At 66.6% G+C, this 221,459-nt stretch carries 215 protein-coding genes, 3 tRNA genes, 1 pseudogene and 2 riboswitches (2 of these 221 only partly in view); of the genes and pseudogenes, 113 read left to right on the plus strand and 106 right to left on the minus strand.

Features of this window, described 5'->3' with window-relative positions; all coding sequences use genetic code 11:
* Positions 1-186 carry the beginning of a hypothetical protein gene (locus EV665_RS08585; protein ID WP_133033792.1) on the minus strand. Its footprint begins 225 nt before the window's first position, so the window shows 186 of its 411 coding nt (coding positions 1-186); the start codon lies at positions 184-186; its stop codon lies off the left edge, out of view.
* Positions 187-313: 127 nt separating this feature from the next.
* On the opposite strand from EV665_RS08585, the gene EV665_RS08590 reads away from it, so the two are divergent.
* Positions 314-1,114 carry a helix-turn-helix domain-containing protein gene (locus EV665_RS08590; RefSeq protein ID WP_064332227.1) on the plus strand — a complete coding sequence of 267 codons (801 nt, stop codon included), beginning with the start codon at positions 314-316 and terminating at the stop codon, positions 1,112-1,114.
* Here EV665_RS08590 and EV665_RS08595 read toward each other — a convergent pair.
* Together EV665_RS08595 and EV665_RS08600 are read right to left on the minus strand one after the other, a co-directional pair.
* Positions 1,072-1,461 carry a GtrA family protein gene (locus EV665_RS08595; RefSeq protein ID WP_133033793.1) on the minus strand — a complete coding sequence of 130 codons (390 nt, stop codon included), beginning with the start codon at positions 1,459-1,461 and terminating at the stop codon, positions 1,072-1,074. The two genes, EV665_RS08590 and EV665_RS08595, sit on opposite strands and share 43 nt — an antisense overlap.
* Positions 1,458-2,456: a glycosyltransferase gene (locus EV665_RS08600; protein ID WP_133033794.1), complete on the minus strand. Its 999-nt coding sequence runs from the start codon at positions 2,454-2,456 to the stop codon at positions 1,458-1,460. Before EV665_RS08600 ends, EV665_RS08595 begins: the two co-directional genes overlap by 4 nt.
* A 114-nt stretch (positions 2,457-2,570) precedes the next feature.
* Between EV665_RS08600 and EV665_RS08605 the strand changes: the two genes are divergently transcribed.
* From EV665_RS08605 to EV665_RS08615, 3 genes are all read left to right on the plus strand, one after another.
* Positions 2,571-4,400, plus strand: coding sequence for a hypothetical protein (locus tag EV665_RS08605; RefSeq protein WP_133033795.1), 1,830 nt, complete (start codon positions 2,571-2,573; stop codon positions 4,398-4,400).
* A gap of 81 nt (positions 4,401-4,481) precedes the next feature.
* A complete protein-coding gene (gene xseA / locus EV665_RS08610) occupies positions 4,482-6,068 on the plus strand; it encodes an exodeoxyribonuclease VII large subunit (protein WP_133033796.1) in 1,587 nt (528 codons plus the stop codon).
* Between the two features lie 7 nt (positions 6,069-6,075).
* Positions 6,076-6,666 carry an NAD(P)H-dependent oxidoreductase gene (locus tag EV665_RS08615; protein WP_133033797.1) on the plus strand — a complete coding sequence of 197 codons (591 nt, stop codon included), beginning with the start codon at positions 6,076-6,078 and terminating at the stop codon, positions 6,664-6,666.
* Positions 6,667-6,725: 59 nt separating this feature from the next.
* On the opposite strand, the gene EV665_RS08620 is transcribed toward EV665_RS08615, so the two are convergent.
* On the minus strand, positions 6,726-7,208 hold the full coding sequence (locus tag EV665_RS08620) for a MarR family winged helix-turn-helix transcriptional regulator (RefSeq protein ID WP_133033798.1): 483 nt from the start codon (positions 7,206-7,208) through the stop codon (positions 6,726-6,728).
* An 83-nt stretch (positions 7,209-7,291) separates the two neighbouring features.
* On the opposite strand from EV665_RS08620, the gene EV665_RS08625 reads away from it, so the two are divergent.
* Positions 7,292-8,206: an EamA family transporter gene (locus tag EV665_RS08625; protein ID WP_133033799.1), complete on the plus strand. Its 915-nt coding sequence runs from the start codon at positions 7,292-7,294 to the stop codon at positions 8,204-8,206.
* On the opposite strand, the gene EV665_RS08630 is transcribed toward EV665_RS08625, so the two are convergent.
* The 6 genes from EV665_RS08630 to EV665_RS08655 form a co-directional block, all read right to left on the minus strand.
* Complete coding sequence (locus tag EV665_RS08630) at positions 8,157-8,945, minus strand: pyrroline-5-carboxylate reductase family protein (RefSeq protein WP_064332234.1); 789 nt, start codon at positions 8,943-8,945, stop codon at positions 8,157-8,159. The two genes, EV665_RS08625 and EV665_RS08630, sit on opposite strands and share 50 nt — an antisense overlap.
* A complete protein-coding gene (locus EV665_RS08635; protein ID WP_133033800.1) occupies positions 8,942-10,195 on the minus strand; it encodes an aminopeptidase in 1,254 nt (417 codons plus the stop codon). Before EV665_RS08635 ends, EV665_RS08630 begins: the two co-directional genes overlap by 4 nt.
* A 68-nt stretch (positions 10,196-10,263) precedes the next feature.
* Positions 10,264-10,737 (minus strand): Cys-tRNA(Pro) deacylase, encoded by a 474-nt coding sequence (ybaK, locus tag EV665_RS08640; RefSeq protein WP_133033801.1) that lies wholly within the window; start codon positions 10,735-10,737, stop codon positions 10,264-10,266.
* A gap of 278 nt (positions 10,738-11,015) precedes the next feature.
* Positions 11,016-12,221: a 3-oxoadipyl-CoA thiolase gene (gene pcaF / locus EV665_RS08645; protein ID WP_133033802.1), complete on the minus strand. Its 1,206-nt coding sequence runs from the start codon at positions 12,219-12,221 to the stop codon at positions 11,016-11,018.
* A 54-nt stretch (positions 12,222-12,275) separates the two neighbouring features.
* Positions 12,276-12,965: a CoA transferase subunit B gene (locus EV665_RS08650; RefSeq protein ID WP_133033803.1), complete on the minus strand. Its 690-nt coding sequence runs from the start codon at positions 12,963-12,965 to the stop codon at positions 12,276-12,278.
* On the minus strand, positions 12,962-13,669 hold the full coding sequence (locus EV665_RS08655; RefSeq protein ID WP_133033804.1) for a 3-oxoacid CoA-transferase subunit A: 708 nt from the start codon (positions 13,667-13,669) through the stop codon (positions 12,962-12,964). The genes EV665_RS08650 and EV665_RS08655 overlap by 4 nt, the downstream gene beginning before the upstream one ends.
* A 247-nt stretch (positions 13,670-13,916) precedes the next feature.
* On the opposite strand from EV665_RS08655, the gene EV665_RS08660 reads away from it, so the two are divergent.
* Both EV665_RS08660 and EV665_RS08665 read left to right on the plus strand, forming a co-directional pair.
* Positions 13,917-14,672 (plus strand): IclR family transcriptional regulator, encoded by a 756-nt coding sequence (locus EV665_RS08660; protein WP_133033805.1) that lies wholly within the window; start codon positions 13,917-13,919, stop codon positions 14,670-14,672.
* 195 nt (positions 14,673-14,867) lie between these two features.
* A complete protein-coding gene (locus tag EV665_RS08665; RefSeq protein ID WP_133033806.1) occupies positions 14,868-15,518 on the plus strand; it encodes a sulfite oxidase-like oxidoreductase in 651 nt (216 codons plus the stop codon).
* On the opposite strand, the gene EV665_RS08670 is transcribed toward EV665_RS08665, so the two are convergent.
* Positions 15,503-16,387, minus strand: coding sequence for a helix-turn-helix domain-containing protein (locus tag EV665_RS08670; RefSeq protein WP_133033807.1), 885 nt, complete (start codon positions 16,385-16,387; stop codon positions 15,503-15,505). The two genes, EV665_RS08665 and EV665_RS08670, sit on opposite strands and share 16 nt — an antisense overlap.
* 115 nt (positions 16,388-16,502) lie before the next feature.
* On the opposite strand from EV665_RS08670, the gene pobA reads away from it, so the two are divergent.
* Positions 16,503-17,675 (plus strand): 4-hydroxybenzoate 3-monooxygenase, encoded by a 1,173-nt coding sequence (pobA, locus tag EV665_RS08675; RefSeq protein ID WP_133033808.1) that lies wholly within the window; start codon positions 16,503-16,505, stop codon positions 17,673-17,675.
* Here pobA and EV665_RS08680 read toward each other — a convergent pair.
* Entirely contained in the window at positions 17,669-18,535 is an 867-nt protein-coding gene (locus EV665_RS08680; RefSeq protein WP_133033809.1) for an aminoglycoside phosphotransferase family protein, read from the minus strand. The two genes, pobA and EV665_RS08680, sit on opposite strands and share 7 nt — an antisense overlap.
* 88 nt (positions 18,536-18,623) lie before the next feature.
* A complete protein-coding gene (pcaQ, locus tag EV665_RS08685; protein WP_133033810.1) occupies positions 18,624-19,547 on the minus strand; it encodes a pca operon transcription factor PcaQ in 924 nt (307 codons plus the stop codon).
* 95 nt (positions 19,548-19,642) lie between these two features.
* On the opposite strand from pcaQ, the gene pcaD reads away from it, so the two are divergent.
* The 13 genes from pcaD to EV665_RS32280 all read left to right on the plus strand — a co-directional run bounded on the left by pcaD (position 19,643) and on the right by EV665_RS32280 (position 31,092).
* Positions 19,643-20,455, plus strand: coding sequence for a 3-oxoadipate enol-lactonase (gene pcaD, locus EV665_RS08690; RefSeq protein WP_133033811.1), 813 nt, complete (start codon positions 19,643-19,645; stop codon positions 20,453-20,455).
* Complete coding sequence (gene pcaC, locus EV665_RS08695) at positions 20,448-20,852, plus strand: 4-carboxymuconolactone decarboxylase (RefSeq protein ID WP_133033812.1); 405 nt, start codon at positions 20,448-20,450, stop codon at positions 20,850-20,852. The genes pcaD and pcaC overlap by 8 nt, the downstream gene beginning before the upstream one ends.
* Positions 20,853-20,859: 7 nt before the next feature.
* Positions 20,860-21,609, plus strand: a complete 750-nt coding sequence (gene pcaH / locus EV665_RS08700; RefSeq protein WP_133033813.1) for a protocatechuate 3,4-dioxygenase subunit beta — start codon at positions 20,860-20,862, stop codon at positions 21,607-21,609.
* Positions 21,609-22,223, plus strand: coding sequence for a protocatechuate 3,4-dioxygenase subunit alpha (gene pcaG, locus EV665_RS08705; protein WP_133033814.1), 615 nt, complete (start codon positions 21,609-21,611; stop codon positions 22,221-22,223). The genes pcaH and pcaG overlap by 1 nt, the downstream gene beginning before the upstream one ends.
* A gap of 194 nt (positions 22,224-22,417) precedes the next feature.
* Positions 22,418-23,473 carry a 3-carboxy-cis,cis-muconate cycloisomerase gene (locus EV665_RS08710; RefSeq protein ID WP_133033815.1) on the plus strand — a complete coding sequence of 352 codons (1,056 nt, stop codon included), beginning with the start codon at positions 22,418-22,420 and terminating at the stop codon, positions 23,471-23,473.
* Between the two features lie 139 nt (positions 23,474-23,612).
* Positions 23,613-24,785 (plus strand): ABC transporter substrate-binding protein, encoded by a 1,173-nt coding sequence (locus EV665_RS08715; RefSeq protein ID WP_064332249.1) that lies wholly within the window; start codon positions 23,613-23,615, stop codon positions 24,783-24,785.
* A 211-nt stretch (positions 24,786-24,996) separates the two neighbouring features.
* Complete coding sequence (locus EV665_RS08720; RefSeq protein ID WP_133033816.1) at positions 24,997-25,860, plus strand: branched-chain amino acid ABC transporter permease; 864 nt, start codon at positions 24,997-24,999, stop codon at positions 25,858-25,860.
* A gap of 11 nt (positions 25,861-25,871) precedes the next feature.
* A complete protein-coding gene (locus tag EV665_RS08725) occupies positions 25,872-26,867 on the plus strand; it encodes a branched-chain amino acid ABC transporter permease (protein WP_245507669.1) in 996 nt (331 codons plus the stop codon).
* Positions 26,864-27,628: an ABC transporter ATP-binding protein gene (locus EV665_RS08730; protein ID WP_133033818.1), complete on the plus strand. Its 765-nt coding sequence runs from the start codon at positions 26,864-26,866 to the stop codon at positions 27,626-27,628. Before EV665_RS08725 ends, EV665_RS08730 begins: the two co-directional genes overlap by 4 nt.
* Complete coding sequence (locus EV665_RS08735; RefSeq protein ID WP_133033819.1) at positions 27,609-28,325, plus strand: ABC transporter ATP-binding protein; 717 nt, start codon at positions 27,609-27,611, stop codon at positions 28,323-28,325. Before EV665_RS08730 ends, EV665_RS08735 begins: the two co-directional genes overlap by 20 nt.
* Before the next feature lie 206 nt (positions 28,326-28,531).
* Positions 28,532-30,253 carry a thiamine pyrophosphate-requiring protein gene (locus EV665_RS08740; protein ID WP_133033820.1) on the plus strand — a complete coding sequence of 574 codons (1,722 nt, stop codon included), beginning with the start codon at positions 28,532-28,534 and terminating at the stop codon, positions 30,251-30,253.
* A 24-nt stretch (positions 30,254-30,277) separates the two neighbouring features.
* Complete coding sequence (locus EV665_RS08745; protein WP_133033821.1) at positions 30,278-30,811, plus strand: 2,4'-dihydroxyacetophenone dioxygenase family protein; 534 nt, start codon at positions 30,278-30,280, stop codon at positions 30,809-30,811.
* 104 nt (positions 30,812-30,915) lie between these two features.
* On the plus strand, positions 30,916-31,092 hold the full coding sequence (locus tag EV665_RS32280; protein WP_162853017.1) for a hypothetical protein: 177 nt from the start codon (positions 30,916-30,918) through the stop codon (positions 31,090-31,092).
* Between the two features lie 69 nt (positions 31,093-31,161).
* Here EV665_RS32280 and EV665_RS08750 read toward each other — a convergent pair whose 3' ends face one another.
* From EV665_RS08750 to EV665_RS08780, 7 genes are all read right to left on the minus strand, one after another.
* A complete protein-coding gene (locus tag EV665_RS08750) occupies positions 31,162-31,920 on the minus strand; it encodes an SDR family NAD(P)-dependent oxidoreductase (RefSeq protein WP_133033822.1) in 759 nt (252 codons plus the stop codon).
* A gap of 3 nt (positions 31,921-31,923) precedes the next feature.
* The gene (locus EV665_RS08755; protein WP_133033823.1) at positions 31,924-33,375 is read right to left on the minus strand and encodes an aldehyde dehydrogenase; all 1,452 of its coding nucleotides are present in this window, start codon (positions 33,373-33,375) and stop codon (positions 31,924-31,926) included.
* Positions 33,376-33,396: 21 nt separating this feature from the next.
* Positions 33,397-34,110, minus strand: coding sequence for an ABC transporter ATP-binding protein (locus EV665_RS08760; protein ID WP_133033824.1), 714 nt, complete (start codon positions 34,108-34,110; stop codon positions 33,397-33,399).
* Positions 34,103-34,831: an ABC transporter ATP-binding protein gene (locus EV665_RS08765; protein ID WP_133033825.1), complete on the minus strand. Its 729-nt coding sequence runs from the start codon at positions 34,829-34,831 to the stop codon at positions 34,103-34,105. The genes EV665_RS08760 and EV665_RS08765 overlap by 8 nt, the downstream gene beginning before the upstream one ends.
* Positions 34,828-35,751, minus strand: coding sequence for a branched-chain amino acid ABC transporter permease (locus EV665_RS08770; protein WP_133033826.1), 924 nt, complete (start codon positions 35,749-35,751; stop codon positions 34,828-34,830). Before EV665_RS08770 ends, EV665_RS08765 begins: the two co-directional genes overlap by 4 nt.
* Positions 35,748-36,620, minus strand: a complete 873-nt coding sequence (locus EV665_RS08775; protein ID WP_133033827.1) for a branched-chain amino acid ABC transporter permease — start codon at positions 36,618-36,620, stop codon at positions 35,748-35,750. The genes EV665_RS08770 and EV665_RS08775 overlap by 4 nt, the downstream gene beginning before the upstream one ends.
* A gap of 248 nt (positions 36,621-36,868) precedes the next feature.
* Positions 36,869-38,095, minus strand: a complete 1,227-nt coding sequence (locus tag EV665_RS08780) for an amino acid ABC transporter substrate-binding protein (protein WP_133033828.1) — start codon at positions 38,093-38,095, stop codon at positions 36,869-36,871.
* 181 nt (positions 38,096-38,276) lie between these two features.
* Here EV665_RS08780 and EV665_RS08785 point away from each other — a divergent pair, with 181 nt between their 5' ends.
* A complete protein-coding gene (locus EV665_RS08785) occupies positions 38,277-39,176 on the plus strand; it encodes a helix-turn-helix domain-containing protein (RefSeq protein WP_133033829.1) in 900 nt (299 codons plus the stop codon).
* A gap of 104 nt (positions 39,177-39,280) precedes the next feature.
* On the opposite strand, the gene EV665_RS08790 is transcribed toward EV665_RS08785, so the two are convergent.
* The 3 genes from EV665_RS08790 to EV665_RS08800 are packed head-to-tail and all read right to left on the minus strand — an operon-like array spanning position 39,281 to position 41,474.
* Positions 39,281-39,625: an ArsC family reductase gene (locus tag EV665_RS08790; protein ID WP_064332739.1), complete on the minus strand. Its 345-nt coding sequence runs from the start codon at positions 39,623-39,625 to the stop codon at positions 39,281-39,283.
* 51 nt (positions 39,626-39,676) lie between these two features.
* Positions 39,677-40,297, minus strand: coding sequence for a YitT family protein (locus EV665_RS08795; protein WP_133033830.1), 621 nt, complete (start codon positions 40,295-40,297; stop codon positions 39,677-39,679).
* Positions 40,298-40,304: 7 nt separating this feature from the next.
* Entirely contained in the window at positions 40,305-41,474 is a 1,170-nt protein-coding gene (locus EV665_RS08800) for an amino acid aminotransferase (RefSeq protein ID WP_133033831.1), read from the minus strand.
* 149 nt (positions 41,475-41,623) lie between these two features.
* On the opposite strand from EV665_RS08800, the gene EV665_RS08805 reads away from it, so the two are divergent.
* Positions 41,624-42,103, plus strand: a complete 480-nt coding sequence (locus EV665_RS08805) for an Lrp/AsnC family transcriptional regulator (RefSeq protein ID WP_064332264.1) — start codon at positions 41,624-41,626, stop codon at positions 42,101-42,103.
* Between the two features lie 110 nt (positions 42,104-42,213).
* The gene (locus tag EV665_RS08810) at positions 42,214-43,038 is read left to right on the plus strand and encodes an endonuclease/exonuclease/phosphatase family protein (protein WP_064332740.1); all 825 of its coding nucleotides are present in this window, start codon (positions 42,214-42,216) and stop codon (positions 43,036-43,038) included.
* Here EV665_RS08810 and EV665_RS08815 read toward each other — a convergent pair.
* Complete coding sequence (locus EV665_RS08815; protein ID WP_133033832.1) at positions 43,010-44,470, minus strand: phospholipase D-like domain-containing protein; 1,461 nt, start codon at positions 44,468-44,470, stop codon at positions 43,010-43,012. The two genes, EV665_RS08810 and EV665_RS08815, sit on opposite strands and share 29 nt — an antisense overlap.
* A gap of 170 nt (positions 44,471-44,640) precedes the next feature.
* Positions 44,641-45,699, minus strand: coding sequence for a M14 family metallopeptidase (locus EV665_RS08820; RefSeq protein WP_133033833.1), 1,059 nt, complete (start codon positions 45,697-45,699; stop codon positions 44,641-44,643).
* Positions 45,700-45,837: 138 nt separating this feature from the next.
* On the opposite strand from EV665_RS08820, the gene EV665_RS08825 reads away from it, so the two are divergent.
* Positions 45,838-46,398 (plus strand): methylated-DNA--[protein]-cysteine S-methyltransferase, encoded by a 561-nt coding sequence (locus EV665_RS08825; protein WP_133033834.1) that lies wholly within the window; start codon positions 45,838-45,840, stop codon positions 46,396-46,398.
* A 4-nt stretch (positions 46,399-46,402) separates the two neighbouring features.
* Here the strand turns inward: EV665_RS08825 and EV665_RS08830 are convergent, their stop codons facing one another.
* The 15 genes from EV665_RS08830 to EV665_RS08900 form a co-directional block, all read right to left on the minus strand.
* Positions 46,403-47,263 carry a sigma-70 family RNA polymerase sigma factor gene (locus EV665_RS08830; RefSeq protein WP_133033835.1) on the minus strand — a complete coding sequence of 287 codons (861 nt, stop codon included), beginning with the start codon at positions 47,261-47,263 and terminating at the stop codon, positions 46,403-46,405.
* A complete protein-coding gene (locus EV665_RS08835) occupies positions 47,253-47,714 on the minus strand; it encodes a carboxymuconolactone decarboxylase family protein (RefSeq protein ID WP_133033836.1) in 462 nt (153 codons plus the stop codon). Before EV665_RS08835 ends, EV665_RS08830 begins: the two co-directional genes overlap by 11 nt.
* A gap of 213 nt (positions 47,715-47,927) precedes the next feature.
* Complete coding sequence (gene guaA, locus EV665_RS08840; protein ID WP_133033837.1) at positions 47,928-49,490, minus strand: glutamine-hydrolyzing GMP synthase; 1,563 nt, start codon at positions 49,488-49,490, stop codon at positions 47,928-47,930.
* 53 nt (positions 49,491-49,543) lie between these two features.
* Positions 49,544-50,188 carry a 5'-methylthioadenosine/S-adenosylhomocysteine nucleosidase gene (locus EV665_RS08845; RefSeq protein ID WP_133033838.1) on the minus strand — a complete coding sequence of 215 codons (645 nt, stop codon included), beginning with the start codon at positions 50,186-50,188 and terminating at the stop codon, positions 49,544-49,546.
* On the minus strand, positions 50,185-50,634 hold the full coding sequence (locus EV665_RS08850) for a PaaI family thioesterase (RefSeq protein ID WP_064332323.1): 450 nt from the start codon (positions 50,632-50,634) through the stop codon (positions 50,185-50,187). Before EV665_RS08850 ends, EV665_RS08845 begins: the two co-directional genes overlap by 4 nt.
* Positions 50,635-50,720: 86 nt before the next feature.
* Positions 50,721-51,176 carry a TspO/MBR family protein gene (locus EV665_RS08855; RefSeq protein ID WP_133033839.1) on the minus strand — a complete coding sequence of 152 codons (456 nt, stop codon included), beginning with the start codon at positions 51,174-51,176 and terminating at the stop codon, positions 50,721-50,723.
* A 44-nt stretch (positions 51,177-51,220) separates the two neighbouring features.
* Entirely contained in the window at positions 51,221-52,324 is a 1,104-nt protein-coding gene (locus EV665_RS08860; RefSeq protein ID WP_133033840.1) for a DUF1513 domain-containing protein, read from the minus strand.
* Positions 52,324-53,460 carry an imelysin family protein gene (locus EV665_RS08865; protein ID WP_133033841.1) on the minus strand — a complete coding sequence of 379 codons (1,137 nt, stop codon included), beginning with the start codon at positions 53,458-53,460 and terminating at the stop codon, positions 52,324-52,326. The genes EV665_RS08860 and EV665_RS08865 overlap by 1 nt, the downstream gene beginning before the upstream one ends.
* Before the next feature lie 206 nt (positions 53,461-53,666).
* The gene (locus EV665_RS08870) at positions 53,667-55,202 is read right to left on the minus strand and encodes a di-heme oxidoreductase family protein (protein WP_133033842.1); all 1,536 of its coding nucleotides are present in this window, start codon (positions 55,200-55,202) and stop codon (positions 53,667-53,669) included.
* A 43-nt stretch (positions 55,203-55,245) separates the two neighbouring features.
* Positions 55,246-56,523: an imelysin family protein gene (locus EV665_RS08875; RefSeq protein WP_133033843.1), complete on the minus strand. Its 1,278-nt coding sequence runs from the start codon at positions 56,521-56,523 to the stop codon at positions 55,246-55,248.
* A 211-nt stretch (positions 56,524-56,734) separates the two neighbouring features.
* Positions 56,735-58,024: an RsmB/NOP family class I SAM-dependent RNA methyltransferase gene (locus tag EV665_RS08880; protein ID WP_133033844.1), complete on the minus strand. Its 1,290-nt coding sequence runs from the start codon at positions 58,022-58,024 to the stop codon at positions 56,735-56,737.
* Between the two features lie 75 nt (positions 58,025-58,099).
* On the minus strand, positions 58,100-58,462 hold the full coding sequence (locus EV665_RS08885) for a septal ring lytic transglycosylase RlpA family protein (RefSeq protein ID WP_380684995.1): 363 nt from the start codon (positions 58,460-58,462) through the stop codon (positions 58,100-58,102).
* 361 nt (positions 58,463-58,823) lie between these two features.
* Positions 58,824-59,699, minus strand: a complete 876-nt coding sequence (locus EV665_RS08890; protein ID WP_133033845.1) for an SDR family NAD(P)-dependent oxidoreductase — start codon at positions 59,697-59,699, stop codon at positions 58,824-58,826.
* Entirely contained in the window at positions 59,696-60,841 is a 1,146-nt protein-coding gene (gene queG / locus EV665_RS08895) for a tRNA epoxyqueuosine(34) reductase QueG (RefSeq protein WP_133033846.1), read from the minus strand. Before queG ends, EV665_RS08890 begins: the two co-directional genes overlap by 4 nt.
* A 10-nt stretch (positions 60,842-60,851) precedes the next feature.
* Positions 60,852-61,544: a glutathione S-transferase family protein gene (locus EV665_RS08900; protein ID WP_064332332.1), complete on the minus strand. Its 693-nt coding sequence runs from the start codon at positions 61,542-61,544 to the stop codon at positions 60,852-60,854.
* A gap of 186 nt (positions 61,545-61,730) precedes the next feature.
* On the opposite strand from EV665_RS08900, the gene EV665_RS08905 reads away from it, so the two are divergent.
* The gene (locus EV665_RS08905) at positions 61,731-62,537 is read left to right on the plus strand and encodes an undecaprenyl-diphosphate phosphatase (protein WP_064332333.1); all 807 of its coding nucleotides are present in this window, start codon (positions 61,731-61,733) and stop codon (positions 62,535-62,537) included.
* A 136-nt stretch (positions 62,538-62,673) separates the two neighbouring features.
* Complete coding sequence (locus EV665_RS32285; RefSeq protein WP_162853012.1) at positions 62,674-62,847, plus strand: hypothetical protein; 174 nt, start codon at positions 62,674-62,676, stop codon at positions 62,845-62,847.
* 123 nt (positions 62,848-62,970) lie between these two features.
* On the opposite strand, the gene EV665_RS08910 is transcribed toward EV665_RS32285, so the two are convergent.
* From EV665_RS08910 to dnaN, 6 genes are all read right to left on the minus strand, one after another.
* The gene (locus EV665_RS08910; protein ID WP_133033847.1) at positions 62,971-63,951 is read right to left on the minus strand and encodes a complex I NDUFA9 subunit family protein; all 981 of its coding nucleotides are present in this window, start codon (positions 63,949-63,951) and stop codon (positions 62,971-62,973) included.
* A gap of 120 nt (positions 63,952-64,071) precedes the next feature.
* Positions 64,072-64,359: a DUF1330 domain-containing protein gene (locus tag EV665_RS08915; RefSeq protein ID WP_064332335.1), complete on the minus strand. Its 288-nt coding sequence runs from the start codon at positions 64,357-64,359 to the stop codon at positions 64,072-64,074.
* Between the two features lie 16 nt (positions 64,360-64,375).
* Entirely contained in the window at positions 64,376-65,074 is a 699-nt protein-coding gene (gene pyrF / locus EV665_RS08920) for an orotidine-5'-phosphate decarboxylase (protein WP_133033848.1), read from the minus strand.
* Between the two features lie 2 nt (positions 65,075-65,076).
* Positions 65,077-65,658, minus strand: coding sequence for a histidine phosphatase family protein (locus EV665_RS08925; protein ID WP_133033849.1), 582 nt, complete (start codon positions 65,656-65,658; stop codon positions 65,077-65,079).
* Positions 65,659-65,666: 8 nt separating this feature from the next.
* Complete coding sequence (pmtA, locus tag EV665_RS08930; protein WP_133033850.1) at positions 65,667-66,269, minus strand: phospholipid N-methyltransferase PmtA; 603 nt, start codon at positions 66,267-66,269, stop codon at positions 65,667-65,669.
* Between the two features lie 215 nt (positions 66,270-66,484).
* Positions 66,485-67,603, minus strand: a complete 1,119-nt coding sequence (dnaN, locus tag EV665_RS08935; protein ID WP_133033851.1) for a DNA polymerase III subunit beta — start codon at positions 67,601-67,603, stop codon at positions 66,485-66,487.
* Between the two features lie 234 nt (positions 67,604-67,837).
* Here dnaN and rsmI point away from each other — a divergent pair, with 234 nt between their 5' ends.
* From rsmI to EV665_RS08980, 9 genes are all read left to right on the plus strand, one after another.
* A complete protein-coding gene (gene rsmI / locus EV665_RS08940) occupies positions 67,838-68,764 on the plus strand; it encodes a 16S rRNA (cytidine(1402)-2'-O)-methyltransferase (protein WP_133033852.1) in 927 nt (308 codons plus the stop codon).
* Positions 68,754-69,122 (plus strand): YraN family protein, encoded by a 369-nt coding sequence (locus EV665_RS08945; RefSeq protein ID WP_133033853.1) that lies wholly within the window; start codon positions 68,754-68,756, stop codon positions 69,120-69,122. The genes rsmI and EV665_RS08945 overlap by 11 nt, the downstream gene beginning before the upstream one ends.
* Before the next feature lie 102 nt (positions 69,123-69,224).
* Positions 69,225-70,523 carry an extracellular solute-binding protein gene (locus EV665_RS08950; RefSeq protein WP_133033854.1) on the plus strand — a complete coding sequence of 433 codons (1,299 nt, stop codon included), beginning with the start codon at positions 69,225-69,227 and terminating at the stop codon, positions 70,521-70,523.
* Positions 70,524-70,693: 170 nt separating this feature from the next.
* Complete coding sequence (locus EV665_RS08955; protein WP_064332342.1) at positions 70,694-71,575, plus strand: ABC transporter permease subunit; 882 nt, start codon at positions 70,694-70,696, stop codon at positions 71,573-71,575.
* A 13-nt stretch (positions 71,576-71,588) separates the two neighbouring features.
* A complete protein-coding gene (gene ugpE / locus EV665_RS08960; protein WP_064332343.1) occupies positions 71,589-72,431 on the plus strand; it encodes a sn-glycerol-3-phosphate ABC transporter permease UgpE in 843 nt (280 codons plus the stop codon).
* Between the two features lie 13 nt (positions 72,432-72,444).
* On the plus strand, positions 72,445-73,563 hold the full coding sequence (locus EV665_RS08965; RefSeq protein ID WP_133033855.1) for a sn-glycerol-3-phosphate import ATP-binding protein UgpC: 1,119 nt from the start codon (positions 72,445-72,447) through the stop codon (positions 73,561-73,563).
* Entirely contained in the window at positions 73,560-74,552 is a 993-nt protein-coding gene (locus EV665_RS08970) for an endonuclease/exonuclease/phosphatase family protein (RefSeq protein WP_133033856.1), read from the plus strand. Before EV665_RS08965 ends, EV665_RS08970 begins: the two co-directional genes overlap by 4 nt.
* 72 nt (positions 74,553-74,624) lie before the next feature.
* Positions 74,625-75,569: a glutathione synthase gene (gshB, locus tag EV665_RS08975; RefSeq protein WP_064332346.1), complete on the plus strand. Its 945-nt coding sequence runs from the start codon at positions 74,625-74,627 to the stop codon at positions 75,567-75,569.
* Between the two features lie 265 nt (positions 75,570-75,834).
* Positions 75,835-77,367 carry a YifB family Mg chelatase-like AAA ATPase gene (locus EV665_RS08980; protein WP_133033857.1) on the plus strand — a complete coding sequence of 511 codons (1,533 nt, stop codon included), beginning with the start codon at positions 75,835-75,837 and terminating at the stop codon, positions 77,365-77,367.
* Between the two features lie 114 nt (positions 77,368-77,481).
* On the opposite strand, the gene EV665_RS08985 is transcribed toward EV665_RS08980, so the two are convergent.
* The 5 genes from EV665_RS08985 to dut form a co-directional block, all read right to left on the minus strand.
* Positions 77,482-77,898 carry a VOC family protein gene (locus tag EV665_RS08985; RefSeq protein WP_133033858.1) on the minus strand — a complete coding sequence of 139 codons (417 nt, stop codon included), beginning with the start codon at positions 77,896-77,898 and terminating at the stop codon, positions 77,482-77,484.
* 56 nt (positions 77,899-77,954) lie between these two features.
* Positions 77,955-78,923 carry a cysteine synthase A gene (cysK, locus tag EV665_RS08990; RefSeq protein ID WP_064332348.1) on the minus strand — a complete coding sequence of 323 codons (969 nt, stop codon included), beginning with the start codon at positions 78,921-78,923 and terminating at the stop codon, positions 77,955-77,957.
* A gap of 229 nt (positions 78,924-79,152) precedes the next feature.
* Positions 79,153-79,770 (minus strand): LysE family translocator, encoded by a 618-nt coding sequence (locus EV665_RS08995; RefSeq protein ID WP_133033859.1) that lies wholly within the window; start codon positions 79,768-79,770, stop codon positions 79,153-79,155.
* A gap of 348 nt (positions 79,771-80,118) precedes the next feature.
* A complete protein-coding gene (locus EV665_RS09000; RefSeq protein ID WP_133033860.1) occupies positions 80,119-81,006 on the minus strand; it encodes a GNAT family N-acetyltransferase in 888 nt (295 codons plus the stop codon).
* Between the two features lie 4 nt (positions 81,007-81,010).
* The gene (gene dut / locus EV665_RS09005) at positions 81,011-81,484 is read right to left on the minus strand and encodes a dUTP diphosphatase (RefSeq protein WP_133033861.1); all 474 of its coding nucleotides are present in this window, start codon (positions 81,482-81,484) and stop codon (positions 81,011-81,013) included.
* A gap of 93 nt (positions 81,485-81,577) precedes the next feature.
* On the opposite strand from dut, the gene EV665_RS09010 reads away from it, so the two are divergent.
* Both EV665_RS09010 and thiD read left to right on the plus strand, forming a co-directional pair.
* Positions 81,578-83,158, plus strand: coding sequence for a peptide chain release factor 3 (locus EV665_RS09010; RefSeq protein WP_064332350.1), 1,581 nt, complete (start codon positions 81,578-81,580; stop codon positions 83,156-83,158).
* 157 nt (positions 83,159-83,315) lie between these two features.
* Positions 83,316-83,412, plus strand: a riboswitch (TPP riboswitch).
* A gap of 42 nt (positions 83,413-83,454) precedes the next feature.
* On the plus strand, positions 83,455-84,264 hold the full coding sequence (gene thiD, locus EV665_RS09015) for a bifunctional hydroxymethylpyrimidine kinase/phosphomethylpyrimidine kinase (RefSeq protein WP_133033862.1): 810 nt from the start codon (positions 83,455-83,457) through the stop codon (positions 84,262-84,264).
* Positions 84,265-84,268: 4 nt separating this feature from the next.
* Here thiD and EV665_RS09020 read toward each other — a convergent pair whose 3' ends face one another.
* From EV665_RS09020 to EV665_RS09030, 3 genes are all read right to left on the minus strand, one after another.
* On the minus strand, positions 84,269-84,886 hold the full coding sequence (locus EV665_RS09020; protein ID WP_133033863.1) for a LysE family translocator: 618 nt from the start codon (positions 84,884-84,886) through the stop codon (positions 84,269-84,271).
* Between the two features lie 77 nt (positions 84,887-84,963).
* On the minus strand, positions 84,964-85,758 hold the full coding sequence (locus tag EV665_RS09025) for an AraC family transcriptional regulator (RefSeq protein ID WP_133033864.1): 795 nt from the start codon (positions 85,756-85,758) through the stop codon (positions 84,964-84,966).
* 3 nt (positions 85,759-85,761) lie between these two features.
* Positions 85,762-86,166, minus strand: coding sequence for a GFA family protein (locus EV665_RS09030; protein ID WP_133033865.1), 405 nt, complete (start codon positions 86,164-86,166; stop codon positions 85,762-85,764).
* Between the two features lie 336 nt (positions 86,167-86,502).
* Here EV665_RS09030 and EV665_RS09035 point away from each other — a divergent pair, with 336 nt between their 5' ends.
* Positions 86,503-87,324, plus strand: coding sequence for a class II glutamine amidotransferase (locus tag EV665_RS09035; protein ID WP_064332750.1), 822 nt, complete (start codon positions 86,503-86,505; stop codon positions 87,322-87,324).
* On the opposite strand, the gene coaBC is transcribed toward EV665_RS09035, so the two are convergent.
* From coaBC to ubiE, 6 genes are all read right to left on the minus strand, one after another.
* Positions 87,317-88,522 (minus strand): bifunctional phosphopantothenoylcysteine decarboxylase/phosphopantothenate--cysteine ligase CoaBC, encoded by a 1,206-nt coding sequence (gene coaBC / locus EV665_RS09040; RefSeq protein WP_133033866.1) that lies wholly within the window; start codon positions 88,520-88,522, stop codon positions 87,317-87,319. The genes EV665_RS09035 and coaBC overlap by 8 nt on opposite strands.
* A 300-nt stretch (positions 88,523-88,822) precedes the next feature.
* Positions 88,823-89,050, minus strand: a complete 228-nt coding sequence (locus EV665_RS09045) for a hypothetical protein (RefSeq protein WP_133033867.1) — start codon at positions 89,048-89,050, stop codon at positions 88,823-88,825.
* 135 nt (positions 89,051-89,185) lie between these two features.
* Positions 89,186-89,989 (minus strand): ion channel, encoded by an 804-nt coding sequence (locus EV665_RS09050; protein WP_133033868.1) that lies wholly within the window; start codon positions 89,987-89,989, stop codon positions 89,186-89,188.
* Between the two features lie 43 nt (positions 89,990-90,032).
* A complete protein-coding gene (locus tag EV665_RS09055; protein ID WP_133033869.1) occupies positions 90,033-93,659 on the minus strand; it encodes a FecR domain-containing protein in 3,627 nt (1,208 codons plus the stop codon).
* Between the two features lie 78 nt (positions 93,660-93,737).
* Positions 93,738-95,312 carry a 2-polyprenylphenol 6-hydroxylase gene (gene ubiB / locus EV665_RS09060; protein WP_133033870.1) on the minus strand — a complete coding sequence of 525 codons (1,575 nt, stop codon included), beginning with the start codon at positions 95,310-95,312 and terminating at the stop codon, positions 93,738-93,740.
* Positions 95,313-95,349: 37 nt separating this feature from the next.
* The gene (gene ubiE, locus EV665_RS09065; protein ID WP_064332751.1) at positions 95,350-96,126 is read right to left on the minus strand and encodes a bifunctional demethylmenaquinone methyltransferase/2-methoxy-6-polyprenyl-1,4-benzoquinol methylase UbiE; all 777 of its coding nucleotides are present in this window, start codon (positions 96,124-96,126) and stop codon (positions 95,350-95,352) included.
* 265 nt (positions 96,127-96,391) lie between these two features.
* On the opposite strand from ubiE, the gene mutM reads away from it, so the two are divergent.
* From mutM to dnaA, 4 genes are all read left to right on the plus strand, one after another.
* Positions 96,392-97,273: a bifunctional DNA-formamidopyrimidine glycosylase/DNA-(apurinic or apyrimidinic site) lyase gene (gene mutM / locus EV665_RS09070; protein ID WP_133033871.1), complete on the plus strand. Its 882-nt coding sequence runs from the start codon at positions 96,392-96,394 to the stop codon at positions 97,271-97,273.
* A 16-nt stretch (positions 97,274-97,289) separates the two neighbouring features.
* Positions 97,290-98,063 carry an enoyl-CoA hydratase gene (locus EV665_RS09075; protein ID WP_133033872.1) on the plus strand — a complete coding sequence of 258 codons (774 nt, stop codon included), beginning with the start codon at positions 97,290-97,292 and terminating at the stop codon, positions 98,061-98,063.
* 191 nt (positions 98,064-98,254) lie between these two features.
* The gene (rpsT, locus tag EV665_RS09080; protein ID WP_023514010.1) at positions 98,255-98,521 is read left to right on the plus strand and encodes a 30S ribosomal protein S20; all 267 of its coding nucleotides are present in this window, start codon (positions 98,255-98,257) and stop codon (positions 98,519-98,521) included.
* Positions 98,522-99,494: 973 nt separating this feature from the next.
* Positions 99,495-100,946, plus strand: coding sequence for a chromosomal replication initiator protein DnaA (gene dnaA, locus EV665_RS09085; protein WP_064328610.1), 1,452 nt, complete (start codon positions 99,495-99,497; stop codon positions 100,944-100,946).
* Between the two features lie 45 nt (positions 100,947-100,991).
* Here dnaA and gcvA read toward each other — a convergent pair whose 3' ends face one another.
* Positions 100,992-101,888, minus strand: coding sequence for a transcriptional regulator GcvA (gene gcvA, locus EV665_RS09090; protein WP_064328611.1), 897 nt, complete (start codon positions 101,886-101,888; stop codon positions 100,992-100,994).
* Positions 101,889-102,024: 136 nt separating this feature from the next.
* Here gcvA and EV665_RS09095 point away from each other — a divergent pair, with 136 nt between their 5' ends.
* A complete protein-coding gene (locus EV665_RS09095; RefSeq protein WP_133033873.1) occupies positions 102,025-102,966 on the plus strand; it encodes a DMT family transporter in 942 nt (313 codons plus the stop codon).
* Here the strand turns inward: EV665_RS09095 and hemW are convergent, their stop codons facing one another.
* From hemW to rph, 4 genes are read right to left on the minus strand one after another with little or no spacing between them, the layout of a single operon-like run.
* Complete coding sequence (gene hemW / locus EV665_RS09100) at positions 102,967-104,160, minus strand: radical SAM family heme chaperone HemW (RefSeq protein WP_245507670.1); 1,194 nt, start codon at positions 104,158-104,160, stop codon at positions 102,967-102,969.
* 6 nt (positions 104,161-104,166) lie between these two features.
* Positions 104,167-104,811 (minus strand): RdgB/HAM1 family non-canonical purine NTP pyrophosphatase, encoded by a 645-nt coding sequence (rdgB, locus tag EV665_RS09105; protein ID WP_133033874.1) that lies wholly within the window; start codon positions 104,809-104,811, stop codon positions 104,167-104,169.
* An 8-nt stretch (positions 104,812-104,819) separates the two neighbouring features.
* Entirely contained in the window at positions 104,820-105,236 is a 417-nt protein-coding gene (locus EV665_RS09110) for a VOC family protein (protein ID WP_064328615.1), read from the minus strand.
* A 13-nt stretch (positions 105,237-105,249) separates the two neighbouring features.
* A complete protein-coding gene (gene rph / locus EV665_RS09115) occupies positions 105,250-105,966 on the minus strand; it encodes a ribonuclease PH (RefSeq protein ID WP_064328616.1) in 717 nt (238 codons plus the stop codon).
* Positions 105,967-106,160: 194 nt separating this feature from the next.
* Here rph and hrcA point away from each other — a divergent pair, with 194 nt between their 5' ends.
* Both hrcA and grpE read left to right on the plus strand, forming a co-directional pair.
* Complete coding sequence (gene hrcA / locus EV665_RS09120) at positions 106,161-107,237, plus strand: heat-inducible transcriptional repressor HrcA (RefSeq protein ID WP_245507671.1); 1,077 nt, start codon at positions 106,161-106,163, stop codon at positions 107,235-107,237.
* A gap of 91 nt (positions 107,238-107,328) precedes the next feature.
* Positions 107,329-107,952, plus strand: coding sequence for a nucleotide exchange factor GrpE (grpE, locus tag EV665_RS09125; RefSeq protein ID WP_064328618.1), 624 nt, complete (start codon positions 107,329-107,331; stop codon positions 107,950-107,952).
* A gap of 72 nt (positions 107,953-108,024) precedes the next feature.
* Here the strand turns inward: grpE and ptsN are convergent, their stop codons facing one another.
* The 6 genes from ptsN to lptC form a co-directional block, all read right to left on the minus strand.
* Positions 108,025-108,489, minus strand: coding sequence for a PTS IIA-like nitrogen regulatory protein PtsN (gene ptsN / locus EV665_RS09130; RefSeq protein WP_064328619.1), 465 nt, complete (start codon positions 108,487-108,489; stop codon positions 108,025-108,027).
* A gap of 72 nt (positions 108,490-108,561) precedes the next feature.
* Positions 108,562-109,137, minus strand: coding sequence for a ribosome hibernation-promoting factor, HPF/YfiA family (gene hpf, locus EV665_RS09135; RefSeq protein ID WP_064328620.1), 576 nt, complete (start codon positions 109,135-109,137; stop codon positions 108,562-108,564).
* 250 nt (positions 109,138-109,387) lie between these two features.
* A complete protein-coding gene (rpoN, locus tag EV665_RS09140) occupies positions 109,388-110,953 on the minus strand; it encodes an RNA polymerase factor sigma-54 (RefSeq protein ID WP_133033876.1) in 1,566 nt (521 codons plus the stop codon).
* Positions 110,954-111,104: 151 nt separating this feature from the next.
* A complete protein-coding gene (gene lptB, locus EV665_RS09145) occupies positions 111,105-111,902 on the minus strand; it encodes an LPS export ABC transporter ATP-binding protein (RefSeq protein WP_371328612.1) in 798 nt (265 codons plus the stop codon).
* A gap of 27 nt (positions 111,903-111,929) precedes the next feature.
* Complete coding sequence (locus EV665_RS09150) at positions 111,930-112,493, minus strand: LptA/OstA family protein (protein ID WP_064328622.1); 564 nt, start codon at positions 112,491-112,493, stop codon at positions 111,930-111,932.
* A 7-nt stretch (positions 112,494-112,500) separates the two neighbouring features.
* The gene (gene lptC / locus EV665_RS09155; RefSeq protein ID WP_064328623.1) at positions 112,501-113,169 is read right to left on the minus strand and encodes an LPS export ABC transporter periplasmic protein LptC; all 669 of its coding nucleotides are present in this window, start codon (positions 113,167-113,169) and stop codon (positions 112,501-112,503) included.
* 212 nt (positions 113,170-113,381) lie between these two features.
* Between lptC and sppA the strand changes: the two genes are divergently transcribed.
* The 3 genes from sppA to EV665_RS09170 are packed head-to-tail and all read left to right on the plus strand — an operon-like array spanning position 113,382 to position 115,048.
* Positions 113,382-114,332: a signal peptide peptidase SppA gene (sppA, locus tag EV665_RS09160; RefSeq protein WP_133033877.1), complete on the plus strand. Its 951-nt coding sequence runs from the start codon at positions 113,382-113,384 to the stop codon at positions 114,330-114,332.
* Between the two features lie 9 nt (positions 114,333-114,341).
* Positions 114,342-114,659: an integration host factor subunit beta gene (locus tag EV665_RS09165; protein ID WP_160858077.1), complete on the plus strand. Its 318-nt coding sequence runs from the start codon at positions 114,342-114,344 to the stop codon at positions 114,657-114,659.
* Between the two features lie 44 nt (positions 114,660-114,703).
* The gene (locus EV665_RS09170) at positions 114,704-115,048 is read left to right on the plus strand and encodes a LapA family protein (RefSeq protein ID WP_133033878.1); all 345 of its coding nucleotides are present in this window, start codon (positions 114,704-114,706) and stop codon (positions 115,046-115,048) included.
* 12 nt (positions 115,049-115,060) lie between these two features.
* On the opposite strand, the gene EV665_RS09175 is transcribed toward EV665_RS09170, so the two are convergent.
* Entirely contained in the window at positions 115,061-115,510 is a 450-nt protein-coding gene (locus EV665_RS09175) for an SRPBCC family protein (RefSeq protein WP_133033879.1), read from the minus strand.
* A 132-nt stretch (positions 115,511-115,642) separates the two neighbouring features.
* Between EV665_RS09175 and EV665_RS09180 the strand changes: the two genes are divergently transcribed.
* The 5 genes from EV665_RS09180 (at position 115,643) to olsB (ending at position 121,382) form a co-directional block, all read left to right on the plus strand.
* A complete protein-coding gene (locus tag EV665_RS09180; protein ID WP_342636208.1) occupies positions 115,643-116,710 on the plus strand; it encodes a class I SAM-dependent methyltransferase in 1,068 nt (355 codons plus the stop codon).
* Entirely contained in the window at positions 116,707-117,561 is an 855-nt protein-coding gene (locus EV665_RS09185; RefSeq protein WP_133033880.1) for a TrmH family RNA methyltransferase, read from the plus strand. The genes EV665_RS09180 and EV665_RS09185 overlap by 4 nt, the downstream gene beginning before the upstream one ends.
* Complete coding sequence (lspA, locus tag EV665_RS09190) at positions 117,558-118,049, plus strand: signal peptidase II (protein WP_064328628.1); 492 nt, start codon at positions 117,558-117,560, stop codon at positions 118,047-118,049. The genes EV665_RS09185 and lspA overlap by 4 nt, the downstream gene beginning before the upstream one ends.
* Before the next feature lie 56 nt (positions 118,050-118,105).
* On the plus strand, positions 118,106-120,397 hold the full coding sequence (locus EV665_RS09195; RefSeq protein ID WP_133033881.1) for a hybrid sensor histidine kinase/response regulator: 2,292 nt from the start codon (positions 118,106-118,108) through the stop codon (positions 120,395-120,397).
* 145 nt (positions 120,398-120,542) lie between these two features.
* Entirely contained in the window at positions 120,543-121,382 is an 840-nt protein-coding gene (gene olsB / locus EV665_RS09200) for a l-ornithine N(alpha)-acyltransferase (RefSeq protein WP_245337426.1), read from the plus strand.
* A gap of 96 nt (positions 121,383-121,478) precedes the next feature.
* Here olsB and EV665_RS09205 read toward each other — a convergent pair whose 3' ends face one another.
* Entirely contained in the window at positions 121,479-123,764 is a 2,286-nt protein-coding gene (locus EV665_RS09205) for an NADP-dependent malic enzyme (protein WP_064328630.1), read from the minus strand.
* 114 nt (positions 123,765-123,878) lie between these two features.
* Between EV665_RS09205 and mutS the strand changes: the two genes are divergently transcribed.
* The 3 genes from mutS to murJ all read left to right on the plus strand — a co-directional run bounded on the left by mutS (position 123,879) and on the right by murJ (position 131,145).
* Positions 123,879-126,617, plus strand: coding sequence for a DNA mismatch repair protein MutS (gene mutS / locus EV665_RS09210; RefSeq protein WP_245507673.1), 2,739 nt, complete (start codon positions 123,879-123,881; stop codon positions 126,615-126,617).
* A gap of 95 nt (positions 126,618-126,712) precedes the next feature.
* Complete coding sequence (locus EV665_RS09215; RefSeq protein WP_245507676.1) at positions 126,713-129,556, plus strand: [protein-PII] uridylyltransferase; 2,844 nt, start codon at positions 126,713-126,715, stop codon at positions 129,554-129,556.
* Entirely contained in the window at positions 129,553-131,145 is a 1,593-nt protein-coding gene (murJ, locus tag EV665_RS09220; protein WP_133033883.1) for a murein biosynthesis integral membrane protein MurJ, read from the plus strand. Before EV665_RS09215 ends, murJ begins: the two co-directional genes overlap by 4 nt.
* A 6-nt stretch (positions 131,146-131,151) precedes the next feature.
* Here murJ and EV665_RS09225 read toward each other — a convergent pair whose 3' ends face one another.
* Positions 131,152-131,625: a YcbK family protein gene (locus EV665_RS09225; protein ID WP_133033884.1), complete on the minus strand. Its 474-nt coding sequence runs from the start codon at positions 131,623-131,625 to the stop codon at positions 131,152-131,154.
* A 282-nt stretch (positions 131,626-131,907) separates the two neighbouring features.
* Between EV665_RS09225 and trpS the strand changes: the two genes are divergently transcribed.
* From trpS to trmB, 15 genes are all read left to right on the plus strand, one after another.
* Positions 131,908-132,975 carry a tryptophan--tRNA ligase gene (gene trpS, locus EV665_RS09230; RefSeq protein WP_133033885.1) on the plus strand — a complete coding sequence of 356 codons (1,068 nt, stop codon included), beginning with the start codon at positions 131,908-131,910 and terminating at the stop codon, positions 132,973-132,975.
* Between the two features lie 52 nt (positions 132,976-133,027).
* Positions 133,028-133,519, plus strand: coding sequence for a universal stress protein (locus EV665_RS09235; protein ID WP_064328635.1), 492 nt, complete (start codon positions 133,028-133,030; stop codon positions 133,517-133,519).
* A 99-nt stretch (positions 133,520-133,618) separates the two neighbouring features.
* Positions 133,619-134,188 carry a NifU family protein gene (locus EV665_RS09240; RefSeq protein WP_064328636.1) on the plus strand — a complete coding sequence of 190 codons (570 nt, stop codon included), beginning with the start codon at positions 133,619-133,621 and terminating at the stop codon, positions 134,186-134,188.
* A 30-nt stretch (positions 134,189-134,218) separates the two neighbouring features.
* On the plus strand, positions 134,219-134,866 hold the full coding sequence (tsaB, locus tag EV665_RS09245) for a tRNA (adenosine(37)-N6)-threonylcarbamoyltransferase complex dimerization subunit type 1 TsaB (RefSeq protein ID WP_133033886.1): 648 nt from the start codon (positions 134,219-134,221) through the stop codon (positions 134,864-134,866).
* Positions 134,867-134,871: 5 nt separating this feature from the next.
* Positions 134,872-135,366: a GNAT family N-acetyltransferase gene (locus EV665_RS09250; protein ID WP_133033887.1), complete on the plus strand. Its 495-nt coding sequence runs from the start codon at positions 134,872-134,874 to the stop codon at positions 135,364-135,366.
* Positions 135,367-135,405: 39 nt separating this feature from the next.
* Entirely contained in the window at positions 135,406-135,831 is a 426-nt protein-coding gene (locus EV665_RS09255; RefSeq protein ID WP_064328638.1) for a Fur family transcriptional regulator, read from the plus strand.
* A gap of 39 nt (positions 135,832-135,870) precedes the next feature.
* Positions 135,871-136,659 (plus strand): lyso-ornithine lipid O-acyltransferase, encoded by a 789-nt coding sequence (gene olsA / locus EV665_RS09260; protein ID WP_133033888.1) that lies wholly within the window; start codon positions 135,871-135,873, stop codon positions 136,657-136,659.
* Between the two features lie 56 nt (positions 136,660-136,715).
* The gene (gene miaB, locus EV665_RS09265) at positions 136,716-138,104 is read left to right on the plus strand and encodes a tRNA (N6-isopentenyl adenosine(37)-C2)-methylthiotransferase MiaB (protein WP_133033889.1); all 1,389 of its coding nucleotides are present in this window, start codon (positions 136,716-136,718) and stop codon (positions 138,102-138,104) included.
* A gap of 27 nt (positions 138,105-138,131) precedes the next feature.
* Positions 138,132-139,184: a PhoH family protein gene (locus tag EV665_RS09270; RefSeq protein ID WP_064328641.1), complete on the plus strand. Its 1,053-nt coding sequence runs from the start codon at positions 138,132-138,134 to the stop codon at positions 139,182-139,184.
* A 17-nt stretch (positions 139,185-139,201) separates the two neighbouring features.
* The gene (gene ybeY / locus EV665_RS09275) at positions 139,202-139,711 is read left to right on the plus strand and encodes an rRNA maturation RNase YbeY (protein ID WP_133033890.1); all 510 of its coding nucleotides are present in this window, start codon (positions 139,202-139,204) and stop codon (positions 139,709-139,711) included.
* Positions 139,712-139,720: 9 nt separating this feature from the next.
* Positions 139,721-140,872, plus strand: coding sequence for a hemolysin family protein (locus EV665_RS09280; protein ID WP_064328643.1), 1,152 nt, complete (start codon positions 139,721-139,723; stop codon positions 140,870-140,872).
* A 114-nt stretch (positions 140,873-140,986) separates the two neighbouring features.
* On the plus strand, positions 140,987-142,570 hold the full coding sequence (gene lnt, locus EV665_RS09285; RefSeq protein ID WP_133033891.1) for an apolipoprotein N-acyltransferase: 1,584 nt from the start codon (positions 140,987-140,989) through the stop codon (positions 142,568-142,570).
* 148 nt (positions 142,571-142,718) lie between these two features.
* Complete coding sequence (locus EV665_RS09290; RefSeq protein ID WP_064328645.1) at positions 142,719-143,138, plus strand: helix-turn-helix domain-containing protein; 420 nt, start codon at positions 142,719-142,721, stop codon at positions 143,136-143,138.
* A gap of 204 nt (positions 143,139-143,342) precedes the next feature.
* Positions 143,343-144,581 (plus strand): methionine adenosyltransferase, encoded by a 1,239-nt coding sequence (gene metK / locus EV665_RS09295; protein WP_133033892.1) that lies wholly within the window; start codon positions 143,343-143,345, stop codon positions 144,579-144,581.
* A 7-nt stretch (positions 144,582-144,588) separates the two neighbouring features.
* Complete coding sequence (trmB, locus tag EV665_RS09300) at positions 144,589-145,290, plus strand: tRNA (guanosine(46)-N7)-methyltransferase TrmB (protein ID WP_133033893.1); 702 nt, start codon at positions 144,589-144,591, stop codon at positions 145,288-145,290.
* A gap of 18 nt (positions 145,291-145,308) precedes the next feature.
* Here the strand turns inward: trmB and EV665_RS09305 are convergent, their stop codons facing one another.
* Positions 145,309-145,566 carry a BQ00720 family protein gene (locus EV665_RS09305; RefSeq protein WP_064332367.1) on the minus strand — a complete coding sequence of 86 codons (258 nt, stop codon included), beginning with the start codon at positions 145,564-145,566 and terminating at the stop codon, positions 145,309-145,311.
* A 132-nt stretch (positions 145,567-145,698) separates the two neighbouring features.
* Positions 145,699-146,130: an Hsp20 family protein gene (locus EV665_RS09310; RefSeq protein WP_064328648.1), complete on the minus strand. Its 432-nt coding sequence runs from the start codon at positions 146,128-146,130 to the stop codon at positions 145,699-145,701.
* 184 nt (positions 146,131-146,314) lie between these two features.
* Between EV665_RS09310 and EV665_RS09315 the strand changes: the two genes are divergently transcribed.
* Positions 146,315-147,256 carry a nucleoside hydrolase gene (locus EV665_RS09315; protein WP_133033894.1) on the plus strand — a complete coding sequence of 314 codons (942 nt, stop codon included), beginning with the start codon at positions 146,315-146,317 and terminating at the stop codon, positions 147,254-147,256.
* Positions 147,256-147,615, plus strand: a complete 360-nt coding sequence (locus tag EV665_RS09320; protein ID WP_133033895.1) for a hypothetical protein — start codon at positions 147,256-147,258, stop codon at positions 147,613-147,615. The genes EV665_RS09315 and EV665_RS09320 overlap by 1 nt, the downstream gene beginning before the upstream one ends.
* 660 nt (positions 147,616-148,275) lie before the next feature.
* Here the strand turns inward: EV665_RS09320 and EV665_RS09325 are convergent.
* The 3 genes from EV665_RS09325 to EV665_RS09335 all read right to left on the minus strand — a co-directional run bounded on the left by EV665_RS09325 (position 148,276) and on the right by EV665_RS09335 (position 153,029).
* A complete protein-coding gene (locus EV665_RS09325) occupies positions 148,276-150,612 on the minus strand; it encodes a methyl-accepting chemotaxis protein (RefSeq protein ID WP_133033896.1) in 2,337 nt (778 codons plus the stop codon).
* 279 nt (positions 150,613-150,891) lie between these two features.
* The gene (locus tag EV665_RS09330) at positions 150,892-151,791 is read right to left on the minus strand and encodes a ribokinase (protein ID WP_133033897.1); all 900 of its coding nucleotides are present in this window, start codon (positions 151,789-151,791) and stop codon (positions 150,892-150,894) included.
* A 44-nt stretch (positions 151,792-151,835) separates the two neighbouring features.
* Positions 151,836-153,029, minus strand: a complete 1,194-nt coding sequence (locus EV665_RS09335; RefSeq protein ID WP_133033898.1) for a DNA recombination protein RmuC — start codon at positions 153,027-153,029, stop codon at positions 151,836-151,838.
* A 125-nt stretch (positions 153,030-153,154) separates the two neighbouring features.
* On the opposite strand from EV665_RS09335, the gene def reads away from it, so the two are divergent.
* From def to truA, 3 genes are all read left to right on the plus strand, one after another.
* Positions 153,155-153,679: a peptide deformylase gene (gene def / locus EV665_RS09340; protein ID WP_064328654.1), complete on the plus strand. Its 525-nt coding sequence runs from the start codon at positions 153,155-153,157 to the stop codon at positions 153,677-153,679.
* A 101-nt stretch (positions 153,680-153,780) separates the two neighbouring features.
* Positions 153,781-154,725 (plus strand): methionyl-tRNA formyltransferase, encoded by a 945-nt coding sequence (gene fmt, locus EV665_RS09345; protein WP_133033899.1) that lies wholly within the window; start codon positions 153,781-153,783, stop codon positions 154,723-154,725.
* On the plus strand, positions 154,725-155,468 hold the full coding sequence (truA, locus tag EV665_RS09350; protein ID WP_133033900.1) for a tRNA pseudouridine(38-40) synthase TruA: 744 nt from the start codon (positions 154,725-154,727) through the stop codon (positions 155,466-155,468). The genes fmt and truA overlap by 1 nt, the downstream gene beginning before the upstream one ends.
* A gap of 24 nt (positions 155,469-155,492) precedes the next feature.
* Here the strand turns inward: truA and EV665_RS09355 are convergent, their stop codons facing one another.
* The 4 genes from EV665_RS09355 to dapD all read right to left on the minus strand — a co-directional run bounded on the left by EV665_RS09355 (position 155,493) and on the right by dapD (position 158,607).
* Positions 155,493-156,089: a hypothetical protein gene (locus tag EV665_RS09355; RefSeq protein ID WP_133033901.1), complete on the minus strand. Its 597-nt coding sequence runs from the start codon at positions 156,087-156,089 to the stop codon at positions 155,493-155,495.
* Positions 156,076-157,269, minus strand: coding sequence for a succinyl-diaminopimelate desuccinylase (gene dapE, locus EV665_RS09360; protein ID WP_133033992.1), 1,194 nt, complete (start codon positions 157,267-157,269; stop codon positions 156,076-156,078). Before dapE ends, EV665_RS09355 begins: the two co-directional genes overlap by 14 nt.
* A gap of 90 nt (positions 157,270-157,359) precedes the next feature.
* Positions 157,360-157,746, minus strand: a complete 387-nt coding sequence (locus tag EV665_RS09365) for a DUF805 domain-containing protein (protein ID WP_133033902.1) — start codon at positions 157,744-157,746, stop codon at positions 157,360-157,362.
* Positions 157,747-157,749: 3 nt separating this feature from the next.
* Positions 157,750-158,607, minus strand: a complete 858-nt coding sequence (gene dapD / locus EV665_RS09370; protein ID WP_133033903.1) for a 2,3,4,5-tetrahydropyridine-2,6-dicarboxylate N-succinyltransferase — start codon at positions 158,605-158,607, stop codon at positions 157,750-157,752.
* A 187-nt stretch (positions 158,608-158,794) separates the two neighbouring features.
* Between dapD and EV665_RS09375 the strand changes: the two genes are divergently transcribed.
* Positions 158,795-159,688 (plus strand): LOG family protein, encoded by an 894-nt coding sequence (locus tag EV665_RS09375; RefSeq protein ID WP_064328661.1) that lies wholly within the window; start codon positions 158,795-158,797, stop codon positions 159,686-159,688.
* A gap of 228 nt (positions 159,689-159,916) precedes the next feature.
* On the opposite strand, the gene EV665_RS09380 is transcribed toward EV665_RS09375, so the two are convergent.
* Both EV665_RS09380 and EV665_RS09385 read right to left on the minus strand, forming a co-directional pair.
* Positions 159,917-160,870 carry an EF-hand domain-containing protein gene (locus EV665_RS09380; protein ID WP_162853018.1) on the minus strand — a complete coding sequence of 318 codons (954 nt, stop codon included), beginning with the start codon at positions 160,868-160,870 and terminating at the stop codon, positions 159,917-159,919.
* 137 nt (positions 160,871-161,007) lie between these two features.
* Positions 161,008-161,703 carry a pyrimidine 5'-nucleotidase gene (locus EV665_RS09385; protein WP_064328663.1) on the minus strand — a complete coding sequence of 232 codons (696 nt, stop codon included), beginning with the start codon at positions 161,701-161,703 and terminating at the stop codon, positions 161,008-161,010.
* 103 nt (positions 161,704-161,806) lie between these two features.
* Between EV665_RS09385 and EV665_RS09390 the strand changes: the two genes are divergently transcribed.
* Positions 161,807-162,709 carry a DMT family transporter gene (locus EV665_RS09390; protein ID WP_133033905.1) on the plus strand — a complete coding sequence of 301 codons (903 nt, stop codon included), beginning with the start codon at positions 161,807-161,809 and terminating at the stop codon, positions 162,707-162,709.
* A gap of 33 nt (positions 162,710-162,742) precedes the next feature.
* On the opposite strand, the gene argB is transcribed toward EV665_RS09390, so the two are convergent.
* Positions 162,743-163,630: an acetylglutamate kinase gene (argB, locus tag EV665_RS09395; RefSeq protein WP_064328665.1), complete on the minus strand. Its 888-nt coding sequence runs from the start codon at positions 163,628-163,630 to the stop codon at positions 162,743-162,745.
* A gap of 288 nt (positions 163,631-163,918) precedes the next feature.
* Between argB and EV665_RS09400 the strand changes: the two genes are divergently transcribed.
* The gene (locus EV665_RS09400; protein WP_245337343.1) at positions 163,919-164,632 is read left to right on the plus strand and encodes an anti-sigma factor; all 714 of its coding nucleotides are present in this window, start codon (positions 163,919-163,921) and stop codon (positions 164,630-164,632) included.
* Positions 164,633-164,635: 3 nt separating this feature from the next.
* On the opposite strand, the gene yihA is transcribed toward EV665_RS09400, so the two are convergent.
* The 5 genes from yihA to rpmH all read right to left on the minus strand — a co-directional run bounded on the left by yihA (position 164,636) and on the right by rpmH (position 168,831).
* Complete coding sequence (gene yihA / locus EV665_RS09405; protein WP_133033906.1) at positions 164,636-165,289, minus strand: ribosome biogenesis GTP-binding protein YihA/YsxC; 654 nt, start codon at positions 165,287-165,289, stop codon at positions 164,636-164,638.
* 52 nt (positions 165,290-165,341) lie between these two features.
* A complete protein-coding gene (locus tag EV665_RS09410; protein WP_133033907.1) occupies positions 165,342-166,253 on the minus strand; it encodes a DMT family transporter in 912 nt (303 codons plus the stop codon).
* Between the two features lie 218 nt (positions 166,254-166,471).
* Positions 166,472-168,268 (minus strand): membrane protein insertase YidC, encoded by a 1,797-nt coding sequence (yidC, locus tag EV665_RS09415; RefSeq protein ID WP_210234618.1) that lies wholly within the window; start codon positions 168,266-168,268, stop codon positions 166,472-166,474.
* Entirely contained in the window at positions 168,268-168,660 is a 393-nt protein-coding gene (rnpA, locus tag EV665_RS09420) for a ribonuclease P protein component (RefSeq protein WP_064328669.1), read from the minus strand. The genes yidC and rnpA overlap by 1 nt, the downstream gene beginning before the upstream one ends.
* 33 nt (positions 168,661-168,693) lie before the next feature.
* Positions 168,694-168,831 (minus strand): 50S ribosomal protein L34, encoded by a 138-nt coding sequence (rpmH, locus tag EV665_RS09425; RefSeq protein WP_037405882.1) that lies wholly within the window; start codon positions 168,829-168,831, stop codon positions 168,694-168,696.
* 418 nt (positions 168,832-169,249) lie between these two features.
* Here rpmH and EV665_RS09430 point away from each other — a divergent pair, with 418 nt between their 5' ends.
* The 4 genes from EV665_RS09430 (at position 169,250) to EV665_RS09445 (ending at position 174,632) form a co-directional block, all read left to right on the plus strand.
* Positions 169,250-171,256 (plus strand): methyl-accepting chemotaxis protein, encoded by a 2,007-nt coding sequence (locus EV665_RS09430; RefSeq protein WP_064328670.1) that lies wholly within the window; start codon positions 169,250-169,252, stop codon positions 171,254-171,256.
* Positions 171,257-171,497: 241 nt separating this feature from the next.
* The gene (locus EV665_RS09435; RefSeq protein ID WP_245337344.1) at positions 171,498-172,943 is read left to right on the plus strand and encodes a sensor histidine kinase; all 1,446 of its coding nucleotides are present in this window, start codon (positions 171,498-171,500) and stop codon (positions 172,941-172,943) included.
* 135 nt (positions 172,944-173,078) lie between these two features.
* Positions 173,079-173,155, plus strand: a tRNA-Arg gene (locus EV665_RS09440).
* 229 nt (positions 173,156-173,384) lie between these two features.
* Positions 173,385-174,632: an alpha/beta hydrolase gene (locus EV665_RS09445; protein ID WP_064328672.1), complete on the plus strand. Its 1,248-nt coding sequence runs from the start codon at positions 173,385-173,387 to the stop codon at positions 174,630-174,632.
* Positions 174,633-174,687: 55 nt separating this feature from the next.
* On the opposite strand, the gene EV665_RS09450 is transcribed toward EV665_RS09445, so the two are convergent.
* Positions 174,688-175,323, minus strand: a complete 636-nt coding sequence (locus tag EV665_RS09450) for a DUF1236 domain-containing protein (RefSeq protein WP_133033909.1) — start codon at positions 175,321-175,323, stop codon at positions 174,688-174,690.
* A gap of 120 nt (positions 175,324-175,443) precedes the next feature.
* The gene (gene spdA, locus EV665_RS09455) at positions 175,444-176,250 is read right to left on the minus strand and encodes a 2', 3'cyclic nucleotide phosphodiesterase SpdA (protein WP_133033910.1); all 807 of its coding nucleotides are present in this window, start codon (positions 176,248-176,250) and stop codon (positions 175,444-175,446) included.
* Positions 176,251-176,403: 153 nt separating this feature from the next.
* Between spdA and EV665_RS09460 the strand changes: the two genes are divergently transcribed.
* Positions 176,404-177,438 carry a proline racemase family protein gene (locus EV665_RS09460; protein ID WP_133033911.1) on the plus strand — a complete coding sequence of 345 codons (1,035 nt, stop codon included), beginning with the start codon at positions 176,404-176,406 and terminating at the stop codon, positions 177,436-177,438.
* Positions 177,439-177,447: 9 nt separating this feature from the next.
* On the opposite strand, the gene EV665_RS09465 is transcribed toward EV665_RS09460, so the two are convergent.
* On the minus strand, positions 177,448-178,476 hold the full coding sequence (locus tag EV665_RS09465; protein ID WP_133033912.1) for a tetratricopeptide repeat protein: 1,029 nt from the start codon (positions 178,474-178,476) through the stop codon (positions 177,448-177,450).
* A 261-nt stretch (positions 178,477-178,737) separates the two neighbouring features.
* Between EV665_RS09465 and EV665_RS09470 the strand changes: the two genes are divergently transcribed.
* Positions 178,738-179,376, plus strand: coding sequence for a FecR family protein (locus EV665_RS09470; RefSeq protein ID WP_064332370.1), 639 nt, complete (start codon positions 178,738-178,740; stop codon positions 179,374-179,376).
* A gap of 24 nt (positions 179,377-179,400) precedes the next feature.
* On the opposite strand, the gene EV665_RS09475 is transcribed toward EV665_RS09470, so the two are convergent.
* The 3 genes from EV665_RS09475 to EV665_RS09485 all read right to left on the minus strand — a co-directional run bounded on the left by EV665_RS09475 (position 179,401) and on the right by EV665_RS09485 (position 182,295).
* Positions 179,401-181,242 (minus strand): CHASE2 domain-containing protein, encoded by a 1,842-nt coding sequence (locus tag EV665_RS09475; RefSeq protein ID WP_380685050.1) that lies wholly within the window; start codon positions 181,240-181,242, stop codon positions 179,401-179,403.
* A 24-nt stretch (positions 181,243-181,266) separates the two neighbouring features.
* Positions 181,267-181,971, minus strand: a complete 705-nt coding sequence (locus EV665_RS09480; protein WP_064328676.1) for a Crp/Fnr family transcriptional regulator — start codon at positions 181,969-181,971, stop codon at positions 181,267-181,269.
* A gap of 135 nt (positions 181,972-182,106) precedes the next feature.
* Positions 182,107-182,295 (minus strand): hypothetical protein, encoded by a 189-nt coding sequence (locus tag EV665_RS09485; RefSeq protein WP_064328677.1) that lies wholly within the window; start codon positions 182,293-182,295, stop codon positions 182,107-182,109.
* Positions 182,296-182,489: 194 nt separating this feature from the next.
* On the opposite strand from EV665_RS09485, the gene EV665_RS09490 reads away from it, so the two are divergent.
* The 4 genes from EV665_RS09490 (at position 182,490) to EV665_RS09505 (ending at position 185,989) form a co-directional block, all read left to right on the plus strand.
* Positions 182,490-182,933, plus strand: coding sequence for a DoxX family protein (locus tag EV665_RS09490; RefSeq protein WP_133033914.1), 444 nt, complete (start codon positions 182,490-182,492; stop codon positions 182,931-182,933).
* 147 nt (positions 182,934-183,080) lie between these two features.
* Positions 183,081-183,779 carry an orotate phosphoribosyltransferase gene (locus EV665_RS09495; protein ID WP_133033915.1) on the plus strand — a complete coding sequence of 233 codons (699 nt, stop codon included), beginning with the start codon at positions 183,081-183,083 and terminating at the stop codon, positions 183,777-183,779.
* 63 nt (positions 183,780-183,842) lie between these two features.
* Entirely contained in the window at positions 183,843-184,772 is a 930-nt protein-coding gene (locus EV665_RS09500) for a carbohydrate kinase family protein (RefSeq protein WP_064328679.1), read from the plus strand.
* Between the two features lie 131 nt (positions 184,773-184,903).
* Positions 184,904-185,989, plus strand: coding sequence for a glycosyltransferase family 4 protein (locus EV665_RS09505; RefSeq protein ID WP_133033916.1), 1,086 nt, complete (start codon positions 184,904-184,906; stop codon positions 185,987-185,989).
* Positions 185,990-185,992: 3 nt separating this feature from the next.
* On the opposite strand, the gene pgi is transcribed toward EV665_RS09505, so the two are convergent.
* Positions 185,993-187,618 (minus strand): glucose-6-phosphate isomerase, encoded by a 1,626-nt coding sequence (gene pgi / locus EV665_RS09510; RefSeq protein WP_133033917.1) that lies wholly within the window; start codon positions 187,616-187,618, stop codon positions 185,993-185,995.
* A gap of 114 nt (positions 187,619-187,732) precedes the next feature.
* The gene (locus tag EV665_RS09515) at positions 187,733-189,433 is read right to left on the minus strand and encodes a long-chain-fatty-acid--CoA ligase (RefSeq protein ID WP_064328681.1); all 1,701 of its coding nucleotides are present in this window, start codon (positions 189,431-189,433) and stop codon (positions 187,733-187,735) included.
* Positions 189,434-189,734: 301 nt separating this feature from the next.
* On the opposite strand from EV665_RS09515, the gene EV665_RS09520 reads away from it, so the two are divergent.
* The 3 genes from EV665_RS09520 to EV665_RS09530 all read left to right on the plus strand — a co-directional run bounded on the left by EV665_RS09520 (position 189,735) and on the right by EV665_RS09530 (position 192,519).
* Positions 189,735-190,925, plus strand: a complete 1,191-nt coding sequence (locus tag EV665_RS09520; protein ID WP_133033918.1) for an AI-2E family transporter — start codon at positions 189,735-189,737, stop codon at positions 190,923-190,925.
* Between the two features lie 94 nt (positions 190,926-191,019).
* The gene (locus EV665_RS09525; protein WP_133033919.1) at positions 191,020-191,256 is read left to right on the plus strand and encodes a DUF4189 domain-containing protein; all 237 of its coding nucleotides are present in this window, start codon (positions 191,020-191,022) and stop codon (positions 191,254-191,256) included.
* A 93-nt stretch (positions 191,257-191,349) separates the two neighbouring features.
* Positions 191,350-192,519: a DUF3095 domain-containing protein gene (locus EV665_RS09530; RefSeq protein WP_133033920.1), complete on the plus strand. Its 1,170-nt coding sequence runs from the start codon at positions 191,350-191,352 to the stop codon at positions 192,517-192,519.
* Positions 192,520-192,547: 28 nt separating this feature from the next.
* On the opposite strand, the gene EV665_RS09535 is transcribed toward EV665_RS09530, so the two are convergent.
* Positions 192,548-192,623 (minus strand) — tRNA-Thr (locus EV665_RS09535).
* Between the two features lie 125 nt (positions 192,624-192,748).
* Entirely contained in the window at positions 192,749-193,711 is a 963-nt protein-coding gene (locus EV665_RS09540) for an NAD(P)H-dependent flavin oxidoreductase (protein ID WP_133033921.1), read from the minus strand.
* 715 nt (positions 193,712-194,426) lie between these two features.
* Between EV665_RS09540 and EV665_RS09545 the strand changes: the two genes are divergently transcribed.
* A complete protein-coding gene (locus EV665_RS09545; RefSeq protein WP_133033922.1) occupies positions 194,427-195,590 on the plus strand; it encodes a biotin transporter BioY in 1,164 nt (387 codons plus the stop codon).
* Positions 195,591-195,602: 12 nt separating this feature from the next.
* Here EV665_RS09545 and ppk2 read toward each other — a convergent pair whose 3' ends face one another.
* On the minus strand, positions 195,603-196,484 hold the full coding sequence (ppk2, locus tag EV665_RS09550; RefSeq protein WP_064328696.1) for a polyphosphate kinase 2: 882 nt from the start codon (positions 196,482-196,484) through the stop codon (positions 195,603-195,605).
* 146 nt (positions 196,485-196,630) lie between these two features.
* Here ppk2 and phoR point away from each other — a divergent pair, with 146 nt between their 5' ends.
* From phoR to phoB, 7 genes are all read left to right on the plus strand, one after another.
* The gene (gene phoR / locus EV665_RS09555; protein ID WP_084438239.1) at positions 196,631-197,926 is read left to right on the plus strand and encodes a phosphate regulon sensor histidine kinase PhoR; all 1,296 of its coding nucleotides are present in this window, start codon (positions 196,631-196,633) and stop codon (positions 197,924-197,926) included.
* A 189-nt stretch (positions 197,927-198,115) separates the two neighbouring features.
* Entirely contained in the window at positions 198,116-199,150 is a 1,035-nt protein-coding gene (locus EV665_RS09560; protein WP_064328697.1) for a substrate-binding domain-containing protein, read from the plus strand.
* A gap of 171 nt (positions 199,151-199,321) precedes the next feature.
* A complete protein-coding gene (pstC, locus tag EV665_RS09565) occupies positions 199,322-200,806 on the plus strand; it encodes a phosphate ABC transporter permease subunit PstC (RefSeq protein ID WP_133033923.1) in 1,485 nt (494 codons plus the stop codon).
* Complete coding sequence (pstA, locus tag EV665_RS09570; RefSeq protein WP_133033924.1) at positions 200,803-202,131, plus strand: phosphate ABC transporter permease PstA; 1,329 nt, start codon at positions 200,803-200,805, stop codon at positions 202,129-202,131. Before pstC ends, pstA begins: the two co-directional genes overlap by 4 nt.
* 13 nt (positions 202,132-202,144) lie before the next feature.
* Positions 202,145-202,960: a phosphate ABC transporter ATP-binding protein PstB gene (gene pstB / locus EV665_RS09575; RefSeq protein WP_064328700.1), complete on the plus strand. Its 816-nt coding sequence runs from the start codon at positions 202,145-202,147 to the stop codon at positions 202,958-202,960.
* Positions 202,961-203,008: 48 nt separating this feature from the next.
* A complete protein-coding gene (gene phoU / locus EV665_RS09580) occupies positions 203,009-203,737 on the plus strand; it encodes a phosphate signaling complex protein PhoU (RefSeq protein WP_064328701.1) in 729 nt (242 codons plus the stop codon).
* A 19-nt stretch (positions 203,738-203,756) separates the two neighbouring features.
* Positions 203,757-204,440, plus strand: coding sequence for a phosphate regulon transcriptional regulator PhoB (phoB, locus tag EV665_RS09585; protein WP_064328702.1), 684 nt, complete (start codon positions 203,757-203,759; stop codon positions 204,438-204,440).
* Positions 204,441-204,595: 155 nt separating this feature from the next.
* Here phoB and EV665_RS09590 read toward each other — a convergent pair whose 3' ends face one another.
* A complete protein-coding gene (locus EV665_RS09590; protein ID WP_064328703.1) occupies positions 204,596-205,132 on the minus strand; it encodes a GcrA family cell cycle regulator in 537 nt (178 codons plus the stop codon).
* A gap of 423 nt (positions 205,133-205,555) precedes the next feature.
* On the opposite strand from EV665_RS09590, the gene EV665_RS09595 reads away from it, so the two are divergent.
* The 3 genes from EV665_RS09595 to EV665_RS09605 all read left to right on the plus strand — a co-directional run bounded on the left by EV665_RS09595 (position 205,556) and on the right by EV665_RS09605 (position 208,879).
* Positions 205,556-206,746 carry an aspartate aminotransferase family protein gene (locus EV665_RS09595; RefSeq protein ID WP_064328704.1) on the plus strand — a complete coding sequence of 397 codons (1,191 nt, stop codon included), beginning with the start codon at positions 205,556-205,558 and terminating at the stop codon, positions 206,744-206,746.
* A gap of 27 nt (positions 206,747-206,773) precedes the next feature.
* Positions 206,774-207,685 carry an ornithine carbamoyltransferase gene (gene argF / locus EV665_RS09600; RefSeq protein ID WP_064328705.1) on the plus strand — a complete coding sequence of 304 codons (912 nt, stop codon included), beginning with the start codon at positions 206,774-206,776 and terminating at the stop codon, positions 207,683-207,685.
* Positions 207,686-207,886: 201 nt separating this feature from the next.
* On the plus strand, positions 207,887-208,879 hold the full coding sequence (locus tag EV665_RS09605) for an Hsp33 family molecular chaperone (protein ID WP_133033993.1): 993 nt from the start codon (positions 207,887-207,889) through the stop codon (positions 208,877-208,879).
* Positions 208,880-209,062: 183 nt separating this feature from the next.
* On the opposite strand, the gene apaG is transcribed toward EV665_RS09605, so the two are convergent.
* Together apaG and EV665_RS09615 are read right to left on the minus strand one after the other, a co-directional pair.
* Positions 209,063-209,455 carry a Co2+/Mg2+ efflux protein ApaG gene (gene apaG / locus EV665_RS09610; RefSeq protein ID WP_023516605.1) on the minus strand — a complete coding sequence of 131 codons (393 nt, stop codon included), beginning with the start codon at positions 209,453-209,455 and terminating at the stop codon, positions 209,063-209,065.
* Between the two features lie 125 nt (positions 209,456-209,580).
* Complete coding sequence (locus tag EV665_RS09615) at positions 209,581-210,765, minus strand: O-succinylhomoserine sulfhydrylase (RefSeq protein WP_133033925.1); 1,185 nt, start codon at positions 210,763-210,765, stop codon at positions 209,581-209,583.
* Positions 210,766-210,808: 43 nt separating this feature from the next.
* Positions 210,809-210,887: riboswitch (SAM riboswitch) on the minus strand.
* 160 nt (positions 210,888-211,047) lie between these two features.
* Here EV665_RS09615 and EV665_RS09620 point away from each other — a divergent pair.
* From EV665_RS09620 to EV665_RS09660, 9 genes and pseudogenes are all read left to right on the plus strand, one after another.
* Positions 211,048-212,157, plus strand: a complete 1,110-nt coding sequence (locus EV665_RS09620) for a 2'-deoxycytidine 5'-triphosphate deaminase (protein ID WP_133033926.1) — start codon at positions 211,048-211,050, stop codon at positions 212,155-212,157.
* Positions 212,158-212,342: 185 nt separating this feature from the next.
* Positions 212,343-212,549, plus strand: a pseudogene (locus tag EV665_RS09625) (ATP-binding cassette domain-containing protein); the annotation flags it as partial.
* A 2-nt stretch (positions 212,550-212,551) separates the two neighbouring features.
* Entirely contained in the window at positions 212,552-212,959 is a 408-nt protein-coding gene (locus tag EV665_RS09630; RefSeq protein WP_245507675.1) for an MGH1-like glycoside hydrolase domain-containing protein, read from the plus strand.
* Positions 212,960-212,973: 14 nt separating this feature from the next.
* Complete coding sequence (locus EV665_RS09635) at positions 212,974-214,005, plus strand: LacI family DNA-binding transcriptional regulator (protein ID WP_133033927.1); 1,032 nt, start codon at positions 212,974-212,976, stop codon at positions 214,003-214,005.
* Between the two features lie 244 nt (positions 214,006-214,249).
* Positions 214,250-214,323 (plus strand) — tRNA-Gly (locus EV665_RS09640).
* Between the two features lie 348 nt (positions 214,324-214,671).
* Positions 214,672-215,418, plus strand: coding sequence for a transporter substrate-binding domain-containing protein (locus EV665_RS09645; RefSeq protein WP_133033928.1), 747 nt, complete (start codon positions 214,672-214,674; stop codon positions 215,416-215,418).
* A gap of 60 nt (positions 215,419-215,478) precedes the next feature.
* A complete protein-coding gene (locus EV665_RS09650) occupies positions 215,479-217,134 on the plus strand; it encodes an amino acid ABC transporter permease (protein WP_133033929.1) in 1,656 nt (551 codons plus the stop codon).
* Positions 217,115-217,792, plus strand: coding sequence for an SDR family oxidoreductase (locus EV665_RS09655; RefSeq protein ID WP_133033930.1), 678 nt, complete (start codon positions 217,115-217,117; stop codon positions 217,790-217,792). Before EV665_RS09650 ends, EV665_RS09655 begins: the two co-directional genes overlap by 20 nt.
* 104 nt (positions 217,793-217,896) lie before the next feature.
* Complete coding sequence (locus tag EV665_RS09660; RefSeq protein WP_380684931.1) at positions 217,897-219,918, plus strand: beta-galactosidase; 2,022 nt, start codon at positions 217,897-217,899, stop codon at positions 219,916-219,918.
* A gap of 166 nt (positions 219,919-220,084) precedes the next feature.
* On the opposite strand, the gene EV665_RS09665 is transcribed toward EV665_RS09660, so the two are convergent.
* Positions 220,085-221,459, minus strand: the 3' portion of a protein-coding gene (locus tag EV665_RS09665; protein ID WP_133033931.1) for a glycosyltransferase family 2 protein. It continues 560 nt past the right edge of the window; only the last 1,375 of its 1,935 coding nucleotides appear in the window; the start codon falls outside the window, past its right edge; its stop codon occupies positions 220,085-220,087.

A 221,459-nucleotide genomic window follows, 5' to 3' on the forward strand; every position in this document is an offset into this window, starting at 1 on the left:
GTGGAAGACGCCCCAGACGACGAAGAAGGCGGCGAAGCCGTGGAGGACGACCGGCGTCGCATGCGGGCCCACGATGGCGCCGACCGGGCCCGGCAGGGTGAAGAGGACGGCGGCCACGGCGAGCGAGAAGACGCCGTCGAAGAGCATGATGGATTTCAGCAGGTTGCGGTTGATGGTAGCGAACATGGTGGGCTCCTTTCGTTTCGATGAGCCCATCCTGCCGAGGGCGGGGATGCAAACCAATTACCTTGGAGGTAATGGAAATCATGCCGCGCTTCCTGTTGAGTAGGCGGGTACTGAACGGGAGGCGACAATGGAATTCGGCGAACACCTGAAGGAATGGCGCAGCCACCGGCGCATGAGCCAGTTGGAGCTGGCAAGCGAGGCCGGCATTTCCGCCCGCCATCTCTCCTTCTTGGAGACCGGCCGTTCGCGGCCGTCGGAAGGCATGATCCTGCGGCTCTCGGCGGTGCTCGACATCCCCGCGCGCGATCAGGGCATGCTGTTTTCCGCCGCCGGCTTCCGCCCGCGCTTCGCGACGGCTCCGGCCGCCAGCCTTGCCGCCTTTCCGCCGGCCGTGGCGGAGGCGATCGGCCTCATCCTCGCCCGGCACGATCCCTATCCGGGCGTCGTCTTCGACCATGAATACAACGTGCTCACCGCCAACCAGGCCTTTCTCGGCCTTGCCGGCATGGCGGGCATCGCGGTTGCGCCGGGCGACAATTTCCTCGATGCCTATCTCGGCCCGACACCGCTGCGCTCGATCGTCGTCAACTGGGCGCAATCGGCGGCCGACCTCGTGCACCGCATCCGCGCCGAGGCCTGGCTGCAGGGCCCGCGCAGCCCGCTTTCGAAGCGTATCGAAAGGCTGGCCGCCGCCGCGGACATCCAGGCCGCTCTGGAGGCCTTTCCGGAGACGGATCGGCTGCCGATCCTGCCGATCGAGATGAAGATCGGGGCAAAGCGCTTCAACTGGATCACCACGCTCACCTCCTTCGGCTCGGCGCAGGACGCGCTGGTGCAGGGCGTGCTGATCGAGAGCTTCTTCCCGGCGGATGCCGGGACGCGCGCTCACTTCGAAGGCGAGGAGGGGCCGAAGACGAAGCGGGAATAACCGAGGAAGGACCAGAGCATCGCGATGGCCGAGGCGATGGCGAGCGCGAAGACCGGCCAGAGCGCCGGGAAGGCGAGGACGATCGCCGAATAGACCGCATAGTTGATGAGCGCGGCACCGATCCCGACGCCGCCATAGCGCGCGCCCTCCGCCGCAAGGCTGCGGTCGCTGCGGCCGAAGGTGAAGGTGCGATTCAGCCAGAAGGTGAAGAGCATGGCCGCCGCGATGGCGCCGATCCGCGCGATGAGCGGGCCGAGCGGGGTCATGTGAAGGAGAAGCGCGAGCACGCCGGCATCGACGAGGAAGCCGGCGCCGCCGGCGACCGCGAAGAGCAGCAGGCGCTTCATGCGGCGCGCGAGCGCACCGCCGCCTTGTCCGAGGCGCGCGTGCGGTGCCGGTAGCCGGTATGGCCGGCGGACTGGTTCATGTAGTGGATGCGCAGCTGCTCGGCTCTGGCGCGTGCCAGGGAATCGAGGATGAGGCCGGCGGAGAAGACGAGGAACGAGATCATCATCAGGGCGAGCGAGAAGACCCAGGTCGGCATGCGCTCGACGAGGCCGGTGTGGAAATAGGCCGCAAGGACCGGCGCCATGAAGGTGAGGCTCGCCGCCATGAAGAGGCTGCTGATCGTGCCGAAGAACACGAAGGGCCGTGTCTCCTTCATCAGCATGGCGAACATCCAGAGGATCTTCGCGCCGTCCCCGAAGGTCGAGAGCTTCGAATGCGAGCCCTCCGGCCGGCGGCCGTAGTCGAGCTCCAGTTCGGCGATCGGCATGCGCAGACGCGAGGCGTGCACCGACATTTCCGTCTCGATCTCGAAGCCGCCGGAAACGGCCGGGAAGCTCTTGGCGAACCGGCGCGAGAAGGCGCGGTAGCCGGAGAAGATGTCGGAGAAATCGTTGCCGAACAGCGAGCGGAAGAGGGTGTTGAAGACGCGGTTGCCGAAGGCGTGGCCCTGCCGGCCGGCATCGGCCCGCACGCCGCGGCGCGTGCCGACCACCATGTCGGCGCCCTCGGTGATCAGCGTGCGGATGAGCTCGGGCGCGTCGGAGGCGGCATAAGTGCCGTCGCCGTCGGCCATGATGTAGATGTCGGCCTCGATGTCGGAGAACATGCGGCGCACCACATTGCCCTTGCCCTGGCGGCGCTCGGGCACGACGGTCGCGCCGGCCAGCGCCGCGCGCAGCGCGGTCGAATCGGTGGAGTTGTTGTCGTAGACATAGATGCGGGCGGACGGCAGCGCGGCGCGAAAGCCGGTGACGACGTCGCCGATCGTCTGCGCCTCGTTGTAGCAGGGCAGCAGCACGGCGATCTCAAGGTCTTCCATCAAGGCGTCCGTCATGGCGGCGCGTTCTCCCGGTACGGGTCTCCTCATGCGACCCACGGTTTTACTATTTCTTGAGAAGGTTAAGGCTAGGTTTCGGCTGGCTTCCAATGATGGACGAAGGGGCGAAACGTGTCGAAATCCATGCCTGTGGCCCTGTCGTTCGCGACCGGGGAGGTGCCTGCCGGGCGCTGCGGGATGACCTGGCGCGTGCTCGCCCTCTACAGCCTCCTGACGATCGCGCTGCTGCTCGCCCTGTCGCTGCCCTTTGCGACCGACTATGTCGGGGTCGACAATGACGACAGGATGCGCCTCGTCGTGGTGCGCGACCTCCTGGCCGGGCAGGGCTGGTTCGACACGACCCAGTACCGCCTCGGCCTTGCCGGCGGCACGTTCATGCACTGGTCGCGTTTCATCGACCTGCCGATCGCCAACCTGATCAGCTTCTTCTCGCTCTTTGCCGGGCAGCGGCAGGCCGAGGCCCTGGCGCTTGCCGTCTGGCCGTCGTTCCTCGTCGTGCCGGTGCTTTTCGGTGCGGGGCTTGCCGGCTACCGGCTCGGTGGCACCATGGCGATGCATGCGACGCTGGTCCTGACCGTCATTCTCATTCTTTCGCTGAACCGCTTCCAGCCCGGCTCGATCGACCATCACAATGTCCAGATCGCCCTGGTCGCCGGCATTGCGGCGATGCTGCTCTCCCCCGCCATGCGGGCGCGCGACCATGCCGTCGCCGGTATGCTCGCCGGCTTCGCCATTGCCATCGGCGCGGAAACGACGCCGCTGATCGGCGCCGTCTGCCTTGTCGTCGCCCTGCGCTGGGCCTGGCATGGCCGCGCCTTCCGCGATGCGGCCACCGCCTACGGTCTCGCGCTCGCCCTGACGGTGACCGCCGCCTTCTTCTCCACCGTCGCGCCGTCCCGCTATGCACAGGTGACCTGCGACAGCCTCTCCTACGGTTTCTACGCATTGGCGACGCTCGGCGGCGGCACGCTGTTCCTCACGGCCGCGCTGGCGAGCGCCTGGTCGTTTCGCGGCCGGCTGGCCGCCCTTGCGGGTGCCGGGGGCATCGTCGCCGTCGCGGTGCTCCTGATTGCGCCCGGATGCCTCGCCAACCCGCTCGCCACGCTCGATCCGCTGCTGAAGACCTTCTGGCTCGACATGGTCATCGAGGCCCAGTCGGCGATCGCCCAGTTCCGTCTCGACCCCGCGTCGATCGGCAGTTTCTACGCCACGGGCCTTCTCGCCATCGTCGTCTGCGCCAGGAGCGTCCATCGCCGCGAGGCCGCCGAGGCGCACCTGATCCTGCTTGCGCTGCTGGTCGTCGCCTTTGCCGTCTCGCTCATCCAGATCCGCGGCTCGATCTTCGTCTATGTGCTCGCCGCCATTGCGCTCGGCCGGATGATCGCCGGCCTGCGCGCGGCCGCCAATGCCGAGCCGAAGAACCTGAAGCTGGGCCTGGTCTTCGCCGGCCTGACGCTTGCCTCGACGCCCGCCACCTGGGCGCTTGCCGGCGCCCTCGTGCCCGGCCATTCGGGCACCGTGCTGCGCGCCGAGCTTGCCGGCGGCGCAAAGCTGCCCGCCTGCACCGACGAAGCCGTGCTGGCGCCGCTCGCCCGCGAGCCGGCCGGCGTGGTGGCCGCCGTTTCGGACCTCGGCACGTCGATCCTGCGCTTCAGCGACCACCGCGTGCTCTCGGCGCCCTATCACCGCAACCAGGGCGGCATGCTGACGCAACTGCATATCGGCCTGTCCAATCCCCGCCAGGCCGAGGCGTTCCTGCGCGGCGCCGGCGTGACGCTGCTCGCCTTCTGCCCGGGCAATACCGAAACGCAGCTTCTTGCCGATGCGGAGCCGGAAGGGCTCTATGCCGGCCTCCTGAAGGGCGACGTGCCGGCCTATCTCGAACCGGTCGACGATGCGCAAGGGGGCGTGCTGCGTCTCTACCGGGTGAAGCCGGAATAGGCGAAAAAAACCGCATAGCGGGCTGGGGATGCCGGCGGCGGCACCCTGTCATCCGCCGGCAAACGCACTACACTTTGCCGCATGAGCTTTTTCCCCGAGACTGATTCGCCCAGCAATCTTGCCGAATATTCGGTGTCGGAGCTTTCCGGCTCCATCAAGCGCACGGTCGAGCAGGCCTTCGACCAGGTGCGCGTGCGCGGCGAGATTTCCGGCTATCGTGGCCCGCATTCCTCGGGCCATGCCTATTTCTCGCTGAAGGACGATCGCGCGCGCATCGACGCGGTGATCTGGAAGGGCAGCTTCTCGCGCCTGCGCTTCAAGCCGGAGGAGGGCATGGAGGTGATCGCGACGGGCAAGATCACCACCTTCCCCGGCTCCTCGAAATACCAGATCGTCATCGAGGCGCTGGAGCCGGCCGGCGCCGGCGCGCTGATGGCGCTGCTCGAGGAGCGCCGCCGCAAGCTCGCCGCCGAAGGCCTCTTCGATGCCGGGCGCAAGAGGCCGCTGCCGTTCCTGCCGAAGGTGATCGGCGTCGTCACCTCGCCGACGGGCGCCGTCATCCGTGACATCCTGCACCGCATCGCCGACCGCTTCCCGGTCCATGTCGTCGTCTGGCCGGTCAAGGTCCAGGGCGAAGGCTCGGGGCAGGAGGTCGCCGCGGCCATCGAGGGCTTCAACGCTTTTGCGCCCGGCGGGCCGGTGCCGCGGCCGGACGTGCTGATCGTCGCGCGCGGCGGCGGCAGTCTGGAGGACCTCTGGAGCTTCAACGACGAGATCGTCGTGCGCGCCGCGGCCGCCTCGACGATCCCGCTCATTTCCGCCGTCGGCCACGAGACGGACTGGACGCTGATCGACCACGCCGCCGACCGTCGTGCGCCGACCCCGACGGGGGCTGCCGAAATGGCGGTGCCGGTGAAGGCCGATCTCGATGCGGAACTCGCCTCGCTCACCGCGCGCCTGCGCGGTGCCACGGCGCGCCAGATGGACAGCCGCCGGCAGGGCGTTCGCGCGCTCGCCCGGGCGCTGCCCTCGCTCGACCAGCTCCTCGCGCTGCCGCGCCGCCGGTTCGACGAGGCGGCGGCGGGCCTTGGCCGCGGCCTGCAGATGAACACGGCGGGCAAGCGCCGCGCCTTCGAGCGTACGGCGGCGCATCTGCGGCCCGACATGCTGCTCACCCGTATCGCCGAGCGCCGCCAGCGCGTCGCCGACCGCCTGCAGCGCGCCGAGCGCATCGTCGAGCGCCGGCTCGACCAGCTCCGCGCGCGCCTGGCCGCCTTCGACGTCTCGCTGCGCGCAACGCCCGCCCGCATCGCCGCGCAGACCGGCGGGGCGCGCGACCGCCTGTCGGGCCTTGCGCTGCGCGCCGAAAGCGCGCTCGCCGGCGATCTCGCCCGCCGCCGCGCCCTCCTGCAGGCGCAGGACCGCATGCTGCAATCGCTCTCCTACCGCAACGTGCTGAAGCGCGGCTATGCGCTGGTGCGCGACGAGGAGGGTGCGCCGGTGAAGGGCGCCGCCGGCCTCGGCCCCGGCCGCGCCATCGCCATCGAGTTCGCCGACGGCGCGGTCGACGCCGTCACCGGGGCGGGCGGCGGCATGCCGCCGCGCAGGAAGGCGGCGAAGGGCGAGGCGGAGGAGAAGCCCGCGCCCCGCCAGGGCTCGCTGTTCTGAGGCCGGCATGCGCATCCTGCTCGTGCTCGCCCATCCGCTGGAGGAAAGTTTCGCCGCAAGCGTCGCCGACACGGTGCGGCGGCGGCTGGAGGCGAACGGCCATGCGGTCGATCTGCTCGACCTCTACCGCGAGGGCTTCGACCCGCGCCTGACGCCGTCCGAGCGCGCCCGCTACTTCGAACCGGGCTACGACCCGTCCGACGCCGAACCCTTCGTTTCCCGCCTGAAAGAGGCGGAGGGGCTGGTGCTCGTCTTTCCGCAATGGTGGTTCAACTTCCCGGCCATCCTGAAGGGCTTCTTCGACCGGGTGTTCGCGCCCGGCGTCGCCTTCGAGAACGATCCGGCCGGCGGGCGCATCCAGCCGCGGCTCGGCAATATCCGCCTCTTCTGGGCCTTCACCACGACCGGCTCACCCTGGTGGGTGGTGCATCTCTACATGGGCAATCCGGTGAAGCGGCTTCTGAAGCGCGGCATCGCCGCCTTCTGCGCCAAGGGCCTCGATTTCAGGATGGTGAGCCTGCACGACATGGACCGCGCGAGCGAGGAAAATCGCAAGGCGCATCTTGCGCGGGTCGAGCGGCTCGCCGGCCGCATCTGACCGGGAGCAATTCCAGCAAAGGTGCGAAGCGGTCCTGCGTCGAGAAAAGCGGACATGCGCTATTCGAACGCGGCGAGGAACTTTCGCAACAGGCCGTCCAGCGCCGCGCGCTCGTCCGTGCCGAGCGCCTCCAGCAGGCGATGCTGGTTCTCCACATGGGTCGTCACCGCCGCATCGACCAGCGCAAAGCCCTTCGGCGTCAGCGCGATGATGACGCTGCGCCGGTCCTCGGGATTGTGCGCGCGTTCGATGAGGCCCGCCTTTTCGAGCTGGTCGAGCCGGTTGGTCATCGTGCCCGAGCTGACCATGGTGGTGGCGAGCAGGTCGCCCGGCGAAAGCTGGTAGGGCGGGCCGGCGCGGCGCAGGGTCGCCAGCACGTCGAAGCTGGCGGAATTCAGCCCGTGCGCCGCCAGCGCCTTCTCGATTTCCCGGGCAAGATGGGTGCGCAGCCGCGCGAGGCGGCCGAGCAGGCCCATCGGCTCGACGTCGAGGTCTTGCCGTTCCTGCTTCCACTGCGCGAGAATTCTGTCGACGTGATCCATGGGCGGACTTAACGGCGCCATTGTCTTGACGTCAAGATAAAATGATATATCTTGAAGTCAAGATTCTTTGTTTGGAGATAATCATGTCCCGCGCCTCCGACATCCTGCTCACCGCGAGCGCCCCGGCCATCTGGGGCAGCACCTACATCGTCACCACCGAGTTCCTGCCGGCCGGCTATCCGCTCACCGTCGCCATGCTGCGCGCGCTGCCGGCTGGGCTTCTGCTGCTTCTCCTCGTCCGGCGCCTGCCCCAGGGCATCTGGTGGCCGCGGACCGTCCTGCTCGGCGCGCTGAACTTCTCGTTCTTCTGGGCGATGCTGTTCGTCTCGGCCTATCGCCTGCCGGGCGGCGTCGCCGCGACGGTCGGCGCCATCCAGCCGCTGATCGTGCTCGGGCTCTCCCGCGCCGTCATCGGCACGGCGGTGCGGCCGCTCGCCGTCTTCGCCGGCCTTGCCGGCATCGGCGGGGTGGCGCTGCTGGTGCTGACGCCGTCGGCGGCCCTGGATCCGGTGGGTATCGCCGCGGGCTTTGCCGGCGCTGTCGCCATGGCCTTCGGCACGGTGCTGTCGCACCATTGGAAGCCGCCGGTGCCGCCGCTCACCTTCACCGCCTGGCAGCTCACCGCGGGCGGCTTGCTGCTCGTGCCGGTGGCGCTCTGGTTCGAGCCGGCCCTACCGGCGCCGACGGCGGAAAACCTGCTCGGTTTCCTCTATCTCGGCCTGATCGGCGCGGCGCTCACCTATATCGTCTGGTTCCGCGGCCTGGCGCGGCTCGACCCGGCGACGATCGCGCCGCTCGGCTTCCTGAGCCCGCTCGTCGCCGTCGTGCTCGGCTGGGTGCTGCTCGGGCAGGATCTCGGCCTCCTGCAGGTCGCCGGCATGGTGGTGGTGCTTGGAAGCGTCTGGCTCAGCCAGCGGGCCCAGGCCGCCCGCCCGGCGCCGGCCGGGATCAGTCCGCGCCGTCCTGCGCCCGCCGGCGCGCAGCCGTCAGCCCGCTGAAGACGGCATGGGCGAGATCGGCGTCGATCATCGCGGAAAGGCCGGCCGCCGTGGTGCCATGGTACTCCATGAACAGTTCCACGATATCGGCCGGCGTGTCGCTGACGCTCGCCATCTGCGTGGCGGCGCCGAGGAAGAGCTGGCGCACCGCAAGGACCGCCGTCTCCGGGCCGATGCCCGCTTCGATCGCATGGCGGATCATCGCATCCGCCATCAGCGCCGGAAAGGCCGCACCCGATCCTGTGAGCGCGGTGAAATAGTCGAGCTCCTGCTCGTCGGTGATGAAATGCGGCCGGCCCGAGGCGGCAAAGAAGCGCCGCGCGAAGTCCATTTCCGCTTCGCGCACGTCGTCGGTCATGCACCAGGGCGTGAAGGAGAGGCGCTGCTCGGCGCAGGCATTCGGCATCGCCCGCACGATGCGCCGGGCGCCGAACCGGTCGCCGATTTCCTCCACCGTCACCCCCGCCATGACGGAGATGACGAAGCGCCCGCGCAGGTCGACGTCGATCTCGTCGAGATCGCCGGGGCGCACGGACAGGACGACGGTGTCGCAGGCATCGACGAGGATCGCATTGTCCGTCGTCATGTGCACGCCCGGCCAGGCCTCGAAGCCTGAAATATTGCCCGAGCGCGAGGACAGCACGAGGTCGGCCGGCATGACGAGGCGGTCGGCCAGCACCGGCCGGAGCAGGGCCCCGGCCAGCCATCCGCCGCCGCCGATCACGCCGAGATGGCTCATGCCCACTCGCCGGCGCGCATGACGGGCGCGCGGCTGCCGTCGGCGCGCACGCCGTCGATGTCCACCTTGTCCGAGCCGATCATCCAGTCGATATGGATGAGGCTTTCATTGCCGCCCTGCGCGCGGATCTGATCCGGCGTCAGGCTCGCGCCGTTAAGGAAGCATTTCGAATAGCACTGGCCGAGCGCGATATGGCAGGAGGCGTTCTCGTCGAACAGCGTGTTGTAGAAGAGGATGCCGCTCGCCGAGATCGGCGAGGAATGCGGCACGAGGGCCACCTCGCCGAGCCGGCGCGCGCCCTCGTCGGTGTCCAGCACCTTGTTCAGCACCGCCTCGCCCTTCGATGCCTTCGCCTCGACGATCCGGCCGCCCTCGAACCGCACCTGGATGTCGTCGATCAGCGTGCCCTGGTGGGAGAGCGGCTTGGTGGAGGAGACATGGCCCTCGACGCGCAGGGCATGCGGCGTGGTGAAGACCTCTTCCGTCGGGATGTTCGGATTGCAGGTGATGCCGTTCTTGGCCGTCGAGGCGCCGCCGTGCCATTCGTGGCCGTCCGCCAGCCCCACGGTGAGGTCCGTGCCCGGCCCCTTGAAGTGCAGCGCGGAAAAACGCTCGCCGTTCAGCCAGGCCGAGCGCCTGGCAAGGCCGGCATTGTGCGCCGCCCAGGCGGCGACGGGATCGGCGACATCGACGCGCGAGGCGGCGAAGATGGCATTGGCGAGCTTTTCGACCGCCACGTCTTCCGGGTCGTTCGGGAACACCTGCCGCGCCCAGGACGGGTTCGGATAGGAGACGATGTTCCAGTTGATGTCGAAATTGGCGATCTTCTCCAGCGCCGGCTTGTAGGCCGTGGAATTCGCCTTGTTGGCGCGGGCGACCTTGGCCGGGTCCTCGCCGGAGAGCAGCATCGGGTTGTCGCCGGCAATGGCAAGGCGCGCGGCGCCGTTGGCATAGGCCTTGGCCATGCCCTCGTAGAGCCAGTCGCTGGCCCGGTCGAAGCTTTCGTCCGGCGCGTGGTGGTAGCGGGCGAGCGTCGCCTCCTCGTCGGCATAGAAGGTGCTGACGAGGCCGGCGCCGGCCTTGTAGGCGTGCTTGGTGATGAGGCGGGCGAGCGGCAGGGCGGCGATGGGCGCCGTCATCACGAGATCCTGCCCCTTCTGGAGCTGAAGGCCGACGCGCACGGCGACTTCGGCGAGCTTGTCGAGCTTTTGCGGATCGACGGCGGGGGCGGAATTGGCGGGATAGGTCATGGCATGCCTGTCTGTTCTCTTCGGATGAAGGGAACTTAGTGTGCCCGGCGCCGAAAGAGAAGGCGCAATCAGGCGATGACGGCTGCGGCGATCGCCTTCAGCGCCGCCAGCGCGTCGCGCGGGGCAAGGCGCACCTGCAGGCCGCGCTGCCCGCCGTTCATGTAGACCTGGTCATGGACCAGCGCCGCCTCCTCGATCGCGGCCGGCACCGGCTTCTTCTGGCCGAACGGGCTGATGCCGCCGACGACGAAGCCCGTCAGCCGTTCGGCATCCGCCGGCTTCATCATGTTGGCCGACTTGCCCTTGAAGGCGCTCGCCAGCTTCTTCATGCTGACCTCGCGGTCCGACGGCACGACGACGCAGACCGGCCTGCCGTCCACCTCCGCCATCAGCGTCTTCAGCACCCGGCCCGGATCCTCCCCCAGCGCCTCGGCCGCCTGGATGCCGACGCGGTCGGCATCGGGGTCGTAGTCGTAGGTATGGACGGTGAAGGAAACGCCGGCCCTGGCGAGGGCCTGGGTGGCGCGGGTGGTCTTGGACATGGCGGACCCGTCATCGATGCGAAAAATACGGTCCGCATGGGTGCAGGAGCGCGGGGGTGCTGTCAATGTTCGATTGTCGTGGGGAAGGCGCTTCGTCAGTGGCCATGGGCCGAGACTCTGTCGAGACGCTGTTTCCTGGCGCAGCCCCTCATCCGGCACCCCCTTCTCCCCGTGAGCGGGGAGAAGGGGGTGCCGCGACGGTTTCCCGGCTGTCTTTCGTTGCGTGGGGCACGTTCCCTCTCCCCGCTTGCGGGGAGAGGGCTACGGTGAGGGGCAGCTCACGCCCTTTCGAGCGCGACGGCGATGCCCTGTCCGACGCCGATGCACATGGTGGAGAGCGAGCGCGTCTTGCCGGTCAGTTGCAGTTCGAGCGCGGCCGTACCGGTGATGCGCGCGCCGGACATGCCGAGGGGGTGGCCGAGGGCGATGGCGCCGCCGTTCGGGTTGACGTGCTCCGCGTCCTCGGCGATGCCGAGAGCGCGGAGCGTCGCCAGGCCCTGGGAGGCGAAGGCTTCGTTAAGCTCGATCACGTCGAAGTCGGCGGGCGTGAGGCCGAGCCGGGCGCACAGGCGCTCGGTGGCCGCGACCGGGCCGATGCCCATGATGCGTGGCGGAACGCCGGCCATGGCGCCGCCGAGGATGCGGGCGATGGGGGTGAGGCCGTATTTCCTGGCCGCCGCTTCCGAGGCGATGACGAGCGCGGCCGCGCCGTCATTGACGCCGGAGGCATTGCCCGCCGTCACCGTGCCGCCTTCCTTGCGGAAGGGAGTCCCCAGCTTGGCGAGGGCTTCGATGGTGGTTGCGCGCGGATGCTCGTCCCTCTCCACCACGACCGGATCGCCCTTCCGCTGCGGAATGGTGACGGGCGTGATCTCCTTCGCCAGCCGTCCGTTCGCCTGCGCCGCGGCGGCTTTCGCCTGCGAGCGCACCGCGAAGGCGTCCTGGTCCTCGCGGGAGACCTTGAAGTCTTCGGCGACGTTCTCGCCGGTCTCCGGCATGGAATCGACGCCGTACTGTTTCTTCATCAGCGGATTGACGAAGCGCCAGCCGATCGTGGTGTCGTAGATTTCCGCGTTGCGCGAAAAGGCGGTTTCGGCCTTGGGCAGCACGAAGGGTGCGCGGCTCATGCTTTCCACGCCGCCGGCGACGATCAGTTCCGCCTCGCCGGCCTTGATCGCGCGGGCGGCGGCGATGACGGCGTCCATGCCGGAGCCGCAGAGGCGGTTGATCGTCGTGCCGGAGACGGAAACGGGAAGGCCGGCCAGCAGGGACGACATGCGCGCGACATTGCGGTTGTCCTCGCCCGCCTGGTTGGCGCAGCCGAAGATGACGTCGTCGACCGCTTCCCAGTCGATGCCGGCATTGCGCGCCATCAACGCCTTCAGCGGAACGGCGCCGAGATCGTCGGCACGCACGGAGGAGAGCGAACCGCCGAAACGGCCGATGGGCGTGCGGATATAGTCGCAGATATAGGCGTCAGACATGGTCTTCCTCTCAAGCAATTCCAGCAAAGTTGCGGTCCGGAATTGCGCAATGTTTCAGAGTTCCGGCACGACGAGATCGGCAACATCGCCGTCGACATGCAGCTTGGCGCCGGTCATCGCCTGCAGCTCCTCGAACGTCATGCCCGGCAGCTTCTCGCGCAGCACGAAGCGTCCGCCCTCGACGTCGACGACGGCATGGCTCGTATAGATGCGGGTGATGCAGCCGACGCCCGTCAGCGGAAAGGTGCAGCGCTCGACCAGCTTCGGCTCGCCGTTCCTGGTGACGTGCTCGGTGATGACCACCACCTGTTTCGCGCCGTGCACGAGGTCCATCGCCCCGCCGACGGCGGGCACGCCCTTGGAGCCGACGCGCCAGTTGGCAAGGTCGCCGTTCTCCGCCACCTGGTAGGCGCCGAGGATGGCGACGTCGAGATGGCCGCCGCGCACCATGGCGAAGCTGTCGGCATGGTGGAAGAAGGCCGAGCCCGGCTTCAGCGTCACGGCCTTCTTGCCGGCATTGATCAGGTCCCAGTCCTCCTGGCCTTCGGGCGGCGCCTCGCCGAAATCGAGGATGCCGTTCTCCGTGTGGAAGATCGCCGCGCGGCCTTCCGGCTGGTAGCGGGCGACCATTTCGGGAAAGCCGATGCCGAGGTTCACATAGGCGCCGTCGAAGATGTCCTGCGCGGCGCGCCAGGCGATCTGGGCGTTGGAGAGTTTTATGTCTTCGCGGGTGTCGATAGTCATGCGTAGGCCACTCCTGCGCGGATGAGGTCTTCTTCCTGCTTGGGATCTGCGACTTCGACGAGGCCGTCGACGAAGATGCCGGGGGTGACGACCTGTTCCGGGTCGATGCCGCCGGGTTCCACCAGCCGGCTCACCTGCACGATGGTCCTGGCCGCCGCCATGCACATCAGCGGGCTGAAATTGCGGGCGGCCTTGTTGTAGGTGAGGTTGCCGTTGATATCGCCGACATGCGCCTTGATGAGCGCGAAGTCCGCCTTCAGCCAGCGCTCCTGCACATACATGCGGCCGTCGAACTCGGCAACCGGCTTGCCCTTGGCGAGCTCCGTGCCAAAACTCGTCGGCGTGTAGAAGGCGGGGATGCCCGCCCCGCCGGCGCGGATGCGCTCGGCGAGCGTGCCCTGCGGCACCAGCTCCAGCTCGATCTCGCCCGCCAGATAGCGGTCCGTGAAGGCGCGCGGATCGGTGGAGCGCGGGAAGGAGCAGATCATCTTCCTGACCATGCCCGCGTCGATCATCGCGGCGATGCCGATGCGGCCGTTGCCGGCATTGTTGTTGATGACGGTGAGGTTCTTCGGCCCCCTGTCGATCAGGGCGTGGATCAGCTCGATCGGCGCGCCCGAGCCGCCGAAACCGCCGATCATGACAGTGGCGCCATCGCCGATGCCCGATACGGCCTCCGCCAGACTGTTGAGGGTCTTGTCCATGCAAAATCTCCCGTTGTCGGCAGCAGAGGTAAATCCAAACGGGAAAACCGGCAATCATTTTGTGCGATATTTGACTTTTGTTCAAATATCGCACAAAATGGGCAGGGAAGTTACGGATGCGGTCCGTCGCTCACCCCACGCTCCTCGGCCTTGAGCGGAGGAAAGGGCGGAGGCAGAACGGCGGCGGCATCGCGGCATCGCGGCATGCGCAAGCCGGGCCGGCCGGCCGGACGATGAGGAGACAGCAATGCGGGAAACGGATTTCGTCGGCGGGTTCGCCAAGGGGCTGGCGGTCATCGAGGCCTTCGGGGAGGCGAAGCCCCGCCTCACCATCACGGATGTCTCCAAGGAGACCGGCCTCGACCGGGCGACGGCGCGGCGCTGCCTGCTGACGCTGGCCGAGCTCGGTTATGCCGCCTATGACGGCAAGTTCTTCGAGCTGACGCCGAAGATCCTGCGTCTTGGCCATGCCTATCTCTCGGCGACGCCCCTGCCGCGGCTGGTGCAGCCCTATCTCGACCAGCTCTCGGAGAAAGTCGGCCAGAGCGCCTCCGTTTCCGTGCTGGACGGGGTGGAGATCGTCTATGTGGCGCGGGCGGCGCAGAAGCGGGTCATGTCGATCAACCTGACGCCGGGCTCGCGCCTGCCGGCCTATTGCGCCTCGATGGGCCGCGTGCTCCTGGCGGCGCTCCCGGAAGCCGAGGCGCGGGCGATCGTGGAGGCCTCCGACCGCAAGGCGAACACCCCCTACACGAAGACGGAGCCGGAGGCGCTGATGGAGGAGTTCGCCCGGGTACGGCAGAGCGGCTATGCCCTGATCGACCAGGAGCTGGAGATCGGGCTGCGCTCCATCGCCGTGCCGCTGGAAAATGCCCGTGGCCGCGTCGTCGCCGCGCTCAATATTGGCGCCCCGGCGGCCCATGCCTCGGCGGAGGACATGGTGACGCGCTACCTGCCGGCAATGCGCGAGGTGCAGGCGGCGCTGCGGCCGGTGCTCGCCTAACGCATTTCCAGCCGAAGCGATGCCGCTTCGGCGTCGGATAATGCGGTAAAAGCCAGAAGCTGGAGCAATGCCGGCAAACGTGCGCAGCGTTTCGGGTCTGCCCTTGCGCGGATGTGCCAACCGGGCTTGCCGGGTGCCGATCTTGACAGACGCAAGGGCGCGGCCCCACCTTTTGCACTGCAGCAGGAGGCCGCCATGCGCGACGATGACAGCAAGCTCACCCGCACGAAACGCCGCTGGGCGGACGAGGGCAGGTTCCTCACGGGGCGTGTTTCCCGGCCCGGGACCGACCGCCTGCCACCGGGCCAGCATCTCGTGACGAACTGGCCGGTGCTCGATCTCGGCCAGCAGCCGGTGATCCGCCCGGAAAGCTGGCGCCTCGATGTGAAGGGCGGCGCGGAAAACCCGCAATCCTTCGGCTGGGCGGAGTTCCTGGCGCTGCCGCAGAGCCAAAGGCTTTCCGATATCCATTGCGTGACCACCTGGTCGCGCTACGACAACCGCTGGGAGGGCGTCGCCACCCGCGACCTGCTCGACCGCGTCATGCCGCGGCCGGAGGCGAATTTCGTCATGCTGACGAGCTATGACGGCTATACGACAAACCTGCCGCTCGCCGATTTCGCCGTCGAAGACGCCATCCTCGCCACCCATTGGGAGGGCCGGCCACTTTCCGTCGAGCATGGCGGGCCGATGCGCCTCGTCGTGCCGCATCTCTACTTCTGGAAGAGCGCCAAGTGGCTGACCCGCATCGATTTCCTGCCCGGTGACCAGGCGGGTTTCTGGGAGCGCAACGGCTATCACATGCGGGGCGACCCCTGGGCCGAGGAGCGCTATTCCGACGCCTGAGCGGAAAGCCGCGCCCGTTCCCGCAGCCGCCAGGCGCGCGGCGTCTCGCCCGTCTCGCGCAGGAAGTAGCGGGAAAAATAGGCGGGGTCGGCGAAACCGAGGCCAAGCGCGATCTCCTGCGCCGGCGCCTCGGTGAAGACGAGTTCGCGCTTCGCCTCGTCGATCAGCTTGCGGCCGATATAGGCATGGGCCGTCAGGCCCGTCGCGGCCTTGACGATGCGGTTGAGATGCGTCGGCGAGATGCCGAGCTCGCCGGCATAGAAGCTGGCCGGCTTCTGGCCGCGGAAATGCTGCTGGATCAGGCCGTTGAGGTGCTCCATGCGCCGTGCCGCCTCGCCGGCGTCGTCTGCCGTCTCCCCCCGGCTCCAGAGCCGTGCGGCAAGCGTCAGCAACGAGACCAGATAGGCCTGCATCAGGTCGGTGCGCCCGCTTCGCCGCGTCGTCCATTCGACGGCAAGCCGCCCGAGCGTCGAAAGCACGAAGGCGCCGTCCGCATCGCCGGGATCGAGCGCCGTCACGCGCGGCTCGGAAACGAAGCGCCCGGCCTCACCGGCAAGGCGCAGATGCGAGGCGAGCAGGGTGAAGACATAGCCGTCGACATCGCGGGAAAACCGGAAGCCGTGGTCGAGCCCGGGCGGCACCGTGGCGATGGCGGGCGGGGCCAGCGTCAAGCGCCGGTCCTCGAACAGCGCATCGCCCGAGCCGGCGGAAATATACAGGATCTGGAAGAAGCTCTCGTGCCGGTGCAGGCCGATCTCATAGCGATGCAGGCTGCTGCGCGAGGGAATCGTCTCGCAATGCAACCAGAAATCCGGCCCGTTGCCGGCCTTTTCGCCATAGAGATCGTAGGTCGGGGCCGGTCGCTTCATCCTGGTGCCGCTGTCTTGCGATGTTCGATTTGTACAAGTTCATGGCCGATCCGTCCATTGCCCGGCGCCATCCTTCCCGCCGACAATTTGCGCAATGCCAGTTCGGGAGGACACTATGCGCGTTCAGGTCGTCATCATCGGGTCGGGTCCGTCGGGCCTGTTGCTCGGCCAACTGCTCGGCAATGCCGGCATCGAGACGGCGATCCTCGACCGGTCGAGCCGCGCGCATATTCTCGGCCGCGTGCGGGCCGGCGTGCTGGAGGAGGGCACGGTCGCGCTGCTCGACAAGGCCGGCGTCGGCGCGCGCATGCATGCCGAGGGCCTGCCGCATGACGGCTTCTCGCTCGCCTTCGACGGCCGCGACCACCGCATCGACCTTTTCGATCTCACCGGCGGCAAGCGCGTCATGGTCTATGGCCAGACGGAGCTGACGCGCGACCTCATCGAGCAGCGGGAGGCCGACGGCCGGCTGACCATCCACGAAGCGGCGAATGTCACGCCCTGTGCCTTCGACGGCGCGGCGCCCTACGTCACCTACGAGAAGGACGGCGCCACCCACCGGATCGACTGCGACTTCATCGCCGGCTGCGACGGCTTCCACGGCGCCAGCCGCAAGGCCGTGCCGGAACAGGCGATCCGCACCTTCGAGAAGGTCTATCCCTTCGGCTGGCTCGGCCTTCTCGCCGAGGTGCCACCGGTCAGCGACGAGCTGGTCTATGCCAACCATCCGCGCGGCTTCGCCCTGTGTTCCATGCGCTCGCCGACCCGCAGCCGCTACTATCTCCAGTGCGCGCTCGACGAGAGGATCGAGGCCTGGTCCGATGCGCGCTTCTGGGACGAGCTGCGCCGCCGCCTTCCCGCCCATCACGGCGAGGCGCTGGTCACCGGGCCGAGCTTCGAGACGTCGATCGCGCCGCTGCGCTCCTTCGTCGCCGAGCCGATGCGGTTCGGCCGGCTGTTCCTCGTCGGCGATGCCGCCCATATCGTGCCGCCGACGGGCGCCAAGGGGCTGAACCTTGCGGCAAGCGACGTGCACTATCTCTTCTCGGGCCTGCTGGAGCACTACCGGGAGCGCTCCGGGGCCGGCCTTAACGCCTATTCGACAAGGGCGCTCGCCCGGGTCTGGAAGGCCGTGCGCTTCTCCTGGTGGATGACGAGCATGCTGCACCGCTTTCCCGGGACCGGCGATTTCGACCAGAAGATCCAGGAAGCCGAGCTCGACTATCTCACCCATTCCCGCGCGGCCGAAACGGTGCTGGCGGAAAACTACGTGGGCCTGCCCTACTGACGCGCCGCCCAGGCGACGACGGAGGCGATCATCGCCGCATGGTGCTCCGGCGTCTCGGCAAGAGCCGCAAGTTCCCAGAGCCGGTGCACGCCGGTCAAGAGGTGGATGCGGCCACGATCGAGCGTCCGGTCCGTCAGCCGCTCGTAGCCGTCCGCGATCCGGGCGGTGAGGTCGGGGCTGATGAAGTTCGTGTAGATGAAGTCCTGATGCAGCGGGCCGAAACCGGAATCGGCGAAATCATAGATGCCGTTGAGCCGTCCGGCGGCGTGGTCGAAGGCCATGTTCCAGCCGTGGCCGTCGAAGAAGCCGTAGGTTTCGTCATGGGGATCCGGCGGAAGCGCGCGCCAGCCGGAAAGGGTTTCGTTCGCAAAGCCAAGGAGGTCTTCCGGCAACAGCGGCAGGGCCCTTGCCGCGATGGCATCGGCATCCAGCCAGCGCTCGACCGGCCGCGCGCCGGCCGCTTCCATCAGTGGGCGGGGGAGGGCGTGCAACTGCGCATAGAAGCGGGCGAGCGCCTCGCCGAGCGCCCCTCGCGCCGGCTCCGGCAGCGTCTCGTAGCGTGCCGTTTCCAGGTGGTCGCCGGGGATGATCGCGTGTTCGGAAAAGAGCGGCGCGCCCTCGTGGAGGCGAAGGTCCGGAACGCGCATCGCAAGGTGCGGGCGGATGGCGGCGAGGATGGAGGCCTCGCGGCGCAGCGCCCGTTCCGCCGCCTCGCCCTGCGGGAACTTGAAGACGCGGCGCTCGTCCACCGCCACCGCACGCGAATGCCAGCCGCCCGGCAGCAGCCGGAAGGCGGCATCCGCCAGATCGGGATGAAGCGCGACGATCGCGGTGCGGAAAGGGGCGAGTTCGCTTGTCATGCACCCTTCCTAGAGCAATTCCAGCGAAAGCGCGAAGCGGCTTTGCACTCGCGATTGTGGCGAACCCTCTGGCCGAGGGGCGAAGGGCTCAAGCCGCGGGCGATACCTTGCCCGCCACCTCGCGGATGGTCTGGATGAGGATCGACAGCGGCATGGACGGCACGGCGTCGGTGCGCATGGTGAGGCCGACGGGGCCTTTCGTGCCGCTCGTGTCGATCGGCAGGGCCGCGAGCGCGCCATCGGCGATATCCGCCGCCACGACCCCTTCGGAGATGATCCAGATCGCATCGCTCTCGCGCACGAAGGCGCGGCCGAAGGCGTCGGACACGGTCTCGATCTGGTTCGGAAGGCCCGCGATGCCGTTTGCGATCAGGAAGCTTTCGACGAAGGGCCGGATGATCGAGGCGCGCGTCGGCATCAGCACGGGATAGGCGTCGAGCCCGGCAAAGGCCGAGCCGCCGGCAAGCAGCGGATGGCCGGCGCGCACGCAGAACACCACCTTTTCCGAATAGAGATGTTCGAAGGAGAAGCCGGCCATCTTCTCCGGCGCGGCAAGGCGCCCGACGACGAGGTCGAGGTCCCCGACGCGCAGTTGTTCCAGGAGAACCGCATTCTCGCCCGTGACGATCTTGATGCGCGCGCCCGTCTCCTCCGCGAGGAACAGTGCCATCGCCTTCGGCATGATGCGCGTGGAGACGGTCGGCAGGGCGCCGATGCGGATCGGCGGGGCATCGCCGGAAAGCGCCTGCGAGACCGAATCGAAGCCCTGCCGGAGCGCCGCCAGCACCGCGCCGGCATGCTTGAGGAAGACCTCGCCATGCCGGGTGATCTTGATGCCGCGCCCCTCGCGCTCGAAGACGGCGACGCCGAGAACCTCCTCCAGCTCGCGGATCGTCTTCGTCACGGCGGGCTGGCTGACATGCAGGATCTCCGCCGCCTTCATCACGCTTCTCTGGCGGGCCACCTCGACAAAGGTCTGCAGATGGCGGAACTTGACGCGGCTGTCGATCACGGCTCTCATAACCCTCAAGTTAACGAAACGGCATGAAATATCATTTTACCTAACCAGATCAAGGGGCCAATCTGCAGAAACGGGAGGAGACAGAAGTGCAGTTCGCAACCGTCAACGACGTCATCTTGCACCATCAGCTGATCGGCGGGCCGGCGGGCCGGCCGGTGATCGTCTTTGCCAATTCGCTCGGCACCGACTTCCGCATCTGGCGCGATGTCGTCGTGCGCCTTGCCGGCGATTTTCCCATTGTCACCTATGACAAGCGCGGCCATGGCCTGTCCGATCTCGGCCAGGTGCCCTATTCGATCGACGACCACGTCCTCGATCTCGCCGCGCTGCTCGACCGGCTCGACGTGAAGGACGCCGTCATCTGCGGCCTCTCCGTCGGCGGCATGATCGCGCAGGGGCTTGCGGCGAAGCGGCCGGACCTCGTCCGGGCGCTGGTGCTCTGCGACACCGCGCACAAGATCGGCACGGCCGAGATGTGGAACGCGCGCATCGAAAGCGTCGAGGCGAAGGGCATCGAAAGCCTCGCCGACGCCGTCATGGAGCGCTGGTTCACGCCGGCCTTCCGCCGCCCGGAAAACGCCGCCTATCACGGCTACCGCAACATGCTCACCCGCCAGTCCGCGGTCGGCTATGCCGCCACCTGCGCGGCGCTGCGCGATGCCGACCTCACCCATTCGACGGAACGCCTCACCGTGCCGACGCTCTGCGTCGTCGGCGACCAGGATGGCTCGACGCCGCCGGATGTCGTGCTGTCCATGGCTAAGCTGATTGCCGGCGCCCGCTACGAGGTCATCAAGGATGCCGGGCACATTCCCTGCGTCGAGCAGCCGGAAATGCTGACGGAGATGATCCGCGCCTTCATCGCCACCCTACCTGCCGGAGACGAGCCACATGGCTGATGCGCATACCTTTTCCGACCGCTACCGCCAGGGCATGGTGACCCGGCGCGCGGTGCTCGGCGACAGCCATGTCGACCGCGCCTCCTCCGGCGCCACCGCCTTCGACCAGCCCTTCCAAGAGCTGATCACGGAAGCGGCCTGGGGCACGGTCTGGTCGCGGCCCGGCTGGACGATGCGCGAGCGCTCCATCGTGACGATCGCGCTGCTTGCCGCGCTCGGCCACGACGAGGAGGTGGCGATGCATGTGCGCGCCACCGTCAATACCGGCGCCAGCCGTGAGGATATCGCCGAGGCGCTGCTGCATGTGGCGATCTATGCCGGCGTGCCGGCGGCCAACCGGGCGATCAGGATCGCCAAGCACGTCTTCGAGGACATGGACGCCGAAAAGGCGGCCTGAGGGAACCATGACGGACCTTTCCAATCGCAAGCCCGAAACGGGCGCCTTCTTCTCCCGCGATCGCCTCTGGCATCCGCCGGGCCTGACGCCGGGCTACAAGACCTCGGTGCTGCGCTCGCCGCAGAAGGCCTTGCTCTCGCTCGACGGCACGGTCTCGGAGATCACCGGCCCGGTCTTCGGCCATTCCATTCTGGGCGAGCTCGACAACGACCTGATCCACAATTTCGCAAAACCCGGCGAAAGCGCCATCGGCGAGCGCATCATCGTGCACGGCCGGGTGCTCGACGAGCGGGCGCGGCCTGTGGCGCGCGCGCTGCTCGAATTCTGGCAGGCCAATGCCGGCGGGCGCTACCGCCACAAGAAGGAGAGCTACCTCGCCCCGCTCGATCCGAATTTCGGCGGCTGCGGGCGCACCATCACCGATGCGGACGGCCACTATGCCTTCCGAACCGTCAAGCCCGGGCCCTATCCCTGGCCGAACGGCGTCAACGACTGGCGCCCGGCGCATATCCATTTCTCCGTCTTCGGCCACGGTTTCGCCCAGCGGCTGATCACGCAGATGTATTTCGAGGGCGACCCGATGATCTGGAAATGTCCCATCGTGCAGACGATCCCGGACAGGGCGGCCATCGAACAACTGGTCGCCGCGCTCGACTGGGGCAACACGATCCCCATGGATGCACGCGCCTACAAGTTCGACATCGTGCTGCGTGGCCGCCGCTCGACGCTTTTCGAGAACCGGATGGAGGGCAACTGATGGTGCAGCCGCTCGGCTATCTCAAGGAAAGCGCCTCGCAGACGGCGGGCCCCTATGTCCATATCGGCCTCACGCCGAATTTTTGCGGCATCACCGGCGTCTACGAGAGCGATCTCGGCGCGACCATGGTGAACGACAGGACGCTCGGGCGGCGCATCACCATCACCGGCCGGGTGCTCGACGGCACCGGCACGCCGCTGAAGGACGCGCTGATCGAGATCTGGCAGGCGGATGCGGCGGGCCTCTACAACAGCCCCTCGGAGCTGCGAGGCAGCGCCGATCCCAATTTTTCCGGCTGGGGCCGTGCGGCCACCGACGGAGAGACCGGCGAATACCGCTTCGAGACCATCAAGCCCGGCCGCGTGCCCTTCAGGGACGGCCGCCTGATGGCGCCGCACATCTCGTTGTGGATCGTCGCCCGCGGCATCAATCTCGGCCTCAACACGCGCCTCTATTTCGGCGATGAGGCGGCAGCCAATGCCGAGGACCCGGTGCTCGCCCGCATCGAGCACCGCGTGCGCGTGCCGACGCTGATCGCGGCGGCGGACGGCGACGGCTACCGCTTCGACATCCACCTGCAGGGGGAGAAGGAAACGGTGTTCTTCGATATCTGAGGTGGCGTATAGTGAACCTTCCGCCGCGTGGATCCTCGGGTCGAGCCCGAGGATGACGGAGGGGAGGAGAGGTCACGGACCTCATGAACGATGCGGCATGCGATGCCGTTGGTTTGACGCCAAGCCTCTCTTCTTTCGTCATCCTCGGGCTTGACCCGAGGATCCACGCGCTTCCCATCGCAAAAGAACGCCCCATGACCGTTTCGCCCTTCGACCACCCCTATCTCTCCGGCCTCCTCGGCGACGAGGCGGTGGCGGCGCTGTTTTCCGTCGCGGCGGAACTCGAGGCCATGCTGGCCTTCGAGGTGGCGCTGGCCAAGGCCGAGGCGGAGGCGGGCGTCATCCCGGCGGACGCGGCCGGGGCGATCGAGGCGGCCGCGCACCGCTTCTCGCCCGATGTCGCGAGTCTCAGGGCCGCCACCGCCCGTGACGGCGTGGTGGTGCCCGATTTCGTTCGCCAGCTCCGCGCCGCCGTCGGCGAGCCGCATGGCCGGCATGTGCATGTCGGCGCGACCAGCCAGGATGTCATCGACAGCGGGCTGATGCTGCGCCTCTCCCGCGTCTTGCCCGTTCTTGAGAAACGGCTGGGGGGGCTGGCCGGCGTGCTCGATGGCCTCGCCGCGTCCTTCGGCGACCGGGAGATGATGGGGCGCACCCGCATGCAGGCCGCCATCCCCATCACCGTGGCGGACCGCGTCGGCGCCTGGCGCACGCCGCTGGAGCGCCATCGCACGCGCTTGACGGGCCTGATGGAGGAGGGGCTTGCCGTACAGTTCGGCGGCGCGGCGGGCACGCTGGAGAAACTGGACGGAAGAGCACCGGCCGTGCGCGCCGCGCTTGCCCGCAAGCTCGGCCTTGCCGATGTCCCGCAATGGCATAGCCAGCGGGACCGCATCCTGGATCTGGCCGCCCTCCTTTCCGGCATCACCGGCAGCCTCGGCAAGATCGGGCAGGACGTCGCCCTGATGGCCGACCGGGGCGACGAGATCGTGCTCGCCGGCGGCGGCGGTTCCTCCGCCATGCCGCACAAGCAGAACCCGGTCGCCGCCGAAGTTCTGGTCACGCTCGCCCGCTTCAACGCGGCGCAGCTCGGCGGGCTGGCACAGGCGATGGTGCACGAGCAGGAGCGTTCCGGCGCGGCCTGGACGCTCGAATGGCTGATCCTGCCGCAGATGGTCGTCGCCGCCGGCGCTGCCCTCCGCCTTGCCGACACGCTGCTGTCGTCGCTTCGCCGGCTGGGTGTGACTTGAGGTATTTTAATAACTCCTAAGTTATGAAATGGCCATACTTTTTCATTTTACATTACCGTTTCATCTGTCAATCTGACAAAAATCCAGTTTTGGACAGGATCGGGCACCGGCGGGAGACCGGCCTTTCAGGGAGGAAAACATGAAACATGTCGCGATCGCCGCGCTGGCGGCTGTGCTGATGGGCGGCGTCGCCCATGCCGATACGATCAAGGTCGGCGTCGTCGGGCCGTTCTCCGGCCCCTTCGCGCTGCAGGGCAAGAACTTCAAGGCGGGCATCGACGCCTATATGGCGCTGAACGGCAACACGGTCGGCGACGATACGATCGAGGTGATCTACCGCGACATCCCGAGCGCCGATCCGGCCCAGTCCAAGGCGCTGTCGCAGGAGCTCGTCGTCAAGGAAGGCGTGCAGTACCTGGCCGGATTCTACTTCACGCCGGATGCCATGGCCGCGACCCCGCTGCTCGAACAGGCGAACGTGCCCATGGTGGTGATGAACGCGGCGACCTCCGCCATCGTCACCAAGAGCCCCTATGTGGTGCGCACCTCCTTCACCACCTGGCAGACCTCGACACCGATCGCCAAGGTCGCCTTCGACGGCGGTACCAGGAAGGTCATTTCCGTCGTCAGCGACTACGGCCCGGGCGTCGACGCGGAAGCCGCCTTCAAGGCGGGATTCGAGGCGGCGGGCGGCGAGATCGTCGAGGCGATCCGCATGCCGCTCCAGACCAACGATTTCTCGCCGATCATGCAGCGCATCAAGGATTCGGGCGCCGAGGGCGTCTTCGCCTTCCTGCCCTCGGGCCCGACGACGCTCGGCTTCGTCAAGGCCTTCAACGAGAACGGTCTCAAGGCCGGCGGCGTCAAGTTCTTCGCCCCCGGCGACCTGACGCAGGAATCCGACCTGCCGGCGCTCGGCGAGGCGGCGCTGGGTCTCACGACCACCTTCCACTATGCCGTCTCGCACGATTCGGCGGAGAACAAGAGCTTCGTCGAGGCCGCCGGCAAGGCGATCGGCGATCCGGCGGAGCTCTCCTTCCCGGCGGTCGGCGCCTATGACGGCATGCATGTCATCTACAAGATGATCGAGGCGACGGGCGGCGAACCGGATGCGGCCAAGGCGGTCGAAGCCGTCAAGGGCCTTTCCTGGGAAAGCCCGCGCGGGCCGGTGACGATCGATGCGGAAAGCCGCCACATCACGCAGAACATCTACCTGCGCGAAGTGGCCAAGGCCGATGACGGGACCTATTACAACAAGGAGGTCCAGACCTTCGAGAAGCAGGGCGACCCGGGCCTTGCGGCGGCGAAGTAACGTGTTTTGCGCCGGGCGGGTGGATCCTCGGGTCAAGCCCGAGGATGACGGCGGGGAGGAGAGGTCGCGAACCCCGTCCGACGTTGTGGCAAGCGGAACCGTCGCATTGATCCACCGCCTTCTCTTCTTGCGTCATCCTCGGGCTTGACCCGAGGATCCACCCGCATATCCGGACAAACGGCCGCAAGCCCGGCCACAGCAGGATAGTTTGATGCAAACGGTCTTCAGCATCGGCGTCGATGCGCTCGCCTACGGCATGGTGCTCTTCGTCATCTCGATCGGCCTCTCGGTGACGATGGGGCTGATGCGGGTCGTCAACCTGGCGCATGGCGCCTTCGCGATGATCGGCGGCTACATCGCCTCCTATGCCGCGCGCGACCTCGGCCTTGCCTATGCGTTCGCCGTCCTCCTCGCCGTCTTCGGCACCATCCTCATCGCCATTCCGGTCGAGCGCCTGCTCTACCGCCGCATCTACGGCCAGCCGGAGCTGACGCAGGTGCTGATGACCATCGGCATCACCTTCTGCGTCATCGGCATCGCCAACTATGTCTTCGGCCCGACGCTCAAGACCATCCCGACGCCGGAAAGCCTGCGCGCGCCGGTCAGCCTCGGCTTCCGCACGGTCTCGGCGCACCGTCTCTTCGTCATCGCCTGCGGCGCCGCGGTCGCGCTCGGCCTCTGGTACTTCATCGAGCGCACCGCCTTCGGCGTGAAGCTGCGCGCGAGCGTCGACAATGCGGCCATGGCCGCCGCCCTCGGGGTGAAGACCGAAGTGGTCTATGCCGTCAGCTTCGCCGTCGCGGTCGGCCTTGCCGCCTTCGGCGGCGTCGTCGGCGCCGAGCTGCTGCCGATCGAACCCTATTATGCGCTGCGCTACATGGTGACCTTCCTCGTCGTCGTCTCGGTCGGCGGGGCGGGGTCCATTCCGGGTGCGCTCGCCGCCTGCCTGCTGCTCGGCGCCATCGACACGACGGGGCGCTACCTGATGCCGGAATTCGGCGAATTCTTCTTCTATCTCGCGGTCATCGCCATCGTCTGGATTTTCCCGCGCGGCCTTGCCGGAAGGGCGAAGTGATGGCGCTGACCATGAACACCGAAACCCTCTCCACCGCCCGGGACCGCCGCGCCCGCCTGACGCGCGACGCGGTCGGCGTCCTCGTCATCCTCGCGGTCGCCGTCCTCGGCTATCTCCTCTTCCCCAACAATCTCGCGCTGCTGACGCGCATCACGGCGATCGCGCTGCTGGTCCTCTCGCTCGACCTCGTCACCGGCTATTGCGGCGTGGCGACGCTCGGCCATGCCGCGCTCTTCGGAGCGGGGGCCTATGGGGCGGGCATCGCGGCGGCCCATTTCGGCATCACCGATCCGATCGCCATGCTGGCCGTCGGCGTGGTCGCGGGCGCGCTCGCCGGCCTCGTCTCCGGCGCCGTCGTGCTTCGGGCACACGGCCTGCCGCAGCTCGTGCTCTCCATCGCCATCATTCACCTCGCCCATGAGGCGGCGAACAAGGCATCCGGCTGGACCGGCGGCAGCGACGGCCTTGCCGGCATCATGCCGGATGCCGTCTTCGGCCTCTATCCGTTCGACCTGTGGGGCCGCACGGCCTATGTCTTCGGCATCGTGCTGCTCATTGCCGCCTTCGTCATCCTGCGCCAGATCGTGCGCTCGCCCTTCGGCATGCTCTGCCGCGGCATCAAGCAGGATCCGCTGCGCGTGCGCGCCATGGGCGCCTCGGTGCACGGCACGCTGATCCGGATGTATGCCATATCGGGCGCCGTCGCCGGGGCGGGCGGGGCGCTCAACGCCCTCTCGACCCAGGTCGTCGGCCTCGACAGCCTGTCCTTCACGCTCTCGGCCGAAGCCCTCGTCATGCTGGTGCTCGGCGGCACCGGCTCGCTCTACGGCGCATTGATCGGCACGCTTTCCTTCCTGTGGTTCGAGGATGTCGTCTCGGCGGCCAACCCGTTCCACTGGCTCACCATCGTCGGCGCGCTGCTGATCGCCGTGGTGCTCTTCGCGCCGAAGGGGCTCTACGGCTCGCTCGCCGCCCTTCTCGAACGCCGCGGGAGGACGGACCGATGAACGCGATCTTCGATGTCCGCAACCTGAAGCGGACCTTCGGCGGCCTCGCCGTCACCAACGACGTCTCCCTGTCGATGGCGCCGGGCGACCGGGTCGCGCTGATCGGCCCGAACGGTGCCGGCAAGACGACCTTCGTCAACCTCGTCACCGGCAACCTCCTGCCCAATTCCGGCTCCGTCGCGCTCGGCGGCGAGGATGTCACCCGCCTCGGGCCGACGGAGCGCGTGCGCCGCGGCCTCGTGCGGTCCTTCCAGGTGACGCGGCTCTTCTCCGAGATGACGCCGGAGGAGCATGTCGCGCTCGCCATCCTGCAGCGCGAGGGCCGGACCGGCCGCATGTTCGCCAGCCACCGCGCCATGCCTGACGTGATGGACGAGGTGCATGCGCTTCTTGCCCGGCTCGGCATCGCCCATCTTGCCCGCCACCGCGTCAGCGAGATCGCCTATGGCCAGCAGCGGCTCCTGGAGCTTGCGCTTGCCCTTGCGCTCAAGCCCCGGGTCCTGCTGCTCGACGAGCCCGCCGCCGGCGTGCCGCAGAGCGATACGGCGCGCATCGAGCAGGCGATCGCCGACCTGCCGGCGGATCTCGCCGTGCTGATGATCGAGCACGACATGGACCTCGTCTTCCGCTTCGCCAGGCGCGTCGTCGTGCTGGCGGCGGGCGAGATCATCTTCGACGGATCGCCCGACGCGGTGACGAAGGATGCCCGCGTCCGCCAGGCCTATCTCGGGAGTTATGCCTATGCCCGCAGCGTCGCTTGAAATATCCGGCCTTTCCGCCGGCTACGGCCCGACGCGGGTGCTGGAAGGCATCTCCTTTGCCGCCGATGCCGGCCGCAGGCTCGCTGTGCTCGGCCGTAACGGCATGGGGAAGTCCACGCTCTTCGCCACGCTCGCCGGCCAGACGAAGCGCTATGGCGGCGAAATCCGCCTCGGCGGCGAGGCGATCGAGGGCATGGGCAGCTCCGCCCGCGCCCTGAAGGGCCTCGGCTATGTGCCGCAGTCGCGCGACGTCTTCCCGACGCTGACGGTGGAGGAGAACCTCTTCGTCGGGCTGAAGGGCCGTCCGCGTGCGGCCATCGAGGAGGCCTACCAGATGTTCCCGCGGCTCAAGGAGCGGCGCCGGAACCTCGGCTCGCAGCTTTCCGGCGGCGAACAGCAGATGCTGACGACGGCGCGCACCATTCTCGGCCAACCCTCCGTGCTTCTGCTCGACGAGCCGCTGGAGGGCCTTGCCCCGGTCATCTGCGAGGAGCTGATGGCGGCATTCGGCACGCTCGCGGCCTCCGGCGAAATGACCATCCTCCTCGTCGAGCAGCGCATCCAGAGTGCACTCGATTTCGCCGACGACGTGATCATCCTGGAACGCGGCCGCATCGCCTGGACAGGCACCCCGGCGGCGCTCTCCGCCGACCGGCACACGGTCGAAACCCTGCTCGGCGTCGGCGGGCTGCACTAGAGGAATTCCAGCAAAAGTGCGCAGCGGTTTTGCGGCCGGAATTCCGTAATTCCAAGCGCCATTCATACGGTTTTCGTTATGCATCGCGGTCGGCATTTCATTTTACATCACCGTCCCGCCTGTCAGAGTGCGGTCTGAGGCCTGTACCGTCCGGTTCGAGGAGACCGGCGGCCGCGGGCAGGCTGCCGGACGACGGGGAGGTTCCGATGGGCGAAGACGATCTTGCCGGGGCACCGGCGATGACGGCGGGCGGTGCGCTGCTCGCCCGGCTGAAGGCGGTCGGCATCGACTATATCTTCGCCAATTCCGGCACGGATTTCCCGCCGATCATCGAGGGCCTGGCCGAGGCGGAGGCGAAGGGCATCGCCCTGCCGCAGGCGCTCGTCATGCCACACGAATCGGCGGCGATGGGCATGGCGCACGGTTATTATCTGGCGACGGGCCGCGCGCAGGCCGTGATGGCGCATACCAATGTCGGCCTTGCCAATTGCGCCATCGGCGCGATCAACGCCGCGATGGAGCATGTCCCGGTCCTGCTCTTCTCCGGCCGCACGCCGGTCACCGAGCGCGGACGGAAGGGGTCGCGCACCGTGCCGATCGGCTGGGGGCAGGAGATGCGCGACCAGGCGGCGCTGGTGCGCGAGGCCTGCAAGTGGGACGACGAGCTGCGCTTTCCCGAGCACATCCCGCAGATGGTCGACCGGGCGCATGCCATCGCCTGTTCCACCCCGCGCGGACCGGTCTATATGAGCCTGCCGCGCGAGGTGCTCTGCCAGCCCTGCCCGACCGAGGGCCTGGAAGCGCCCGCAACGATGATGCCGGCCGTCGCCGCGCCGCCGGCCGAAGCGGTGGCGGAGGCCGCGCGCCTGCTTGCGGCGGCGGAGAACCCGGTGGTCTTCGCGCAGCGCGGCGCCGGCTCGGCCGAGGGTTTTGCCGCCCTCGCGGCGCTCACCGGCGAATGGGGCATTCCCGTCTGCCAGTACTGGGCGGTGCAGCTTGCCATGGCGACGGACCATCCGATGGCCGCGCAGGCCGACCCTGGGCCGCTGCTGGAGGCGGCGGATGTGGTGCTGGTCCTCGATGCGCTGGCGCCCTGGTCGCCGGACGTCCATGCGCTGCGGCCCGGCTGCAAGGTCATCCAGCTCGCCCAGGACCCGCTCTACCAGCGCCAGCCGGTGCGCTACTTCCGCTCCGACGTGACGCTTGCCGGCGATGTCGATGCCGGCCTCCTTGCCCTGAAGGCGGCGATGGACCCGCTGCTGCCCGCCCATCGCGCCAGGGCGGAACGCCGCGCCATGGCGTTGGCGGAACGCAACCGGAAAGCCCGCGCCGCCGTGCTCGATGCGGCCCGGCGCGGCGGCGGCACGCCGATGACCAAGGACTTCGTCAGCCTGACGCTTTCCGAGGCGCTGGCGGGCCGGGATGCCACCGTGCTCTCCGAACTCGGCTGCCCGCTTTCGCCGATGACGCTCTCCCATCACCAGGCCTGGTATCAGGAGCCGCATTCCGGCGGGCTCGGCTGGTGCTTTCCGGCGGCGCTCGGCATGCAACTGGCGCGGCGCGAGCGGCTCGTCGTCGCCACCATGGGCGACGGCTCCTACATGTTCGCCAATCCCGTCGCCTGCCACCAGATCGCCGAGGCGCTGGATCTGCCGATCCTCGTCCTCATCGTCAACAATGCCGAATGGGGGGCGGTGCGCCAGTCTGTGCTCGGCCTCTATCCGGACGGGTATGCGGCCAGGACCAACCGCATGCCGCTGACCGCGCTTTCGCCGGTGCCGGATTTTGTGAAGGTCGCCGAGGCGAGCCGGGCCCATGCCCGGCGCGTCACCGACGGCGCGGCGCTCGCCGGCGCGCTTGCCGAGGCGATCGACCATATCGAGACGAAGCGGACGCTCGCGCTGCTCGACATCGCGGTCCGCGCCTGAACCATCACACGAGGAGGAAAATCCATGCCCGAGCTTGCCACGAACGAATTCTGGAAGGACCTGAAGCCGATCGACAAGGTGTTCCAGCCGGATGCCCTGCCGGAAGTCTATCTTCGGAATGCGCCGACCGACGACGAGCGCTACTACGTGCCCTTCACCGAGACCGTCTCCTCCCGCCCGCTGTGGATCTCGCCGACGCAGAACAAGTGGTGCGATATCCTGATGGCGAAGAAGGCAGGCCTGGTGAACCGGCACTACCACCCGCACGAGGTCTTCGCCTACACGATCTCCGGCAAGTGGGGCTATCTGGAGCACGACTGGACGGCGACGGCCGGCGATTTCGTCTACGAGACGCCCGGCGAGGGCCACACGCTCGTCGCCTACGAGCACGAGCAGCCGATGAAGGTGTTCTTCCAGGTCAAGGGCCCGCTCATCTGGCTCGACGACAGGGGCGAACCGGACGGCTTCTTCGACGTGCACAACTACATTGCGCTGTGTCGCGACCACTACGAGAAGGTCGGGCTCGGGCGGGATTATGTGGAGCGGCTTTTCCGCTAGTTCTTGCTTGTTTCCTGCGGAACAGCGCGGGGCGGGGCGATGTGAGACCTTCTGATCACCGGATGAGAGAGGCTCATCCCCAACAAGAGATCTGGAGAGACCCCATGCGCAAGATCATCGTTTCCGCCACCGTCGCCCTCATTGCCGCCGTCTCCTTCGCCGCCCCCTCGCAGGCCGGCTACTACAGCTACGGCTACAAGCCGCACTGCTTCATCAAGAAGGTCAAGGCCTACGACTACTACGGCAATGTCATCTTCAAGACGGTCAAGGTCTGCAAGTAAGCGCTTTTCCCGCTGACCTCCCCGAAGGCCCGGATGTCCCCTGCATCCGGGTCTTTGCCGTTTCTGCCGTCAGATGCTCATGCCGCCGTCCACCATCAGCATCGTCCCGGTGACGAAGCTCGACTGGTCCGAGGCGAGATAGAGCACCGCGCGGGCGATCTCCCCGGGGCTGGCATGGCGGCCCATGGGAATGAGCGCGTTGAAGAAAGCCGTGCCGTCCATGCCGGTCGCGGCGCCGAGACCCTGTTCCACGGCAAGCTGGAAACCGTTGTCGACGGGGCCGGGATTGACCGTGTTGACGCGGATGCCGCGCGGGGCGAGTTCCTTGGCAAGGCAGCGCATCAGGCCGGTCTGGGCGTGCTTGGCGGTGATATAGGCATAAACGCCGGGATCGCCGCGCGTCGCCGCCACGCTGGAGGTGATGACGATGCTGCCGCCGCTGCGCATGTGCGGCACGGCATGCTTGGCCGCAAGGAAGGCGCCGCGCACATGGACCGCCTGCACCATGTCGAAGATGTCCAGCGGATAGTCGGCGATGGGGGCGACGGTGCCGAAGACGCCGGCATTGGAGAACAGGATGTCGATGCCGCCGAAGCGCTCGACGGCGAGCTTGACATAGGCCTTCGTCGAAAGGCTGTCGGTGACATCCGCCGCCGCGAGCGCCACGCGCTCCCGCGGCAGGCCGGCGGCGGCCCGTTCGAGCCCCGCGCGGTCGCGGTCGACAAGGACGAGATTGGCGCCCTCGTCGAGGAAAAGCCGGGCGGTGGCAAGGCCGATGCTGCCGGCTCCACCCGTCACGATGGCGGTCTTTCCGTCGAGAAGCACCATGGGTCAGATCGGATAATGGATGGCGCCGTCCTGCACGGTGATCCAGCGCAGTTCGGTGAATTCGGCGATGCCGGCCTTGCCGCCGAAACGTCCGTAGCCGGATTCCTTGACGCCACCGAAGGGCATCTGCGCCTCGTCGTGCACGGTCGGGCCGTTGATGTGGCAGATGCCGGATTCGATGCGGCGGGCGACCTGCATGGCGCGGTTGACGTCCCGGCCGAAGACGGCGGCGGAAAGGCCGTATTCCGTGTCGTTGGCAACCCGCACCGCCTCGTCGATCGAGCCGACGCGGATGACGCTGACGACCGGGCCGAAGCTCTCCTCGCTGTAGATGCGCATGGCGGGCGTCACCCGGTCGAGCAGGGTGGCATCGACGATCGTGCCCTGCACGCTGCCGCCGGCCGCAAGCACCGCGCCCTTGCCCACGGCATCGCGGATGAGCTGTTCCAGCCTCTGGGCCGCATGGGCATCGACGACGGAGCCGAGCGGCGTGTTGCCCTCGCGCGGATCGCCGGCAACGAGGGTTGCCGCCTTCTCGGCGAGCGCCGCGACGAAGCGGTCGGCGACCGTCTCGTCGACGACGATGCGTTCGGTCGACATGCAGATCTGGCCCTGGTTCATGTAGGCGCCGAAGGCCGCGGCGGCGACGGCCGCGTCGATATCGGCATCGTCGAGCACCACGAAGGGCGCCTTGCCGCCGAGTTCCAGCAGCGCCGGCTTCAGGTAGCGCCCGGCGGTCTCGGCGATGATGCGGCCGACGCGGGTGGAGCCGGTGAAGTTGACGCGGCGCACGGCGGGATGGGCGATCATCGCCTCGACGATGGCGGCGGCATCCTCCGGCGCATTGGAGACGGCGTTGAGCACGCCTTCCGGCAGGCCGGCCTCGTGCAGCGCATCGACGATCAGCCGGTGGGTGCGCGGGCAGATTTCCGAGGTCTTCATGACGACCGTGTTGCCGCAGGCAAGCGGGGTGGCGAGCGAGCGCACGCCGAGGATGACCGGCGCGTTCCACGGCGCCATGGAGAGGACCACGCCGGCCGGCTGGCGCACGCCCATGGCGAGCGATCCGGGGCGGTTGGAGGGGATGATCTCGCCGGTGATCTGCGTCGTCAGCGATGCGGCCTCGCGCAGCATGTCGGCGGCAAGGCCGACATTGAACATCGCCCAGCCGGCCGTCGCGCCCGTCTCGGCGGCCATGGCGGCGACGAAATCGGCGGTTCTCGCCTGCAGCTTGTCGGCGGCGGCAAGAAGCAGCTTGCGGCGCTGGCCGGGGCCGGTCGCCGCCCAGGCGGGAAAGGCCTTCGCCGCGGCATTGACGGCCTGGCGCGCATCCTCCAGCGAGGCGGCGGCGACCTCCGAGGCGACCTCGCCGGAAATCGGGTTGATGCGGGTGAAGGTGCGCCCGTCGGAGGCGGCCTGGTCGAGGTTGTTGATCTTCAGTCCAAGGACGGACATGGTTTGCTCCCTGCTTGACATTCAGACGGTTGCGCCGAGGAACGCGCGCTTCACCGCGTCGTCGTTCATCAGTCCTGCTGCGGTATCCTCGCCGACGATGCGGCCTGCCTCCAGGAGGTAGCCGCGGTCGGCGATCGAAAGGCTCATCTTGACGTTCTGCTCGACGATCAGGAGCGCCAGCCCGCTCTCGCGCACCCGGCCGAGCGCGGCGAAGAGCTCGCCGACGACGACGGGGGCAAGGCCGAGGCTCGGCTCGTCGAGCATCAGGAGGTCGGGCTTTGACATCAGCGCGCGGCCGATCGCCACCATCTGCTGCTCGCCGCCCGACATGGTGTTGACGAACTGCCGCCGCCGGTCGGCGAGTTTCGGGAAGAGGCCGTAGACCAGCTCGCGGCTCGCCCTGCCATGGGCGCGGGCGCGCCTGGCATAGGCGCCGAGGGCAAGGTTCTCCTCCACCGTCAGGTCGCCGAAGACGCCGCGGCCCTCCGGCACCAGCGCGATGCCGGCCTCGAGCACGAGATGGGCGGGGCGGCCGGCAATGTCCGCGCCGGCAAAGCGGATATCGGCGCCGGGATCGGGCCGGACGAGGCCGGCGGCGGCCTTCAGCAGCGACGACTTGCCCGCACCGTTGGCGCCGAGCATGACGACGGTCTCGCCCCTGCCGACGGCGACGGAGATGCGGTCGAGGGCAAGGTGCGGGCCGTAATGGAGGGAGAGGTCGCGGATCTCAAGCATGGCCGTCTCCGAGATAGGCGCGCACGACCTCCGGGTCCCGCAGCGTCTCGGCGGTCGGGCCGTCGGCGATCTTGCGGCCGGCATTCATGACGATGGCGCGCCCGCAGAGCGCCCGGATCGCATCCATGACATGCTCGACGAGGAGCACGGTGATGCCGCGCTCCTTGAGCGACAGGATGAGGTCGATGCCGATGCGAAGCTCCGTCGGGTTGAGCCCGGCGAGCCATTCGTCGAGCAGAAGCAGCTCCGGCTCGGCGGCGAGCGCCCGGGCAAGCTCCATGCGCTTCTGGTCGATATAGGTGAGGGCGCCGGCCGGCTGGTCGGCGCGTCCGGCAAGGCCGACGGCGGCAAGATGGGCGTGGGCGGCCTCGTGGGCCGCCTTGCCCCAGAGCGTCCGGCGGCCGAAGGCAAGCGCGGTGACGACGTTTTCGGCGACCGTCAGCGAGGGAAGGGCGCGCACGAGCTGGAAGGTGCGGGCGACGCCTTTCCTGGCGATGCGGTTCGGGCGAAGGCCGGAAATCGCCTCGCCGTTGAGGGCGATCCGCCCGCCGGTCGGCGGCAGGAAGCCGGAGATCATGTTGAGCACCGTCGTCTTGCCGGAACCGTTCGGGCCGAGCAGGCCGACGACCTCGCCGCGCTCCAGCGAGAAGGAGACCGCATTGACGGCGGTGAGCCCCCCGAAGCGCTTGGTGAGGCCGTCGAGCGCAAGAAGCTCGCTCATCGCGCACCGCCTTTCCTTAGCCGGCTTTCGACGGCCGCCAGCACGCCCTTCGGCAGAAGGAAGACGATGGCGATGAAGACGAGGCCGAGGATGATCGGATAGTGGTTCGGGAAGTTGGCGGAAAGCCACTCGAAGAGCAGGAAGAGCGGAATGGCGCCGAGCAGCGGGCCCCAAAGCCGGTCCGCCCCGCCGAGCAGCGCCATGATCAGCGTCAGGAAGGAGATGGTCGGGTTGAAGGCGATGCTCGGCTCGATATAGGTCCAGCGCGGCGCCTGGATGGCCCCGACGAGCGTGATGATCACGGCGCTGACGGCAAAGAGCGCGAGCTTGAGCCGGGTGATGTCGATGCCGCAATGGCTCGCCACCACCTCGTCGTCGCCAATGACCTTCAGCGCGAGGCCCCAGCGCGTGCGGCCGATGCCCCAGGAGAAGAGGAAGGTGGCGGCGGCGAGCGCGAGTAGCTGCCAGTAGATGCCCTCCGGCGTCACGGGCAGGAAGATGTAGCGGCCGAGCGTGCCGGTCACGTTGACCTCGTACCAGGTGACGAGCTGGCGGATGAGCTCCGCAAGACCGAAGGTGAAGATCACGAAATAGACGCCGGCAAGCCGAAGCGTCGAGAGCCCGACGACCAGCGCCACGGCAAGGCCGATCAGTGCCGCGACGAGGAGGACGAGCGGATAGGGCAGCGTCTCGCTGAAGACGCCGACCGTATAGGCGCCGATGCCGAAGAAGGCGACGGTGGCGAGCGAGACATAGCGCGTCGGGCCGGAGAACAGGCCCCAGGCGGTGGCGAGCACCACATAGCCGGTCATGCCGATCATCAGCGTCACCGCATAGGGCCCGGCGAAGAGGGGCAGGGCGGCGAGCGCGGCGAGAACGAGGCCGGCGACGAGGAGGCCGAGAAGCGTGCGTGCCGTCATCGCGCGCTCCTCCCGAAGAGGCCGGCGGGGCGCCAGAGCAGGATGGCGAGGAAGATGAGGTAGGTGGCGGCGAGCGTCAGGCCGGGGTCGACATAGGTCGCCACGAAGGTCTCGACAAGGCCGAGCAGCAGGCCGGAGAAGAGCGCGCCGAGAATGTTGCCGACGCCGCCCATGATGACGACGATCAGCGCCTTCATGGTGAAGACGACGCCGGCCGTGGCGGTGAAGGTCTGGTACATGGAGATGACCACGCCGCCGGCGGCCGCCAGCGCCCCGCCGATGGCGAAGGCCGTGCGGGCCGCGCGCTCGACATCGATGCCGACGAGCGGCGCGGAGGTCGGCGAGACGGCGACGGCGCGCAGCGCCGTGCCCCAGAGCGTGCGGGTGAGGAGCAGGTAGAGCCCGCCGCCGAGGACGATGGCGAGCGCGAAGGCGAGGAGGCGGTTGGCCGCGATCGTGGTGCCGAGCACGCTGACGCCGATATTGAGATAGCTGTAGCTCGTATAGTTGCTGCCGAAGAAGACGAGCATGACGCCCTGGATGACGAAGAGCAGGCCGAAGGTGGCGAGGATGGAGTCGATCTCCAGCGTCTCCCGGCTCTTCGCGCGGCGCACCAGCGGGCGCATCATCAGGCCGTAGACGAGATAGCCGAAGACGAAGCCGAGCGGCACGGCGATCAGAAGGCCGAGCACCGGATTGATGCCGAGGCCGTTGAACAGCACATAGGCGAGGAAGGCCGCCGCGATGATCGTCTCGCCATAGGCAAGGTTCATGATGCGCGCGATGCCGTACTGGAGCGTCAGCCCCATCGCGACCAGCGCATAGGTTCCGCCGAGCACGAGCCCGGACAACAAGGCCGTGACGAGCATGGCCGCTCCTTACATTTGGGCCAACCGAAAGGGCGAGCCTCTTCATTCAATGACAGAATGCCCCTCATCCGGCCTGCCGGCCACCTTCTCCCCGTGAACGGGGAGAAGGAGATATGCCGCGTCGGTTTCCCCAAGCAGTTCCCGCTCGTGGGGCACGTCCCCTCTCCCCGCTTGCGGGGAGAGGGTTAGGGTGAGGGGCACATTTTGGTCCGCCAGAGCGCCCTTCGATCCCCTCGCGCGGCGTGCGGCTACTTCTTCCACGCCTGCCGCGGCAGGATCGGCTGGCTGGCGCCGGCGCGGTCCGCGGGCGCGATGCCGACGAACTGGCCGTTCTGCCACTGGCCGGTCCACCAGAGCGTGCGAAGCTGGTTGTCTTCCATCTTCGTCTCGCCGAGCACGGTCTGGAACGTGCCGGCCGAAAGTTCCGCCGAGACGGCCTCGCGGTCGAGGCCCTTGCGCTTGATCGCCTCCTGCAGCATCTGCAGCGAGGCATAGGTGATGACGCTGCCCCAATAGTCGGGACCCTGGCCGGTCACCTCCTCGTGGCGCTTGCGATAGGCCGCGTTCGCCTCGTTCGCCGGGTCGATGCCGCCGAGGCTCATGATGCCGGTGGCGTTGTCGCCATTGTTCTTGCCGTAGACCGGAAAGCCCGTGCCGACGCCGAGATAGAGCAGCTTCGGATTGAAATCGGCGACCTGCGACTGCTGGGTCAGCGCGAAGGTATCCGGCGGATAGGAGAAGGCGACGAAGCTGTCGGCGCCGCTCGCCTTCGCCTCGTTGATCATCGGCGTGAAGTCCGACGTGCCGACCGGGTAGGTCTTGTCGTAGACGAGCTCGATGCCGGCTTCCGCGAAGGCGGGCCGCGCGGCCGTCACGAGGTCGATGCCGAAGCCGTCGGCGACCGAGATCATGGCGACCTTGGTGTTGAGCGTGCCGTCGGCCGCCGCCTTTTTGATGAGGCCCGCGAGCGCGCCGGCATAGTCGTGGCCGCCGCCGAGCATCCAGAAGCTCCTCTTCCAGCGCTTGACGAAATCCGGCGCCTTGTCGGTGACGGAGGAGACGGCGAGCTGCGGGTAGCCATAGCGGTCGAAGAGCGGCGCGGCCGCAAGGTTGAAGCCCGTGCCCCAGGGCGCGAGGATGAAGTCCGCCTCGTCCTGCGTCGCCAGGCGCTCGACGGCGCGCACCAGTTCCTCGGAAGCGGAACGGTCGTCATATTCGATCACCTCGATCGGCAGCTTCCTGCCGTCGGGCAGTTCCAGCCCGCCGGCATCGTTCACGTCCTTCACCCAGAGCTGGTAGTTCGGCAGCGTCGTGATGCCGGCGCCGCCGGCATTGGGGCCGGTCTTGGAAATGGCGTAGCCGATCTTCACCGAGGTGCGGTCCTGGGCGAGCGCGCCCGGTGCGATGCCCGTCGCCAAGAGGGCCGAGGCAGCCGCCATCACGCGCAGGACGTGCCTGCGTTGCAGAGATTTCATCGTCGATTCCTCCCAAAAGGCCTGCTCTTCGGCAGGCGTCGCGCCAAGGCGGGCAGCGGCCACGTTCTCCTCCGGGCCTTCTGTCGCTGCTTGACGGATGAAAGGTTAGCCGCAGGCGGGGCAGGGCGGAATAGACTTTTACAAGAGATACTTGTACTTTTCACGGCAAGGAGATCCCGCCATGCCCTTCCAGGACGCTCTCGCGCCGCAACATCGTGCCGCGGCCACGACGCCGCCGCTGCCGACGGAGGCGCGACTCTTCCGCGGGGCGCTGTCGCAATCCGGCTGGACCTTCCGCGGCGGGCGCAACCGCGTCTTCCTGCTCCTGTCCGGCAGCGGGCGGGTGTCGCTCGGCCCGGCGGATCTCGGGCTTTCCGGCCCCTCCATCGTCTGGGCGCCGGCTGGCGAGCGCGGCACGGTGCTCTTCGATGCCGGCGCGGAGGGGGCGGCGCTGGCGATCCCGGAGCTGGCGCTCGGCCCCGCCATGCCGACGGGCGCGATCTTCGCCGACGTGCGCGATGCCATCGCCCGGCCGATCCTCGGTGCCAAGCTGGCGCTGGCGGATGCGCGCAAGATGCTCCAGACGGTGGAGACGATCGAGGCGGAACTGCGCGAGAACGCGGCGGGCATGCAGGAGGTGGTGCGCCATCACCTCGCCCTCCTGCTGATCGCCATCTGGCGCCGCGCCAATCCGGCGACGGAGAAGCCGAAGCCCTCGCCGCGCGCCACCGTGCGCAGCTTCCTGCATCTCGTGGAGCTGCACATGCGCGAGCAATGGCCGCTCGCCCACTATGCCGCCGTGCTGGGCGTGACGCCGGACCGGCTGAACACGGCGGTGCGGCGCGCCACGGGACGTTCGCCGATGGAGCTGATCCATGCCCGGCTGATGATGGAGGCGGAAATGCTGCTCGACGGGTCGAGCCTGCAGATCGCCGAGGTCGCCGAAGCGCTCGGCTTTCGCGACGCGGCCTATTTCAGCCGATTCTTCAAGCGGCTGGCCGGCGTCTCGCCGCGCGCCCGGCGGGCGGGGCTCGCCAGCCGGCAGGTGCGCGCGGAAACCTCCTATGCCGCCTGGCCGTAGAGCAATTCCAGCAAAAGTGCGCAGCGGTTTTGCGTCCGGAATTTCGTAAAAACAAAGAGATAGAGCATTTTCGCGATTCAAGGAAAAGTGGAAACGCTCTAAGCTCAGAAAAGCGTTTCGTAGATCTCCGGCTTGAAGCCCGCCGTCAGGGCGCCGTCACGGTCGAGGATCGGGCGCTTGATCATCGAGGGCTGGGCGAGCATCAGCGCGATCGCCTTTCCGGCATCGAGATCCTGCTTGTCGGCATCCGGCAGGGCGCGGAAGGTGGTGCCGGCGCGGTTCAGCACGGTCTCCCAGCCGAGCGCGTCGACGAAGCGCGTCAGGCTCGCCGCATCGATGCCTTCGGCCTTGTAGTCGTGGAAGCGGTAGGCGACGCCCTTGGCGTCGAGCCAGGTCCGGGCCTTCTTCATCGTGTCGCAGTTCTTGATGCCGTAGATCGTGACGGTCACGCGTCTCTCCTCGATTTGCCTTGTGCGCCGTGTCTTAGAGTGTTGCCGGCGTCACGTCACCCCGAGATAGCGGCCCGGGCGGTGGTTGATGGCGAGCGTCATGTTGACGACGACGGCGCCGAGCACGGAGAGCGCGAGGCGGTCGAGCGGAATGACGAAGACGGCGGCGGCAAGGATGGCAAGGTCCACGGCGAGCTGGAAATAGCCGGCCCGGATGCCGAAGCGGTCCTGCAGGTATATGGCCAGCACGTTGATGCCGCCGAGCCCGGTGCGGTGGCGGAAGAGGATGAGCAGGCCCGTGCCGGACAGCGCCCCGCCCATGACGGCCGCATAGAGCGGGTCGAGATGGGAGAAGGAGACGAGGTCAGAGGTTAGCCGGGTAAAGATCGAGACGAGCGTGACGGCCGCGAAGGTGCGCAGGGTGAAGGCCCAGCCGAGCTTTCTGACCGCAAGGACGTAGAAGGGCAGATTGATGGCGAAGAACAGCCACCAGAAGCCGATGCCGCTGGCATATTGCAAGAGCAGGGCAAGGCCCGCCGTGCTGCCGGCGAGCAGCACGGCCTTGGTGTAGATCACCACGCCGAGCGCCATGAACATCGTGCCGACGACGATGGCGATGGCATCCTCGTAGGCGGAATGGCGCTCGGGCCGGGTTGCTGTTTCGACAGACATCGTGTCCTCAGAGGCTCCGAAACTTCTCGATGACGGCATCGACCTCGGCCGATTTGAGGCCGGCAATGTTGATGCGGCCGGAGGTCGGCATGTAGATCGCGTGCTCGGCGCGCAGCTTCAGCACGTCCGCCTCCTCCAGCGGCAGCAGGGAGAACATGCCCTCCTGCTCGCGGATGGCCGTCAGCACCTGCCAGCGGCCGGAAAGGCCGGCGGCGAGGCGCTCGCGGATCGCGGTGATGCGCAGCCGCATGGTCTCGATCTCCGCCATCCAGTCCGCCTTCAAGGCCTCGTCGCCGAGGATCGTCGCCACGATGGCCGCGCCGTGGTCCGGCGGCATGGAATAGCTGGTGCGGGCAAGGGCGGCGAGGTTGCTGCGCACGGACAGCGCCGTCTCGGCGCTGCCGCAGGCCGCATAGATCGCCCCGGTGCGCTCGCGGTAAAGGCCGAAGGACTTCGAGCAGGAGACGGCGACCAGCGCTTCCGGGACAGTGGCAAGCAGTGTGCGCAGCCCGGCGGCATCCTCGTCGAGGCCGCGGCCGTAGCCCTGATAGGCGATGTCGACGAGCGGCAGCAGGCCGCGCGCGGCGACGAGATCGGAGACGGCACGCCACTGCTCTGCCGAAAGGCCGGCACCCGTCGGGTTGTGGCAGCTCGCATGCAGCAGCACGGCATCGCCCGGCGCGGCGCCCGAAAGCGCATCCATCATGCGGTCGAAGAGCACGGTCTGCGAGGGGACGTCGAAGAAGGGATAGGTGACGACCTCCAGGCCGGCCGCCTTGAAGATGCTGGCATGGTTCGGCCAGCTCGGCAGGCCGAGCCAGATGCCCTTCGTGCCCATGCACGCCATAAGGTCGGCGGCAAGGCGCAACGCGCCGGAGCCGCCCGGCGTCTGCAGCGCGGCGGTGGCGCGGCCGCGGCCGGCGTCCCCCGTCGTCAGCGCCCAGAGGCGCTCCAGGAAGACCGGGTCGCCCTCCGGCCCGACATAGGCCTTGGTCGGCTGCGTCTCGACGAGGCGCCGTTCGGCCGCCTTCACCGCGCGGAAGATCGGCGTCGCGCCCGTTTCGTCGCGATAGACGCCGACGCCGAGATCCACCTTGCCGGCGCGCTCGTCCGCCCGGAAGAGGCCGATCAGGGCAAGCAACGGGTCGTCGGGCTGGCGGGTGAGGGCGTCGAACATGGCCGGGTTCCTTGTGCGGTGTGTCTCCCAAGCGGTTTAGGCCAAAGCCGTCGCAAAATCGACCATGATATTGCGGAGAAGGCGCAAGAAGCTTTTGCCTTCTTGCTTGCCGCTGCTAGATTGATGCAGGTTTTTGCGTGGGGCGGGACATGGACAGGAAGCCGGGCGACGAGGTGGCGCTGGACCAGACGGATCGGCGCATCATCCGCCTGCTCGTCGAGGATGCCGGGCTCTCCAACAACCGGCTTGCCGAGAAGGTCGGCCTCTCGCCGGCGCCCTTGTCGCGCCGGCTGGCGCGGCTGGAAGCGGGCGGCGTCATCCGCCACACGGTGATCGTCGATCCGCGTGCGGCCGGCATCGGTTTCCAGGCCTTCCTGGAGGTGACGCTGGAGCGCACGGCCCCGCGCGTCGGCGAGCGCTTCATCGATCTCGTGCGGCGCATGCCTGAAGTGGTGGAGTGCCACACGGTCGCCGGCGATTTCGATTTCCTCCTGAAGATCGCCGTGAAGGACGTCGCCGATTATCGCCGGCTGCTGTGGAGCGAGTTCGAGCGGATCGGCGAGATCAAGACGCTGCGTTCGACCATCCTGCTCGACAGCCCGAAAATGCAGGTGAGCGTTCTTCCCTAGCCATTTTCGCGGAACCTTCTTGGTCGTGAAAGGTTGCCGACGCGGGCAAAGCGCCCATATGATGGAGGCGCCACAAGGAAGGACACGTGGACAGGAAGCCGAACGACAAGATGATGTCCGCCGCATTGCTGACGGCCATCCGCAACCGCCGCGGCCATCGGCCGCCGGAAAACAATCGCCCCGGCGATACCGTGATCGCGTCCTACAACGTGCACAAATGCGTGGGCGTCGACCGGCGCTTCGATCCGGAGCGCACGGCGAGCGTGATCGCCGAGATCGACGCCGACATCATCGCCATCCAGGAGGCGGACAAGCGCTTCGGCGAGCGCTCGGGCCTGCTCAACCTCGATATCCTCGAACGGGACTGCGGCCTCGTCCCGGTGCCGATCACCGCGCTCTCCTCGACCGGCCATGGCTGGCACGGCAACATGATCATGATCCGCAAGGGCGCCGTCGGCGGCGTGCGGCAATTGAAGCTGCCGGGCGTCGAGCCGCGCGGCGCGCTGGTCGTGACGCTCGACCTGCCGGACGGCAAGCTGCGGCTGGTCGCGGCCCATTTCGGCCTCCTGAAGCGCTCGCGCGAGCAGCAGGCCATGGCGATCCTCGCCTCCGTCGCGGAAGAAGAGGAGATGCCGACCCTGCTCGTCGGCGATCTCAACGAATGGCGCGTCGGCCGCCGGTCCTCGCTCTCGCGCCTGCAGCCGACCTTCGATCCCGCCTCCGGCGCGGTGCCGAGCTTTCCCTCCCGCTTTCCGGTCCTCGCGCTCGACCGCGCGCTCGGCCATCCGCACGATCTCGTCACCTCCGTCGAGGTGCACGACACGCCGCTCGCCCGCGTCGCGTCCGATCACCTGCCGATCAAGGCGCATATCGACCTCAAGGTCGTCTGGGAGCGCTCGTTCGGGCCTACAGATAGGGTGAGCCGAGCCATGTGATGCGCTCGACGAGGCGCTGGACGAAGGGACGTGCCCTGAGGTCCTCGAGCGTGACCTCCTCGGCCTCGGACAACGCGGTGGCGATGCGCTGGTCGATGAGATCGGCGAAGCCGGCGTCGATCACCTCGATATCCACCTCGAAATTCAGCCGCAGCGAGCGCGGATCGATGTTCGACGAGCCGATATAGGACCAGGCGCCGTCGATGACCGTGAGCTTGGAATGGTTGAAGGCACCGGAGGCCCGCCAGATGCGGCAGCCGTGTTTCAGCATCTGGTCGAACTGCGCCGTCATGGCGAGGTCGACGAGCTTCAGGTTGTTGGAGGAGGGAACGACGATGTCGATCTCCACGCCGCGGCGCGCCGCCGTGACGATCGCGCTGATCAGCTCGCGGTCCGGCAGGAAATAGGGCGACATGATGCGGATGTGCCGCTTGGCGACGGAGACCGCCCCCATCAGCATGCGGTGGTTGGTCTCAAGGCTCTTGTCCGGGCCCGACGGCACGACGCGGGCAAGCATGCCGCTTTCCGGCGCATCCGGCGGCGCGGCGATCTGCCAGGCCTCGCCCGAAAGCTCGTCGCCGCCGGAAAAGCGCCAGTCCTCGTAGGCGATGCGGAAGAGGTCGCTGACCACGGGGCCGGTCAGGCGGAAATGCGTGTCGAGCGCCGCCGCCTCGCCGGAAAACTCCGCGCAGAAGCCGGCGCGGATGTTCAGCCCGCCGGTGAAGGCGACGCTGCCGTCGACGACGAGGATCTTCCGGTGGGTGCGCAGGTTCGCATAGGGCAGGCGCAGGCCCATGACGATATTGCCGTTGAAGACGTCCGCCGGCACGTTCGCCCGCTCCAGGTCGGAGACGATCGAGGGGATCGAGTAGCGCGCGCCGACCGCGTCGATCAGCACGCGCACCTGTACGCCGCGCGCCACCGCGTCCGACAGCGCCGCAACGAAGCGCTCGCCGGCGGCATCGCGGTCGAAGATGTAGGTTTCGAGCAGGACGGAGCGTTCCGCGGCCGCGATGGCGGCCAGCATGGCCGCATAGGCCTCGTCGCCGGTCGACAGCACGCTGATGCGGTTGCCGGAGGTCAGCTTGCAGCGGCCGACCGTATCGCCGAGGCGCTGCATGGCGGCAAGCGCCCCGCCATAGGCCACCTGCATATATGCATTCGAGACGTCGTATTCCGCCATGTGGTGCCAGCCGGCGGCGAGCAGCCCCTCGCGGCTGAGGTTCAGCGTCTTGCGGCGGATGCGGTTCACCCCGCCGATGGCATAGATGAGCGGCCCGACGACCGGCGACAGCATGATGACGCCGACCCAGCCGATCGCCGCGCGCACCTCTTCCTTGGTCATCGTGGCATGGATGGCGGCCGGCACGCCGAGGAGGATCGACAGGGCGACGAGGATATGCGGCCAGTAGGCGGAGAGCGTCTCAAACATGATGCGTGCGGATCATCCCAAGGCGGCCTCGTCTTTGCGCGTGCCGCTTTTGCACGCCGCCTGAGGCGGCCCGCGCGTCACGCCGGTCTCGCACCTATATATTGCTTCGGGCAAGGCGATTGCGAGGGGCGGAGCCCGCCCCGCGCAGGTTTCTTTCCGCGCGGAGCGGCTCAGTCCTCCAGCGTGCCGGGCTTGCGGTTCCTGCCCGTCGCCTCGTGGCAGGCGATCTTCATCAGGTCGTCGCCGCGCCGGGCGTAACGGGCCGAGCTGCGGGTGGCGATCAGCCCGTCATGGCCGGCCGTCACGGCCAGCGTGCCGTCCGGCGCGCCGGGCCGGGTGATCAGCGTCGCGAGCAGATCGCCGGCCTTCACCGTCTCGCCGATATCGCGGTGGAAGAGCACGGTGCCGGGCTCGGGCGCCCGCACCATCTCGATATTGTCGAGCGGCACGGCGGGGCCGGCATAAGTCTCTGCCGCATGGGCAGGATCGGCGACGACGCCGCGGCCGGCGAGGAACCGCCAGAGGCCCGCCGCATCCCTCTTCGCCATGTCGGGATAGACGTCGCGCTTGCCGCGCAGTTCGACGGTCACCGAAAGGCGGCCGGGGACGGTGGAAAGCGTCTCCCCGCCCTTTCGCTTGAAGGCGTGGCCGACGGCCTCCTCGAAGGCGGTGCTTTCGCCGTCGGAAAGGAACACGGCCTCCATGTCGAGCGCCGCCGCAAGATCGGCCGCCTCCGGCCAGAAGGCCGTGTCGATATAGGCATATTGTAGGGATTCGTCGTCGCAGTGCAGATCCAGCACGAGGTCGGCGCCGAGCGCGGTGTGCAGCAATGTGCGCTTCAGCCGGTCGACGGCGCTGCGGCGGTCGATATCCTCCAGCAGCGTTTCGCGCTCGCCGAGCGCCACGAGCGGAAAGTCGCGGTTGAAGTTGGTCCGCGTGTTGAGATCGAACCGGCCCTCCATCTCGCCAAAATGCGCTTGCGCAAGGCCGATCGGATTGGCCTGCGGGATGATGGTGATGTCGCCGCGGATCGCGCCGTCGTCCTCCGCCTTGCGCAGCCGCTCCAGGAGGAAATGCAGGAGCGCGGTGCCCGGCAGTTCGTTGGCATGCAGCGCGGCCTGGATATGGACGGAGGGCGCCGTGGCGTCGTTCCCCTTGAAGCGGAACACGGGAATGCGCCATTCGATGCCTGCCGTATCGCCGCCGATGATGATCTGCGAATGTTCCACGTCGTCTCCTCGCTGCTTCGCTTTTTTGGGGACGGTTATGCGAATTGGCGCCGCCTGGCGCAAGACCCGGCAGGAAACGGGTTGAAAGCGGCCGGGCAAAGCCCGATCTTGTGACAAAACGGGAGCAGGAGCGATCCCATGACCGGAAAGGCCCACTATCTGATCTTCGACACCGCGAGCGGACCCTGCGGCATCGCCTGGACGGCGGCGGGTGTCGTGCGCTTCCAGCTTCCGGGCGAGGATGCCGGCACCACGCGCCGCCTGCTGCTGCGCCACCTGCCCGAAGCGGAAGCCGCCGAGCCGCCGCCGGCCGTCGCCTTAGCGGTTGCCGCCGCGCAGCGCTACTTTGCCGGCGAGGCGGCGGATTTCACCGACGTGCCGCTCGACCTTGCGGGCCAGAGCGATTTCTTCCGGGCGGTCTACGATGCCGCCCGCCGGGTGCACTGGGGCGAGACGACGACCTATGGCACGCTCGCCCGCGAACTCGGCGCCGGCCCGGAGGCCGCGCGCGAGGTCGGCCAGGCCATGGCGAAGAACCCGGTGGCGCTCATCATTCCCTGCCACCGTGTGCTCGCCGCCGGCGGCAAGGTCGGCGGCTTCTCCGCCCCGGGCGGCGCCTCGTCGAAACTGAAGATGCTGGCACTCGAAGGCGTCTCCTTCGCCCCGCCGGAGCCGGCGCAGCAGTCCTTCGGGTTCTGAACCGTCAGGCGCCGGTCAGCTTGGCCAGCTTTTCCGGGTTGCGCGTGATGTAGATCGCCGTGATGCGTCCGCCGGAAATGTCCAGCGCCGAGGTCTGCAGGTGGCCGTCGACCCGGCTGAGAAATCCCGGCAGCCCGTCGATCATAAGATGGCCGAGGAATTCCATGCGCCCGCCGAGCTTGCGCGAAAGCCCGAGATAGAGGCGCACCAGGCGATCCATCCCGTGGATCGCATTGGGAAAGGCCATGACCTTCCCGCCCCCGTCCGAGCGGAGCGTCACCTCCTCCGCCAGCATGGAGCCGAGCGCCGTCGCATCCCCCAGACGGCAAGCCTCGAAGAAGGCCTCCACGATCGCCCGGCTGTCTTCCCGCGCGATCTCGTAGCGCGGCTGGTCGACCCGCACATGGGCCCGTGCCCGCGCCGCAAGCTGCCGGGTCGCCGCGGGGCTGCGCTGCAGCGTTGCCGCCACCTCGTCCATCGGCTGGTTGAAGACGTCGTGCAGGAGGAAGGCCGCGCGCTCCAGCGGCGAGAGGCGCTCCAGCGCCACCATCAGCGTCAGCGTGATGTTGTCCGCGCGCATCTCCTCGTCGGCCGGCTCGATCAGCGGCTCGGGCAGCCAGGTGCCGGGATAGGTCTCGCGGCGGAAGCGGGCGGATTTCATCGCGTCGAGGCAAAGGCGCGAGACGATGCGGGTCAGCCAGGCGGCCGGCTCGGCCACGCGGTCGCGGTCGCTGCGGTGCCAGCGCAGCCAGGCCTCCTGCACGACGTCCTCGGCCTCCGCATGTGCGCCGAGCATCCGGTAGGCAAGGCGCAGCAGCCGGGGCCGCTGCGTCTCGAAGATCTCGGTGGACGGATCAGGCGGCATGGAGCTGCGTCGCCGGGTGCTCGGCGCGAAAGCCCACCTGCACGCGGTTCCAGATGTTGATCGCGCCGATGGCGATGGTCAGCCAGGCCTGTTCGTCGGGCGTGAAGGCGGCTTCGACGGCGGCCCAGTCCTCGTCGGGTGCGTGGGTCTCAGCCACCAGCGTCAGCGCTTCGGTCCAGGCAAGCGCTGCCCGCTCGCGCGGCGAATAGAGCGACGAATCGCGCCATCCGGCAAGAAGGTGGAGGCGCGTCGGATCCTCGCCGTCCTTCAGCGCCTCTCCGACATGCATGTGGATGCAATAGGCGCAGCCATTGATCTGCGAGGCGCGTACCTTCACCAGATGCACGAGCAGCGCGTCGAGAGGGCTCGCCGTCAGTGCCGCCTCCAGGGAGAACATCGCCTTGAAGGCCGGCTCGGCACGCTTGAAATAATCGGTCATGCGGGGTGACATTCCAGTCTCCTTTTCGTTCACACGCCGCTATGACGAGGGGACATCGCCGTTTGTGACATCGCCGTCCGGTTTTTTGGGAAAGGGACGGAAATCGAGCCATGCTGGCTGCGGCAGGCCGGGAAGTCAAACGGCAACAGCCCCGACGCGGGGCGCCGGGGCTGTGTTCAATCTCGTTCTGCGGGCCGCAGGCTCAGCGCCGCGGGCGGCGATCCCTCACTCCCACTCGATCGTGCCCGGCGGCTTCGATGTCACGTCGTAGACGACGCGGTTGATGCCGCGGACCTCGTTGATGATGCGGGTGGCGGCGCGGCCGAGGAAGTTCATGTCGTAGTGGTAGAAGTCGGCGGTCATGCCGTCGACGGAGGTGACGGCACGCAGCGCGCAGACGAATTCGTAGGTGCGCCCGTCGCCCATGACACCGACGGTCTGGACCGGAAGCAGCACGGCAAAGGCCTGCCAGATCTTGTCGTAGAGGCCGGCCTTGCGGATCTCGTCGAGATAGATGGCGTCGGCCTCGCGCAGGATCTCCAGCTTGTCGCGGGTGATGCCGCCCGGGCAGCGGATGGCAAGGCCCGGTCCCGGGAAGGGATGGCGGCCGATGAAACTGTCCGGCAGGCCGAGTTCGCGGCCGAGCACGCGCACCTCGTCCTTGAAGAGCTCGCGCAGCGGCTCGACGAGCTTCATGTTCATGCGCTCGGGCAGGCCGCCGACATTGTGGTGCGACTTGATGGTGACCGAGGGGCCGCCGGTGAAGGAGACGCTTTCGATGACATCGGGGTAGAGCGTGCCCTGGGCGAGGAAATCCGCGCCGCCGAGCTTCGATGCCTCTTCCTCGAACACCTCGATGAACAGGCGACCGATGATCTTGCGCTTGGTTTCCGGGTCGGAAACGCCTTCCAGCTCGCCGACGAAACGGTCCACGGCGTCGACATGGATGAGATGCAGGTTGTAGTGCTCGCGGAACATGGCGACGACGTCGGCCGCCTCGTTCTTGCGCATCAGGCCGTGGTCGACGAGGATGCAGGTGAGCTGCGCGCCGACGGCCTCATGGATGAGGAGGGCCGCGACGGAACTGTCGACGCCGCCCGAGAGCGCGCAGATGACGCGCTTGTCGCCGACCTGCTCGCGGATCGCCTCGACGGCGCGCGCGCGGTAGGCCGACATCGACCAGTCGCCCTTGATGCCGGCGATCTTGTGCACGAAGTTGGAGAGCAGCTTCGCGCCGTCGGGCGTGTGCACCACTTCCGGATGGAACATCGTCGTGTAGTAGCGCTTCGCCTCGTTGACGCAGATGGCGAAGGGGGCGTTTTCGGAAACGCCGATGATCTCGAAGCCCTCGGGCGCGACGGTGACGCGGTCGCCGTGGCTCATCCAGACCGGGTATTTCCGGCCGACCTCCCAGAAGCCCTCGAAAAGCGGGCTCGCCTTCAGGATCTCGACGTCGGCGCGGCCGAATTCACGGGCGTGGCCGCCCTCGACGGTGCCGCCGAGCTGGGTGGCGAGCGTCTGCTGGCCGTAGCAGATGCCGAGGATCGGCAGGCCCGAATCGAAGACGACCTGCGGTGCGCGCGGGCTGCCTTGGTCGAGCACCGATGCGGGACCGCCGGAGAAGATGATCGCCTTCGGCCGCATGCGGTGGAAGGCTTCCTCCGCGGACTGGAAGGGGATGATCTCGCAGTAGACGCCTGCCTCGCGCACGCGCCGCCCGATGAGCTGGGTCACCTGGCTGCCGAAATCGATGATGAGAACGCTGTCGGGATGAGCTGTCTGGGTCATGGCGAGCCTTTAATGAAAATCCTGCCGCCGCGCAACGGGGAAATGCCGGATCTTCAGCCCTTCAGTACGACGGTCCCGTCGGCGATGGCCGCTTCCAGCCGGTCGACGGCCTCGGCGAGCTTTTCGTCGATGACATGGAGGTACTCCGTCCAGTCGCCGATATGGCTGAGTTCGGCCTTGCCGTCGGAAATGCCGCGCAGGCCGACGAGCTTGACGCCGAAGGCCTGGCAGGCGCGCAGTTCCGCGAAGGTCTCCATCTCAACCATGTCCGCGTCGATCCTCGCATAGGCCGCGCCGGAGACGATGTCGGCGCCCGTCGAAAGGCGCGCCTCGGGTATGCCGGGAATGCGCAGGGGAAGCGGCACCTCCACCGGCAGGTCGAGGAAGGGCGTCGCGCCGCGGGTGAAGCCCAGCGGCGAGGCGTCCATGTCGCGATAGGAGACGGAGGTCGCCTGGTAGACGCCGGTCTGCTCCAATGTCGCCGAGCCGGCCGAGCCGAGCGAGACGACGAGATTGGGCAGGTTGCCCTCGGCTTCCAGGTGGCAGAGCGCGAGAGTCAGCTGCACGGCCGCCTCCACCGGGCCGACGCCTGTCATGAAGGGCGCGATGCGGGCTTTCAGGTGGGGGCCGTATTCGGCATCGACGGCCATGACGTAGAGGATGCGGTGCGGGCCGACGGCCTTGAGGGAAACGCTCATCCGGCGATATCCTCGCGCCCGCGCACCACCATCATCGTGCCCGTCATCGAGGCGATGAGCTTTGCCGGGCCGTCCGAGATGGCATAACCGCGCCCGTCGGCGACGATGATGTTGGAGCCCGGCTTGGTGACCTCGCCGCGAAAGAGGAATCGCTCGCCGCGCCCCGGCGACATCAGGTTGACCTTGAACTCGATGGTGAGGATCGCGGCATCCGCGTCGATCACCGAATAGGCGGCATAGCCGCAGGCCGTGTCGAGCACGGCGGAGATGACGCCGGCATGGAGGAAGCCGTGCTGCTGCGTCAGCTTCTCGTCGAAGGGCAGCTCGATCTCCACCGTGCCGTGCTCGATGCGGGTCAGTTCGGCGCCGATGAGCCGCATCGCCGCCTGCCGGGCGAAGCTTCGGGTGATGCGGTCGGCGAAATCGGCCGGTGGAAAATCGGTCATGGTGCAACCAGGTCTGCCGGCGCGCCGCCGGGGAAAGCCAAGATGGCCGAACGTTTGCACGGCGCATGCTGCACTGCAAGCGCCTTTCAGTTCAGGAGGAGGATTGCGGCGTTCAGCGCCGCCGCGAAGGCCACCCAGGCAAGATAGGGCACAAAGAGGAGTGCCGCCGTGCGATCCTGCCGCCAGGAGACGGCGATGAAGGCGGCGACGGAGACGAGGAGGCCGAGGATGATGATCATCGCGGATGCCGGGTCGCGCAGACCGAAGAAGGCGGGCGACCAGGCGAAGTTGAAGACGAGCTGGGCGAACCAGAGGCGCATCGCCATCGAGCGGCGCAGCGTCAGCCAGGTCCGGGCGCCGACCAGGCCGATGATGGCGTAGAGAAGGCTCCAGACCGGCGCGAAGACCCAGTCGGGCGGGTTGAAGGCCGGCTTGGCGAGCGAGCGGTACCATTCGTCGGGAATGTTGCTGGCCCCGATGAGGAGGCCGGCGCCGAGAACGAGGATGATGAAGGCGAGATAGACGAGGGGCTTGTTTTTCATGCCGGGGAGGTAGCGCGGCGCGTGCGGCCGTCCAGGGGCGGGAATCAGCGGCGCGGCATCAGGCCGGCGATGTGCTGGTCCCAGGCGACGGCGTCCCGGCTGCCGGCAAAGCGGCCGTCATAGGAGGAGACGGCGAAGCCCCGCGGCGCCGCGGCGATGCCGGCGGCGTCGGCGATGGCCTCCTCCCGCAGCACCCGGCCGCTTGCCGCCTCGAGCACGACGAAACGCCCGCCGTTGGGCGAGGTGAGGCCGACAAGGCCCTCGCGCCGGTTGACCGCAATGGCGCCGACATAGTTGGCAAGGCCGATCGTGGTCTCCTCCGGCAGGGAGAGGAAGGTCAGGTCCTCGCCCCTGCCGAAATGGCCGACGAGCGGCGGCAGGTCGTTGCGCGGCCCCTCGTACTGGCAGGCGAACCAGATGCGCCCCCTGTCGTCGAGGTCGATATGGCGGGTGGAAAGCTGGCGCAGCGTCTCCGGCAGCGCATGGCGCTCGACGAGCGCACCGGACGCGGCGTCGATCAGGGCGAGCGAGGGCTCCATGTGGTCGAGATTGAGCTTGGTGCGGCCGAAATCCGGATGGGTCTCGATACCGCCATTCGCGGCGATCAGCACGTGGCCGCCGTCGCTGACGGAGAGATCGTGCGTGCCGATGCCGTAGGTCGAATATTCGCCGATGCGGCGGTAGCCGTCGTGGGCGTCATAAAGGCCGATGACGCCGCGCCCGGCGTCAAAATCGTTCTCGCTGGCATAGAGGATCTTTCCATCCGGCGAAAAGCAGCCGTGGCCGAAGAAATGCCGGTCCTCGGCGCTCGCGATGGTCACGGGCGCGGCCCTGCCGCCGCGGTCGATGATCAGCGCGAAGGTGCCGGGGCGCCGCGCGAAGGCGACGAGATGGCCGGTCGCGGGCGAAAAGGCCATGCCGTGGCTGCGGGCCGGCAGCGGCGTCTTCTCTATGAGTGTGCCGCCCTCGGCCAGCACCGCGATGCCGAAGCTCCCGTCGTGCTCCATGTAGCCGGACGCGAAGACGGCGTCGGTCTGCGACAGCGCGAAGGACGGACGGGTCCCGAGCGCCGCGACCCAGGCGGCGCCCGCCATGCGCAGGAAGGCGCGGCGGTCGACAAGCGCGCTCCGGGTGCCCGCGGCCCGCATCAGTCGCCGTCCGCGAAGGAGAAGCCGGCGCCTAGCCCGATCGCCCCGCCATATTCGGTGTTGAGGCGCAGGATGAGGTCGCGCGTGTTGACGAGGAGGAAGGCGATCTTCTGCTGTTCATCCGGCGCCGAGACGGCCTTTTCGATATCGGGATCGATGGTCGGCGCGACGCGGCGCAGGGCTTTCAGCACGAAATCGACATTGCCGGCGATGGAGACGAAGTTCGGATCGATGAGATCAGCCATGCCCGATGCGTCGAACAGCGTCTGCAGGCCCTCGATATTGGCGTTGATCGAGGTCCAGGTGTTGCCGGAACGCCAGAAGACCGCCGATTTCGGCCGTGCCGTGCCGCCGTTGCGGTAGAAGGTCTCGATGCGCTGGTCGCGCACCGCCTCCGCCCCGTGCACGAGGATGCCGAGGAGCGCGGTGATCGCCTCCTTGCCGGTGCGGAAGACCGGGTTCTGCGGGCCGGGATGTTTCCAGTCCCGCTGAACGCCGTCGGGCGCGTCCCAGGCGGCGGCGAGCTGGCCGGCCGTCGTCTCGATATGGCGGGCGACGGCGGCGGCATAGCGGCAGCGGAAGCTGTCCGGCGTCGCCAGCAGCGTTTCCGCGCCGGTGCCGTAGAGCGCGAATTCGAGCGCGCCAAATCCCTGGATCGCGACGCTCTTGCCGGCCATGGCCGCGGCGTCCGTATCCGCCTCGTCGGCCTTCTGCAGCAGTGCCTGCACCTGCTTCAGGCCGGTGCTCTTGCGGTCGGGGTAGAAGAGGATGCGCTCGAAGCGGTTGTCGTCGATGACCGGGCCGATGCGCACGATCTCGATGCGCCCCCAGTCGGCAACCGCCTGCCGGAAGGCATCGTCGACGGTCTTGCGGCCGCCCTCGGAGGGCGCCTTGCAGAAAGCGGCGGTCGCTTCGGCGAGCGTGCCGGCGGAGGTCTGGAAGTGGCGGTAGCCGGGGCGGATGACCTCGTCGACCGCGCGCGTCATGATGCCGACCACGTTCTCGTCCGTCAGTGCGGGCGGCACGGGCGCTTCGCCCTCCTGCGCCAGCGCCGGCAGGGCGGCGGAGAGCATCAGGCCGGCGGCGAGAAGCAGGGTCGGCAGCCGCCGCCGCCCCCCCTCTGCCCTGCCGGGCATCTCCCCCTCAGGGGGGGAGATCGGCAAGAAGCAAGAACCTTGCTCAAACCGCACCGCTAGAGAGAGGCGAGGCAGCGCTCCATCCGACCTCTCCCCTTGAGGGGGAGATGCCCGGCAGGGCAGAGGGGGCTGAGCCTCCCCAAAAGTGGGCGCATTGCTTTCGAAAAGCGCGGCGAAACGACGGAAAGAGGGGCGCCGGGTGGGCATCAGAGGCTCTCCAAAAAAGTCAGAAGGGCGTCGCGGTCGTGTTTTTCCAGCGCGGCGAAGCGGTCGCGCGCCGCCTGGGCCTCCCCGCCGTGCCAGAGGATGGCCTCGGTGAGGTTGCGGGCGCGCCCGTCATGCAGGAAGAGCGTATGGCCGTTGACGGTTTTTGTAAGGCCGATGCCCCAGAGCGGCGGCGTGCGCCATTCCCGCCCGGTCGCCACGCCGACCGCCTGCCCGTCGGCAAGGCCCTCGCCCATGTCGTGCAGCAGGAAATCGGAATAGGGCCAGATGAGCTGGAAGGCATGGGCCTTGTTGCCGGCATCGCGCCGGGTGACGAATTTCGGCTGGTGGCAGCGTGTACAGCCCGTCTCGTAGAACACGCGCTTGCCGTTCAGCGTTTCGGCGAAACTCGCCTTGCGCCGTGCCGGCACGGCAAGGTTCTCCGCATAGAAGGTGACGAGGTCCATTACCGGCGGCGGGGCTTCGGCATCGCCGAGCCGCTTCTGCACGCCGTCCGGCCGGTCGAGGCAGGCTTTCTGTGCGGGCGTGCAGTCGCCCTGGTGCAGCGGCACCTCCGGCGTCGAAAGGCCGATGTCGAAGGCGAAGGCGTCGGCGCTCTGCTGGCGCACGGTGGCCGACTGCGCCTTCCAGCCAAAGCGGCCGAGCGCCTCCTTGCCCGTCTTCGGATCGATGGCGATGGCTGCCTTGCCGCTGATGCCGTCGCCATCCGCGTCGTCGGGGTCGGCAAGGGCGAGGATATCCGCCTCGTGGATGGCCTGGACGAGGCCGAGGCCGAGCATCGGCTGGGTGACGCGCGGCGAGAGCGTCGTCGTCGCATCGAGGTCGCCATAGGCGAGATCGGCGACGGAGTATGTCGGCCGGCGCAGCGTGACGACCTCGCCGCCGGCAAGCGTCACCGGCTCCTCGGTATAGTCGATCACCATGCGGCCCTCGGCCTTGAGGCCGGGTATGGCGAGATCCTGAAGCTGGCGGCCGTAGATCGGATCCGGCAGGCTCATCTCGCGAAAACTCTTCAGCGCCGCCTCGTCCTCCGGCGTCCTGGCCGCGCGGGCGAGGCGCAGGAACATCGACGTCGCCTCGGCGGCGCCCTCCGGCGGATGGCCGCGGCCGTCCTTGATGTGGCAGGTCTGGCAGGAGCGCGCATTGTAGAGCGGCCCGAGTCCGTCGGAGGCCTGGGTGGAGGAGGGCGAGGAGACCCAGAGTTTCTGGAAGAGCGCGTTGCCGAGCTTGAACGTCTCTTCTTCCGCGAAGGTGATGTTCTCGGAGAAGTGGGAGAAGCTGTTGACGTTGACGGATGCAAGCGACGTCGTCGCCCCGCCGGACATCGCCTCATAGGCTTCGGCCTTGGAAAAATCCGTCGCTGGCGCCGTCACCGCGGCGACGCGCTTGCGGTCCTTTTCGGAGAGATCATCGCGCCCGCGGCCGGTGGAATGGGCAGGTCCCAGAACGAAAACGCCCGCCACGACGGACACCGCGGCAAGAGCCGCGAGCAGAGGGCGGGCGGGGCGTTCTGTCATGTATGGATCGGGCCGCCACCCGGGGGAGGCGGCCCGCCTTCTATCATTGGAAGACAGCGTTAGGATTATCCAGGCTGTCGGAGCCTTCAAGCTCGATCGTGCCGAGGTCGAGCGAGGCGATGACGCGTTCGATCGTCCTGGTCTGGTCGATCAGGCTGTCGACGGCGGCCTGGACGACCTTGTTGCCCTCCTCGTTGCCCTCGCCGATCATCTGGTCATAGGCTTCGCCGCCTTCCGCGCGGTCCACCAGCGCCTTGAAGGCGGCATGGCTGGCGTCGAGCTTGGCCTTCATCTCCGTGTCGAGCGCGGCGTCCTTTTCCGCGACCAGCTCGGAGAGCGAGGGGCCGGCGAGCTTCGAGCCGTCCGGACGGGTATATTCACCCGTATAGACGGTCTCGATGCCGACGACGTCGTAGTAGTGCGAGTTGTGCGTGTTGTCGGAGAAGCAATCGTGCTCTTCTTCCGGATCGTGCAGCAGGAGGCCGAGCTTCATGCGCTCGCCGGCAAGTTCGCCATAGGAGAGCGAGCCCATGCCGGTCAGCATGGCGGTGATGCCGGCCTTCGGATCGGCGGTGACGTTCTTGGCGGCGTCGCCATCGGGCGCCCAGGCGTTCACCATCTCTTCGAGGTCGGTGACGAGCAGCGAGGATGCGGCCTTCAGGTAGGCGGCGCGCCGGTCGCAATTGCCGTTGGTGCAATTGGCCGCGTCATAGTCGCTCGCCTGGCGGTTGCCCGCGCCCTTGCCGGTGCCGTTGAGGTCTTGGCCCCACAGCAGGAATTCGATGGCGTGGTAGCCGGTCGCGACGTTCGCTTCCACTTCGCCCGCCTCGTGCAGTTCCTGCAGCACCGCCGGCGTAATGGTGGTGGCGTCGATCGTCTTGCCGCCGATCTCCAGCGTCGGATTGGCGATGACATTGCCGACGAAGAGGGCGTTCTCGTCGCTCTCCGTGCCGTAGCTGGCATCGACATAGTCGATCAGGCCCTCGTCGAGCGGCCAGGCGTTGACCTTGCCTTCCCAGTCGTCGACCAGCGGATTGCCGAAGCGATAGGCTTCCGTCTGCTGGTAGGGCACGCGGGACTTCAGCCAGGCTTCGCGCGCGGCCTTCAGCGTTTCGTCGCTCGGCGTGGCGATGAGCGCGTCGACCGCTGCGTCGAGCGCCTTTGCGGCGTCGAGCGAGTCGGAGAATTTGGCATGCGCGATCTCGGCATAGTGCTTGACGATCGCGGCCGGATCGGCGGCCGCATGGGCCGAACCGATGGCAAGGCTTGACGCCGCGGCAGCAAGCGCAAAGGCGGCCGCGCGAAGAAGGGAAGTGGTCATGACGTCTCCTGGTGTCCTGTTCGATGTGTCCCCCGACACCGGACGTCACGGCTTGCCTCCCTTGGCCGCCGCCGCCCGGATGGTCCGGCATCCCGCCGGGCCCGGGATTATTCAGGCGTTACTGTCATGGACCAAATAAAAACTGGTGTCAAAGTGTATAGTTTAGAACGATTTCAAGCTGTTCCGGTACACTTGACAGAGCGCAACCGCCTCAGGCCTTGCGGCCCATCGCGCAGAAGAAGAAGCCGTCCGTATCGGTCGAGGCCGGCGTCAGGGTGACGGTCTTGCCGTCGCGCGACCAGGGCTGCGGCTTGTCCGCGCCGAACAGCTTCTTCCAGGTGTCGGTGGCGGGGAGAATCTCGAACTCCGGATTGGCCGCGCAGAAGCCATGCACCTGTTCCTCGTTCTCCTGCGGCAGGATCGAACAGGTGACATAGAGCAGGAAGCCGCCCGGACGCACGAAGGCGCTGGCATTGGCAAGCGCCTCCTGCTGCTGGGTGAGGCGTTCCTCGAGGTTCTTTTCGGTGAGGCGCCATTTGGTGTCCGGCCGGCGGCGCCAGGTGCCGGTGCCCGTGCAGGGGGCGTCGACCAGCACGCGGTCGAAGCGGCCGTTCAGCGGGGCAAGGCTGGCAATGGTCTCGTGCACCTGGACATTGCGCGTGCCGGCACGCTTCAGCCGCTCGATGATCGGGGCGAGGCGCTTGCGGTCGGTGTCGTAGGCGTGCACCTGGCCCTTGTTGTGCATGGCGGCCGCCATGGCGAGCGTCTTGCCGCCGCCGCCGGCGCAGAAGTCGAGCACCTGCTCGCCCTCCTGGGGCACGACGAGATCGGCGACGATCTGCGAGCCTTCGTCCTGCACCTCGAACCAGCCCTTCTGGAAGGCGAGGTCTGCGGTGACGTTCGGCAGGCGCGAGGGGCCTTCGCCGGCGGGAATGCGGATGCCCTCGCGGGCGATGGCCGAGGCGACGGCGGCGTTGCGCTCCAGCGCCTTCAGCACCTTGTCGCGGCCGGCCTTCAGCGTGTTGGCGCGCAGGTCCAGCGTCGGCCGGCCGGCAAGCGCCTTGGCCTCCGTCAGCCAGGCCTCGCCGAAATTGGCCTCGAAGGCGGGCTGGATCCATTCGGGAATGTCGCCCTGCACATGCGGCGCGGCGTCCTCGAGATCGCGGGCGCGGAAGGCGGCAAGCTTTTCGTCGGAAATGGGCTCCGGGGCAAAACGGTCGCCGTCGAACTCGGCGGCAAGCGCCTCGGGGGCGAGGCCCCACTGGCGCAGGAGCACGGCATGGCCGAGGGCGGCGGGGCTGTCGTCGTCCATCAGGTAGGCGTGCGACAGTTTCATGCGCAGCGCGTCATAGACGATATTGCCGATCGCGGCGCGATCGCCGGAACCGGCGAACCGATGGGAGAGGCCCCAGTCCTTGAGCGCATCGGCGACGGGGCGCCGCCGCGTCTCGATATCCGTCAGAACCTCGATGGCTCCCGAGAGCCGCCCACCCAATCGCATCCGTCTACTCCGTTTTGCGTCGTGGTAGCGGCGGAATGCGCGAAGGGCAAGCCGGGAGCCGCACAATAGCGCTCGTCAGCCGATGACTTCGTAACAGATCTTGGCGTGGCCGGAGCGGATCATGCCGATGTTGGAGGCGGCGGCCTTGGAGAGGTCGAGCACCCGGCCGCGGATGAACGGGCCGCGGTCGTTGATGCGCACCACGACGCTCTTGCCGTTGTTCGCGTTGGTGACCTTCACCTTGGTGCCGAAGCGCAGGCTCCGGTGGGCAGCCGTCAGGAGGTTCGGGTTCATGCGCTCGCCGGAGGCGGTGCGCGAGTGCAGCGCATACCAGGAGGCACGACCGCAACCGGCGGCCTCAGCATCGGAGAATGTAACGAAGGTGGAGGCGGCTGTGACGAGCGAGGCGAGCGCGAGGCTGGAGAGCTTGAGCATCATGTATCGGATGACCTTCCGGAAAAGTTGTGAACTTCCGCTGTGATGATCGCCCTATGAAGAAGCAAAAATGGCGAAAACGTGCCTCAACCCGCCGCAATTGCTGTGGGGAGGCCGCAGGATATACAGTCCATCGCCGGCGATGGATTTTTCACCTGCATCCGTGTGACGAAAAAGAATCTTCTGAATCAGTGACTAAACTGATTTGACTTGAAAGTTGGAATGTCCATCCGACAATCGTGCAAATTCTCGGAAAAAACTTTAAATATTAGCGATTGCTGCGCAGGAATTCGGCGGCAAAAATGAGGCAGATAAATTAAAGGTTGTATTAAATCGCAAAAACCGGTCCTGCCGGCCTCGCCCTTCAACCTCGCCAGCGGCCGGACGCATGGAGCTCGGCGAGCGACTGGCGGTAGTCGGGAAAGCGGAATTCGAAGCCGGCAGCACGCAGCTTGGCGTTCGAGACGCGCTTGTTCTCCCCGTAGAAAGACCGGGCCATGGGGGAAAGTTCCGCCGTCTCGAACGGAATATCGGGCGGCACCGGCAGGCCCATCAGCCAGGCAGCTTCGGCCACCACGTCCTGCGGCGGACCGGGCTCGTTGTCGGTGATGTTCCAGAGGCCGCCGAGGGACTTCTGTGCAAGGAAGAGGGCCGCGCCGCCGATGTCCTCGACGCGGATGCGGTTGAACACCTGGTCCTTCTTGACGAGGCGGCGGGCGGTGCCCTCTTCCATGTTGCGCAGCGCATTGCGGCCCGGCCCGTAGATGCCGGCAAGGCGCAGCACGGCAACGGGCAGGCCCGAGGCCCTGCCGAAGTCGAGCCAGTGGTTCTCCGCCTCCACCCGTTCGATGGAGCGGGCGGAAACCGGGTTCAGCACCGTGTCCTCGTCCACCCAGCCACCCTTGTGGTCGCCGTAGACGCCGACGGTGGAGAGGTAGCCGGCCCAGGCGAGTTTCGGCATCAGGGCGGAGATCGACGGCGTGCCGGGGCGGAACAGCGGGTCGCCCTCCTTGCCGGGCGCGATGGACTGCACGACATGGGTGGCGCGCGCCATGTCGGCCGCAAGGGCCTCGGGGATCGGACCGCCGTCGTAGAGGATCGGCGCGATGCCGAGGGCGTGAAGGCCCTCCGCCTTCTCCGTCGAGCGCGTCGTGCCGGAGACGGAAAAACCGGCCGCCCTGAAGGTCTGGCCGATGGCCCTGCCGGAGAAGCCGGCGCCGAGGATCAGGAGATGCGTCATCGACAGTCTGCCTTTGCTCTTTCATATTCCGCGCGCACGTCCGCGTCCGCGTCGTGCGCCCTTCCTGCCGCAAATTTCCCGAATTCGGAAGCCGCCATCAGCCGGGAAAGCGCCCATGCGGCCATGCCGCGCACCACGGGCGACGCGTCGTCGGCTAGGTGGAGGCAGGGTGCGATCAGGCTGCGGTCGCCCGAATTGCCGGCGGCGATCAGCACGTTGCGGACGAAGCGGTCGCGGCCGATGCGCTTGACCGGCGAGCCGGAGAAATGCGCGCGGAAGCCGGCATCGTCGAAGGTCAGAAGATCGGCGATCGCCGGCGCCTTCAGTTCCTCGCGGGCGATGAGCTTCATCTGCGAGGCCGCGGCGGCGAACTTGTTCCAGGGGCAGGCGGCCAGGCAATCGTCGCAGCCATAGATGCGGTTGCCGATCTTCTCGCGGATGCCGGGATCGATCGGTCCCTTGTGCTCGATGGTGAGGTAGGAGATGCAGCGCCGCGCATCGAGCTTGTAGGGCGCGGGAAAGGCGTCGGTCGGGCAGGCGTCGAGGCAGGCGCGGCAGGAGCCGCAATGGTCGCGCTCCGGCTCGTCGCGGACAAGGTCGGCCGTGGTGAAGAGGCTGCCGAGGAAGAGCCAGGAGCCGTGCGTGCGGCTGACGAGGTTGGTGTGTTTTCCCTGCCAGCCGAGCCCGGCGGCGGCGGCGAGCGGCTTTTCCATGACCGGCGCCGTATCGACGAACACCTTCACGTCCACCCCGCCGCGCGCGGCAAAGCGCGTTGCCACTTCCTTCAGCTTGCCCTTGATGAGGTCGTGGTAGTCGCGGTTCTGCGCGTAGACGGAGATCGCCGCCCGGTCGGGCATGGAAAGCACGGCGCGCGGATCGTGCGCAGGGCCGTAGTTCATGCCGAAGAGGACGACGGAGCGCACCTCGCTCCACAGGACACGCGGATCGGCCCGCCGCGCCTCGGTCTCCGCCATCCAGTCCATGGTGCCGTGATAGCCGGCGGCAAGGAAATCGGCGAGCCGGGGCGGCGCCTCGGGAATGGAATCGGGGCCGGTGATGCGACAGAGGTCGAACCCCTTGTCCGCCGCTTCCGCCTTGAGGAAGTCGGTCAGGCGGCGCCGGATCCTGTCGTCGCCCGACATCGTCCCGTCCTCAGAAGTCGAGGTCCGCGTAATGCGAGACCGGGGTGACGCCGCGCACGCGCTCGGCCAGCAGCGGGCGGAAGGAGGGGCGGGACTTCAGCCGCTGGTACCAGTCCTTGGCCTGCGGCGCGTCCGCCCAGTTGATCTCGCCCATATAGTCGAGCACCGAAAGACAGGCCGCGGCGGCAAGGTCGGCATAGGAGAGGCGATCGCCGGCGAGATAGGTGCGCGAACCGGCGAGCCAGGAAAGATACTTCATGTGCTGGCGGATATTGGCGCGTGAATTGCGCAGGATCTTGCTGTCCGGCGGGCCGCCGCCCTGGTCCGGCGTCATCTGCAGCTTGAAGATGCGCTCGCGCACCAGCGGGCGCGTCACGTCCTGCTCCATCTTCTGCAGGAACCATTCCGTCAGGCGGCGGATTTCCGCGCGCTGGAAGGGGTCTTCGGCGAGCAGCCGGCGGTCGCGTTTCAGGACGCCGTGCGTTTCGTCGAGATATTCGGAGATGATGCTCGCGCCGCAGAGCGCCCGCATGCTGTCGTCGACATAGACGGGCAGCGTGCCGGCCGGGTTGAGGGCGAGGAAATCGCGGCGGTTTTCCCAGGGCTGTTCTTCGGCAAGCTCCGTCTGGAACCCGTATTCCGCCAGGATGAGGCGGACGAAGCGGGAGGCGGCGGACATCGGGTGATGGTAGAGTGTGGGCATCAGGCTGCTTTGCTGGTCTTGCGGAAGGGGCTGTGGCCGGGTCGAGCGCGCATGCGGGCTGATTTGACCATGGCTGATTTGACGAACCTATAGAAATTTGGTGGTACAAACACAAGCGAATCGGGCTTTTTGCCGTATGTCCGCTTCATTTCGTGGCTTTCCTCCCCTTTTCCCCAAGGAACCTCCATGGCAGACCAGTCCATCGTCAGCGCCCTCATTCTCGGTTTGATCGAGGGCCTGACCGAATTCATCCCCGTGTCCTCCACCGCCCATATCCTGCTCGCCGGGCATTTCCTCGGCTTCAAGTCGCCGGGCAACACCTTCGCCGTGCTCATCCAGCTCGGCGCGATCCTCGCGATCCTCTCCGTCTATGCGGCGAAGCTGCTGAGGATCGCGTTTGCGCTGCCGTCGAGCCCGGAGGCGCGGCGCTTCGTCGTCAGCGTGCTCATCGCCTTCCTGCCGGCCGCCGTCATCGGCGCGCTGGCGCATGATTTCATCAAGACGGTGCTCTTCGAAACCCCGATGCTGATCTGCATCGTGCTGATCGTCGGCGGCGTCATCCTCTATGTGATCGACCGCCTGCCGCTGCAGCCGCGCTATACGGATGCGATGAAGTACCCGCCGTCGCTCGCCTTCAAGATCGGCCTTTTCCAGTGCCTGGCCATGATCCCCGGCACCTCGCGCTCGGGCGCGACGATCGCCGGCGCCCTGCTGATGGGCACGGACAAGCGCTCGGCGGCGGAGTTTTCCTTCTTCCTCGCCATGCCGACCATGGTCGGCGCCTTCACGCTCGATCTCTACAAGAACCGCGACGCGCTTTCGTCCGACGACCTTCTCGTCATCGGCGTCGGCTTCGTCGCAGCCTTCGTGGCAGGTCTCTTCGTCGTGCGCTCGCTGCTCGACTTCGTCTCGCGCCGCGGCTTCACGCTGTTCGCCATCTGGCGGATCGTCGTGGGAACGCTGGGCCTGATCGGCCTTCTGATCTTCGGGTGAAGATTGTTGCGGCCGGCTCTGGCCGGCCGGCCCTTACTTGACCGAGGCGGTCGTGCAGGGATCGACGCCGTAGGCCGGCGAACAGCCGTGCTTGCCGGCCGAGACCGTCGACGGCGCGGCAAAGGATCCGGCCACGATGATCAGAGCCGAAAATCCGAAGAAGATTGCAATTGCCTTGCCCATTGCGCCGGAAGCCTCTCAAAGTCCTGAAAATACGCCGCAGAACTGTCATCAGTACGACGCGACGGGGGCGGTGTTTATTCGCTGGTCCGAAGACAATCAATATCGCGACATGCTGAATCGCGCGTAAATGCCGCAGTGATTTTTTTAACCGCTGCATAAGTGCAACAGCCCGCCCAAAGCGCTTCGAAAAAAACGGACCGGCCGGCGCGGGATTGCCCCGTGCCGGCCGGTTCTTCGGGATGGAAATCGGTCAAGCGGTGCGGTCGATCCGCGTGAACTGGCCCTGCGGGCGGTAGCGCACGAGGTAGCTCGGCAGGATCGCTTCGGCGAGCGCCGGCTCGATGCCGATGCCTTCGAGCGTGCGGCCTTCGCTGCGGGCGGCGTCGGAGACCACATTGTCGACACGCAGCAGCGTGACCTGGTCGGCCGTCAGCGGCGGCTTGATAAGGGGCACGAGCGAGGCGATGGAGCCGATCAGCGAGGCGATGCCGAAGGGCAGCGAGACGAGCGGGTTCTTGCGGTCGACGATGCGCAGCATCAACTCGAGACACTGGCGGAAGGTCAGCACTTCCGGGCCGCCGAGCTCGTAGATGCGGCCGCGCTCGATCGTGCCGTCCACCGAGCGGGCGACGGCTTCGGCGACGTCGGCGACGTAGACCGGTTGGAACCTGGTGTGGCCGCCGCCGATCAGCGGCAGGGCCGGCGCATAGCGGGCCATGGTGGCGAACTTGTTGAAGAAGCCGTCCTCCGGGCCGAAGACGATGGAGGGGCGCAGGATGACGGCATCGGGAACCGTGCGCAGCACCGCCGTTTCGCCGCGCCCCTTGGTGCGGGCGTAGGAGGACGCGGAGTTCTCATCGGCGCCGATGGCGGAGATGTGGGTGAGCTTCGCACCGGCGGCGCGGGCGGCTTCCGCCACCGCGCGGGCGCCGAAATCCTGCACGGCGTCGAAATTGTTGCGGCCGCTCTCGAAGAGGATGCCGACGCAGTTGATGACGTGGTCGGCACCTTCCACGGCGCGGTCGACGGACTGGCGGTAGCGCAGGTTCGCCTGCACGAAGGAGATCTGGCCGACGCCGCCGATCGGCTGCAGGAAGCCGGCAAGGTCCGGCCGGCGGACGGCGACGCGGATGCGGTAGCCGCGGCGCGCCAGCGCGCGCACCACATGACGCCCGACGAAGCCCGAGCCGCCGAAGACTGTGACGAGCGGCGGAAGGTTGGACAAGGTCATGAGGCTGCTCCTGAAGAACATTGTAGGTCGGTAGCGCCTACATAGCCCAAAGCGTTCGCAAGGTGAAGCGCGGCGAAGCGTCTCTTGTGCCGGGTTTTTCCGGGAGCCGGGATGGCCGGCTCAGAGGCCCTCGACGACCACCATTTCCGCGTCCGCCACTTCCTGGCGGATGGCGGCGGCGATCTGGTATTCCGGCGAATTGTAGCAGTCGACAGCGGCCTGCAGCGAGGGGAACTCGATGATCACGTTGCGGGCGCGCACGCGGCCTTCCAGTTGCGCGAAGGCGCCGCCGCGGGCGATGAAGTTCGCGCCGTACTTCTCGAAGGCCGGCTTGGCGGCGGCGACGTAGTCCTTGTAGCGTTCGGTGTCGCGCACATCGACCTGTGCGATCCAGTAACCCTTGGGCATGTCTCTCTCCCTTTTGTTATGCTGCGCGTGCGCCGTCCATTTCGGCGAGGATCGCCTTGGCCGCGGCAAGCGGATCGTCCGCCTTGACGATCGGGCGGGCGACGACGAGGTGGCTGGAGCCGGCCTTCAGCGCATCGGCCGGGGTCATGACGCGCTTCTGGTCGCCGAGATCGGCGCCGGCCGGGCGGATGCCGGGGGTCACGATCGCCATGTCGGGGCCGACGATCTTGCGCACGGCCCTGGCTTCCTCGGCGGAGCAGACGACGCCGCCCATGCCGGCGATGCGGGCCTGTTCGGCGCGGCGCAGCACCAGCGTGTGCGGATCGTATTCGTAGCCGGCGTCGATGACGTCCTTGGCATCCATGGAGGTCAGCACCGTGACGCCGAGGAGGCAGAGATCGGAGCCCTTGGCGGCGGAAACGGCGGCGGCCATGGCCTTCGGATAGGCGTGCAGCGTCAGCATGGACATACCCATCTTGACGATGTTCTCGACGCCCTTGGCCACCGTGTTGTCGATGTCGAGCAGCTTCATGTCGAGGAAGACCTTCTTGCCGTCCCTGGCGAGGTCGCGGGCAAATTCCAGCCCGCCGGCAAAGACGAGCTGGTAGCCGATCTTGTAGAAGAGGGCGGTGTCGCCGAGCGTCCGGACCACCTTTTCCGCCTCCGCGATGGTCGGTACATCGAGGCCAACGATCAGGCGGTCGCGCGCGGACATGGTCAAAACCCCTTGCAAGATTCCATTGGCGTCCAGTCGCATGTGACGATGCGGTCCGCAAGGCCGAAAGCGAAAAGATTGCCGCCGCCGCCCGGCTGGTCGCCGTCCCGGCGGATGGGCGTGCCCCTGAGATATCCTTTCAGCAGCGTGCCGACGCCGCCATGGCCGACGAAGGCGATGGGGATTTCCGGGTCATGCCCGGCCAGCACGCGCTCGACGGCGGCGACGATGCGCGCCTGCGCGTCCACCGCGCGCTCCCAGCCGCGAAAACTCCGCTCCGGATGGGCGAAAAATTTGTCGGCCGCGGCTTCGAAGGCATCGGGCGGCAGGTAGCCGGTGGCGGAACGGTCGTTCTCGCCCATGGCATGGTCGGTCTCGACGGCAAGGCGGCCGGCGGCAAGGATCTCCGCCGTCTCGATCGCCTTGCGCTCGGCGCTCGCCACGAAACGGCCGATCTGCCGCGCCCAGCCGGCCGAGGCGGCGAGCCGGGCCCGCTCGCGGCCGCGCTCGGAGAGCCCCCAGTCGGGCACCGGCACGGCCGGGTCGATGGCGACCTGCGGGTGGGTGATGTAGAGCGCGAACATCGCCGCCCTCAATGGGTGCGGCGGTAGGTCCAGAGCTGCGCCGGCGGGATGTTGCGCACGACGAAATCGAGATGGCTGATCTGGTAGCGGTCCGGCATGGCGACGACGGGGGAGAGCGGGCCATAGGAGATCTGCACGACCGGCCGGCCGGCGGGAACGCGCGAGAGCAGGTCCTCGATCAGCGACACGCGCCTGTGCATCGGGAAATTGAGCAGCGGCACGGCGGAGATGACGCTGTCGAAGGTCGCGTCGCGAAGATCGCCGAGCGTCCTGTCGAGGTCGAAGGCATCGCCATTGATGAAGTTGACGCCGGAAAAGCGCGCGACGAGGTGGTTGTAGAAATCCGTGGAGAATTCGACCGAGGTCAGCTTTTCCGGCGCAAGGCCGGTGCCGAGGATCGCCTTGGTGATGACGCCGGTGCCCGGCCCGAGTTCGAGCACGGGAAGACCCGAGGCGGGATTGATGACGCTCGCCATGCGGCGCGCGGTGACCGAAGAGGTGGGGATGATCGAACCGACGGCTCGCGTATTGCTCATCCAGCCCTTGAAGAAGCGGATCTCGTCGTCGAATTTCTTGCCGAGCCGTTCCTTGACCTTCACACGCAACGTCATGCCATCCCCCTTCATGGTAGCACTCCAAACATGGCCGGTGAGGGGTTTCATGCCCGCTGCTTCGCCCGGCCCTTACCGAATATGTGACGCGGTTTGCGTCAAAAACAAGTCTGATTGCGCCGTCGCCTGCAAGTTTCTCAGGAGGCCGCCAGCGATGAAAAAAGAACCCGCCGGGTGACCGGCGGGTTCCAGAATGCTTTGCGATATCGCTGCGCCTATACGCGCATCGGCATGAGCACGTAGAGCGCGTCGTCGCCGGCAAGATCGCGCACCAGCGTCGGCGAACCGGGATCGGCCAGCATGAACACGGCTTCCGAGCCGCAGAGCTGGGAGGTGATGTCGAGCAGGTATTTCGCGTTGAAGCCGATTTCCAGCGGGTCGCTGTCGTAGCCGACCGGCAGTTCTTCCGTCGCGCTGCCCGAATCCGGGTTGTTGACGGTCAGCGTGAGCTGGCCGTCGCCGAGCGCCAGCTTCACGGCACGGCCGCGCTCGGAGGAAATGGTGGAGACGCGGTCGACGGCCTGGGCGAAGGACTGGCAGTCGATCTTCAGTTCCTTGTCGTTGTTGGTCGGGATCACGCGCTGGTAATCCGGGAAGGTGCCGTCGATCAGCTTGGAGGTGAGCACGATCGAACCGATGGTGAAGCGGATCTTCGCGTCCGAGACCTCGACGGTGACGGTCAGGTCCGGATTGTCGACCAGCTTCTGCAGTTCGCCGACCGTCTTGCGCGGGATGATGATGCCCGGCATGCCCTCGGAGCCAGAAGGGGCTTCCACGTCGGCGCGGGCCAGGCGATGGCCGTCGGTGGCGACGGCGCGCAGCTTGAGCTGGCCGTTGCTTTCGATCGTGTGGATGAAGATGCCGTTGAGGTAGTAGCGGGTCTCCTCCGTCGAGATCGCGAACTGGGTGCGATCGATCAGCATCTTGAGGTCCGTCGCCTTGAGGCGGAACGTGTGCGAGAAGCTGCCGGCCGTGAGATCCGGGAAATCGGACTGCGGCAGGCATTGCAGCGAGAATTTCGAGCGGCCCGAGGCGACCGTCATCGAGGCGCCGTCGGCGCTGGTGGCGAGCAGCACTTCCGAACCGTCCGAGAGCTTGCGCACGATGTCGTAGAGCAGGTGCGCCGGGACGGTCGTCGCGCCGGCCTGCTCGACCTGGGCGGGCGTCGCCTCGGTGATTTCGAGGTCGAGGTCGGTCGCCTTCATGTCGAGGCTGGCGCCGTCCGCGCGCAACAGCACGTTCGAGAGGATCGGGATCGTGTTGCGCCGTTCGACCACGCGATGGACGTGGTTCAGCGACTTCAGAAGATTGGACCGCTCGAGAGTAATGCGCATGAACTGTACCGCTTTCGACCGCTAGCACGCCGGAGGCCCGGCGCGGCATTGCCTTGAAATCCCGGCGGGCGCCGGAAGATGTGGACGGGCAAAATGGCAGAAACATGCGGAACTTTGCAAGTGCTAACGGCGTGGAACACAGGATAGTCAACCGCCGGACCTTGCGAGGGCCTGCCCGCTCGCCCATAAGGATGAAGACATGCGGCCGTCCAGCGGCTGGAAAGGTGACGGGCGATGCGGGACGAGGGTGCGGCAAACGGCGGGGGCGAGGGCGCGAAGACTTTCCGCCTGCACAATGCCGTGATCCCCGCCCGGCCGCTGGAGCCGGCGCTCTATCTCGTCGCGACGCCGATCGGCAATCTCTCCGACATCACGCTGCGGGCGCTCGAAACGCTCGCCGGCGCCGACGTGCTCGCCTGCGAGGACACGCGCGTCACCCGCGTGCTGCTCGACCGCTACGGCATCGTCAACCGGCCCTATGCCTATCACGAGCACAATGCGGACGAGGCGGGCCCGCGCCTCATCGCCGCGCTGGACGGGGGCAGGTCCGTCGCCCTCGTCTCCGATGCCGGCACGCCGCTCGTTTCCGATCCCGGATACCGGCTGGCGCTGCTCGCGATTGCGGCGGGCCACCGCGTCGTGCCCATCCCCGGCGCCTCCGCCCCGCTTGCCGCGCTCGTCGGCTCCGGCCTGCCCAACGAGGCCTTCTTCTTTGCCGGCTTCCTGCCGTCCAGGGACAAGGCGCGGCGCGATCGCCTGGCCGAGCTTGCGGGCGTGCCGGCGACGCTTTTGTTCTTCGAATCCCCGCATCGCATCGCCGCGACGGTCTCGGCGGCGGCCGAGGTGCTGGGGGAGGGGCGGGCGGCCTGCGTCTGCCGCGAGCTGACCAAGACCTTCGAGGAATTCCGCCGCGCAACGCTCGGGGAGCTGTCGGCGCATTATGGCGACGGCCACACCGTCAAGGGCGAGATCGTCTTCGTCATCGGCCCGCCGGGCGCGGCGGCCGCGCCCGAGGCGGAGGATGTCGACCGGCTGCTTGCCGCGCTCGTCAGGGACATGCCGGCCGGCAAGGCGGCCACCGAGGCCGCGCGGCAGACCGGCCTGCCGCGGCGCGACCTCTACCAGCGCCTCATCGACCTGAAGGGCGGCGATGGGCAATAGGCCGGCGGATCCGGGCCGGCTGAAGGCCTTTCGCCGCGGACACGTCTCCGAATACATCGCCGCGCTCTACCTTGCCGCCAAGGGCTTCCGCATCCGCGCGATCCGCTACCGCACGAAGCTCGGCGAGATCGACATCATCGCGCGGCGCGGCGACCTCGTCGTCTGCGTCGAGGTGAAGGCGCGCCGCGATGTCGGCAGCGCCGTCTTCGCCGTCACCGGAACCGCGCAAGGGCGCATCCGCGCGGCCAGCGAAATCTGGCTGTCGCGCCAGCCCGACGGCCACCGCCTCTCCCTCCGGTACGACATTGTCGCCATCCGTCCCTGGCGGCTTCCCCGGCATCTGCCGGATGCGTTTTGATCAAAAGGAAAATGTAACGAAACTGACATGAAACCGTAACGCGCCCGTCACGGTCGCTCATTAGTGCACCCTCACACCAAATCCGGTGAAGAGGAGCAACCCATGTTCAAGCCGCTTTCCCTCGCAGGTTTCGCACTCGCGTTTTCCGCCTCGGCCTCGATGGCCGCCACCAACATCACCTGGTGGCACGGCATGGCCGGCCGCAACGGCGAGGTCATCAACGAAGTCGCCCAGAAGTTCAACGCCGCCCAGTCGGCCTGCGCCCTGACGCCGGTCTCCAAGGGCACCTACGAGGAAGCGCTCGCCTCCGGCATCGCCGCCTTCCGCTCGGGCGAACAGCCGAACATCCTGCAGGTCTTCGACGCCGGCGCGGCGACGATCATCAACGCTCCGGGCGCCGTCATCCCGGCCGAAGACCTGATCACCGGCGCCGGCCACACGTTCGACCGCGAAGCCTTCATCGAAGGCGTGCGCTACTTCTACGCCGCGCCGGACGGCAAGTTCGTCGGCATGCCGTTCAACTCCTCCGCCCCGATCATGTACGTGAACACCGAGGCCCTCGAAAAGGCCGGAGTCGAAGCGCCGAAGACCTGGGAAGAGTTCGAGGCGATCGCGCCGAAGCTGAAGGAAGCCGGCTACCTGCCGCTCGTCCAGTCGCAGCTCACCTGGCAGTTCACGGAAAACTTCTTCTCGCGCAACAACATCCAGTTCGCGACGAACAACAACGGCTACGATTCGGTCACCGACACGAAGATCAACATGACGGACCCGAACCTCGTCATGATGTTCACCAAGCTGAAGGCCTGGGCCGACGAGGGTTACTTCGGCTATTTCGGCGCCGGCTGGAACGACAACCAGAAGCTCTTCGAGGACGGCAAGGCCGCCTTCTGGATCGGTTCGTCGGGTTCGTTCGGCGGCCTCCAGAAGACCGCGCAGAAGCCGTTCACCGCGGCCTTCCTGCCCTATTGGCAGGGCATTGAAGGCGCCGGCACCAACTCGTTCATCGGCGGTGCCGCGCTGTTCGCCATGTCCGGCAAGTCGGACGAAGAGAACAAGTGCACGGCCGACTTCTTCCAGTTCCTGACCTCGCCGGAAATCCAGAAGTTCTATCACCAGGCCACCGGCTACGTCGCCATCACCAAGGCGGCCTACGAACTGACGAAGTCCGAGGGCTACTACGAGAAGACCCCGGTCGCCGAAGTCGGCATCCAGCAGCTCATGCTGCCCTCGGGCGACTGGTCGAAGGGCTACCGCCTCGGCTTCTACCCGCAGATCCGCGAGATCATGGAGCGCGAATACGGCCGCATCTTCGCCGGCGAAACCTCGGTCGAAGACGCCATGAAGACGATCGAGACCGAAGCGAACGACCTGCTCGCCCGCTTCGCCAAGACCGCCGGCTGACAGGGCTCCGGCTTCGGCAGGCCCCTCATCCGGCCTGCCGGCCACCTTCTCCCCGCAGGCGGGGAGAAGGACACGAGCCGCAACGGTTCCTCTCCCTCTCCCCGCTTGCGGGGAGAGGGTTGGGGTGAGGGGCACTCACCCGCTTCTCCCGCTCCTACAAAGGCCACGACATGAAGCGCGTGCAATTCTCCTCGCCCTATCTGCCCTATCTCTTCCTTGCGCCGCAGATGGCGATCATCTTCGTGTTCTTCTACTGGCCGTCCGTCCAGGCGATCCAGTCGTCCTTCTATCTCGAAGATCCCTTCGGCTTCGGCTCCACCTTCGTCGGCCTGTCGAACTATTCGGATGCGCTCGGCTCCGCGCAGTACCAGGCGATCGCCCGCTTCACCGTGGTCTTCACCGCGCTCGTCACCTTCCTGTCGCTCGGGATCGGCATGCTGCTCGCCGTCAAGGCGGATGCGGTGCTGAAGGGCAGCGCCGCCTACAAGACGCTGTTGATCTGGGTCTATGCCATCGCCCCGCCGGTCGCCGGCCTGATGGGCATGATGTTCTTCGACCAGCATATCGGCCCGCTGGTGAAATTCGCCGCCCTCTTCGGCTGGGACATGAAGGTCGGCCTCAACTACAACGACACCGCCATCGCCATGATCATCGTGTCGGTGTGGAAGCAGATCCCCTACAATTTCATCTTCATCCTCTCGGGCCTGCAGAGCATTCCGGCCTCCGTGCGGGAAGCTGCCGCCATCGACTGCCGTTCCGGCACGCGGCGCTTCTGGACGATGACGCTGCCGCTGCTCGCGCCCACCGCCTTCTTCCTGCTCGTCATCAACATGACCTACGCCCTCTTCGACACGTTCGGCGTCATCGACGTGATGGTGAAGGACAAGGCGGCCAACAACCCGATCACGCTGGTCTACAAGGTCTATATGGACGGCTTCCGCGGCAACGACCTCGGCGGCTCCTCGGCCCAGTCGGTCATCCTGATGATCGTCGTCTTCGTGCTCACTATCTTCCAGTTCCGCTTCATCGAGCGGCGCGTGCACTACAATTGAGAGGGCGCCCGCCATGAACCGCATCCGTCTCCTCGATCACCTCGTTCTCATGCTCGGCGTCTTCGTCATGGTCGCCCCCGTGGTGGTCGCCTTCATGACCTCCACCCACGAGGCGGCCGACATCCACCGCAACGGCCTCTCGCTAGCCTGGGGCGGCCACTTCACCGAGACCTACAACACCGTGCTGACGCGGGAAGGCGGCTTCACCGGCAAGATCACCGGCGCGCGCATGATCTGGAACTCGCTGATCCTCGGCATCGGTTTTGCCGCCGGCAAGATCGTGCTGTCGATGCTCGCCGCCTATGCCATCGTCTATTTCCGCTTCCGGCTCGGCACGCTGTTCTTCTGGATGATCTTCACGACGCTGCTCCTGCCGCTGGAAGTGCGCATCCTTCCCTCCTACGAGGTGATGAACAGGCTCTCGCTGACGAACACCTATACCGGCCTCATCGTGCCGCTGCTGGCCTCGGCCACCGGCACCTTCTTCTTCCGCCAGTTCTTCAAGTCCGTGCCGGAGGAGCTGCTGGAGGCCGCGCGCATCGACGGCGCCGGGCCGTTCAAGTTCTTCATCGACGTGCTGGTGCCGCTCTCGCGTACCATGATCGCCGCCATCTTCATCATCATGTTCGTCTATGGCTGGAACCAGTATCTCTGGCCGACGCTGATGACGACGGACGAGCGCTTCTTCACGCTGGTGCGCGGCATCAAGCAGATCCTGCTCGTCTGGGTGGGCTCCAACATCCCCGATTACAACGAGGCCTTTGCGCTGGCGATCCTCGCCATGCTGCCGCCGGTCATGATCGTGCTGATCTTCCAGCGGTGGTTCATCAAGGGTCTCACCGAAAGCGACAAATAGGAGGGCGCGTCCCATGGCGGCGATCAGCATCAAGGACGTATCCAAGGTCTACAATGGCGGCGTGACCGCCGTCAGCGCCGTCTCGATCGACATCGCCGACGGCGAGTTCATCGTGCTCGTCGGCCCTTCCGGCTGCGGAAAGTCGACGCTGCTGCGCATGGTCGCGGGGCTGGAGACGATCAGCCAGGGCGAGGTGGCGATCGGCCCGCGCGTCGTCAACGACGTCGATCCGGCCGACCGCGACATCGCCATGGTCTTCCAGAACTATGCGCTCTATCCGCATATGACGGTCTACGAAAACCTCGCCTATGGCCTGAAGAACCGCCGCACGCCGAAGGCCGAGATCGACGCGCGCGTGGCGGAGACCGCCCGCATGCTCGAACTCCAGCCCTATCTGGAGCGCAAGCCCCGCGCGCTCTCCGGCGGCCAGCGCCAGCGCGTCGCCATGGGCCGCGCCATCGTGCGCAAACCCTCCGCCTTCCTCTTCGACGAGCCGCTCTCCAACCTCGATGCCAAACTGCGCGTCTCCATGCGCGGCGAGATCAAGCGCCTGCAGCGCCGCGTCGGCACGACCTCGATCTACGTCACCCACGACCAGTTGGAGGCGATGACGCTCGCCGACCGGCTCGTCGTGCTCTCCGGCGGCCGGATCGAGCAGATCGGCCGCCCGCTCGACGTCTACCATCGCCCCGCCACGACCTTCGTCGCCAGCTTCATCGGTTCGCCGGCCATGAACCTCGTCAGCGGCGAAGTGCATGGCGGCAAGCTCGCCCTCGGCCCCGCCCTCATCGATCTCGGCGCCACGGTGCCGACGCAGGGCACTGTCACCGTCGGCCTGCGCGCCGAAGACCTGCGCCTCCATCCGGAGGGGGAGGGCAGCCTGCCCTTCCGGGTCGATTATGTCGAGGAACTGGGGGCCCAGCGCCTCGTGCACGGCCTCGTCGGCGACCAGCCGCTCGTCGCTGCGGTCTCCTCGGAAAACCCGCTGCCGGCAACCGTCTCGCTCTCGATTACGCCGTCGCGGCTGCATTTCTTCGACAGCGCCAGCGGCCGGCGGATCGACAGGCCGGGCGACGACCGCCCGGAAACCCTTGCCGGCGGCCTCCCGGCCCTGGAGGCCGCCGCATCATGATCCGCAGCACCGTCGACAGACTGACCGCCCCTACCCCGGCGGAGCGCGCGGCGATAGCCGATCTCGAAAAAACCATCTCCGCGCACGATGCCCGCATGGCGGCGCTTGCCTGCATGAACGCGGTGGAGAAAGGCGGCCGGGCCGAACGCGCCGAACCGCTGCCCTTCCCCTTCACCGTCGCCGCCTGGAACCTCGAGCGCTGCCTCTTTCCGCTCGAAAGCGCCGAACATCTCGGCGCCACCGGTGCCGAGATCGTTCTGCTCTCCGAAATGGACGACGGCATGGCCCGCACGCGCCAGCGCCACACCACGGCCGAGGTCGCCGGCGATCTCGGTATGGCCTATCTTTACGGCGTCGAGTTCATCGAGCTCGGCCTCGGTTCCGATACGGAGCTGGAATTCTGCAAGGACCGGTTCAACCGCCGCGGCCTGCACGGCAACGGCCTCATGGCCACCGTGCCGCTGCACGCGCCCTTCCTGCTGCGGCTGGAGGGCGAGCGTCTGTGGTTCATGGGCGAGGTCGACCAGCCGCGTCTCGGCGAGCGCATGGCGATCGGCGCCGTCGTCAACACGGAAGCCGGCCCGCTCGTTCTCGTCTCCACCCATTTCGAAAGCGCCACGACGGCCGCTTATCGCGAACGCCAGATGGTCGGCCTGATCGATGCCCTCGACGCGGCCTTCCCCGGCCATCCCGTCCTCATCGGCGGCGATCTCAACACCGGCAACCATGCCGGCGGCGACTTCGAGGCGGAAGGGCTTTTCGCCCGTGCGGCCGAGCGCGGCTTCACCCGCCACGGCGGCCCGCTGGACGGGATGACGACACGCCCGAGCCTCATCACGCGCTGGCCGGAGCGGACCATGAAGCTCGACTGGTTCTTTTCGCGCGGCCTTGCGGTTTGCGATACGCGCATCGTGTCCTCGCTCTCCCCCACCGGCCGGCCGCTCTCCGACCACGACCTCATCACCTGCCGGATCGACGGCTTCGCCTGACCCCGCGCGAGGCCCGTTGCCATCGCGCCGCCCGCATCCTAAATGTGTCGGGCATTCCTGAGGGGACTTTTCATGGCAAAGATCAAGAACGTCGCGGTCCAGATGGACCATGTGTCGACCATCAGCATCGCCGGCGATTCCACCTTCGCCATGAGCCTGGAGGCGCAGAACCGGGGCTACAGGCTGTTCCACTACACGCCCGACCGCCTCAGCCTGCGCGACGGCAAGGTCTACGCCGCCGTCGAGCCGATGGAGCTGCGCGACGTCAAGGGCGACCACTATACGCTCGGCGCCCCCGAGCGCGTCGACCTCGCGACGATGGACGTGGTGCTCTTGCGCCAGGACCCGCCCTTCGACATGTCCTACATCACCTCGACGCATCTCCTGGAGCGCATCCACCCCAGGACGCTTGTCGTCAACGATCCGGCCTGGGTGCGCAACTCGCCGGAAAAGATCTTCGTCACCGAATTCGCCGACCTCATGCCGGCAACGCTGATTACCCGCGACCCGGCTGAAATCCGCCGTTTCCGCGAGGAGATGGGCGACATGATCCTGAAGCCGCTCTACGGCAATGGCGGTGCCGGCGTCTTCCATTCCACCAAGGACGACCGCAACCTTTCCTCGCTGCTCGAAATGTTCGGCCAGATGTTCCGCGAGCCTTTCATCGCCCAGCAATACCTGCCGGACGTGCGCAAGGGCGACAAGCGCATCCTGCTTGTCGACGGCGAGCCGGTCGGCGCCATCAACCGCGTGCCCGCCGAACACGACGCCCGCTCCAACATGCATGCCGGCGGCCGCCCGGAGCCGACGGAGCTGACGGCGCGCGAGAAGGAAATCTGCACCCGCATCGGCCCGGCGCTGCGCGAGCGCGGCTTCCTCTTCGTCGGCATCGACGTCATCGGCGACTACATGACCGAGATCAACGTGACCTCGCCGACCGGCATCCGCGAGGTGCGGAAATTCGGCGGCGCCGACATCTCCGCGCTGCTGTGGGACGCCATCGAAAGCAAGCGCTGAGCCGCCTGCCGCCCGTCGCAAGGGCCTTTGCGGGACGTCCCGTTCGCGAACGTCCCGCCTTCGTTCCGCAAATGCAACCGGCTACAACCGATGCGCGGAAAATTCTCTCGCAAGTTCTATGATTGTTCTTGTTTCATTCCGGATTCCGTGCCAGATTTGCAGATGCAACCCAGGGGCGGGTGCAGGGGGCGTTTTCGGCGAAAACGTGTCGCGGTAGCCTTGCGCCGAGAATGGCGCAGCGCCGCGGGAACGGGCGGAGGCAATCATGGTGGCGCGGGTCGGTACGATCGCATTCCAGGGCATCGAGGGCGTGCCGGTCGACGTGCAGGTCATGGTGGCGCCCGGCAAGGTGGGCATGCAGATCGTCGGCCTGCCGGACAAGGCGGTCGCCGAAAGCCGCGAGCGGGTGCAGGCGGCCCTGCACGCCTCCGGCCTTTCGCTGCCGCCGAAGCGCGTGACGGTCAATCTCGCCCCGGCGGATCTGCCGAAGGAAGGCAGCCACTACGACCTTGCCATCGCGCTCGGCCTGATGATGGCGCTCGGCGCCGTGCCGGGCGATGCGCTGGAGGATTATGTCGTCATCGGCGAGCTGAACCTCGACGGCACGATCGCGCCCGTCGCCGGGGCGCTGCCCGCCGCCATGGGGGCGAACGCGCTCGGCAAGGGGCTGATCTGCCCGGCGGAAAACGGCGCGGAAGCCGCCTGGGCCGGCAGCGGCCTCGATATCCTGGCGCCGCGCAGCCTGATTGCGCTCGCCAATCATTTCAAGGGAACGCAGGTCCTGTCCCGGCCGGCGCCGGCAATCCGCGCGGCGGCCGCGGACCTGCCGGACCTTGCCGATATCCGCGGCCAGGAAAGCGCCAAGCGGGCGCTGGAAGTGGCAGCGGCCGGCAACCACAATCTCCTGATGGTCGGCCCGCCGGGCTCGGGAAAGTCCATGCTGGCCGCGCGCCTTGCCGCCATCCTGCCGCCGCTCTCGCCGCGGGAGCTGCTGGAGGTCTCGATGATCCATTCCATCGCCGGCCAGCTTTCCGGCGGCCGGCTTTCGGATCGCCGGCCCTTCCGCGCGCCGCATCATTCCGCCACCATGGCCGCGCTCGTCGGCGGCGGGTCGCGGGCAAGGCCGGGCGAGGTCTCGCTGGCCCATAACGGCGTGCTCTTCCTCGATGAACTGCCGGAATTCTCGCCCCAGGCGCTCGATGCGCTGCGCCAGCCGCTCGAGACCGGGGAATGCATCATCGCCCGGGCGAACCACCGGGTGAGCTATCCCGCCGCCATGCAGCTCGTCGCGGCGATGAACCCCTGCCGCTGCGGCATGGCGGGCGAACCCGGCCGGACCTGCGCCCGCGGCCCGCGCTGCATGAGCGACTACCAGGCCCGCATTTCCGGCCCGCTGATGGATCGCATCGACATCCGCATCGACGTGCCGGCCGTCTCGGCGACGGATCTCATCCGCCCGATGGCCGCCGAGGCCAGCGAGACCGTCGCCCGCCGCGTCGCCCGTGCCCGTGCCCTGCAGGTCGACCGCTACGCCCGGCTCGGCATGGCCTCCGTCACCAGCAATGCGCGCGCCTCGACCGCGCTCGTCGAAAAGGTGGCGGAGCCCGATCCCGGCGGTCTCCAGCTCCTGCGCGATGCGGCGGAGAAGATGCATTTTTCCGCGCGCGGCTACCACCGCATCCTCAAGGTCGCCCGCACGCTCGCCGATCTCGACGAGGCGCCCGTCGTCGGCCGCATTCATCTGGCGGAGGCGATCTCCTATCGCATCGCCGGCGAGCGGCTCTCCGCGGCGGCGTGAGTTTTCGGGAAGAAGGCAGCGGTCCCGCCGAAGGAGAGTGAGAGCGTGGGTCTGGTATGCCGATGCCCTATGCGGGCATGGCTCAGCCTTGCCGATCGGGCACGGACGAACGGTTCACCCGCCGGCGGGCGGTCCCGCGGGGTCCTTGCAGACGGCTTCGATGCGGTGCCCGTCCGGGTCGATGATGAAGGCGGCATAATAGGTCGGGCCGTAGGGGAGGCGCAGTCCGGGCGCGCCGTTGTCGCGCCCGCCCGCGGCAAGGGCGGCCCGGTGGAAGGCATCGACCGCGCCGCGGCTCGGTGCGGCAAAAGCGACGTGGAAGCCCGGCCCCGGCGCGGCGGCGGCCGTGCCGTGATCCTTCAGGCAGAGCTTGTCGCCGCCGCCGGGCAGGCCGTAGCCGACAGCCTGGCCCGGCTCGCCGGGGCGGATATCCGACCAGACCCGCGCGTAGCCGAGCGGCGCAAGAGCCGCGTCATAGAACGCGGCCGCGCGAAGAATGTCGCAAACGCCGAGGGAAAGGTGATGGAGCATGAGGGAGGGGGCCGGGAACGGCCCGCCGTGCGCACGGCGCAGCGGGCCGGAGGGCGTCAGCCGCCGAGGCCTTCGAAGAGCGCGGTGGAGAGGTAGCGCTCGGCGAAGGAGGGGATGATGACGACGATGGTCTTGCCGGCATTTTCCGGGCGGCTGCCGACCTTGGCGGCGGCGGCGAGCGCGGCGCCGGAGGAGATGCCGACCGGCACGCCTTCCAGCCGCGCCACGAGGCGGGCGTTTTCGAAGGCCTCGTCGTTTGTCACGGTCACGACCTCGTCATAGATCGCCGTGTCGAGGATCGCCGGGGCGAAGCCGGCACCGATGCCCTGGATCTTGTGCGGGCCGGGATTGCCGCCGGACAGGACCGGGCTGTCGGCCGGCTCGACGGCGACGACCTTGAGGCCGGGCTTCTTCGCCTTCAGCACCTGGCCGGCGCCGGTGATCGTGCCGCCGGTGCCGATGCCGGAAACGAGGATGTCGACCGCGCCGTCCGTGTCGTTCCAGATCTCCTCGGCCGTCGTCCGGCGATGGATCTCGGGGTTGGCCGGATTTTCGAACTGCTGGGGAATGATCGCGCCGGGAATGGTGGCGGCCAGTTCCTCCGCCTTGGCGATCGCGCCCTTCATGCCCTTCGGCCCCTCGGTCAGCACCAGTTCGGCGCCGAGCAGCGCCAGCATCTTGCGCCGCTCGATCGACATGGTCTCGGGCATGGTGAGGATGAGGCGATAGCCCTTGGCGGCGGCGGCGAAGGCGAGGGCGATGCCCGTATTGCCCGAGGTCGGCTCGACCAGCGTCGAGGTGCCGGGCGTGATCTTCCCGTCGGCCTCGAGCGCCTCGATCATCGCCACGCCGATGCGGTCCTTCACCGAGGCGATCGGGTTGAAGAATTCGAGTTTTGCAAGAAGGGTGGCCGAAACGCCCTTTTCCCTGGCGAACTTGTCGAGCCGCACGATGGGCGTGTCGCCGATCGTCTCGGTGATGGAGGCGTAGATACGGCCGCGGCCGGGTTTGCGGGTGTCGGTCATCGGATGCTCCCTCGGTTCTCGTTCCGCAAAAGATAGGAGCGAATGGCGCCGGAGACGAGTCCGGATTTCGCGACAAAAGCGCCGAAAGCGGAATAATCCCGCACTGAGAGCAATTCCGGCAAAGGGGTGCAGCGGTTTTGCGCCCGGAAATGCGCCGGAACAAACAGATAGAGCGCTTTTGCGATTTGGGAAAAGCGGAAACGCTAGCGGCGCAAAACCGGATGGTCCTTCACGCCGCGCGGGTCGCGATATAGGCGGCGGTGCCGGCGAGAATGCCGGCGGCGATCCGGTTCATCCGCTGCAGCGCCTTCGGCTGCCTGAGGAGAAGCCGGGCGCGCGAGGCGAGCGCGATATAGGGCACGAGCACGACGATGAGCACCACGAAGGTCGCGGCAAGCAGCATGCCGTAATCCTCGAGGCCGATCGCCTCAAGATCGACCAGCGTCGGCACCAGCGCGACGTAGAACAGCATGGTCTTCGGATTGCCGAGCGTCACGAACAGGCCGGAAAGGAAGGACAGGGTCATGCTCGTCGAGGCGCGCGCCTCGATATCCTGCGGGATGAGGCCGCTCGTCCAGAGCTTCCAGGCGATGTAGCCGAGATAGAGCGCGCCGGCGATCTTGATCAGCATGAAGGTCGTGGTGAAGGTCTGGGCGATGAAGGCAAGGCCGAGGATGACCGCCGTCAGGTAGAGCATGTCGCCGAGGATGAGGCCGAGGCCCATGAAGAAGGTGGGCCGGAAACCCGAGCCGAGCGCCCGCGCGACGATCGCCGTGATGCCGGGACCGGGAATGATGGCGGCGATGAACAGGGCACCGCAATAGGCAAGCAGGACGGCGACGGTCATGACGGACTCCAAGGAACCGCGCTTTTCTAGCGCAATTCCGGCAAAAGTGCGAAGCGGTTTCGCGCCCCGAATGGTACAAGATGAAAGCGCATCGCGCCCTGCGGTTTGCCGGCGCGCTATCTCGGCCAGCCCGTCAGGCGGGCGCTCCGCCTCGGTTCGCGCGGCGCCTTCGACATGCGGGCGTTGCTGCACGACGGAACGCGAAAACTCTTCCTCATGGGGTTTCCTGCCGGTCTTCTTGACCCCGGATCGGCCTTCCGGCCGGCTCCATCGCCCCCTGCTTACCACCCGGCCGCGCTAGCTTGTTCACACGGCGTCGAGTGATGGACACGCTGCTGGCGCCGCTGGTCAGAACGCGGCCATCGGTGCCAGCGCGAAAGGCTGCTCCGGCGCGAGGTCTTCCGCCGCGCGCAGCATGAGCACCATGTCGCCTTCGTCCGGCACGGCCGTGCCCGCCCAGTCGAGGTGATCGGGCGCGAAGTGCGCGGTGACGCTGGCAGGTGCAAGCTGCAGGCTCGCCAGGATGTCCGCGAGGCTCGGAATGCGTGCGCCGACGACATCGAGGAGATCGAAGCCGCCGTCCTCGCCCATCTGCCAGGCGATCGCGGCATTCGCCTCTTCCATCAGGTCGAGCCTGAGGTCCGGCATCAGCGCGGCGTTGAAAAGGAACATTTCCTTCTGCCTGAGGGGTGCGAAGCGATCGGACACCGGCCGGCGGCCGTCGAGCAGGCGGCCGAGCAGTGTGACATCCGTCTCGCTTTCGATATCGAGCCGCCGGAGCGGTCCGGCCTGACCGCCCGTCGGCGCCGGTCCGGAGAAACGATGCTGCGCCAGCGCGCGAAAACCGTGGCGATGGTAGAGGTCCGGCGTATCGGTCAGAAGCGCGACGGCCTCGAACCCTTCCGCATCGCAGTGCCGGAGCGCCGCTTCCATGACATCGCGATAGAGTCCCTTGCCGCGGTATTCCGGCCGCACGGCGCCCGATTGCAGGCCCGCGGCGCGCATGAAGGTGCCGTTGACGACAAGCGGCAGGGAAAACGCGCTGATATTGGCGATGCAGCGGCCGGCATCGTCGAACCAGGCGAAGGGCATGCTCGTCGGGTCCGGCCCGCCGAGCCGGTCGATCACCGTCACGTCGATGTCGAAGATGTCTTCGAGGAGGCCGGCAAGCGCCCGCCAGGCGGCGCCGTCGCCGAAATAGTCCGCGCGGAAGGAAAGGCCCTCGCGGTCGGGCATGGCCCTAGAGCACGCCGGTGGAGCCGAAGCCGCCGGCGCCACGGGTGGTCTCGCCCGCCGTCTCCACCTCGCGCACGGCGACCTGCGTGACCGGCGCGATCACCATCTGCGCGATGCGCATGCCGCGCTCGATGACGAAGGGCTCCTCGCCGAGATTGACGAGCAGCACCTTCACCTCGCCGCGATAGTCGCTGTCGATCGTGCCGGGCGTGTTGAGGCAGGTGATGCCGTTCTTGAAGGCAAGGCCGGAGCGGGGGCGGACCTGTCCCTCGTAGCCGGCCGGGATCTCGAAGACGAAGCCGGTCGGCACCAGGGCGCGCTGGCCGGGCGGCAGCGTCAGCGGCTGGTCTTCCGCCACGGCGGCGCGCAGGTCCATGCCGGCGGCGCCGCCGGTCTCGTAGGCGGGAAGCGCGATGCCCGCGCCATGCGGCAGGCGGAGAAGGCAGAGCGTGGGCTGGGTGGGGGCATGTGCGTTCATGCGCCCATAAGCCGGCCGCAGTCCCACCCCGTCAATTGCATCTTCCCGGCGGAGCCTGTAAAGACCGCGGCAACTCACAGGATATTGCAGAAAATGGCCGAAACCCTTGCAGAGGCGGTCTCCCGCCGCCGCACCTTTGCGATCATCGCGCACCCGGACGCCGGTAAGACGACTCTCACGGAAAAGCTGCTGCTTTTCGGCGGCGCCATCCAGCTCGCCGGCGAAGTGAAGGCGAAGAAGGACCGCATCCAGACCCGCTCGGACTGGATGAAGATCGAGCGTGAACGCGGCATCTCCGTCGTCACCTCGGTGATGACCTTCGAATATGACGGCAACGTCTTCAACATTCTCGATACGCCCGGCCACGAGGACTTCGCCGACGACACCTACCGCACGCTGACGGCGGTGGATGCGGCCGTCATGGTCATCGACGCCGCCAAGGGCATCGAGCCGCGCACGCTGAAGCTGTTCGAGGTCTGCCGCCTGCGCGACATCCCGATCATCACCTTCGTCAACAAGATGGACCGCGAAAGCCGCGACCCGTTCGAAATCCTCGACGAGGTGGAGGAGAAGCTGGCGCTCGACACCGCCCCGGTCACCTGGCCGGTCGGCCGCTCGAAGACCTTCTGCGGCTCCTATCACCTGGCCGACCGCACCTTCCGCGGCTCGGACACGCAGGTGCAGCCGACGAAGATCGACGACCCGGCGGTGGTGGCGAAGAACCTGCCGGAAAACGAGCGGGCCGCCTTCACCGAGGAGCTCGAGCTCGCCCGCGAGGCCTGCCGGCCCTACGACCAGGCGGCCTTCCTGGAGGGGCACATGACGCCGGTCTTCTTCGGCTCGGCGCTCCGGAATTTCGGCGTTCGCGACCTTATCAACGCGCTCGGCGCCTTCGCGCCGCCGCCGCGCGACCAGGTGGCGGATGTGCGCAAGGTCCATGCCTCGGAAGACAGGATGACAGCCTTCGTCTTCAAGATCCAGGCGAACATGGACCCGAACCATCGCGACCGCATCGCCTTCGCCCGCGTCTGCTCCGGCATGCTGGAGCGCGGCATGAAGGTGCGCCTTGCCCGCACGGGCAAGACGATCGGCCTTTCGGCCCCGCAGTTCTTCTTCGCCTCGCAGCGCCAGCTCGCCGATACGGCCTATGCCGGCGACGTGGTGGGCATCCCCAACCATGGCACGCTCCGGATCGGCGATACGCTGACGGAAGGCGAGGCGCTGGTCTTCGAAGGCGTGCCGAACTTCGCGCCGGAAATCCTGCGCCGCGTGCGGCTGGAGGATGCGATGAAGGCCAAGAAGCTGAAGGAAGCGCTCCAGCAGATGGCGGAGGAGGGCGTCGTGCAGCTCTTCTCGCCGGAAGACGGCTCGCCCGCCATCGTCGGCGTCGTCGGCGCGCTGCAGCTCGACGTGTTGAAGGAGCGGCTTTCGGCGGAATACGGCCTGCCCGTCTCCTTCGAGATGTCGCGCTTTTCCGTCTGCCGCTGGATTTCGTCGGACAGCGCGGCGGAGCTGGACAAGTTCGTCACCCAGCGCCGCGGCGATATCGCCCGCGACCTCGACGGCGACCCGGTCTTCCTGGCGCAGGATGCCTTCTCGCTGCGCTACGAGGCGGAACGCTATCCGGCGATCAAGATGGTCGCCATCAAGGAATACCACGTCACCAAGGCCTGAGCGGGCGGGGTCACCCGCCCACGAGCCCAGGAGGCGCGCTTCCGGTTCCATATGCGATTGCCCTGCCACGGGTGGGGAGAAGGATGCATGGTGCCGGTGGCAAATGCGCCACGACGCCACTTTCGGCGTGACAGGCGCCGCGTCATTTGCGAAAACCCGTTCAAGACAGGGGCGTCCGTCGCAAGGCGGGCTGAGAAGCACCCTTTGAACCTGAACCGGATCATGCCGGCGGAGGGAGTCGAACGGGTGCCGCATCGCCGCCACCCCGAGGCCGCCCCTGCCGGGAAGGAGGCGAGATGGCCGACACAATCGCAAACATTCTCTCGATCGCGGGCTCCGATCCCTCGGGCGGCGCCGGCATCCAGGCGGATCTCAAGACGTTCGCCGCGCGCGGCACCTATGGCATGGCGGCGCTGACGGCCCTGACGGCGCAGAACACGCAGGGCGTTTCCGGCGTGCATCTGGTCCCGCCCGACTTCGTGGCGGCGCAGGTCGCCGCGGTTTTCGCCGATATCCGGGTGGATGCGGTGAAGATCGGCATGATCGCCTCGGCGGAGATCGCCGAAGCGGTGGCGGCCGCCTTGTCGCCGCATCGCGCGGTGCCCATCGTGCTCGATCCGGTCATGGTCGCCAAGGGCGGGGCTTCGCTCCTGGCGCAGGAGGCCGTGGCCGCACTGACGCGCCAGCTCCTGCCGCGCGCAAGCGTGCTCACGCCGAACCTGCCGGAGGCGGCCGCCCTCCTTCGTGAGGCGGAGGCCGTGGACCGGGCCGGCATGGAGGACCAGGCAAGGCGGCTGCTCGACCTCGGGCCGAAGGCGGTGCTGCTGAAGGGCGGGCACCTGCCGGGCAGCGAGAGCCCGGATGTGCTCGCGACGCCCGATCGGCTGCACTGGTTCGAGGGCGTGCGGGTGCTGACGCGCAACACGCATGGCACCGGTTGCTCGCTGTCGAGCGCGATCGCCGCCGAGCTCGGCAAGGGGCAGGCGCTCGCCGATGCCGTGGCGGCGGCCAAGCGCTTCATCGCCGGTGCCGTGCGCCTGTCGGATGCGCTGACCGTCGGCTCGGGCCACGGTCCGCTGCATCATTTCCATCAGTCCGGCAACTGATCGGTCAGCGATCGGCCAGCGCGAGCCGGAGGCCCATCAGGCCGAGGGCGGCGGCGAAGCTGCGCTGCATCCAGACGATGACCGCCGGCCGGCTCAGCACCTGCCGGCGCAGGCCGGCGGCGAGCGCCCCATAGCCGACGAAGACGAGGAAGGTGAGGGCCATGAAGACGCCGCCGAGGAAAAGCATCTGGCCCGTGGCAGCGCCGGAGGCGCTCGCCGGGATGAACTGCGGCAGGAAGGCGAGGAAGAACAGCGAGAGCTTCGGGTTGAAGATGTTGGTGAGGATGCCCTTGCGCACGATCCTCAGCGCATTGCCGGCCGGTGCCTGCTCCGGCCCGACATCCAGCGCATTGCTGTCCTTCAGCAGGCTCCAGGCGATGAACAGGAGATAGGCGACGCCGACATAGCGCAGCACCTCGAAGGCGAGCGCGCTGGCATGCAGCACGGCGGCAAGGCCGACCACGCTGGCGAGGATATGCGGAACGATGCCGAGCGTACAGCCGAAGGCGGCCAGGACGGCGGCGCGGAACCCGCCGCTGATGCCGAGCGCCAGCGTATAGATCACGCCGGTGCCCGGCAGGAGGATGACGACGAGCGAGGTGATGAGGAGTTCTAGGGTCATGTCCGGTCCCGTGCGGTTTGAAAGGCGGCAGGGAACACCGGAAGGGCGCCGGGGGTCTTGAACGAAATTGCGGCCGCTCAGGCGCGCGCGGCGAGAAAGGCGCCGGGCGTATAGCCGTAGCGGCGGGTGAAATTGCGCGTCATGTGACTCTGGTCGGCAAAGCCGGCTTCGATGGCGGCCTCGGCAAGCGGGGTGCCGGCCGCGATCAGCCGGCGGGCAAGCTCGGTGCGGCGCTGGAGCAAGTAGGCATGCGGCGTCAGGCCGGTGAGCCGGGCGAAATCGCGCACCAGCCGGAAACGGCCGAGCCCGCAGTCGCCGGCAAGGTCCTCCAGCGTCACCGCCAGGGCCGGGTCGGCGTCGAGCCGGTCGCGGGCACGACCGATGGCCGCCGGACCATCCTGCCGCGGCGCCTCTTCGCGCAGCACGGCGGCGAGCAGCAGGAGAAGCTGTTCCTCGCGGCCGAGCGCGTCGGCGCCGGCGTCAAGAAGCAGGGCGAGCAGCCGGGAAACCAGGCCTGCGATGCGCCCGTCGTCCAGCACCGGCGCGTAGAACTCCTCGCGCGGGCGCCCTTCGAAAATATCCTCCGCCGCCGCGCGGACGAGCGCCGGCTCCAGATAGAGCATGCGCCAGGCGCGTGGGGCATCGCCGAGCGGCGCGCCGTCATGCACCTCGCCGGGGTTGACGGTGATCGTGTTGCCGGCCGCCGCCTCCACCAGACCGCGTCCGCTCGTCGATTTCTGCGCGCCGCGCTCGATGAGGCCGATGCCGTAGGTCTCGTGGGTGTGGCGCGCGAACGTATGCCGGCTGTCGGCGAAGACCGCCTCGATGCCCTCCACGCCCGTTCGCACGATCCGGAAGCGCTCCGTCGCCATGGCTCAATCCCTCGCGACGCCGGGAAGCGCCGCCGTCTCGCCGAACCAATCGAGGGCCGAACGGCACCAGATCTGGCGCGTCGGTTTCAGCGCCGCACGCTGGTTGATGCTGCCCCAGCGGATGCCCCAGGTCGCGGCGTCCTCGCCGGTGCCTGTCGTGAACAGCGGCGCGCCGCATTCGGGACAGAAATATTGCAGGCGCTTGCGGCCGTTCCCGGCGGTCTTCGTGTAGAGTTTCGGCGGGTTGCCGGTAAGGCGCACCGTCTCGCGCGGGGCGCTCGCGGTGACGCGATAGGGCGAGCCGGTCAGCCGCTGGCAATCCGTGCAATGACAGATGGAGACCGCCTCCGGGTCGATCTCGGCCTCGTAGGTCACGAAGCCGCAATGGCATTGGCCGTCGATCCGCATGGTCTATCCTTCCGCCGCGGGATTGGGCGGAAGGATAGGGTTTCGCGGCCGCGCGTCAATGCGCCGGCGTGAGGAAGGTGCGGCTCTGCAATTCGCGCAACGCCCGGCCGTTGTCCGCGAAACCGGCCGGCGAGGACAGGGGCCGTTCGCAAAACGCGTGTTCCGCCGGAAACTGTGCCCTGGCCCGCCTTCATCATAATGACACGCACGGTTTCGGCCCGTTTACATTCGTTAACGCATTTTTACCCATTTGCGTTGAAAATCCGGGCAGTGCCATGGTTAATGCGTCGGATCCATCACCGGTTCGTGCCGGTCTTCGAAAGCGAGAATAGCGTCATGTGCCGTTGGGCAGCCTATCGCGGAGAGCCGCTTTTCCTTGAGGAACTGGTGTCCTCGCCTGCCCATTCGCTGATCGAGCAATCCCACTGCGCCACCCGCGCCAAGACGGCGACCAATGGCGACGGTTTCGGCATCGCCTGGTATGGCGAGCGCCCGGAGCCCGGCCGCTACCGCGACATCCTGCCGGCCTGGTCGGATTGCAACCTCAGAAGCATCGCCAGGCAGGTGCGCTCGCCGCTCTTTCTTGCCCATGTGCGCGCCGCGACGGGCGGCGGCACGCGGCGCGACAACTGCCATCCCTTCGTCCACGGCGTCTGGTCCTTCATGCACAACGGCCAGATCGCCGATTTCGAGCACCTGCGCCGGCCGCTGGAAACCATGCTGGACAACGATCTCTACACGGCCCGCACCGGCTCGACGGATTCCGAGCTGCTGTTCCTGCTCGCCCTGCAGTTCGGCCTTGCCCGCGATCCGCTCGGCGCCATGGCCGAGACGATCGCCTTCGTCGAGCGGCTCGCCGCCCATCTGGAGCGCCGCGTGCTCGTACGCTTCACCGCCGCCTTCACCGATGGCGACCAGCTCTATGCGGTGCGCTATGCGACGGACTATGCCGCGCCGACGCTCTATGCCGCGCCGATGGGTGCGACGGGCGGCTACTGCCTGGTCTCCGAGCCGCTGAACGACGACACGGAAGCCTGGGTGGAGATCCCCGACGGCAGCGCCGTCGTGCTCGGCGAAAACGGCGTCGACGTGCGCATCTTCTCCCCCGCCGGCCGGCCGGCGCAGGCGATGGAAGGGCGTCTCGCCCTCGTCAGGTAAGCCGTTCGGCGATCCAGCCGGCAAGGCGGCCGGCGACATCATCCTTCGAAAGATCCGGCCATTGCTCGACGCCGCCGGCGGTGATCAGCTTCACGCTGTTGCGCGTGCCACCCATGATGCCCGTTTCCGGCGAGACGTCGTTGGCGACGATGAGGTCGGCGCCCTTCTTCTGCAGCTTCACGCGGCCGTTGCTCTCGACATCCTGCGTCTCGGCGGCAAAGCCGACGACGACCTTCGGGCGCTTGGCGTGGTGGCCGACGGTCTTCAGGATGTCGGGGTTCTCGGCGAGCATCAGCGGCGGCGGGCCTTCGCCCGGCTGCTTCTTGATCTTCTCCGTGTTCGGCGTCGCCACGCGCCAGTCGGCGACGGCCGCGACCATGACGGCGATATCCGCCGGCAGCGCCGCGAGCACTGCCTGCAGCATCTCCTCCGCCCGCTCGACCTTCACCACCGTGACGCCCGGCGGATCGCCGAGCGTGACGGGGCCGGACACCAGTGTCACCTCGGCCCCGAGCCGGGCGAGCGCAGCGGCGATGGCATGGCCCTGCCGGCCGGAGGAGCGGTTGGCGATGTAGCGCACGGGGTCGATCGGCTCATGGGTCGGGCCGGAGGTGACGACGGCCTTGCGGCCGGCGAGCGGCCTTGCCCCGCCGTCGAGCAGGCCTTCCACCGCTGCGACGATCTCCAGCGGCTCGGCCATGCGGCCAAGGCCGGCCTCGCCACCTTCCGCCATCTCGCCGGCATTGGGGCCGATGAAGGCGAGCCCATCCCCCCGCAGCGTGGCAACATTGCGCCGTGTCGCCGGATGCGCCCACATCTTCGGGTTCATGGCCGGGGCCAGCAGCACCGGCCGGTCGGAGGCAAGCAGCACGGTGGAGGCGAGGTCGTCGGCAAGGCCGTTCGCCATCTTCGCCATCAGGTCGGCCGTGGCGGGGGCGACGACGACGAGGTCGCAATCGCGCGCCAGCCGGATATGCCCGACATCCTGCTCGTCCTCGCGGGAAAACAGGTCGGTATAGACATGGCCGGCCGAAAGCGCGCCGACGGCAAGCGGCGTGACGAACTGCTGCGCGCCCGCCGTCATGACCGGACGAACCTCCGCGCCGCGCTCGCGCAGCCGGCGGATGAGGTCGAGGCTCTTGTAGGCGGCGATGCCGCCGGACATGACGAGGAGGATGCGTTTTCCAGCAAGCGGCATGGCGGGTCCTAGGCAATTCCAGCAAAAGCGCTGAAGCGGTTTTGCCCCCGGAATTGCATGAAGACAAGACACTGGAGCAATTCCAGCAAAAGTGCGCGGCGGTTTTGCGTTTGGAATAGCGCAAAAACAAAGAGATAGAGCGTTTCCGCGCTTCGAAGGCGCGCGGAAAGCGCTTGGCTCATGACGCGCACGACCCATCCCCGGCAGAACGGTCGCCCCGTCCTATCCCGTTGCGGCGGCATTTCCAGGTCCTGGCCCGGCGGCGGTTCCCCAAACCGCCTCATCCGGCCGGCAAGGCGCCTAGTGGCAGACCTTCACCCGCTTGATGACGAGGTTGCCGTAGTAGTCGTATTTCTTGACCTTCTTCCAGACGCACTTCGGCTTGTGGCCGTAATAGTGCGTGGCAAGCTCGACGGTGCCTGCCGGCCGGATTGTCGCGGCATCCGGCATCATGCCGGCGAGCGACGGTGCGGCGGATGCACCGAAGGACAAGGCGGTAATGGCGATGGAAACAAGGATATTGCGCATGGACGGCTCCCCTCTGGCCCTCTGGAGAATACGGTCTTGCAATGCGATGCGCCGGTAAATCCGACTTTCCTAAAGTAGCATCTTTCCCGGGCTGCGGAAACAGATATGACGGGCCAAGACCGGGTGGGTCTGCCCTCAGGCGCCGTCGTCCGGAATGTTCAGCACATGGCCGCAGGCCTTGCAGTGCACCGCATCGGCCTCATGGCGCGAAAGGCCGCATTGCGGGCAGGGGAAGGTCACCTTGTAAGGCCGCACGATCGCCTGCGCGAGCCGCACGAAGAGCGAGATGCCGATGATCATCGTGACGATGGAGGTGAGCTTTCCCAGCGTGCCGGGCAGGGTGATGTCGCCGAAGCCGGTGGTCGTGACGGTGGCGACGGAGAAGTAGAGCGCATCGACGAAGCCTTCGAAGCCCTCCGCGCCGTAGAAGAAGTTGCTGTAGACGAAGCCGGTGACGAGGAAGAGGAAGACGAGGAAGTTCACGCAGGCCTGGATGACCTCTTCCTTGTCGCCGTGCCCGATGCGGTGCAGCGTCAGCGTGACGAGCTTGCTCTGGCTGATCGCCCAGATGCGCAGGACGCGCAGGAAGGCGAAATTGTGGAGCTGGCCCGGAAAGAGCAGGGTGCCGAGCACGACGATATCGACGCAGGTCATCGGCCGCAGCGCCCAGTAGCGCAGGTTCGGCGCGATCAGCGCCCGCGCGGCCAGCTCGAAGGCGATGACGGCGGCGATGACATAGTCGACGATGATATAGGCCGGTCCCTTGCGCAGATACGGGCCTGCGACGAAGAAGCCGAGGATTGCGATATCGACGAGGAGCATGGCCGCCTGGAAGCGGATCGCCTCCCGGTCGCGGCCGAAATAGAGCCCGCGCAACTGCCGGCGCACCCGTTCGAGAAAGGGCTGCGGCTCAGTCGCGCTCAACGGGTCGTCGCTCATCGCTGAAAGACTAGCGCCCGCCGGATGCCGGTCAAGCGCCCCCTCAGAACCGCGCCTTCATCGTCGCGAGGAAGGTGCGGCCGGGGCCCGGCAGGCGATCGGCCATGTCGATGTCGTTGTCGAAGATGTTCAGCACGCTGAGGCCGGCCTCCAGGTGCCCGCTCTCCGATTTCCAGGTCAGCGCGGCGTCGGTGGTCCAGTAGCTGTCGAGCGTCTGGCCGCTTGGTGCGCCGTTGACATAATAGTGCGAGCCGAGCCGCGGACCGACGAAGCTCTGGGCGAGCGTCGCCGTCCAGCGCGCGGGGTGCACATAGGTCAGGCCCACCTGCGCCACATAGTCGGGCACCAGCGGCACGTCGAAGGAGGAATCCCAGCCGGTCGTGGTGTCCTTGCTGGCGTTCCAGGTGAAGGAGCCGAAGGCGCCGAGGCCATCGCCGACCCAGTAGTTGGCGCTGATCTGCAGGCGGTCGATCTTGCCCGTGTCCGTCAGGAAGCTCGCCATGAAGTCTTCCGGCGTCAGCGTCAGGCCGTTGAAGCGCAGGTGCTGGTATTCGACCGCGGTGAAGAAGCGCTCGTTCCACTCGGCGTCCCAGCGCACCGCCGTCGTCCGCGTCTGCCCACCGCGGAAGAGCGGCAATTCCATCGGGGCAAGGCCGACCGTCGTGACGGGCGAGAGCGTGTAGTTGCTGGCGAACTGCGTATCCTGCCGATAGTAGGCGCGCAGCCAGTGGCTGTCGTTCGGCGCGAAGGCGATGCCGGCCCGGTAGTCGACCGGTCCCCAGCGCGGGCTGTCGCCGTCGAAACGCGACTGGAAGGCGCCCGCCTGCACCTGCAGGCTGTCGGAAAGCGCCAGATAGCCGTCGATATAAGCCCGCGTCGCCGAACTGCCGCCGTCGGCATCGCCGAGGTCCTCGATCACGCCTGTCGTCAGGTTGGTGGCGGTCGTCGAGATGTGGAAGTCGCTTTCCGCCGCCTCCATGCCGTAGCGCAGCGTCAGCGGGCCGATGCCCAGCAGATGACCGACGCCATAGGTGAAGACGTCCTCCCGAGACGTGTCAGCGATGCGATAGGTGATCGGGGGAGTATCTTCGTTCTCATCGTCGTCGACGATCGAGCGGTATCGGGTCAGGTCGTCCGTGCGGCGGTTGACGGCGAAGGCCTGCAGCACGTTCCGCTCGCCGATGACATGGCTCCAGGCGACGCCGAGCTCGGTGGTATCCGTCACGCTGTCGTTGAAGGGCGCGGGATTGGAGGTCTGGCCCGGATAGCCGACCTCCTGCCGGATCCTGTTGCCGAAGAGATAGACGCTGTCCGTCAGGGTCGGCTTGATGCCGATGCGGAAGAGCCCGCCCAGAAGATCGTTCTCGTCGTTTTCGCGCGCGCTCTCCGGCCGGGTGATATCGCCCTGGAGATAGTAGCTGACCGGCACGGGCGTGTAGCTCGTGCCCTGGAGCAGGATGTCGCTCGCCCAGCCGGTGGCGGCGCCGTAGTTCGAGAGGGTCCCGCCGAGCGAGGCTTCGAAGAAGTTGCGGGTCTCCAGGCTGTTGCGCTTTTCCTCCGAGGCGACCGACAGGGGCGCGAACAGCCGCGCCTGAAGCTCCGATGCGATGGAGGAGCCGCCGGAGGAGGAACGGTCGAGGCCGGAGAGCGGCGTGTTGACGAAGGGACTGCCGCCGCCCGCCGTCGCCTCGTCGACATAGGTCGTGGAGACGAAGGGATCGTAGGACCGGTCGGCATAGAATTGGCCCCATTCGGTCAGGCCGATATTGTCGAGCGTCACGCCGAGATAGGAGGAGACCTGCCGGTTGGTGTCGTAGCCGGAATAATAGCCGCCGCGCGCCTGCCGGCGGCGCAGCGCCTCGCGGGCGTTGATGATGGCGTCGTCGGCGCGGAACTCGTCGATCGCGATGCCGGCGCGGATGAGGGCGATGCTCGGATTGTCGCGGTCGAAACGGTCGGCATTGTCGAGCGCCTGGGCGGTCTCGGCATCGGCGCCGCTCTGGTAGCTGGCGATGGCAAGGCCGATCAGCGCGTCGCCGGCGGTCGGGTTGACGGCGGCAGCCTTCTGCAGGACCTTTTCGCCCTCCGCGGTCCTGCCCATGCGCAGGAGATAGCGGCCCTTGGCGGCAAGCACGGCATAGGAGGTGGGATCGAGCGCCTCGGCGGCGTCGATCGCTTCTTTCGCCGCGGCCATCTGGTCGTTGTCCATCAGGAAGCGGGCGTGGTTGGCGTGCAGCGCGGCGTTTTCCGGGTTGAGGGCGATGGCACGCCGATGGGCGACGTTGGCCTCCACGATGGCGTTGCGGTCGCTCTTCAGGATGCCGATCTCGTTCCACACGGCATCGTCGCCGGGCGCGGCCTTCACCGCCCGGTCGAGCTCGGCAAGCGCGCCGTCGATGTCGCTCGACACGGTGGAGCGGAACCGCGCGCTGACGAGCAGATGGGCAGGATCGTCGGGATCGATCGCCTTCGCACGGTCGAGCGCCGCGCGCACCTCGTCGCGGTCGTCGAGTTCGTAGGCGAGGCTGGCGCGCATGGCGGGCAGGGCCGCTTCGTTCGGGAAGCGCGGCTCGGCCCTGCGGAGGAATTCGATCGCCTCGACCTGTCCCTGGAGGTTGGCGATGGCGGTCGCCTGGGCGATCGCCTCCCCGGCGGTCTCGGGCGTCTGGTTCAGCGACGGTGCTTTGGCCTCGGTGTCGGGGTTTTCCAGCGAGAGCGCGATCCACTCGCCGTAGCGCGCCATGGTGCGCCGCTCGCCGGAAAGATGCGGCATCGCCTTGCGGAACAGCCGGATCGCCTCGTCATACCGTGTGGCCTGGCCGGCGATCATCGCCTCGACCAGGCTGGCGCGGGCCTCCAGCGCGGCGGGAAGCGGGCGCGGCAGGCGGGAAAGGGCGGCCTCGGCGGCCGCCCTGCCGTCATAGGCGAGCGCCGTCTCTGCGAGCGTCAGCCAGTCCTCGCGGCTGCGGCCGGCCTCCGGCGTGTCGAGGATGCGCCGCCGCTCGGCGCGGGCCTTCGTGCTTTCCGTGCCGCTGACGGGCAGGCTCGCGAAGGTGCCGCGCACCTCGCTGTAGAGCAGGACCTGTTCGCGCTCCTTGAGATTGACGAGGATGTATTTGCGCGGCGCCTCGCCGATCCGCGCCACGGCGCCTTCGCCCTGGCCGACCGTCACCGTGCCTTGCGCGTTGGAAAGCTCCACCGTGCCTTCCAGCACGGTCAGCGTCGTGCGGTCGCCCTCGGCGCGCAGCGTCCAGTCCGTGCCGCGAATGGCGGCTGCCGCCGCGGGCGTATCGACGGTGAGCCCGCTGCCGCCGCGGTCCGCGCGGCCCCAGATCGTGCCGCCTTCGAGATTGAGCAGGCTGTCGGAGGCGCCGTCGATCTTGCGCACGCGCAGGACCGTCTCGCGCGCCATGCGCACCAGCGTGTTGTCGGCAAAACGGATGGCAAGGCTGCCGATGGCATTGGTGCGAAGCGTGTCGCCGGCGATGAGGTCCTGGTTGACCTCGACGCCGCGCCAATTGTCCACCTCGACGAAGCGCACCTCCTCGCCGGATTTGCGATCCACGACGGCGCCATCCACGGCCGAACCGCGCGGCAGGACCTCCGCACACGCCGGATAAGAGCCCGCAACGATCGCGAGGGCCGAAACGCCCAGCTTCAACACACGCATGTTTCTTGTTCGTCCACCCTCGAAGGCGACGATATGGATGCAATTTTTCGGTGTTGTCAACGCGGGGAAAGCAACCCGTCAGGCAAGTTTCCAGGCGATGTAGACGAGTGTTGCAGCAATGATCCACAGCGCCAGCCGGCCGGAGCGGCTGTGGCGGGCCTCGGACCGGCCGATCGCCTCGGCGGTCTCCGCATCGAAACGCAGGCCCTTTTCGGCCATGCTGGTGATGTCCTGCGACAGCTTTTCGGCCTTGGCGGCGATTTCCGGCGCCGCCTCGGCCAGCCGCAGGGCGGCATGCGCGCCGTCGCGCAGGTCCGTCAAAAGCCGCTTCGGCCCGAGATTGTCCCGGATCCAGTCGCCGACGACGCCTTCGGACGCCTTCCACATGTTGAAGCGGGGGTTCAGCGTGCGCGAGACACCCTCCACCACCACCATGGTCTTCTGCAGCATGACGAGTTCGGTGCGGGTCTCCATGTCGAAGAGCTCCGTCACCTCGAAGAGCAGGGTCAGGAGCTTTGCCATGGAGATGGTCTCGGCCGGCTGGCCGTGGATCGGCTCGCCGATGGCGCGGATCGCCTGGGCGAAGCTGGCGGTATCGTGGTGCGAGGGGACATAGCCCGCCTCGAAATGCACGTCGGCGACGCGCTGGTAGTCGCGCGTGATGAAGCCGTAGAGGATCTCGGCGAGGAAACGGCGCTCCTTCTTGCCGAGCCGGCCGACAATGCCCATGTCGACCGCGACGATGACGCCCTCGGGGTCGACGAAGAGATTGCCCTGGTGCATGTCGGCATGGAAGAAGCCGTCGCGCAGCGTATGGCGCAGGAAGGACTGGATCAGCGTATCGGCCAGCCTGTCGAGGTCGTGGCCGGCGGCGCGCAGCCCCTCGACGTCGGACATCTTGATGCCGTCGATCCATTCCATGGTGACGACGTCGCGCCCCGTGCGCTCCCAGTCGACCTTCGGCACGCGGAAGCCGGGATCGCTTGCGGTGTTCTCGCCGAGTTCGGAAAGGGCGGCGGCCTCCAGGCGAAGGTCCATCTCGACCTTGGTCGTCTGCTCCAGCGTGCGCGTCACCTCGACCGGCTTCAGCCGGCGCGTGTTGGGCAGCATGCGCTCCTGAAGGCGCGCGGCGGCATACATGGCTTCCAGGTCATGGGCGAAACGCTGGCGCACGCCGGGGCGGATGACCTTGACGGCGACCTTGCGCTCGCCGGTCGCGTCGCGCACCGTCGCGGGATGGACCTGCGCGATGGAGGCGGCGGCGATCGGGTCGCCGAAATTGACATAGAGGTCGTCGAGCGGCCGGCCGAGCGAGCCTTCCACCGTGGCGACGGCCGCTTCGCGCGGAAAGGTCGCCATGCGGTCCTGGAGGGCGGAGAGGTCGACGGCGATCTCGGCGCCGACGACGTCGGGCCGGGTCGCCAGGAACTGGCCCATCTTCACATAGGACGGGCCGAGGCGCTCGATGGCGCGGGCAAGGCGGTCGCTGCGGTCCTCCTTCGAGGCCCGGCGGCGCTCGAAGAGGCCGGCAAGCGTATGCGCGGTGCGCGCGAGCGGCGGCATGCCCTCCGTCGGCAGGGCCGAGACGACGCCCTCGCGCATGAGGACCCAGCCCACGCGGGCGAGCCGAAGATAGGCGCCGATAACACTCATGCGGGAAGGCGCTGCTGGGAGGAGGATCGGACCATGCTCACAGCTTCCAGCCCGAATGCAGCGCCGCGATGCCGCCGGTGTAATTGGTGAAGGTGACGCGGGAGAAGCCGGCGGCGCGGATCATCGCCGCGAAATCCTGCTGGTTCGGGAATTTGCGGATCGATTCGACGAGATACTGGTACGGCTCGGCATCCCCGGTGATCATCTTGCCGAACTGCGGGATCGCCTTGAACGACCAGGCTTCGTAGAACTGGTCGAGCAGCGGCATCTCCACCTCGGAGAATTCGAGCACGAGCAGCCGCCCGCCGCGCTTCAGGACGCGATAGGCTTCCGACAGCGCGACATCGATGCGCGGCACGTTGCGGATGCCGAAGGCGATCGTATAGGCATCGAAGCTGCCCGTCTCGAAAGGAAGCTCCTCCGCATTGGCCTCGACGAAATCGAGATTGGCGGAAAGGCCCTTCTTCGCCGCCCGGTCGGCGCCGACGGCGAGCATCGAGCCGTTGATGTCGAGCACGGTGGCATGGGCCAGCTTGTCGGAAGCCTCCACGATGCGGAAGGCGATGTCACCCGTGCCGCCGGCAACGTCGAGCACCCTGTAGGACGGGTCCTTGCGCGGGTTGAGGCTTGCGATCATCGCGTCCTTCCAGGCCCGGTGCAGGCCGGCGGACATGACGTCGTTCATGATGTCGTAGCGCTTGGCCACCTTGTGGAACACGTCGTTGACGAGCGCCTGCTTCTCGCCCTGCCGCACCTCGCGAAACCCGTAGGAGGTTTCCATGCCGCCGTCCGCGGATGTGCGCTGTTCCGTCATCGTCGTCTCCATGGGCCGGTCTGTCGCAGCCGGATTGCCGCAAAGACCATAGCGAATTGGCAAGGCCCGCGCTATCTCACGCACAGCGCCCGTCGCTTCGCCGGGTATATAGGACATAGATTGCCGAGAGGGAAATGCCGCGCCGCGGCAAATGCGCTCACGGTTAAGGTCCGTTGACATTCAGCCCGGAGCGAGCCGAAAAGGGCGTTTTTTGCAGGCCGTTCCGGGCCGAATGCCGGCGGGCCGCAAATCGAAGGAGACGATGATGCCGGAATTGCCGGAAGTGGAAACGGTGCGCCGGGGCCTTGCCCCCGTCATGGAGGGGGCGACGATCCGCCGGGCGGAGCTGCGCCGTCCGGACCTGCGCTTTCCCTTCCCGCCCGCCTTTTCCGAGGCTTTGTCCGGCCGCCGCGTCGTCTCGCTCGGCCGCCGCGCCAAATATCTGCTGATCGATATCGAGGGCGGCGACGTGGTGATCGCCCATCTCGGCATGTCCGGTTCCTTCCGGGTGGAGGGCGCCGAGCCGCCCGGCGATTTCCACATTCCCCGCAGCAAGGACGCGCGCCACGACCATGTCGTCTTCCACCTGGAGACGCCGAAGGGCGAGCGCCGCGTCATCTACAACGATCCCCGCCGCTTCGGCTTCATGGATCTTGCCCGGCGGGAGGACCTCGCCGCCCATGCCTTCTTCCGCGATCTCGGTGCCGAACCGACCGGCAACACGCTGGATGCCGACTACATCGCCGCCAAGTTCCGCGGCCGCCAGACGCCGCTGAAGGCCGCCCTGCTCGACCAGAAGAACATTGCCGGCCTCGGCAACATCTATGTCTGCGAGGCGCTGTGGCGCGCGCATCTTTCGCCGGAACGGCTGGCCGGCACGCTGGTCACGGCCGCGGGCAGGCCGAAGAAGGAGCTCGTCCTCCTCACCGAGGCGATCCGCCAGGTGATCGCCGATGCGATCGAGGCGGGTGGCTCGACCCTGCGCGACCATATCCGCGCCGACGGCTCGCTCGGCTACTTCCAGCATTCCTTCTCCGTCTACGACCGCGAGAAGGAGCCTTGCCGCACGCCCGGCTGCACGGGCACGATCGGCCGCATCGTGCAGAGCGGCCGTTCCACCTTCCATTGCGCCGCCTGCCAGAAATAAGACAGAGGAGAGAACCATGGCCTATGAAACCCTGCTGGTGGAGACGCGCGGACGCGTCGGCCTCGTCACGCTCAACCGGCCGCAGGCGCTGAACGCGCTGAACCGCAAGCTGCTCGACGAGCTGAAGGGCGTGCTCGCCGCCTTCGAGGCGGATGCCGGCATCGGCGCCATCGTCCTCACCGGCTCGGAAAAGGCCTTTGCCGCCGGCGCCGACATCAAGGAGATGCAGCCCTATGGCTTCGCCGACGCCATGGTGGAGGACCTTGCCGCCGGCTGGGACGACGTGGCGGCCTGCCGCAAGCCGATGATCGCCGCCGTCAGCGGCTTTGCGCTCGGCGGCGGCTGCGAGGTCGCCATGATGTGCGATTTCATCATCGCCTCCGAGACGGCGAAGTTCGGCCAGCCGGAAATCACGCTCGGCGTCATTCCCGGCATGGGCGGCACGCAGCGCCTGACGCGCGCCCTCGGCAAGGCGAAGGCGATGGACCTCATCCTCACCGGCCGGCTGATGGACGCGGCGGAAGCCGAGCGCGCCGGCCTCGTCGCCCGCGTGGTCGCGCCCGAAAGGCTGCTGGAGGAGGCGCTGGCCGCGGCGGAAAAGATCGCCGGCTATTCCCTGCCCGCCACCATGCTGGCGAAGGAGGCGGTGGGGCGCGCTTACGAGACCGTCCTTGCCGAGGGCATGCGTGCCGAGCGCCGGCTGTTCCATGCGCTCTTCGCCACCGAGGACCAGAAGGAGGGCATGGCGGCCTTCATCGAGAAGCGCAAGCCCGCCTTCCGGCATCGTTGACACCGCCGGGCGGCGTTTCTTGCAGAATCCGCGTTGACGTCGTCGTGGTTTCCGGCTATACGCCGCCCACAGTTTGGAAAGCCGAATTCCAAGGTTTTCCGATATTGCTCCCGAATTGCTTTGATGACAGGTCGCAGTGACCCGGCACGGCGAGGGTGGAGTTTGTGTCAGATTTCTGAAGAGAGGCATAAATGGCCAATACAACCTCGGCAAAGAAGGCGACCCGCAAGATCGCCGCGCGCACCGCAGTCAACAAGTCGCGCCGCTCGCGCGTCCGCAACTTCATCCGCAAGGTCGAAGAGGCCATCGCCTCCGGCGACCAGGCTTCGGCCGCTGCCGCTCTGAAGGCTGCCCAGCCGGAACTGATGCGCGCTGCCACGAAGGGCGTGCTCCATTCCAATACAGCATCCCGCAAGGTCTCGCGTCTGGCGAACCGCGTGAAGACGATGTCGGCCTGATAGCCCCATCGAGCTATGCAATATTAGAAAAAGCCCGGCGCTTGCGCCGGGCTTTTTCTTTGGTTTTTCGAACCTGCTATGGTTAATGTGCAAGGCTTGATCGTGTCAAAAGAGTGACGAAGAAAATCCTTTAAATTCAGTTACTTGCGGGAGGTTGGGTGACGTTCTCCCACCTTTCGTTGCGGGAGTTTGACAGCAATCTGAGTCAAGCGAATTTTTATTTTTTTCGTTTTTCAAGCCTTCCGAAAAGGACCCGAAAACAAAGCCATTGATTCCTAACAGATTCTCCTTTGGGCCCCTGATTCCGAGTCAGGAACGGGCTCGCGAGTCAACGGCCGCCCCTTAATTTTGCGTAAAATTCGTGATTGATCTTGGGGCCTGATCCTGCCTAAATGCTTTCCACAGGGGGCGCGGACACAGCCTTAAAACGATCGCCGACAAGACTGTCTCAAAAGGCAGCGGTGATTGTTTGTCTCCTGTGACGGAGCGGCTCCGCTTCGTAAAATCATCCAACCGGCAACGCTTGCCCCAGGTGCTTCACCGCACACTGGCGAGGGTTTTTGTGACTATTGGTTGCGTCGGTTGCAAGGGCCGTGAGGACGGCCGATGACGAGGGCATGCCCGCCGTACGCTCGACGAGGGAGTGAGCGGCGCGGCCACAGACGGGACTTGACGATCCGGTATGACAACGGATTCGATGGACCTGAATTGTGTTTGGGAAACAGGTTCATGCCGAATGTAGGGGGTCGGCATGATCGGGGCACCAGATCCCGGACCGGGCGATGGCTCGGCACGGCCGGGGGATGGCAAACATGAAAGGCGTCGGCAGGAATGCCGACGTGGCGAAGGAAGCATGAAAGGCGGCAAGATGCAGGTGAATACGGCCAGAACGGCTGGTGCATTCGCAAACGGGGAAAATGCACTCAAGGCGCTCCCGCAAGAAGGGGTGCAGGCGGCGGGGGTTCCATCCGAAATGAAGCAGGACGCGATTTTCGAGCGGGTCAGTGCGCGCCTTAAAGCGCAGGTTGGTCCGGACGTCTTCGCGAGCTGGTTCGGGCGGCTGAAGGTCCACTCCGTGTCCAAGAGCGTCGTGCGCCTGTCGGTGCCGACGACCTTCCTGAAGTCCTGGATCAACAATCGTTATCTCGATCTCATCACCAGCCTGTTCCAGCAGGAGGATGCCGAGATCCTCAAGGTGGAGATCCTGGTGCGCACCGCAACCCGCGGCGCCCGCACCGGTGCCGCCGAGGAGGCCGTCGTCGTCGAGCCCGCTGCGCCGCAGGCCCAGCCGCGCCGTCCGGCGAATGGCCCGCAGCCCGTCGCCAGCGTTGCCGCATCGGTTGCCGCCACGGCCCAGCCGCGTGCCCAGCATTCCGGCCCGCTCTTCGGCTCGCCGCTCGACCAGCGTTATACGTTCGATGCCTTCGTCGAGGGCACCTCGAACCGCGTCGCCCTTGCCGCTGCCCGCACGATCGCGGAAGCCGGGGCCGGCGCCGTGCGCTTCAACCCGCTCTTCGTCCATTCCAGCGTCGGCCTCGGCAAGACGCATCTCCTGCAGGCGATCGCGCTCGGTGCGCTGGCGAGCGCCCGCAACCCGCGCGTCGTCTACCTGACGGCCGAATATTTCATGTGGCGCTTCGCGACCGCGATCCGCGACAATGACGCGCTCTCCCTCAAGGAGACGCTGCGCAACATCGATCTCCTGATCATCGACGACATGCAGTTCCTGCAGGGCAATTCGATCCAGAACGAGTTCTGCCACCTGCTCAACATGCTGCTCGATTCCGCAAGGCAGGTCGTGGTCGCCGCCGACCGTGCGCCGTGGGAGCTGGAATCGCTCGATCCGCGGGTGCGCTCGCGCCTGCAGGGCGGCGTCGCCATCGAGATGGAAGCGCCGGACTACGAAATGCGCCTCGAAATCCTCAAGCGCCGCCTCGCGGCCGCGCAGCAGGAGGACGGTTCGCTCGACATCCCCGTCGAGATCCTGAGCCATGTCGCGCGCAACATCACGGCGAGCGGCCGCGAACTGGAAGGCGCCTTCAACCAGCTGCTCTTCCGCCGTTCCTTCGAGCCGAACCTCACGATCGAGCGCGTCGACGAGCTGCTCGGCCACCTCGTCGCCGCCGGCGAGCCGCGCCGCGTGCGCATCGAGGACATCCAGCGCGTGGTGGCGAAGCACTACAACGTCTCGCGCCAGGAACTGGTCTCGAACCGCCGCACACGCGTCATCGTCAAGCCGCGCCAGATCGCCATGTATCTGTCGAAGACGCTGACGCCGCGCTCCTTCCCGGAGATCGGCCGCCGCTTCGGCGGACGCGACCACACGACCGTGCTGCATGCCGTGCGCAAGATCGAGGAGCTGATCGCGGGCGACACCAAGCTCAGCCACGAGATCGAACTGCTGAAGCGGTTGATCAACGAATGATCATGGCGTTCATGCCGTGACGAAAAGGGGCCGGAAGGCCCCTTTTCAGTGTCCGCGCACCGCGCGCGCCTCTTCCGTCAGCCATTGCCGCAAAGCCGCGACCGCCGGCCGGTCCAGCGCGCCCGGCGGATAGACGATGTAATAGGCAAGCCCCGTCGCCACCCCGCGCGGGAAGGGGGCGATAAGCCGCCGCTCCTGGACCTCGCGCGCCACCAGCGAAAGCCGCGCCAGCGCCACGCCGTCGCCCGCCTTGGCCGCCTCGATCGCGCCGTTGCTGTCGGTGAAGACGGGGCCGCGCTGCACGTCGATGCCGGCAACGCCCATCGCCTCCAGCCAGAGCCGCCAGTCCTGTCGGTGCACGTCGTGGATCAGCACATGGCCGGCGAGGTCCGCCGGTGCATCGAGCGGGATCTTCTCCTTGAGGGCAGGCGCGATGACGGGCATCAGGTCGTCGTCGAGCAGCCTTTCGCTGACAAGGCCTTCGTAGCGGCCGAAGCCGTGGCGGATCGCGATGTCGACGCCATCGCGGGCAAAGTCGACGAGGCGGTTGGAGGCACTGATGCGGATATCGGCGCCGGGCAGGCGCTCCTCGAATTTCGGCAGGCGCGGCACGAGCCACTGCGCGGCGAAGGTCGGCGTGCAACTGATCGCCAGCGTCGTGGGGGATTTTGCCCGGGCCAGCAGCTCGTCGGTCGCCTCGCGCATCATGCGGAAGGCCGAGCGCATCGCCTTGAAGTAGCCCTCGCCATTCTCCGTCAGCCTGATCTGCCGCGGCCGTCGCTCGAAGAGCTGCACGCCGAGCGATTGCTCCAGCTCGCGGATCTGCAGGCTGACGGCGCCCGGCGTGACATTGAGCTCGCCGGCGGCGAGCGTGACGCTCAGGTGCCGCGCCGCCGCTTCGAAGGCGCGCAGGCCGGAAAGGGAGGGGAGGCGGCCGTTCATGATTTAGTTTTCCTCGCTGAAAAGCCGAAATATGATCGTTTGTACGGCGTGAAAATCCGCGAAATTATAACGCGAAAACCGGATTTTGACATCCGGGCTCCGCGTTCGGTTTAGAAAATTTCGCAAGGAGATCCCCATGGCCAACCGTAGCATGACCGCAGGCGAATGGGGCCTGCTCATCGCGCTCTCGCTCCTCTGGGGCGGTTCGTTCCTCTTCAACGGCATCCTGGTGCGCGAACTGCCGACGCTCACCATCGTCGCCGCCCGCGTGGCGCTCGCCGCCCTCGCGCTCTGGACGGTCGTGCGCCTTGCCGGCCATGCCGTTCCGCGCAGCAGGGGAGTCTGGCTCGCCTTCCTCGGCATGGGCGTGCTCAACAACATCATCCCGTTCTCGCTGATCGTCTGGGGCCAGACGCATATTGCGAGCGGCCTCGCCTCCATCCTCAACGCCACCACGCCGCTCTTTGCCGTCATCGCCGCCCATCTGCTGACGAAGGACGAGAAGATGACGGGCGGGCGGCTCGTCGGCGTCCTCGTCGGCTTTCTCGGCGTGGCGCTGATGATCGGCCCCTCGGCCCTCACCGATCTCGGCGCCAACCTCCTGGCGCAGCTCGCCGTGCTCGGCGGTGCCGTCTCCTATTCGATCGCCGGCATCTTCGGCCGCCGCTTCCACCGCATGGGCCTGCCGCCGCTGCTGCCGGCCGCAGGGCAGGTGACGGCCTCCGCCGTGCTGATGCTGCCGGTCGCGCTGGTCGTCGACAGGCCGTGGACGCTCGCCATGCCATCAGTGGAGACCTGGATGGCCCTGTTCGGCCTCGCCTTCCTCGCCACCGCGCTCGCCTATGTCATCTTCTTCCGCATTCTCGCTACGGCGGGCGCGACGAACCTGATGCTCGTGACCTTCCTCATCCCCGTCAGCGCCATCCTGCTCGGCGCGCTGGTTCTCGGCGAGATGCTGGCGCCGAAGCATTTTGCCGGCATGGCGCTGATCGCCGTCGGCCTTGCGGCCATCGACGGGCGTCTCCTGCGCATGGTGATGGAAAAGCGCCGGCCGCTCGGCTCGGATGCCGGCGGCTGATCAGCAGGCGAGGTCCGCGACGACGGCGTCGAGGATCAGCATGCCGGCCGGCGTGCAGCGCAGCCGCGAATTGCCGAGCCGCTCGATGAAGCCGTGCTCGATGAGGAACTGTTCGCGATCCGGATCCGGGTCGCGGCCCGACAGCATTTGCCAGCGGGCGAGATCGACGCCCTCCTTGAGGCGCAGGCCCATCAGCAGCAATTCGTCCGCCTGTGCCTCGCGCTCCAGAAGCTCCTGGTCGATCATGCCGTGGCCCTGCGCTTCCACAAGCTCCAGCCAGCCCTCCGGCTTCCGCTCCGTGGCGGTGGCGATCTTCGCGCCGCCGGTCGTCAGGCGGCCATGGGCGCCGGGGCCGATACCGACATAGTCGCCGTAGCGCCAATAGGTGAGGTTGTGGCGGCTCTCCGCGCCGGGGCGGGCGTGGTTGGAGACCTCGTAGGCCGGCATGTTTTCGCGCTCGGTGATTTCCTGCGTCGCCTCGTAGAGCACGGCGGATTGCTCCCCGTCGGGCACCACCAGCTTGCCGGCCTTGTGAAGACCGTAGAAGGGCGTGCCCTCCTCGATGGTCAGCTGGTAGAGCGAGAGATGATCGACGGCGTAGGAGACGGCTTCCTTCAATTCGCGGTCCCACTCCGCCACCGTCTGGTTCGGGCGGGCATAGATGAGGTCGAAGGACATGCGCGGAAAGATGTCGCGCGCCAGCCGGATCGCCTTCAGCGCATCGGCGACGTCATGCAGCCGGCCGAGGAATTTCAGGTCCCGGTCGTTCAGCGCCTGCACGCCGAGCGAGACGCGGTTGACGCCGGCGGCACGATAGCCGCGGAAGCGTTCGGCCTCGACGCTGGAGGGGTTCGCCTCCATGGTGATCTCGATGCCGTCAGGCACATGCCAGTGGCGGGCGATGCCGTTGAGGATCGCATCGACCGTTTCCGGCGCCATCAGCGAGGGCGTGCCGCCGCCCATGAAGATGCTGGTGACGCTGCGCGAGCCGGTGAGGCGGCGCATGGTCGCCATTTCCTTCAGGAAGGCCTGCACGAAACGCGGCTGGTCGACCGGCTGGTGGCGCACATGGCTGTTGAAGTCGCAATAGGGGCATTTGGCGGCACAGAACGGCCAGTGCACATAGATGCCGAAGCCGGGATCGGAAAGGTCCGATCCCATGCTCGGCCGGATATCGAGGGGCACCACCGTCATCGCGCCTCAGGCCTTCAGGCAGGTTTCGACGAAGCGCTTGAAGGCACGGGCGCGGTGCGACAGCGCGGCCGCGTCGCCCGGCTTCCAGCCGTGCTTTTCCTGCGCGCTCATCTCGCCGAAGGTCGTCTCGTAGCCGTTCGGCCGGAAGACCGGATCGTAGCCGAAACCCTCCGTGCCGCGCGGCGGCCAGACGACGTGGCCTTCCACTTCGCCGCGGAAGAGTTCGGTATGGCCGTCCGGCCAGGCAAGGCAGAGCACGGAGACGAAGCGCGCCGTGCGGTCCTTCGCCTCGGTGGCGCCCTTCTCGGCAAGCGCCGTCTCCACCTTCTCCATGGCCATGGCGAAGTCGCGCGTGCCGTCTTCCTTTTCCGCCCAGTTCGCCGTGTAGACGCCCGGCGCACCGTCGAGCGCATCGATGACGAGGCCGGAATCGTCCGAAAGGGCGGGCAGGCCCGAGGCCTTCGCCGAGGCGAGCGCCTTGATCGTCGCATTCTCCTCGAAGGTCGTGCCCGTCTCGTCCGGCTCCTCGAAGTTCAGTTCGGCGGCGGACCTGGCGGAAAAGCCGAAGGGGCCGATCAGGTCCTCGATCTCGCGGATCTTTCCGGCATTGTGGCTGGCGACGACGATCGTCTTGGTGTCGAGCTTGCGCATGATGGTCCTTACGCGATGTTCCAGAGGCCCGGTTCGGCACATTCGAGGCTGTTGCCGGCGGGGTCGCGGAAATAGATGGAGCGGGCGCCGTTCGGCCAGCGGAAATCCGCTTCGATGGCGATTCCGGCTTCTTCGAGCTTTTTCACCCAGAAATCAAGCGCCGGGCCCGGCACGCGGAAACAGGCATGCCCCGGCCCCGTCGCGCCGTGTACCGGCACGGGAAAGGCGTGCGGCGGCGGCGGATGCACGGTCTCGGCCGGATTGAAGATCAGGAGAACGCCGGGACCGCAGCGGAAGAAGACGTGGCGGTTCGCCTGCCGTGTGATCTTTTCCAATCCCAGGATGCCGCCATAGAAGGCTTCCGCCGCGTCGAGGTCGTCCGCGTAGAGCGCGGTTTCGAGAATGCCTTCGATCGCGGCGGTCATGGCGAAACCTGTCTCAGGCGATCGCCTGCTTCTGCAGGGCGACGAGATCGGTGATGCCGGCACGGGCGAGCGCCATCAGGCCGGAGAACTCCTCCTCCGTGAACGGCTTGCCCTCGGCAGTGCCCTGGATTTCGACGATGCCGCCCGCGCCGGTCATGACGAAGTTGGCGTCGGTCTCGGCGGCGGAATCCTCGAGATAGTCGAGGTCGATGACCGACTGGGCGGCGAAGATGCCGCAGGAGATCGCGGCGACATGGTCCTTCAGGACCTTCTCGACCTTGATCATGTTGCGGGCCTCCATCCACTTCAGGCAGTCGTGAAGGGCGATCCAGGCGCCGGTGATGGACGCCGTGCGGGTGCCGCCATCGGCCTGGATGACATCGCAGTCGACGGTGATCTGGCGCTCGCCGAGCGCTTCGAGATCGACGACGGCGCGCAGCGAACGGCCGATGAGGCGCTGGATCTCCTGCGTGCGGCCGCCCTGCTTGCCGGTGGCGGCTTCGCGCTTCATGCGGTCGCCGGTGGCGCGGGGCAGCATGCCGTATTCGGCGGTCACCCAGCCCTTGCCGCTGTTGCGCAGCCACGGCGGGGTCTTGTCTTCGAGGCTGGCGGTGACGAGCACATGCGTGTCGCCGAACTTGACGAGACAGGAGCCTTCGGCATGTTTGGAAATGTTGCGCTCGAAGGAAACCTTGCGCATCTGGTCGGTTTTTCTGCCGGACGGCCGCATTGCGAACTCCTGTCTGAATTGTCTGGGAAGCTGCTTTAGACCAGTTCGCCGGGCGAGGGAATGGCGCCGCGCCGCGGGGCTGGCGTTTTGGCGCCGTTGCGGCGGAAAACCGCGGCGGGAAAATCCGTTTTGCGCTCCCGTTCGAAATCACTATATTCCTGTCGGATAACAGGGTTTGCTGCGGAAAGATGGTTTTGAAGAGATCTCCGGGTCCTGACAGTCAGGCGGCGCTCGACGAGCGTTCGGGCGAAATCTTCCGCCGCATCGTCGAAAGCTACCTGGAAAGCGGCGAGCCGCTCGGCTCGCGCAACCTGTCGCGCATCCTGCCCATGTCGCTCTCGCCGGCCTCCGTGCGCAACGTCATGAGCGATCTGGAGGAGCTCGGCCTCATCTATTCGCCGCATATCAGCGCCGGGCGCCTTCCGACGCAGCTTGGCCTGCGCTTCTTCGTCGATGCCTTCATGCAGGTGGGCAACATCTCGCCGGAGGACCGCGCCTCGATCGAGCGCCATGTGCGCCCGCACGGCCAGAAGCATACCGCCGTCGAGACCATGATGAACGAGGCGAGCCAGGCGCTGTCGGGCATGTCGCGCGGCGCGGGCATCGTCATCACCACGAAGAACGACGCCGTGCTGAAACATGTCGAGTTCATCCGGCTGGAGCCGACCAAGGCGCTCGTCGTGCTGGTCGGCGATCACGATCAGGTGGAGAACCGCATCATCGAACTGCCGGCGGGCGTGACGAGTTCGCAGCTCACCGAGGCCGCCAATTTCCTCAACGCCCATCTTGCCGGCAACACGCTCGTGGAAGCGCGCTCGCAGCTCGAACGGCTGCGCGGGGAGATCAGCAGCGAGCTGGACAAGCTGTCGCAGGATCTCGTCGAGCGGGGCCTTGCGGTCTGGTCCGGCGGCTTCGACGAGGGCAAGCCGACGCGGCTCATCGTGCGCGGCCGGGCGAACCTCTTGGAAGGCCTTGCCGGCGCCGAGGATATCGATCGCCTGCGCATGCTCTTCGACGACCTGGAGCGCAAGGACAGCCTGATCGAGCTGCTGAACCTTGCCGAGACGGGGCCGGGCGTGCGCATCTTCATCGGCTCGGAGAACAAGCTCTTCTCGCTGTCCGGCTCCTCGCTCATCGTCGCGCCCTATCGCGACAGCGACGACAAGATCGTCGGGGCCGTCGGCGTCATCGGGCCGACGCGGCTCAACTATTCCCGGATCGTGCCCATGGTGGACTATACGGCCCAGCTCATCTCGCGGCTTTCGCGCTGAAGGCCCGCAATCCGGGCATCGGCCCTTGATTTTTCGGGATCAAAGCTCGATATCGGGCCAAACCCTTAGAAGATGCAATTCGGAGTACGTCATGACCGACGAGAACAAGAAACACGGACCTGACGAAGCGGCAGAGAACACCATCGCCGCCGACACGTTTGCGCCGGAGGAGGCGGTTGCCGAGGCGGATGCCCCGGCAGAGCCGGATCCGGTCGACGTGCTGCGGGCGGAAAATGCCGATCTCAGGGACAGGTACCTGCGTCTCGCCGCCGAGATGGACAATCTGCGCCGGCGCACCGAGCGCGACGTGAAGGACGCCAAGTCCTATTCCGTCGCTGGCTTTGCCCGCGACATGCTGGCCGTGTCGGACAACCTGCGCCGTGCGCTGGATGCCATTCCGGCCGAAGCGCAGGCGGCAGAGGACACTGGCCTGAAGGCGCTGGCCGAGGGCGTGGAGATGACCGAACGCTCCATGCTCGCAGCGCTCGAACGCCACGGCGTGCGCAAGCTCGACCCGATCGGCGAGAAGTTCGACCCGAATTTCCACCAGGCCATGTTCGAAGTGCCGAACCCGGATGTCCCCAGCAACACGGTCGTGCAGGTCGTGCAGGCCGGCTACGTCATCGGCGAGCGCGTGCTGCGCCCGGCCATGGTCGGCGTTTCCAAGGGTGGCCCGAAGGCGCCTGCTGGCGAGGCGAGCACCGCGCAGGCCTGATCGGCACACGACAGGACAAAGAAAAACCGGCGGTCGCAAAACCGCCGGTTTTTCTTTTGCATTCGGTAGATGTCAGGCCGCGTTCGACGCCTGTTCCTCGCTGAGGCAGGCGTAAATGGCGCTCTCGTTGTCGGAGGCGCGCAGCTTGGCGACCATTGCGGGGTCGCGCAGCACGCGGGCGATGCGCGACAATGCCTTGAGGTGATCCGCGCCGGCACCTTCCGGGGCCAGAAGCAGGAAGACGAGGTCGACCGGCTGGTCGTCCAACGCCTCGAAGTCCACGGGGGTTTCGAGCCTCGCGAAGAGGCCGGTGATCTGCGAAAGCTCCTTCAGCTTGCCGTGCGGGATGGCGATGCCATTGCCCACGCCGGTCGAACCGAGCCGCTCGCGCTGAAGGATGACGTCAAAAATCTCGCGTTCCGGAAGCCCGGTGATCTTTGCCGCTTTCGTCGCCAGTTCCTGAAGCAGCTGCTTCTTGGAATTGGCCTTCATCGCCGGAATAATCGCACTCTGCTGCAGCAAACCTGCCAATGCCATGCTTTTGTCCTCGTGCGCTGGGTGAAGGGTTTGAAGAGGCGTGGCGCCGTTCCGGCGCCACGCTCCCCGCACTCAGCCTTTGATATTGGCTGGGTCTATCCAGCCAATATTGCCGTCGTTGCGTCGGTAGACGATATTGAGCTGCTCCGATCCGGCGCTGCGGAAGAGAAGAACCGGTTCGTCCGTCATGTCGAGCGCCATCACGGCGCTGGCGACGGACATGGTCCGCAGTTTCTTCGTGCTTTCCGCAACGATGGTCGGCGCGTAGTCCTCGGGAAGCTCGTCGTCTTCGTCGGGGACCGAATCCATCACCGTGTAAGCCACTTCTGCAAAGGCATCATGACCATTGCCGTTGTGGTGATCCTTGAGCTTGCGCTTGTAGCGACGCAGGCGCTTCTCGATCCGTTCGGAGGCCGACTGGAAGGCCGCCAGCGGATCGTTCGCTTCACCATTCGCCTGCAAGGCCATGCCGGTATCGAGGTGCACCTTGCAATCGGCACTGAACCGCGACCCCGCTTTTTCCACGGTAACCTGGCTCGAATATCCTCCGTCGAAATATTTGGTTACGGCCTCTCCGACCTGCTCTTCAATGCGCTGACGGAAAGTTTCGCCGATTTCCATATGTTTACCGGATACACGCACACTCATGGAGGTTTCCTCTCTTTCGTGATTTGCGCGCAACAGTCTATTCCAACCTTACCCACGTTCCAAGCGTTTCACGCATGCGCTGTTTTTTGCATCGTACGCTTCAGAAAAGCGGGGATATGTCTGGAATTCCGGCCTGCCTTCCCTGCGAAAGTGGGGCGCGCATTAGCCCGTCCCGTCAAGGAAGTCAATTCCCGGGTTCACGCATTCTTAACGTCTGTCACGGGGAAACGCCTGATATCCCGCCTTTGTTTCAGGAGGCGCCGGCCTTGGCAAGCGCCCGCTTTTCCCGGCGCCGCTGCACGGAGGAGGGGATGTTCATCGCTTCGCGGTACTTTGCCACCGTACGGCGGGCAAGATCGACGCCGCCCTGGCGCAGGATATCGACGATGTCGTCGTCCGACAGCACGGCATCGGGCTGTTCCTGGGCGATCATGGTGCGGATGCGGTGGCGCACGCTCTCGGCCGAATGGGAATCGCCCCCCTCCGCCGAGCCGATCGAGACGGTGAAGAAATATTTCAGTTCGAACAGGCCGCGCGGCGTCAGCATGTATTTGTTCGAGGTGACGCGGCTCACCGTCGATTCGTGCATCTTGATCGCCTCGGCGACCGTCTTCAGGTTCAAGGGGCGCAGATGGTCGACGCCGTGCATCAGGAAGGCATCCTGCTGGCGTACGATCTCGCTTGCCACCTTCATGATGGTGCGGGCGCGCTGGTCGAGGCTGCGTGTCAGCCAGTTGGCCGTCTGCAGGCACTCGTTGAGGAAACCGGAATCGGCGCTGTCGCGGCTCGTGCGGCTGGAGACGGAGGCGTAGTAGTCGCGGTTGACGAGCACGCGCGGCAGCGTGTCGGCATTGAGCTCGACATGCCAGGTTCCATCCGGCGCGGCGCGCACGACGATATCGGGCACCACGGCCTCCGAAGCGCTCGTCTCGTAGCGCGTGCCGGGCTTCGGATCGAGCTTGCGGATCTCCGCCAGCATGTCGATGAGGTCTTCCTCGCCGACGCCGCAGAGCTTCTTCAGCGTGGCGAAATCGCGCCGGGCGAGCAGTTCGAGATTGTCGACGAGCGCGGCCATGGCCGGGTCGAGCCGGTCCTTCGCCTTCAGCTGGATGGCGAGGCATTCGCTGAGCGAGCGGGCGAAGACGCCGGGCGGGTCGAGTTCCTGCAGGCGGTAGAGCACGCGGTCGACCTCGGCGACCGGCTTGCCGAGGCGCAGCGCCGTCTCGGCCGTGCTGCCCTGGAGATAGCCGGCCTCGTCGAGCTGGTCGACGAGGTGCTGGGCGACCAGCCGGTCGACCGGGTCGGGAAGAAGGAAGGGGATCTGCTCGTTCAGCACGTCGCGCAGCGTCTTGCGGCTCGCCACGAAGTCGTCGAGGTCGTAGCCCTCGCTGTCCCCGCCGCCGCCGGGCATGGATTTCCACTGGCCGATGAGTTCCGGCGCGTCGGCCGCGCGCGGGCCGGCATCGTCGGGAAAGACGTTGTCGAGGCCGCCGTCCAGCGTTTCGGGCGCGCTGCCGGCGCTGCCGCTGGTCGCGTTGTCGTAGAGATCCGGCTGGAAACCGTCCTCGCCGCTGCCGCCTTCGGTCTGGCCGCGATCTTCGCTCGGCAGGGCATAGTCCTCGCCGCCGCGCTCGCCCTCCCGGGCGCCCTCGTCGCCGGTGGTGATCTCCAGGAGCGGGTTCTTCTCGACTTCCTGCGCGATGAACTGGTTGAGCTCGACATGCGTCATCTGCAGGAGCTGGATGGACTGCATCAACTGGGGTGTCATCACCAGCGACTGGTTCTGGCGCAGGAAAAGGCTGGCTGCAAGTGCCATGCGGACGCTCTACTCCCCGGGAAAGCGGCCTCCGGCCGGCGTGGCGGGGCGGCGAAATCCAACTGGCCCAAAAATTGCTTTTTTGATGGGTTTGGTCAAGCGCAAGCCGCGAACTTGGTGAAAATCGCGGCGATCGGGCAGGCGCCTTGCGTCAGAGGCTGAAATTATCGCCAAGATAGAGGCGGCGCACATCCGGATTGGCGACGATATCGTTCGCCCGGCCATGGGTCAGCACTTCGCCGGCATGGATGATATAGGCCCGGTCGATGAGGCCGAGCGTCTCGCGCACATTGTGGTCGGTGATGAGCACGCCGATGCCGCGCGAGGTGAGGTGGCGCACCAGCGCCTGGATGTCGGCGACGGAGATCGGATCGACGCCGGCAAAGGGCTCGTCGAGCAGCATGAAGGTCGGGTCGGTGGCGAGCGCCCGGGCGATCTCGAGGCGCCGCCGCTCGCCGCCCGACAGCGCGATCGCCGGCGATTTGCGCAGATGCGAGATCGAGAACTCGGCAAGCAGGCTGTCGAGCTTCTGCTCGCGGCGCGCCTTGTCCTTGTCGTGCACTTCGAGCACGGCGCGGATGTTCTCCTCCACCGTCAGCCCGCGGAAGATCGAGGCTTCCTGCGGCAGGTAGCCGACGCCGAGGCGGGCGCGGCGATACATCGGCATGGTCGTGACATCGTTGCCGTTGATCTCGATCGAGCCCACATCGACAGGCACGAGGCCGGTGATCATGTAGAAACAGGTCGTCTTGCCCGCGCCGTTCGGGCCGAGCAGGCCGACGGCCTCGCCGCGGCGCACGACGAGCGACACGCCGTTGACGACACAGCGGTCGCGATAGCTCTTGGTCAGCCCGCGGGCAATGAGGGTCCCGTCGTAACGCGAAAGATCGGCGCTGCGCTGGGGCTCCGGCGCGGCCTTCCTGGGGCGGCGCGTCAGGCGGGAGAGCAAAGAGGAGGACACGGTTCGGGCGCTATATCAGTTCGTGGTCTTGCGGGACTTCGGGTCGAGCTGGATCATGACGCGGCCGCCGCAGGCATCGAGCTTGGCCTCGCCCGTGCGCATGGTCACGGTGAGCTGGCAGCCGACGAAGACGTTCTTGCCTTCCGACAGCACGACCTTCTCGCCCTTGAGCAGCAGCGTCTCGTTGACGAGGTTGAACGTGCCGGTATCGGCCGTCGCTTCCTGCGTGCCGGACTTCAGGTAGACCTTTTCCGAAACGTCGATCTTCTCGATATCCGCATCGCCGCTGGCCACCGAGCCGCTGCCGCCGGCGGCGTAGTAGACGACCATCTTGCCCGCCTGCAGCGTCGTCGTGCCCTGGACGACCTTCACATTGCCGGTGAACTCGGCCTTGTTCTCCTGGTCGCGGATTTCGAGCTTGTCGCTCTGGATCTGGATCGGCTGGTCGTTGGACAGTTGCATGCCCTTCATGCGGCTCGACGTCTGCTGGGCGCCCGCGGGAACCGCGATCAGCGCGAGGCTTGCGGCAAGAACGGAAATGCTGGCGGCCCGGAGCGGGGCGGAGAGAGTGGCGAACATGGCGCTCTTACTTTTCTCGGTTGCGGATGGCGGCGGGGTCGACATCGACGACGACCTTGCCCTCAAAGACGACGATCCGGCCTTTATCCGTCATTCTCAGCGACTGCGCAACAATGGATGCTTCGCGCGACCGGATGGAAACCGGCTCCTGCGTCGACATGTTGCCGCCGTCGATATCGAGATGGGCCGAGCGGAAGGCGGCCTCCAGGCCGGTATTGAGGCTGATGGTGAAGGGGGCGATCATGTCGAGCAGGTTCTTGCCGCGGTCGTAGACGCCCGTGGCGGCGACGACTTCGGCGATCGTGCTTTCGTTCACCGGCACCTTCGCCGTGATGTTCTCCAGCGTCAGCACGTCCGGCTGCTTCATGTCCTGCAGCGCGCGCTCGGCCTTCATGGAATAGCTGACGCCGTCCTTGTTGCGGCCGGAAATCGCCGGATTGCGCATGACGATCTTGCCGTCCTCGATCGTGGCGCTTTCCACCTGGAGGTTGGACGGAACATAGGTGCGCACAATCGAGACGATGACGAAGATGACGCCGATGATAACGGCGGCGACCGGCAGGGCGACCTTCAGGAAGCGCACGCGCGCAGAGTGCCGCGTCGCCAGGCGGTAAGCCGTGGCGGAAGCGCCTATGCCCTGTGCACCCGACGGTGCTTCTGTCACGGTGTCCAGCATTGTGCCTGCTATATAGATTGCCGGTATGGCCTTCGCTGCGAAACGAGGGGCACCTTGGATAACGGGCCCCATATGGCGATTATTCCTCAACAAACAATGTCTGCCCAGGAAAGTTCAGCGACGAATTGCCATTTGCGTCTGGAATGCCATATCGATAGGGCCTTCGGCAAGCCACCCCGTGACCGGGTGGCCACCAGAGTTAGGGACAGGGAATGGATCACTCCGCCATCGCCGATCGCCGGCAGCTCCGCCGCAAGCTTACCTTCTGGCGCATCCTCGCCATCGCCATCGCGCTTCTCGCCGTCTTCGCCGCGGCCGCCTGGCGCTGGCCCGGCAGCGGCGCGCGCGACCATATCGCGCGCGTCAGCATCAGCGGCATCATCCAGGACGATACCGAGCTCCTGGAACGCCTCGACCGCATCGCCCGCAACGACCGGGCCAAGGCGCTGGTCGTGACGATCTCCTCGCCGGGCGGCACCACCTATGGCGGCGAGGTCCTCTTCAAGGCGCTGCGCAAGGTGGCGGAAAAGAAGCCCGTCGTCTCGGACGTGCGCACGCTCGCCGCCTCCGCCGGCTACATGATCGCGACGGCCGGCGACACGATCGTCGCGGGCGAAAGCTCGATCACCGGCTCCATCGGCGTGCTCTTCCAGTATCCGCAGATGAAGGAGCTCATGGACAAGATCGGCGTCTCGCTGGAGGAGATCAAGTCCGCGCCGCTGAAGGCCGAGCCCTCGCCGTTCCATCCGGCGAGCGAGGAAGCCAAGACGATGATCCGCGCCATGGTGATGGACAGCTACGACTGGTTCGTCGATCTCGTCGTCGAGCGCCGCAAGCTGCCGCGCACCGAGGTGCTGCGCCTTGCCGACGGCAGCATCTTCACCGGCCGCCAGGCGCTCGCCGCAAGGCTCGTCGACCGGCTCGGCGGCCCGGAGGAGATCCGCGCCTATCTCGACGAGCGCAAGGTGCCGGCCGACCTTCCCTTCGTCGACTACCGGCCGGCGAACCGTTCAGGCTTCTCCCTCATGGGCATCAGCCTGCGCGAATTCGCTCGCTCCATCCTCGGCCTGCCGCTCGACCTTCAACCGACGATCGAAAAGCTGACGGGCGAAAAGTTGTTTCTTGACGGTCTGGTTTCGGTTTGGCAGGTTGATCGCGATTGAAAAACAAGAATTTTTGAGGGGGATACAGTGATCAAGTCGGAACTGGTTCAGATTGTCGCCGCGCGCAATCCCCACCTTTACCACCGCGACGTCGAGAACATCGTCAACGCGGTGCTCGATGAGATCACCGATGCGCTGGCCGGCGGAAACCGGGTGGAGCTGCGCGGCTTCGGCGCCTTCTCCGTCAAGAACCGCCCCTCCCGTTCGGGGCGCAACCCGCGCACGGGCGATGCGGTCTTCGTCGAGGAGAAGTGGGTTCCCTTCTTCAAGACCGGCAAGGAGCTGCGCGAGCGGCTGAACCCCGGCCAGGCCGACCAGGACGACTAAAGCGCGGGCGCCCGACCGGCGCCTTGCGCCAGAAAGGCGACGCCATGATCAAGAGAGTAGTCAACATCCTCGTGCTCATCCCGATCGGCATCGTGCTGATCGTGCTGTCGGTGGCGAACCGGCAGCCGGTGACGCTGGCGCTCAACCCGTTCCGGCCGGAAGACAGCGTGCTCTCCGTCACCGCGCCCTTCTTCGTCTATCTCTTCCTCGCGGTGATCCTCGGCCTGGTGATCGGCTCGCTCGCCACCTGGTTCACCCAGGGCAAGTACCGCAAGCGCGCCCGCATCGAGGCGAGCGAGGCCGTCAAGTGGCACAGCGAGGCGGAGAAGCACAAGACGCGCGCCGAAGCCATCGCCTCGCAGGCCGTGCTGCCGGCGGCCGGGAAATAAGCTGCGCCGCGCTTAAGCCGCGCCGCCGTTCAGCTTTGCGCCAAGATCGGCGAAGAACTGCGTCGCGAGCTTCTTCGACGTCGAATCGATGAGGCGCGAGCCGAGCTGGGCAAGCTTGCCGCCGATCTGCGCCTTGACGTCGTAGGAAAGGATCGTGCCGTCGCCATCCTCGGTGAGCCGCACGTCCGCGCCGCCCTTGGCAAAGCCGGCGATGCCGCCCTTGCCCTCGCCGGAGATCGTGTAGCTCTCGGGCGGGTTGAGATTCGACAGCGTCACCTCGCCGCTGAAATTCGCCGAGACGGGGCCGATCTTGATCTTCACCGTCGCTTCCAGCTCGTTCGGCGATTTCATGGTGAGCGACTGACAGCCCGGGATGCAGGCCTTCAGCACGTCCGGATCGTTGAGCGCCGCCCAGACGGCCTCGCGCGGCGCGGCAATGCGTTCTTCGCCGGACATGTCCATGATCGATCCTCCCTTATCGGACCAAAACTATCGCAATCGGAAAGCGCTTTGCCAAGTGGGGGAGGGATGGTATGGGGACCGCTTGTTTTCCGGCGCTGCCGGCAAGTTTCAACCGACGACGGACGATCGATCGTGAAGGACAGACACCGCCGGCCGAAGAGCGGCCCCGCCGCGCCCGTCAAGGCGCGCGCCGAGAGGACCCCGGCAGCAAAGGCCCCCGCCCCGCCGAAGAAGGAGCCGCGCCCGGCGCCCGAGGCGCCGGCGCGACCCCTGACTCGCCGTACGGGCGAGAAACCGGCCGAGCGTGTGCCGGTCATCCTCGAAACCGCGGGCTCCGACCAGTACCGCCTGATCGACAGCGGCGCCGGCGAGAAGCTCGAACAATACGGCCCCTACCGCATCGTGCGGCCGGAAGCGCAGGCGCTCTGGCAGCGCAGCCTTCCCGGCATCTGGGACAAGGCCGATGCGCTCTTCACCGGCGACACGGACGAGGACGGCATGGGGCGCTGGAAATTCCCCAGGGCTGCGCTCGGCGAGACCTGGCCGATGCAGCTGCTCGGCGTCGATTTCCACGGCCGCTTCACCGCCTTCCGCCATGTCGGCGTCTTCCCGGAGCAGCTCGCCCACTGGCGCTGGATGAAGGAGAAGGTCGAGACGGCAGGCCGGCCCGTCAAGGTGCTGAACCTCTTCGGCTATACCGGCGTCGCCTCGCTGGTCGCGGCCAGCGCCGGCGCGGAGGTCACCCATGTCGATGCCTCCAAGAAGGCGATCGGCTGGGCGCGCGAGAACCAGGCGCTCGGCCGCATGGAAAAGCTGCCGATCCGCTGGATCTGCGAGGATGCGATGAAGTTCATCCAGCGCGAGGAGCGCCGCGGCAGCAAATACGACATCATCCTGACGGACCCGCCGAAATTCGGCCGCGGCCCGAACGGCGAGGTCTGGCACCTCTTCGACCATCTGCCGCTGATGCTGGATGTCTGCCGCGAGATCCTGTCGCCCAAGGCGATCGGCCTCGTGCTGACGGCCTATTCGATCCGCGCGAGCTTCTATTCCATCCACGAGCTGATGCGCGAGACCATGCGCGGTGCCGGCGGCACGGTGGAATCGGGCGAGCTCGTCATCCGCGAGAGCGGGCCGGAGGGCAGGGATGCCGGCCGCGCGCTCTCCACCTCCCTCTTCAGCCGATGGATCAGCGCATGAGCCACGAACATTCCGCAACGCGCCGCGTCGGTCAGGTGAAGGAGGTGACGAGCCTTTCCAACCCGATCGTCAAGGACATCAAGGCGCTCGCCGACAAGAAGCACCGAGACGAGACGAAGAGCTTCATGGCGGAAGGCCTGAAGCTGGTCATCGACGCGCTGGAACTCGGCTTCGAGATCCGGACGCTGGTCTATGCCAAGAACGTCAAGGAGAAGCCCCAGGTCGTGCAATGCGCGACGAAGACGGTGGCGCGCGGCGGGCTGGTGCTGGAGGTCAGCGAGAAGGTGCTGTCCTCGATCACGCGGCGCGACAATCCGCAGATGGTCGTCGGCATCTTCACCCAGCGCTGGACGCCCCTCCGGGACCTGAAGCCGAAGACCGGCGAGACCTATGTCGCGCTCGACCGCGTGCGCGATCCCGGCAATCTCGGCACGATCATCCGCACGGCGGATGCGGCGGGCGCAAGCGGCGTCATCCTCGTCGGCGAGGCGACCGATCCCTTCTCGATGGAAACCGTGCGCGCCACCATGGGCTCGGTCTTCGCCATGCCGCTGGTCAAGACGAACGTCGCCGATTTCCTCGCCTGGAAGAAGACGGCGGGCGTCGAGGTCGTCGCGACCCATCTTGCCGGCGCCGTCGACTACCGCACCATCGACTACAGGAAGAAGCCCGTCGTGCTGCTGATGGGCAACGAGCAGTCCGGCCTGCCGGACGAGCTTGCCCGGGCGGCGGATGCGCTCGCCCGCATCCCCCAGGCCGGCCGCGCCGATTCGCTCAACCTCGCCATCGCCACCGGCGTCATGCTTTTCGAGGCCCGTCGCCATCTTCTGACGCTGGAAGCCCGCGCATGAGCGAGCGCATTCCGCTGATGTCCCGGCCGGTGCCCGTCATCGTCGTCATCCTCCTGGCGCTCGCCGTCGACCAGGCGATAAAATTCGCCGTCGAGATGTGGCTTCCCTTCCAGGAGGCGGTGCATGTGATGCCGATGCTGGCGCTCTACCGCACCTACAATTACGGCGTCGCCTTCTCCATGCTCTCGGGCATGGAGAGCTGGTTCATCATCACGCTGCGGCTCTTCGTCGTCGGCTTCGTCGCGTGGCTCTGGCGCCAGACGCCGAAGGCGCGCGGTTTCGCCCATGCCGGTTATGCCTTCATCATCGCCGGCGCCTTCGGCAACATCATCGACAAGGTCATCCTGGGCTACGTCATCGACTACGTGCTCTTCTACACGGAAACCTGGTCCTTCGCGGTGTTCAACCTCGCCGACACGTTCATCACCATCGGCGCCGGACTGGTCATCCTCGATGAACTCCTCCTGCTGCGCCGGCGCAATCGTTAAAATTCGAACGACTTGCTGAAGCCGATTTGAACGGTCCGCGTGCTATGCGGACGGTCATGAGCGAACCCGTCAAGCTACAAGACCGGCTCAAGGCCGAATTTGCCGAAGCGCAGCGCCGCGCCGCCCGCACCCGCGCGCAGGAAGAGGCGGCGGCCGATCCGCAGGCCGTCGAGGTGGAGGCGGCCGCGCCCGTGCCCGAACCGGAAGGCCATGCGACGGTCCGCAGCGTAATCGCCGGCACCGGCCTGCTGTTCGGCGCGCTCGTGCTGGCAACGGGTTTTGCCGCCGGGTTCTACATCGCCGCCGCCGCGCTCGGCCTTGCGGGCATGGCCGGCGCGATCTTCCTCCTGCGCACGCGCCGTCCGGCCGCTGGCGTCGAGGCGGTGCACGACCGCTCCTGGGAGCGCAGCGAGACCTCGGAAATCCTCTCCGCCATCCATGACGTGCTCGGCGACATCGTCGTCATGCGCGCGCTCGACGGCCGCATCCTCAGCGCCAATGCCGTTCTCACCGACCTGACGGGCGCAACCGACGTCGTCGGCCGAACCTGCGAGGCGCTCGGCCTCACCTTCCGCTCGCAGGCCATCGCCCACCGCTACGACGTCGATGTCGAGGGCCCGGCGGGCAAGCGCATCTATTCCTGGCACGACGTCACCGTGCGCGATCCCGCCTCCGGCGATCTCGTCGTGCATTCCATCGCCCGCGACGTCACCGAGGAGCGCCGCGCCGAGGGCGAGCGCGAGCGCGCCCGCCAGCGCGCCGAGGAGGCGAGCGCGGCGAAATCCCGCCTGCTCGCCACCGTCAGCCACGAGATCCGCACGCCGCTCTCGGGCATTCTCGGCATGTCGCATCTCATCGGCCAGACACGGCTGACCGCCGAACAGAAGAACTACCTTGCCGGCATGCGCCAGTCCGGCCATGCGCTCGTCCAGCTCGTCGACGACCTCCTGGATTTCTCCACCATCGAGGCCGGCCGCTTCCAGCTCCGCCCCTCGGAGGAGCCGGTGCGCCCGATGCTGGAAAGCGTCGTGGAAATGCTCTCGCACCGCGCCCATGAAAAGGGCATCGAGATCGGCTCCTTCGTCTCGCCCGACGTGCCGGGCCTTCTCCTCTACGATGCGCCGCGCCTGCGCCAGGTGCTCTACAACGTGGTCGGCAATGCGGTGAAGTTCACCCACACGGGCGGGGTCCTTCTGGAAACCACGCTCGATCGCGGCGCCGTCGTCATCCGCGTCACCGACACCGGCCCCGGCATGAATGCCGAGGAGCAGGCCCGCATCTTCCAGGAGTTCGAGCAGACGGGAAGCGCCGCGCAGCGCAGCGGCGGCACCGGCCTCGGCCTTGCCATCTCCGCCCGCATCCTCAGCGAGGCCGGCGGTGCGCTGACGCTGGAAAGCACGCCCGGCAAGGGCAGCACCTTCACCATCCGCATGCCGGTGGATCGCCCGCATCGGGCGGCGGGCTCCGGCACGCGCAAGGGTGTCCTGAAGGGCAGCCTCGTCTTCCTGCTGGCGCCGGCCGGGCCGGCCTCGAAAGCGCTGGTGCGCACCATCGATGCGCTCGGCGGCACCTGCCACCTCGCGACCGGGCTCGACGAGGCGCTCGACCTTGCCCAGGGCCTTGCCGGCAGGAGGGCGGACCTGACCGACATCATCGTCGACAATCGCCTCGCCGGCGTCTTCCGCCGGGAGCTGGCCGATCTCGCCGTATTCCGCGACAGCCGCGCGCGCCGCATCTATCTCGTCAATCCGGAAGAGCGCAGCGGCCGTGCGATCGGCAATGGCGAGGGCTACGATTCCTGGCTCATCCGGCCGCTGCGCGAGCGCTCGCTGGTCGAGGTGCTGCGCGGCCGCATGAAGGGCATCGAGGTGCGCGACGCGATCAACGACAACCGCCCGATCCTGAAGGACCTGCCGCCCGCCGCCGCCGAGCCGGCGGAGACGGCCGCAACGGGCGCGCGCATCCTCCTGGCTGAAGACGACCCGGTCAATGCCATGCTGGTGCGTTCCGTGCTGGAGCGGGCCGGCCACACGGTGCGCCATGTGCCCGACTATCCGGCGCTCGTCTCCGCACTTGCGGGCGCGACGGATGCCGGCCCCTTCGCCGCCGATCTCATCCTCACCGATCTCGGCATGCCGGGCGGCGAGGGCATGGAGATGATCGCCTGCATCGTGCGGCGCGACTATGGCAATGCCCGCCTGCCGGTCGTCGTGCTGACGGCGGACAGCCGCGCGGGGCTGCGCGAGGCGCTTCTGGCGACCGGCGCCGACGCCGTGCTGGCCAAGCCCGCCGATCCCGTTCAACTGATTGCGGAAATCGCCCGCCTTGCCCGGCGCGCGCCGGCCTGATCTTCTCCGGCCGGTGGCTTTTCGCTATCCAAGCCGGCCTTGCGTCATTATCCTGTTGCAGAATCGTGGTTAAAACCGCGAAGTTTCGTTTGACGGATACGCTGCCATGACGCTCGACCTCGCCCAGACCATCGCACCGGCGGAGATGCTCCAGAAGACGGCCCCGGCCGCGGGCCGTTCGGGGACGGACGTGCTCGGCCGCATCGGCAATCTCGAAACGCGTATCGCCCGTTCGGTGACGGAGATCGACGCGGCCCAGGCCGTGCGCTACCGCGTCTTTGCCGAGGAGATGCAGGCAAAGCTTTCGCCCGACGCCGTTCGCCGCAAGCGCGATATCGATGCCTGGGACATGGTCTGCGACCATCTCCTCGTGCTCGACACCTCGATCGAGGGCGATGCGGAAGAGCAGATCGTCGGCACCTATCGCCTGCTGCGCCAGGATGTGGCCGCGGTTTCCGGCGGCTTCTATTCCCAGTCGGAATTCGACGTGGACGCGCTGATCGCGCGTCATCCGGAAAAGCGCTTCATGGAGCTCGGCCGCTCCTGCGTCCTGCCGGCCTATCGCACCAAGCGCACGGTGGAACTGCTCTGGCAGGGCAACTGGGCCTATTCGCTCAAGCACGGCATCGACGTGATGTTCGGCTGCGCCTCCTTCCACGGCATCGTGCCGGAGGAGCATGCGCTGGCGCTCTCCTTCCTGCACCACAACGTGCTGGCGAAGGACGAGTGGAACGTTTCGGCCCGGCCGGAACTCTTCCGCACCATGGACCTGATGCCCTCCGAAGGCATCGACACGCGCAAGGCGCTTTCGGCCCTGCCGCCGCTCATCAAGGGCTATCTGCGCCTCGGTGCGACGGTCGGCAACGGCGCCGTCGTCGATCACGGCTTCAACACGACGGATGTCCTGATCGTGCTGCCGATCGGCAAGATCTCCGGCCGCTATCTCAACTATTACGGTGCGGATGCCGGGCGTTTCGCCAGTTGATGCGAAGAGGCAGTAGCCAGTAGGCGATAGGCAGTAGGGATTGAAGCCCTGCCGCCCGTCGCTATTTTCTACTGCCTACTGCCTACTGCCTACTGCCTAAACACCCGAATTGTAGGCGGCCAGCGTCGCCATGTTGACGATGTCGCTGTCCTTCGCGCCCATCGAGACGATCTGCACCGACTTGTCGAGGCCGACGAGCAGCGGGCCGATCACCGTCGAGCCGCCGAGCTCCTGCAGCATCTTCGTCGAGATCGACGCCGAATGGAACGCCGGCATGACGAGCACGTTGCCGGGGGCCGAGAGGCGGCAGAACGGATATTGCTCCATGATGCGCGGGTTGAGCGCCACGTCGGCCGCCATCTCGCCGTCATATTCGAAATCGACGCGGCGGCGGTCGAGGATCTTCACGGCTTCGCGCACCCGCTCCGAACGCTCGCCCGAGGGATGGCCGAAGGTGGAGTAGGCGAGCATGGCGACGCGCGGCTCGTAGCCGAGGCGGCGGGCGAGGCCGGCCGCTTCCTCCGCGATGTCGGCCAGTTCCTCCGAGGAGGGCATGTCGTGCACGGCGGTGTCGGCGACGAGCACGGCCCGGCCGCGGCAGAGCGCCAGCGAGGCGCCGATGACCCGGTGGCCGGGCTTGGCGTCGATGCAGCGGCGCACGTCTTCCAGCGCGGTGGAATAGTTGCGGGTGAGGCCCGTCACCATGCCGTCCGCATCGCCGAGCGCCACCATGCAGGCGGCGAAATGGTTGCGGTCGTTGTGGATCAGGCGCTGGGCGTCGCGGTAGAGGAAGCCCTTGCGCTGCAGGCGGGCATAGAGATAGTCGATATAGACGTTGTTGCGCTTGGAGATGCGGGCATTGACCAGCTCGATGCCGGGCCGGTCGAGGTCGATGCCGGCGCGCTCTGCCGTCTCGCGGATATGCTCCTCGCGGCCGAGCAGGATGGCGGTGCCGAGCTGCTGGTTGGCATAGGACACGGCGGCGCGCATCATCTGCTCTTCCTCGCCCTCGGCGAAGACGACGCGCTTCGGCTGGCGCCGCACGCGGGCATAGATCTGCTGGAGCGTCGAGGCGATCGGGTCGCGCCTTGCCCTGAGATCACGGGCATAGGCGTCGAGGTCGGGAATGTTCTTGCGCGCGACGCCGGTCTCCATCGCGGCCTTGGCGACGGCGACGGGGATGGCCGAGATGAGGCGCGGGTCGAAGGGCACGGGGATGATGTACTGCGCGCCGAAGCGCGGGCGCACGCCCTGGTAGGCGGCGGCGACGTCATCCGGCACGTCCTCCTTGGCAAGATGGGCGAGCGCCTCGGCCGCCGCGATCTTCATCGCATCGTTGATGGTGGAGGCGCGCACGTCGAGCGCGCCGCGGAAGATGTAGGGGAAGCCGAGAACGTTGTTGACCTGGTTCGGATAGTCCGAGCGGCCGGTGGCCACGATCGCGTCGTCCCGGATGCGGGCGACCTCTTCCGGCGTGATTTCCGGGTCGGGATTGGCCATGGCGAAGATGATCGGCCGCGGCGCCATGGAGCGGATCATCTCCTCCGAAAGCGCGCCCTTGGCCGAAAGGCCGAAGACGACGTCGGCGCCGTCCATGGCCTCGGCGAGCGTGCGACGGTCGGTCTTCACCGCATGGGCGGATTTCCACTGGTTCATGCCGTCTTCGCGGCCCTGGTAGATGACGCCCTTGGTGTCGCAGAGGATGACGTTTTCCGGCGCAAAGCCCATCGACTTGATGAGCTCGATGCAGGCGATGGCGGCGGCGCCCGCGCCGTTGCAGACGAGCTTGGTCGTCTTGAAGTCGCGGCCGGTCAGCGCCAGCGCATTGATGAGGCCGGCGGCGGCGATGATGGCGGTGCCGTGCTGGTCGTCGTGGAAGACCGGGATGTCCATCAGCTCGCGCAGGCGCTGCTCGATGATGAAGCAGTCGGGCGCCTTGATGTCTTCCAGGTTGATGCCGCCGAAGGAGGGACCGAGGTAGCGCACGCAATTGATGAATTCGTCGACATTTTCGGTGTCGACCTCGAGGTCGATCGAATCGACGTCGGCAAAGCGCTTGAAGAGCACCGACTTGCCTTCCATCACGGGCTTGGAGGCGAGCGCGCCGAGATTGCCGAGGCCGAGGATGGCCGTGCCGTTCGAGATGACGGCGACCATGTTGCCGCGCGTCGTGTAGTCATAGGCCGTGGCCGGATCCGCGGCAATGGCCTTCACCGGCACCGCGACGCCCGGCGAATAGGCGAGCGAAAGGTCGCGCTGCGTCGCCATCGGCTTGGTCGGCGTGATCTCCAGCTTTCCGGGGCGTCCGGACGCGTGGAAATCCAGTGCTTCCGTGTCGGTGACGGTTGCCCTCTGGCGATCGGATTTGTCGGTTCCCGGCATGCTTCCCCCTTCACACTCCTGTGGGCGATAGGCCCATAACTCCTCGCAGGTGTTGTTTTCTATAGCGCCCCGTGGCTAGGGTGACACCTCTTTTTTAGGAAGAACTGACTCTCCGTGAACGATCAGATCGTGCGTCCGAACGATATCCTGTCGACGGCAGACCTTGCCAGTGACGAAAGCCGCGCATCGGCAACGCCGATGATGGAGCAGTATATCGAGATCAAGGCGGCCAATCCGGACAGCATGCTGTTCTACCGCATGGGCGATTTCTACGAGCTGTTCTTCCAGGATGCCGTGGACGCGGCCCGCGCGCTCGGCATCACGCTGACGAAGCGCGGCCAGCATATGGGGCTCGACATCCCCATGTGTGGCGTGCCGGTCCATGCCGCCGACGATTATCTGCAGAGGCTGATCGCGCTCGGCTTCCGCGTCGCGGTCTGCGAGCAGGTCGAGGATCCGGCGGAGGCGAAGAAGCGTGGGTCGAAATCCGTCGTGCGGCGCGATGTCGTGCGCCTCGTCACGCCGGGCACGCTGACCGAGGAGAAGCTGCTCTCGCCCTCCGACGCCAACTACCTGATGGCCGTCGCGCGCATCCGCGGCGGGGCGGAACCATCGATGGCGCTCGCCTGGATCGACATCTCGACCGGCATCTTCCGCCTGTCGGAAACCAGCCAGGGCCAGCTTCTCGCCGATATCCTGCGCATCGAGCCGCGCGAACTGATCGTGCCGGACACGGTGTTCCACGATCCGGAGTTCCGCCCGGTGCTCGACGTGCTCGGCCGCGTGGCCGTCCCGCAGCCGGCCGTGCTCTTCGACAGCGCGACGGCGGAAGGCCGCATCGCCCGCTATTTCGGCGTCTCGACGCTGGATGGCTTCGGCACCTTCTCCCGTGCCGAGCTTGCCGCCGCCTCGGCGGCCGTCGCCTATGTGGAAAAGACGCAGATCGCCGAGCGCCCGCCGCTCGGACGGCCGGAGCGGGAAAGCTCCGCCTCCACGCTCTTCATCGATCCGGCAACGCGCGCCAATCTCGAACTGGTGCGCACGCTGTCCGGCGAGCGCTCCGGCACGCTCCTGAAGGCGATCGACCGCACGGCGACGAGCGGCGGGGCGCGGCTGCTCGCCGAGCGGCTGATGTCGCCGCTGACCGATCCGGACACGATCAATGCGCGGCTCGATTCGATCGCCGCCCTCGGCGACCGGCCGTCCTTCTGCGAGGACCTGCGCGCGGTGCTGAAGCGGCTGCCCGACATGCCGCGCGCCCTGTCGCGCATCGCGCTCGGCCGGGGCGGGCCGCGTGATCTCGGCGCGATCCTGCAGGGCCTTTCGATTTCCGGCGACGTCGCCCGGCTGATGGCCGCCGAGGGGCTGCAGGGCGAGCTTGCCGAGGCCGCGCGCGCCATCGGCGCACTGCCGCTCGACCTTTCGCATCGCCTTGCCGTCATGCTCGCCGACGAGCTGCCGCTCTTGAAGCGCGACGGCGGCTTCATCCGCGAGGGCGCGGATGGCGAACTCGACGAGATGCGGGCGCTGCGCGACCAGTCGCGCCGCGTCATTGCCGGGCTCCAGCTGCAATATGCCGAGGAAACGGGCGTCAAGTCGCTGAAGATCAAGCACAACAACGTGCTCGGCTACTTCATCGAAGTTTCCGCCGGCAACGCCTCTGCGCTGACGGAAGGCGACGAGGCGAAGGCGCGCTTCATCCACCGCCAGACCATGGCCGGCGCCATGCGCTTCACCACGACGGTGCTTTCCGAGCTGGAAACGAAGATCGCCAATGCCGCCGACCGGGCGCTCGCCATCGAGCTTGCCGCCTTCAACGGCCTCGTCGATGCCGTGGTGGCGGAGGCCGAGGCCATCAAGGCGGCCGCGCGGGCACTCGCCGTCGTCGATGTCTCCGCCGGGCTTGCAGCGCTTGCCGAGGAGCAGGCCTATTGCCGGCCCGTCGTCGACCGCTCCACCATGTTCGCCATCGTCGGCGGGCGGCATCCGGTCGTCGAGCAGGCATTGCGCCGCCAGCAGGCCGCCGCCTTCGTCGCCAATTCCTGCGACCTTTCCCCCGCCGACGGCAAGGGGCATGGCGCCATCTGGCTGCTCACCGGCCCGAACATGGGCGGTAAGTCGACCTTCCTGCGCCAGAACGCGCTCATCGCCATCCTCGCCCAGATGGGATCCTACGTGCCGGCCGAAAGCGCCCATATCGGCGTGGTCGACCGGCTCTTCTCGCGCGTCGGCGCCTCGGACGACCTTGCCCGCGGCCGCTCGACCTTCATGGTGGAAATGGTCGAGACGGCGGCGATCCTCAACCAGGCGACCGACCGTTCCCTCGTCATCCTCGACGAGATCGGCCGCGGCACGGCGACCTTCGACGGCCTTTCGATCGCCTGGGCCGCCGTCGAGCACCTGCACGAGGCCAACCGCTGCCGAGGCCTCTTCGCCACGCATTTCCACGAGCTGACCGTGCTGTCGGAAAAGCTCGACCGTCTTTCCAACGCCACAATGCGCGTCAAGGAATGGGACGGCGACGTGATCTTCCTGCACGAGGTCGGCCCGGGCGCGGCGGACCGTTCCTACGGCATCCAGGTGGCGCGCCTTGCCGGCCTGCCGCCGTCGGTCGTCTCGCGCGCCAAGGATGTGCTGGCGAAGCTGGAGGATGCGGACCGCAAGAACCCGGCAAGCCAGCTCATCGATGATCTGCCGCTGTTCCAGGTGGCGGTGCGCCGCGAGGAGATCCAGCGCGGATCCGCCCCGTCGAAGGTGGAGGCGCTGGTGAAGGCGCTCAACCCGGACGACATGACGCCGCGCGAGGCGCTCGATGCCCTCTATGCGCTGAAGAAAGAACTTGGCAATCGCTAGCGCCTGGGATCATTGTCCTCGCCTGCGGAAAGGGTCTATAGGGCATGCGAACCGAACGGGCGATCGACGAGAAGCGGGACGCAAGCCGGCATCCGATGGAAAAGAGACTTCTGGCGCCGGCCGATTCCGGCCTGATCGACGTGCCCGCGCTGCGCGCCAGATGCGAATTCATCGCCAGCACCAATGCCGACTACCGCGATCGCATGCGCCGCGAGCTGCTGGCCGAGTTCAAGAAGGTGAATGCCGCGGGCCGCGAACGGGCACGCGAACTGCTCTTTATCGATGGCAGCGGCCTGCAATGCGCCGCGCGCATTTCCTGGCTGCAGGACCAGTTGATCGCCGTCCTGCACGACTTTGCGCTCAACCACGTCTTCAGCGCCGGTCAGGCGCCGCCCGCCGCCCGCATCACGGTGACGGCGGTCGGCGGCTATGGCCGCGGCACGCTGGCGCCGGGCTCGGATATCGACCTGCTCTTCCTCCTGCCGGTAAAACCCGCCGCCTGGAGCGAACCGGCCATCGAGTTCATGCTCTACATCCTGTGGGATCTCGGCTTCAAGGTCGGCCATGCGACGCGGAACCTGGAGGAATGTATCCAGCTTTCCAAGGGCGACATGACGATCCGCACCGCGATCCTGGAGGCGCGCTACATCTGCGGCTCGGTGGCGCTGTTCGAGGACCTCGCCCTCCGCTTCGACCGCGAGATCATCCGCGGCACCGGCCCGGAATTCATCGCGGCGAAGCTTGCCGAGCGCGACGAGCGCCACCGCAAGGCCGGCGACACGCGCTACCTCGTCGAACCGAACGTCAAGGAAGGCAAGGGCGGGCTTCGCGACCTGCACACGCTGTTCTGGATCGCCAAGTATTTCTACCACATCCGCGACCCCGCCGACCTGGTGAAGCTCGGCGTCCTGTCGCGCCAGGAATACAAGCTCTTCCAGAAGGCGGACGACTTCCTCTGGGCGGTGCGCTGCCACATGCATTTCCTGACGGGCAAGGCGGAGGAACGGCTCTCCTTCGACATCCAGCGCGAGATCGCCGAATGCCTCGGCTACCAGCCGCATCCCGGCCTTTCGGCGGTCGAGCGCTTCATGAAGCATTATTTCCTCGTCGCCAAGGACGTCGGGGACCTGACGCGCATCTTCTGCGCCACGCTGGAGGACCAGCAGGCCAAGGAAGCGCCCGGCATCAGCGCCGTCATCAGCCGCTTCACCCGCCGCACGCGCAAGATCGCCGGCACGCTGGATTTCCTGGAAGACCGCGGCCGCATCACCATCGCCGACCCTGATGTCTTCAAGCGCGATCCCGTCAACCTGATCCGGCTCTTCCACATCGCCGACATCAACGGGCTGGAATTCCATCCCGACGCGCTGAAGCAGGTCACGCGCTCGCTGAAGCTCGTCAATGCGGCGCTGCGCGAGAACGAGGAGGCGAACCGCCTCTTCCTGTCGATCCTCACCTCGCCGCGCGATCCCGCGCTCATCCTGCGCCGCATGAACGAGGCGGGCGTGCTCGGCCGGTTCATTCCGGATTTCGGCAAGATCGTCGCGATGATGCAGTTCAACATGTATCATCACTACACGGTCGACGAGCACCTGATCCGCGCCGTCGGCGTGCTGGCGGATATCGACCAGGGGCGCGAGAAGGATGCCCATCCGCTGAGCTACCAGCTCATGCCCGGTATCGAGGACCGCATATCGCTCTATGTCGCCGTGCTGCTGCACGACATCGCCAAGGGCCGGCCGGAGGACCATTCCGAGGCGGGCGCCAGGGTCGCGCGCAAACTCTGCCCGCGCTTCGGGCTCTCGCCGAAGCAGACCGAGCTTGTCGTCTGGCTGATCGAGGAGCACCTGACCATGTCGATGGTCGCGCAGACCCGCGACCTCAACGACCGCAAGACCATCGTCGATTTCGCCGAGAAGGTGCAGTCGCTGGAGCGGCTGAAGATGCTGCTCGTGCTGACGGTCTGCGATATCCGCGCCGTCGGCCCGGGCGTGTGGAACGGCTGGAAGGGCCAGCTCCTGCGCACGCTCTACTACGAGACCGAACTCCTGATCTCCGGCGGCTTTTCCGAACTGTCGCGCAAGGAGCGCGCCCAGGCCGCGCGGGACATCCTCTCCGGCGCGCTTCCGACCGAATGGAGCCAGAAGGACCGCAGGACCTATACGCGGCTGCACTATGATCCCTACCTGCTGACGGTCTCGTTGGAGGACCAGGTGCGCCACGCGGCCTTCATCCGCGAGGCGGACAAGGCGGGCCAGCCGCTGGCGACGATGGTGCGCACGCATTCCTTCCACGCCATCACCGAGATCACCGTGCTTTCGCCCGACCATCCGCGCCTCCTGACGGTGATCGCCGGGGCCTGCGCGGCGGCGGGCGCCAACATCGTCGACGCGCAGATCTTCACCACCTCCGACGGCCGGGCGCTGGATACGATCCTCGTCAACCGCGAGTTCCCGAACGATGCCGACGAGACGCGCCGGGCCGGCACGATCGGCCGCATGATCGAGGACGTGCTCTCCGGCCGCAAGCGCCTGCCCGAAGTGATCGCCACCCGTACGAAGAGCCGCAAGCGCAACCGCACCTTCACCGTCTCTCCCGCCGTGACGATCTCCAACACGCTGTCGAACAAGTTCACGGTGATCGAGATCGAGTGCCTCGACCGTCCCGGCCTCCTGTCCGAGGTGACGGCGGTGCTGTCGGACCTCTCGCTCGACATCGCCTCGGCCCATATCACCACCTTCGGCGAGAAGGTCATCGACACCTTCTACGTCACCGACCTCGTCGGCCAGAAGGTCACCAACGACAACCGGCAGGCCAACATCGCCGCGCGGCTGAAGGCCGTCATGGCGGACGAGGCGGACGAGCTGCGCGACCGAATGCCGCCCGGCATGATCGCGCCCGTCGTCGCCGCGCCGAAGAGGATCAGGACGGAACAATGAGTCTGGTGAGGAAATTTGCGACCGTGGGCGGCGCGACGCTGGGCAGCCGCGTGCTCGGCTTCGCGCGCGAAACGCTGATGGCGGCAGCCCTCGGCACCGGGCCGATGGCCGATGCCTTCTACGCCGCCTTCCGCTTCCCCAACCTCTTCCGCCGCCTCTTCGCCGAGGGCGCCTTCAACGCCGCCTTCGTGCCGCTCTTCGCCAAGGAGATCGAGGCCGGCGGCATCGACGGGGCGAAGCGCTTTTCCGAGGAGGTCTTCGGCGTCCTCTTCTCCGTGCTCCTGTTGCTGACCATCGCGATGGAGCTCCTGATGCCGCTCATCGTGGCCTGGATCATCGCGCCGGGCTTCGTGGGGGACGCGGAGAAGTTCGACGTGACGGTGAAGCTTGCCGTCGTCATGTTCCCCTATCTCATGTGCATGTCGCTGACGGCGATGCTGTCGGGCATGCTGAATTCGCTGCATCACTATTTCGCCGCCGCCGTCGCGCCCGTCTTCCTCAACGTGGTGCTGATCGGCGCGCTCGTCTACGGGCTCTGGCAGGGTGCCTCGCCGCTGGAAACGGCCTGGTATCTCTCCTGGGGCGTGCTCGCCGCCGGCCTCCTGCAGATGGCCGTGCTCTATGCGGGCGTGCGCCATGCCGGCATGAAGATCGGCTTTCGCCGGCCGCGCATGACGCCGAACGTCAAGCGCCTGCTCTGGCTCGCGCTGCCGGCGGCCGTCACGGGCGGCATCACACAGATCAACCAGCTCATCGGCCAGATGATCGCCTCCACCAAGGACGGCGCGATCGCCGCCCTGCAATATGCCGACCGCGTCTACCAGCTCCCCCTCGGCGTCGTCGGCATCGCCGTCGGTGTCGTGCTGCTACCGGAGCTCGCCCGCGCGCTGAAGGGCGGGCAGGAGGGGGAGGCAGGCAACCTGCAGAACCGCTCGCTGGAATTCGTGCTCTTCCTGACCCTGCCCGCCGCCGGCGCGCTCTGGGTCATCTCCGACGAGATCGTGCGCGTGCTCTACGAGCGCGGCGCCTTCAACCCGGATACCACGTCCATCGTGGCGGGCACGCTCGCCATCTACGGGCTCGGCCTGCCCGGCTTCGTGATGATCAAGGCGCTGAACCCGGGCTTCTTCGCCCGCGAGGATACCAAGACGCCGATGCGCATCACGCTGCTGTCGGTCGTCGTCAACTGCATCCTCGCCGTCTCGCTTTTCCCGCTGTTCCACGAGCGCGGCATCGCCACGGCCGAAGCCGTTTCCGGCTGGCTGACGGCGATGCTTCTCTTCGTGACGCTGGTGCGCCGCGGCCACTGGCCGCTGGAAAAGGCGCTGCTCTGGCGCGTCGCCCGCCTGCTGGCCGCGACCGTGGTCATGGCGGTGGCGCTCGACTACGCCTCCGCCTACCTCGCCGATCGTCTCGCATCCGCCGCGCCGCTCTACGAGCAGCTCATGGCGCTCGGCCTGCTGATCGCCCTTGCCATGGTCGTCTACTTCTCCGTCGCCTTCCTCATCGGCGGTGCCGACCTCGGCATGATCCGGCGCAATCTCAAGCGCAAGGCCAAGGCCGCGCCGGGCGAGGAAACCGCGGAGTAGACCGCCTCAGCGCGCCGCGAGCCGGGCCCGCCCGGTCAGGCGCGCCAACCCGCCGCAATGGCGCCAGCTCCGTTTCGGCCCGACATCGACATGCACGATGCCGTTGCAGTAGGTGCCGACGCCGCCGATGGCCGGGGCGGACCTTGCCGCGGCGACAATCCGCTTCACCGGCACGCCCGGCACGCGGATGTCTGCGGCAAGGCATTTGCGATGCAGCGATCCCTTGCGTCCGGCGGAACGGTGACCGGATGTGACCAGCGGCCTTCGCCCGACCTGCCGGGCGATATGGAACAGGATTGCCCGCAGCTTGCCGGGGAAACATCGGTGCCGCACGCGCGGCGTCTGCACGGTGTAGATCTTCGCCGCACCCCTCTCGGCTCTTGCGGCATGCTTGTGCTTTCCGTTTGCCATGGCTTCGCTCGCGAGGAACGACGTCAATGCCATCATGCAGGCAAGCAGGGTTGAACAGCTCTTTCGCATGGCACACGCCCTCCGGTTTGCGCCTTTGCGTCGAAACGCGACCTGTCGAAATCCGACGGCCCTTGCCCCCGCCGGGAGAGAAAGCCCGGAAAGTGTCATTTATGAGAAGCGTCTGATGGGAGCGGCAACCGGGCTGCGGGAGCGGTCTTGATCGGCGCCGCTCCGCCGTGCATAAGCGGCGCGTATTTTTACGCAGTTCCGGCCGGAAAAACCGCTTCACACTTTTCCTGGAACTGCTTCACCAACGCAACCAGGCCCTCCACCCGCCTGAAGGATATCGCCATGAGCGCATTCAAGCCCCTCGTCTTCTCCGGCGTGCAGCCGACCGGCAACCTCCATCTCGGCAACTATCTCGGCGCGATCCGCAAGTTCGTCGCCCTGCAGGCCGACAACGACTGCATCTATTGCGTCGTCGATCTGCACGCGATCACCGCGCAGCTCGTGCACGAGGACATGCGCGGCCAGATCCGTTCGATCGCCGCGGCCTTCATCGCCGCCGGCATCGACCCGAAGAAGCACATCGTCTTCAACCAGTCGGCCGTGCCGCAGCATGCCGAGCTCGCCTGGATCTTCAACTGCGTGGCGCGCATCGGCTGGATGGAGCGCATGACCCAGTTCAAGGACAAGACCGGCGGCAAGAATGCCGAGCAGGTCTCGCTGGGGCTGCTCGCCTATCCGAGCCTGATGGCCGCCGACATCCTCGTCTACCGCGCCACCCATGTGCCGGTCGGCGACGACCAGAAGCAGCACCTGGAGCTGACCCGCGATATCGCGCAGAAGTTCAACATCGATTTCGGCAGCCACATCCGCAAGGCCGGCACCGGCGTCGACATCGTCGTCGGCGAGGAGCCGGTGCATGCCTATTTCCCGATGGTCGAGCCGCTGATCGGCGGCCCGGCGCCGCGCGTCATGAGCCTGCGCGACGGCACCAAGAAGATGTCGAAGTCGGATGCCTCCGACCTCTCGCGCATCAACCTCACCGACGATGCCGACACGATCTCCAAGAAGATCCGCAAGGCCAAGACCGATCCGGATGCCTTGCCGGGCGAAGTGGAGGGCCTGAAGGGCCGTCCGGAGGCGGAGAACCTCGTCGGCATCTATGCCGCGCTCTCCGACAGGTCCAAGGCGGAGATCCTCGCCGAGTTCGGCGGCCAGCAGTTCTCCGTCTTCAAGCCGGCGCTCGTCGACCTCGCCGTCAACGTCCTCTCGCCCATCACCGACGAGATGCGCCGCCTGATGGACGACACGACCCATATCGACGCCATCCTGCGCGATGGCGGCGAAAGGGCGCGGGCAAGGGCCGAAAAAACCATGAAGGAAGTTCGCGACATCATCGGTTTTGTGCAGTAAGGTCGCCTCGAAACGTCCCGGAATTGCGCAGCACTTGAGGAAATGAGGCCGTATGGTTTCTCGACGACTTTCCCGCCTTGAAGGCCACCGCCGGAAATTCCTGGCGGTCATCGACGACACGCCGGAATGCCAGCGCGCCGTCCACTATGCGGGAATGCGGGCGAAGAATTCCAATGGCGGCGTCGTCCTGCTCTATGTGATCGCCAACGGCGATTTCCAGCAATGGCTGGGCGTCGAGGAGATCATGCGGGCCGAGGCGCGCGAGGAAGCGGAAGCCGTGCTGGCCAAGGCGGCGCAGGCCTTGCGCGAATCGGTCGGCATCGAGCCGGAAACGGTGATCCGCGAAGGCGTCGCCAGCGAAGAGATCAACGGGCTGATCGAGGAGGACCGGGACGTCGCGATCCTCGTGCTCGCCGCCGGCTCCGCCAAGGAGGGGCCGGGGCCGCTCGTCTCCTCGCTCGCCAGCCGGGCCCAGGCCTTCCCGATCCCGGTGACGGTCATTCCGGATTCGCTGTCCGACGAGGAGCTGGACGCGCTGAGCTGATCTCCAGTCTTGAAGAGCGGCGCGGAAACGCCTATCTTCTTTTGAATTATTCTAAATATTCTGGCCGATCGGCGAACGCCCGGCCGCACGGAGAGAAAGATGTTCATCCAGACCGAAGCGACGCCGAATCCGGCGACCTTGAAATTCCTGCCGGGCAAGGTGGTGCTGGAAACGGGCACCGCCGAATTCCGTGACGAGACGGAAGCGCGTGCGGCTTCGCCGCTGGCGGCTCGCCTGTTCGCCGTCCCCGGCGTCACGGGCGTGTTCCTCGGCTATGATTTCATCACCGTCACTAAGGACGACGCCGACTGGCAGCACATGAAGCCGGCGATCCTCGGCAACATCATGGAACACTTCATGTCCGGCCAGCCGGTCATGGCGAGCGGCGCGCTCGGCGGCAACGAGACCGACGAGGGCGAATTCTTCGACGAGGGCGACGAGACGATCGTCGCCACCATCAAGGAATTGCTCGACAGCCGCGTGCGCCCGGCCGTGGCGCAGGACGGCGGCGACATCACCTTCAAGGGTTTTCGCGACGGCGTCGTCTATCTCAACATGAAGGGCGCCTGCTCGGGGTGCCCGTCCTCGACGGCGACGCTGAAGCACGGCGTGCAGAACCTTCTTCGCCATTTCGTACCGGAAGTGCAGGAAGTTGAAGCCGTCATGTAAGGCCTGCCCCGCAATGCCCCGGTGCCCGCGATGATCGTGCTTGCGATCGATACGGCGGGCACGGGTTGCCATGCGGCGCTCTATGACCCCGATGAGGACAGGATCCTCGGCGCCGCCGGCGCCGATATCGGCCGCGGCCATGCCGAGCGGCTGATGGAATTCGTCGACGCGGCGTTCGATGCCGCCGGCCTCACCCTCAAGGACATCGGCCGGATCGCCGTCACCATCGGCCCCGGCTCCTTCACCGGCATCCGTGTCGGCGTGGCGGCGGCGCGCGGCCTCGCGCTGGCGCTCGGCGTTCCCGCCGTCGGCGTCTCCACCCTGTCGGCGCTTGCCGCCGATCGTCGGGCCGGCCTGCCGTTGCTGGTCGCGATGGATGCCAGGCGGGACGAGGTCTACTGGCAGCGCTTCGCCGCCGATGGCAGCGCACTGTCGTCGCCCGCGATCGCCTCCCTGGAGGCCGCGCAAGCGCTCGCGGCCGGCCATGACGGCGCGATCGCCGGTTCGGCGGCAGCGCTCCTGCGCGACGGCGCGCCGCAGGGCAGCGACAGCGTTTCCATCGCCACCGTCGCGCGCCTCGGTGCGCGCCTCGATCCGGCGGACCATCCGCCGAAGCCGCTCTATCTGCGCGGTCCCGATGCCAAGCCGCAGGCGGGTTTCGCGATCAAGAGAGCGTGAACCGCATGTCCCTGTCCGATTATTTCACCCGCAAGCCGAGCTTCGACATCTTTCCGCTGGAAACCGCCGATGCCGGCATTGCCGCGGCCCTGCACCGCGCGCGCTTTCCCCAGCCGTGGAACGACGGCGAGTTCCATTCGCTGCTGCTGCAGGAGCCGGTCTTCGGTTTCCTGGCGCTGAAGGAAGGCGCGCTCGGCCGCACGGCCGGCGGCTTCGTTCTCGCCCGCGCCACGGCCGGCGAGGCGGAGATCCTGACGATCGGCGTTGACGAGCGGTTTTCCCGCGCGGGCCTCGGCTGGCGGCTGATGCAGGCGGCGCTGCGCGAGGCGAAGATGCGCGGCGCCGAAGACATTTTCCTGGAGGTCGACGAGGGCAATGTCGCGGCCCGCGGGCTCTATGCCAAGCTCGGCTTTGTGAAGGTCGGCGAGCGCAAGGCCTATTATGTCGCCGCCGACGGCCACCGGTCCACGGCGCTTGTCTTGCGGCGCGATCTTCGCTAGTCCCCTATCGGGGGGCCGAACGAAAGAGGGCTGGATCGCATGACGGATGTCGAGAAATCGCTGGAAGAGCTTTGTGTCGAGCGCGGCATGCGCATGACCGAGCAGCGCCGCGTGATCGCGCGCGTGCTGGAAGCCTCGGACGACCATCCGGACGTGGAAGAGCTCTACCGCCGCTCGTCGGCCGTCGATTCGCGCATTTCCATCTCCACCGTCTACCGCACGGTCAAGCTCTTCGAGGATGCCGGCATCATCGAGCGGCACGATTTCCGCGACGGCCGTTCGCGCTACGAGACGGTGCCGGACGAGCACCACGACCACCTGATCGACCTGAAGAGCGGCGAGGTCATCGAGTTCCATTCGCCGGAGATCGAGGCGCTGCAGGAGCGCATCGCGCGCGAGCACGGTTTCAAGCTCGTCGATCACCGCCTCGAACTCTACGGCATTCCGCTCAAGGAGGGCGAGTGAGGCGGATCCCGTTTCCCCTGACCGCCTGCCGGTGATCCCTTGATCGTCTGGCTGCGCCTTGCCGTCGCTTTCCTCGTCCTTGCCGCGGTGACGCTCGTCCTGCTGCCCGTCCAGCTCGTCGGCCTGCGCTTCAACCTGAAAATCCGCCGCCGCGTGCCGCGGCTCTGGCACCGTGCCGCCTGCTGGGTGCTCGGCCTCAGGGTGCGGGTGCATGGCACGCTGGAGGCGAAACGGCCGTTGCTGCTTGCCTCCAACCATGTCTCCTGGAAGGACATCCTGGTGCTCGGCTCGGTGGCCGATGTCGTCTATATCGCGAAATCCGAGGTGCGCGGCTGGCCGGTCTTCGGCATTCTCGCCCGTCTGCAGGCGACGATCTTCGTCGAGCGCGAGCAGCGCCGGAAGACCGGCGACCAGGTGGACGAGATCGCGCGGCGCATGACGGACGGCGAGATCGTCGTCCTGTTCCCGGAGGGCACGACCTCGGACGGCAACCGCCTGCTGGAGATCAAGACCTCGCTCTTCGGCGCCGCCGCGTCCGCGGTGCCGCACGCGCCCGGCGGCGTCGTGTTCATCCAGCCGGTCTCGATCGCCTATACCGGCGTGCACGGCATGGCCATGGGCCGTTTCCACCGGCCGCTCGCCGCCTGGCCGGGCGATATCGAACTCCTGCCGCATCTCCTCGGCGTCGCGCGCGAGGGGGCGGTGGACGTGGATGTCGATTTCGGCGAGCGGGTGGACTATTCCCGCAGCAACAACCGCAAGGAGGTGAGCCGCACGATCGAGGAGCGTATTCGCGCCATGCTGGGCGCGCGCCTTCGCGGCCGATAGGCCGGGGACCGCGACAGGGCTTCATTTTCCGGGGCTTTTCCACTATGGAAGCGGCCATGAGCGAACAATCCGTCCTTCCGCCCGAAGCCAGCGCCACGCCGAACACCCGCAAGGTCTTCGTGAAGACCTACGGCTGTCAGATGAACGTCTATGACAGCGACCGCATGACGGATGCGCTGTCGAAGGACGGCTACCAGGCGACGGACGTGCTGGAAGAGGCCGACCTCGTCCTCCTCAACACCTGTCACATCCGCGAGAAGGCGGCGGAAAAGGTCTATTCCGAGCTCGGGCGCTTGCGCGAGATGAAGAAGGCGCGCGCCAAGGGCGGCCGCGAGATGGTGATCGGAGTCACCGGCTGCGTCGCCCAGGCCGAGGGCAGGGAAATCCTGCGCCGTGCGCCGGCGGTGGACCTGGTGGTCGGCCCGCAGACCTATCACCGCCTTCCGGACGCGCTGCGCCGCGCCAAGGGCGGCGAGCGCGTCGTCGAGACGGACTATGCGATCGAGGACAAGTTCGAGCATCTTCCCGCGCCGGAAAAGGCGAAGACCCGCGCCCGCGGCGTCACCGCCTTCCTGACGGTGCAGGAGGGCTGCGACAAGTTCTGCACCTTCTGCGTGGTGCCCTATACGCGCGGCTCGGAAGTCTCCCGCCCGGTCTCGCAGATCGTCGCGGAGGCCGAGCGCCTCGTCGAAGGCGGGGTGCGCGAGATCACCCTGCTCGGCCAGAACGTCAACGCCTGGCACGGCCTCGGTCCGGATGGGGGCGAATGGGGCCTCGGCGATCTCCTCTACCGCCTCGCCGAGATCAAGGGCCTCGCGCGCCTGCGCTATACGACCAGCCACCCGCGCGACATGGACGACCGCCTGATCCAAGCCCATCGCGACCTGCCGGCGCTGATGCCCTACCTGCACCTGCCGGTCCAGTCGGGCTCCGACCGCATCCTGAAGGCGATGAACCGGCGCCACACGGCGGCCGAATATATCGCCCTTATCGAGCGCATCCGCGCCGTCCAGCCGGAGCTGGCGATCTCGGGCGATTTCATCGTCGGCTTCCCCGGCGAGACCGACCGGGACTTCGAGGACACGATGCGCCTCATCGAGACGGTCGGTTATGCACAGGCATTTTCCTTCAAATATTCCATCCGCCCCGGCACGCCCGGCGCGGAGATGGACGGCCACGTCGCGGAGGACGTGAAGTCGGAACGCCTTGAAAGATTGCAGGCTTTGCTGTTTCGACAGCAGCGCGACTTCGCCCGCGGCTGCGTCGGCAAGGAGATCGACCTGCTCCTGGAGAAGCCCGGCCGCATGCCCGGCCAGCTCGTCGGCCGCTCGCCCTGGCTGCAGCCTGTGAATGTTGATGCAAAAGTGTCGGAAATCGGTGACATTATCCGGGTACGAATCACCGATACCGGGCCCAACAGCCTTTTCGCAGAAGCGATCGGTTGACGGGCGGACCGCAAGGAGCCTGACCGCTTGAACGGACACGAATTGACGACGTCATCGCCGCGCCAGTCGAAAAAAGAGACCGACGCCAATCATTTCGTGCTGACCTTCGAGAACAATCGATACGCAAGCGAGCTGTTCGGCCAGTTCGACCAGAACCTGAAGCTGCTGGAGCAGCGCCTCGGCATCGATGCGCGTGCCCGCGGCAATTCTGTCTCCATCTCCGGCGACGTGGTGGCGACCAACCAGGCGCGCCGGGCGCTGGATTATCTCTATGATCGTCTCCAGAAGGGCGGTTCGATCGAGCTTTCCGACGTGGAAGGCGCGATCCGCATGGCGATCGCCGCGGACGACCAGCTTTCCCTGCCGACGATGGAGCGCAAGGCCAAGCTCACCATGTCGCAGATTTCCACCCGCAAGAAGACCATCGCCGCCCGCACGCCGACGCAGGATACCTATATCCGCGCGCTGGAGCGGTCCGAGCTCGTCTTCGGCGTGGGACCTGCCGGCACGGGCAAGACCTATCTCGCCGTCGCCTATGCCGCCCAGCTCCTGGAGCGCGGCGCGGTCGACCGCATCATCCTGTCGCGTCCGGCCGTCGAGGCCGGCGAGCGCCTCGGCTTCCTGCCTGGCGACATGAAGGAGAAGGTCGATCCCTATCTCCGCCCGCTCTATGACGCGCTCTACGACATGATGCCGGGCGACAAGGTCGAGCGCGCCATCACGGCCGGCGTCATCGAGATCGCGCCGCTCGCCTTCATGCGCGGCCGCACGCTCGCCAATGCCGCGGTCATCCTTGACGAGGCGCAGAACACCACCTCGATGCAGATGAAGATGTTCCTGACGCGTCTCGGCGAGAACGGCCGCATGATCGTCACGGGCGATCCGAGCCAGGTCGACCTGCCGCGCGGCGTCAAGTCCGGCCTCGTCGAAGCCCTGCAGATCCTCAGGGGCGTCGAGGGCGTTTCGGTCGTCCGCTTCAAGGATGCCGATGTCGTGCGCCACCCGATGGTCGCCCGCATCGTCCGGGCCTATGAAGCCCAGACCGCGGTGCAGGACGAAAGCGAGCAACTGGACCGCTGAGGCGGCCCCGCGATCTCATGAGCGAACTCGACATCCAGATTTCCGTCGAAGAGGGCGCCTGGCCCTCCGAAGAGCGCTTGCTCGAGGTGAGCGGACGCGTGCTCGGCGCGGCGGCGGATTTCCTCAAACGTGAGGAAAGGCAGCCGTTCCCGAAGACCGGCGCGCCGGAGGTCTCCCTCGTCTTCACCAATGACGAGGCGATCCGCGGCATCAATGCGGAATGGCGCAGCCAGGACAAGCCGACCAATGTCCTGTCCTTCCCGTCCTTCCCGCTGACACCCGGAAAGATGCCGGGTCCGATGCTCGGCGACATCATTTTTGCCGAGGAAACGCTGACCCGCGAGGCGGCGGATCTCGGCAAGTCCTTCGACGATCATCTCACGCATCTGATGGTACATGGATTTCTGCATCTCTTCGGCTATGATCACATGGACGACGAGGAAGCGGAAAAAATGGAGGGGCTGGAGACTCGCATTCTTGCCGAGCTTGGCCTATCTGACCCCTACGGGGATGTCCCCGATGAATAGTTTGGACCAATGAGCGACTTTAGAAACCAGTCCGTAGAAACGGAAAAGAGCGAGGCGGACGCCTCAAGTCAGGACGAGGCGGGCAGTAGTAGCAGCGCGCCGAAGCAGGAAAGCGGGGGCCGGACATCCTTCTGGTCCCGTGCGACACGGCTTTGGCGCATGACGGGTGCTTCCAGCCTGCGCAGGGACCTCGCCGAGGCCCTGATGACGGAAGAGAGCGGCGGCGAGCCGACCTTTTCGCCCGAGGAACGGGCGATGCTGCACAACATTCTTCGTTTCCGCGAGGTGCGGGTGGAGGACGTCATGGTGCCGCGTGCCGATATCGAGGCCGTGGACCAGGACATCACGATCGCCGAGCTGATGGTGATCTTCGAGGATTCCGGCCGCTCGCGCATGCCGGTCTATAACGAGAGCCTCGACGACCCGCGCGGCATGGTCCATATCCGCGACCTCCTCGCCTATGTCACCAAGCAGGCCCGCAACAAGCGCCGCAACGGCGTGAAACCGGCGGCCGCTACCGGCGAAAAACCGACCCGCACGCCAAAGGCGGAATTCGATCTCGGCCGCGTCGATCTTTCCAAGACGGTGGCCGAAGCCGGCATCATCCGCCAGGTCCTCTTCGTGCCGCCCTCCATGCTTGCCGCCGACCTGATGGCGCGCATGCAGGCCGACCGCACGCAGATGGCCCTCGTCATCGACGAATATGGCGGCACGGACGGCCTCGCCTCGCTGGAGGATATCGTCGAGATGGTCGTCGGCGACATCGAGGACGAGCACGACGACGACGAGGTGATGATCCAGCGCGTCAGCGACGATGTCTTCATCGCCGATGCCCGCGTGGAGCTGGAGGAGCTGGCGGAAGCCATCGGCCCGGATTTCGACATCCGCGAACAGCTCGAAGACGCCGATACGCTCGGCGGCCTGATCTTCGCCTCGCTCGGCCGCATTCCCGTGCGCGGCGAGGTGGTGCAGGCAGTGCCGGGCTTCGAGTTCCACGTCCTCGACGCCGATCCGCGCCGTGTCAAGCGGGTGCGCGTCACCCGCAAGCGCGCCGGCTCCGTCCGTCGCCGCGAGCGCAAGCCGGAAGGCGAGGGCCTCGCCCTTGCCGGCGACCGGCCGAAACTGCCGGAACAGCAGAACGACGGGGCGAACGCCGAATAGGCGGACAGGCCCCTTGAAAAATGATCTGCGCCTTGTGCCGCCGTGACGCGGGACAAGGCGCTGGTTTTTTGGAAGACTGGCGCGGCTGATTCGGGGACGCAAAAAGGGGACGGCATGGAGGGGCTTGCGGGCAGGGTCATGCTCCTGTCTGGGACAAGACGGGCGCTCTTGGCATTTCTTGCAGGCCTGGTCGGGGTGCTGGCGCTGCCGCCCTTCGGCTTCTTCGCGGCGCTGTTCGTCTCCTTCACCCTGCTCGTCTGGCTCATCGACGGGGCCAGCGCCGCGCCGGAGGCCGGTTTCCTGCGGCGTCTCGCACCCGCCTTCCGCATCGGCTGGTTCTTCGGCTTCGGCTATTTCGTCGGCGGGCTCTGGTGGCTCGGCAATGCGCTGCTCGTCGAGGCGGATGCCTTTGCCTGGGCGCTGCCGCTCGCCGTCTTCGGCCTGCCCGCCTTCCTCGCCTTCTACTACGGCATTGCGGCCGCGCTCGCCCGCCTGCTCTGGTCGGACGGCATGGGTCGCATCGCGGCGCTCGCCTTCGCCTTCGGCATCGGGGAGTGGCTGCGCGGCACGCTCTTCACCGGTTTTCCCTGGAATGCCGTGGGGTACGGCGCCATGCCCGTGCCGCTGCTCATGCAGTCGGCCGGCGTCGTCGGCATAGCCGGCATGAATGCGCTCGCCGTCTTCGTCTTCGCCGCGCCGGCGCTGATCGGCACGCGGCGCGGCCGGGGTCTCGGCCTTTCGCTCGCCGCCCTGCTCTTCGCCGCCCAGCTCGGCTACGGCTATCATGCCCTGAACGTGGTGCCGGCGCCGGAGAACGAAACGACCGTCATCCGGCTCGTCCAGCCGGTCATCGACCAGGCGATGAAGCTCGACGACAGCGCCCGCGCGGAAATCTTCGAGCGGCACCTGGCATTCAGCGCCGCCAGGCCGGCAGAGGACGGCAGGCGGCCCGATATCGTCGTCTGGCCGGAGACCTCCATTCCCTTCATCCTCACCGACAATCCGGATGCACTGGTGCGCATCGCCGCCGTGCTGGAGGACGACCAGGTGCTGATCGCCGGCGCCGTGCGCACGGAAGGCGCCGGTTCCGGCAAGGCGCCGCGCTACTACAATTCCATCTATGCCGTCGACGGCCGGGGGCAGATCATCGGCGCGGCCGACAAGGTGCATCTCGTACCCTTCGGCGAATACATGCCCTTTGCCGAGGTCTTCGAGGGCCTCGGCGTCGATGCCGTCGCCATGCCGGGCGGCTTTTCCGCCGCCCGCGAGCCCCAATTGCTGAACGCGCTCGGCAAGGGGCTTTATCCGCTGATCTGCTACGAGGCGATCTTCCCTTCTGAAATCACCGGAGCGGCCGATGCGGCCGCCGCCCTGCTGAACGTCACCAACGATGCCTGGTTCGGCAGGACACCCGGTCCCTACCAGCATTTCCACCAGGCGCGGCTGCGCGCGGTCGAGCGCGGCCTGCCACTGATTCGCGCCGCCAACAACGGCATTTCCGCCGTGGTCGATGCCAAGGGAAGGGTGGTCGCGGGCCTCGCCCACGATGTTCCGGGCTTTGTCGATGCAACTCTCCCGGGAAGATATGCCGCTGCAGGCCGGGCAAAGCAGCAGAATTGGTCGTTTCTGATTGTTCTTGGCGTTCTCTTCGCAACAGCGGGCATTTCTCGCATTGGTTTTAGAAACAGGACGAATTGACCGAAAACCCCTAAAATAGCATAGTGCACGCCGCCGGTGGTTCTCTTGTATTGTGGAGCCCTTCAGGGTTTGCGCATACAACGTGGCGTTAAGTCTTCGTTAAGGCTGCCGGCAGGGTGGGGCCATTTCCGCGCGTTAGGACACATTGATGATGGAAAACAAAAAGAAGCCGAATCCGATTGATATTCACGTCGGCAGCCGGATCCGGCTTCGCAGGACCATGCTCGGCATGAGTCAGGAGAAGCTGGGCGAAAGCCTCGGCATCACCTTCCAGCAGATCCAGAAATACGAAAAGGGCACGAACCGCGTCGGCGCCAGCCGGCTGCAGAACATTTCGAGCATCCTCAACGTGCCCGTCTCCTTCTTCTTCGAGGATGCGCCGGGCGAACAGGCGGATGCCCAGGCCGGCTTTGCCGAAGCGTCGAGCTCCAACTACGTGGTCGACTTCCTGTCGTCCTCCGAAGGCCTCCAGCTCAACCGGGCCTTCGTCAAGATCGGCGACCCCAAGGTCCGCCGCAAGCTCGTCGACCTCGTCAAGGCGCTCGCCGCCGAGGCCGAACTCGAGTGATCTTCGCGTGAGATCGGCAAGGAAAAGGCGGTCCTTCGGGGCCGCTTTTCGTTTGCGCGAGGGCCGTCACGCGCGCGCGACAGTCGCGCGAAAACGCCCGGAATGCCGGGACATAAACATATTCTTATGTCCTTCTGCGCTTGTTTTTCCCCCGCGAACTGAATAACAACGTCGAAGTCCATTTTCTTTGAGGGGAATTCCCGCATGCGCAGCAGCTATCTCTTCACCAGCGAGTCCGTCGCCGAGGGTCATCCGGACAAGGTGTGCGACCGCATCTCCGACGAAATCGTCGATCTGGTCTACCGCGAAGCCGTGAAGTCGAAGGTCGATCCGTGGTCGGTCCGTATTGCCTGCGAGACGCTTGCGACGACCAACCGCGTGGTGATCGCCGGTGAAGTGCGCCTGCCGCCGAGCCTCCTGAAGAAGGACAAGGACGGCAACGACGTCATCAATCCCTCCAAGTTCAAGTCCGCCGCCCGCAAGGCGATCCGCGACATCGGCTACGAGCAGGACGGCTTCAACTGGAAGACGGCGAAGATCGACGTGCTGCTGCATTCCCAGTCCGCCGACATCGCCCAGGGCGTCGACAACGCCGCCGACAAGCAGGGCGACGAGGGCGCGGGCGACCAGGGCATCATGTTCGGCTACGCCTGCCGCGAGACCGCCGACCTGATGCCGGCGCCGATCTACTATTCCCACCGCATCCTCCAGCTCCTCGCCGACGCCCGCAAGAAGGGCGAGGGCGATGCCGGCAAGCTCGGTCCGGACGCCAAGAGCCAGGTGACCGTGCGCTATGTCGACGGCAAGCCCGCCGACGTCGCCTCCATCGTGCTCTCCACGCAGCATCTCGATGATAGCTGGGATTCCAGGAAGGTCCGCCAGGTCGTCGAGCCCTATATCCGCGAGGCGCTGCACGACATCGCGATCGCCGAGGATTGCTCCTGGTACATCAACCCGACGGGCAAGTTCGTCATCGGCGGTCCTGATGGCGATGCCGGCCTCACCGGCCGTAAGATCATCGTCGACACCTATGGCGGCGCGGCCCCGCATGGCGGCGGCGCCTTCTCCGGCAAGGACACGACCAAGGTCGACCGGTCGGCCGCCTATGCCGCGCGCTACCTCGCCAAGAACGTCGTCGCGGCCGGCCTTGCCGACCGCTGCACGATCCAGCTTTCCTACGCCATCGGCGTCGCCCAGCCGCTCTCGGTCTATGTCGACCTGCACGGCACGGGCAAGGTTAGCGAGGACGCCGTCGAGGCCGCGATCCGCAAGGTCATGGACCTGTCGCCGTCGGGCATCCGCCGCCACCTCGACCTCAACAAGCCGATCTACGCCAAGACCGCCGCCTACGGTCATTTCGGCCGCAAGGCCGGCCGCGACGGCTCGTTCTCCTGGGAGCGCCTCGACCTCGTCAAGGCCCTCAAGGAAGCGTTGAAGAACTGAGGCCGACATGACGGATGCAGAGCGCCGCAGCCGCGCGAGCGAGGCCTTCTTCGGTCGCCGCAAGGGAAAACCGCTCAGGGAGCGGCAGGCGCAGCATCTTCAGACCGTGCTGCCGGTGCTGAAGGTCGATCTTTCGGCCCCGGCGCCGGCGGACATCACGACGCTCTACGATTTCCCGCCGAACCGGATGCGCCTCGAAATCGGCTTCGGCGGCGGGGAGCACCTCATCCATCGCGCGCAGGAAACGCCCGATACCGCCTTCATCGGCGTCGAGCCCTTCGTCAATTCCATGGCGAAGCTGATCGGCAGCATCGAGGAGACGGGCGCGAGGAATATCCGGCTTTATGATGACGATGCGACGGTGCTGCTGGACTGGCTTCCGGCCGCCTCGATCGATCAGATCGACCTGCTCTATCCGGATCCGTGGCCGAAGAAGAAGCACTGGAAGAGGCGGTTCGTCTCGAAGGTCAATCTCGACCGCTTTGCCCGGGTGCTGAAGCCGGGCGGGCTCTTCTGCTTCGCGTCCGACATCGACACCTATGTCAACTGGACGCTTATGCACTGCGGGTCTCATCCCGCCTTCGTGTGGACCGCCGAAAACGCGGTCGACTGGCTGACGCCCTTTGCCGGCTGGCCGGGCACGCGCTACGAGGCCAAGGCCAAGCGCGAGGGCCGCAAGTCGGCCTATCTCACCTTCCGCCGTCTCTGACGGAAGGTTTTCCGGACATCAGTGCAGGCTGACGGTGCGCAGGTCGTCCTCGGCCGCCTTGTAGAAGGTGCTCGAACGGTTGTCCGTCAGCAGGATCGGCGTGCCGTCGGCGCCGAACAGGGCCCAGAGATCCAGGCTCGGGTCGATTTCCGGCGCTTCCGGGAAGACGCGCGAGACTTCGTCGGCCTTCATCTTCCTGATGTAGCCGACTTCGCCGGCGCCCAGATGCGCAAGGTCCGCCTTCGAAACGGTGGGGGTTACGGTCTTCAGTCCCATCTTTGCCTCCATGGCAATGCCGGCAGGGCCGGCCACCGGACGTCCATGGCCACCATGGCCCATCGGTACGTCAGGCGATCAGGTTACGCTTGAAACGTTCCGGCGGGTGTTCCCGCAGGAACGGCTCATGATCTAGTCTGATACGGAAATGTTAATTTTCTTTACCATTCGCACAGGCTCGGGCCGCACGAGTTCGACCGAGAGCAGGCCGTTCTTCAGCTCCGCTCCCGAAACGCGCATGCCGTCGGCAAGCACGAAGGTGCGCTGGAACTGGCGGGCCGCTATGCCGCGGTAGAGATAGTCCCGCTCGCCGCTGTCGACCTGGCGGCCGCGGATGACGAGCTGGTTTTCCTCCGTCGTCACATCGAGCTCGTCTTCGGAAAAGCCCGCGACGGCAAGGGTGATGCGCAGCCGTTCCGGTGCGCCCGTCTCGCCGTTCGGCCGAAGCCGCTCGATATTGTACGGCGGATAGCCATCATTGCCCTTGGCGATGCGCTCAAGGGTCTTTTCCATGGCATCGAAGCCCAGAAGCAGCGGGCTCGTGAAAGGGGTCATGCGTGACATGCGTCTAGTCCTTGGCTCTCAAGCGACTTCGGCGGGACCCGACCTCGGCATCCCGATGGCTGCAATATGGGGATTGCCGGCGCGAGGCGCAAGACGCTTGCGAATGGCGATTTCGCAAATATAGTCGCCGCTTCGCCCGCGTAAGGCGGGCCAAGAACAGAACCAGCGAGGAAACGGAGACGGCATGTCTGAGCTACGGAAAATCATCATCGACACGGATCCCGGCCAGGACGATGCCGCCGCCATCATGCTGGCGCTCGGCAGCCCGGAACTCGACATCCTCGGCATCACCACCGTCGCCGGCAACGTGCCGCTGGCGCGCACCTCCAGCAATGCCCGCATCATCCTGGAATTCTGCTCCCGCACCGACGTGAAGGTCTATGCCGGCGCCGACAGGCCGATCGCCCGCCCGCTGGTCACCGCCGAGCATGTGCACGGCAAGACCGGCCTCGACGGCCCGGAACTGCACGAGCCGCAGATGCCGCTGGAGGCCCGGCATGCCGTGGATTTCATCATCGAGACGCTGCGGCGCGAACCGGCCGGCACGGTGACGCTCTGCACGCTCGGCCCGCTGACGAACATCGCGACGGCGCTGGAAAAGGCGCCGGACATCGCCGGCCGCGTGCGCGAGCTGGTCATGATGGGCGGCGGCTTCTTCGAGGGCGGCAACATCACGCCGGCCGCCGAGTTCAACATCTATGTCGATCCGGAAGCGGCCGCCGCCGTCTTCAGGTCCGGCATCCCGATCGTCATGATGCCGCTCGACGTCACCCACAAGGTGCTGACGCTGAAGAGCCGCGTCGCCAGGCTGCGCGAGATCGGCAGCCGCCCCGCCAAGGCCCTCGTCGAGATGCTCGATTTCTTCGAGCGTTTCGATGTCGAAAAATACGGCTCCGACGGCGGTCCGCTGCACGATCCGACGGTCATCGCCTATCTCCTGAAGCCGGAGCTGTTCTCCGGCCGCGACTGCAATGTGGAGATCGAGACCGCCTCGCCGCTCACGACAGGCATGACGGTGGTCGACTGGTGGCAGGTCACCGGCCGCAAGCACAATGCGCGGGTGATGAAGGACGTCGATGCCGACGGCTTCTTCGCTCTCCTCGCCGAGCGCGTCGGCCGCCTCTGATGCGTGGCCCCCGCAGCGCCGGGCCGGGTGCGGAAGGCCGTTTCCACAAGGAGATGATGGGCCTCTACGACCGCTTCGCCGCGCTCGGCTTCCGTCCGGTGCTCCTGCGCCGCTTCGTGCTGCTCAACGGCGGCGTGGCGGCGGCGAAGGAGCTCGTCTTCAAGCCCGGCACGACCGGGCTGGAGCGGCTGCTGGACGCCGGCAAGCCGGAGCTTTCCATGGAAGCGCTGATGCTGCGGCCCGAATACCAGGGCCTGTTTTCCGAGCTGGAACTGAAGGAGGCTTCGCAGCGGCTGGCGAGCGCCACCCGCTCCCGCTCCCGCGGCCGTCTCCAGGCGCAGCCGACGGAGCGCAAGTAGCGCCCGCCGCGCCGAAAAAACATCCCCGCAATTTCCCCGCCCCCTCAACCCATGCCTACAATCCCCCCATCCTGCCGCGGATACACCGCAAGGCGTTGCGGCGAGGCGGGGTCGGCGCTTTCGGTGCGGGAAGGACGTGAGCCTTCATCGAAGGGGCCTGCGGAAAATGGTCTCCCTCCGGCGATCCGGGGGAAGCGGCGGGCGTCGGACCGGCCCTTTCGTTTCCCCTGATAAATTCGGCGGGCGTGCCTGTGGGGCACACAAAGGGATGGGTTCGCGCCCGGGCGGCGTCCGAGGGGTTTCGGCCCCGGTTCGCCCGGTGCAGTGGAAGACGGTGCCGACCGGCAGCCATGGCTGCGGCATCGTGAGCCTGAGGGCGTGCATGGCTCTTTCCACGGAAAGGCACGCCACCGTTCCCATGGAACTCCATCCTCCCAGAGAGACCGGAGTCGCGGGCAAAAACCGCCGAACGGGGTGCCGGAAGGTGCCATGCTTATACATTCAGATGAGGCAGCTCCGGCGCCCCGTCCGATGCTCTTTGAAAACCCACGGGCGAAACCGCCGCGTGGCCGTCGGCGCAGGACGGGAATGCGGAATGCATTTCCTCAGACAAAAAGGCCGGCGAAACCGCCGGCCTTTTCCTTGGTGTATTGCCTGTTCTCAGAACTCTTCCCAGTCGTCCTGCGCCAGCGCCGTGTTGCCGGCGACCTGCGGCATGGCGCGGGGGGCGGTGCGCGGCGCCTGGTAGGCGGCGCGCTGCGGCTGGACGTCGCGGCGGGTCGCCTGCTGCACCGGCTGGGCAGCGGCCACGGCGGCGTTTCCGGCGCGGAAGCGGGCGACGAGCGACTTCAGCGTCTGGGCCTCGTCGTTCAGCGCCATGGAGGCGGCGGTGGTCTCTTCCACCATCGCGGCGTTCTGCTGGGTCACCTGGTCCATCTGGTTGACGGCCGCGTTGATCTCCTTGAGGCCGACGGCCTGCTCGGAGGCGGAGGAGGAGATCTGGCGGATGAGGCCGTTGATCTGGATGACCTGCTCGGCGATGTTCTCCAGCGCGCTGCCGGCCTTGCCGACGAGGTCGACACCCTCGCGGACCTGCACCTCGGAGGTGTTGATCAGCGTCTTGATCTCCTTGGCGGCATTGGCCGAGCGCTGGGCGAGCTCGCGCACCTCCTGGGCGACGACGGCGAAGCCCTTGCCGGCTTCCCCGGCCCGCGCCGCTTCCACGCCGGCATTGAGCGCCAGCAGGTTCGTCTGGAAGGCGATGTCGTCGATCACGCCGATGATGTTGGAGATCTCGCGCGAGGAGTGCTCGATGCCGTGCATGGCGCCGATCGCCTTCTGCACGACCTCGCCGGACTTGCTGGCGTCGTCGCTGGCCGTTTCCACCGACTTGGCGGCGACGCGGGCGTTTTCCGCGCTGGAATTGACCTGCGAGGTGAGCTGGTCGAGGGCGGCCGCCGTCTCTTCCAGGCTCGCCGCCTGCTGTTCGGTGCGGTGCGAGAGATCGGCCGCGCCCTTGGAGATCTCGCCCGTGCCGCCGCCGATATTGCCGACCGAGGCGTTGACCGTCTGGATCGTCTCTTCCAGGCTGGCGATCGCCGAGTTGAAGTCGGTCTTGAGCTTGTCGTACTCGCCCGGGAAGTCGCCGGAGAGGCGGAAGGTCAGGTTGCCGGAGGAGAGCTGGGCAAGGCCTTCGCCGAGGCGGGCGACGATGTCGCGCTGGAGGGCGCTCGATTCGGCGCGCTCGGCTTCCGAACGGTTGCGCTCGGCCTCGGTCAGTTGGCGCTGGTTGTCGGCTTCCGCTTCCAGGCGCTTGGTGTCGGCGAGCTGGTGACGGAACCCTTCCAGCGCCTTGGCGACCGAGCCGGTCTCGTCCGAGCGCTCCTGGCCGGCGATCGGCTGGGTATAGACGCCGCTGCTGAGCGTCGCGACGTCGGAGACGAGACCCGCGAGCGGCTTCTGCACGAAGGTGCGCACGGCGACGTAAAGCCCGGCGAGCACGGCGCCGAGAACGATCAGCCCGCCGAGGATCATCATGCGGGTCTGGTCGTCGACCGGCGCGTTGATGGCCGCGCGCGGCACGTCGACCAGCACGATCCAGGTCGTGTTGATGTCGGGCAGCGCGAAGGGATAGACGACGCGGTCGAAGGAGGCCAGTTCGTCGAAGGAGAGGTTCTCGATGCGGCCGATCGTGCCCGTCGCAAGCGCGTTCTTGACGATGTCGGTGCCTTGTCCGTCGTAATCCGTCATTAGGAGGTCAGCGTTCGGCGCAACGATCCACTTGCCGGTCTGCGAAAGCAGCATGACGCGGCCTTCGCCGAAGGGCTTCAGCCGGCTGAGCTTCTCATCGAGCGTCTTCAGCGAGACGTCGACGCCGGTGACGCCGATCAGCTTGCCGCCCGGGGCGACCGGAAAGGCGATGGAGGCCATGGTGAAGTTCTCACCCGTCGATTCCTCCTTGTAGGGCTGGGTCATGGCGCCCTTGCCGCTGCCGGCCGCAAGCGCATACCACTCGGCCTTGTAGTCGGATTCGAAGGTGGAGAGCGCGATGGAACCGTCCTTGCGCTTCGTCCAGTAGGGGTTGAACGAGCCGTCCTTGAACGTGCCGGTTTCCAGTTGCTCGGTGGTTTCGCGCGACTTGCCGTCGAAGGCGTTCGGCTCTTCCGCAAACCAGCTGCCGAGGGCGAAGCTGTTCTTTTCCGCGTTCGCCTTGATGATGTCCACGACCTGCTTGCGGTCGAAATGCCCGACCGAATGGCCCTGCTCGATCACGCCGGCCATGGAGCGCGCGGCGCTGGCGAGCTGGCCGATATCGGTCGCGATGTCGGCGGCGATCGCCTTCGCCTCGGTGTCGGCTTGGGAATAGACGAGATCGGCGACGCGGCTCTGCGTCTGGCCGATGAGTACGGTGTTGGAGGCGAGCATCACGAGGGCGATCGTGCCGCCGGTGACCGCGATGAGCTTCGTCGCGAGCGACTTGGCCTGGAATTTGAACATGGAATCCTCACGATGAGAGACGTCCGCGGCGGACACCGCGGAGGAGCACATTCGTTTGCGGGGGTCTCCGTCATGGAGGTCGGGGCGCGCGACCAGCGCCAGAGGCCGCCGACCGGAAGGGTCGGGCCTGAGGACTTCAGTAACCCATAAAATATTAATAAATAACCAAATGCTGCTGCCACTTCTCGGCGCAACCGGCTGATTTATCAGGCGCCGCAGTCAATGCGACGCCTGATGCGCCAATTGCGAAATCCGGCGGGCCAGGCTGCCGCGCCGCCGTCAGATTTCCGCGTCGACGGCCGTGGCGAAGGGAATGGAGGGCTGGGCGCCGGGCTTCAGGCAGGCGAGCGATCCGGCGACGGCCGCGCGGCGCAGCGCCTCCTTGAAGCCGAGGCCGGCATCGAGCGAGGCGGCGAGATAGCCGCAGAACGTATCGCCCGCGCCCACCGTGTCGACGGGCTCGATCTTGAGGCCGGCGGCGCGGAAAATCTCGTTCCTGCGGATCGCGACGACGCCGTCGGCGCCGAGCGTGACGATGATCGTCTGGCCGCTGCCCGCATGCAGCGCGCGCATGGTCGTCTCGCGCGCGTCGTCCGAGAGTTCGCCCTTGCCGACGAAGAGGTCGAATTCCGTCTCGTTGGCGACGAGGATGTCGGCCATCGCGCCGAGGCGGCCGGCATCGGCGCTGAAGGGGGCGATGTTGACGATCGAGATGACGCCCTTCTGCTTGGCGCTGACGAGCGCGGCCTCGATGGCGGCATTGGGGATTTCGAACTGCAGCATCAGGTAGTCGCCGCGCGTCATGCCGCCGACGGTGCGCTTCGCATCCTCCTCGCCGACGGTGCCGTTGGCGCCCGGCACGACGACGATGACATTCTCGCCTTCGTCGTCCACGAGGATATGGGCCGTGCCGGTCGCCTCGGCGGCGGAGCGCACGCCGTTGAGATCGACCGCGGCGTCGGCGAGCAGCGCCAGCGCCTGGCTGCCCAGCCGGTCGTCGCCGACGGCGCCGGCCATGCGCACGATTGCCCCGGCGCGGCGGGCGGCGAGCGCCTGGTTGGCGCCCTTGCCGCCGGCGGCGGTGGTGAAGCTGCTGCCCATGACCGTCTCGCCCGGCTTCGGCAGGCGTTCTGGCGTGGCGATGAGGTCCATGTTGATGGAGCCGAAGACGGTGATCATGAGAGGTGCCCCTTGTCGTTTCCGCCGGACACTGCCCGAGGCGGTCAGTCCTCGTCAACCACCCTCAGCCGAAGCTGCCCCGTCCGGGTCTCGACGGCCGTCTCCGCAGGCGCGGAAAGCGCCGATGCCGTCTCGAATTCCATGTCGCCGATGCGCGCGCCACGCCGGGTCAGCTTCTCCGTCGAGGTCAGGATGAGGTCGACATCCTTCTGCGCGGCGGTGAAATGGCCGGAAAGCTTGCGCACCCGGTCGTCGAGCCGCGTCAGGTCGTCCATCAGCCGGGCAACCTCGCCCTGGATGACATGGGCCTGCTCGCGCATGCGTTGGTCCTTTAGAAGCGCCTGCAGCACCTGCACGGACAGCATGAGCAGCGACGGCGAGACGATGACGATGCGCGCCCGGTGCGCCCGCTGCACGATGGCCTCGAAATTCTCGTGGATGCTGGCGAAGATCGATTCGGAGGGAACGAAGAGGAAGGCGGTGTCCTGCGTCTCGCCGGCGAGAAGATATTTTTCGGCGATATCGCGGATATGGGTCTCCATGTCGCGGCGGAACTGCTGTGCCGCGAGCTTGGTGGCCTCGGGCGAGCGCCCGTCCGACAGCGCATTCCACGCCTCCAGCGGGAATTTCGCATCGATGACGAGAGGCGGCTGGCCGTTCGGCATGCGGATCGTGCAGTCGGGCCTGACGCCGTTGGAAAGCTGCGCCTGGAACTGGTAGGCGCCTGATGGCATGGCATCGGCGATGATCGTCTCCATGCGCGACTGGCCGAAGGCGCCGCGGGTCTGCTTGTTGGAGAGGATCGCCTGGAGGCCGACCACGTCCTTCGCCAGCGACTGGATGTTGCTCTGCGCATTGTCGATGACGGCAAGCCGTTCCTGCAGGCGGCGGAGGTTCTCGTGCGTCGAGCGGGTCTGCTCGGAGATCGACTGGCCGATCCGCTGCGTCAGGCCGTCGAGCCGCGCATTGATCGCCTGGTTCGTCTCCGATTGCTTCGAGCCGAAGACGTCGGCCATGGCGGCAACGCGGCCCTGCATTTCCGTCTGCGCCTTCAGGAGCTCGGCAAAGCGCAGCTCCGCCATCGCCGCCGCCTCGCGCTGGCGCGCCTGGCTGCGGCGGGCCGAAAGGAGGCCGAAGACGGCGATCAGCAGGGCGGCGAGCAGCACGAGCGCCGGGCCGGGGCCGCCGAGCCGGGCAAGCAGGGAGGCGAGCAGCATGTCAAAGGTCGGATCGATCATGCCGCGACCATAACACGGATTGCGGCGGAAACCAGATCATAACGTGAACAGATGCGCGGGACATGCGGCGCCGGCGACGGTCGAAGCCGATTGAAAGCGTCAAAAAACCGCGCTAAGGAGGCGAGATGACCATCAAGCCGCTGATTATCCTTCCCGATCCGATCCTCCGCCAGGTTTCGAAGCCCATCGAGACCGTCGACAGCGAGGTGAAGAAGCTCGCCGACGACATGCTGGAAACCATGTACGATGCGCCGGGCATCGGCCTTGCCGCGATCCAGATCGGCGTCGCGCGCCGCATGCTGGTGCTCGACGTCTCGAAGGAGGGCGAGGACAAGAAGCCGCTCGTCTTCATCAATCCGGAAGTCGTCTCCGCCTCGGATGCCCGCTCGGTCTATGAGGAGGGCTGCCTGTCGATCCCGGACTATTATGCCGAGGTCGAGCGCCCCGCGGCCATCACCGTCAAGCATCTCGACCGCGACGGCAAGGAGCAGCTCACGGAGGCCGACGGCCTGCTGGCGACCTGCCTGCAGCACGAGATCGATCACCTGAACGGCGTGCTGTTCATCGACCACATTTCCAAGCTGAAGCGCGAGATGGTGATCCGCAAGTTCACCAAGGCGGCGAAGCTGCGCGGCAGCAAGGCGCTCTGAGGCGACAACCAGGCGCTTGCCGCCCGGGCTTTGTTTCATGCAATTCCGGCCGCAGAACCGCTTCGCGCTTTTGCTGGACCTGCTTTCCTGGAGGCTGACCGATGGCCCTTCGCATCATCTTCATGGGCACGCCGGATTTCTCCGTGCCGACGCTTGAGGCGCTGGCGCAGGCCGGCCACGAGATCGTCGCCGTCTATTCGCAGCCGCCGCGCCCGGCCGGCCGCCGCGGCCTCGAACGGGTGAAGTCGCCGGTGCACCAGGCGGCCGAAAGGCTCGGGCTTCCCGTCTTCACCCCGCTCAATTTCCGCGAGGAGGCCGACCGCGCAGCCTTTCGTGCGCTGAAGGCGGATGTCGCCGTCGTCGTCGCCTACGGCCTCCTGCTGCCGGAAGCGATCCTGACCGGTACCCGGCTCGGCTGCTACAACGGCCATGCCTCGCTGCTGCCGCGCTGGCGCGGCGCGGCGCCCATCCAGCGGGCGATCATGGCGGGGGACGCACAAACCGGCATGATGGTCATGCAGATGGAGAAGGGCCTCGACACCGGCCCGGTCGCGCTGACCCATCGCGTGGCGATAAGCGACACCATGACGGCCGGTGAGCTGCACGATACGCTGATGCAGGCGGGCGGCCCCCTGATGGTGGAGGCCATGGCGAAGCTCGAAGCCGGCGACCTGCCGCTGACCCCGCAGGCGCAGGAGGGCGTGCTCTACGCGGCCAAGATCGACAAGGCCGAGACCCGCATCGATTTTTCCCGCCCTGCCGGGGACGTGCACAACCATATCCGCGGCCTCTCGCCCTTCCCGGGCGCCTGGTTCGAGCTGCCGGTCGCCGGCAAGCCGGAACGGGTGAAGGTTCTGGCGAGCGCGCGGGCCGCTGACACCACCGCGAAAGCCGCCGGCACGGTTCTCGACGACCGGCTCACGGTCGCCTGCGGTGACGGCGGGGCCGTCCGGCTCGTGCGCCTGCAGAAGGCGGGCGGCAAGCCGCTCGATGCGGCCGATTTCCTGCGCGGCACGCCCGTCGCGGCCGGCCAGGTCATCGGCTGATGCCGCGCTACCGCCTCCGTATCGAATATGACGGCACGCCCTATGTCGGCTGGCAGCGGCAGGACAACGGGCACTCCGTGCAAGGCGCCATCGAGGCGGCCATCCTGTCGCTCACGGGCGAGACCGTCTCGATCCGCGGCGCGGGGCGCACGGATTCGGGCGTGCATGCCATGGGGCAGGTGGCCCATGCGGACCTTTCGCGGGTGTGGAAGGAGCACACGCTGCGCAACGCGCTCAACGCCCATCTCGGCATGGCCGGCGAGCGGATCGCGATCCTCGATGCGGCGGCGGTGCCCGACGATTTCGACGCCCGCTTCTCGGCGGTGAAGCGGCACTATCTCTACCGCATCATCTCGCGCCCAGCGCCGCTGGCGCTGGAGGCGAACCGGGCCTGGTTCGTCGCCAGGACGCTCGACCACGAGGCGATGCATGCCGCCGGGCAGATGCTCGTCGGCAGGCACGACTTCACGACCTTCCGCGCCGCCCAGTGCCAGGCGAACAGCCCCGTGCGCACCATCGACCGATTGGAGGTGACGCGCAGCGGTGACCTGATCGAGATGCGCGTCTCGGCGCAGAGCTTCCTGCACAACCAGATCCGCTCCTTCGCCGGCACGCTGAAGCTGGCGGGCGAGGGCAAGTGGACACGGGAGGACGTGCGCGCGGCGCTGGAGGCGCGCGACCGCAAGGCCTGCGGCCCCGTGGCGCCGCCGGACGGGCTCTATTTCATGGCTGTCGACTACTAGGCGGCCCGGAGGGCGAAAGGCGCATCAGCCCGGCAACGTGCCGAGGAGTTGCTGCAATTGCTGCCCGACGATCATCGGCGGCAGCACGTAGATCGCCGTCATGGCCGAGGCGAGCAGCGTCTGCCTGCCGACGCACATCCATACGAGGCGGAACTGCAGCACGACGCTGGCGCCGAAGACCGCATAGAGCAGCAGGCCGGCAAAGGGCGCGCTCGTGGGCTGGACCAGCGTCAGGGCGAAGGGGATCGCCGCGGCATAGGCGAAGGGCACGGCGATCCAGTTGCTCGCCGTCACCACGGTCGCAACGTGCTTGCCGTAGCCGAGCGGACGCGCGAGCGCCGCCAGAAGCAACAGCGGCAGCAGCCAGCCCGCCACGTCGATCACCAGGAGCTTGATGAAGAAGGAGAGGCCGGCCGGCGTTCCCGTCGGCATGCTGCCGAGAAAATAGAGCCGCCAGGATGCCCAGATGACGGCAAAGGCGGGAAGGCACCAGGCGAAGGCCCAGAAGGAGCGGACAAGCCCGCGCATCGTCAGGTCCAGCCAGCCGAACCCTTCCTGCTTCTGCCGCACGAGCAAGAACACGCCGGTGAGATAGTGCAGGACCTCGTCAAGCCCGGGCATCGCCGAACCAGCGCTGGAGGAAAGTCTCGTAGATCACGGTCAGCGTCTCGAGATCGGCGATGGCCACCCGCTCGTCGACCATGTGCATGGTCTGTCCGACGAGGCCGAACTCCACGACCGGGCAATAATCCTTGATGAAGCGGGCATCGGAGGTGCCCCCCGTCGTCGACAGCTTTGGCGCACGGCCGGTCACGGCTTCGACGGCGCCGGAGAGCGAGGCGATCAGCCGGTCGTTGCGGGTGAGGAAGACGTGGCTCGGCCGCTCGGCCCAGGCGATGTCGTAGCGGAGCGGCGGGCGGCCCGGCCGCAGCCTTTCGTCGCGCGCGGCGGCATCGAGCCGGCGCACGATCTCGGCCATCACGGTCTCGGCCGTCCAGATATCGTTGAAGCGGATGTTGAAGCGGGCGACCGCCTGTGCCGGCACGACATTCGTCGCGGGATTGCCGACGTCGATCGTCGTCACCTCCAGATTCGACGGCTGGAAATTCTCCGTGCCGGCGTCGAAGGGCGGATGCATCAGGGCATCGGTAAGCGCGATCACGCCGCGCACGGCATTGTCGGCGAGGTGCGGATAGGCGGCATGGCCCTGCACGCCCTGTACCGTGATCGTACCGGAGACGGAGCCGCGCCGGCCGATCTTGATCATGTCGCCGAGCTGGTCCGGGTTCGTCGGCTCGCCGACGAGGCAGGCATCCCAGCGTTCGCCGCGCTCCGCGGCCCATTGCAGCAGCTTGATCGTGCCGTTGACGGCCGGGCCTTCCTCGTCGCCGGTGATGAGGAAGGAGAGCGAACCCTTCGGGGGACCGTTCTTTGCGATCTGGCGGGCGACGGCGGCGACGAAGCAGGCGATGCCGCCCTTCATGTCGACCGCGCCGCGGCCGAACATCTCGCCGCCGGCGATCTCGGCGCCGAAGGGCGCATGCGTCCAGGCCGCCTCGTTGCCGACGGGCACGACATCCGTGTGGCCGGCGAACATCAGGTGCGGCCCCTCGGTGCCGATACGGGCATAGAGGTTCTCGATGTCTGGCATGCCGGGCTCGCGCGCCGTCATGCGCTCCACTGTGAAGCCGAGCGGCTCCAGCATAGCGGCGAGCGCCGTCAGCGCCCCGCCCTCGGCAGGGGTGACGGAGGGGCAGCGGATGAGCGTTGCAAGATTGGCGATCGGATCGGCGGAGGTCATGGACATGCGGTCACGGCACGAAAGGGAGGAAGGAGAATCGAGATTTAGCCGATCGGCCGTGCGCTGTCACGCGCGCCCGAAGCGCGCCTCTCAGTCTTTCGGCCGGTTGGGCAGGCGGCCGTAGTCGTTCGGCCCGTTCGTGCCCGGCCAGACCATGAAGGCGAAGAGCGCGAAGAAGGAGATGGCCGGGATGAACAGGCAGATGATCAGCGGCAGCGGCAGGTTCATGTCGTGCAGCCGCTTGACCGTCAGCAGGACGGAGGACACCGTGGAGACGAGCGCCACGCCGACGAAGACGAAGGACCAGAAGAGGAAGGAGGGATCCTCCTTCGGCACGATGATGATGCGGGCGAGCGCGGCCGAAAGCAGCATCAGCCAGAAGGCCCAGCCAAGCGCGAAGGGCATCCGGCTGACCCGGCCGGACCAGCCGAAGAAGAGCCAGGCGAGGCTCGGCCTCTGCTCTTCCACGACCGCCATGGCTCAATCCCGAAGCAGTTCGTTGATGCCGGTCTTCGAGCGGGTCTGCGCGTCGACACGCTTGACGATGACGGCGCAGTAGAGCCCCGGCGCGGGCAGGCCGTTCGGCATCACCTTGTCCGACGGCATGGAGCCGGCGACGACGACGGAATAGGGCGGCACTTCGCCATAGGTCACCTCGCCCGTCGCGCGGTCGACGATCTTGGTCGACTTGCCGATGAAGACGCCCATGCCGAGCACGGAGCCCTCGCGCACGATGCAGCCCTCGACGACCTCCGAGCGGGCGCCGATGAAGCAATTGTCCTCGATGATCGTGGGACCTGCCTGCATCGGCTCCAGCACGCCGCCAATGCCGACGCCGCCGGAAAGATGCACATGCTTGCCGATCTGCGCGCAGGAGCCCACCGTCGCCCAGGTGTCGACCATCGTGCCCTCGCCGACATAGGCGCCGAGATTGACGAAGGAGGGCATCAGGATGGCGTTCGGCGCGATATAGGCGGAACGGCGCACCACGCAGTTGGGCACGGCGCGGAAGCCGGCCTTCTCGAATTCGTTGACGCTCCAGCCGTCGAACTTGGAGGGCACCTTGTCCCACCAGGACGAGTCGCCCGGGCCGCCCTTGACGATCTCCATCGGGTTGAGGCGGAAGGACAGGAGAACGGCCTTCTTCAGCCACTGGTTCACCGTCCAGGTGCCGTCCTCGCCGCGCTGGGCGACGCGTACCTTGCCGGTGTCGAGCAGGTTGAGGGACGTCTCCACCGCATCGCGCACTTCGCCGCGTGTTCCGGTGTTGATGCCGTCCCGTTCCTCGAAGGCGCGCTCGATGGTGGTGGAAAGGGTGGCGAGGTCAGGCAGGCTCATCGGAATTCCTTAAACTTCGAGGCTTATTTTCGATTGTCGGGATGCCGGAAGGTTGATTTCATCAATCTGCAAAATGCTCTAGAGCAAGTGCCGGAAAAGATGAAGCCCCTTTCCGGCAGATACTGTCGCACGGGCGCAATGGTAATCCCGTGGGGCCGGAAAGCAGGCCAGCAAGCAGGAAAATGACATGGCAAGACTGAAGAAGAAGAATCTGCGCCGCAAGGACGGCGTCTGGGATCCGTTGGCCGACAGCGCACAGGACAAGCACCGCGCCGCCGTCGTGCCGCAGACGCCGCAATCGGCCCATCCGGCCTACCGGCTTGCCTATGTCGACGACGATTTCCTCTGCCGCGAGGAGCTGCGCCCGGTGCGCCTGCAGCTCGAATTGCTGAAGGTCGAGATGATGCTCGCCGAGCGCGGCATCAAGTCGACCGTCGTGATGTTCGGCGGCGCGCGCATTCCCGCCCCCGGCCAGGAGGCCTGGGCGGCGCGCAACGAGACGCAGCGCCTCAATCTCGAAGCCGCCTCGGTCTATTACGAGGAAGCGCGCAAGTTCGCGCGCATGTGCTCGGAAAAGTCGGCGGAACTCGGCTTCAAGGAATATGTCGTCGTCACCGGCGGCGGGCCGGGCGTCATGGAGGCGGGCAACCGCGGGGCGGCCGATGTCGGCGCGCCGTCGATCGGCCTCAACATCGTGCTGCCGCACGAGCAGGCGCCGAACCCCTATGTGACGCCGGAGCTCAGCTTCAACTTCCACTATTTCGCCATCCGCAAGATGCATTTCCTGCTGCGCGCCAAGGCCGTGACGGTGTTTCCGGGCGGCTTCGGCACGCTGGACGAACTGTTCGAGACGGTGACGCTGATGCAGACGGGCCGCATGGCGCTGGTGCCGCTCATCCTGTTCGGCAAGGAATTCTGGCGCAGGATCATCGATTTCGACGCGCTCGCCGCCTTCGGGACGATCGCGCCCGGCGATGTCGAGCTGATGCAGTTCGTCGAGACGGCCGACGAGGCCTGGGACATCATCGTGAAGTTTTACGAGAAGCTGGAGGCCGAGCAGGCGGCGGCCGCGCTCGGTTGATGTTAGGACGATTACGGGCGCCTGCCACCTCTCCTCCGTCATGGTCGGGCTCGACCCGACCATCCATCCACCGGCACGTCGGGAATGTGGATCCTCGGGGCAGGCCCGAGGATGACGGCAGGGGGAGGGCGACGGTCTGCGCGAAATTTCCGCGCCTTTCGCAAAAAAAGACGCCCCGGTTTTGAAACCGGGGCGTTCCTGGTCGGACGTGCTCGTAACGGAGGGTGTTTACCGGTTGCCGCGCCTGCCCATCTCGTCGGCGGTGATGAAGCCGTCGCCGTTCCGGTCGCGCTGCTTGAACATCGCGGCGGCGGCGGTTTCCATTTCCGCCTTGGTCAGCGTGCCGTTCTTGTCGGCATCGGCCCGCTCGAACATGCGGCCGCCCATGCGGTCGATCCGGGCGTCGCGCAGCGCCTCGCGGGCGGCCGCCTTCGCCTCACCATCCGTCGCCTTTACCTCGCGGACGGCCTTGCGGGCATCGCGGAAGGCCTCGCGCCTGGCGTCGACCTCGGCCTTCGTCACCTCGCCGTTCTTGTCGGCGTCGAAGCGCTGGAAGGTTTCCGAGGCGCGCTGCAGCAGCTCCTCCTGCGAGACCTTGCCGTCGCTGTCGGCATCGAGGCGCTTCAGCATGCGCTCGGCACGCTCCTCGCCGCCCTTGCCGTGGCGACCCTTGCCCTTATGGGGGCGGGCATCGGCCGTGTCGATCGCGCCGTCCTTGTTGCTGTCGCGCCGTTCGAAGATCTTCTGCGCCGAGGCAAGCACTTCCGCTTCGGAAAGCGTGCCGTTCCCGTCGGTGTCGGCACGGTCGAACATGCGGCCGGCGCCCGGCAGCATGAAGGGGCCGGCGGCCCGCAGCGCCTCGCGTGCCTTGTCCTTGTCGGTGTCGGCCGCGGCACGCACGGCCTTGCGGGCATCGCGGAACGCGTCGTGGCGGGCCTTGATCTCGTCCTTCGTTACCTGGCCGTCGCCGTCGGCATCGAAGGTCTTGAAGGTGGCGGAGATGTTGGTCTTGAACTCGTCGAGCGAGACCTTGCCGTCCTTGTTCGCGTCGAGACGCTCGATCATCGCGGCATGGCGCGGCCCGTGCCGGCCCTCGCCCTTGGCGGCGAAGGCGGGGGCGGCGGCGCCCGAAAGCAGAAGGCCGGCAGCGACGGCGCCGAGGAGAAGTTCCTTTTTAGCCATGGTCATTCCTTTCATCCATCATCGTCCCTTGGGGAGGCAGGATAGGGGGAATGCCGGCCGGCACCAGTTACAAATTGGTAATTCAAGCTTTTGACGGAAAAGGGTTTTTTCCGTGTCGGGAATGTGTCGGGGCTTGCCTAGAGCAGCGCGTTGAGGAAGGCCGTCAGGTTCGAGGTCGCATAGTCGATATGCTTGTCCTCGTCCGTGCGCTTCTCCCAGGCATCGGTGAATTCGTGGCCCTCGTCGCGCGGGGTCAGCAGCACGGTCTTCATGCCGAGCGTCTTCGGCACGATGAGGTTGCGCGGCAGGTCCTCGAACATCACGGCCTGCTTCGTGTCGACCCGGTGCAGCGCCATGAACTTGTCATAGGTCGCGCCGGCCGGCTTCGGCACGTATTCGGCCGCCACGATATCGAAGACGTCGTCGAAATGGTGGAAGATGCCGAGGGCTCTCGCCGCCATCTCGGCATGCTTGACGCTGCCGTTGGTGAAGATGAACTTGCGGCCCGGCAGCGCCTGGATCGCCTCGCCGAGCGGCAGGTCGGGCGACAGCACGTCGTAATTGATCGCATGCGCCTTTTCCAGGAAGTCCACGGGGTCGATGGCGTGATGGATCATCAGGCCCTTCAGCGTCGTGCCGTGGTCGAAATAATACTGCTTCTGCAGGGCGCGCGCGTCCTCGCGCGACAGGCCGAGCAGGGCCGAGACGTAAGCCGTCATGTTCTTGTCGATCTGGGCGAAGAGATCGACATGGTGCGGATAGAGCGTGTTGTCGAGGTCGAAGACCCAGTCACGCACATGGCTGAAATCGGCTTTGTTCGGAAGATCGGTCATGGAGCGTCTTATGGCATGGGCCTGCGCGAAGGGAAACGGAATTTTCCATGGGAGGCCGGCGCCGACGATGGATTTGGCCCGGCCCGCATGCTAGCGGCAGGGCATGGAACTCTGGATCCCCATCACCATCGCCGCCGCCTTCCTGCAGAACCTGCGCTCGGCCCTGCAGAAGCATCTTCAGGGCAAGCTCGGCACGCGCGGCGCGAGCTTCGTGCGCTTCGGCTACGGCTTTCCACTGGCGATCCTCTACGTGCTGGTGCTGAACCGCATCGTCGGCCTCGCCTTCCCCTCGCTCAACTGGACCTTCGCCTTCTGGGCCATCATCGGGGGACTGGCGCAGATCTTCGCCACCATGCTGCTCGTCTATCTGTTCTCGCTGCGGAATTTTGCGGTCGGCACGGCCTATTCCAAGACGGAGCCGGTGCAGGCGGCGATCTTCGGCTTCGTGCTGCTCGGCGAGCGCATCACCCTGGGCGCGGTCGTCGCCATCGTCGTCGGCGTCATCGGCGTGATGCTGATTTCCGTCGCCCGCGCGCCGCTCTCCTGGCGCAACACCCTTGCCGCCCTGACGAGCCGCACCGCCCTGATCGGCATCGCCTCCGGCGCGGTCTTCGGCGTCTCGGCCGTCGCCTATCGCAGCGCGTCCCTCTCGCTTGACGGGCCGGGGCCGATCATGAACGCTGCGGTGACGCTCGCCTGCGTCACCACTTTCCAGACGGCCTTCATGCTGGTCTGGATGGCCTGGAAGGACAAGCGGGAAATCGTCGAGGTCTTGAGAAGCTGGCGCTCGTCCGCGCTGGTCGGCATTGCCGGGGTGCTGGGCTCGGCCTGCTGGTTCACGGCGATGAGCCTCCAGCAGGTCGCCTATGTGCGCGCGCTCGGCCAGATCGAGCTGGTCTTCACCTTCATGGCCTCGTATTTCCTCTTCCACGAGCGGGTCAACCGCACGGAAGTCGTCGGCTGCCTGCTCATCGTCTGCGGCATTCTGGGCCTGCTCTTCTGGTGAGGGGCCGGCGGCGGGAAGCCGCCGGCAGAAGCATCAGGGCACGATCAGCGTGCCGGCGCCGTGTTCGGTGAAGATCTCCAGCAGCACCGAATGGGCGGTCTTGCCGTTGAGGATGACGACGCCCTGCACGCCGGCCTTGATGGCGTCGATGCAGGTCTCGACCTTCGGGATCATGCCGCCGGAGATCGTGCCGTCCTTGATGAGGGCGCGGGCCTCGGCGACGGAGAGTTCCTTGATGAGCTGGCCGTTCTTGTCGAGCACGCCCGGCACGTCGGTGAGGAAGAGCAGGCGCGTCGCGTTGAGTGCCCCGGCGATGGCGCCGGCGAAGGTGTCGGCATTGATGTTGTAGGTGTGGCCGTCGCGGCCGGGGGCGACCGGGGCGATGACCGGGATCATCTCGGATTTCGCGAGCAGGTCGATCAGCGTGCGGTCGACCTCCACCACCTCGCCGACGAAGCCGAGATCGAGGATGCGCTCGATATTGCTGTCCGGATCGACCACGGTCTTCTTGGCCTTTTCGGCGAAGACCATGTTGCCGTCCTTGCCGCACAGGCCGATCGCCCATTCACCCGTCTGGTTGATGAGCGCGACAATCTCCTTGTTGATCGAGCCGGCGAGCACCATCTCGACGATCTCGACCGTCTTCTGGTCGGTGACGCGCAGGCCCCCTTCGAATTTCGATTCGATGCCCATCTTGGAGAGCATCGCGCCGATCTGCGGGCCGCCGCCATGCACGACGATCGGGTTGACGCCCGACTGCTTGAGCAGCGCGATGTCGCTCGCGAAAGCCTTGCCCAGTTCCGCATTGCCCATGGCATGGCCGCCATATTTCACCACGATGGTCTTGTTCTCGTAGCGCTGCATATAGGGCAGGGCTTGCGCGAGAAGGCGGGCTTGGGTTTCGCTTTCGGATAGGGACATGGCGGCCTCTTGGGAATGGGTGGGCGCCTGTTTAACGCATGTTTCGTGACGATGGAATGATCCGCCGGCCATATTGCTGCCGGCGCCCGGAAAAAGACGGAACGACACGAGCCGGGGACCGCAAGATCGGTGGCGGGAAAGGGCGATGGGGAATATGATGGCGCGCTTGCGCGTTTCCATGAGCAAAAGCGAAAGGGAATGCCTATATGGAGTTGGAGGCTTGGTCCTCGCCCGGATTTCATCGAAGCCTGAGAGAGTGCATAGCCGATGACGGCGCCCGACCGAGAGATGAGAGACCCCCGCCGCGATGAGGTGATCGCAGGCGAATATGTGCTCGGGGTGCTTTCCGCCGAGGAGCGCCGCAAGGTCGAGGCGCGCCTCGCTAAGGACCGCCAGTTCGCCGCGATCGTCAGTCGCTGGGAAGAGAATCTTGCCACCTTCGAGGACGATTACGAGGCGCTGCATCTGCCGCCGCGCGCCCGTTCCCCCATGGAGCAATGCCTGTTCGGCGCGACGCCGCGGGACGCCGTGTTTTCCGGCAGGGTCGCGGGCGGCTGCTGGGGCTCGCTCGCCTTCTGGCGGGCGCTCGCCCTTGCCTCCTTCGCCATTGCGGCGGGCCTTGCCCTGTTGATCGGCGCGCTCATCGCGCCGCGCCCGGTGAGCGGCGGGCGTCTCGTCGCGGACCTGGCGGGAGAGGGGGCCGTGATCGATCTCGTCGCGCGCTATGACGATGTGAGCGGCTCGCTGCGGGTGACGCCGGTCGCCGGTGGCGGCGGCAAGGACAAGTCGCTCGAACTGTGGCTGACGCAGGATGGCAGGGCGCCGGTCTCGCTCGGCGTGCTGCCGCAGACCGGCGAGGGCACGCTCATCGTGCCGGGAGAATTGCGCGGGCGGCTGGTGCAGGGCGCGATGCTCTCCGTCAGCGTGGAGCCCTTCGGCGGGTCGCCGGGCGGCAAGGCGACCGGCCCCGTCCTCGCGTCCGGCGCCGCCCGGTTCGATTGAGCCCTACCGGGTGATGGCCGCGATGATGGCGTTGCGCAATTCATCCAGTCCGCGGCCCTTTTCCGAGGAGGTAGCCAGCACCTCCGGATAGGCGGCCGGGCGCTTGGCGATCTTCTGCAGGGTTTCCTCGACGAGGCGCGGCACGCCGGCATCCTTGATCTTGTCGGTCTTGGTCAGCACGATCTGGTAGGAGACGGCCGCCTTGTCGAGCAGGGCGAAAACCTCCTCGTCGTTCTTCTTGATGCCGTGGCGGCTGTCGACCAGCACATAGACGCGCTTCAGCGTCGAGCGGCCACGCAGGTAGTCGAAGACGAGCTTGGTCCAGGCGTCGACCTGCTCCTTCGGCGCCTGGGCATAGCCGTAGCCGGGCATGTCGACGAGCGCCATCGGCGGCAGGTCGTCCTCGGCGCCGGAGAAGCCGTCCGGGACGAAATAGTTGAGCTCCTGCGTGCGGCCGGGCGTGTTGGACGTGCGTGCCAGGCCCTTGTGGCCGACCAGCGCATTGATCAGCGAGGACTTGCCGACATTCGAGCGCCCGGCGAAGGCGATCTCCGGCGGTCCCTCGGGCGGCAGGAATTTCATGGCCGGCACGCCGCGGATGAAGATCCACGGCCTGCCGAACAGCGGCTTGTCGTCCGGCGACGTCGTCTCGGTCATAAATCGCGCCCTTGTTGTCCGGCCCCCGGCTTCCCGGTTTTGGCCGCGAAAGTCAAGCGCGCCGCTGGCGCCAGAACTCCACGCCGAGATAACACAGGAGCGCCGCCAGCACGATGATGCCGCCGACTACGGTGCGCGCGCCCGGCACCTCGCCGTGGATGATCGCCACCCAGAGCGGCGCCAGAACCGTCTCCGCCGTGCCGAGCAGGGCGGCGAGCGCCGAGGGGACGAGGCGGGCGCCGGTGACGAAGAAGGCGAGGCCGAGGCCGAAATTGAGCGCGCCGAAGACGATGAGAATGCCGAGTTCCTGGCCGCTCACGGCAAAGCCGGAGGCCTGGCTTGCCGCCACCGCGCAGGCGACGAGCGTGCCGAAGAAGACGGCGGGCGTCATGCGCACATGGGCGAAGCGTCGGGTGATGATCGTCGCGGTGGCGAAGGCGAAGGCGATCAGCAGGGCGAGCGCATCGCCCATCATCGAGACGCTGCCGCCGAGCGATTCCGAGACCATGATGGCAACGCCGCCGATCACCGCCGCGATGGCGACCCAGGTGTGGAGGGCGATCCTCTCGCGGAAGAGCAGCCAGGCCATCAGCGCGGCGATCAGCGGCACGCCGGCCTGGATCAGCACGACATTGGCGACGGTCGTGTAGGCGAGCGCGAGGATGAAGGACGTGGAGGCGGTGGCAAAGCACAGGCCCACCGCGATGCCGGCAAGACCCATGCCCCTGAACAGGTGCACGGTGCCGCGCGGGCCGTCACGCAGCAGCATGAAGCCGAGCAGGAAGAGGGCGGCAAAGAGCGAGCGCCAGAAGACGACGGTCCAGCCGTCCTCGATGGCCAGAAAGCGCGCCAGCGTGCCGCCGAAGCTCCAGACGACGGCAGAGCCGAGCACGAGGGCGGCGCCATGGCCTTGCCCCCGTCTCTGCGGAAGCGTGGGGGTGATCGGAGGCGTGGAAGCGGACATGGTGCGCTCGCAAGGGCAAGTCCGGCAAAAGGGCGAGAAGCGGTTTTGCGTTCGGGCTTGCATGAAGACAAAGGGATCGCCGGGAGCATGACAGGGATGCGCCCGCGCCGCTTCCATGCCAGCGACGGGGCGATGTCGCAAGCGGGCCTTGCAGAAAAATCGGCAAAAGAAAACCCCGGCGCGAGGCCGGGGTTCTTCGACATCCGCTTGGGTGGCCGTCAGGATGATCCGGCTTTCTTTCCGAGCAATCCCTTCAGATTGTCGAAGAGCTCGATCTTCACGCCGTGGCGCTTCATGATGATGCCCTGCTGGATGATCGAGAGCAGGTTGTTCCAGGCCCAGTAGATGACGAGGCCGGCCGGGAAGGTCGCGAGCATGAAGGTGAAGATCAGCGGCATCCAGGTGAAGATCATCGCCTGGGTCGGGTCCGGCGGCGTCGGGTTCATGCGCATCTGCAGGAACATGGTGATGCCCATGATGATGGGCCAGACACCGATCATCAGCATGTGCGGCACGTCGTAGGGCAGCAGGCCGAACAGGTTGAAGAGCGAGGTCGGATCGGGCGCCGAAAGGTCCTGGATCCAGCCGAAGAACGGCGCGTGGCGCATCTCGATGGTGACGTAGATCACCTTGTAGAGCGCGAAGAAGACCGGGATCTGCAAAAGGATCGGCCAGCAACCCGCCAGCGGATTGATCTTCTCCTCCTTGTAGAGCTGCATCATGGCCTGCTGCAGCGCCATGCGGTCGTCGCCGTGCTTGGCCTTCAGCTCCTCCATCTTCGGCTGCATCTTCTTCATGTTCGCCATGGAGGCGTACTGCTTGTTGGCAAGCGGGAAGAACAGGCCCTTGACGACGATCGTGGTGATGAGGATCGCGATGCCGAAATTGCCGAAATAGCGGAAGAAGAAGTCCATCATCTGGAACATCGGCTTGGTGAAGAACCAGAACCAGCCCCAGTCGATCATCAGGTCGAAGCGCGGGATGGAGTAGGACGCCTCATACTGGTCGATGATCGGCACTTCCTTGGCGCCGCCGAAGAAGAGGTTCTTGACCTCGACCGACTGGCCGGGCGCGATGGTGACGTCGTCCTGGCGGTAGTCCGCCTGGTAGCGCGGACGACCGTCCTGGAAATAGGAGAAGCGCGTCTCGTAGGGCGTCGCCTGCGGCGGCACGAGGGCCGTCGCCCAGTACTTGTCGGTGATGCCGAGCCAGCCGCCGGTCGCCTTGCCGGGCGCGACCGTCGTGTCGTCTTCGGTCGTGGAATATTTGACCTCGTGCAGGCCGAGATCGCCGAGCACGCCGATGAAACCTTCGTGCAGCACGTAGACGGACGGATCGCTCGGCTTGAAGAAGCGCGTCGCGCGGCCATAGGGCGAAAGCGCGATCGCCGCATCCGTGCGGTTCTCGATGCTGTCGGCGATCGTGAACATGTAGTGTTCGTCGACCGAGATCGTGCGGGTGAAGGTGACGTTCTTGTCGTTGGTATAGGTGAGCTTGACGGGGGTCGCCTGCGTCAGCTTGCCCTCGCCCTCCTGCGTCCAGACGGTCTGCGGGCCGGGGACCTGGCCGGTCGCCTCGCTGCCGACATAGCCGATTTCGGCAAAGTAGCCGTGTTCGGTCTCGGCGGGGCTGAGCAGCGTGATGATCGGGCTCGTCTTTTCGACGGTCTCGTGGAATTCCTTCAGCTTCAGGTCGTCGAAGCGGGCGCCCGTCAGGTTGATGGAGCCGGAGAGCGACGGCGTGTCGATCTCGACGCGGGCGGACCGGGCGAGCGCGGCTTCCCGCGTTTCGGTCGTGGTCGCCGTCGACGTACCGCCCGGCAGGGCGCCGCTCGTACCGGTCGCGGTCGTCGTCGTGCCGCCGGACGTGGTCGTCTGCTGGCTCTGCGCGGCCTGCTGCGCTTCGAGCGCGGCGCGGTCCTTCTCCAGCTTGGGGTTCACATAGAGGAACTGCCAGGCCACGAGGATCAGCACGGACAGCGCGATCGCCACGAAATAATTGCGGTTCTTTTCCATCACTCTTTCCCGGGAGCAGCAGGGCGCTGCTGCTGCTTCTGTTTCTTGACCGTCGCGATCCTGTCGTTGAGACGGGCTTCAAGGGTTTTGAAGGGGGCGCTCAACACGTCCCGTCTGGCGACAACCACATAGTCGTGTCCGGGCTCCATTGCAAACCCGGCCGATAGCCGCACCGCCTCTTTCAGGCGCCGGCGCATGCGATTGCGTTCCACGGCATTGCCGTGCTTCTTGGTAACGGTGAAGCCGACGCGGGGCGCTTCGTCCGGCATCTGCCGGTCGCGCACTTCGAGAAGGAACAGCGGTCCCCTGCGTTTCTCGCCCTCGCGCACAAAAAGAAACTGCGGACGGCTTTTCAGCCGTCCGACAGCAGGTTTTTCAACAGTTTCCGTCATATGCCCGTCGCCTCTGTTCGGGCAGGCACGGCCTTAGGCCGAGAGACGTGCGCGGCCGCGGGCGCGACGTGCGGACAGGACCTTGCGGCCGCCCTTCGTTGCCATGCGGGCGCGGAAACCGTGACGACGCTTGCGGACAAGCTTGGAGGGTTGGTAGGTACGCTTCGACATTTATTTAATACCGCGGTGTGCGGCCCTTCTTGGGTTTGCGTTACGCAAGGAGCGTTGAAGTCCGGCACAGGCTTGCCCTCGCGGGAAGCCAAGCTTTCCGGACGTGCGCGGCTTATAAGGGCAAAAACGGTCGAAAGTCAATTGCGGACGCGGCGACGCGCGCGACTGTCACAATGGTTAACGGGTGACACCTAAAAGTTGCATGTGAATTGTGCTTTGTCATGTTCCCGTCACGTAACGTGAGGCGAAATCCCCGGATTTTCCGGCTTCCTCTCCCGTCCTGCTGCATTAGGAGTTGCAAATACGCTCAATATTTGGGCGGTTGTATCAAAGTCTAATTAACTTTTAGCGTTTACTTTCCTCCATGAAGGCAGGTGGGTGAATCCCGCTTGCCATCCATCGTTCTTTGGAGTGTGACGTGAAGATACGCGGCAAGATCTACCTCATCGTGGGCTTGATGGGCCTCATTTCCGTCCTCATCGGCGGCATCGCCGTCCATGTGGTCTCGGAATACAGCGACAAGCTCCGCCAGTATGAGAATGCCGCCGACCGCGCCTTCCTCGGCGAGCACCTGAACCGCCAGGTCACGGCCGTCGTCATGGAAGCCCGCGGCATCTATGCCTCCAAGGACATGGACGGCGCCAAGAAATTTGCCGAAGGCATCGCCAAGGAACTCGACGGCATCGATAAGACGCTGAACGAATGGCGCCCGATCGTGCCGGAGGCACAGAAGGCCGCGTTTGACGCCGTCGTGGCGCGCGCCGCCGAATTCCGCACCTTCCGCATGGAAACGGCCCGCCTCGGCACGACCGTCTCCATCGCCGCGGCCAACGAACAGGGCAACAACGAGGGCAACCGCGCCAACCGCAAGGCCTTCCAGCAGGAGATCGATGCCGTCGTCCAGACGGACAACGAGAACCTCACCGCGATCAAGGCCGATGTCGCCGCCTTCGAAACCCTCATGCTGATGCTCGTGCTCGGCACGGTCGGCGTCGGCCTCGCGCTCGGTGGCGGCGTTGCCTTCTATATCGCGACCAACGAGCTCAGCCGTCCGATCCAGAACGTGACCGAGACGATGAACCGTCTTGCCGGCGGCGATCTCGACACGGAAGTGCCCTATGCCGGCCGCAAGGACGAGATCGGTGAAATGGCCGCCGCCGTCGCCATCTTCCGCCAGAATGCCATCACCGTGCGCGACCTCAACGCCCAGGAGGAGATCCTGCGCGAGAAGAGCGCCGACCTGCAGTCCTCGATCGCCACCGTCGTCCATGCCGCGGCAGCGGGCGATTTCTCCTCGCGCATCAACAAGGACTACCAGAACGAGGACCTCAACCGCTTCGCGCGCAGCGTCAACGAGCTGGTCGCCGGCGTGGAAGAAGGCATTGCCGAAACCCGCCGCGTCATCGGCGCGCTCGCCGAGGGCGACCTGACGCAGACCATGGACGGCGCCTTCCGCGGCGCCTTCGCCGAGCTGCAGCAGAACGTCAATGCGACGCTCTCCACCCTCCAGCGCACCATGCGCGAGGTGCGCGCCTCGACGGATGCGATCAACGCCAATTCCGGCGAGCTGCGCACCGCCTCCGACGACCTTTCCAAGCGTACCGAGCAGCAGGCCGCCGCGCTGGAGGAGACCTCCGCCGCCCTCGAGGAGATCACCGCCGCCGTCAAGAATTCGACGGAGCGGGCGAACGAGGCGACGACCATGGTCGGCGAGGCGACGCAGAGCGCCAAACAGTCGGGCGACATCGTGCGCAATGCGATCGGCGCGATGAGCCGCATCGAGCAGGCCTCGAACGAGATCAGCCAGATCATCTCCGTCATCGACGAGATCGCCTTCCAGACGAATCTTCTGGCGCTCAACGCCGGCGTCGAGGCCGCGCGTGCCGGCGAGGCGGGCAAGGGTTTTGCCGTCGTCGCCCAGGAGGTGCGCGAGCTCGCCCAGCGCGCCGCCAGCGCCGCCAAGGACATCAAGGGCCTGATCACCAAGTCCGGTGACGAAGTCTCCGTCGGCGTCAAATATGTGCAGGAGACGGGCGCGGCCCTCTCCGACATCGAAAGCCGCGTCGTCACCATCAACGACCGCATCCACGCGATCGCCACGGCCGCCCGCGAGCAGGCGACGGGCCTCCAGGAGATCAGCACGGCCATCAACCAGATGGACCAGGTCACCCAGCACAATGCCGCGATGGTCGAGGAGACCTCGGCTGCGACGCACAAGCTGAAGGGCGAGGCCGACAGCCTGGCCGACCTCGTCGCCCGCTTCCGCACCGGCGATGCCATGCAGCGCGTGGCGGCCGTGCGCGCCGAGACCCGTCCGGTCGAATCGCCCGCCCGCCGCATGATCGGCAATGTCGCCCGTGCCTTCGGCGGCAACCGCGGTGCCGCCACTGCGGCGGTCGCCCAGGAGAACTGGGAAGAGTTCTGATCGCTGCCCCTTCGCAGCGCGCGGACGGGCGCCCTGCGGCATTTGGTAGCCGGATTCCAGCCTTCAGCGCGGCGATCGCAGGATCGCCGCGTTTTTGCCGTCTCCGCGGCAACGTTGGAAAATTTGCCGCAATCTCCTATGATTGACTGAAATACGTCGTCGATCTCCAATCACGATGCGTTCGCCGCATTGCGGCCTGTCTGGGAGTTGAGACATGGTGGACAGAGACGGGACACCGTCCTTGACCGAGAAGCCGGTGCCGGCGGTCGGCTTCCTGTCCGGCCTGTCGGGACGGCTCCTGTTGGTCACGGCCATCTTCGTCCTGATCGCCGAGGTGCTGATCTTCGTGCCGTCGGTCGCCAACATGCGCCTGCAATGGTTGCGCGACCGCCTGAACACGGCCGCCGCCGCCAGCGTCGTCATCGAAGGCCTGCCGGACCACGAACTGCCGCGCCCCGTGCAGGAAGAGACGCTGATGGCGACCGGCACCAAGGCGATCATCCTGAAGCGGGAGGACGCCTCCCGCATGGTCGCCGCCGTCGACATGCCGCCGAGCATCGACGCGCAATACGACCTTTCCGACGTCTCGACGCTCACCGCCGTCTACGATGCCTTCGACACGCTGCTCTTCGGCGGCGAGCGTGTCATCCGCGTCTTCGGCCCGGTCGGCGAATCGAGCACGCGCATCGAGCTCTTGCTCGACGAGCGGGCGCTGCGCCGCGCCATGCTCGGTTACGCACGCAACGTCTTCATCCTGTCCATGATCATTTCCGTGGTCACGGCGAGCCCCATCTTCTTCGCGCTCAACCGCCTGCTGATCCGCCCGATCCGCCGCATGACCGCGAACATCCAGGAATTCGCCGCCGATCCGTCGAACCCGGCGCGCGTGCTGGAGCCGTCCGGCGGGCGCGACGAGATCGCCGTCGCCGGCATCCATCTCGCCGCCATGCAGCAGACGCTGCAGCGCACGCTGAAGGAGCAGAAGAACCTCGCCGATCTCGGTCTTGCCGTGTCGAAGATCAACCACGACATGCGCAACATCCTCTCCTCGGCCCAACTGATGTCCGACCGCCTGTCGGATGTCGACGACCCCGTGGTCAAGCGCGTCGCGCCGAAGCTCCTGCGCAGCATCGACCGGGCGGTGGGCTATACCAACGAGGTGCTCTCCTATGGCCGCATGCGCGAGCCGGAGCCGCGCCGCCGCTTCGTCGCGCTGCGCCCGCTGGTGCAGGAGGTTTCCGAGGTGCTGGCGCTCGATTCGCGCAGCGACATCGATTTCGTCGCGCAGGTCGAGCCGGGCCTCCAGGTCGATGCCGACAGCGAGCAGCTCTTCCGCGTCATCCACAATCTGTGCCGCAATGCCGTCGAGGCGCTGTCGCAGGACAGCGGCGCGGAGCGGCGCACCGTGCTCGTCACGGGGCTTCGCACCGGCAGCGTCGTGTCCATCGCCATCGACGACAACGGTCCCGGCATGCCCGCCAAGGCGCGCGAAAACCTCTTCGCCGCCTTCCGCGGTTCCGTGCGCTCGGGCGGCACGGGCCTCGGCCTTGCGATCGCCCGCGAACTGGTGCTCGCCCATGGCGGCACGATCGCGCTGGTGGAGAAGCCGACGCCCGGCACGCTGTTCCGCATCGAGCTGCCGGACCGCCCCGTCCCCCTCGACGCCTTCCGCCACCGCGCCTCGTAATCCGGGGTTCTGCCGCTCCCTTTGTGACGGCCCGATGAAAAAAGTACATTATTTCTGCGAAAGACGCTTGCAATAGGCCGGAGGACCCTTTAGAGAACCGCCTCGCAGCCGGGCAATAAGCCCGCCACTGCCAGCGCACCCGTAGCTCAGCTGGATAGAGCACCAGACTACGAATCTGGGGGTCAGGAGTTCGAATCTCTTCGGGTGCGCCATTCTTTTCCCATTTCCAAAAGATGTCCTGTCGGCCTTCCTGCGGTCGTATATCGCCGTGCTCGGCTCTCGCCCGGCATTGCCGTTCGCGTGACCGATATGCCACGCAGGGACTTTCCGTGGCGGTCCTTGTCTTCGGGCTCTCTTCAAAACCGCCTGCCGCTCGGCTAAGCAGGGATGAGCGGTGCGAGGCATGCACCGGCGAAACCAGAAAGCGGAAGGAAGCGGGGCATGATGAACCGCGAAATGCCGCGCGTATTGCGTCGCGTGATCTTCGCCGGACTGCTTGCCCTTGCGGGGTGCGCCGGCCGGCCGGAAGGCGTGCTCGTGCCGAGCGGCGAAACGCCGGCGGGCGTCTCCACGGTCGACCTCCTGGTCGCCACCACCCGCGCGCCCTCGCAGCAGCCGGGCGTCCTGTTTTCCGGTGAGCGCGGCTCCGAACTCGTGATGCGCGACATCAAGGTCTCCATTCCGCCGGACGGCAAGCGCAAGGTCGGCCAGGTGCAATGGCCGGAAAAGCTGCCGGCCGATCCGATGAAGAACTTCTCGACCGTCAGCGTGACGCCGATCGACAGCGCGCAGAAGGGCCGTGCCTGGCTCGACGGGCATCTGCCGAAGAGCCGTCGCGTGCTCGTCTTCGTGCACGGCTTCAACAACCGGTATGAGGACGCCGTCTACCGCTTCGCGCAGATCGTGCACGATTCGAAGACCGATGCGGCGCCCGTGATCTTCACCTGGCCCTCGCGCGCCAGCATCTTCGATTATTCGTACGACAAGGAAAGCACCAACTATTCGCGCGACGCGCTGGAGGAGCTGCTGCGCGCGGCGGTCGATACGCCCGAGGTCGGCGAGATCACCATCATGGCCCATTCCATGGGCACCTGGCTGGCGGTGGAGACGCTGCGCCAGATGGCGATCCGCGACGGGCGCGTGCCGAAGAAGATCCAGCAGGTCATCCTCGCCTCGCCCGATCTCGACGTGGACGTCTTCGGCCAGCAACTGCGTGCCATCGGCACGGATCGGCCGCAATTCACGCTCTTCGTCTCGCGTGACGACCGGGCGCTGACGCTCTCGCGGCGCATTTCCGGCAATGTCGACCGGCTCGGCCAGATCGATCCCTCGCAGGAACCCTATCGCAGCATGCTGGAGAAGCAGGGCATCATCGTGCTCGACCTGACGGCACTGAAATCCGGCGACAGCCTCAACCACGGGAAATTCGCGGAGAGCCCGGAGGTGGTGCGGCTCATCGGCAACCGGCTGATCGCCGGCCAGACCGTCACGGATTCCGAGGTCGGTCTCGGTGACCGGCTCGGCGCGGTGGCGCTCGGCACCGCCCAGACGGTCGGCAGCGTCGCCAGTATCGCGGTCTCCACGCCCATCGCCGTCTTCGACCCGGTGACACGCAAGAACTACAACGACCACTGGCTGCGCTTCGGTCAATCCGTGGAGGACACCGCGGTGACCGCGACCGGCCAGTAAAATGAAAAGGCGGCCCCCGCGGGAGCCGCCCCTTCCTTCACAAATCCCGTGAGGGTCAGCGGACCCAGATGACCTCACGGGTATTGCGGTCGACCAGAACAGGACGCTGGTCGACATAGATGTAGCCGTAGCTGGGGCTTTCCGGCACCTCGACGATCTGCACGGTCTCCGGGATCAAGGCGCCGGCCTCGACCGGGCCTTCCAGCACGACGGGCTCCAGCGGATGGCGCTCGACATAGGTGATCGTCGTCTCCGGAATGTCGGCGGAGATGCTGGCCGTCGTTTCGATCTCCGGTGCGTAGATGACCTGGCGGCTATCGGTGCGCACGATCACCGGGCGATTGTCGACATAGACATAGGCGAGGTCCGGGTGGTCGGGGATCGGCGTCAGCGTGACGGTGTCGTCGAAGCGCGTGTCGGCGGTCACCTGGCCTTCCAGAACGACGGGCGGTGTCGGGTTTTCCAGCACATAGACGCGGGCGTCGTCCGGCACGGCGGCTTCCGCACCGATGGCAACGCCCACCGCGCCGCCGACGATGGCGCCGACCGGGCCGCCGACGACCGCACCGGCGGCCGCGCCCGCAGCGCCGCCAGCCGCGCCGCCGAGGACTTCCTTGTCGCCGTCATCCGCATGGGCCGCGGTGGCGCCGATGAGCGCCAGGGCGGCGCCGGCCATCAGAAACTTACGCATGTCATTCTCCTTCGAAAACGGGTTTCCCACCCTTCGACGGAGACAACGTCACGTTCTTCCTTCGGTTCCGCTGCGGACGCGGCGGCGCATCACGATGTGTAACGGACGTTAACCCGGTTCTCAGGCGATTTCCGCATCGCGCCGTGCGATCTCGTAGTCCTCGTTGTGTACCTGCAGGCCGTCTTCCGTGACGACGACGATGCCGTAGGCCGCGGGTTCGTCGACCGAGAGCGAGGCGTTCGGCGTGTCGAAGGGCATCGGCTGCTGGTGCACGGGGCTCTTGAGGATCGAGAACGGAACGCCGCGATGCGAGCCGCCGATCGTGCGGTGCACATGGCCGGCGAAGATGTGGCGCACATTGCCGTGTTTCAGCACGATGTCGTAGAAGGCGTCCTCGTTGGAAAGCCGGATCGCGTCCATGCCGGTAAAACCGGTCCTGTGCGGCGGATGATGCATGAAGAGGAGGACGGGCAGGTCGCCGGCGCTGGAAAGCGCGCTGTCGAGCCAGGCCAGGCGCCTTTCGCAGAGATAGCCGGCATGGCTGCGCGGATAATCGTAGGGCGGGGCGAAGAGCGTATCGAGAAGCACCGCGCGGCAGTCGTCGAAATCGATCGCCTGTTGCACGAAACCGTTCTCGTCCGGTCGCACATGGGAAAAGGTTTCGAGGAAGCGCTCGCGATAATCGTGGTTGCCGATGGTGATGGCGGCGGGCGGCACGAGCAGCGACAGGAGATCGCGCAGGCGCTCGTAGGATTGGGTGTCGGCGCGGTGCGTCAGGTCGCCGGTGAGGATCACCCGGTCGGCATCGGCATGATAGCGATTGACGTGCTCGATGCCGGCGAGCAGGCGCTGGTAGGGATCGAGGCCGATGATGGTCGCCCCCTCGGGCACCATGTGCAGGTCGGTGAAGACGATGAGCTTGGTCATGAAAAGGTCTCGCAGCGGGCAGGGCATCCGGTGATGTCCGGACGCCTTTTCGTAGCGCGCGAACCTGTCGCGTGAAAAGCTGTTGGAATACCCGGCGATCTGATATATCAGAAAGCGAAGACGGCCGAGCTGGCCGAGACGGAGCAGATCGACATGAGATGGAAGCGCACGATCCAGTTGCTGGATGTTCATTGCGAAGGCGAGATCGGCAAGGTGGCGATCGGCGGCGTGCCGAAGATCCCCGGCAACACGATCGCCGAGCAGCTCAACCACATCAACACGGTCGATGACAGCCTGCGCCGTTTCCTGTGCCTGGAGCCGCGCGCGGCGGCGACGGGCTCGGTGAACCTGCTGGTCCCGGCCAAGCGGCCGGAAGCCGACGCCGGCTTCATCATCCTGCAGGCCGACCAGGCGCATGCCTCCTCGGGCTCCAACTCGATCTGCGTCACCACGGCGCTGCTCGAATCCGGCATCGTCGAGATGAAGGAGCCGGAGACCGTGGTCGTGCTCGACACGGCCGCCGGCCTCGTCAAGGCCACGGCGACCTGCCGCGACGGGCGCTGCGAGAAGGTCAAGCTCACCATGGTGCCGTCCTTCGTCGAGGCGCTGGACGTCGAGATCGACACGCCGCACTGGGGCCGCGTGCGCTTCGACATCTCCTATGGCGGCATTTTCTATGCGCTCGTCGATGTCGACCAGATCGGCACGAAGATCGAGAAGGGCAATGCCCGCGCGCTGGTCGATGCCGGCATGGCGCTGAAGGACCTGATCAACAAGGCGATGAAGGTCGTGCATCCGGAAATCCCGGAGATCAACGGCGTCGCCTATGTCATGTTCCGCGATCGCGATCCGGACGGCCTGGTGCGTACCGCCACCACCATGTGGCCCGGCCGCGTCGATCGCTCGCCCTGCGGCACGGGCAATTCCGCCAACCTCGCCACGCTGCATGCCCGCGGCCTTGCCAAGGTGGGCGATACGTTCCGCTCGCGCTCGATCATCGGGTCGGAGTTCGAGGTGGGGCTGGCGGCCGAAACGGTCGTTGCCGGCCGCAAGGCGATCATCCCCACCATCACCGGCCGCGGCTGGACCTTCGGCCTGCACCAGATCGCGCTCGATCCGACCGATCCCCTGGCAAACGGTTTTGCCATGACGGACACCTGGGGTCCGCAGGCGGGCGAGATCGTCTGATCGCGCCCTTCACTTCGCGGCGTAGTGCTTCTCGATGGCGCCGAGGGTGATCGGGTCGATCTCGGCATTCTCGGCACCGGCGATCAGCTTGCGCTCGGCGAGCACCTGCTTGATGGCGAGGCGCGCGTCGGCGCTGAGCTGCTCCGGCGTGTTGCGCAGGATCACTTCGAGATCGACGTCGCGCATCTCGAAGGCGGCGACGAGGCTGTTCACCGCCTGCTCGACATTCCTGACGATGCCGGTGCCGCTCTGCTGCATCAGGCCGAATTTCAGCTTGCCGTAGCTGTCGCCGCGATCGGCGGCGGCTTTGAAGTAGCCGGCTGCGGCGGCAAGATCCTGCGAAACGCCTTCGCCGGATTCCAGCATCAGGCCGAGATTGATCATGGCATCGACGACGCCGCCTTCGGCCGCGAGGCGGTAGAAGGCCGCCGCCCGGGCATCGTCCTCGGCGATCAGGCTGCCGTCGTCGAAGAGCACGCCGAGATTGAACGCCGCCGTCTCGTCGCCGCTCGCCGCCGCCTTGTCGAACCAGCGGGCGGCCGCCTCGCCGTCGATCGCGGTACCGATGCCGTCGCGATAGGCGACGCCGAGATTGTAGGCGCCGAGCATGTCGCCCATCTCGGCCGCCTTCTTGTAGTGGTTGAACTCGGCGACCGCATCGCCGCGCTGGCCCAGCATCGCGCCGTAATTGACCATCGCCACGGTATGGCCGAGCCCGGCCGCTTCCGCATAGAGCTTCATGGCGTCGAGATCCTGGCCGGCGCGCTCCAGCGCCCGGCCGAGCTGGAAGGCCATGCGCGCGCCGCCGCCGGCATTGTAGGCTTCGCGGCAGGCCGAGAGCGCCGGGCCGATCCGGATGTCCTCGCGGGCGACCGGCGCGAAGGCCGTGTTGCGCGTCATGTCGTACTGGCTGCCGGCCGCGGCGTCGCACTGGGCTTCGATGGTGTCGGCCGATGCGCCGCCGGCGACGCCGGACAGGAGGGCCGCGAAGAAAAGGGCGCGGCCAGCCGTCTTCATTCCATTGGATCGCATGAACATGATCCGTCTCCCTTCGTTGATGACCACACCATAGAGGGCTGGCGGACAGGGGCTGTTTCCGCGGGAACAGAAGGCTGAAGGGGAGCAGGGCATAAGGGGTGCAGACAAGGCGCGTCCGCCGTGCCTGCGACAATGCGGGCAAAGCGCCTTGCGGATTTGCCCGGGGAACTGCGTATAAAGAAGAGGGAGAGCATTTCGCGGCCGGAGGGTGCGGCGATGCTCAGGTTCAATTCCATGCCGCCGCGCGTGAAAGGCACGTCAATGCGAACGCTCAACGTTTTTCGTCCGGTCCGTCTCAGCCGCCGTCTTTTCCTTGCGGCAGGCGCACTCGCGCTCACCGGCATCGGCATCCGCGCCACCCAGGCGAATGCGGTGATCGGCAAGGCGGTGGAGATCACCGGCGAGGTCAACCGCAAGCAGGCCAACCTGCTGGAGGGCCTGAAGGCCGGCGCGAGCCTGATGGACCATGATTTCGTGACGACGGGCAAGGAGAGCTTCGCCGCGCTGGAACTCGGCGAGGACACGACCCTGCTGCTCGGCAGCGAGACGGAGCTTCTGATCGACACCTTCATCGCCGGGCAGGGCGGCACGATCGAGCTCGGCACCGGGCAGATGATCTTCGACCGGCCGGAAGGCCTTGCCAAGATCGACCTCACCGTGCGCACCGCCTTCGGCATGATCGGCGTGCGGGGCACGAAGTTTTTCGCCGGCCCGAGCCGCGGCCCCTTCGCCGTCTTCGTCGAGCACGGCCTGGTCGAGGTGTCCGGCGGTGGCGTGACGAAACAGGTCGGCCCCGGCCAGGGCGTCGAGATCGCCGCGCCGGGCGCCGCGCCGGGCGAGGTCACGCAATGGGGCGAGGCCCGCATCCGCGAAGCCTATGCGAGCGCCGGCGCCCGCTGATCGGGAAGGGCGCGCAAAGCCGCTCTAATCCAGCGTGAACAGCGCCATCGTGCCGAAGCCGCGGATCTCGTGTTCGCCGATGGCGCGCAGGCTGCGGCTGGTCTCGCCGGCCGCGCGCGGCCCGACGCAGATCTGTGTTCCCAGGAACTTGTTGGCATCCTGCAGCCGCGCGGCGAGGTTCACCGCGTCGCCATGGGCGGTATAGTCGAGCTTGCCGCCCGCGCCGACCTCGCCCAGCACCGCCATGCCCGTCTCGACGCCGATGCGCGTGCGTCCGAACGCCTTTTCGAGGAAGAGGGGGCGGCGGCGCATCTCCTCGGTCAGTGCGCGGATTTCATCGGCGCAGGCGAGCGCCTTGTCGACGTGGCGGTCGAGATCGTCGGGCGCGTTGAAGAGCGCATGCACAGCGTCGCCCACCACCTTGTCCACCATGCCGCCATGGCGCGCGACGAGGGCGTTGACCTCGGAAAAATAGATGTCGAGCAGCTTGACGAGGTCGTGCGGGCCGATCTTCTGCGCCAGCGTCGAAAAGCCCTCGATATCCGTGAAGAGCGCGGTCACCTGCCGCTCCTCGCCGGCAACCCGGCCGAGGTCGGGATTGTCGATATAGCGTGAGACGACGGATTGCGGCAGGTACTGTGCGAAGCGTTGCCGGGCGGTCGCCTCGGCCCGGCGCACATGGGTGAATTGCAGGAGGCCCGTGACGAGCGCCGCGGTCGCCACGATGAGCGTCACCCCGACCGCATCGGACAGCAGCGCCGTGCGGGCATAAAGCAGCACCGAGGCGCCGAAGACGAGGCCGACCAGCGCGAGCCCCGCGACCGCCGCAAAGAGCGGGCGAAGCCGCGCCGCCGCAAGGGCCGCCGCCGCGCCGGCGAGGAAGGCGAAGCCCGCCTCGATGGGCACGAGCCCGACGTCGCGCGTCGGTATATGGTCGGTGAGGATGGCGTTCGCGATATCCGCGTGGATCTGCACGGAAGGTTCGAGCGGCATGGAGGCGCTGGTCCGCAGTCCCCCGAGATTGGGCAGGCTGCTGCCGATCAGCACGACCTTGCCGGCGATCTTCTCCGCCGGCACCGCGCCGGCCACGACGTCGCCCGCCGAGAAGGTGCGCGCGCGGATCGCGTTGGCATCGCTCGCCACGAAACGCAGGCTGCCGTCCTCGTCGAGCCGCAGGATGCGCGCGTCGTGGCGCAGCCAGGCCGGATCGCCGCCGAGCACCGGCGTGCGCGCACCGGCCGCCAGCCGCGCCGCCTCCACGCCGAGCGCGGGATAGGCGGCGTTGCCGACGATCGCATAGGCCTGCACGCGGCGCACCACGGCGTCCTCGTCGCCCACCAGGAAGGCCGCCGCCGCGGCGGCCGACTTGTCCTGCAGGAAGGCGCAGGAGCTTTCCGTGCCGTCGATGAACCAGAGGTCGGGCACCGCGACCGGCCGTTGCAGCGCGAGCGCCGGCACGGGATGCGGCGCGCCGTCGGGCGTCTCGCCGATCAGGAAGCCGAGGATGGTCGGAACCTTGGCGATGGCGCTGGCGAGCGCCGCGTTCGCCGGCTCCTGCGGGGCGCAATCGGTGCTGAAGATGAAGTCAAAGGCGATGGCGGCGGGCTTGGCGGCGGCGAGCCGGTCGATCAGATCGGCCGTCTCGGCCCGCGTCCAGTCCCGGTTGGGCGCGGCCTGAAACGCCTTGCGGTCGATGTCGACGACGACGATCCGGTCGCTCTCGGCGGCGGGCACGCTCTGCGTCAGCGCGTCGAAGTAGAATTCGCGCTGCCGCTCCAGCGCCGCCTCGCCGAGCCAAGACAGCGTCAGCGCGCCGGCAAGGCTCGCGACCAGGCCGGCAAGGAGGGGACGGTATCGCTTGGGGATCATGGCCGGCCGTTCCCGGCGGCTTCAGTCGTCATCCGGCTCGGCGATGTTTTGCAGCCGGCCGATATGGCAATGGATGATGCCGTCGTTGCGGCGGATGGCGCCGGCCTCCTGCAGCGCGAGGATCGAGCGGTTGATCTTCGGCCGGCTGGCGCCGACGATGCTGGCGATCTCCGTCTGGCTGAGCGAAAGCTGCAGATTGGCGCTTTCCGGCAGTTCCTCGCCATGGATGTTGCGCAGCGTCGCCAGGAAGAAGCGCGCGACGCGGGCATCGAGGTCGTAGAGCGCGATGGTCTCGAGCTGCTCCGTCGTCTCGCGCAGCTTTGTGCAGAGATAGTGGATGATCGCCTGCGCCGCCGTCGGGTTGCGCATCAGGATCTCCAGGAAATCCCGCTTGGAGATGACGTAACCTTCCGTCGCGACGACGGCGGTGGCGTCCGCCGAACGAGGCTGGCCGTCGAGGATCGCCATTTCGCCGAGCACCGATCCCGCTTCGAGCTGGCGCAGCGACAGTTCCTTGCCCTGCGGCGTGATCAGCGAGAGCTTGATGCGGCCGGTGACGAGGACGATGAGGTAGGTCCCCTCGTCGCCGCGCTGGAAGATCACGGTTCCGGCCGACCATTTGCGATAGGTGGCGATGCCGGCGATCTCGCCGAGCGTTTCCTTGCCGAATCCTTCGAAAATCGGAAAGGAGCGCCAGAAGGCGGCGCTTTTGTTGATCTCGTTCATATCCGGATTCCCCCGACCGCGCTGACGCAACACGGAACGCGCCGCCTTGCCGAAATCTTCGCCCAGCCGATGGGCGCTTGCAACAGAAAAGAACGGTGCGTTCCGGGCAGGTCCTTGGGGTTGCCGGCAGAGTGGTCACTGGCAGATGCGGACGCGTTTTGCGATGGTCTTGCCATGCGGGTCTTCCGTGCGGATGCGCTTGGTGATGCAGGTCTGCTGGTCGTGTCCATAATAACCCTCTCCATAGGATGTGCCGGCATGGCCGGGTGCAGCGAAGATGAAGGCGGCGGCGGCGATGACGAGGGCGGTAAGGTTGGGGGGCATGGAGGCTCCGCAAGGAGAGAGGCGGGATGTGACGATCCCCTTGTCGCATGGCCGGCGCGGCCCTCCTGTTTCGCCGGGAACAGGGTGATCGTTCACAAAAAGAGAACGATCTGTCCTCTGAATGCCCGGCTGGCTTGACGGCGGAAAGCTGGTATCTCTTCGTCAATGCAAACGCCAAGCCTCAGGAGCTTACAATGCAACAGAACGTCGTCGTCCTTGTCGGACGCATTCTTCTCGCCCTCATGTTCATCACCGCTGGTTATCCCAAGCTGATCGATCCCTCGGGCACGGCCGGCATGATCGCCGGCGCCGGCCTGCCGGCCGCAACCGCGCTCGCCTATCTTGCCGGTCTCTTCGAACTCGTCGCCGGCCTCTTCGTGCTCGTCGGCTTCCAGACGAAGATCGCCGCCTATCTGCTCGCCGCCTTCAGCGTGTTCACGGCCCTGGTGTTCCACAGCGGCCCGATTAACGTTCCGGATTTCCCGGAAGGCGCCAACGGTCTGCTCACCCTCTTCAACGGCCTGATGATGTGGAAGAACATCACCATCGCCGGCGGCTTCCTCGTGCTCGCCGCCTTCGGTCCGGGCGCCTATTCGATCGACGCCCGCACCGGCGCAGGCAAGACCGCCGCGGCTTAAGCGGAAAGACCCTGATCCTCCAGAAACCCTTCCCGGTCTCCGGGAAGGGTTTTTTGCCGTCCGGTTCCGGGAAAACCCCCGAGCGGCTGGAAAGCCGCGGCTCTTGCTGCTATGCGCACGGGCGGACAGCCTTGTGGGGAGATGCCGATGTTTTCCAATTCCTTTCCGGACCGAGACGTGATGGCGGAGCTGATGGCCCGCATGCTGTGGGAGATCAAGGCGGTGCATTTCCGCCCCGAGGAGCCCTACAAGCTCGCCTCCGGCATGGCGAGCCCGGTCTACATGGACTGCCGCAAGCTCTTGTCCTATCCGCGCATCCGTTCGGCGATCATGGATTTTGCCGCCGCCACCATCACCCGCGAGGCCGGCTTCGAGCGTTTCGACGTGATCGCCGGCGGCGAGACGGCGGGCATCCCCTTTGCCGCGCTGCTCGCCGATCGCCTCGCCTTGCCGATGGTCTATGTGCGCAAGAAGCCGAAGGGCCACGGCCGCAATGCCCAGATCGAAGGCGTGATGCCGGAGGGCGCGCGCGTGCTCGTCATCGAGGACCTCGTGACCGTCGGCGGCTCCATGTTCACCTTCATCGATGCGATCCGCGCCGCCGGCGGCGTGGTCGATCATGGAATGTCGTTGTTCTACTACGGCATCTTCAAGGAGGCCGAGGCGCGCTACGCCAATGGCGGCGTCAAGCTGCACCGCATCGCCACCTGGCAGGACGTGCTCGCGGTGGCGCGCGCGGAAAAGCTCTTCGACGATGCGACGCTCGCCTCCGTCGCCTCGTTCTTCGATGCGCCGCTCGCCTGGTCCGCCGCCCATGGCGGCGTTGCGGAACTGCCGACCTCGTAAAAGTCTCTGGCGCTTTTCGTCGGGATCGTTTAAATCGATTGAAAATCTCTTGGGAGGGCCGATATGATCCTGTGTTGTGGTGAAGCGCTGATCGACATGCTGCCGCGGACGACGACGCTCGGCGAGGATGCCTATGCGCCCTATGCCGGCGGGGCGATCTTCAACACGGCGATCGCGCTCGGCCGCCTCGGCGTGCCGACCGGTTTCTTCACCGGCCTTTCCGACGACATGATGGGCGACATCCTGCGCAGGACGCTCGGCGAAAGCGGCGTCGACTACAGCTATTGCGCGACGCTCTCCCGCCCGACGACGGTCGCCTTCGTCAAGCTCGTCGACGGCCATGCGACCTATGCCTTCTATGACGAAGGCACGGCCGGCCGCATGATCACCGAGGCGGAGCTCCCCATGCTGGGCGATGACTGCGAGGCGCTGCATTTCGGCGCGATCAGCCTCATCCCCGAGCCTTGCGGGTCCACCTACGAGGCGCTCCTGGCGCGCGAGCACGAAAGGCGCGTCATCTCGCTCGATCCGAACATCCGTCCCGGCTTCATCAAGGACAAGGACGCCCATATGGGCCGTATCCGCCGCATGGCGGCGATGGCCGACATCGTGAAATTCTCCGACGAGGACCTCGCCTGGTTCGGCCTTGAGGGCGACGAGGATGCGCTTGCCCGCCACTGGCTGCATCATGGCGCAAGGCTCGTCGTCGTGACGCGCGGTGCAGAAGGTGCCGTCGGCTATACCGCGAACCACAAGGTCACGGTGCCGAGCGAGCGGGTGAGCGTGGTCGATACGGTCGGCGCGGGCGATACGTTCGATGCCGGCGTGCTCGCCTCGCTGAAGATGCAGAACCTCCTGACCAAGGACCAGGTGGCCAGGCTTTCCGAAGACCAGATCGCCAAGGCGTTGGCGCTCGGCGCCAGGGCCGCGGCCGTCACCGTCTCGCGCGCCGGCGCGAACCCGCCCTGGGCAAAGGAAATCGGGCTCGCCTGAGCCGGCAGCGTAAAGGACAGCAACCTCTCTCCCGTCAAGCCTGAGCATGATGGAGGAGGGTGGAGTGAAGTCGCCAAAACAAGCCGAAAGCCCCTTCATTCCTTTGTCATCGCAGCATGGTCAAAGGGGCCATGTTCGACCACACCGCTCCAGATTCCTTTCCCCTCGCCCGTTCCGATGGACGGGCTCCGACCATCCTCGTCGTCACGGACGCCTGGCGCCCGCAGTTGAACGGCGTCGTGCACACGCTCGAAGAGCTTGCCCGCTCGATGGCGGAAGAGGGCATAGACGTCGTCTTCCTGACCCCGCAGGGGTTTACCACCGTGCCGCTGCCCTCCTATCCGGAAATCCGGCTCGCCATCACCTCCAGGCGCCGCGTGCTGGTCGAAATGGAGAAGATCGCGCCGGACTATATCCATATCGCCACGGAGGGGCCGCTCGGCATGGCGGCGCGTGCCGCCTGCCTCGAACACCGGCTGCCCTTCACCACGGCCTATCACACGCGCTTTCCCGAATTCATCAGCGCGCGCCTGCCCATTCCCGAAAGCGTCAGCTACTGGTGGCTGCGGCGTTTCCACAATGCCGGCAACGGCATGATGGTTGCGACGAAATCGCTCGCCGCGGAAATGGCCGCCCGCGGGTTCGTGCGCATCAAACGCTGGTCGCGCGGGGTGGATACGAAACTGTTCGACCCGACAAAACGCCGCGATCTCGGCCTGCCGCGGCCGATCTTCCTGAATGTCGGGCGCGTGGCGGTGGAGAAGAACCTGCCCGCCTTCCTCGGCCTCGATCTGCCGGGCAGCAAGGTCGTCGTCGGCGACGGGCCGGACCTTGCGGCGTTGCGCCAGCGCTATCCGGATGTGCATTTCCTCGGCCGCAAGACCGGCGAGGAGCTGGCGTCCCTCTATGCCTCGGCCGAGGTCTTCGTCTTTCCGAGCCGCACCGACACGTTCGGCAATGTCATGCTGGAGGCATTGGCGAGTGGCGTTCCCGTCGCCGCCTTCCCGGTCACGGCACCGCGCGACGTTCTCGGCGAGGGCGGCGCCCTGTCGGACAATCTCAAGGACGCGGCGCTTGCCGCTCTCGACATTCCCAAGGAAGTCGCCCGAAGCCGCGCCATGACCTATAGCTGGCGCGCCTGCGCCCGCGAATTCCTGGGCAATCTCACCCGCGTGCCGCGCGATGCATTCGCGGCACGCCGTCTCAGCCTTCGATAGGGTTTACGTCGCCGCCTTCAAAAGCGCGGCGACAAGGCCGGCGGTCGAGGAATCGTGGCCGGCTGCGCTCTCCTTGCCTTCCACGACCGGCAGCAGGCCGGTCGCCAGCTCCTTGCCGAGCTCCACGCCCCACTGGTCGAAGGAGTTGATGTTGAACAGCGCGCCTTCGACGAAGACGCGGTGCTCGTAGAGCGCGATCAGCCGGCCGAGCGCGAACGGCGTCAGGCTGTCATAGACCATGGTGATCGACGGGCGGTTGCCGGAGAAGACGCGGTGCGGCGCGATCCTGTCGGCTTTCGCCTCGTCCATGCCCTTGGCGGTGAGCTGCGCCTTGGCTTCGTCCAGCGTGCGGCCCTTCATCAGCGCTTCGGACTGCGCCAGGCAGTTGGCGATCAGCAGCTGATGCTGGTGGCGCAGTGCCTTCTCGTGGCCGTTGGCGGCGATCATGAACTCGGCCGGGATGATCGCCGTGCCCTGGTGAATGAGCTGGTAGAAGGCATGCTGGCCGTTGGTGCCGGGCTCGCCCCAGACAACGGGACCCGTCTGGCCCTCGACGGGCGTCGAATCCATCGTCACGGACTTGCCGTTCGATTCCATGTCGAGCTGCTGGAGATAGGCGGGGAACCGCGACAGGCGCTGGTCATAGGGCAGGATGGCGCGCGAGGGATAGTTCAGCACGTTGCGGTGATAATAGCCGATGAGGCCGAGCAGGACAGGGATGTTCTCGCGGATCGGCGCCTCGCGGAAATGGGTGTCGATGGCATGGCCGCCGGCGAGGAATTCGGCAAAGTTCTCCTTGCCGATGGCGATCATCAGCGGCAGGCCGATGGCCGACCAGATCGAATAGCGCCCGCCGACCCAGTCCCAGAAGCCGAAGACGCGGTCCGCGCCGATGCCGAAGGCCGAGACCTTGTCGAGTGCGGTGGAAACCGCGCAGAAATGGTGGCCGACGGCTGCATCGCCCAGCGCATCGGCGATGAATTTGCGGGCCGTCGCGGCATTGGTCATCGTCTCGATCGTTGTGAACGTCTTCGAGGCGACGATGAAAAGCGTCGTTTCCGCATCCAGCAGCTTCAGCGTATCGGCGATATGGGCGCCGTCGATATTGGAGACGAAATGCAGCCGCGGGCCGTCATGGAAGGGGGCCAGCGCCAGCGTCGCCATGACGGGGCCGAGGTCCGAGCCGCCGATGCCGATATTGACGACGTCGGTGATCGTCTTGCCCGTCGCGCCCTTGAGCGCCCCGGAACGGATGCCGTCCGCAAAGGCGCCCATGGCGTCGAGCACGGCGTTGACCTCAGGCATGACGTCCTTGCCTTCGACGAGGACGGGCGTGTTGGCACGGTTGCGCAGCGCGGTGTGCAGCACCGCGCGCTCTTCCGTGATGTTGATGATCGCGCCGGAGAACATGGCGTCCCGCTTCGCCTCGACGCCGGCCGCCTTCGCCAGTGCCTCCAGCCCGTCGAGCACGGCGTCGTTCACCGCGCATTTGGAATAGTCGAAGAGGAAGTCGCCGAGCGTGGTGCTGTAGCGGGAGAATCGCTGCGGATCGGCCGCAAAGGCGGCACGGATGTCTGTGGCGTTGGTGTCGCGGACGATGGATTTCAGCTTTTCGACAAGCGCGTTCATCGGCGTGGTCCCTGGCTTTTGACGATGCCGCTAGCTAGTCGCTTTGTCCTGTCCAAATCAAGACGGCAAACGTGACTCTACCGAAAAAATTAAATCGGTTTAACTGGCGCTCTCTCAGCCGCGGAGATCCTTGCGCAGTATCTTGCCGACATTGGATTTCGGCAGTTCGGTGCGGAATTCGATGAATTTCGGTCGTTTGTAATTGGTCAGGTTCGCCGCGCAATGGGCCTTCACGTCGACCTCCGTCAGCGCCGGGTCCTTCTTCACCACGAAGAGCTTCACCGCCTCGCCGGAATGCTCGTCCGGCACGCCGATCGCAGCGCATTCGAGGATGCCGGCAAGCGACATCGCCACCTCCTCCACCTCGTTGGGGAAGACGTTGAAGCCGGAGACGAGGATCATGTCCTTCTTGCGGTCGACGATCTTGGTAAAACCCTCCGGCGTCATGAAGCCGATGTCGCCGGAGCGGAAGAAGCCGTCCGGCGTCATCACCTTGGCCGTCTCGTCCGGCCGCTGCCAGTAGCCGGCCATGACCTGGGGGCCGCGGATGCAGATTTCGCCGACCTCGCCGAGCGCCAGCGTCTTGCCGTCGTCGTCGCGGATCTCGATGTCGGTCGAGGGGAGCGGCAGGCCGATCGTGCCGGTGAATTCCGCCCTGTCGAAGCGGTTGGCGGTCGCGACCGGCGAGGTTTCGGACAGGCCGTAGCCCTCGGTGATCGCGCAGCCCGTCATCGCCTGCCAGCGCTCGGCGACCGGCCGCTGCACCGCCATGCCGCCGCCGAGCGTCAGCACGAGTCCGGAAAGATCCGCCTTGGTGAAATCCGGATTGTTCATCAGCGCGTTGAACAGGGTGTTGAGGCCGGGGAAGATGTGTATCCTGACCTTCGTCAACTCCTTGATGAAGGCCGGGATATCGCGCGGATTGGCGATCAGCACGTTGTGGCCGCCGAGCGCGATGCCCATCAGCCCGTTCACCGTCAGCGCGAAGATATGGTAGAGCGGCAGAGCGCAGACGAAGACGAGCTGTTCCGGCCGCTGCTTGATGCGGAAGGTCGGCTCGATCCACAGCTTGATCTGCTCCATGTTGGAGAGCAGGTTGGCATGGGTCAGCGTCGCGCCCTTGGAGACGCCCGTCGTGCCGCCGGTATATTGCAGGAAGGCGGTGTCGTCAGGCGCGATGCTGACCGGCTTGATGCGGCCGCGCGCGCCCTCCGCCATCACCTGGGTAAAGGGGATATGGCCCGGCAGCGACCAGGCGGGCACCAGCTTCTTCACCCGGCGCACGACGAGGTTGACGATCAGTCCCTTGAGCCCGAGCATGTCGCCCATCGTGGTGACGACGACATGCCGGACCGCGGTGCGCGAGACGACCTGCGCCACGGTGCTCGCAAAATTCTCCAGCACGAACAGCGCCTTGGCACCCGCGTCCTTCAACTGGTGCTCCAGCTCCCGCGGCGTATAGAGCGGGTTGACGTTCACCACGACGAGGCCGGCGCGCAGGATGCCGAAGATGATGACCGGGTTCTGCAGGATGTTGGGCATCATCACGGCGACCCGGTCACCCTTTTCGAGCCCCCGCGCCTGAAGCCAGGCGGCGATCTTTGCCGAGGCCGCCTCGAAATCCCGGAAGGTCAGCGTCTTGCCCATGCTGGTGAAGGCCGGCCGATCGGCATAGTGTGCGCAGCAGCTTTCGACGAGCGCGCCGATGGAGGCGTGGCCGAGCGGCGCGATCTGTGCTGCCATGCCCTCGGGATAGGAGGCGAGCCAGAACCGGCCGGAGGGCTGGGTGGAAGGGGCTTCGATCGTGGCGGTCATGCATGCTCCTCCTCATTGCGCGCGGGGCGTCATCCGTCCCGCCGGCACCGAAAGGTCCTCCAACCCTTCGTAGGGACAAGATGATGCTTTTGAAAGGCGCCATCAAGAGACATCGCTATCTTACATTAACGTAAACGTCAATAAATGGAGGCTGTGGCCGCGGTGCTTTTCACGATTCTGCCTTGCCTGCGGCGTCTCGGCGCGCCTTCGCCGAAAAAACCGCGTATATGTTTAATATTCTTGGGCTACACATTATCTAGATTGCCCGGCCCCGGCATGGGCCTCAAGGGAGTAGACGCGTTTGCTGCATCAGGAACATCGCAGAAGTGAGCCCCGGTTTCTCGGCGCGGCGCGCCCGAGCAGCGTCGCGCTCATATCGCCCATCTCGGCGGCGCGCTGGCTCCTTGTGCTCATCGTCTTCGCCGGCATTTATTTCTTCCACGGCTTCGTCGTGCCGGTGCTCGCCGCGCTCGTCATCGCCTTTGCCAGCTGGCCGCTCTATTCGCGCCTGCTCGCCCAGGTGAACGGCAACCGCACGCTCGCCGCCTCCATCGCCATCCTCCTGATCCTCGCCTTCATCGTCGGGCCTATCATGATCGCCTCGACCTATGCCTTCCACGAGATCCGCGACTGGATCGGCTGGGCTGTCGAGACGAACCGCACCGGCGCGCCGACGCCGGACTGGATCGGCGCGCTGCCGGTCATCGGCGGCTGGCTCGACATGCAGTGGACGCGCTTCCTCGATCACCCCGGCGCGATCGGCGAGCTGACGCAGATCGTCAGCGGCGCCAATATCGGCAATATCTACCGGGTGGCGCTGGCCGCCGGCGGCAAGGCCTTCGGCCTGCTGCTCGCCATGCTGTTCATGCTGATCGCCCTCTTCTTCATCTACCGCGACGGCCAGTCCTTCGCCGGCCAGGTGGACCGGCTCGGCGAGCGCATCCTGCCGATGCGCTGGGAGCGCATTTCCCGCATCGTGCCGGCGACGATCAGCTCCACGGTCACGGGCATGACGCTGATCGCCATCGGCGAAGGCATCGTGCTCGGCATCGCCTACTGGATCGCCGGCGTGCCCTCGGCCGTCACGCTCGGCGTCCTGACCGGCATCATGGCGCTCTTTCCCGGCGGCGCGCCGCTCTCCTTCACGCTCGTCTCGATCTATCTCGTCTCCAGCGGTTCGCCCGTCGCGGGCCTGGCGCTCTTCGTCTGGGGATCGGTCGAACTCTTCATCGTCGACAAGACGCTGCGTCCCCGCCTCGTCGGCGGCCCGATCAAGCTGCCGTTCCTGCCCACCTTCTTCGGCCTCATCGGCGGCGTGAAGACCATGGGTTTCCTCGGTCTCTTCATCGGCCCCGTGCTGATGGCGCTGCTCGTCGCCATCTGGCGCGAATGGATCCGCGAGGTGGACGCCGCCGAACCGCCCTCGGCGATCATCCTCGATCCCCATGCGGAGGTGCCGCCACGGGGCGATCCGGAGCGCAATGTCGGCTGAAGGATCGCGCCACGCCCCCGTATCCGCTTGCACATTTCACCGCCGCCACCGTAGTCTCCGCCCGCGCATTTCGCGCAACCAGGGGGATTTACACATGACACGCATGAAGCGGACAGGGCTTGCCGCCCTCGTCCTTGCGATCACCTTTGCCGCTTCCCATGGCGCGGCGCTGGCCTGGGGCTGCATCGCCGTTTCAGAAGAGGGGACCTACGGCTACAGCTACAGCTTCGACGAGGAGGCGGATGCGCGCGAACGGGCGCTGAATGAATGCGCCAACCGCACGACGGAAGAATCCGTCTGCGAAATCACCGAATGCAACGAAAGCGACTGACAAGGCCGCCTCTCGCGAGCCCGCCCGAACCGGCGGGCTCCTTGCCGGAGAACCGCCGTCGTCTGCCCTGCGCGAATATGGTAGCCTTGCAGCATGAGCCAGCTTTCCAGCGAATCCTTCTTCCGCGCGCTTCCCGTCTTCGTCGATTTTGCAGGCGTCGCCGACAGCACGAATTACCGGGCGCTGCCGCCCGACTGGGCTTTGGCGACGGCCGATATCGTCGATTCCACGGGCGCGATCGAGGCCGGCCGCTACAAGGCGGTCAACATGGCCGGCGCCAGCGTCATCTCGGCCATCCTGAATGCGGTGGGCAACAACGACCTCCCCTTCGTCTTCGGCGGCGATGGCGCGCTCGTCGCCGTGCCGCCGTCGGGTGCCGAGCGGGCGCGCAACGCCCTTTCGGCGGTGCAAAACTGGGTCCGCAACGAGCTCGGGCTGACGCTGCGCGCCGCGCTCGTTCCCGTGGCCGAGGTCGTTGCCGCAGGGCTGGAAGTCCGCGTCGCGCGGTTCCAGGTCACTCCCGACGTTTCCTATGCGATGTTTGCCGGTGGCGGGTCGAGCTGGGCCGAAGCGCGCATGAAGGAAGGCCGCTTTGCCGTGCCGCCGGCATTGCCGGATGCCCATCCGGACCTCACCGGCCTGTCCTGCCGGTGGAACCCGATCCGCTCCCGCCATGGCGACATCGTCTCGATCATCGCGCTTCCCGCCGGGCGCAACAATGCGCAGGCCTTCGAGACGCTGGTCCTCGAGATCGTCGCATTGGCCGGCGGCGAGGAGAGGGAGGGACATCCGATCGCGCCGGAAGGCCCGCAGATCGGCCTGTCGGGTGCCGGATTGTCGGCGGAAACGAGGGCGGCTGCGAAGGGAAGGCGCCTCAGGCAATGGTTCGTCATTCTGGGGCAGCACCTTCTGACCGCCAGCCTCTATCGCCTCGGCCTGACGCTCGGCCGCTTCGACCCCAAGGCATACCGGCAGGATGTCGCCCGGAACGCTGATTTCCGCAAGTTCGACGACGGCCTGAAGATGACCATCGACATAGATGCGACGCGGTTTCGGCAGATCGAGGCCCGGCTGGAGCAGGCCGCAAGCGCCGGCATCTGCCATTTCGGCCTGCACCGACAGGATTCGGCGCTGATGACCTGTATCGTGCCGACGGCGCTGCAGCGCGACCACATGCATTTCATCGACGGCGCCGCCGGCGGCTACGCCATGGCCGCCACCCGCCTGAAGAAGCAGATGTCCGGAACGACGACCGCGCCTTAGACAGGCGTTTTACGGATCTGAGGGAGAATGGTGCCGCTTACGTGACTCGAACACGTGACCCCATCATTACGAATGATGTGCTCTACCGACTGAGCTAAAGCGGCCCTTGCCGGATCCCGAAGCGTGTCGGGACCGGAATGGGTGCGCTGATAACCGCAATGGGAAGAGATTTCAAGCGGGGAGTTTCAACTTCCGCATTTTTCCCGTGCGTTGCAGCGAAATCAGAGGGTCAGGCAGGGAGGATCCGGGCTTTGGCGGCGCGATACTCGCGTTCCAGCCGGGCGATGAGGTCCTCGACCGGGGCGACGGCTTTCACTGCGCCGATCCCCTGGCCGCAGCCCCAGATGTCCTTCCAGGCCTTTGCGCCCGTCGTTGCCTTGTCGAAATCCATCTTTGACGGATCGGCTTCGGGCAGGTGGTCGGGGTCGAGGCCGGCGGCGGTGATCGAAGGTTTCAGGTAGTTGCCATGGATGCCGGTGAAATAGTTGGAGTAGACGATGTCGGCGCTCGCGCTGTCGACGATCATCTGCTTGTAGGCTTCGCTGGCGCGCGCCTCGCGCGTCGCGATGAAGGGCGAGCCGATATAGGCCATGTCGGCGCCCATCGCCTCGGCTGCGAGGATGGCGCCGCCCGTCGCGATCGCGCCGGAAAGCAGGAGGGGGCCGTCGAACCATTCGCGGATCTCCTGCACCAGTGCGAAGGGCGAGAGCGTGCCGGCATGGCCGCCTGCGCCGGCGGCGACCGCGATCAGGCCGTCCGCGCCCTTGCGGATGGCCGAATGGGCGTGGCGGTTGTTGATGACGTCGTGCAGCACGATGCCGCCATAGGAATGGATCGCCGCATTCACCTCCGGCACGGCGCCGAGCGAGGAGATGACGACAGGCACCTTGTATTTCACGCACATCGCCAGGTCATGCTCCAGCCGCTTGTTGGAGCGGTGGACGATCTGGTTGACGGCGAAGGGGACGGCGGGACGATCGGGGTTCTTCGCGTCGTGCGCGGCAAGGCCCTCCGTGATCTCCGCCAGCCACTCGTCGAGCTGGGATTCCGGGCGCGCATTCAGCGCCGGGAAAGCGCCGATGACACCGGCCTTGCATTGTGCAAGGGTCAGCGCGGGATGGGAGACGATGAAGAGCGGCGCGCCGACGACGGGCAGGCGCAGCTTGTCCTTGAGGATCGCGGGCAGGGCCATGAGGGACGTCCTGTTATGGTTTTGACGTTTACGAAAACGTCAAAACCATAACAGCGGGCGCCTTCGCTGAAAAGGGGGCGCGGGGCGATGCTTGCGATGATGGCTTTGAGGGTGTCTTTGGTCGGTGCGTGCGATGGTCCGCGCCTTTATCTCATAAAAACAGAAGGATGGATGCTGTTCGGCGCAAGGACGCGCCGGAGCCGGCTGGCGATGGGGTGAAGGTGAGCGCGGTATAGCAGGGAAATGCTCGGGCGCAGCAGGCGGACAGGCGTATTCGAGGATCAGGACAAGTGCATGTGGCTTAAGACCCTTTCCCATCGGAGGAAGGCAATCGAATATGGCACACCACCCGCCGTTTTTCCTTCGCCGGGGAAAGAGGAGCACGGCAGGCGGCCATGTTTCGCCTGCGGTTCCTCCATCCCGCTGCCGCTTTCTGTTCGGTAGGGGAGCGGCTGGGCGCGCTTCCCGGCTGGGTATGTGATCCTGCTTCCCGCGGGAAAGGACGGCGGCAAGCAGGGGCGCAGGTTATCGCCCGCTTCCAGGAAGCTGCCTGCCGCGGCGCTTATCCCCGGCCAAGCGGGGACAGTTTCGGCCGGAAGGCTTGCGCAAATTCCCGGCAAACGTTACGCAAAAGCTAACGAAAGCCGGAAAGTAGGGCTCTTTCCACAGGTGTATCTTCGCCGCGTGTTGGGCGGTTCCCGCAGAAGGGTCGGATGTGAGCGGACTGGAAACGGCAATCAGAAACGCGCTGGCGCGCTCCGAACGCGCCAATGCCGAGGTTCGGGCGCGCATCTACCAGTCGGCGCGCAATGCGCTTGAAGCGGGCCTGCGCAAGCAGGATATCCGCGATCCCGAGACGATCGCCGCCCAGCGCCACCGGCTGGAAGCGACCATTCACCAGATCGAGGCGGAAGAGCGCGCCGGGCTCGTCGCCACGCCCAGCCACGAGACACGCGTGGACCCGGTCGTCGAAGCGCGGCCGGAGCCGGTGATGCGCGCCGAACGCGACGTCCGGCCGGAGCCGGCGCTCGACGCCGAGCCGCGCGGCGGGACGGAACGGCGCATGGAGGTCGAACGGCCGGCGAGCAGCGATATCGGGGCCATCCGGCCCGAACGCGCCGACGGCTTTGGCAAGGGCGGCAAGCGGCCGGCAGACGCCGCCAATGCCGCGGCCGCGGCGGAAGCCGCGGATTTCAGGCCTGAACGGGCGGCCAAGCCGCGCAAGCGCCGCGGCCGGCTGTTCTCCTTCCTGCTGGTCGTCGCCACGCTGATCGCCGCCTTCGGGGCGCTGGCCTGGTGGGTGCGGACGAGCGGCCTGCTCGAGGATTTGCGAAGCGGTGCGGACAATTCCACGCCGCCCGCGACGGTTTCGGGCGAGGACTTTTCCGGCGAGGATCCGATCAAGAAGGCGCTCGACACGCAGAGCCGCTTCACCGCCGACTGGCGTGCCGTCTTCGCGCCTGCCGAGACGGCAAAGCTCTCGGCGGGGCCGGCCGGCCGTTTCGAGGCGGTGAGCACGAACGAAGGCCCGGCGGTGCGCGTCACTTCCACCAATCCCGAGCGCGACGGCGCGGTCGAGATCGCGGTCTCGCCCGAGATCCTCGGCGAAATGGGCGGCAAGACCTCGACGATCGCCATGACGCTGCAGGCGGTCGGCGACAAGCCCGTACAGGTGACCGTCGAATGCGATTTCGGGACGATGGGCGGCTGCGGACGCCATCGTTTCACGGTGTCGGAGCGTACCGACATCCTGTTCCAGGTGGAATTCGAAGGCTCGCTCTCGCCGAGCGAGCCGGGCAAGCTGCTGCTCAACAGCGACATCACCGGCGGGGATGCGAGCGTGAACCTCTATGCCGTCCGCATCCTGCCGGGCGAATGAGCCTGCCGCTGCCTATTTGACGAAGCCCGGCCCCGCGCCGACGATCTTCCTGTCGATCTCGCCGATCGCCTTCTCGTCCTTGCCTTCATAGTCGAGCGTCATGAGGATGTGGCGGATGAGGTTGAGGCGGGCGCGGCGCTTGTCGTTGCCGCGCACCACGGTCCAGGGCGCGTGGTCCGTATGGGTCTCCTTCAGCATGCGGTCGCGCTTTTCGGTATAGTCGCCCCACTTGTTGAGTGCGGCGATGTCCATCGGCGAGAGTTTCCAGACCTTGAGTGGATCGTGCCGGCGGTCGTGGAAGCGTTTCAGCTGCATTTCCCGGCCGATATTGAGCCAGAACTTGAAGAGCTGGATATCCTCGGCGACGATCATCTTCTCGAAGCGCGGCGTTGCCTTGAGGAATTTTTCATACTCTTCCGGCGTGCAGAAGCCCATGACCGGCTCGACGCCGGCGCGGTTGTACCAGGAGCGGTCGAACAGCACGAATTCGCCCGCTGTCGGAAAGGTCGCGACATAACGCTGGAAATACCATTGGCCGCGCTCGGTCTCGGTCGGTTTCGTCAGCGCGACGATACGGGCGGAGCGCGGGTTCATGTAGGACATGGTGGCGTGGATCGCGCCGCCCTTGCCGGCCGCATCCCGCCCCTCGAACACCGCCATCACGCGCTTGCCGGTCTTCTGCTGCCAGAACTGCACCTTGACCAGCTCGATCTGCAGCAGCTTCAGCGTCTTTTCGTATTCCTTGTTGTCGAGTTTCTTGTCGTAGGGATAGTCGTCGGACTTGAAGGCCTTCTCCTCGATCCAGTCGGGCAGCTTCGGATCGTCGATATCGAATACCCGCTTCTTGCCTTGGATATCGAGTTCCACGGCCCGGCTTTCGACCTTTTCCGCCATCGTCTACTCCTTGAACTAACTGGGCGCGGCTGTCGCCGTATCGCCGCAGGTGGCCACAACCGGATTGCGAATTCAAGCGCGCCGTGAAAAACATGTCATGAAGCCGCGCTATCCATGGAGAATCGATGGAGGTCGCGGAGGATAGGATGCTTGCGAGGGAATGGGTGGCGGTGGCGGATCAGCGGACGGGTCTCGGCTGGCTGGCGGCGCAACTGTGGGGCGAGCGGGTGCTGATCGCCTCGGCCGTCTTCGTCGGCTTCATGATGTGGCTTGCGGGCCTGCATCTCGGCTGGGTGTCCTTCGCCGTCCTCCTGCTCGTCGTTGCCGGCCTCTTGCGCACCGAGCGGCGCATGGTGGAAACCGGCGGCCGGACCATGGCGACCTCCGCCGCGCCGGTGCCGGAGGTTCAGCCCGCCGTCCCGCCCGTCGACGATCTTTCCGCCATCGCCGCGGTTCTCGGTGCGCTGGATGCGCCCGCCCTGCTGCTTTCGGGCCGCGAGACGGTCAAGCTGCAGAATCGCGCGGCCGAGGCGATCTTCGGTGTGATCCCGCGGGGCAGCGACCTTGCCGGCCGCATCCGCGCGCCCGGCATCCTCGACATGGTGCGCGATGCGATCGCCAGCGGCCAGCCGCGCGAGACCGAACATGCCGAGCGTCTGCCGTCGGAGACCGTCTATGTCGTGCGCATCGCCCCTCTCGCCGAAAGGACGAGCGAACCCCTCTGGCTGCTGACCTTCCGGGATGTCTCGCAGGCCCGCCGCATCGATCGCATGCGCTCCGATTTCGTCGCCAATGCCAGCCATGAACTGCGCACGCCGCTCGCCTCGCTGCGCGGCTTCATCGAGACCCTGCAGGGGCCGGCAAAGAACGATGTGAAGGCGCATGAGCGCTTCCTCGGCATCATGCATGAGCAGGCGACGCGCATGAGCCGCCTGGTCGACGACCTGCTGTCGCTCTCGCGCCTCGAACTGCGCTCCAATCTCACGCCGGACCAGACCATCGATCTCGTGCCACTTCTCGGCCATGTGCGCGACAGCCTGCAGCCGCTCGCCTCCGATCTCGGCGTGGAGGTCGTGCTCGATGTGCCGCGCCATCCCGTCACCGTTCCCGGCGACCGGGACGAGCTGGTCGAGGTCTTCGAGAACCTGATCGAGAACGCCTGCAAGTACGGTCAGGAGGGCAAGCGGGTGGATGTGGTGCTCTCCGGCGGCGGGGGAGCGCCCGTCGAGCTCAACGTCACCGATTACGGGCCGGGCATTCCCCCGGAGCATGTGCCGCGCATCACCGAACGTTTCTATCGGGTTAACGTGGAAGCAAGCCGGTCCAAGAAGGGCACGGGCCTCGGCCTTGCCATCGTCAAGCACATCCTCACCCGCCACCGGGCGCGCCTCGTGGTGAAGTCCGAGGTGGGCAAGGGCACGGTCTTTACCGTCAAATTCTGACACAAAGGGCGACGCTCCTGTCGTCCTGATAAAAATAGACAAGCAATTTCAATTGCTTGATGTGTCACAAATGTTTCGTCAAACTGACATAAAAGGAAGGGCGATCGGGGTTTAGAGAAGGGCCGCCGGTCAACGGCAGAGAGCGCGAGAACAGCGCTTCCCACACATGTCCTCTTCGGGAGAACCCAGATGAAATCTCTTAAGCTCACTGTTGCGGCGCTCGTTGCTTCCGCCGCATTCGCAGGCGTTGCCGTTGCGCGTGACCAGGTCCAGATCGCCGGCTCGTCCACCGTTCTTCCCTATGCCAAGATCGTCGCGGAGACGTTCGGCGAGACCTTCCCCGACTTCAAGACCCCGATCGTCGAATCCGGCGGCACGGGTGGCGGCCTGAAGGAATTCTGCAAGGGCGTCGGCCCGGACACCATCGACATCGCCAATGCGTCGCGCCAGATCAAGGGTGACGAAGTCGAAGCCTGCAAGGCAGCCGGCGTGACCGAGATCCAGGAAATCAAGATCGGCTATGACGGCATCGTGTTCGCCACCGATTCCGGCAATGCCGACCTGAAGCTCGAGCCGAAGGACCTCTACCAGGCGCTCGCCGCCGAAGTCGTCATCGACGGCAAGCTCGTTGCCAATCCCTACAAGAAGTGGACGGAAATCAACCCGTCGCTGCCGGACGCCGAAATCGCCGCCTACATCCCGGGCTCCAAGCACGGCACGCGCGAAGTCTTCGAAGAGAAGATCCTCGCTCACGGCTGCAAGGACGCGGGCGCCCAGGACGTCATCAAGGCCGCTTTTGCCGACGCCAAGGACCAGCTTTCCAAGTGCGTAGCCGTTCGTAAGGACGGTCTGGCTGTCGACATCGACGGCGACTACACCGAAACGCTCGCCCGCATCGCCGCCAACAAGTCCGGCATCGGCGTGTTCGGCCTCTCCTTCTACGAAAACAACGCCGACAAGCTGAAGGTCGCCACCGTCAGCGGCGTCGTTCCGACCGCCGAATCGATCGCTTCCGGCGAATACCCGGTTTCGCGCCCGCTGTATTTCTACGTCAAGAAGGCGCATCTCGGCGTTATTCCGGGCCTCAAGGAATATGTCGAGTTCTTCACGAGCGACGACATGATCGGCCCGGACTCCCCGCTGGTTGAATACGGCCTCGTAGCGGCTCCGGACGCAGAGCGCGAAGAAGTCCGCAAGGCCTTCGTCGACGGCAAGATCATGTAATTGGCTTGGGCCGGCGCGGTGTCTTTCGGGAGATGCCGCGCCGGCCGCTCCCTTTCGGGCGGTTTTCGCCCATGTCATGTTCTTCGACCGGGAATGGGGCGCCTTGTCGAACGGTCGGGGCGAGCGGTAGGCACGCCCAGGGCGGATGATCTCGCCGGGAGAATTTCCTAAATGAGTATTTCCCTTCTTTTGCTCATCGTCGCCGTGATCGGCGTGGCGGGCTATCTGGTCGGAAGCCAGCGCGCCAGCGCGCTTGCCGGCGGCAAACTTTCCAGCCTGCATTCCCGGCCGGGTTACTACGGATCCTTCGTCGCCATATGGGCGATGCTGCCCGCAGTCCTCGCGCTGCTGGTCTGGCTCGTCGCGAGCCCGATCTACATCAGTTCGACGGTGCGCGACGGCTTCCCCGACGAGGTGAAGGCCGAGTCGCAGGCGACGCAGAACCTCAACTACAACATGATCGGCGCCATCTCCCGCGGCCTGTCGCTGCTGACGCCCGAAGAGCGCACGGCGCTTTATGCCGACGGCACGACCGCCCGCACGGTCCTGGCTGCCAAGGGCGTGCCGCTCGCAGCCGATCCGGCGCCCTACATGCTGAAGGCCGCCGACGATCTCAACCGCATGACGACGGCGAGCAGCACGTTCCGGTCGATCCTGGCGCTGATCATCGCCGTCGCCGGCGGCGCGCTCGCCTACCGGTCGATCGCGCCGCGTTTCCGGGCCCGCAACCGCGTCGAAGGCGTGATGCTGGTGGCGCTGATCGGCGCCTCCTCGATCGCCATCCTGACGACGGTCGGCATCGTCGCGTCGATGCTGACGGAAGCGGTCCACTTCTTCAACGCGGTCCCGGCCTGGGAGTTCTTCTTCGGCACGGTCTGGGATCCGCGCTTCGCCGCCGCCGGCGCGACGGATTCGTCCGGCCAGTTCGGCCTGATCCCGCTGCTCGCCGGCACGCTCTATATCGGCCTGGTCGCCATGCTGGTCGCCGTGCCGGTCGGCCTCTTCGCCGCCATCTACATGTCGGAATACGCCTCGCGCCACGTCCGCTCGGTCGCCAAGCCGCTGCTCGAAGTGCTCGCCGGCATCCCGACCATCGTCTACGGCTTCTTCGCCCTCGTGACGGTCGGCCCGTTCCTGCGCGACATCTCCGCCCAACTGAGCGGCCTCGTCACCGGCAATTATTCGAGCTTCATCCAGGCGCAGAGCGTCCTGACCGCCGGTTTCGTCATGGGCATCATGCTGATCCCCTACGTCTCCTCGCTGTCGGACGACATCATCACCGCCGTGCCGCGCGCCCTGCGTGACGGTTCGCTCGGCCTCGGCGCGACGCGTTCGGAAACGATCAAGCGCGTCATCCTGCCGGCCGCCCTGCCGGGCATCGTCGGCGCACTGCTGATGACCGCGTCGCGCGCCGTCGGCGAAACCATGATCGTGGTGCTTGCCGCCGGCGTTGCCGCCCGCATGCAGCTCAATCCCTTCGAGCCGATGACGACGGTGACGGTCAAGATCGTCAACCAGCTGACGGGCGATCTCGAATTCACCTCGCCTCAGACGCTGGTGGCCTTCGCGCTCGGCATCACGCTGTTCGTCATCACGCTTTGCCTCAACATCTACGCCCTCTACATCGTGCGCAAATACCGGGAGCAGTACGAATGAGCCAGGTCTCCATGAGCCCCTCGATGGCCGCCCTAGGCGCTGCCTCCAGGCCCGAACGCCGCGATATCGGCCTGCGTGGCCGCTACGCCGCCGAACGCCGCTTCCGCCTCTACGGCATGGCCGCGATCGCCTTCGGCCTCCTCTTCCTGTTCCTTCTGCTGTTCTCGGTGGTCTCCAAGGGCTACACCGCCTTCCAGCAGTCGATGATCACCATCCCGGTGGAGTTCTCGGAGCAGATCATCGACAAGGACAACGAACGCGCGACCAACCCGCAGAAGCTGGTCTCGGCCAATTATCCGGTCGTCGCCCGCGATGCGCTGGCCAGGGTGCTGGGCGTTGCCGCGGACGACCGCGCCGCCATGCGCGAGGTCAACGGCATGATCTCGGACAGCGTCCGCGTCCAGCTCCGCAACCTCGTCACCGCCAACCCCGCGATCATCGGCACCACGCAACCGGTGACCTTCCTTGCGCACGGTGACCTCGATTCGGCCTTCAAGGGCCAGATCAACCTCGACGTGCCGGAAAAGGACCGCAAGATCTCCGACAGGCAGATCGGCTGGATGAACCAGCTCGCCGAAAGCGGTGCGCTTTCCAAGCACTTCAACACCGGCCTCTTCGTCAACGGCGCATCGAGCCGTCCGGAAGCCGCCGGCGTCGGCGTCGCGCTCATCGGCTCGCTCTACATGATGCTGATCGTGCTCGTGCTGTCCTTGCCGATCGGCGTGGCCGCCTCGATCTACCTGGAAGAGTTCGCCCCGAAGAACCGCTTCACCGACCTCATCGAGGTGAACATTAACAACCTCGCCGCCGTGCCGTCCATCGTCTACGGCCTCTTGGGCCTTGCCGTCTTCGTCAACTTTGCGGGCTTCCCGCGCTCGGCGGCCCTCGTCGGCGGCCTGGTGCTGACCCTCATGACGCTGCCGACGATCATCATCGCGACCCGCGCTGCCCTGAAAGCCGTGCCGCCGTCGATCCGTTCGGCTGCCCTCGGCCTTGGCGCATCGAAGATGCAGACGGTGTTCCACCATGTCCTGCCGCTCGCCATGCCGGGCATCCTGACGGGCACGATCATCGGCCTTGCGCATGCGCTCGGCGAAACCGCGCCGCTGCTCCTCATCGGCATGGTCGCCTTCGTCGCCGACGTTCCGGCAACGCCGATGGATCCGGCAACGGCCCTTCCGGTGCAGATCTACATGTGGGCGAACGAGGCCGAGCGCGCCTTCGTGGAGCGCACCTCGGGAGCCATCATCGTGCTCCTCATCTTCCTCATCCTCATGAATGTTGGTGCAATCCTGTTGCGCCGCCGTTTCGAACGGCGCTGGTAGAAGGACCGATCATATGAACATGATGTCAGAAGCAGCAGTCGAGAAAGCGCTGGACAAGAAAATGAACGACATTTCCTACAAGATGATCGGCAAGGACGTCTCGGTCTATTACGGCGAGAAGCGCGCCCTTTACGACGTCAACCTCAATGTGCGCGAAAACACCGTGACGGCGCTCATCGGTCCGTCCGGCTGCGGCAAGTCGACGTTCCTGCGCACGCTGAACCGCATGAACGACACGATCGACGGCTGCCGCGTCACCGGCCGCATCACGCTCGACACGGACGATATCTACGATCCGGCGATCGACGTCGTGGAACTGCGCGCCCGCGTCGGCATGGTGTTCCAGAAGCCGAACCCGTTCCCCAAGTCGATCTACGAGAACGTCGCCTACGGTCCGCGCATCCATGGCCTTGCCAAGGCGAAGGCCGACATGGACGCCATCGTCGAGCAGAGCCTTCAGAAGGCCGGCCTCTGGAACGAGGTGAAGGATCGCCTGCAGGAGGGCGGTACCGGCCTTTCCGGCGGCCAGCAGCAGCGCCTGTGCATCGCTCGAGCCGTCGCCGTCAGCCCGGAGGTCATCCTGATGGACGAGCCCTGCTCGGCGCTCGACCCGATCGCCACCGCCAAGGTCGAGGAGCTGATCCACGAGCTGCGCGCCAACTTCACCATCGTCATCGTGACGCACTCGATGCAGCAGGCGGCCCGCGTCTCGCAGCGCACCGCCATGTTCCACCTCGGCAACCTCGTCGAGGAGAACGACACCGACAAGATGTTCACCAACCCGGATGACCAGCGCACGCAGGACTACATCATGGGTCGCTTCGGCTGACGCCTGTCGCCGAACCCGTGAAAACCCGCGCGCATTAAGGACAGAACCATGTCATCGACCCATATTGTCTCGATTTACGACGAAGAACTGAAATATCTCTCCCGCCGCATCTCCGAAATGGGCGGTACGGCCGAGCAGATGGTGGCGGATTCGGTCCGCGCCCTCGTCACGACGGATGCGGCTCTGGCCCAGAAGGTCATTTCCGAGGACGTCATCCTCGACAATGCCGAGCGCCAGATCAACGACAAGGCGATCGTCACCATCGCCAAGCGCCAGCCGATGGCCGCGGACCTGCGCGAGATCATGGGCGCGATCCGCATCGCGGCCGAGCTGGAGCGCGTCGGCGACCTCGGCAAGAACACTGCCAAGCGCGTCATCGCCGTGCAGAGCTCGGGCATGCCCCGCAAGCTTGCCCGCGGTCTCGAACACCTCGCCGAACTCGCGCTGATGCAGCTCAAGGAAGTGCTCGACGTCTATGCCACCCGATCGGTGGACAAGGCCAAGGCGATCCGCGAGCGTGACGACGAGATCGACGCGATCTACACCTCGCTGTTCCGCGAACTTCTCACCTATATGATGGAAGACCCGCGCAACATCACGCCCTGCACGCACCTCCTGTTCTGCGCCAAGAACATCGAGCGCATCGGCGACCACGCGACCAACATCGCCGAGACCATCTACTACATGGCGACCGGATCGCAGCCGGAGGGCGAACGCCCGAAGGACGACACTTCGACCTCCGTCGTCGCGGCCGGCCTCGCCGACGCGTCCGAGTAAAGAGAGCAGGTTCAACTCCATGGTGCCCAGAATTGCCGTCGTGGAAGACGAGGAGGCCCTCAGCGTCCTCCTGCGCTACAATCTGGAAGCGGAAGGTTTCGAGGTCGATACGATCCTGAACGGTGACGAGGCCGAGATGCGTTTGCAGGAGCGCATGCCGGACCTCCTCATCCTCGACTGGATGCTTCCAGGCGTTTCCGGCATCGAACTGTGCCGGCGCCTGCGCCAGCGCCCGGAAACCGAACGCCTGCCGATCATCATGCTGACGGCGCGCGGCGAGGAGAGCGAGCGCGTGCGCGGCCTTGCCACCGGCGCGGACGATTATGTCGTGAAACCATTCTCGACGCCGGAACTCGTCGCCCGCGTGCGGGCGATGCTGCGCCGGGCCAAGCCCGAGGTCGTCTCGACGGTGCTGCGCTGCGGCGATATCGAGCTCGACCGCGAGACGCACCGCGTCCACCGCCGCACCCGCGAGGTCCGCCTCGGCCCGACGGAATTCCGCCTCCTGGAGTTCCTGATGACCTCGCCCGGCCGCGTCTTCTCGCGCTCGCAGCTTCTCGATGGCGTCTGGGGCCATGATATCTATGTCGATGAGCGGACCGTCGACGTGCATGTCGGCCGCCTGCGCAAGGCGCTCAACTTCGCCAACATGCAGGATGTCATCCGCACGGTGCGCGGCGCCGGCTATTCGCTGGAGGCCTGAGCGAACGGGTTTCCTCCCAAGGACGGAAATGGGCCCTCAGGGGCCTGTTTGCGTTTCCGGGGCAAGACACCTCCCGGCAGAGGGGAGCTTGCACGTCGCTCCAAACGAAAACGGACCCTCTCGGGTCCGCATCGCATGTCCTGCCGTGGTAGACGTTACCGCATCCGGCGGCGCTCGGCCGAGGGCTGGTAGGCGAGGCGCTGGTGGTAGGTGCAGTAGGGGGAATTGTCGGGGGATTCATTGCCGCAGAAATGGAAGTCGTCATTGAGCGGATCGCCGATCGGCCACTTGCAGGTGCGCTCGGTGAGCTGGGTCAGCTCCAGCCGGCGCGACATCGGCACGACCACGCTGTTGCCGTTGGCCGGAACCGGAAGGGTCTCGGCCTGCATTTCGAAATCGACGTCGATCTCTTCCTTGGGAAGCGTGTTGTCGGCCGGCCGGGCGACGGGCCGGGCAGCGACGGGACGGGCCGCGAAATTCGACGGGCGCGGCGTCGCCGGCGCCGGACGCTTCGGGCGTGCCGCGGTCTGGGTGCCGCCGGCCTTGGCGCGGCCGGGCAGGTTCAGCCGGTGCACCTTGCCGATGACGGCGTTGCGGCTGACGCCGCCGAGCTGCGCCGCGATCTGGCTCGCGCTCAAGCCCTCGCTCCAGAGCTTCTTGAGTTTCTCGACGCGCTCGTCTGTCCAGTTCATGTTTTCGTCTCCGCTCGGCGTCCAGGATGCAGGAATCCCTCGTCGTGCTCCGGACGGGTCCGGAACCTGAACGCCCTAACTCTTTTGGTGACTAGTTCCGCCGCATGCAGTCTAGTAATTGGTCCTTAACCTAGAGACCGGTGGACTCTGTGACAAGAGTCGCCGGAATCCGGGCGAATCGATTTCGGAGTTTTCCCCAACTTGCTGGTCAGGTGTGACTCGATAGCGACACCTTCCGCGTGCGCCGTGAATCCTCACCTTGCGGGATGTTCAGCGCCATTTCGGGTGCGATTTTGTTGACATCCCAAGATGAAATGCCGATAGTGCGGCATGCCGCCGAAAGGCGGCTTTTGGTTTTTCTGAAGCCCGGAAAAGTCAAGCCGCATTCCTGTTTTTCCGCATCTCTTTTCGGAGGATCCGCGCATGGCCGATGTCGCGCCGCTCTATGAAACCTACATGCGTGCGCCGCTCAGGTTCACGCGCGGGGAGGGCGTGTGGCTGATCGCCGAAGATGGCGAGCGATATCTCGATTTTGCCGCCGGCGTCGCCGTCAATTCGCTGGGCCATGCGCATCCCCATCTCGTCGCCGCGCTGAAGGACCAGGCCGACAAGGTCTGGCACCTGTCGAACCTTTACGAGGTCCCGGGCCAGGAAAGCCTCGGCCGCCGGCTGACGGAGGCCACCTTCGCCGACAAGGTGTTCTTCACCAATTCGGGCGCCGAGGCGCTGGAATGCGCGATCAAGACGGCCCGGCGCTACCATTTCGCCAAGGGCCATCCCGGCAAGTTCCACATCATCACCTTCGAAGGCGCCTTCCACGGCCGCACGATCGCGACGATCGCCGCCGGCGGGCAGGAGAAGTATATCGAGGGCTTCGGCCCCAAGGCACCGGGCTTCCTCAAGGTTCCCTTCGGCGATATCACGGCCGTCAAGGATGCGATCACCGAGGAAACGGCCGGCATCCTGATCGAGCCTGTGCAGGGCGAGGGCGGGCTGCGTCCGGTGTCGAAGGAGTTCATGCAGGAGCTGCGCCAGCTCTGCGACGAATACGGCCTGCTGCTCATCCTCGACGAAGTGCAGACCGGCGTCGGCCGCACGGGACGCCTCTTCGCCCATGAATGGGCCGGGGTCACGCCCGACATCATGGCGATCGCCAAGGGGATCGGCGGCGGCTTCCCGCTCGGCGCTTGCCTTGCCACGAACGAGGCGGCGGCCGGCATGGTCGCCGGCACGCACGGCTCGACCTATGGCGGCAACCCGCTCGCCATGGCCGTCGGCAATGCCGTGCTCGACGTGGTGCTGGAGGACGGCTTCCTTGAGCATGTGCGCGATGTCGCGCTCGTCTTCCGCCAGGGCCTTGCCGCGCTGAAGGATCGTTTCCCCGACATCATCGAGGATATTCGCGGCGAGGGCCTGATGCTCGGCATCAAGGCGAAGATCCCGGTCGCCGACCTCCTGAAGGGCGTGCGGGCGGAAAACCTGCTGGCCGTGCCGGCGGGCGACAACGTGCTGCGGCTGCTGCCGCCGCTGACCGTGACCGCGGAAGAGGCGCGCGAGGGACTTGCCCGCATCGAGCGCGCCGCGGAAAAACTCACGGCTGCCAAGGCCGCGTAAGCAGCGAACGGACAGACAGGACACATCATGGCCAAGCATTTTCTCGACCTTTCCGCCGTTTCGGAAAGCGATCTCCGCGTCATCATGGACGATGCGCACACGCGCAAGGCCGCCAGCAAGGCCGGCACCGAAGCCAGGCCGCTCGCCGGCAAGATGCTCGCGATGATCTTCGAGAAGCCCTCCACGCGAACCCGCGTCTCCTTCGATGTCGGCATGCGCCAGCTCGGCGGCGAGACGCTGTTCCTGTCGGGCACGGAAATGCAGCTCGGCCGCGCCGAGACGATCGGCGACACGGCCAGGGTCCTCTCGCGCTATGTCGATGCCATCATGATCCGCACGACGGACCATGCCCGCCTGCTGGAGCTTGCCGAACACGCCACCGTGCCCGTCATCAACGCGCTGACGGACCTCACCCATCCCTGCCAGATCATGGCCGACATCATGACCTTCGAGGAGCATCGCGGTTCCACGAAGGGCAAGACCTTCGCCTGGACCGGCGATGGGAACAACGTGCTGCATTCCTTCGTCGAGGGCTCCGCCCGCTTCGGCTATACGATGAAGATGGCCGTGCCGATGGGCTCGGAGCCCGACGACAAGATCCTGAACTGGGCGCGCGACAATGGCGGCAACATCCTGCTCGGCCATGATCCGGACGCCATCGTCGACGGCGTCGATCTCGTCGTCACCGATACCTGGGTCTCGATGAACCAGGAGCACCGCGCCCGCGGCCACAACATCTTCCAGCCCTACCAGGTCAACAGGCAATTGATGGCGCGCGCCGACAAGGACGCGCTCTTCATGCACTGCCTGCCCGCCCATCGCGGCGAGGAAGTGACCGACGAGGTGATCGACGGCCCGCAGTCCGTGGTCTTCGACGAGGCGGAGAACCGTCTCCATGCGCAGAAGTCGATCCTGGCCTGGTGCTTCGGCGTCGTCTGACACCGCCTTGAAAAACGCCGTCGCCGGCACGATCTAGGGGCCATCACGGAGCGCCATACGGCGCTTTTTCTGGCGCATGCCCGCCCGGTATGGAATGATCGGGAAAGAGCGAGCGCAATATCACGGTAGAACGCCTGTCGGAAGCAGGCCGGGCCCACGGCCTCGGCGGCGCCGAAGCGTGCAAGGAGCAGAATGATGATGATGGCGGAAAATGCCCTGAAACTCGGCGAACCCGGCTTTGCCGGCGATGATCATGTCCTGCCGTTCCAGGTGGAGGGTCTCGACGTGCGCGGTCGCGCCGTGCAACTCGGCCCGATGCTCGACGGCATTCTCGGCCGGCACGATTATCCCGCGCCCGTTGCCCGGCTGCTGGCCGAGGCGATCACGCTGACCGTGCTGCTCGGCACCTCGCTGAAATTCGAGGGCAAACTGATCGTCCAGACCAAGGGCGACGGCCCCGTCGACCTGCTGGTGGCCGATTTCGCCGCGCCGGAGAACGTGCGCGCCTATGCCCGCTTCGACCAGGCCGCGCTCGATGCCGCGATTGCGGCCGGCACGACGGAGCCGCACGAGCTTCTGGGCAAGGGCATCCTCGCCTTCACCATCGACCAGGGCGCCCATACCCAGCGCTACCAGGGCATCGTGCCGCTCGACGGTCATACGCTGGAGGAGATCGCTGGCGTCTATTTCCGCCAGTCGGAGCAGATCCCGACCAAGGTGCGCCTCGGCGTCGCCGAACTCTACGACCGTGATGCCGCCGGCAAGGCGCGCCATCGCTGGCGCGCGGGCGGCATGGTCGCGCAGTTCCTGCCGCAGGCGCCGGAGCGCATGCGCCAGGCCGACCTTCCGGGCGGCGACGGCGAGGAGGCCGGCCACAAGATCGCCGATGACGACAACTGGGCCGAAGCCAAGGCCATGGTCGAGACGATCGACGCGGACGAGCTGACGGATCCCAATGTCGGCACCGAACGGCTGCTGTTCCGCCTCTTCCATGAGCGGGGCGTGCGCGTCTACCAGCCGCAGCAGGTCTTCGACCGCTGCTCCTGTTCGCGCGAGAAGCTGAAGGGCGTCCTGGCCGGCCTCAGCGCGGAGGAGATCGCGCATACGGCGGATGACAAGGGCGAGATCGCGGTCACCTGCGAGTTCTGCTCGACAACCTACCGCTTCGAGGCGGCGGAAGTCCTGCCGCAGTAAGGGGCCTCGCCCCTCATCCGGCTGCCGCCACCTTCTCCCCGCAAGCGGGGAGAAGGGAAGGATGCAAGGCTCTGGTCTTCATCCACGACAACGATGTCAGGAAAACGATGCGGTCTGGTCCCTTCGCCCCGCTTGCGGGGAGAAGGTGGCCGGCAGGCCGGATGAGGGTAATTCTTGCCGCCCTCAATTGAGCGTACGCGCCTGCCCCGGCGTATCCAGCGAAAAGGCCGGTATCGCCACATCGAACGCCTCGCCGTTCTCCGCTTCCATGCGGTAGCGGCCGAACATGATGCCCGAGGGTGTTTCGAGCGGGCAGCCGGAGGAATATTCGTAGGTGTCGCCGGGGCGTAGCACCGGCTGCTCGCCGATGACGCCGGGTCCGTTCACCTCGTCGACCTGGCCGTTCTGGTCGGTAATGTGCCAGTAGCGCGTCATCAGCCGCACGGCGACATCGGAATGGTTCGCGATGACCACCCGGTATCCCCACACATAGCGGCTGTCGTCGGGATCGGACTGGTCGGCCAGATAGTACGGCTCTACGGTCACTTCGATGTCGCGGGTCAGCGCACGATACATGGGCAAGCCTTGAACTGATTAGCTTCTGCTATTCTACACGAATGTGGTTTCGTCAAGGATAAGCAAAGAAAGCACCGGCCCCCCGGCCGGTGCTTCCGCATTTGTCCATCGGTACGGCGAAGGGCTCAGGCCTTGATCCTGGAGAGCGCGCGGGCAAAATCCTCGATGAGGTCCTCGCTGTCCTCGATGCCGGCCGAAAGGCGCACGGTGCCGGCCGAAATGCCGAGCTCGGCGCGTGCCTCGTCCGTCAGGTTCTTGTGCGTCGTCGTCGCCGGATGGGTGATGAGGCTCTTGGCGTCGCCGAGATTGTTGGAGATCTTCACGACCTCAAGCGCATCCTGCAGCGCGAAGGCCGCATCCTTGCCGCCCTTCAGCTCGAAGCAGACGAGCGTCGAGCCGCCCGTCATCTGCTTGGCGATGATGTCGGCCTGCGGATGGTCCTTGCGGCCCGGATAGATCACGCGGGCGACCTCATTCCGGTCGGCGAGGAAGTCCGCGATGCGGCTGGCATTCTCCGTCTGCTGCTTGACGCGCAGCGGCAGCGTCTCGATGCCCTTCAGCAGCGTCCAGGCATTGAACGGCGACATGGCCGGGCCTGTATGGCGGAAATAGTCGTGCAGGTTCTCGTCGATCCACGCCTTGTCGGAAAGCACCACGCCGCCGAGGCAGCGGCCCTGGCCGTCGATATGCTTGGTGGCCGAGTAGACGACGACATGGGCGCCGAGCTCCAGCGGCTTCTGGAAGAGCGGCGTCGCGAAGACGTTGTCGACGACGACCTTGGCGCCGATCTGGTTCGCTAGTCTTGCGACGCCCGCGATGTCGATCACTTCCAGCGTCGGGTTGGTCGGGCTTTCGAGGAAAAACACCTTGGTGCTCTTCCGGATCGCCTTTTCCCAGTTGGCAAGGTCGCGGCCGTCGATCAGCGTGCATTCGATGCCGTATTTCGGCGCGAGCGTCTCGACCACCCAGCGGCAGGAGCCGAAGAGCGCGCGGGCGGCGACGATATGGTCGCCGGCCTTGAGCTGGCAGAGGATCGCGGCGGAGACGGCGGCCATGCCGGAGGCGGTGGCGCGCGCATCCTCGGCGCCTTCCAGCATGCACATGCGCTTTTCGAACATGTCGTTGGTCGGGCTGCCGTAGCGGGCGTAGATGAAGCCGTCGGTCTCGCCCTTGAAGCGGGCTTCGGCCGCCGCCGAGGTGTCGTAGACGAAGCCTTGCGTCAGGAAGATGGCTTCTGCGGTTTCGCCGTGCTGGGAGCGGGTGGTTCCGCCGTGAACGAGTTGGGTGGCGGGGCGCCAGGACTTGCTCATGTGATCGTCGCCTTCAAACAAAAAAACCGGCCGCAAAAGCAGGCCGGTTTCGAACCCGGCCTTTTTAGCTACTTGTTTTACGTGGCTGCAAGCCGGCCGGCCAAATCACCACGGGATAATCTGCTAATACTGCGCCCCCGCGCTTGCGTCAATTGGCGGCATTTGGTTTTGTGCGGGCCTTCCGGGTATTGTTCCGAAACGTGGGCATCGGTTTTCGGAAGAAACGATACGAAAGCAGACGGCCGGACCATGCGGCCCCTGCTCTGACGGGACGGTATGACGATGGGTGGTTCTGCGACGCGCAGCACGGGCATTCTGGCGGATAACGCCATTCGCGGCTTGTTCGATAGCGGCAGGTTGAAGAGTGAGACGACGCTGGACGACGACCAGATCCAGCCGGCGAGCCTCGACCTGCGGCTCGGCGCAAAAGCCTTCCGCGTGCGGGCGAGCTTCCTTCCGGGGCCGTCCCATCTCGTCGCCGACAAGCTCGACCGCCTGCAACTGCACGTCATCGACCTTGCCGACGGTGCGGTGCTGGAGACGGGCTGCGTCTACATCGTGCCGCTGATGGAAAGCCTGGACCTGCCGGCGGAGCTGGCGGCGTCGGCCAACCCGAAGAGCTCCACCGGTCGCCTCGATATCTTCACCCGCGTCATCACCGATCGCGCCCAGGAATTCGACAAGATCCCCGCCGGCTATTCCGGTCCGCTCTATCTCGAAATCTCGCCGCGCACCTTTCCGATCGTCGTGCGCCGCGGCTCGCGCCTGTCGCAGATCCGTTTCCGCAAGGGCAATGCCCTGCTCGGCGAAAGCGAACTGCTTGCCCTCCACGGCACGGATACGCTCGTCGCCAGCGAGACGCCGAACGTCTCCGGCGGCGGCATCGCGCTTTCCATCGACCTCAAGGGCACCGGTCCGGACGGGCTGATCGGCTATCGCGGCAAGCACCACACCTCCGTCGTCGATGTCGACCGCAAGAACCAGCATGACATCTTCGATTTCTGGGAGCCGCTGTTCAGTCGCGGCCGCAACGAGCTGATCCTCGATCCCGACGAGTTCTATATCCTCGTCTCCCGCGAGGCCGTGCACGTCCCGCCGCTCTATGCCGCCGAGATGACGCCTTTCGACCCGCTCGTCGGCGAATTCCGCGTGCACTATGCCGGCTTCTTCGATCCCGGCTTCGGCCATGCCCCGGCCGGCGGCTCCGGCAGCCGCGCCGTGCTGGAGGTGCGCAGCCACGAGGTGCCCTTCATCCTCGAGCACGGCCAGATCGTCGGCCGTCTCGTCTACGAGCACATGCTCGACGCACCCGAAGGCCTCTACGGTTCCGGCCTCGGCTCCAACTATCAGGCACAGGGCCTGAAGTTGTCGAAACATTTCCGCGCCGGATAACACCGCTTCCGCAAGGGCTTGCCGGCCGCATCGCAGCCGGTTCTCTGTCGTGCCGATGAGATTCGGCAGGGCGTCCCATCCGTTTCATTTTCTACTTTACAAACGAAATTAAACGTTTTTATTTTGACACAAACGTTTAACAAGAGCTGGGGAGCCCGGACGTTTCGCCGACAGGGAGGACGTCGTTGGCATCGATCCGCATCGAGAATCTCCGCAAGGGTTTTGGCGCTCTGGAGGTGCTGAAGGACATCGACCTTGATATCGCCGATGGTGAATTCGTCTGTTTCCTCGGCCCCTCCGGCTGCGGCAAGATCACGCTGCTGCGCTCCATCGCCGGCCTTGAGGAACTGGACGGCGGCGCGATCCGCCCCGCCTTGCCGGCGATCCGGCGCGCGTGCTGCCCGACCGGAACCTCATCCAGTTCATGCCGCTCCTTCTGGGTGACCGCCTGCCACGCGACATGGTGCAAAAACTTCTTGTCCGGCTCACGGACGGTGGTTTCATCACCGAATGGGGTCCCGCGACGGAAAGTCCGCAAAGCCCGTTCTACGAGGATGGCGGCTATTGGCGCGGGCCGATCTGGGCGCCGACGACGCTGCTCCTCTGGGATGGCCTTCGCCGGCAGGGGGAAATGGAGCTTGCAAGGACGATCGCGGAAAAGTTCTGTTCTCTTGCCTCCAAAAACGGTATGGCCGAGAACTTCGATGCCCGGTCGGGGAGGGGCTTGCGGGATCGGGCTTTCGCCTGGACATCCGCCGCCTACATGCTCCTCGCCGCCTCCCTCAGTCAGGACCAGCCGTAGCGAGCCGACACGCGATGCAGAGACCGACGATCAAGACCATCGCGCAGGAAACGGGCCTTTCGATCGCCACCGTATCGAAGGCGCTGAACGACAGCCCGCAGGTGCGCCCGGAAACCCGCGCCATCGTCGTCGCCGCCGCCGAGCGCGTCGGCTACCAGCTCAACATGCATGGCGTGCAGCTTCGCACCGGAAAGACCTACCAGGTCGCCGCCATCATGACGGCGCCCGGCCCCAAGCAGAACGAATGGGAAGGCGTCGAATACGCCCAGCTCCTCAGCGGCATCTCCTGGGCGCTGGAGGAGAGCCCCTACCGCGTCTCGCTCTATGCCGTACGCAATTTCGAGGAGAGTCTTGCCACCATCCGGCAGATCGTCTCGCTGAAGAAGGCGGACGGCATCATCGTCTCGGGGACCCGCGCCGACGATCCGCGCGTGCGCATCATGCAGGAGGCGGATTTTCCCTTCGTCACCTACGGCACGACGATCCACAACGCCCCCCATGCCTATGTCGATGCCGACAACGAGCAGATGATCCGCCTTTCGGTGGCGCGCCTTGCCGAACGCGGCCACCGCCGCATCGCGCTCATCAACCCGATGGCCGAGCTCAGCTATGCCATCACGCGCCTTGATGCCTACCGCCGCGCCCTGGAGACGGCCGGCCTTGCCTTCGATCCGGCCCTCGTCGCGCATGGCCGTCTGACCCCTGCCTTCGGCCGTGAAAACGTGCTTCTCATGTCGGACCTGCCGGATCCGCCGACCGCCTATATCTGCGCCAACGAAGCCTCGGCGCTCGGCGCCTTCTCGGGCTTCCATGCCCGCGGCCTCGTGCACGGGCGCGATGCCGTCATCAACGCGACCGACGACCTCAATGTCAGCCAGTATTTCGCCCCGCCGATCACCACCTATTTCCTGCCGATCCACGAGCCGAGCGAGCTTCTGGGCAGCTACATCCTGCGCTGCATGGAGGGCGAGGCGCCCGAAGCGCTGCAGACCCTCATCATGCCGAAACTGATCGAGCGTTCGGACGACCGGCTGAGCAAGGGCTAGAGAAGAAAACCGCCCTTCGGACGGCGAGGGTGGCATCGAACCGGATGGAGACGTCCGCCTTTCCGTCTCCGGCCACATCGCCGAAGACAAAGGTGTCGCTGCGGCCCCTGCCGCCGGCCGGCCGGAGCGACGGCGGTCCGGCATCGCCGCGCGGTATGAAATCGGCCGACCGACCGGTGCTTCTCTGCGCCCTCGCTTGACACGTCCGGCGAACTGTTGAATGACTGCGCCGTCGCGCTGCCGTGCGGGTATGATGTAATGGTAGCCTGTCAGCTTCCCAAGCTGAACGCGCGGGTTCGATTCCCGCTACCCGCTCCAGCCCGCTTTGTCAGGGCATTGCGCGACATTCATCCGGTATTTGCTTGTGGTCTTTTCAGAGTCCGTTCTGGCTCAGGCTTGTCGGGTTCTGGATGATCGATCCGGCTCGAAACCGCCACGCCGGCGGCTTTCCCGGATTGGTACGGTCCCGCCTCCGGAGCTGGCTAAGCGGAATAAAAACGTTTATATTTTATCTTGAAAACGTTTATATTCCTTGTTACCAATTTCAAGGAGCAGGGGCGAGGTTCATCTGCGGCGGGAGGTGCTGCAGAAGGGCGCATGGCCGGTTCAGGGGATTTGTCGAGCACCTTCCGCAAGGGGCGGACGCCGACGGTTGAGGAGGAAGAGATGAAAAAATTCGTTGCAACACTTGCGCTTGCCGTCTTCGCGGCGGGGGCCGCGCATGCGGCCGATCTCGGCGGCAAGCTCCTGAGGGTCGGCTCCGACACCACGTCGCCGCCGATGGAAAGCGTGGACCCGGCGAGCGGCCAGATCGTCGGCTTCGATGTCGACGTGGTCAATGCCATCTGCGCCAAGATCAACTGCCAGGCCGAATTCGTGACGACCGGCTGGGACGGCATCTTCGCCGCGCTCGACCAGGGCAGCTTCGACCTCGTGGCCTCGGGCGTCTCGATCACCGACGAGCGCAAGAAGGCGATGGATTTCTCCGATCCCTATATCGTCAACAGCCAGGCGGTGCTGACGCGCGCCGAGGACCAGGGCATCACGCTGGAGACATTCAAGGCCGAAGGCCGGAAGCTCTCCGCCCAGGCCAACACGACGGACGCGCAGGTCGCCGAAGGCGTCGTCGGCAAGGAGAACGTCATCGCCTATGACAGCTTCAGCGCCGCCATCATCGCGCTGAAGAACAAGGACGTCGACGGCGTCGTGATCAACGGCGCCAATGCCGCCGCCTATGAACGGGAATTTGCCGGCGAACTCGTCGCCTCCATCAAGGACCTCGAATCCGATCCGCTCGGCCTCGTCTTCCGCAAGGGCGACGAGAATGTCGCGACCTTCAACGAGGGCCTCAAGGCGATCAAGGACGACGGCACGCTCGACCAGCTCATCGCCAAGTATTGGGGCCTCAAGTAAGAGGTTCTGCCGGAAGCACCGTGCGGGCGCTTCCGGCATGTCGTGATGCCGGAGGCCGAAATGTCGTTCGTCAGAAGCGTGAGGCCCAGCAATCTGGTGATCCTCGCCGCGTTGCCCTTCATCGTCTACCTTTTCGCCGCGTCGGCGGACTACCAGCGCTCGTTGCGCGCCATCCTGGGTGTGGAGCTGGGCTCGGGCGCCTTCGTGCCGGGTTTCCTGCTGCTTACGGCCGCCTTTTCCGCCGGCCTTGCGGTGCTTGTCCTGTCGCGCCGCAAGGTGGTGCGGCCGCGCCTCACGATGGCGGTGGGCCTTGCGGGGCTTCTGGCGACGGCCGCCATTCTGGCGGGGGACCTCGTCCATCCCTTCATCGCCTCGGTCGTCGCGAACGGCGTCGATCCCTTCAAGTCCGATCTCGTCGTCAAGGGGGCGACGCCCCGCCAGTTGACGGATGCGGCCGATCTCATGGTGCGCGGCGTGGAGGCTTGGCTCTGGCCGGCCTATGCCGTGCTGCTCGTCGCGGGTCTCGGCCTCACCTTCGCCGGCAGCCGCGCGCCGGTTCCGGCGGAAAGCCGCCTGCGCCGGGCAGGCGCGTGGCTGCTCGGCCTTGTCAATGGCGCCGGCCTCGTCTTCGTCTTGCTCTTCGCCCACCTCGCCTTCGCCTCGGGCCTCGCCACGACCATCCGCGCGGCCATCGCCGCCTATATCCTCGCGGCCATGCTCGGCCTCGTCTGGGTGGGGCTCCTGAAGCTGCGCTATACGCGCCAGAGCCTCTATTTCTTCGCGGCGATGACCCTCGCCTTCGCCGCGCTCTCCACCTGGTTCCTGATGCAGCCGCGCGACAACTACGTGCTGGCCGGCACGCTGGAGGGCAAGGTCGGCATCATCACCGGCACCCCGTCGGGCCTCATCGGCGCCGTGCGCTTCGGCCAGTACGAGGGCGGCCCGACCACCGAGACGCCGGTGCGCACCTTCGTCACACCCGAGCAGGCGATCGAGGCGATCGGCAGACAAGAGGATGTCAGCGGCGCGTTGCTGCCCGCTGCCGCCGCGCCCGCCGACTGGCCGCGCCTCTGGCAGGTCGAGGCGCTGAACGACCGCGACCGCGCCGCCGGTATCACCTTCGCCGTCATCGCCATCGTGGCGGGTCTCTTGACCTTCGGTGGCTTCCTGCATCGCCGCCATCCGCTGTCCATCGGCTCGGAATTCATCGTCGATACGATCCGCGGCATTCCGATGCTCGTCATCGTGCTCTATGTCGGCCTGCCGCTTTCCGGCGCCTTGAAGGATGCGACGGCCGGCGTCTTCGATCCGCCGAACCTGATCCGCGGCATCGTCGCCATGGCCATCGCCTATTCCGCCTATCTTGCGGAGATCTTCCGCTCGGGCATCAACGCCATCCCGACCGGACAGATCGAGGCGGCGGGCAGTCTCGGCCTCAACCGATGGCAGACGGCGCGGCTCGTCATCCTGCCGCAGGCCTTCCGCATCGTCATCCCGCCGCTCGGCAACGAGCTGATCGCCATCCTGAAGGACACCTCGCTGCTGTCGATCCTGTCGATCCGCGACATCACCCAGCGCATGCGGGAATTCCAGTCGGCGAGCTTCCTGCCGTTCGCGCCCTATAACTCGGCGGCGATCCTCTACATCCTGCTGACGCTGGCGGCGGCAAGCCTCATCAGCCTCATCGAGAAGAAGTATGACACCAAGCACCGCTGAGACAGGAACGGTACTGATCACCGGTGCCGGACGGGGCCTCGGCCGGGCACTGGCCGACCTCTATGCGGCCGCCGGCTTTCGCGTCATCGCCTGCACGCGGCAGGGGGCAGGTGATGCCCCGCAGCTCGATGTGGCGGACGCGGCCTCGATCGCCGCGCTCGGGGACCATCTGGCGGGCGTGCCGATCGATATCGTCATCAACAATGCCGCGATCCGCGGCGATACCGGCGGCCTTGCTTCGTTGGAAACGCATGGTTTTCTGGAGGTCGTGCGTATCAATGCGCTCGCCCCGCTGCTGGTCGCCCGGGCGCTCAGGCCCAATCTCCTCGCCGGAAGGCGCCGGGTGATCGCCAATATCGGCAGCCGCGCCGGCTCGCTTGCGGAAGGTACGATCGATGACGAGGACGGCGACTATGCCTATCGCTGCTCCAAGGCGGCGCTGAACATGGCGACGGTCAAGCTGGCACAGGATTTTCGCTCCGACGGCATCGCCGTCCTCTCGCTGCATCCCGGCTGGGTGAAGACGGATATGGGCGGCGCGGAGGCGGCGGTCGAGATGGCGGAAAGCGCCCTCGGCCTGAAGCGGCTGATCGATGGCGCGACGATGGCAGAGACCGGCAGCTTCAGGGCCTATGACGGCCGGACGGTGCTCTGGTAGCCGCAGCCAGCAGAATTTTGAACAGTGATATAAACGTTTATATTGCAATCGTGACGAAAGTGGACCGGCCCGGCCGGCGCCGCGGAGAATGAAGGACGACACTGGTGCACAAGCCGCTCACCAAACAGAACCGCTTCGACGCTGCCCGGCCGGAGGCCGGCATGCTGGAGCTTGGCGTCTGCTACTATCCGGAGCAGTGGCCGCGGGAGAAATGGGACGAGGATGCCCGCCGCATGGTGGAGCTGGGCCTTGCCTGGGTGCGCATCGGCGAGTTCTCCTGGTCGCAGATCGAGCCGCAGGCCGGCGTCTTCCATTGGGAATGGCTGGACGAGGCGATCGAGGTGCTCGGCTGCGCCGGCCTGAAGGTCATCCTCGGTACGCCGACCGCCGCCCCGCCGAAATGGCTGGTCGATTGTTACCCGGATATCCTGCCGGTCGATGCGCGCGGCGTGGTGCGCAAGTTCGGCGCGCGCCGGCACTATTGTTTCTCCAGCCGCCGCTACCGGCTGGAGGCGGCCCGCATCACCGAAGCCATGGTGCGCCGCTATGGCGAAAACCCCTTCGTGCATGCCTGGCAGACGGACAACGAATACGGCGACCACGACACGATCCACAGCTATTCCGACGAGGCGAAGCTGGCCTTCCGGCAATGGCTCGCCGCGCGCTACGGCACGGTCGAGGCGATGAACCGCGCCTGGGGCACGACCTTCTGGAGCATGCACTACAACACGTTCGACGAGGTGGACCTGCCGAACAACCTTGTGGAAGAGCCGACGCCGACCCATCTCGTCGACTATTTCCGCTTTTCCTCCGACCAGGTGAAGACCTTCAACAAGGCGCAGGTGGACCTTATCCGGCAGCATTCGCCGGGCCGTCCGGTCACGCACAATTTCATGTCGCAGAACACCGACTTCGACCACTACAAGGTCGGCGAGGATATCGATATCGCCTCCTGGGATGTCTATCCGATGGGCGGGCTGATCAACGGCCGCCTCGCTGCGGAAGAGAAGGCGCGGTATCTGCGCGTCGGCGATCCGGACCAGCCGGCGTTCAACCACGACCTCTACCGCGCCGTCGGCCGCGGCCGGGTCTGGGTGATGGAACAGCAGCCGGGGCCGGTCAACTGGGCGGCGCACAACCAGTCGCCGGCAGACGGCATGGTGCGGCTGTGGACCTGGCTCGCCTATGCGCATGGCGTCGACATGGTCTCCTATTTCCGCTGGCGCCAGGCGCCCTTCGCGCAGGAACAGTTCCATGCCGGGCTGCTGCTGCCGAACAGCGAGGTGGACCAGGGCTATCTCGAGGTGGCGCAGGTTGCCGAGGAGATGATGCGGCTGCCGAAGGGCGAGGTGCGGGAAAAGGCCGCCGTCGCGATCCTGCTCGATTACGAATCGCGTTTCGCCACCAGCGCCCTGCCGCAGGGGCGCGGCTACGCCGCCTCGGCCATCGCGCTCGACTGGTATTCCGCCGTCGCGCGCCTTGGCGTGGATGTCGATTTCATCGGCCAGCATTCCGATCTCTCCGGCTACAGCCTCGTGCTGGCGCCCGACCTCGTCATCCCGGATGCCGCCTTCCTTGCCCGGCTCAAGGCGTCGAAGGCCAAGGTGCTTTTCGGCCCGCGCAGCGGCAGCAAGACGCGCGACATGCACATCCCCGCCGACCTGCCGCCCGGTCCGCTCGCCGATCTCCTCGATTTCCGCGTGACGCGCGTCGAGTCGCTGCCGGACTACCACAGCGAGCCCGTGCTCTACGGCAATGCGAGCCACCCGGTGACCGGCTGGCGGGAGCTCATCCGCACGAACGAGACGGTGCTGGCCACCTTCGAGGGCGAGCATCGCCCCGGCTCCCCGGCGGTCATCGGCAATGATCGCGCGCGCTATGTCGGCACGCTGCCGCGCGGCGAATTCCTGGCGAAGCTGATGGGCGACACGCTCGGCTGGGCCGGCGTCAGGAGCCTGCCCGATCTCGGCGATCTCAGGCTCGCCCGCCGCGGCCGGCTGCACTTCGCCTTCAACTATGGCAACACCCCCGCCGACGTGCCGGCAGGCCCGGAGGCGACCTTCCTCGTCGGTGACCGGCAGCTTGCGCCGGTCGATGTGGCGATCTGGACGGAAGGCGGCCGCTAGAGCAATTCCGGCAGGAGTGCGAAGCGGTCTTGCGTCCGCAATTGCGCCGAAACGCTCCAGGCCGCCGAGCCGGGGCGCCCCCTCGTCCGGTCTCTCCGTCCCTCCCTGGGGAGAAGGACCGTATGAGGGGTGGCTTTGTTGCAAGTTGCTGGCGGGAGCGGAAAAATTACCCGGCTTCCGTTCCCGTCTGCGGCTGCACCGGCCGGTGGGCCGTCTTGTTCCAGAAGAAGGGGTTGTGGCGCAGCTCCCCCACGGCGCGCCAGGCGGCGACCGACAGCAGCAGCCAGTAGACCGGCGTCATCATCCAGTGCCTGCCCACGGCCACCTGTTCGCCATCCGTCATGCCGCCCCGTCCGAGCGCGATGAAGACCGCATAGCTCCCGAAGATGTTGATGATGTCGATGGTAAAGAGGGTGAATTCGAGCGGCCCGACCATGAAGGCGGACTGGAAGAACAGCGACCAGGTGATGAGGCCGAGATAGGCGACGATCAGCGGATGGGCGAGCGAGGAGAGGATGAGCCCGCCGATCAGCACCTGGAAGACGAGGCTCGGCCAGAGGCCCATCTCCGAAACGAGGCGCGAGGGATGGCGCATCAGCACCAGCCAGGTCTGCAGCCAGCCCTTGAACCAGCGCGTGCGCTGGCCGAGCCAGGCATTCCGCCCCACGGGCGCTTCTTCGTAGGTCGGCCGGGTGAGCGTGCCGCAGCGATAGCCGAGCCTGTAGAGCCGGAGCCCGAGATCGGCATCTTCCGTGACATTGTACGGATCCCACCCGCCGGCCTGCTGGAGCACGTGCGTGCGAAAATGGTTGGACGTGCCGCCGAGCGGCATGGGCAGGCGTGCGGCGGCAAGGCGCGGCAGCAGCACGCGGAAGAGCCCGGCATATTCGAGCGCGAACAGCGCGCTCAGCCAGCTTTCCCGTGCATTGGTGATGACGAGCGGCGCCTGGAGGCAGGCGATATCCGGCGGCCCGGCTTCGAAGGTCCGCCAGGCCTCCTCCAGTTGCATGGGATCGACCCGGTCCTCGGCATCGTAGATGACGAGGTATTCGCCGCGCGCCGCGCCGAGCGCATAGGTGAGCGCCTTCGGCTTGGTGCGCGGCTGGCCGGGCGGCACCTCGACGATCTCGTATTGCCGGCCGAGGCGGGTGAGGGCGAGCGCATCGAGCGTTTCCTGGTCGTCCGCCTCGCAGATCAGCTTGATGTCGAGGCGGGCGGCCGGCCATTCGATGCGGTTCAGTGTGTCGATGAGTTGCGGCACGACGGCCGCTTCCCGGTAGAGCGCGACGAAGATGGAATAGGTCGGCCGCGGTCGCGCCGGTGGCGGTGGCACCAGTGCCCGGTGCTCCTGCCGCCATTTGGCGATGAGGGCGACCAGGCGGATCAGGAAGGTGCCGAGGAAGAGCAGGCTCAGTACGATATGCAATGCCAGCGTGGCCAGCATGGGGGCGAGGGCGGCCAGCACAAGAAGAAGGGTCACGGCGACGCCGGTGTAAAAACCCTGCCGCCCGCGCAGCGTGATGCGGGCGCTCGCCTCCGGC

The organism is Shinella granuli (assembly GCF_004341885.1).
Classification (GTDB): Bacteria; Pseudomonadota; Alphaproteobacteria; order Rhizobiales; family Rhizobiaceae; genus Shinella; species Shinella granuli.

What these genes read in the sequence shown, in the direction of transcription:
- EV665_RS08590 (WP_064332227.1), top strand. Translation starts at nt 314, where the DNA reads ATGGAATTCGGCGAACACCTGAAGGAATGGCGCAGCCACCGGCGCATG.
- EV665_RS08595 (WP_133033793.1), bottom strand. Translation starts at nt 1,461, where the DNA reads ATGAAGCGCCTGCTGCTCTTCGCGGTCGCCGGCGGCGCCGGCTTCCTC.
- EV665_RS08600 (WP_133033794.1), bottom strand. Translation starts at nt 2,456, where the DNA reads ATGACGGACGCCTTGATGGAAGACCTTGAGATCGCCGTGCTGCTGCCC.
- xseA (WP_133033796.1), top strand. Translation starts at nt 4,482, where the DNA reads ATGAGCTTTTTCCCCGAGACTGATTCGCCCAGCAATCTTGCCGAATAT.
- EV665_RS08615 (WP_133033797.1), top strand. Translation starts at nt 6,076, where the DNA reads ATGCGCATCCTGCTCGTGCTCGCCCATCCGCTGGAGGAAAGTTTCGCC.
- EV665_RS08620 (WP_133033798.1), bottom strand. Translation starts at nt 7,208, where the DNA reads ATGGATCACGTCGACAGAATTCTCGCGCAGTGGAAGCAGGAACGGCAA.
- EV665_RS08625 (WP_133033799.1), top strand. Translation starts at nt 7,292, where the DNA reads ATGTCCCGCGCCTCCGACATCCTGCTCACCGCGAGCGCCCCGGCCATC.
- EV665_RS08630 (WP_064332234.1), bottom strand. Translation starts at nt 8,945, where the DNA reads ATGAGCCATCTCGGCGTGATCGGCGGCGGCGGATGGCTGGCCGGGGCC.
- EV665_RS08635 (WP_133033800.1), bottom strand. Translation starts at nt 10,195, where the DNA reads ATGACCTATCCCGCCAATTCCGCCCCCGCCGTCGATCCGCAAAAGCTC.
- ybaK (WP_133033801.1), bottom strand. Translation starts at nt 10,737, where the DNA reads ATGTCCAAGACCACCCGCGCCACCCAGGCCCTCGCCAGGGCCGGCGTT.
- pcaF (WP_133033802.1), bottom strand. Translation starts at nt 12,221, where the DNA reads ATGTCTGACGCCTATATCTGCGACTATATCCGCACGCCCATCGGCCGT.
- EV665_RS08650 (WP_133033803.1), bottom strand. Translation starts at nt 12,965, where the DNA reads ATGACTATCGACACCCGCGAAGACATAAAACTCTCCAACGCCCAGATC.
- EV665_RS08655 (WP_133033804.1), bottom strand. Translation starts at nt 13,669, where the DNA reads ATGGACAAGACCCTCAACAGTCTGGCGGAGGCCGTATCGGGCATCGGC.
- EV665_RS08660 (WP_133033805.1), top strand. Translation starts at nt 13,917, where the DNA reads ATGCGGGAAACGGATTTCGTCGGCGGGTTCGCCAAGGGGCTGGCGGTC.
- EV665_RS08665 (WP_133033806.1), top strand. Translation starts at nt 14,868, where the DNA reads ATGCGCGACGATGACAGCAAGCTCACCCGCACGAAACGCCGCTGGGCG.
- EV665_RS08670 (WP_133033807.1), bottom strand. Translation starts at nt 16,387, where the DNA reads ATGAAGCGACCGGCCCCGACCTACGATCTCTATGGCGAAAAGGCCGGC.
- pobA (WP_133033808.1), top strand. Translation starts at nt 16,503, where the DNA reads ATGCGCGTTCAGGTCGTCATCATCGGGTCGGGTCCGTCGGGCCTGTTG.
- EV665_RS08680 (WP_133033809.1), bottom strand. Translation starts at nt 18,535, where the DNA reads ATGACAAGCGAACTCGCCCCTTTCCGCACCGCGATCGTCGCGCTTCAT.
- pcaC (WP_133033812.1), top strand. Translation starts at nt 20,448, where the DNA reads ATGGCTGATGCGCATACCTTTTCCGACCGCTACCGCCAGGGCATGGTG.
- pcaH (WP_133033813.1), top strand. Translation starts at nt 20,860, where the DNA reads ATGACGGACCTTTCCAATCGCAAGCCCGAAACGGGCGCCTTCTTCTCC.
- pcaG (WP_133033814.1), top strand. Translation starts at nt 21,609, where the DNA reads ATGGTGCAGCCGCTCGGCTATCTCAAGGAAAGCGCCTCGCAGACGGCG.
- EV665_RS08710 (WP_133033815.1), top strand. Translation starts at nt 22,418, where the DNA reads ATGACCGTTTCGCCCTTCGACCACCCCTATCTCTCCGGCCTCCTCGGC.
- EV665_RS08715 (WP_064332249.1), top strand. Translation starts at nt 23,613, where the DNA reads ATGAAACATGTCGCGATCGCCGCGCTGGCGGCTGTGCTGATGGGCGGC.
- EV665_RS08720 (WP_133033816.1), top strand. Translation starts at nt 24,997, where the DNA reads ATGCAAACGGTCTTCAGCATCGGCGTCGATGCGCTCGCCTACGGCATG.
- EV665_RS08725 (WP_245507669.1), top strand. Translation starts at nt 25,872, where the DNA reads ATGAACACCGAAACCCTCTCCACCGCCCGGGACCGCCGCGCCCGCCTG.
- EV665_RS08730 (WP_133033818.1), top strand. Translation starts at nt 26,864, where the DNA reads ATGAACGCGATCTTCGATGTCCGCAACCTGAAGCGGACCTTCGGCGGC.
- EV665_RS08735 (WP_133033819.1), top strand. Translation starts at nt 27,609, where the DNA reads ATGCCCGCAGCGTCGCTTGAAATATCCGGCCTTTCCGCCGGCTACGGC.
- EV665_RS08740 (WP_133033820.1), top strand. Translation starts at nt 28,532, where the DNA reads ATGGGCGAAGACGATCTTGCCGGGGCACCGGCGATGACGGCGGGCGGT.
- EV665_RS08745 (WP_133033821.1), top strand. Translation starts at nt 30,278, where the DNA reads ATGCCCGAGCTTGCCACGAACGAATTCTGGAAGGACCTGAAGCCGATC.
- EV665_RS32280 (WP_162853017.1), top strand. Translation starts at nt 30,916, where the DNA reads ATGCGCAAGATCATCGTTTCCGCCACCGTCGCCCTCATTGCCGCCGTC.
- EV665_RS08750 (WP_133033822.1), bottom strand. Translation starts at nt 31,920, where the DNA reads ATGGTGCTTCTCGACGGAAAGACCGCCATCGTGACGGGTGGAGCCGGC.
- EV665_RS08755 (WP_133033823.1), bottom strand. Translation starts at nt 33,375, where the DNA reads ATGTCCGTCCTTGGACTGAAGATCAACAACCTCGACCAGGCCGCCTCC.
- EV665_RS08760 (WP_133033824.1), bottom strand. Translation starts at nt 34,110, where the DNA reads ATGCTTGAGATCCGCGACCTCTCCCTCCATTACGGCCCGCACCTTGCC.
- EV665_RS08765 (WP_133033825.1), bottom strand. Translation starts at nt 34,831, where the DNA reads ATGAGCGAGCTTCTTGCGCTCGACGGCCTCACCAAGCGCTTCGGGGGG.
- EV665_RS08770 (WP_133033826.1), bottom strand. Translation starts at nt 35,751, where the DNA reads ATGACGGCACGCACGCTTCTCGGCCTCCTCGTCGCCGGCCTCGTTCTC.
- EV665_RS08775 (WP_133033827.1), bottom strand. Translation starts at nt 36,620, where the DNA reads ATGCTCGTCACGGCCTTGTTGTCCGGGCTCGTGCTCGGCGGAACCTAT.
- EV665_RS08780 (WP_133033828.1), bottom strand. Translation starts at nt 38,095, where the DNA reads ATGAAATCTCTGCAACGCAGGCACGTCCTGCGCGTGATGGCGGCTGCC.
- EV665_RS08785 (WP_133033829.1), top strand. Translation starts at nt 38,277, where the DNA reads ATGCCCTTCCAGGACGCTCTCGCGCCGCAACATCGTGCCGCGGCCACG.
- EV665_RS08795 (WP_133033830.1), bottom strand. Translation starts at nt 40,297, where the DNA reads ATGTCTGTCGAAACAGCAACCCGGCCCGAGCGCCATTCCGCCTACGAG.
- EV665_RS08800 (WP_133033831.1), bottom strand. Translation starts at nt 41,474, where the DNA reads ATGTTCGACGCCCTCACCCGCCAGCCCGACGACCCGTTGCTTGCCCTG.
- EV665_RS08805 (WP_064332264.1), top strand. Translation starts at nt 41,624, where the DNA reads ATGGACAGGAAGCCGGGCGACGAGGTGGCGCTGGACCAGACGGATCGG.
- EV665_RS08810 (WP_064332740.1), top strand. Translation starts at nt 42,214, where the DNA reads ATGATGTCCGCCGCATTGCTGACGGCCATCCGCAACCGCCGCGGCCAT.
- EV665_RS08815 (WP_133033832.1), bottom strand. Translation starts at nt 44,470, where the DNA reads ATGTTTGAGACGCTCTCCGCCTACTGGCCGCATATCCTCGTCGCCCTG.
- EV665_RS08825 (WP_133033834.1), top strand. Translation starts at nt 45,838, where the DNA reads ATGACCGGAAAGGCCCACTATCTGATCTTCGACACCGCGAGCGGACCC.
- EV665_RS08830 (WP_133033835.1), bottom strand. Translation starts at nt 47,263, where the DNA reads ATGCCGCCTGATCCGTCCACCGAGATCTTCGAGACGCAGCGGCCCCGG.
- EV665_RS08835 (WP_133033836.1), bottom strand. Translation starts at nt 47,714, where the DNA reads ATGTCACCCCGCATGACCGATTATTTCAAGCGTGCCGAGCCGGCCTTC.
- guaA (WP_133033837.1), bottom strand. Translation starts at nt 49,490, where the DNA reads ATGACCCAGACAGCTCATCCCGACAGCGTTCTCATCATCGATTTCGGC.
- EV665_RS08845 (WP_133033838.1), bottom strand. Translation starts at nt 50,188, where the DNA reads ATGAGCGTTTCCCTCAAGGCCGTCGGCCCGCACCGCATCCTCTACGTC.
- EV665_RS08850 (WP_064332323.1), bottom strand. Translation starts at nt 50,634, where the DNA reads ATGACCGATTTTCCACCGGCCGATTTCGCCGACCGCATCACCCGAAGC.
- EV665_RS08855 (WP_133033839.1), bottom strand. Translation starts at nt 51,176, where the DNA reads ATGAAAAACAAGCCCCTCGTCTATCTCGCCTTCATCATCCTCGTTCTC.
- EV665_RS08860 (WP_133033840.1), bottom strand. Translation starts at nt 52,324, where the DNA reads ATGCGGGCCGCGGGCACCCGGAGCGCGCTTGTCGACCGCCGCGCCTTC.
- EV665_RS08865 (WP_133033841.1), bottom strand. Translation starts at nt 53,460, where the DNA reads ATGCCCGGCAGGGCAGAGGGGGGGCGGCGGCGGCTGCCGACCCTGCTT.
- EV665_RS08870 (WP_133033842.1), bottom strand. Translation starts at nt 55,202, where the DNA reads ATGACAGAACGCCCCGCCCGCCCTCTGCTCGCGGCTCTTGCCGCGGTG.
- EV665_RS08875 (WP_133033843.1), bottom strand. Translation starts at nt 56,523, where the DNA reads ATGACCACTTCCCTTCTTCGCGCGGCCGCCTTTGCGCTTGCTGCCGCG.
- EV665_RS08880 (WP_133033844.1), bottom strand. Translation starts at nt 58,024, where the DNA reads ATGCGATTGGGTGGGCGGCTCTCGGGAGCCATCGAGGTTCTGACGGAT.
- EV665_RS08885 (WP_380684995.1), bottom strand. Translation starts at nt 58,462, where the DNA reads ATGATGCTCAAGCTCTCCAGCCTCGCGCTCGCCTCGCTCGTCACAGCC.
- EV665_RS08890 (WP_133033845.1), bottom strand. Translation starts at nt 59,699, where the DNA reads ATGACGCATCTCCTGATCCTCGGCGCCGGCTTCTCCGGCAGGGCCATC.
- queG (WP_133033846.1), bottom strand. Translation starts at nt 60,841, where the DNA reads ATGTCGGGCGACGACAGGATCCGGCGCCGCCTGACCGACTTCCTCAAG.
- EV665_RS08900 (WP_064332332.1), bottom strand. Translation starts at nt 61,544, where the DNA reads ATGCCCACACTCTACCATCACCCGATGTCCGCCGCCTCCCGCTTCGTC.
- EV665_RS08905 (WP_064332333.1), top strand. Translation starts at nt 61,731, where the DNA reads ATGGCAGACCAGTCCATCGTCAGCGCCCTCATTCTCGGTTTGATCGAG.
- EV665_RS32285 (WP_162853012.1), top strand. Translation starts at nt 62,674, where the DNA reads ATGATCAGAGCCGAAAATCCGAAGAAGATTGCAATTGCCTTGCCCATT.
- EV665_RS08910 (WP_133033847.1), bottom strand. Translation starts at nt 63,951, where the DNA reads ATGACCTTGTCCAACCTTCCGCCGCTCGTCACAGTCTTCGGCGGCTCG.
- EV665_RS08915 (WP_064332335.1), bottom strand. Translation starts at nt 64,359, where the DNA reads ATGCCCAAGGGTTACTGGATCGCACAGGTCGATGTGCGCGACACCGAA.
- pyrF (WP_133033848.1), bottom strand. Translation starts at nt 65,074, where the DNA reads ATGTCCGCGCGCGACCGCCTGATCGTTGGCCTCGATGTACCGACCATC.
- EV665_RS08925 (WP_133033849.1), bottom strand. Translation starts at nt 65,658, where the DNA reads ATGTTCGCGCTCTACATCACCCACCCGCAGGTCGCCATCGACCCGGCC.
- pmtA (WP_133033850.1), bottom strand. Translation starts at nt 66,269, where the DNA reads ATGACGTTGCGTGTGAAGGTCAAGGAACGGCTCGGCAAGAAATTCGAC.
- dnaN (WP_133033851.1), bottom strand. Translation starts at nt 67,603, where the DNA reads ATGCGCATTACTCTCGAGCGGTCCAATCTTCTGAAGTCGCTGAACCAC.
- rsmI (WP_133033852.1), top strand. Translation starts at nt 67,838, where the DNA reads ATGCGGGACGAGGGTGCGGCAAACGGCGGGGGCGAGGGCGCGAAGACT.
- EV665_RS08945 (WP_133033853.1), top strand. Translation starts at nt 68,754, where the DNA reads ATGGGCAATAGGCCGGCGGATCCGGGCCGGCTGAAGGCCTTTCGCCGC.
- EV665_RS08950 (WP_133033854.1), top strand. Translation starts at nt 69,225, where the DNA reads ATGTTCAAGCCGCTTTCCCTCGCAGGTTTCGCACTCGCGTTTTCCGCC.
- EV665_RS08955 (WP_064332342.1), top strand. Translation starts at nt 70,694, where the DNA reads ATGAAGCGCGTGCAATTCTCCTCGCCCTATCTGCCCTATCTCTTCCTT.
- ugpE (WP_064332343.1), top strand. Translation starts at nt 71,589, where the DNA reads ATGAACCGCATCCGTCTCCTCGATCACCTCGTTCTCATGCTCGGCGTC.
- EV665_RS08965 (WP_133033855.1), top strand. Translation starts at nt 72,445, where the DNA reads ATGGCGGCGATCAGCATCAAGGACGTATCCAAGGTCTACAATGGCGGC.
- EV665_RS08970 (WP_133033856.1), top strand. Translation starts at nt 73,560, where the DNA reads ATGATCCGCAGCACCGTCGACAGACTGACCGCCCCTACCCCGGCGGAG.
- gshB (WP_064332346.1), top strand. Translation starts at nt 74,625, where the DNA reads ATGGCAAAGATCAAGAACGTCGCGGTCCAGATGGACCATGTGTCGACC.
- EV665_RS08980 (WP_133033857.1), top strand. Translation starts at nt 75,835, where the DNA reads ATGGTGGCGCGGGTCGGTACGATCGCATTCCAGGGCATCGAGGGCGTG.
- EV665_RS08985 (WP_133033858.1), bottom strand. Translation starts at nt 77,898, where the DNA reads ATGCTCCATCACCTTTCCCTCGGCGTTTGCGACATTCTTCGCGCGGCC.
- cysK (WP_064332348.1), bottom strand. Translation starts at nt 78,923, where the DNA reads ATGACCGACACCCGCAAACCCGGCCGCGGCCGTATCTACGCCTCCATC.
- EV665_RS08995 (WP_133033859.1), bottom strand. Translation starts at nt 79,770, where the DNA reads ATGACCGTCGCCGTCCTGCTTGCCTATTGCGGTGCCCTGTTCATCGCC.
- EV665_RS09000 (WP_133033860.1), bottom strand. Translation starts at nt 81,006, where the DNA reads ATGCCCGACCGCGAGGGCCTTTCCTTCCGCGCGGACTATTTCGGCGAC.
- dut (WP_133033861.1), bottom strand. Translation starts at nt 81,484, where the DNA reads ATGAACGCACATGCCCCCACCCAGCCCACGCTCTGCCTTCTCCGCCTG.
- EV665_RS09010 (WP_064332350.1), top strand. Translation starts at nt 81,578, where the DNA reads ATGGCCGAAACCCTTGCAGAGGCGGTCTCCCGCCGCCGCACCTTTGCG.
- thiD (WP_133033862.1), top strand. Translation starts at nt 83,455, where the DNA reads ATGGCCGACACAATCGCAAACATTCTCTCGATCGCGGGCTCCGATCCC.
- EV665_RS09020 (WP_133033863.1), bottom strand. Translation starts at nt 84,886, where the DNA reads ATGACCCTAGAACTCCTCATCACCTCGCTCGTCGTCATCCTCCTGCCG.
- EV665_RS09025 (WP_133033864.1), bottom strand. Translation starts at nt 85,758, where the DNA reads ATGGCGACGGAGCGCTTCCGGATCGTGCGAACGGGCGTGGAGGGCATC.
- EV665_RS09030 (WP_133033865.1), bottom strand. Translation starts at nt 86,166, where the DNA reads ATGCGGATCGACGGCCAATGCCATTGCGGCTTCGTGACCTACGAGGCC.
- EV665_RS09035 (WP_064332750.1), top strand. Translation starts at nt 86,503, where the DNA reads ATGTGCCGTTGGGCAGCCTATCGCGGAGAGCCGCTTTTCCTTGAGGAA.
- coaBC (WP_133033866.1), bottom strand. Translation starts at nt 88,522, where the DNA reads ATGCCGCTTGCTGGAAAACGCATCCTCCTCGTCATGTCCGGCGGCATC.
- EV665_RS09045 (WP_133033867.1), bottom strand. Translation starts at nt 89,050, where the DNA reads ATGCGCAATATCCTTGTTTCCATCGCCATTACCGCCTTGTCCTTCGGT.
- EV665_RS09050 (WP_133033868.1), bottom strand. Translation starts at nt 89,989, where the DNA reads ATGAGCGACGACCCGTTGAGCGCGACTGAGCCGCAGCCCTTTCTCGAA.
- EV665_RS09055 (WP_133033869.1), bottom strand. Translation starts at nt 93,659, where the DNA reads ATGCGTGTGTTGAAGCTGGGCGTTTCGGCCCTCGCGATCGTTGCGGGC.
- ubiB (WP_133033870.1), bottom strand. Translation starts at nt 95,312, where the DNA reads ATGAGTGTTATCGGCGCCTATCTTCGGCTCGCCCGCGTGGGCTGGGTC.
- ubiE (WP_064332751.1), bottom strand. Translation starts at nt 96,126, where the DNA reads ATGACGGAACAGCGCACATCCGCGGACGGCGGCATGGAAACCTCCTAC.
- mutM (WP_133033871.1), top strand. Translation starts at nt 96,392, where the DNA reads ATGCCGGAATTGCCGGAAGTGGAAACGGTGCGCCGGGGCCTTGCCCCC.
- EV665_RS09075 (WP_133033872.1), top strand. Translation starts at nt 97,290, where the DNA reads ATGGCCTATGAAACCCTGCTGGTGGAGACGCGCGGACGCGTCGGCCTC.
- rpsT (WP_023514010.1), top strand. Translation starts at nt 98,255, where the DNA reads ATGGCCAATACAACCTCGGCAAAGAAGGCGACCCGCAAGATCGCCGCG.
- dnaA (WP_064328610.1), top strand. Translation starts at nt 99,495, where the DNA reads ATGAAGCAGGACGCGATTTTCGAGCGGGTCAGTGCGCGCCTTAAAGCG.
- gcvA (WP_064328611.1), bottom strand. Translation starts at nt 101,888, where the DNA reads ATGAACGGCCGCCTCCCCTCCCTTTCCGGCCTGCGCGCCTTCGAAGCG.
- EV665_RS09095 (WP_133033873.1), top strand. Translation starts at nt 102,025, where the DNA reads ATGGCCAACCGTAGCATGACCGCAGGCGAATGGGGCCTGCTCATCGCG.
- hemW (WP_245507670.1), bottom strand. Translation starts at nt 104,160, where the DNA reads ATGACGGTGGTGCCCCTCGATATCCGGCCGAGCATGGGATCGGACCTT.
- rdgB (WP_133033874.1), bottom strand. Translation starts at nt 104,811, where the DNA reads ATGCGCAAGCTCGACACCAAGACGATCGTCGTCGCCAGCCACAATGCC.
- EV665_RS09110 (WP_064328615.1), bottom strand. Translation starts at nt 105,236, where the DNA reads ATGACCGCCGCGATCGAAGGCATTCTCGAAACCGCGCTCTACGCGGAC.
- rph (WP_064328616.1), bottom strand. Translation starts at nt 105,966, where the DNA reads ATGCGGCCGTCCGGCAGAAAAACCGACCAGATGCGCAAGGTTTCCTTC.
- grpE (WP_064328618.1), top strand. Translation starts at nt 107,329, where the DNA reads ATGACCGACGAGAACAAGAAACACGGACCTGACGAAGCGGCAGAGAAC.
- ptsN (WP_064328619.1), bottom strand. Translation starts at nt 108,489, where the DNA reads ATGGCATTGGCAGGTTTGCTGCAGCAGAGTGCGATTATTCCGGCGATG.
- hpf (WP_064328620.1), bottom strand. Translation starts at nt 109,137, where the DNA reads ATGAGTGTGCGTGTATCCGGTAAACATATGGAAATCGGCGAAACTTTC.
- rpoN (WP_133033876.1), bottom strand. Translation starts at nt 110,953, where the DNA reads ATGGCACTTGCAGCCAGCCTTTTCCTGCGCCAGAACCAGTCGCTGGTG.
- EV665_RS09150 (WP_064328622.1), bottom strand. Translation starts at nt 112,493, where the DNA reads ATGTTCGCCACTCTCTCCGCCCCGCTCCGGGCCGCCAGCATTTCCGTT.
- lptC (WP_064328623.1), bottom strand. Translation starts at nt 113,169, where the DNA reads ATGCTGGACACCGTGACAGAAGCACCGTCGGGTGCACAGGGCATAGGC.
- sppA (WP_133033877.1), top strand. Translation starts at nt 113,382, where the DNA reads ATGGATCACTCCGCCATCGCCGATCGCCGGCAGCTCCGCCGCAAGCTT.
- EV665_RS09170 (WP_133033878.1), top strand. Translation starts at nt 114,704, where the DNA reads ATGATCAAGAGAGTAGTCAACATCCTCGTGCTCATCCCGATCGGCATC.
- EV665_RS09175 (WP_133033879.1), bottom strand. Translation starts at nt 115,510, where the DNA reads ATGGACATGTCCGGCGAAGAACGCATTGCCGCGCCGCGCGAGGCCGTC.
- EV665_RS09185 (WP_133033880.1), top strand. Translation starts at nt 116,707, where the DNA reads ATGAGCCACGAACATTCCGCAACGCGCCGCGTCGGTCAGGTGAAGGAG.
- lspA (WP_064328628.1), top strand. Translation starts at nt 117,558, where the DNA reads ATGAGCGAGCGCATTCCGCTGATGTCCCGGCCGGTGCCCGTCATCGTC.
- EV665_RS09195 (WP_133033881.1), top strand. Translation starts at nt 118,106, where the DNA reads ATGAGCGAACCCGTCAAGCTACAAGACCGGCTCAAGGCCGAATTTGCC.
- olsB (WP_245337426.1), top strand. Translation starts at nt 120,543, where the DNA reads ATGCTCCAGAAGACGGCCCCGGCCGCGGGCCGTTCGGGGACGGACGTG.
- EV665_RS09205 (WP_064328630.1), bottom strand. Translation starts at nt 123,764, where the DNA reads ATGCCGGGAACCGACAAATCCGATCGCCAGAGGGCAACCGTCACCGAC.
- EV665_RS09215 (WP_245507676.1), top strand. Translation starts at nt 126,713, where the DNA reads ATGGAAAAGAGACTTCTGGCGCCGGCCGATTCCGGCCTGATCGACGTG.
- murJ (WP_133033883.1), top strand. Translation starts at nt 129,553, where the DNA reads ATGAGTCTGGTGAGGAAATTTGCGACCGTGGGCGGCGCGACGCTGGGC.
- EV665_RS09225 (WP_133033884.1), bottom strand. Translation starts at nt 131,625, where the DNA reads ATGCGAAAGAGCTGTTCAACCCTGCTTGCCTGCATGATGGCATTGACG.
- trpS (WP_133033885.1), top strand. Translation starts at nt 131,908, where the DNA reads ATGAGCGCATTCAAGCCCCTCGTCTTCTCCGGCGTGCAGCCGACCGGC.
- EV665_RS09235 (WP_064328635.1), top strand. Translation starts at nt 133,028, where the DNA reads ATGGTTTCTCGACGACTTTCCCGCCTTGAAGGCCACCGCCGGAAATTC.
- EV665_RS09240 (WP_064328636.1), top strand. Translation starts at nt 133,619, where the DNA reads ATGTTCATCCAGACCGAAGCGACGCCGAATCCGGCGACCTTGAAATTC.
- tsaB (WP_133033886.1), top strand. Translation starts at nt 134,219, where the DNA reads ATGATCGTGCTTGCGATCGATACGGCGGGCACGGGTTGCCATGCGGCG.
- EV665_RS09250 (WP_133033887.1), top strand. Translation starts at nt 134,872, where the DNA reads ATGTCCCTGTCCGATTATTTCACCCGCAAGCCGAGCTTCGACATCTTT.
- EV665_RS09255 (WP_064328638.1), top strand. Translation starts at nt 135,406, where the DNA reads ATGACGGATGTCGAGAAATCGCTGGAAGAGCTTTGTGTCGAGCGCGGC.
- miaB (WP_133033889.1), top strand. Translation starts at nt 136,716, where the DNA reads ATGAGCGAACAATCCGTCCTTCCGCCCGAAGCCAGCGCCACGCCGAAC.
- ybeY (WP_133033890.1), top strand. Translation starts at nt 139,202, where the DNA reads ATGAGCGAACTCGACATCCAGATTTCCGTCGAAGAGGGCGCCTGGCCC.
- EV665_RS09280 (WP_064328643.1), top strand. Translation starts at nt 139,721, where the DNA reads ATGAGCGACTTTAGAAACCAGTCCGTAGAAACGGAAAAGAGCGAGGCG.
- lnt (WP_133033891.1), top strand. Translation starts at nt 140,987, where the DNA reads ATGGAGGGGCTTGCGGGCAGGGTCATGCTCCTGTCTGGGACAAGACGG.
- EV665_RS09290 (WP_064328645.1), top strand. Translation starts at nt 142,719, where the DNA reads ATGATGGAAAACAAAAAGAAGCCGAATCCGATTGATATTCACGTCGGC.
- metK (WP_133033892.1), top strand. Translation starts at nt 143,343, where the DNA reads ATGCGCAGCAGCTATCTCTTCACCAGCGAGTCCGTCGCCGAGGGTCAT.
- trmB (WP_133033893.1), top strand. Translation starts at nt 144,589, where the DNA reads ATGACGGATGCAGAGCGCCGCAGCCGCGCGAGCGAGGCCTTCTTCGGT.
- EV665_RS09305 (WP_064332367.1), bottom strand. Translation starts at nt 145,566, where the DNA reads ATGGGACTGAAGACCGTAACCCCCACCGTTTCGAAGGCGGACCTTGCG.
- EV665_RS09310 (WP_064328648.1), bottom strand. Translation starts at nt 146,130, where the DNA reads ATGTCACGCATGACCCCTTTCACGAGCCCGCTGCTTCTGGGCTTCGAT.
- EV665_RS09315 (WP_133033894.1), top strand. Translation starts at nt 146,315, where the DNA reads ATGTCTGAGCTACGGAAAATCATCATCGACACGGATCCCGGCCAGGAC.
- EV665_RS09320 (WP_133033895.1), top strand. Translation starts at nt 147,256, where the DNA reads ATGCGTGGCCCCCGCAGCGCCGGGCCGGGTGCGGAAGGCCGTTTCCAC.
- EV665_RS09325 (WP_133033896.1), bottom strand. Translation starts at nt 150,612, where the DNA reads ATGTTCAAATTCCAGGCCAAGTCGCTCGCGACGAAGCTCATCGCGGTC.
- EV665_RS09330 (WP_133033897.1), bottom strand. Translation starts at nt 151,791, where the DNA reads ATGATCACCGTCTTCGGCTCCATCAACATGGACCTCATCGCCACGCCA.
- EV665_RS09335 (WP_133033898.1), bottom strand. Translation starts at nt 153,029, where the DNA reads ATGATCGATCCGACCTTTGACATGCTGCTCGCCTCCCTGCTTGCCCGG.
- def (WP_064328654.1), top strand. Translation starts at nt 153,155, where the DNA reads ATGACCATCAAGCCGCTGATTATCCTTCCCGATCCGATCCTCCGCCAG.
- fmt (WP_133033899.1), top strand. Translation starts at nt 153,781, where the DNA reads ATGGCCCTTCGCATCATCTTCATGGGCACGCCGGATTTCTCCGTGCCG.
- truA (WP_133033900.1), top strand. Translation starts at nt 154,725, where the DNA reads ATGCCGCGCTACCGCCTCCGTATCGAATATGACGGCACGCCCTATGTC.
- EV665_RS09355 (WP_133033901.1), bottom strand. Translation starts at nt 156,089, where the DNA reads ATGCCCGGGCTTGACGAGGTCCTGCACTATCTCACCGGCGTGTTCTTG.
- dapE (WP_133033992.1), bottom strand. Translation starts at nt 157,269, where the DNA reads ATGACCTCCGCCGATCCGATCGCCAATCTTGCAACGCTCATCCGCTGC.
- EV665_RS09365 (WP_133033902.1), bottom strand. Translation starts at nt 157,746, where the DNA reads ATGGCGGTCGTGGAAGAGCAGAGGCCGAGCCTCGCCTGGCTCTTCTTC.
- dapD (WP_133033903.1), bottom strand. Translation starts at nt 158,607, where the DNA reads ATGAGCCTGCCTGACCTCGCCACCCTTTCCACCACCATCGAGCGCGCC.
- EV665_RS09375 (WP_064328661.1), top strand. Translation starts at nt 158,795, where the DNA reads ATGGCAAGACTGAAGAAGAAGAATCTGCGCCGCAAGGACGGCGTCTGG.
- EV665_RS09380 (WP_162853018.1), bottom strand. Translation starts at nt 160,870, where the DNA reads ATGGCTAAAAAGGAACTTCTCCTCGGCGCCGTCGCTGCCGGCCTTCTG.
- EV665_RS09385 (WP_064328663.1), bottom strand. Translation starts at nt 161,703, where the DNA reads ATGACCGATCTTCCGAACAAAGCCGATTTCAGCCATGTGCGTGACTGG.
- EV665_RS09390 (WP_133033905.1), top strand. Translation starts at nt 161,807, where the DNA reads ATGGAACTCTGGATCCCCATCACCATCGCCGCCGCCTTCCTGCAGAAC.
- argB (WP_064328665.1), bottom strand. Translation starts at nt 163,630, where the DNA reads ATGTCCCTATCCGAAAGCGAAACCCAAGCCCGCCTTCTCGCGCAAGCC.
- EV665_RS09400 (WP_245337343.1), top strand. Translation starts at nt 163,919, where the DNA reads ATGAGAGACCCCCGCCGCGATGAGGTGATCGCAGGCGAATATGTGCTC.
- yihA (WP_133033906.1), bottom strand. Translation starts at nt 165,289, where the DNA reads ATGACCGAGACGACGTCGCCGGACGACAAGCCGCTGTTCGGCAGGCCG.
- EV665_RS09410 (WP_133033907.1), bottom strand. Translation starts at nt 166,253, where the DNA reads ATGTCCGCTTCCACGCCTCCGATCACCCCCACGCTTCCGCAGAGACGG.
- yidC (WP_210234618.1), bottom strand. Translation starts at nt 168,268, where the DNA reads ATGGAAAAGAACCGCAATTATTTCGTGGCGATCGCGCTGTCCGTGCTG.
- rnpA (WP_064328669.1), bottom strand. Translation starts at nt 168,660, where the DNA reads ATGACGGAAACTGTTGAAAAACCTGCTGTCGGACGGCTGAAAAGCCGT.
- rpmH (WP_037405882.1), bottom strand. Translation starts at nt 168,831, where the DNA reads ATGTCGAAGCGTACCTACCAACCCTCCAAGCTTGTCCGCAAGCGTCGT.
- EV665_RS09445 (WP_064328672.1), top strand. Translation starts at nt 173,385, where the DNA reads ATGATGAACCGCGAAATGCCGCGCGTATTGCGTCGCGTGATCTTCGCC.
- EV665_RS09450 (WP_133033909.1), bottom strand. Translation starts at nt 175,323, where the DNA reads ATGCGTAAGTTTCTGATGGCCGGCGCCGCCCTGGCGCTCATCGGCGCC.
- spdA (WP_133033910.1), bottom strand. Translation starts at nt 176,250, where the DNA reads ATGACCAAGCTCATCGTCTTCACCGACCTGCACATGGTGCCCGAGGGG.
- EV665_RS09460 (WP_133033911.1), top strand. Translation starts at nt 176,404, where the DNA reads ATGAGATGGAAGCGCACGATCCAGTTGCTGGATGTTCATTGCGAAGGC.
- EV665_RS09465 (WP_133033912.1), bottom strand. Translation starts at nt 178,476, where the DNA reads ATGTTCATGCGATCCAATGGAATGAAGACGGCTGGCCGCGCCCTTTTC.
- EV665_RS09470 (WP_064332370.1), top strand. Translation starts at nt 178,738, where the DNA reads ATGCGAACGCTCAACGTTTTTCGTCCGGTCCGTCTCAGCCGCCGTCTT.
- EV665_RS09480 (WP_064328676.1), bottom strand. Translation starts at nt 181,971, where the DNA reads ATGAACGAGATCAACAAAAGCGCCGCCTTCTGGCGCTCCTTTCCGATT.
- EV665_RS09485 (WP_064328677.1), bottom strand. Translation starts at nt 182,295, where the DNA reads ATGCCCCCCAACCTTACCGCCCTCGTCATCGCCGCCGCCGCCTTCATC.
- EV665_RS09490 (WP_133033914.1), top strand. Translation starts at nt 182,490, where the DNA reads ATGCAACAGAACGTCGTCGTCCTTGTCGGACGCATTCTTCTCGCCCTC.
- EV665_RS09495 (WP_133033915.1), top strand. Translation starts at nt 183,081, where the DNA reads ATGTTTTCCAATTCCTTTCCGGACCGAGACGTGATGGCGGAGCTGATG.
- EV665_RS09500 (WP_064328679.1), top strand. Translation starts at nt 183,843, where the DNA reads ATGATCCTGTGTTGTGGTGAAGCGCTGATCGACATGCTGCCGCGGACG.
- EV665_RS09505 (WP_133033916.1), top strand. Translation starts at nt 184,904, where the DNA reads ATGTTCGACCACACCGCTCCAGATTCCTTTCCCCTCGCCCGTTCCGAT.
- pgi (WP_133033917.1), bottom strand. Translation starts at nt 187,618, where the DNA reads ATGAACGCGCTTGTCGAAAAGCTGAAATCCATCGTCCGCGACACCAAC.
- EV665_RS09515 (WP_064328681.1), bottom strand. Translation starts at nt 189,433, where the DNA reads ATGACCGCCACGATCGAAGCCCCTTCCACCCAGCCCTCCGGCCGGTTC.
- EV665_RS09525 (WP_133033919.1), top strand. Translation starts at nt 191,020, where the DNA reads ATGACACGCATGAAGCGGACAGGGCTTGCCGCCCTCGTCCTTGCGATC.
- EV665_RS09530 (WP_133033920.1), top strand. Translation starts at nt 191,350, where the DNA reads ATGAGCCAGCTTTCCAGCGAATCCTTCTTCCGCGCGCTTCCCGTCTTC.
- EV665_RS09540 (WP_133033921.1), bottom strand. Translation starts at nt 193,711, where the DNA reads ATGGCCCTGCCCGCGATCCTCAAGGACAAGCTGCGCCTGCCCGTCGTC.
- ppk2 (WP_064328696.1), bottom strand. Translation starts at nt 196,484, where the DNA reads ATGGCGGAAAAGGTCGAAAGCCGGGCCGTGGAACTCGATATCCAAGGC.
- phoR (WP_084438239.1), top strand. Translation starts at nt 196,631, where the DNA reads ATGCTTGCGAGGGAATGGGTGGCGGTGGCGGATCAGCGGACGGGTCTC.
- EV665_RS09560 (WP_064328697.1), top strand. Translation starts at nt 198,116, where the DNA reads ATGAAATCTCTTAAGCTCACTGTTGCGGCGCTCGTTGCTTCCGCCGCA.
- pstC (WP_133033923.1), top strand. Translation starts at nt 199,322, where the DNA reads ATGAGTATTTCCCTTCTTTTGCTCATCGTCGCCGTGATCGGCGTGGCG.
- pstA (WP_133033924.1), top strand. Translation starts at nt 200,803, where the DNA reads ATGAGCCAGGTCTCCATGAGCCCCTCGATGGCCGCCCTAGGCGCTGCC.
- pstB (WP_064328700.1), top strand. Translation starts at nt 202,145, where the DNA reads ATGAACATGATGTCAGAAGCAGCAGTCGAGAAAGCGCTGGACAAGAAA.
- phoU (WP_064328701.1), top strand. Translation starts at nt 203,009, where the DNA reads ATGTCATCGACCCATATTGTCTCGATTTACGACGAAGAACTGAAATAT.
- phoB (WP_064328702.1), top strand. Translation starts at nt 203,757, where the DNA reads ATGGTGCCCAGAATTGCCGTCGTGGAAGACGAGGAGGCCCTCAGCGTC.
- EV665_RS09590 (WP_064328703.1), bottom strand. Translation starts at nt 205,132, where the DNA reads ATGAACTGGACAGACGAGCGCGTCGAGAAACTCAAGAAGCTCTGGAGC.
- EV665_RS09595 (WP_064328704.1), top strand. Translation starts at nt 205,556, where the DNA reads ATGGCCGATGTCGCGCCGCTCTATGAAACCTACATGCGTGCGCCGCTC.
- argF (WP_064328705.1), top strand. Translation starts at nt 206,774, where the DNA reads ATGGCCAAGCATTTTCTCGACCTTTCCGCCGTTTCGGAAAGCGATCTC.
- EV665_RS09605 (WP_133033993.1), top strand. Translation starts at nt 207,887, where the DNA reads ATGGCGGAAAATGCCCTGAAACTCGGCGAACCCGGCTTTGCCGGCGAT.
- apaG (WP_023516605.1), bottom strand. Translation starts at nt 209,455, where the DNA reads ATGTATCGTGCGCTGACCCGCGACATCGAAGTGACCGTAGAGCCGTAC.
- EV665_RS09615 (WP_133033925.1), bottom strand. Translation starts at nt 210,765, where the DNA reads ATGAGCAAGTCCTGGCGCCCCGCCACCCAACTCGTTCACGGCGGAACC.
- EV665_RS09620 (WP_133033926.1), top strand. Translation starts at nt 211,048, where the DNA reads ATGGGTGGTTCTGCGACGCGCAGCACGGGCATTCTGGCGGATAACGCC.
- EV665_RS09635 (WP_133033927.1), top strand. Translation starts at nt 212,974, where the DNA reads ATGCAGAGACCGACGATCAAGACCATCGCGCAGGAAACGGGCCTTTCG.
- EV665_RS09645 (WP_133033928.1), top strand. Translation starts at nt 214,672, where the DNA reads ATGAAAAAATTCGTTGCAACACTTGCGCTTGCCGTCTTCGCGGCGGGG.
- EV665_RS09650 (WP_133033929.1), top strand. Translation starts at nt 215,479, where the DNA reads ATGTCGTTCGTCAGAAGCGTGAGGCCCAGCAATCTGGTGATCCTCGCC.
- EV665_RS09655 (WP_133033930.1), top strand. Translation starts at nt 217,115, where the DNA reads ATGACACCAAGCACCGCTGAGACAGGAACGGTACTGATCACCGGTGCC.